Source organism: Neorhizobium turbinariae, from assembly GCF_023223505.1.
In the GTDB taxonomy this organism is placed as follows: Bacteria; Pseudomonadota; Alphaproteobacteria; order Rhizobiales; family Rhizobiaceae; genus Neorhizobium; species Neorhizobium turbinariae.
In genome coordinates, this window is the sequence record NZ_JALPRY010000007.1 from 1 (window position 1) to 225,326 (window position 225,326).

At 60.7% G+C, this 225,326-nt stretch carries 230 protein-coding genes, 1 tRNA gene and 2 pseudogenes (1 of these 233 running past the window's edge); 123 read left to right on the forward strand and 110 right to left on the reverse strand.

Going from position 1 to position 225,326, the window contains the following annotated elements:
• The first annotated feature begins 167 nt into the window (after positions 1-167).
• Both M0654_RS05010 and M0654_RS05015 read left to right on the forward strand, forming a co-directional pair.
• Positions 168-947: an ABC transporter permease gene (locus M0654_RS05010; RefSeq protein ID WP_248682098.1), complete on the forward strand. Its 780-nt coding sequence runs from the start codon at positions 168-170 to the stop codon at positions 945-947.
• 4 nt (positions 948-951) lie between these two features.
• Complete coding sequence (locus M0654_RS05015) at positions 952-1,896, forward strand: ABC transporter substrate-binding protein (protein ID WP_199925308.1); 945 nt, start codon at positions 952-954, stop codon at positions 1,894-1,896.
• A gap of 3 nt (positions 1,897-1,899) precedes the next feature.
• Here M0654_RS05015 and uxuA read toward each other — a convergent pair whose 3' ends face one another.
• The 7 genes from uxuA to M0654_RS05050 all read right to left on the reverse strand — a co-directional run bounded on the left by uxuA (position 1,900) and on the right by M0654_RS05050 (position 9,091).
• Positions 1,900-3,096, reverse strand: coding sequence for a mannonate dehydratase (gene uxuA, locus M0654_RS05020; protein ID WP_248682099.1), 1,197 nt, complete (start codon positions 3,094-3,096; stop codon positions 1,900-1,902).
• Between the two features lie 10 nt (positions 3,097-3,106).
• Positions 3,107-4,150, reverse strand: coding sequence for an L-idonate 5-dehydrogenase (locus tag M0654_RS05025; RefSeq protein WP_248682100.1), 1,044 nt, complete (start codon positions 4,148-4,150; stop codon positions 3,107-3,109).
• A 6-nt stretch (positions 4,151-4,156) separates the two neighbouring features.
• A complete protein-coding gene (locus M0654_RS05030; RefSeq protein ID WP_118852241.1) occupies positions 4,157-5,563 on the reverse strand; it encodes a TRAP transporter large permease in 1,407 nt (468 codons plus the stop codon).
• A 3-nt stretch (positions 5,564-5,566) separates the two neighbouring features.
• Positions 5,567-6,139 (reverse strand): TRAP transporter small permease, encoded by a 573-nt coding sequence (locus tag M0654_RS05035; RefSeq protein ID WP_248682101.1) that lies wholly within the window; start codon positions 6,137-6,139, stop codon positions 5,567-5,569.
• A gap of 70 nt (positions 6,140-6,209) precedes the next feature.
• Positions 6,210-7,181: a sialic acid TRAP transporter substrate-binding protein SiaP gene (locus tag M0654_RS05040; RefSeq protein ID WP_118852243.1), complete on the reverse strand. Its 972-nt coding sequence runs from the start codon at positions 7,179-7,181 to the stop codon at positions 6,210-6,212.
• 37 nt (positions 7,182-7,218) lie between these two features.
• Positions 7,219-7,956 (reverse strand): FadR/GntR family transcriptional regulator, encoded by a 738-nt coding sequence (locus tag M0654_RS05045; protein ID WP_248682102.1) that lies wholly within the window; start codon positions 7,954-7,956, stop codon positions 7,219-7,221.
• A gap of 136 nt (positions 7,957-8,092) precedes the next feature.
• On the reverse strand, positions 8,093-9,091 hold the full coding sequence (locus M0654_RS05050) for a LacI family DNA-binding transcriptional regulator (RefSeq protein ID WP_248682103.1): 999 nt from the start codon (positions 9,089-9,091) through the stop codon (positions 8,093-8,095).
• Between the two features lie 209 nt (positions 9,092-9,300).
• Between M0654_RS05050 and ltnD the strand changes: the two genes are divergently transcribed.
• The 10 genes from ltnD to M0654_RS05100 all read left to right on the forward strand — a co-directional run bounded on the left by ltnD (position 9,301) and on the right by M0654_RS05100 (position 19,161).
• Positions 9,301-10,173, forward strand: coding sequence for an L-threonate dehydrogenase (gene ltnD, locus M0654_RS05055; RefSeq protein WP_390919698.1), 873 nt, complete (start codon positions 9,301-9,303; stop codon positions 10,171-10,173).
• The gene (gene otnK / locus M0654_RS05060) at positions 10,173-11,441 is read left to right on the forward strand and encodes a 3-oxo-tetronate kinase (protein ID WP_248682105.1); all 1,269 of its coding nucleotides are present in this window, start codon (positions 10,173-10,175) and stop codon (positions 11,439-11,441) included. Before ltnD ends, otnK begins: the two co-directional genes overlap by 1 nt.
• Entirely contained in the window at positions 11,438-12,088 is a 651-nt protein-coding gene (gene otnC / locus M0654_RS05065) for a 3-oxo-tetronate 4-phosphate decarboxylase (protein WP_248682106.1), read from the forward strand. The genes otnK and otnC overlap by 4 nt, the downstream gene beginning before the upstream one ends.
• Before the next feature lies 1 nt (position 12,089).
• Positions 12,090-12,869, forward strand: a complete 780-nt coding sequence (locus M0654_RS05070; RefSeq protein ID WP_248682107.1) for a hydroxypyruvate isomerase family protein — start codon at positions 12,090-12,092, stop codon at positions 12,867-12,869.
• Positions 12,870-12,925: 56 nt separating this feature from the next.
• Positions 12,926-13,912: a D-erythronate dehydrogenase gene (gene denD / locus M0654_RS05075; protein WP_248682108.1), complete on the forward strand. Its 987-nt coding sequence runs from the start codon at positions 12,926-12,928 to the stop codon at positions 13,910-13,912.
• Between the two features lie 2 nt (positions 13,913-13,914).
• On the forward strand, positions 13,915-14,673 hold the full coding sequence (locus M0654_RS05080; RefSeq protein ID WP_118852251.1) for an SDR family oxidoreductase: 759 nt from the start codon (positions 13,915-13,917) through the stop codon (positions 14,671-14,673).
• A gap of 68 nt (positions 14,674-14,741) precedes the next feature.
• The gene (locus M0654_RS05085) at positions 14,742-15,809 is read left to right on the forward strand and encodes an ABC transporter ATP-binding protein (RefSeq protein ID WP_118852252.1); all 1,068 of its coding nucleotides are present in this window, start codon (positions 14,742-14,744) and stop codon (positions 15,807-15,809) included.
• Positions 15,810-15,946: 137 nt separating this feature from the next.
• Positions 15,947-17,251 (forward strand): ABC transporter substrate-binding protein, encoded by a 1,305-nt coding sequence (locus tag M0654_RS05090; protein ID WP_118852253.1) that lies wholly within the window; start codon positions 15,947-15,949, stop codon positions 17,249-17,251.
• Between the two features lie 66 nt (positions 17,252-17,317).
• Positions 17,318-18,250, forward strand: coding sequence for a carbohydrate ABC transporter permease (locus M0654_RS05095; RefSeq protein WP_118852254.1), 933 nt, complete (start codon positions 17,318-17,320; stop codon positions 18,248-18,250).
• 11 nt (positions 18,251-18,261) lie between these two features.
• Positions 18,262-19,161 carry a carbohydrate ABC transporter permease gene (locus M0654_RS05100; RefSeq protein ID WP_248682109.1) on the forward strand — a complete coding sequence of 300 codons (900 nt, stop codon included), beginning with the start codon at positions 18,262-18,264 and terminating at the stop codon, positions 19,159-19,161.
• A gap of 52 nt (positions 19,162-19,213) precedes the next feature.
• Here the strand turns inward: M0654_RS05100 and yghU are convergent, their stop codons facing one another.
• Both yghU and M0654_RS05110 read right to left on the reverse strand, forming a co-directional pair.
• The gene (gene yghU / locus M0654_RS05105) at positions 19,214-20,074 is read right to left on the reverse strand and encodes a glutathione-dependent disulfide-bond oxidoreductase (RefSeq protein WP_118852256.1); all 861 of its coding nucleotides are present in this window, start codon (positions 20,072-20,074) and stop codon (positions 19,214-19,216) included.
• A 51-nt stretch (positions 20,075-20,125) separates the two neighbouring features.
• A complete protein-coding gene (locus M0654_RS05110) occupies positions 20,126-21,283 on the reverse strand; it encodes a fumarylacetoacetate hydrolase family protein (protein WP_118852257.1) in 1,158 nt (385 codons plus the stop codon).
• A gap of 173 nt (positions 21,284-21,456) precedes the next feature.
• Between M0654_RS05110 and M0654_RS05115 the strand changes: the two genes are divergently transcribed.
• The 3 genes from M0654_RS05115 to M0654_RS05125 are packed head-to-tail and all read left to right on the forward strand — an operon-like array spanning position 21,457 to position 25,109.
• Positions 21,457-23,655 (forward strand): ATP-binding protein, encoded by a 2,199-nt coding sequence (locus M0654_RS05115; RefSeq protein WP_248682110.1) that lies wholly within the window; start codon positions 21,457-21,459, stop codon positions 23,653-23,655.
• Positions 23,648-24,106, forward strand: a complete 459-nt coding sequence (locus M0654_RS05120) for a response regulator (protein ID WP_118852865.1) — start codon at positions 23,648-23,650, stop codon at positions 24,104-24,106. The genes M0654_RS05115 and M0654_RS05120 overlap by 8 nt, the downstream gene beginning before the upstream one ends.
• 13 nt (positions 24,107-24,119) lie before the next feature.
• Positions 24,120-25,109, forward strand: a complete 990-nt coding sequence (locus M0654_RS05125; protein ID WP_248682111.1) for a sensor histidine kinase — start codon at positions 24,120-24,122, stop codon at positions 25,107-25,109.
• Between the two features lie 8 nt (positions 25,110-25,117).
• On the opposite strand, the gene M0654_RS05130 is transcribed toward M0654_RS05125, so the two are convergent.
• Complete coding sequence (locus M0654_RS05130) at positions 25,118-25,495, reverse strand: response regulator (RefSeq protein ID WP_245450549.1); 378 nt, start codon at positions 25,493-25,495, stop codon at positions 25,118-25,120.
• 194 nt (positions 25,496-25,689) lie between these two features.
• Between M0654_RS05130 and minC the strand changes: the two genes are divergently transcribed.
• Genes minC through minE form a run of 3 tightly spaced genes read left to right on the forward strand, consistent with a single transcriptional unit; the run spans position 25,690 to position 27,526 of the window.
• Positions 25,690-26,424 (forward strand): septum site-determining protein MinC, encoded by a 735-nt coding sequence (gene minC / locus M0654_RS05135; protein ID WP_118852260.1) that lies wholly within the window; start codon positions 25,690-25,692, stop codon positions 26,422-26,424.
• Between the two features lie 29 nt (positions 26,425-26,453).
• Entirely contained in the window at positions 26,454-27,269 is an 816-nt protein-coding gene (minD, locus tag M0654_RS05140; protein WP_118852261.1) for a septum site-determining protein MinD, read from the forward strand.
• Entirely contained in the window at positions 27,266-27,526 is a 261-nt protein-coding gene (gene minE / locus M0654_RS05145) for a cell division topological specificity factor MinE (protein WP_118852262.1), read from the forward strand. Before minD ends, minE begins: the two co-directional genes overlap by 4 nt.
• A gap of 48 nt (positions 27,527-27,574) precedes the next feature.
• Here minE and M0654_RS05150 read toward each other — a convergent pair whose 3' ends face one another.
• Positions 27,575-28,465 (reverse strand): lytic transglycosylase domain-containing protein, encoded by an 891-nt coding sequence (locus tag M0654_RS05150; protein ID WP_248682112.1) that lies wholly within the window; start codon positions 28,463-28,465, stop codon positions 27,575-27,577.
• A 271-nt stretch (positions 28,466-28,736) separates the two neighbouring features.
• Between M0654_RS05150 and M0654_RS05155 the strand changes: the two genes are divergently transcribed.
• A complete protein-coding gene (locus M0654_RS05155) occupies positions 28,737-29,246 on the forward strand; it encodes a ferritin-like domain-containing protein (RefSeq protein WP_118852264.1) in 510 nt (169 codons plus the stop codon).
• 56 nt (positions 29,247-29,302) lie between these two features.
• On the opposite strand, the gene M0654_RS05160 is transcribed toward M0654_RS05155, so the two are convergent.
• Positions 29,303-30,058: an HpcH/HpaI aldolase family protein gene (locus M0654_RS05160; protein ID WP_118852265.1), complete on the reverse strand. Its 756-nt coding sequence runs from the start codon at positions 30,056-30,058 to the stop codon at positions 29,303-29,305.
• Positions 30,059-30,247: 189 nt separating this feature from the next.
• Here M0654_RS05160 and M0654_RS05165 point away from each other — a divergent pair, with 189 nt between their 5' ends.
• The 3 genes from M0654_RS05165 to M0654_RS05175 are packed head-to-tail and all read left to right on the forward strand — an operon-like array spanning position 30,248 to position 32,552.
• Positions 30,248-30,952, forward strand: coding sequence for a GntR family transcriptional regulator (locus M0654_RS05165; protein WP_248682113.1), 705 nt, complete (start codon positions 30,248-30,250; stop codon positions 30,950-30,952).
• A complete protein-coding gene (locus tag M0654_RS05170) occupies positions 30,949-32,046 on the forward strand; it encodes an LLM class flavin-dependent oxidoreductase (protein ID WP_248682114.1) in 1,098 nt (365 codons plus the stop codon). The genes M0654_RS05165 and M0654_RS05170 overlap by 4 nt, the downstream gene beginning before the upstream one ends.
• Positions 32,043-32,552, forward strand: a complete 510-nt coding sequence (locus M0654_RS05175) for a flavin reductase (protein WP_248682115.1) — start codon at positions 32,043-32,045, stop codon at positions 32,550-32,552. Before M0654_RS05170 ends, M0654_RS05175 begins: the two co-directional genes overlap by 4 nt.
• 266 nt (positions 32,553-32,818) lie before the next feature.
• Here M0654_RS05175 and M0654_RS05180 read toward each other — a convergent pair whose 3' ends face one another.
• Positions 32,819-33,127, reverse strand: coding sequence for a hypothetical protein (locus tag M0654_RS05180; protein ID WP_248682116.1), 309 nt, complete (start codon positions 33,125-33,127; stop codon positions 32,819-32,821).
• Positions 33,120-34,079: a DUF808 domain-containing protein gene (locus tag M0654_RS05185; protein WP_248682117.1), complete on the reverse strand. Its 960-nt coding sequence runs from the start codon at positions 34,077-34,079 to the stop codon at positions 33,120-33,122. The genes M0654_RS05180 and M0654_RS05185 overlap by 8 nt, the downstream gene beginning before the upstream one ends.
• A gap of 159 nt (positions 34,080-34,238) precedes the next feature.
• Here M0654_RS05185 and M0654_RS05190 point away from each other — a divergent pair, with 159 nt between their 5' ends.
• The gene (locus M0654_RS05190) at positions 34,239-34,721 is read left to right on the forward strand and encodes an NUDIX domain-containing protein (RefSeq protein WP_248682118.1); all 483 of its coding nucleotides are present in this window, start codon (positions 34,239-34,241) and stop codon (positions 34,719-34,721) included.
• Between the two features lie 18 nt (positions 34,722-34,739).
• Here the strand turns inward: M0654_RS05190 and M0654_RS05195 are convergent, their stop codons facing one another.
• Positions 34,740-35,045, reverse strand: a complete 306-nt coding sequence (locus M0654_RS05195; RefSeq protein WP_390919615.1) for a hypothetical protein — start codon at positions 35,043-35,045, stop codon at positions 34,740-34,742.
• A 118-nt stretch (positions 35,046-35,163) separates the two neighbouring features.
• Here M0654_RS05195 and M0654_RS05200 point away from each other — a divergent pair, with 118 nt between their 5' ends.
• Entirely contained in the window at positions 35,164-35,991 is an 828-nt protein-coding gene (locus M0654_RS05200) for a manganese catalase family protein (RefSeq protein ID WP_118852272.1), read from the forward strand.
• A gap of 325 nt (positions 35,992-36,316) precedes the next feature.
• Here M0654_RS05200 and M0654_RS05205 read toward each other — a convergent pair whose 3' ends face one another.
• From M0654_RS05205 to M0654_RS05215, 3 genes are all read right to left on the reverse strand, one after another.
• Positions 36,317-37,054, reverse strand: coding sequence for a phosphatase PAP2 family protein (locus M0654_RS05205; protein ID WP_248682119.1), 738 nt, complete (start codon positions 37,052-37,054; stop codon positions 36,317-36,319).
• Positions 37,055-37,076: 22 nt separating this feature from the next.
• Positions 37,077-37,901: a DUF1206 domain-containing protein gene (locus M0654_RS05210; protein WP_118852274.1), complete on the reverse strand. Its 825-nt coding sequence runs from the start codon at positions 37,899-37,901 to the stop codon at positions 37,077-37,079.
• 95 nt (positions 37,902-37,996) lie between these two features.
• Complete coding sequence (locus M0654_RS05215; protein ID WP_199925310.1) at positions 37,997-38,134, reverse strand: hypothetical protein; 138 nt, start codon at positions 38,132-38,134, stop codon at positions 37,997-37,999.
• A gap of 221 nt (positions 38,135-38,355) precedes the next feature.
• Here M0654_RS05215 and M0654_RS05220 point away from each other — a divergent pair, with 221 nt between their 5' ends.
• The 11 genes from M0654_RS05220 to M0654_RS05270 all read left to right on the forward strand — a co-directional run bounded on the left by M0654_RS05220 (position 38,356) and on the right by M0654_RS05270 (position 47,084).
• Complete coding sequence (locus M0654_RS05220; protein WP_118852276.1) at positions 38,356-38,952, forward strand: NUDIX domain-containing protein; 597 nt, start codon at positions 38,356-38,358, stop codon at positions 38,950-38,952.
• A gap of 84 nt (positions 38,953-39,036) precedes the next feature.
• Positions 39,037-39,822, forward strand: coding sequence for a molybdate ABC transporter substrate-binding protein (modA, locus tag M0654_RS05225; RefSeq protein ID WP_390919619.1), 786 nt, complete (start codon positions 39,037-39,039; stop codon positions 39,820-39,822).
• Between the two features lie 42 nt (positions 39,823-39,864).
• A complete protein-coding gene (gene modB / locus M0654_RS05230) occupies positions 39,865-40,575 on the forward strand; it encodes a molybdate ABC transporter permease subunit (RefSeq protein WP_248682120.1) in 711 nt (236 codons plus the stop codon).
• Complete coding sequence (gene modC / locus M0654_RS05235) at positions 40,559-41,617, forward strand: molybdenum ABC transporter ATP-binding protein (protein ID WP_248682121.1); 1,059 nt, start codon at positions 40,559-40,561, stop codon at positions 41,615-41,617. The genes modB and modC overlap by 17 nt, the downstream gene beginning before the upstream one ends.
• Positions 41,618-41,648: 31 nt before the next feature.
• Positions 41,649-42,695 carry a LacI family DNA-binding transcriptional regulator gene (locus M0654_RS05240; RefSeq protein WP_248682122.1) on the forward strand — a complete coding sequence of 349 codons (1,047 nt, stop codon included), beginning with the start codon at positions 41,649-41,651 and terminating at the stop codon, positions 42,693-42,695.
• A gap of 88 nt (positions 42,696-42,783) precedes the next feature.
• Positions 42,784-43,452 carry an amino acid ABC transporter permease gene (locus M0654_RS05245; RefSeq protein ID WP_118852282.1) on the forward strand — a complete coding sequence of 223 codons (669 nt, stop codon included), beginning with the start codon at positions 42,784-42,786 and terminating at the stop codon, positions 43,450-43,452.
• A 14-nt stretch (positions 43,453-43,466) separates the two neighbouring features.
• Complete coding sequence (locus M0654_RS05250) at positions 43,467-44,123, forward strand: amino acid ABC transporter permease (protein ID WP_248682363.1); 657 nt, start codon at positions 43,467-43,469, stop codon at positions 44,121-44,123.
• Positions 44,124-44,174: 51 nt separating this feature from the next.
• Complete coding sequence (locus M0654_RS05255) at positions 44,175-44,978, forward strand: transporter substrate-binding domain-containing protein (RefSeq protein WP_248682123.1); 804 nt, start codon at positions 44,175-44,177, stop codon at positions 44,976-44,978.
• A gap of 30 nt (positions 44,979-45,008) precedes the next feature.
• Positions 45,009-45,788 carry an amino acid ABC transporter ATP-binding protein gene (locus M0654_RS05260; RefSeq protein ID WP_118852286.1) on the forward strand — a complete coding sequence of 260 codons (780 nt, stop codon included), beginning with the start codon at positions 45,009-45,011 and terminating at the stop codon, positions 45,786-45,788.
• A gap of 49 nt (positions 45,789-45,837) precedes the next feature.
• Positions 45,838-46,743: a 2-hydroxyacid dehydrogenase gene (locus M0654_RS05265; protein WP_248682364.1), complete on the forward strand. Its 906-nt coding sequence runs from the start codon at positions 45,838-45,840 to the stop codon at positions 46,741-46,743.
• 14 nt (positions 46,744-46,757) lie between these two features.
• Complete coding sequence (locus M0654_RS05270; RefSeq protein WP_248682124.1) at positions 46,758-47,084, forward strand: hypothetical protein; 327 nt, start codon at positions 46,758-46,760, stop codon at positions 47,082-47,084.
• Positions 47,085-47,149: 65 nt separating this feature from the next.
• On the opposite strand, the gene M0654_RS05275 is transcribed toward M0654_RS05270, so the two are convergent.
• A complete protein-coding gene (locus M0654_RS05275) occupies positions 47,150-47,629 on the reverse strand; it encodes a DUF3597 domain-containing protein (protein WP_248682125.1) in 480 nt (159 codons plus the stop codon).
• 183 nt (positions 47,630-47,812) lie between these two features.
• On the opposite strand from M0654_RS05275, the gene M0654_RS05280 reads away from it, so the two are divergent.
• Positions 47,813-48,238: a BA14K family protein gene (locus M0654_RS05280; protein ID WP_390919623.1), complete on the forward strand. Its 426-nt coding sequence runs from the start codon at positions 47,813-47,815 to the stop codon at positions 48,236-48,238.
• A 70-nt stretch (positions 48,239-48,308) separates the two neighbouring features.
• Here the strand turns inward: M0654_RS05280 and glcF are convergent, their stop codons facing one another.
• The 9 genes from glcF to cyoA form a co-directional block, all read right to left on the reverse strand.
• A complete protein-coding gene (gene glcF, locus M0654_RS05285; protein ID WP_248682126.1) occupies positions 48,309-49,610 on the reverse strand; it encodes a glycolate oxidase subunit GlcF in 1,302 nt (433 codons plus the stop codon).
• Positions 49,611-49,613: 3 nt separating this feature from the next.
• On the reverse strand, positions 49,614-50,810 hold the full coding sequence (locus M0654_RS05290; RefSeq protein WP_248682127.1) for an FAD-binding protein: 1,197 nt from the start codon (positions 50,808-50,810) through the stop codon (positions 49,614-49,616).
• A complete protein-coding gene (locus tag M0654_RS05295; protein ID WP_248682128.1) occupies positions 50,810-52,258 on the reverse strand; it encodes an FAD-binding oxidoreductase in 1,449 nt (482 codons plus the stop codon). The genes M0654_RS05290 and M0654_RS05295 overlap by 1 nt, the downstream gene beginning before the upstream one ends.
• Before the next feature lie 94 nt (positions 52,259-52,352).
• Positions 52,353-52,958: an NAD-dependent DNA ligase gene (locus M0654_RS05300; RefSeq protein WP_248682129.1), complete on the reverse strand. Its 606-nt coding sequence runs from the start codon at positions 52,956-52,958 to the stop codon at positions 52,353-52,355.
• Positions 52,959-53,030: 72 nt separating this feature from the next.
• The gene (locus M0654_RS05305) at positions 53,031-53,792 is read right to left on the reverse strand and encodes an SURF1 family protein (protein WP_390919626.1); all 762 of its coding nucleotides are present in this window, start codon (positions 53,790-53,792) and stop codon (positions 53,031-53,033) included.
• 12 nt (positions 53,793-53,804) lie between these two features.
• On the reverse strand, positions 53,805-54,212 hold the full coding sequence (gene cyoD / locus M0654_RS05310; protein ID WP_118852305.1) for a cytochrome o ubiquinol oxidase subunit IV: 408 nt from the start codon (positions 54,210-54,212) through the stop codon (positions 53,805-53,807).
• Complete coding sequence (cyoC, locus tag M0654_RS05315) at positions 54,209-54,841, reverse strand: cytochrome o ubiquinol oxidase subunit III (RefSeq protein ID WP_248682130.1); 633 nt, start codon at positions 54,839-54,841, stop codon at positions 54,209-54,211. Before cyoC ends, cyoD begins: the two co-directional genes overlap by 4 nt.
• 3 nt (positions 54,842-54,844) lie before the next feature.
• The gene (gene cyoB / locus M0654_RS05320) at positions 54,845-56,848 is read right to left on the reverse strand and encodes a cytochrome o ubiquinol oxidase subunit I (RefSeq protein ID WP_248682131.1); all 2,004 of its coding nucleotides are present in this window, start codon (positions 56,846-56,848) and stop codon (positions 54,845-54,847) included.
• 29 nt (positions 56,849-56,877) lie between these two features.
• The gene (gene cyoA / locus M0654_RS05325; RefSeq protein ID WP_248682132.1) at positions 56,878-58,080 is read right to left on the reverse strand and encodes a ubiquinol oxidase subunit II; all 1,203 of its coding nucleotides are present in this window, start codon (positions 58,078-58,080) and stop codon (positions 56,878-56,880) included.
• 328 nt (positions 58,081-58,408) lie between these two features.
• Here cyoA and M0654_RS05330 point away from each other — a divergent pair, with 328 nt between their 5' ends.
• The gene (locus M0654_RS05330) at positions 58,409-59,764 is read left to right on the forward strand and encodes an MFS transporter (protein WP_248682133.1); all 1,356 of its coding nucleotides are present in this window, start codon (positions 58,409-58,411) and stop codon (positions 59,762-59,764) included.
• Positions 59,765-59,826: 62 nt separating this feature from the next.
• Here the strand turns inward: M0654_RS05330 and M0654_RS05335 are convergent, their stop codons facing one another.
• From M0654_RS05335 to rnk, 6 genes are all read right to left on the reverse strand, one after another.
• A complete protein-coding gene (locus tag M0654_RS05335) occupies positions 59,827-60,966 on the reverse strand; it encodes a M24 family metallopeptidase (RefSeq protein ID WP_248682134.1) in 1,140 nt (379 codons plus the stop codon).
• 114 nt (positions 60,967-61,080) lie between these two features.
• Complete coding sequence (locus M0654_RS05340; RefSeq protein ID WP_248682135.1) at positions 61,081-61,599, reverse strand: hypothetical protein; 519 nt, start codon at positions 61,597-61,599, stop codon at positions 61,081-61,083.
• Positions 61,600-62,022: 423 nt separating this feature from the next.
• A complete protein-coding gene (locus M0654_RS05345) occupies positions 62,023-62,190 on the reverse strand; it encodes a hypothetical protein (protein ID WP_248682136.1) in 168 nt (55 codons plus the stop codon).
• Positions 62,191-62,267: 77 nt separating this feature from the next.
• Positions 62,268-63,023 carry a pseudouridine synthase gene (locus M0654_RS05350; RefSeq protein ID WP_390919700.1) on the reverse strand — a complete coding sequence of 252 codons (756 nt, stop codon included), beginning with the start codon at positions 63,021-63,023 and terminating at the stop codon, positions 62,268-62,270.
• A 62-nt stretch (positions 63,024-63,085) separates the two neighbouring features.
• Positions 63,086-63,886, reverse strand: coding sequence for a uroporphyrinogen-III synthase (locus tag M0654_RS05355; RefSeq protein ID WP_248682138.1), 801 nt, complete (start codon positions 63,884-63,886; stop codon positions 63,086-63,088).
• Between the two features lie 5 nt (positions 63,887-63,891).
• The gene (gene rnk / locus M0654_RS05360) at positions 63,892-64,311 is read right to left on the reverse strand and encodes a nucleoside diphosphate kinase regulator (protein WP_248682139.1); all 420 of its coding nucleotides are present in this window, start codon (positions 64,309-64,311) and stop codon (positions 63,892-63,894) included.
• 342 nt (positions 64,312-64,653) lie between these two features.
• Here rnk and gdhA point away from each other — a divergent pair, with 342 nt between their 5' ends.
• From gdhA to M0654_RS05385, 5 genes are all read left to right on the forward strand, one after another.
• Positions 64,654-66,000 (forward strand): NADP-specific glutamate dehydrogenase, encoded by a 1,347-nt coding sequence (gdhA, locus tag M0654_RS05365; RefSeq protein ID WP_248682140.1) that lies wholly within the window; start codon positions 64,654-64,656, stop codon positions 65,998-66,000.
• Positions 66,001-66,355: 355 nt separating this feature from the next.
• On the forward strand, positions 66,356-66,679 hold the full coding sequence (locus tag M0654_RS05370) for a GreA/GreB family elongation factor (protein ID WP_248682141.1): 324 nt from the start codon (positions 66,356-66,358) through the stop codon (positions 66,677-66,679).
• Between the two features lie 166 nt (positions 66,680-66,845).
• Positions 66,846-67,352: a hypothetical protein gene (locus M0654_RS05375; protein ID WP_248682142.1), complete on the forward strand. Its 507-nt coding sequence runs from the start codon at positions 66,846-66,848 to the stop codon at positions 67,350-67,352.
• Positions 67,349-67,588: a hypothetical protein gene (locus tag M0654_RS05380; protein WP_118852329.1), complete on the forward strand. Its 240-nt coding sequence runs from the start codon at positions 67,349-67,351 to the stop codon at positions 67,586-67,588. The genes M0654_RS05375 and M0654_RS05380 overlap by 4 nt, the downstream gene beginning before the upstream one ends.
• Positions 67,554-68,192, forward strand: a complete 639-nt coding sequence (locus M0654_RS05385; protein WP_248682144.1) for a transcription elongation factor GreAB — start codon at positions 67,554-67,556, stop codon at positions 68,190-68,192. Before M0654_RS05380 ends, M0654_RS05385 begins: the two co-directional genes overlap by 35 nt.
• Positions 68,193-68,259: 67 nt before the next feature.
• Here the strand turns inward: M0654_RS05385 and M0654_RS05390 are convergent, their stop codons facing one another.
• Positions 68,260-68,463 carry a hypothetical protein gene (locus M0654_RS05390; protein ID WP_248682145.1) on the reverse strand — a complete coding sequence of 68 codons (204 nt, stop codon included), beginning with the start codon at positions 68,461-68,463 and terminating at the stop codon, positions 68,260-68,262.
• Between the two features lie 58 nt (positions 68,464-68,521).
• Positions 68,522-68,701: a hypothetical protein gene (locus M0654_RS05395; protein ID WP_248682147.1), complete on the reverse strand. Its 180-nt coding sequence runs from the start codon at positions 68,699-68,701 to the stop codon at positions 68,522-68,524.
• Positions 68,702-68,826: 125 nt separating this feature from the next.
• Between M0654_RS05395 and M0654_RS05400 the strand changes: the two genes are divergently transcribed.
• Together M0654_RS05400 and M0654_RS05405 are read left to right on the forward strand one after the other, a co-directional pair.
• Positions 68,827-69,741, forward strand: coding sequence for a LysR family transcriptional regulator (locus M0654_RS05400; RefSeq protein WP_248682148.1), 915 nt, complete (start codon positions 68,827-68,829; stop codon positions 69,739-69,741).
• A gap of 16 nt (positions 69,742-69,757) precedes the next feature.
• On the forward strand, positions 69,758-70,882 hold the full coding sequence (locus M0654_RS05405) for an HPP family protein (RefSeq protein WP_248682149.1): 1,125 nt from the start codon (positions 69,758-69,760) through the stop codon (positions 70,880-70,882).
• A 3-nt stretch (positions 70,883-70,885) separates the two neighbouring features.
• On the opposite strand, the gene M0654_RS05410 is transcribed toward M0654_RS05405, so the two are convergent.
• Complete coding sequence (locus tag M0654_RS05410; RefSeq protein ID WP_248682151.1) at positions 70,886-71,185, reverse strand: hypothetical protein; 300 nt, start codon at positions 71,183-71,185, stop codon at positions 70,886-70,888.
• 163 nt (positions 71,186-71,348) lie between these two features.
• On the opposite strand from M0654_RS05410, the gene M0654_RS05415 reads away from it, so the two are divergent.
• The 3 genes from M0654_RS05415 (at position 71,349) to M0654_RS05425 (ending at position 75,298) form a co-directional block, all read left to right on the forward strand.
• On the forward strand, positions 71,349-72,437 hold the full coding sequence (locus M0654_RS05415) for an ABC transporter ATP-binding protein (protein ID WP_248682153.1): 1,089 nt from the start codon (positions 71,349-71,351) through the stop codon (positions 72,435-72,437).
• Between the two features lie 159 nt (positions 72,438-72,596).
• Positions 72,597-73,583, forward strand: coding sequence for an extracellular solute-binding protein (locus tag M0654_RS05420; RefSeq protein WP_248682366.1), 987 nt, complete (start codon positions 72,597-72,599; stop codon positions 73,581-73,583).
• A gap of 56 nt (positions 73,584-73,639) precedes the next feature.
• The gene (locus M0654_RS05425) at positions 73,640-75,298 is read left to right on the forward strand and encodes an ABC transporter permease (protein ID WP_248682155.1); all 1,659 of its coding nucleotides are present in this window, start codon (positions 73,640-73,642) and stop codon (positions 75,296-75,298) included.
• Here the strand turns inward: M0654_RS05425 and M0654_RS05430 are convergent.
• Positions 75,264-76,718, reverse strand: coding sequence for an aminotransferase-like domain-containing protein (locus M0654_RS05430; RefSeq protein WP_390919702.1), 1,455 nt, complete (start codon positions 76,716-76,718; stop codon positions 75,264-75,266). The genes M0654_RS05425 and M0654_RS05430 overlap by 35 nt on opposite strands.
• An 87-nt stretch (positions 76,719-76,805) precedes the next feature.
• Between M0654_RS05430 and M0654_RS05435 the strand changes: the two genes are divergently transcribed.
• The 4 genes from M0654_RS05435 (at position 76,806) to M0654_RS05450 (ending at position 79,729) form a co-directional block, all read left to right on the forward strand.
• Positions 76,806-77,669 (forward strand): DMT family transporter, encoded by an 864-nt coding sequence (locus M0654_RS05435; protein WP_248682157.1) that lies wholly within the window; start codon positions 76,806-76,808, stop codon positions 77,667-77,669.
• Positions 77,670-77,796: 127 nt separating this feature from the next.
• On the forward strand, positions 77,797-78,597 hold the full coding sequence (xth, locus tag M0654_RS05440; protein ID WP_248682159.1) for an exodeoxyribonuclease III: 801 nt from the start codon (positions 77,797-77,799) through the stop codon (positions 78,595-78,597).
• Positions 78,598-78,660: 63 nt separating this feature from the next.
• Positions 78,661-79,110 (forward strand): DUF2383 domain-containing protein, encoded by a 450-nt coding sequence (locus tag M0654_RS05445; RefSeq protein WP_248682160.1) that lies wholly within the window; start codon positions 78,661-78,663, stop codon positions 79,108-79,110.
• A 115-nt stretch (positions 79,111-79,225) separates the two neighbouring features.
• The gene (locus tag M0654_RS05450; protein WP_248682161.1) at positions 79,226-79,729 is read left to right on the forward strand and encodes a hypothetical protein; all 504 of its coding nucleotides are present in this window, start codon (positions 79,226-79,228) and stop codon (positions 79,727-79,729) included.
• A gap of 19 nt (positions 79,730-79,748) precedes the next feature.
• On the opposite strand, the gene dinB is transcribed toward M0654_RS05450, so the two are convergent.
• On the reverse strand, positions 79,749-80,852 hold the full coding sequence (gene dinB / locus M0654_RS05455) for a DNA polymerase IV (RefSeq protein WP_248682162.1): 1,104 nt from the start codon (positions 80,850-80,852) through the stop codon (positions 79,749-79,751).
• A gap of 184 nt (positions 80,853-81,036) precedes the next feature.
• On the opposite strand from dinB, the gene M0654_RS05460 reads away from it, so the two are divergent.
• On the forward strand, positions 81,037-81,798 hold the full coding sequence (locus M0654_RS05460) for an NYN domain-containing protein (RefSeq protein ID WP_248682163.1): 762 nt from the start codon (positions 81,037-81,039) through the stop codon (positions 81,796-81,798).
• Here M0654_RS05460 and M0654_RS05465 read toward each other — a convergent pair whose 3' ends face one another.
• The 7 genes from M0654_RS05465 to M0654_RS05495 all read right to left on the reverse strand — a co-directional run bounded on the left by M0654_RS05465 (position 81,799) and on the right by M0654_RS05495 (position 91,431).
• Positions 81,799-83,388 (reverse strand): sensor histidine kinase, encoded by a 1,590-nt coding sequence (locus M0654_RS05465; protein ID WP_248682165.1) that lies wholly within the window; start codon positions 83,386-83,388, stop codon positions 81,799-81,801.
• 159 nt (positions 83,389-83,547) lie between these two features.
• Positions 83,548-85,098: an FAD-dependent oxidoreductase gene (locus M0654_RS05470; protein ID WP_248682166.1), complete on the reverse strand. Its 1,551-nt coding sequence runs from the start codon at positions 85,096-85,098 to the stop codon at positions 83,548-83,550.
• Positions 85,099-85,104: 6 nt separating this feature from the next.
• Positions 85,105-86,559 carry an aldehyde dehydrogenase family protein gene (locus M0654_RS05475; RefSeq protein WP_248682168.1) on the reverse strand — a complete coding sequence of 485 codons (1,455 nt, stop codon included), beginning with the start codon at positions 86,557-86,559 and terminating at the stop codon, positions 85,105-85,107.
• Positions 86,560-86,570: 11 nt separating this feature from the next.
• Positions 86,571-87,587, reverse strand: coding sequence for an amidohydrolase family protein (locus M0654_RS05480; protein WP_248682169.1), 1,017 nt, complete (start codon positions 87,585-87,587; stop codon positions 86,571-86,573).
• A gap of 165 nt (positions 87,588-87,752) precedes the next feature.
• Positions 87,753-88,529 (reverse strand): IclR family transcriptional regulator, encoded by a 777-nt coding sequence (locus M0654_RS05485; RefSeq protein ID WP_248682170.1) that lies wholly within the window; start codon positions 88,527-88,529, stop codon positions 87,753-87,755.
• Positions 88,526-90,469 (reverse strand): TRAP transporter permease, encoded by a 1,944-nt coding sequence (locus M0654_RS05490; RefSeq protein WP_248682171.1) that lies wholly within the window; start codon positions 90,467-90,469, stop codon positions 88,526-88,528. Before M0654_RS05490 ends, M0654_RS05485 begins: the two co-directional genes overlap by 4 nt.
• Before the next feature lie 5 nt (positions 90,470-90,474).
• On the reverse strand, positions 90,475-91,431 hold the full coding sequence (locus M0654_RS05495) for a TAXI family TRAP transporter solute-binding subunit (protein ID WP_248682172.1): 957 nt from the start codon (positions 91,429-91,431) through the stop codon (positions 90,475-90,477).
• Between the two features lie 130 nt (positions 91,432-91,561).
• Between M0654_RS05495 and M0654_RS05500 the strand changes: the two genes are divergently transcribed.
• Positions 91,562-93,331, forward strand: a complete 1,770-nt coding sequence (locus M0654_RS05500; RefSeq protein WP_248682173.1) for a thiamine pyrophosphate-requiring protein — start codon at positions 91,562-91,564, stop codon at positions 93,329-93,331.
• 31 nt (positions 93,332-93,362) lie between these two features.
• Here M0654_RS05500 and M0654_RS05505 read toward each other — a convergent pair whose 3' ends face one another.
• The 3 genes from M0654_RS05505 to M0654_RS05515 all read right to left on the reverse strand — a co-directional run bounded on the left by M0654_RS05505 (position 93,363) and on the right by M0654_RS05515 (position 97,549).
• Positions 93,363-95,405, reverse strand: coding sequence for a hybrid sensor histidine kinase/response regulator (locus M0654_RS05505; protein WP_248682174.1), 2,043 nt, complete (start codon positions 95,403-95,405; stop codon positions 93,363-93,365).
• Positions 95,389-96,897 carry an ATPase domain-containing protein gene (locus tag M0654_RS05510; RefSeq protein ID WP_248682176.1) on the reverse strand — a complete coding sequence of 503 codons (1,509 nt, stop codon included), beginning with the start codon at positions 96,895-96,897 and terminating at the stop codon, positions 95,389-95,391. The genes M0654_RS05505 and M0654_RS05510 overlap by 17 nt, the downstream gene beginning before the upstream one ends.
• A 163-nt stretch (positions 96,898-97,060) precedes the next feature.
• Complete coding sequence (locus M0654_RS05515) at positions 97,061-97,549, reverse strand: MarR family winged helix-turn-helix transcriptional regulator (RefSeq protein WP_248682178.1); 489 nt, start codon at positions 97,547-97,549, stop codon at positions 97,061-97,063.
• Positions 97,550-97,685: 136 nt separating this feature from the next.
• On the opposite strand from M0654_RS05515, the gene M0654_RS05520 reads away from it, so the two are divergent.
• The 6 genes from M0654_RS05520 to M0654_RS05545 are packed head-to-tail and all read left to right on the forward strand — an operon-like array spanning position 97,686 to position 103,963.
• Positions 97,686-99,362, forward strand: a complete 1,677-nt coding sequence (locus M0654_RS05520; RefSeq protein WP_248682179.1) for an AMP-binding protein — start codon at positions 97,686-97,688, stop codon at positions 99,360-99,362.
• Positions 99,359-100,177 (forward strand): enoyl-CoA hydratase/isomerase family protein, encoded by an 819-nt coding sequence (locus M0654_RS05525; RefSeq protein ID WP_248682180.1) that lies wholly within the window; start codon positions 99,359-99,361, stop codon positions 100,175-100,177. Before M0654_RS05520 ends, M0654_RS05525 begins: the two co-directional genes overlap by 4 nt.
• 1 nt (position 100,178) lies before the next feature.
• A complete protein-coding gene (locus M0654_RS05530) occupies positions 100,179-101,090 on the forward strand; it encodes an SDR family NAD(P)-dependent oxidoreductase (RefSeq protein ID WP_248682181.1) in 912 nt (303 codons plus the stop codon).
• 45 nt (positions 101,091-101,135) lie between these two features.
• Positions 101,136-102,149, forward strand: coding sequence for a TRAP transporter substrate-binding protein (locus M0654_RS05535; protein WP_248682182.1), 1,014 nt, complete (start codon positions 101,136-101,138; stop codon positions 102,147-102,149).
• Positions 102,150-102,180: 31 nt separating this feature from the next.
• On the forward strand, positions 102,181-102,678 hold the full coding sequence (locus M0654_RS05540; protein ID WP_248682183.1) for a TRAP transporter small permease: 498 nt from the start codon (positions 102,181-102,183) through the stop codon (positions 102,676-102,678).
• Positions 102,671-103,963, forward strand: coding sequence for a TRAP transporter large permease (locus M0654_RS05545; RefSeq protein ID WP_248682184.1), 1,293 nt, complete (start codon positions 102,671-102,673; stop codon positions 103,961-103,963). The genes M0654_RS05540 and M0654_RS05545 overlap by 8 nt, the downstream gene beginning before the upstream one ends.
• 9 nt (positions 103,964-103,972) lie before the next feature.
• On the opposite strand, the gene M0654_RS05550 is transcribed toward M0654_RS05545, so the two are convergent.
• Genes M0654_RS05550 through M0654_RS05560 form a run of 3 tightly spaced genes read right to left on the reverse strand, consistent with a single transcriptional unit; the run spans position 103,973 to position 107,783 of the window.
• Positions 103,973-104,590: an HAD family hydrolase gene (locus M0654_RS05550; RefSeq protein ID WP_248682185.1), complete on the reverse strand. Its 618-nt coding sequence runs from the start codon at positions 104,588-104,590 to the stop codon at positions 103,973-103,975.
• A gap of 5 nt (positions 104,591-104,595) precedes the next feature.
• The gene (locus tag M0654_RS05555) at positions 104,596-107,058 is read right to left on the reverse strand and encodes an ATP-binding protein (RefSeq protein WP_248682186.1); all 2,463 of its coding nucleotides are present in this window, start codon (positions 107,056-107,058) and stop codon (positions 104,596-104,598) included.
• On the reverse strand, positions 107,055-107,783 hold the full coding sequence (locus M0654_RS05560) for a response regulator (protein WP_118852395.1): 729 nt from the start codon (positions 107,781-107,783) through the stop codon (positions 107,055-107,057). Before M0654_RS05560 ends, M0654_RS05555 begins: the two co-directional genes overlap by 4 nt.
• 244 nt (positions 107,784-108,027) lie before the next feature.
• Here M0654_RS05560 and M0654_RS05565 point away from each other — a divergent pair, with 244 nt between their 5' ends.
• The 3 genes from M0654_RS05565 to M0654_RS05575 are packed head-to-tail and all read left to right on the forward strand — an operon-like array spanning position 108,028 to position 112,339.
• Entirely contained in the window at positions 108,028-109,056 is a 1,029-nt protein-coding gene (locus M0654_RS05565) for an ABC transporter substrate-binding protein (protein WP_118852397.1), read from the forward strand.
• A 57-nt stretch (positions 109,057-109,113) separates the two neighbouring features.
• On the forward strand, positions 109,114-111,267 hold the full coding sequence (locus tag M0654_RS05570) for an ABC transporter permease (RefSeq protein WP_248682187.1): 2,154 nt from the start codon (positions 109,114-109,116) through the stop codon (positions 111,265-111,267).
• A 19-nt stretch (positions 111,268-111,286) separates the two neighbouring features.
• A complete protein-coding gene (locus M0654_RS05575) occupies positions 111,287-112,339 on the forward strand; it encodes an ABC transporter ATP-binding protein (RefSeq protein WP_248682188.1) in 1,053 nt (350 codons plus the stop codon).
• 31 nt (positions 112,340-112,370) lie between these two features.
• Here M0654_RS05575 and M0654_RS05580 read toward each other — a convergent pair whose 3' ends face one another.
• A complete protein-coding gene (locus M0654_RS05580) occupies positions 112,371-112,718 on the reverse strand; it encodes a nuclear transport factor 2 family protein (protein ID WP_248682189.1) in 348 nt (115 codons plus the stop codon).
• On the opposite strand from M0654_RS05580, the gene M0654_RS05585 reads away from it, so the two are divergent.
• The 3 genes from M0654_RS05585 (at position 112,626) to M0654_RS05595 (ending at position 115,734) form a co-directional block, all read left to right on the forward strand.
• Positions 112,626-113,306: a hypothetical protein gene (locus tag M0654_RS05585; protein ID WP_248682381.1), complete on the forward strand. Its 681-nt coding sequence runs from the start codon at positions 112,626-112,628 to the stop codon at positions 113,304-113,306. The two genes, M0654_RS05580 and M0654_RS05585, sit on opposite strands and share 93 nt — an antisense overlap.
• Positions 113,307-113,441: 135 nt before the next feature.
• Positions 113,442-114,191 (forward strand): MHYT domain-containing protein, encoded by a 750-nt coding sequence (locus M0654_RS05590; RefSeq protein WP_248682190.1) that lies wholly within the window; start codon positions 113,442-113,444, stop codon positions 114,189-114,191.
• Positions 114,154-115,734 carry a PAS domain S-box protein gene (locus M0654_RS05595; RefSeq protein WP_248682368.1) on the forward strand — a complete coding sequence of 527 codons (1,581 nt, stop codon included), beginning with the start codon at positions 114,154-114,156 and terminating at the stop codon, positions 115,732-115,734. Before M0654_RS05590 ends, M0654_RS05595 begins: the two co-directional genes overlap by 38 nt.
• Before the next feature lie 39 nt (positions 115,735-115,773).
• On the opposite strand, the gene M0654_RS05600 is transcribed toward M0654_RS05595, so the two are convergent.
• Positions 115,774-116,874 (reverse strand): NADH:flavin oxidoreductase/NADH oxidase, encoded by a 1,101-nt coding sequence (locus tag M0654_RS05600; protein ID WP_248682191.1) that lies wholly within the window; start codon positions 116,872-116,874, stop codon positions 115,774-115,776.
• Between the two features lie 281 nt (positions 116,875-117,155).
• On the opposite strand from M0654_RS05600, the gene M0654_RS05605 reads away from it, so the two are divergent.
• The 3 genes from M0654_RS05605 to M0654_RS05615 all read left to right on the forward strand — a co-directional run bounded on the left by M0654_RS05605 (position 117,156) and on the right by M0654_RS05615 (position 119,569).
• A complete protein-coding gene (locus M0654_RS05605; RefSeq protein ID WP_248682192.1) occupies positions 117,156-118,784 on the forward strand; it encodes a Na+/H+ antiporter in 1,629 nt (542 codons plus the stop codon).
• A 175-nt stretch (positions 118,785-118,959) separates the two neighbouring features.
• Positions 118,960-119,319 (forward strand): DUF4189 domain-containing protein, encoded by a 360-nt coding sequence (locus M0654_RS05610; RefSeq protein ID WP_118852414.1) that lies wholly within the window; start codon positions 118,960-118,962, stop codon positions 119,317-119,319.
• A gap of 13 nt (positions 119,320-119,332) precedes the next feature.
• Entirely contained in the window at positions 119,333-119,569 is a 237-nt protein-coding gene (locus M0654_RS05615) for a DUF4189 domain-containing protein (RefSeq protein ID WP_248682193.1), read from the forward strand.
• 62 nt (positions 119,570-119,631) lie between these two features.
• On the opposite strand, the gene M0654_RS05620 is transcribed toward M0654_RS05615, so the two are convergent.
• Complete coding sequence (locus M0654_RS05620; protein ID WP_248682194.1) at positions 119,632-121,344, reverse strand: flagellin N-terminal helical domain-containing protein; 1,713 nt, start codon at positions 121,342-121,344, stop codon at positions 119,632-119,634.
• A gap of 215 nt (positions 121,345-121,559) precedes the next feature.
• Here M0654_RS05620 and M0654_RS22725 point away from each other — a divergent pair, with 215 nt between their 5' ends.
• The 3 genes and pseudogenes from M0654_RS22725 to M0654_RS05630 all read left to right on the forward strand — a co-directional run bounded on the left by M0654_RS22725 (position 121,560) and on the right by M0654_RS05630 (position 123,967).
• Entirely contained in the window at positions 121,560-121,688 is a 129-nt protein-coding gene (locus M0654_RS22725) for a hypothetical protein (protein WP_282571537.1), read from the forward strand.
• 228 nt (positions 121,689-121,916) lie between these two features.
• A pseudogene (locus M0654_RS22910) lies at positions 121,917-122,579 on the forward strand (flagellar hook-basal body complex protein); the annotation flags it as partial.
• 629 nt (positions 122,580-123,208) lie between these two features.
• On the forward strand, positions 123,209-123,967 hold the full coding sequence (locus M0654_RS05630) for a flagellar hook-basal body complex protein (RefSeq protein WP_390919704.1): 759 nt from the start codon (positions 123,209-123,211) through the stop codon (positions 123,965-123,967).
• Positions 123,968-124,178: 211 nt separating this feature from the next.
• On the opposite strand, the gene M0654_RS05635 is transcribed toward M0654_RS05630, so the two are convergent.
• Positions 124,179-124,265 (reverse strand) — tRNA-Leu (locus M0654_RS05635).
• Positions 124,266-124,765: 500 nt separating this feature from the next.
• Between M0654_RS05635 and M0654_RS05640 the strand changes: the two genes are divergently transcribed.
• A complete protein-coding gene (locus M0654_RS05640) occupies positions 124,766-127,213 on the forward strand; it encodes a sensor domain-containing protein (protein WP_390919705.1) in 2,448 nt (815 codons plus the stop codon).
• Here the strand turns inward: M0654_RS05640 and M0654_RS05645 are convergent.
• The 3 genes from M0654_RS05645 to M0654_RS05655 all read right to left on the reverse strand — a co-directional run bounded on the left by M0654_RS05645 (position 127,149) and on the right by M0654_RS05655 (position 131,696).
• Positions 127,149-127,970 (reverse strand): DMT family transporter, encoded by an 822-nt coding sequence (locus tag M0654_RS05645; RefSeq protein ID WP_248682369.1) that lies wholly within the window; start codon positions 127,968-127,970, stop codon positions 127,149-127,151. The genes M0654_RS05640 and M0654_RS05645 overlap by 65 nt on opposite strands.
• A gap of 77 nt (positions 127,971-128,047) precedes the next feature.
• Positions 128,048-130,450, reverse strand: coding sequence for a PIG-L family deacetylase (locus tag M0654_RS05650; protein ID WP_248682197.1), 2,403 nt, complete (start codon positions 130,448-130,450; stop codon positions 128,048-128,050).
• 19 nt (positions 130,451-130,469) lie between these two features.
• Positions 130,470-131,696 (reverse strand): ROK family protein, encoded by a 1,227-nt coding sequence (locus M0654_RS05655; RefSeq protein WP_118852428.1) that lies wholly within the window; start codon positions 131,694-131,696, stop codon positions 130,470-130,472.
• A gap of 253 nt (positions 131,697-131,949) precedes the next feature.
• On the opposite strand from M0654_RS05655, the gene M0654_RS05660 reads away from it, so the two are divergent.
• Genes M0654_RS05660 through M0654_RS05685 form a run of 6 tightly spaced genes read left to right on the forward strand, consistent with a single transcriptional unit; the run spans position 131,950 to position 138,481 of the window.
• Entirely contained in the window at positions 131,950-133,203 is a 1,254-nt protein-coding gene (locus M0654_RS05660; RefSeq protein WP_248682198.1) for an extracellular solute-binding protein, read from the forward strand.
• 27 nt (positions 133,204-133,230) lie between these two features.
• Positions 133,231-134,181 (forward strand): carbohydrate ABC transporter permease, encoded by a 951-nt coding sequence (locus tag M0654_RS05665; RefSeq protein WP_118852432.1) that lies wholly within the window; start codon positions 133,231-133,233, stop codon positions 134,179-134,181.
• Positions 134,178-135,032 (forward strand): carbohydrate ABC transporter permease, encoded by an 855-nt coding sequence (locus M0654_RS05670; protein WP_118852434.1) that lies wholly within the window; start codon positions 134,178-134,180, stop codon positions 135,030-135,032. The genes M0654_RS05665 and M0654_RS05670 overlap by 4 nt, the downstream gene beginning before the upstream one ends.
• 4 nt (positions 135,033-135,036) lie before the next feature.
• Entirely contained in the window at positions 135,037-136,551 is a 1,515-nt protein-coding gene (gene argH, locus M0654_RS05675; protein WP_248682199.1) for an argininosuccinate lyase, read from the forward strand.
• The gene (locus tag M0654_RS05680; protein ID WP_248682200.1) at positions 136,551-137,579 is read left to right on the forward strand and encodes an ABC transporter ATP-binding protein; all 1,029 of its coding nucleotides are present in this window, start codon (positions 136,551-136,553) and stop codon (positions 137,577-137,579) included. Before argH ends, M0654_RS05680 begins: the two co-directional genes overlap by 1 nt.
• The gene (locus M0654_RS05685) at positions 137,576-138,481 is read left to right on the forward strand and encodes a carbohydrate kinase family protein (protein ID WP_248682201.1); all 906 of its coding nucleotides are present in this window, start codon (positions 137,576-137,578) and stop codon (positions 138,479-138,481) included. The genes M0654_RS05680 and M0654_RS05685 overlap by 4 nt, the downstream gene beginning before the upstream one ends.
• 18 nt (positions 138,482-138,499) lie before the next feature.
• On the opposite strand, the gene M0654_RS05690 is transcribed toward M0654_RS05685, so the two are convergent.
• Positions 138,500-140,197, reverse strand: a complete 1,698-nt coding sequence (locus tag M0654_RS05690; RefSeq protein WP_248682202.1) for a glycoside hydrolase family 13 protein — start codon at positions 140,195-140,197, stop codon at positions 138,500-138,502.
• A gap of 129 nt (positions 140,198-140,326) precedes the next feature.
• Here M0654_RS05690 and M0654_RS05695 point away from each other — a divergent pair, with 129 nt between their 5' ends.
• Both M0654_RS05695 and M0654_RS05700 read left to right on the forward strand, forming a co-directional pair.
• Positions 140,327-140,506, forward strand: coding sequence for a hypothetical protein (locus M0654_RS05695; protein WP_248682203.1), 180 nt, complete (start codon positions 140,327-140,329; stop codon positions 140,504-140,506).
• Positions 140,507-140,517: 11 nt separating this feature from the next.
• Complete coding sequence (locus M0654_RS05700; RefSeq protein WP_248682204.1) at positions 140,518-140,733, forward strand: hypothetical protein; 216 nt, start codon at positions 140,518-140,520, stop codon at positions 140,731-140,733.
• Positions 140,734-140,796: 63 nt separating this feature from the next.
• Here the strand turns inward: M0654_RS05700 and M0654_RS05705 are convergent, their stop codons facing one another.
• The 3 genes from M0654_RS05705 to M0654_RS05715 form a co-directional block, all read right to left on the reverse strand.
• A complete protein-coding gene (locus M0654_RS05705) occupies positions 140,797-141,570 on the reverse strand; it encodes a gamma-glutamyl-gamma-aminobutyrate hydrolase family protein (protein WP_248682205.1) in 774 nt (257 codons plus the stop codon).
• 47 nt (positions 141,571-141,617) lie between these two features.
• Positions 141,618-141,935, reverse strand: coding sequence for a DUF6665 family protein (locus tag M0654_RS05710; RefSeq protein ID WP_248682206.1), 318 nt, complete (start codon positions 141,933-141,935; stop codon positions 141,618-141,620).
• 99 nt (positions 141,936-142,034) lie between these two features.
• Positions 142,035-142,376: a hypothetical protein gene (locus tag M0654_RS05715; RefSeq protein WP_248682207.1), complete on the reverse strand. Its 342-nt coding sequence runs from the start codon at positions 142,374-142,376 to the stop codon at positions 142,035-142,037.
• A 183-nt stretch (positions 142,377-142,559) separates the two neighbouring features.
• Between M0654_RS05715 and pepT the strand changes: the two are divergent.
• Positions 142,560-143,791: pseudogene (gene pepT, locus M0654_RS05720) on the forward strand (peptidase T).
• A 61-nt stretch (positions 143,792-143,852) separates the two neighbouring features.
• Here pepT and M0654_RS05725 read toward each other — a convergent pair.
• Positions 143,853-144,122: a hypothetical protein gene (locus tag M0654_RS05725; protein ID WP_248682208.1), complete on the reverse strand. Its 270-nt coding sequence runs from the start codon at positions 144,120-144,122 to the stop codon at positions 143,853-143,855.
• Positions 144,123-144,352: 230 nt separating this feature from the next.
• Positions 144,353-144,727 carry a GFA family protein gene (locus tag M0654_RS05730; protein WP_248682209.1) on the reverse strand — a complete coding sequence of 125 codons (375 nt, stop codon included), beginning with the start codon at positions 144,725-144,727 and terminating at the stop codon, positions 144,353-144,355.
• 180 nt (positions 144,728-144,907) lie between these two features.
• On the opposite strand from M0654_RS05730, the gene M0654_RS05735 reads away from it, so the two are divergent.
• Positions 144,908-145,375, forward strand: a complete 468-nt coding sequence (locus tag M0654_RS05735; RefSeq protein WP_248682210.1) for a group III truncated hemoglobin — start codon at positions 144,908-144,910, stop codon at positions 145,373-145,375.
• Between the two features lie 6 nt (positions 145,376-145,381).
• On the opposite strand, the gene recX is transcribed toward M0654_RS05735, so the two are convergent.
• The 7 genes from recX to speB all read right to left on the reverse strand — a co-directional run bounded on the left by recX (position 145,382) and on the right by speB (position 151,877).
• Positions 145,382-145,942, reverse strand: a complete 561-nt coding sequence (gene recX, locus M0654_RS05740; RefSeq protein ID WP_248682211.1) for a recombination regulator RecX — start codon at positions 145,940-145,942, stop codon at positions 145,382-145,384.
• 51 nt (positions 145,943-145,993) lie between these two features.
• Positions 145,994-146,764 (reverse strand): carbon-nitrogen hydrolase family protein, encoded by a 771-nt coding sequence (locus M0654_RS05745; RefSeq protein WP_248682370.1) that lies wholly within the window; start codon positions 146,762-146,764, stop codon positions 145,994-145,996.
• Between the two features lie 10 nt (positions 146,765-146,774).
• The gene (locus tag M0654_RS05750; RefSeq protein WP_248682212.1) at positions 146,775-147,569 is read right to left on the reverse strand and encodes an ABC transporter permease; all 795 of its coding nucleotides are present in this window, start codon (positions 147,567-147,569) and stop codon (positions 146,775-146,777) included.
• The gene (locus M0654_RS05755) at positions 147,566-148,420 is read right to left on the reverse strand and encodes an ABC transporter permease (RefSeq protein ID WP_248682213.1); all 855 of its coding nucleotides are present in this window, start codon (positions 148,418-148,420) and stop codon (positions 147,566-147,568) included. Before M0654_RS05755 ends, M0654_RS05750 begins: the two co-directional genes overlap by 4 nt.
• A complete protein-coding gene (locus M0654_RS05760; RefSeq protein ID WP_248682214.1) occupies positions 148,417-149,454 on the reverse strand; it encodes an ABC transporter ATP-binding protein in 1,038 nt (345 codons plus the stop codon). Before M0654_RS05760 ends, M0654_RS05755 begins: the two co-directional genes overlap by 4 nt.
• Before the next feature lie 202 nt (positions 149,455-149,656).
• Positions 149,657-150,745 (reverse strand): ABC transporter substrate-binding protein, encoded by a 1,089-nt coding sequence (locus M0654_RS05765; RefSeq protein ID WP_248682215.1) that lies wholly within the window; start codon positions 150,743-150,745, stop codon positions 149,657-149,659.
• A 79-nt stretch (positions 150,746-150,824) separates the two neighbouring features.
• Complete coding sequence (speB, locus tag M0654_RS05770; protein ID WP_248682216.1) at positions 150,825-151,877, reverse strand: agmatinase; 1,053 nt, start codon at positions 151,875-151,877, stop codon at positions 150,825-150,827.
• 157 nt (positions 151,878-152,034) lie between these two features.
• On the opposite strand from speB, the gene M0654_RS05775 reads away from it, so the two are divergent.
• A complete protein-coding gene (locus M0654_RS05775) occupies positions 152,035-152,976 on the forward strand; it encodes a LysR substrate-binding domain-containing protein (RefSeq protein ID WP_248682217.1) in 942 nt (313 codons plus the stop codon).
• A gap of 47 nt (positions 152,977-153,023) precedes the next feature.
• On the forward strand, positions 153,024-153,680 hold the full coding sequence (locus M0654_RS05780; RefSeq protein WP_248682218.1) for a DUF2161 domain-containing phosphodiesterase: 657 nt from the start codon (positions 153,024-153,026) through the stop codon (positions 153,678-153,680).
• A 74-nt stretch (positions 153,681-153,754) separates the two neighbouring features.
• Here the strand turns inward: M0654_RS05780 and dctP are convergent, their stop codons facing one another.
• The 10 genes from dctP to M0654_RS05830 form a co-directional block, all read right to left on the reverse strand.
• On the reverse strand, positions 153,755-154,726 hold the full coding sequence (gene dctP / locus M0654_RS05785; protein WP_248682219.1) for a TRAP transporter substrate-binding protein DctP: 972 nt from the start codon (positions 154,724-154,726) through the stop codon (positions 153,755-153,757).
• A gap of 23 nt (positions 154,727-154,749) precedes the next feature.
• Positions 154,750-156,063: a TRAP transporter large permease gene (locus M0654_RS05790; protein WP_248682220.1), complete on the reverse strand. Its 1,314-nt coding sequence runs from the start codon at positions 156,061-156,063 to the stop codon at positions 154,750-154,752.
• Positions 156,060-156,545: a TRAP transporter small permease gene (locus tag M0654_RS05795; RefSeq protein ID WP_248682221.1), complete on the reverse strand. Its 486-nt coding sequence runs from the start codon at positions 156,543-156,545 to the stop codon at positions 156,060-156,062. The genes M0654_RS05790 and M0654_RS05795 overlap by 4 nt, the downstream gene beginning before the upstream one ends.
• 204 nt (positions 156,546-156,749) lie before the next feature.
• Positions 156,750-157,082 carry a hypothetical protein gene (locus M0654_RS05800; RefSeq protein ID WP_118852482.1) on the reverse strand — a complete coding sequence of 111 codons (333 nt, stop codon included), beginning with the start codon at positions 157,080-157,082 and terminating at the stop codon, positions 156,750-156,752.
• Between the two features lie 228 nt (positions 157,083-157,310).
• Entirely contained in the window at positions 157,311-158,027 is a 717-nt protein-coding gene (locus M0654_RS05805) for a Bax inhibitor-1/YccA family protein (protein ID WP_248682222.1), read from the reverse strand.
• Positions 158,028-158,044: 17 nt separating this feature from the next.
• Positions 158,045-158,806: an anti-sigma factor family protein gene (locus M0654_RS05810; protein WP_248682223.1), complete on the reverse strand. Its 762-nt coding sequence runs from the start codon at positions 158,804-158,806 to the stop codon at positions 158,045-158,047.
• A complete protein-coding gene (locus tag M0654_RS05815) occupies positions 158,799-159,332 on the reverse strand; it encodes a sigma-70 family RNA polymerase sigma factor (protein WP_248682224.1) in 534 nt (177 codons plus the stop codon). Before M0654_RS05815 ends, M0654_RS05810 begins: the two co-directional genes overlap by 8 nt.
• An 82-nt stretch (positions 159,333-159,414) precedes the next feature.
• Positions 159,415-160,263: an ABC transporter permease gene (locus M0654_RS05820; protein ID WP_313791068.1), complete on the reverse strand. Its 849-nt coding sequence runs from the start codon at positions 160,261-160,263 to the stop codon at positions 159,415-159,417.
• Positions 160,256-161,023 carry an ABC transporter ATP-binding protein gene (locus tag M0654_RS05825; protein WP_248682225.1) on the reverse strand — a complete coding sequence of 256 codons (768 nt, stop codon included), beginning with the start codon at positions 161,021-161,023 and terminating at the stop codon, positions 160,256-160,258. Before M0654_RS05825 ends, M0654_RS05820 begins: the two co-directional genes overlap by 8 nt.
• 52 nt (positions 161,024-161,075) lie before the next feature.
• Positions 161,076-162,101, reverse strand: coding sequence for an ABC transporter substrate-binding protein (locus M0654_RS05830; RefSeq protein WP_248682226.1), 1,026 nt, complete (start codon positions 162,099-162,101; stop codon positions 161,076-161,078).
• A gap of 238 nt (positions 162,102-162,339) precedes the next feature.
• Here M0654_RS05830 and M0654_RS05835 point away from each other — a divergent pair, with 238 nt between their 5' ends.
• The 7 genes from M0654_RS05835 (at position 162,340) to M0654_RS05865 (ending at position 169,036) form a co-directional block, all read left to right on the forward strand.
• Positions 162,340-163,155, forward strand: coding sequence for a shikimate dehydrogenase family protein (locus M0654_RS05835; protein WP_248682227.1), 816 nt, complete (start codon positions 162,340-162,342; stop codon positions 163,153-163,155).
• Positions 163,148-164,410 carry an FAD-dependent oxidoreductase gene (locus tag M0654_RS05840; protein ID WP_248682228.1) on the forward strand — a complete coding sequence of 421 codons (1,263 nt, stop codon included), beginning with the start codon at positions 163,148-163,150 and terminating at the stop codon, positions 164,408-164,410. Before M0654_RS05835 ends, M0654_RS05840 begins: the two co-directional genes overlap by 8 nt.
• Before the next feature lie 102 nt (positions 164,411-164,512).
• Positions 164,513-165,649 (forward strand): ABC transporter substrate-binding protein, encoded by a 1,137-nt coding sequence (locus M0654_RS05845; protein ID WP_248682229.1) that lies wholly within the window; start codon positions 164,513-164,515, stop codon positions 165,647-165,649.
• A gap of 57 nt (positions 165,650-165,706) precedes the next feature.
• On the forward strand, positions 165,707-166,585 hold the full coding sequence (locus M0654_RS05850; RefSeq protein WP_248682230.1) for a branched-chain amino acid ABC transporter permease: 879 nt from the start codon (positions 165,707-165,709) through the stop codon (positions 166,583-166,585).
• Positions 166,582-167,571, forward strand: coding sequence for a branched-chain amino acid ABC transporter permease (locus M0654_RS05855; RefSeq protein ID WP_248682231.1), 990 nt, complete (start codon positions 166,582-166,584; stop codon positions 167,569-167,571). Before M0654_RS05850 ends, M0654_RS05855 begins: the two co-directional genes overlap by 4 nt.
• Positions 167,568-168,320: an ABC transporter ATP-binding protein gene (locus M0654_RS05860; protein ID WP_248682232.1), complete on the forward strand. Its 753-nt coding sequence runs from the start codon at positions 167,568-167,570 to the stop codon at positions 168,318-168,320. The genes M0654_RS05855 and M0654_RS05860 overlap by 4 nt, the downstream gene beginning before the upstream one ends.
• The gene (locus M0654_RS05865) at positions 168,317-169,036 is read left to right on the forward strand and encodes an ABC transporter ATP-binding protein (RefSeq protein WP_248682233.1); all 720 of its coding nucleotides are present in this window, start codon (positions 168,317-168,319) and stop codon (positions 169,034-169,036) included. The genes M0654_RS05860 and M0654_RS05865 overlap by 4 nt, the downstream gene beginning before the upstream one ends.
• Before the next feature lie 15 nt (positions 169,037-169,051).
• Here the strand turns inward: M0654_RS05865 and M0654_RS05870 are convergent, their stop codons facing one another.
• Entirely contained in the window at positions 169,052-169,801 is a 750-nt protein-coding gene (locus M0654_RS05870; protein WP_248682234.1) for an IclR family transcriptional regulator, read from the reverse strand.
• 117 nt (positions 169,802-169,918) lie between these two features.
• Here M0654_RS05870 and M0654_RS05875 point away from each other — a divergent pair, with 117 nt between their 5' ends.
• From M0654_RS05875 to M0654_RS05895, 5 genes are all read left to right on the forward strand, one after another.
• Positions 169,919-171,634, forward strand: a complete 1,716-nt coding sequence (locus M0654_RS05875) for a thiamine pyrophosphate-requiring protein (RefSeq protein WP_248682235.1) — start codon at positions 169,919-169,921, stop codon at positions 171,632-171,634.
• A 58-nt stretch (positions 171,635-171,692) separates the two neighbouring features.
• Positions 171,693-172,727, forward strand: a complete 1,035-nt coding sequence (locus tag M0654_RS05880; RefSeq protein WP_248682236.1) for a TRAP transporter substrate-binding protein — start codon at positions 171,693-171,695, stop codon at positions 172,725-172,727.
• Between the two features lie 7 nt (positions 172,728-172,734).
• A complete protein-coding gene (locus tag M0654_RS05885) occupies positions 172,735-173,271 on the forward strand; it encodes a TRAP transporter small permease (protein WP_248682237.1) in 537 nt (178 codons plus the stop codon).
• The gene (locus M0654_RS05890; RefSeq protein WP_248682238.1) at positions 173,261-174,586 is read left to right on the forward strand and encodes a TRAP transporter large permease; all 1,326 of its coding nucleotides are present in this window, start codon (positions 173,261-173,263) and stop codon (positions 174,584-174,586) included. The genes M0654_RS05885 and M0654_RS05890 overlap by 11 nt, the downstream gene beginning before the upstream one ends.
• Positions 174,587-174,705: 119 nt before the next feature.
• Entirely contained in the window at positions 174,706-175,158 is a 453-nt protein-coding gene (locus M0654_RS05895; RefSeq protein ID WP_118852522.1) for a MarR family winged helix-turn-helix transcriptional regulator, read from the forward strand.
• Here M0654_RS05895 and M0654_RS05900 read toward each other — a convergent pair whose 3' ends face one another.
• A complete protein-coding gene (locus M0654_RS05900; RefSeq protein ID WP_118852877.1) occupies positions 175,159-175,527 on the reverse strand; it encodes a hypothetical protein in 369 nt (122 codons plus the stop codon).
• A gap of 242 nt (positions 175,528-175,769) precedes the next feature.
• Between M0654_RS05900 and M0654_RS05905 the strand changes: the two genes are divergently transcribed.
• Genes M0654_RS05905 through M0654_RS05915 form a run of 3 tightly spaced genes read left to right on the forward strand, consistent with a single transcriptional unit; the run spans position 175,770 to position 178,224 of the window.
• A complete protein-coding gene (locus M0654_RS05905; protein ID WP_248682239.1) occupies positions 175,770-176,921 on the forward strand; it encodes a flavin-dependent monooxygenase in 1,152 nt (383 codons plus the stop codon).
• 32 nt (positions 176,922-176,953) lie between these two features.
• Positions 176,954-177,715, forward strand: a complete 762-nt coding sequence (locus tag M0654_RS05910; protein ID WP_248682240.1) for an SDR family NAD(P)-dependent oxidoreductase — start codon at positions 176,954-176,956, stop codon at positions 177,713-177,715.
• Between the two features lie 20 nt (positions 177,716-177,735).
• On the forward strand, positions 177,736-178,224 hold the full coding sequence (locus M0654_RS05915) for a flavin reductase (protein ID WP_248682241.1): 489 nt from the start codon (positions 177,736-177,738) through the stop codon (positions 178,222-178,224).
• Between the two features lie 29 nt (positions 178,225-178,253).
• On the opposite strand, the gene M0654_RS05920 is transcribed toward M0654_RS05915, so the two are convergent.
• Genes M0654_RS05920 through M0654_RS05950 form a run of 7 tightly spaced genes read right to left on the reverse strand, consistent with a single transcriptional unit; the run spans position 178,254 to position 186,671 of the window.
• Entirely contained in the window at positions 178,254-179,882 is a 1,629-nt protein-coding gene (locus M0654_RS05920) for an ATP-dependent acyl-CoA ligase (RefSeq protein ID WP_248682242.1), read from the reverse strand.
• A gap of 32 nt (positions 179,883-179,914) precedes the next feature.
• Positions 179,915-180,694 carry a cyclase family protein gene (locus M0654_RS05925; protein WP_248682243.1) on the reverse strand — a complete coding sequence of 260 codons (780 nt, stop codon included), beginning with the start codon at positions 180,692-180,694 and terminating at the stop codon, positions 179,915-179,917.
• Positions 180,691-181,935, reverse strand: coding sequence for an SDR family NAD(P)-dependent oxidoreductase (locus M0654_RS05930; RefSeq protein ID WP_248682244.1), 1,245 nt, complete (start codon positions 181,933-181,935; stop codon positions 180,691-180,693). The genes M0654_RS05925 and M0654_RS05930 overlap by 4 nt, the downstream gene beginning before the upstream one ends.
• A complete protein-coding gene (locus tag M0654_RS05935; RefSeq protein ID WP_248682245.1) occupies positions 181,935-183,143 on the reverse strand; it encodes a thiolase family protein in 1,209 nt (402 codons plus the stop codon). Before M0654_RS05935 ends, M0654_RS05930 begins: the two co-directional genes overlap by 1 nt.
• Positions 183,140-183,859, reverse strand: coding sequence for an ABC transporter ATP-binding protein (locus M0654_RS05940; protein ID WP_118852542.1), 720 nt, complete (start codon positions 183,857-183,859; stop codon positions 183,140-183,142). The genes M0654_RS05935 and M0654_RS05940 overlap by 4 nt, the downstream gene beginning before the upstream one ends.
• Positions 183,856-185,613 carry a branched-chain amino acid ABC transporter ATP-binding protein/permease gene (locus tag M0654_RS05945; protein ID WP_248682372.1) on the reverse strand — a complete coding sequence of 586 codons (1,758 nt, stop codon included), beginning with the start codon at positions 185,611-185,613 and terminating at the stop codon, positions 183,856-183,858. The genes M0654_RS05940 and M0654_RS05945 overlap by 4 nt, the downstream gene beginning before the upstream one ends.
• Before the next feature lie 11 nt (positions 185,614-185,624).
• On the reverse strand, positions 185,625-186,671 hold the full coding sequence (locus M0654_RS05950; protein WP_118852544.1) for a branched-chain amino acid ABC transporter permease: 1,047 nt from the start codon (positions 186,669-186,671) through the stop codon (positions 185,625-185,627).
• 3 nt (positions 186,672-186,674) lie between these two features.
• Here M0654_RS05950 and M0654_RS05955 point away from each other — a divergent pair, with 3 nt between their 5' ends.
• The 3 genes from M0654_RS05955 (at position 186,675) to M0654_RS05965 (ending at position 188,945) form a co-directional block, all read left to right on the forward strand.
• The gene (locus tag M0654_RS05955; protein ID WP_248682246.1) at positions 186,675-187,319 is read left to right on the forward strand and encodes a winged helix DNA-binding protein; all 645 of its coding nucleotides are present in this window, start codon (positions 186,675-186,677) and stop codon (positions 187,317-187,319) included.
• An 87-nt stretch (positions 187,320-187,406) separates the two neighbouring features.
• The gene (locus M0654_RS05960) at positions 187,407-188,561 is read left to right on the forward strand and encodes an ABC transporter substrate-binding protein (protein ID WP_248682247.1); all 1,155 of its coding nucleotides are present in this window, start codon (positions 187,407-187,409) and stop codon (positions 188,559-188,561) included.
• Positions 188,562-188,639: 78 nt separating this feature from the next.
• The gene (locus tag M0654_RS05965) at positions 188,640-188,945 is read left to right on the forward strand and encodes a DUF6074 family protein (protein WP_390919667.1); all 306 of its coding nucleotides are present in this window, start codon (positions 188,640-188,642) and stop codon (positions 188,943-188,945) included.
• Between the two features lie 35 nt (positions 188,946-188,980).
• Here the strand turns inward: M0654_RS05965 and M0654_RS05970 are convergent, their stop codons facing one another.
• Positions 188,981-189,169: a hypothetical protein gene (locus M0654_RS05970; RefSeq protein WP_248682248.1), complete on the reverse strand. Its 189-nt coding sequence runs from the start codon at positions 189,167-189,169 to the stop codon at positions 188,981-188,983.
• A 183-nt stretch (positions 189,170-189,352) separates the two neighbouring features.
• Between M0654_RS05970 and M0654_RS05975 the strand changes: the two genes are divergently transcribed.
• Entirely contained in the window at positions 189,353-189,568 is a 216-nt protein-coding gene (locus tag M0654_RS05975; protein ID WP_248682249.1) for a hypothetical protein, read from the forward strand.
• Positions 189,569-189,587: 19 nt separating this feature from the next.
• Here M0654_RS05975 and M0654_RS05980 read toward each other — a convergent pair whose 3' ends face one another.
• Positions 189,588-189,794: a hypothetical protein gene (locus M0654_RS05980; protein WP_248682250.1), complete on the reverse strand. Its 207-nt coding sequence runs from the start codon at positions 189,792-189,794 to the stop codon at positions 189,588-189,590.
• Between the two features lie 420 nt (positions 189,795-190,214).
• Here M0654_RS05980 and M0654_RS05985 point away from each other — a divergent pair, with 420 nt between their 5' ends.
• On the forward strand, positions 190,215-191,024 hold the full coding sequence (locus M0654_RS05985) for a WecB/TagA/CpsF family glycosyltransferase (RefSeq protein ID WP_313791069.1): 810 nt from the start codon (positions 190,215-190,217) through the stop codon (positions 191,022-191,024).
• 15 nt (positions 191,025-191,039) lie between these two features.
• Here M0654_RS05985 and M0654_RS05990 read toward each other — a convergent pair whose 3' ends face one another.
• The gene (locus M0654_RS05990) at positions 191,040-192,590 is read right to left on the reverse strand and encodes a GumC family protein (protein ID WP_248682251.1); all 1,551 of its coding nucleotides are present in this window, start codon (positions 192,588-192,590) and stop codon (positions 191,040-191,042) included.
• 184 nt (positions 192,591-192,774) lie between these two features.
• Between M0654_RS05990 and M0654_RS05995 the strand changes: the two genes are divergently transcribed.
• Positions 192,775-193,842, forward strand: coding sequence for a glycosyltransferase family 1 protein (locus M0654_RS05995; protein WP_248682252.1), 1,068 nt, complete (start codon positions 192,775-192,777; stop codon positions 193,840-193,842).
• Between the two features lie 15 nt (positions 193,843-193,857).
• Here the strand turns inward: M0654_RS05995 and M0654_RS06000 are convergent, their stop codons facing one another.
• A complete protein-coding gene (locus tag M0654_RS06000; protein ID WP_248682253.1) occupies positions 193,858-194,736 on the reverse strand; it encodes a DUF6492 family protein in 879 nt (292 codons plus the stop codon).
• Positions 194,737-194,933: 197 nt separating this feature from the next.
• Here M0654_RS06000 and M0654_RS06005 point away from each other — a divergent pair, with 197 nt between their 5' ends.
• Positions 194,934-196,247, forward strand: a complete 1,314-nt coding sequence (locus M0654_RS06005) for a lipopolysaccharide biosynthesis protein (RefSeq protein ID WP_390919707.1) — start codon at positions 194,934-194,936, stop codon at positions 196,245-196,247.
• An 11-nt stretch (positions 196,248-196,258) separates the two neighbouring features.
• On the opposite strand, the gene M0654_RS06010 is transcribed toward M0654_RS06005, so the two are convergent.
• Positions 196,259-197,242: a glycosyltransferase family 2 protein gene (locus M0654_RS06010; protein WP_248682255.1), complete on the reverse strand. Its 984-nt coding sequence runs from the start codon at positions 197,240-197,242 to the stop codon at positions 196,259-196,261.
• An 81-nt stretch (positions 197,243-197,323) separates the two neighbouring features.
• Positions 197,324-198,658 (reverse strand): O-antigen ligase family protein, encoded by a 1,335-nt coding sequence (locus M0654_RS06015; RefSeq protein WP_248682256.1) that lies wholly within the window; start codon positions 198,656-198,658, stop codon positions 197,324-197,326.
• A 176-nt stretch (positions 198,659-198,834) separates the two neighbouring features.
• On the opposite strand from M0654_RS06015, the gene M0654_RS06020 reads away from it, so the two are divergent.
• From M0654_RS06020 to M0654_RS06050, 7 genes are all read left to right on the forward strand, one after another.
• Positions 198,835-199,893, forward strand: a complete 1,059-nt coding sequence (locus tag M0654_RS06020; protein WP_248682257.1) for an endo-1,4-beta-xylanase — start codon at positions 198,835-198,837, stop codon at positions 199,891-199,893.
• Between the two features lie 293 nt (positions 199,894-200,186).
• Positions 200,187-201,626, forward strand: a complete 1,440-nt coding sequence (locus M0654_RS06025) for a UbiA family prenyltransferase (protein WP_248682258.1) — start codon at positions 200,187-200,189, stop codon at positions 201,624-201,626.
• Positions 201,626-202,990 carry an FAD-binding oxidoreductase gene (locus M0654_RS06030; protein ID WP_248682259.1) on the forward strand — a complete coding sequence of 455 codons (1,365 nt, stop codon included), beginning with the start codon at positions 201,626-201,628 and terminating at the stop codon, positions 202,988-202,990. The genes M0654_RS06025 and M0654_RS06030 overlap by 1 nt, the downstream gene beginning before the upstream one ends.
• On the forward strand, positions 202,987-203,403 hold the full coding sequence (locus tag M0654_RS06035; protein ID WP_248682260.1) for an EamA family transporter: 417 nt from the start codon (positions 202,987-202,989) through the stop codon (positions 203,401-203,403). Before M0654_RS06030 ends, M0654_RS06035 begins: the two co-directional genes overlap by 4 nt.
• Before the next feature lie 47 nt (positions 203,404-203,450).
• Entirely contained in the window at positions 203,451-204,461 is a 1,011-nt protein-coding gene (locus M0654_RS06040) for an NAD-dependent epimerase/dehydratase family protein (protein WP_248682261.1), read from the forward strand.
• Between the two features lie 49 nt (positions 204,462-204,510).
• Positions 204,511-205,935, forward strand: coding sequence for an aspartate aminotransferase family protein (locus tag M0654_RS06045; RefSeq protein ID WP_248682374.1), 1,425 nt, complete (start codon positions 204,511-204,513; stop codon positions 205,933-205,935).
• 55 nt (positions 205,936-205,990) lie between these two features.
• On the forward strand, positions 205,991-206,800 hold the full coding sequence (locus M0654_RS06050) for a phosphodiester glycosidase family protein (protein WP_248682262.1): 810 nt from the start codon (positions 205,991-205,993) through the stop codon (positions 206,798-206,800).
• A 16-nt stretch (positions 206,801-206,816) separates the two neighbouring features.
• Here the strand turns inward: M0654_RS06050 and M0654_RS06055 are convergent, their stop codons facing one another.
• The 3 genes from M0654_RS06055 to M0654_RS06065 are packed head-to-tail and all read right to left on the reverse strand — an operon-like array spanning position 206,817 to position 208,529.
• Positions 206,817-207,593: an anti-sigma factor family protein gene (locus M0654_RS06055; RefSeq protein WP_248682263.1), complete on the reverse strand. Its 777-nt coding sequence runs from the start codon at positions 207,591-207,593 to the stop codon at positions 206,817-206,819.
• Entirely contained in the window at positions 207,590-208,120 is a 531-nt protein-coding gene (locus tag M0654_RS06060) for an RNA polymerase sigma factor (protein WP_248682264.1), read from the reverse strand. Before M0654_RS06060 ends, M0654_RS06055 begins: the two co-directional genes overlap by 4 nt.
• A gap of 28 nt (positions 208,121-208,148) precedes the next feature.
• Positions 208,149-208,529 carry a COG4315 family predicted lipoprotein gene (locus M0654_RS06065; protein ID WP_390919709.1) on the reverse strand — a complete coding sequence of 127 codons (381 nt, stop codon included), beginning with the start codon at positions 208,527-208,529 and terminating at the stop codon, positions 208,149-208,151.
• A 196-nt stretch (positions 208,530-208,725) separates the two neighbouring features.
• On the opposite strand from M0654_RS06065, the gene M0654_RS06070 reads away from it, so the two are divergent.
• Positions 208,726-209,199 (forward strand): hypothetical protein, encoded by a 474-nt coding sequence (locus M0654_RS06070; RefSeq protein WP_248682266.1) that lies wholly within the window; start codon positions 208,726-208,728, stop codon positions 209,197-209,199.
• A gap of 13 nt (positions 209,200-209,212) precedes the next feature.
• Here the strand turns inward: M0654_RS06070 and M0654_RS06075 are convergent, their stop codons facing one another.
• From M0654_RS06075 to proV, 4 genes are all read right to left on the reverse strand, one after another.
• Positions 209,213-209,479 carry a helix-turn-helix domain-containing protein gene (locus M0654_RS06075; RefSeq protein WP_248682267.1) on the reverse strand — a complete coding sequence of 89 codons (267 nt, stop codon included), beginning with the start codon at positions 209,477-209,479 and terminating at the stop codon, positions 209,213-209,215.
• A gap of 54 nt (positions 209,480-209,533) precedes the next feature.
• Positions 209,534-210,433 carry a glycine betaine ABC transporter substrate-binding protein gene (locus M0654_RS06080; protein ID WP_248682268.1) on the reverse strand — a complete coding sequence of 300 codons (900 nt, stop codon included), beginning with the start codon at positions 210,431-210,433 and terminating at the stop codon, positions 209,534-209,536.
• A gap of 69 nt (positions 210,434-210,502) precedes the next feature.
• On the reverse strand, positions 210,503-211,384 hold the full coding sequence (locus M0654_RS06085; protein ID WP_282571538.1) for an ABC transporter permease: 882 nt from the start codon (positions 211,382-211,384) through the stop codon (positions 210,503-210,505).
• 32 nt (positions 211,385-211,416) lie between these two features.
• Entirely contained in the window at positions 211,417-212,622 is a 1,206-nt protein-coding gene (gene proV / locus M0654_RS06090) for a glycine betaine/L-proline ABC transporter ATP-binding protein ProV (protein WP_118852881.1), read from the reverse strand.
• Positions 212,623-213,087: 465 nt separating this feature from the next.
• Here proV and M0654_RS06095 point away from each other — a divergent pair, with 465 nt between their 5' ends.
• Entirely contained in the window at positions 213,088-213,306 is a 219-nt protein-coding gene (locus tag M0654_RS06095; RefSeq protein WP_248682270.1) for a hypothetical protein, read from the forward strand.
• Between the two features lie 85 nt (positions 213,307-213,391).
• Entirely contained in the window at positions 213,392-213,688 is a 297-nt protein-coding gene (locus M0654_RS06100) for a hypothetical protein (protein WP_248682271.1), read from the forward strand.
• A gap of 50 nt (positions 213,689-213,738) precedes the next feature.
• On the opposite strand, the gene M0654_RS06105 is transcribed toward M0654_RS06100, so the two are convergent.
• A complete protein-coding gene (locus M0654_RS06105; RefSeq protein ID WP_248682272.1) occupies positions 213,739-214,068 on the reverse strand; it encodes an RcnB family protein in 330 nt (109 codons plus the stop codon).
• 107 nt (positions 214,069-214,175) lie between these two features.
• The gene (locus M0654_RS06110) at positions 214,176-215,072 is read right to left on the reverse strand and encodes an AraC family transcriptional regulator (RefSeq protein ID WP_248682273.1); all 897 of its coding nucleotides are present in this window, start codon (positions 215,070-215,072) and stop codon (positions 214,176-214,178) included.
• A gap of 97 nt (positions 215,073-215,169) precedes the next feature.
• On the opposite strand from M0654_RS06110, the gene M0654_RS06115 reads away from it, so the two are divergent.
• The 7 genes from M0654_RS06115 (at position 215,170) to M0654_RS06145 (ending at position 222,525) form a co-directional block, all read left to right on the forward strand.
• Positions 215,170-215,928, forward strand: coding sequence for an SDR family oxidoreductase (locus M0654_RS06115; protein ID WP_248682274.1), 759 nt, complete (start codon positions 215,170-215,172; stop codon positions 215,926-215,928).
• A 148-nt stretch (positions 215,929-216,076) separates the two neighbouring features.
• Positions 216,077-217,057 carry an AraC family transcriptional regulator gene (locus tag M0654_RS06120; protein ID WP_248682275.1) on the forward strand — a complete coding sequence of 327 codons (981 nt, stop codon included), beginning with the start codon at positions 216,077-216,079 and terminating at the stop codon, positions 217,055-217,057.
• A 60-nt stretch (positions 217,058-217,117) separates the two neighbouring features.
• Positions 217,118-218,326 (forward strand): MFS transporter, encoded by a 1,209-nt coding sequence (locus M0654_RS06125; protein ID WP_248682276.1) that lies wholly within the window; start codon positions 217,118-217,120, stop codon positions 218,324-218,326.
• Between the two features lie 285 nt (positions 218,327-218,611).
• Positions 218,612-219,589, forward strand: coding sequence for an ABC transporter substrate-binding protein (locus M0654_RS06130; protein ID WP_248682277.1), 978 nt, complete (start codon positions 218,612-218,614; stop codon positions 219,587-219,589).
• 13 nt (positions 219,590-219,602) lie between these two features.
• Positions 219,603-220,454: an ABC transporter permease gene (locus M0654_RS06135; RefSeq protein WP_248682278.1), complete on the forward strand. Its 852-nt coding sequence runs from the start codon at positions 219,603-219,605 to the stop codon at positions 220,452-220,454.
• Positions 220,451-221,173 (forward strand): ABC transporter ATP-binding protein, encoded by a 723-nt coding sequence (locus M0654_RS06140; RefSeq protein ID WP_248682279.1) that lies wholly within the window; start codon positions 220,451-220,453, stop codon positions 221,171-221,173. The genes M0654_RS06135 and M0654_RS06140 overlap by 4 nt, the downstream gene beginning before the upstream one ends.
• 14 nt (positions 221,174-221,187) lie before the next feature.
• Entirely contained in the window at positions 221,188-222,525 is a 1,338-nt protein-coding gene (locus tag M0654_RS06145; protein ID WP_248682280.1) for an LLM class flavin-dependent oxidoreductase, read from the forward strand.
• 68 nt (positions 222,526-222,593) lie between these two features.
• On the opposite strand, the gene ehuA is transcribed toward M0654_RS06145, so the two are convergent.
• The 4 genes in view from ehuA to ehuB are tightly spaced (at most 54 nt apart) and all read right to left on the reverse strand, a layout consistent with a single transcriptional unit that may run on beyond the window.
• On the reverse strand, positions 222,594-223,370 hold the full coding sequence (gene ehuA / locus M0654_RS06150) for an ectoine/hydroxyectoine ABC transporter ATP-binding protein EhuA (RefSeq protein ID WP_248682281.1): 777 nt from the start codon (positions 223,368-223,370) through the stop codon (positions 222,594-222,596).
• Positions 223,367-224,059: an ectoine/hydroxyectoine ABC transporter permease subunit EhuD gene (gene ehuD, locus M0654_RS06155; protein WP_118852584.1), complete on the reverse strand. Its 693-nt coding sequence runs from the start codon at positions 224,057-224,059 to the stop codon at positions 223,367-223,369. Before ehuD ends, ehuA begins: the two co-directional genes overlap by 4 nt.
• A gap of 11 nt (positions 224,060-224,070) precedes the next feature.
• Entirely contained in the window at positions 224,071-224,736 is a 666-nt protein-coding gene (ehuC, locus tag M0654_RS06160; RefSeq protein ID WP_248682282.1) for an ectoine/hydroxyectoine ABC transporter permease subunit EhuC, read from the reverse strand.
• A gap of 54 nt (positions 224,737-224,790) precedes the next feature.
• Positions 224,791-225,326: the 3' portion of an ectoine/hydroxyectoine ABC transporter substrate-binding protein EhuB gene (gene ehuB, locus M0654_RS06165; RefSeq protein ID WP_248682283.1), read on the reverse strand. It continues 316 nt past the right edge of the window; 536 of the gene's 852 nt are visible here — the last part of the coding sequence; its start codon lies off the right edge, out of view — the gene reads right to left on this strand; its stop codon occupies positions 224,791-224,793.

A 225,326-nucleotide genomic window follows, 5' to 3' on the forward strand; every position in this document is an offset into this window, starting at 1 on the left:
GCCGGCGTAGGAACGGAAACGGCGTCACCTCTCGCGATGACACTTTCTCTTCTCCGCTTCACCTGGGTCTCCGTGATTGGTTTATCTGGAGTTCGCCCATGATGTTCGAACACGCTTACCCGATCGCGGGATCCAGGGCCTTCCTCACCTCGTCTGAGTAGGCCGCGATGCGCACTTCCCATGCCGGCCTCGGCACCCTCCTGATGCTGCTCTTGTGGCAGGCGGGTGTGATGCTGTTCGAGCCCCCGCGCTACGTGCTGCCATCACCGCTCACTGTCGGAGCCGCTTTCCTGCGGCAGCCAGCCTACCTGCTTCACCATGCGATGATCACACTGACGGAGATCGTCCTGGGGTTGCTGATCGGATCGACGCTCGGTGCCGCCATTGCCTTCGCTGTCGCGGCCTGGCCGCGGATCGGACGCCTGGCCTGGCCGTTGGTGCTGATCCTGCAGGCGTTCCCCGTCTTCGTGCTCGCCCCGATCCTTGTCATCTGGTTTGGCTTTGGACTGGCTTCGAAAGTCGCCATGACGACGATCATCATCTTCTTCCCGGTCGCGTCATCCTTTGCCGATGGCCTGCGCCGTACGGAGCTGGACGTGCTCGATGCCGCGCAGCTCGACGGGGCGGGCCACTGGGACGTCCTCAAGAACATCCGCCTGCCGCTCGCTATCCCGAGCCTGATATCGGGGCTGCGCGTCGCCGCACCCTTGGCACCGCTTGGTGCCGTCGTCGGCGAATGGGTGGGGGCGGCGGGCGGGCTCGGCTTCATCATGATGCAGGCGAACGCGCGCATGCAGACCGAAACCGTCTTCGCCGCAATGCTCATTCTAGCCGCCCTCACCCTCGTCTTGCGGCTTCTCGTTGACCGGTTGACCCGTGGCCTTGCGCCTTGGGCGCACGAACAGCCCGAAGAGCCATCCCTTTTGCCCACAACGTCAAGAAGGTGATCTCATGATCCGTGTGTTTTCTGCTGTCATCATCGCCTGCGGCAGCCTCCTCTTGCCTGTGCCGTCGCAAGCGGCGGACAAGCTCTCTGTCCTGCTCGAATGGTTCGTCAATCCGGATCACGCGCCGATGGTCATTGCCCGCGAGCGTGGGCTGTTCGCGGACGCAAATCTGGAGGTTGAACTCATTCCGCCGTCCGATCCGTCCGTGGTGCCGCGTCTGGTTTCAACAGGCGAAGCGGACATTGGCATCCACTACCAGCCGAACCTGTTTCTGGATCACGACGCAGGCTTGCCGCTGGTGCGGTTCGGTACGCTCGTGGAAACGCCGCTGAACACAATCACCGTTCTCGCCGATGGCCCGATCAAAAGCCTCAAGGACCTCAAGGGTAAGAAGGTCGGCTACTCTGTTAGCGGCTTCGAGCAGGCGATGCTGAAGAAAATGCTTCAATCCGAAGGTGTTTCAAGCGAGGACGTCGAGTTGATCAACGTCAACTTCTCGCTATCTCCGTCGCTGATCGGCGGCAGGGTGGACGCGACACTGGGCGGCTTCCGCAACTTTGAGCTGACGCAGATGAAGCTCGAGGGGAAGACCGGCCGCGCCTTCTTTCCGGAAGAGCATGGCGTGCCGCCCTATGACGAGCTGATCTATGTCACACGCAGGGACCTGATTGGCGACGAACGGCTGCCCCGGTTCCTGTCTGCCGTGGAGCAGGCATCGATCTTCCTCACCAACCATCCGCAGGAGGGCTGGGAGTTGTTCATCAAGGCTTATCCCAATCTCGATGACGAGTTGAACAAGACAGCCTTCTTCGAAACGTTGCCGCGTTTCGCCAAGCGCCCCGCGGCGCTGGACCGCGGTCGTTATGCCCGCTTTGGTGCGTTCATGCAGGAGATGGGCCTGATCAAGGCCACTCCACAAACGGAAGACGTGGCGGTCGAGATCCGCTGACCGTCACCTGAGCCCGTAGCGCGGATGCGACAGCGCCCGCTCTATGCCGCGAAGCTCGGCGAGACCTTTCAAGCGACCGATCGCCGGATAGCCAGGCTGGGCACCGCGCTGCAGGTCATCGAGGATCTCCTGCCCGTGGTCAGGGCGCATCGGGATCTGGTGGTCGCTGCGTCCCTCCTGGCCGCGGCGGCGCTCTTCCGCCAGGAGCTCGGCGATCACCGCCACCATGTCGGTATCACCCTCAAGGTGCTCGTCTTCGAAGAAGGAGCAAGGGCTTGATTGCTCCTCGCGGCGGACGTTGCGAAGATGGACGAAATGAATGCGTGGCGCGAGGCGACGCACCATGGCGGGCAGATCGTTGCTGGCAAGGGCGCCGAGCGAGCCGGTGCAAAAGGTGACACCATTCGCGCGGCTATCGACCGCATTCAGCATGTGAAGGTAGTCGGCTTCCGTGGACAGGATGCGCGGCAGGCCGAGCAGAGGCCATGGCGGATCATCCGGGTGGGCACAGATGTTGATCCCGACCTTTTCCGCAACCGGCGTCACTTCCGAAAGAAAGTCGATGAGGTTCTGCTGCAGCCTTTCGCGGCTGATGCCCGAATAGGTTCGGAGGAGTTCAAGAAGCTGCGGCAGTGTATAACCATCGGCTGAGCCGGGCAGCCCGGCCCCGATGTTCTTCGACAAGGCGGAACGATGCTCATCACTCATTCGAGCGAACCGCTCCGCCGCCTTGTCACGGATGGCCTCGTCGTAATCGTGCGAGGCTCCCGGCCGGTTCAGCAGGTGGAGGTCGAAGGCGACAAAATCGATCAGGTCGAAGCGCATCGCCTTTGCGCCGTGGCGGGTGGACCACCGCAGGTCGGTGCGCGTCCAATCAAGCACCGGCATGAAGTTGTAACAGACGGTGCGGATGCCGGCCGCGGACAGCCGGCGCAGCGTCTCCTGCCAGTTGGTGATATGGGCACGCCAGTCCCCGGTTTGCGTCTTGATGCTTTCGGAGACGGGGACGCTCTCCACGACATCCCACACGAGACCGCCAGCCTTGATCTCCTCATGCCGCTTGGCGATCTCGGCTTCGGGCCAGGCATCGCCCGTGCGGATGTGATGCAACGCACTGACGATACCGACGGCGCCGGCCTGGGCTGCATCACGAACGGTAACCTTGTCGATGGGGCCGAACCACCGCCATGTATGTCTCATTCTCTTGTCCTCACGGCAGAAATGTCAGTTGCACCTTGCAGGCGGTACTGCGGTCGCCTGCGACTTCAAAGGCGGCGGCAGCCTCGTTGATCGGGAAGCTGTGCGAGATGATCGGACGCACATCGATGCTGCGCGACGAGATCAGGTTAACAGCCACGGCGAACTCGTTGTCGAAGCGCTGCGAGCCAATCCAGAGGATTTCCTTGCCGACAATCATGTTCAGCGGCACGGCGGTATCGCCGCCGACGCCGACCTGCACGATGGTGCCGCGCGGCTTCACCGCCGCAATGGCGTTTCGAATGGCCGGACTGGCCGCGGAACATTCGAAAACGACATCGAACCAGCCTTTGTCGGCCTCGAACTCAGCAAGCGCCTCAGCTTGTTTTGCGACGTTGATGGTCCGGCTCGCGCCCATCGCTTGTGCGCGCTGCAAGGCCGCATCCGTCAGGTCGGTGACCACGATCTCGTCCGCGCCGGCATGCCGCGCGGCCGCGACAACCAACGTGCCAATGGGACCCGCACCGGTCACCAGAACGCGCTTACCGACCAGGTTACCCGCGCGCGAAACGGCATGCAGGCAGACGGCGAGCGGTTCGGAGCAGGCCACTTCACCGGCACTGACGTCGCCACCCACCCAAAAGCATTGTTGTGCCGGAACAACCAGGTGATCCCGGAACATGCCCTGCGCGTGGGGAAGCCGCATTGCGCTACCCATGAACTGCATGTCGAGGCAATGGATTGCCATACCCTGAAGGCAGAAACGGCAGCGGCCGCAGGGTTGGCTCGGATTGACCGCAACAAGCTGGCCGATGGTCAGGCCGGAGACGCCGCTTCCGAGCGCTTCGACGTATCCGGCTGCCTCGTGGCCAAGGATGATCGGCTCGCGAACCCGAACAGGGCCGAAGCCACCATGCTGATAATAGTGAAGATCCGAGCCGCAGATGCCTCCAGCCGCCATCTTGAGGAGTACCTCGCCAGCGCCGGGCTCCGGTACCGGTGCCATCTCGATCTTCAGGATTCGCTCGGCATGCAGCCGCACGGTGCGTGTCTGCATGATGCGCTACTTGAGCAGGCCGAGCTGAGTCGGCAGCCACAGCGTGATCTGCGGTATGAAGGTGATCAGCAGCAGCGCGACGAAAAGCGGAATCATCCAGGGCAAGATTGCCATCGTCGTCCGTTCGATCGACAGCTTCGATATCCGCGAGAGCACGAACAACACCATGCCAACGGGCGGCGTCAACAGGCCGATCATCAGATTCAGCGTGAAGATCAGCCCCATATGCACCGGGTCGATGCCATACCGCGCTGCAATCGGCATCAGGATTGGCACCAGGATGCTGATCGCGGCAATGGTGTCGAGGAAGGCGCCAACGATCAAAAGCAGAATGTTGACGATGATCAGGAAGGTCCACCAGTTGCTGGTGAGCGAGAACATGAAGTCAGAAAACAGCTGGGCCGCTTGGCTGACGGTCAGGAGCCACGCAAAGATCGAGGCGGTCGTGACGATGAAGAGCACTGAGGCGGTGGTCTCGATCGTATCGAAGCTCGCCTTGGCAAGCGTGCGCAGCGTCATGGTGCGATAGCGCACCAGCCCGAGGAAAAGCGACCAGATCACGGCCGCAACTGCGGCTTCGGTTGGCGTGAACCAGCCCATGGTCATGCCGCCGATCAACAGAACCGGCGTCATCAGCGCCATCACGGCGGAGAAGTCATAGTACCAGTCGAGCGCTATCAGGACGACAAGGGCGATGAGGACCGCGATGTTGATGGAAAGCCCTGCCAGAACCAGCAGGTAGACCGCAAGGGGAAAGCAGAAAACGATGGCAATCTCGAGCGAGGCGCTGGCGAGCCTCTTGAGCTCGAAAGGCGTGTCCGATCCCCAGCCCTTGCGGTAGGCAAAGATGACAACGGTCAGCATCATCAGCACCGTCATCACCACACCTGGCAGAATCCCGGCCATGAACAGCGCGCCGATGGACACGTTCGCCATCATGCCGTAGATGACAAAGGGCAGCGAGGGCGGGAAGATCGGGCCGAGCGTTGCCGACGCGGCGGTCACGCCGACAGCGGCCTCGACCGGATAACCGTGGTCCTTCATCGCCTTGATCTCGATCGTGCCGATGCCTGCGGCATCCGCAAGCGCGGTGCCGGACATGCCGGAGAAGACGACCGAGCCGATGATGTTCACCTGCGCCAGGCCGCCCTTCATCCAGCCGACGAGCGACAGGGCGAAATGGTAGATGCGACCGGTGACCCCGGCGATGTTCATCAGGTTTCCGACAAGAATGAAGAAGGGCACCGCGATCAGCGGAAAGCTTTCCACCCCCGCGATCATGCGCTGGGCGGCGATGATATCCGGCGCGACGCCATAGATGACGAGATAAAGCAGCGAAGAGACGCCGAGCGACACCGCAATCGGTGCACCAATGATCAGCAGCAGCAGGAATGATCCGATAAGAAGCAGCATTGGTCAGATCCCCTGCACACCGGTTTCGTTCGCCTGCTCGCGAACCGTTTTTTCGTTGATCATGTCTTTGATGAAGTTCTGGACCGAGCGCGCGAGCATCAGCGCGAAGGCGGCGAAAACGGTGTAGAAGACGTAGCCGCGCGGCAGGTTGACGGTTACCATGCGCTCATTGCCGACAATGGCGATGTAACGCCACATCAGCCAGGTCGTGTAGGCGAAGAAGCCGATGACGATGAAGTCGACCAGAAGTTCGAGCGCCCGCCCGACCTTGCGCGACAGGAAGCGGTAGAGCATGTCCACGGAGATATGCCGTGCCATCCGCACGCACATGACGGAGCCCAGGAAGACGAGAACCACGAGGCAGTTGGCTGCAATCTCCTCGGTCCAAGCCAGGCTGTTGTTCAGAGCGTAACGCGTGAAGAACTGCAGGAAAACACAGGCGGCCATGGCCCAGAAAATCGCCATGTTGACCCAGTCCTCCACCGCGTAAGGTGAAAGATCCACGGAGCCGGCGCTTTCCTCGAAGGCATGCGCCATCTCGTCGACGCTAACCGGAGCGTGCTGTTGTTCGTGCATGGGAAACTCCGCCAGTTCAGGAGATGGAGAGAGCGCCCGGCAACTCATCGGGCGCTCCAGGAGGCGAGCTTTATTGGACGGCGCGGATGGCTTCCCAATCTTCCTTCTTGTAGCCGAACTCTTCGAAGGTCACCTTTTCCATGACGGTTTTCTCGAAGTCAGCCTTGTCCACTTCGGTGACCGACAGGCCCATTTCCTTGAACTTGGCGACGAGCTCTTTTTCGCGCTGTTCAATGATCTTAGTGCCACGTTCTGCAGCCTCAGCCATGACTTCGGAGAAGATCTTCTTGTCCTCGTCGGAAAGCTTCGCCCACAGGCTCTTGGAAACGACTGTGTTCAGATGGTCAACGATATGGCCGGACAGGATGATGTTCTTCTGCACTTCAAAGAACTTCTTGGCCTCGATCGTTGTCAGCGGGTTTTCCTGGGCTTCCACAGTGCCGTTCTGCAGCGCCAGGTAAACCTCTGCAAAAGCGATCGGCGTCGTGTTGGCGCCGCAAGCACGCGGCATGGCGAGATAGGCCGGCACGTCCGGAACGCGGATCTTCAGGCCCTGCATGTCGGCGCATTTGGTGATCGGCTTGTTTGCAGTCGTATGGCGGGTGCCATAATAAGTGACGGCGGTGATGTGGTTGCCCGAAGCCTCTTCATACCCTTGGGCGAGCCGCTTGAAGACGTCGCTCTTCGTGTATGAGATCAGGTGGCTCGGATCGCGGAAAATATACGGGAAGTAGGTGACGCCGATCGGCGGATATTCGCGGGACGCGAAGCTCGAACCCGAGATAATGATATCAACGGTGCCGAGCTTGAGGCCCTGGTTGATGTCGGATTCCTTGCCAAGCTGCGAAGCCGGGAACACATCGATCTTGTAACGACCATCGGTGCGCTTGTTGATCTCTTCTGCCGCCCACACAGATTCCGTGTGGAACGGCTCGGACGTCTCATAGACATGCGCCCATTTGAGCGCGGTCTGTGCCTGTGCTGCCGCCGCGGACGCCAGAATGGCGACGGTGGCTCCTAAAATCGCAAATTTCACTTTCATGCCTTCATCCTCCCAGTTGAAGTCGATCCTGCCGAGACTACGGCGCTAGTGCATGTCTTCGCTCTTCGAGTGCGAGCCACTCGGTCTCTCCACCGAAGCTTTCGGACAATCGTCGTTGCGCGAGTTCGAGATGGATGCGCATCGCATCCCGCGCAGCAGTGGGGTCACCCGCCGCAAGAGCGTCACGGACCGCACGATGTTCATTGAGAGCGGTCATCCACGTGTCGCGGTTCTCGAAATAGCCGGCCAGCTTCTCGAAATATGGCGTCAGGCGCAGGTCATGAAGCTCACGAACCAGCCGTTCGAGCGTGGAGTTGCCAATGATGCCGGCGATGAGCGCGTGAAATTCGCGGTCGTGCTTCAGCGCTTCCGGTCGGTTATCCAAAGACTTGGCCATCATGGAGATATTTTCGTTGAGTGCCGTAATGTGGTCAGGCCGCACCAAAGCCGCTGCCTGTTCTGCGATCGCGCATTCAACTAAAGATCGCGCCCGGAGAAGCTCGAATGGACCTTCGCTGTCAGGGACTGCGGGAGCGACCGGTGCTTTTCGCGAGGTGACGTAGACGCCCGATCCCATACGGATCGTGATGAAGCCTTCGACCTCGAGGACGATGAGCGCTTCGCGCACGGTGGGGCGCGACACGCCGAGCAATTCGGCAAGATCGCGCTCGGCCGGAAGACGGCTGCCGACCGGAAATTCCCCCGTTTCGATAAGCATGCGCATCTGCTCCGCAGCCAGCCGGTAAAGCCGGCGCGGTTCCACAACCGAAAACATCAACAGGTCCTCCCCGTACGCGCTACTCCTCCCGCGCACTGGTCAACTGGTCTTACCAGTTAACCAGATAATATGCTTAAGGAGAACAATGTCAACGGGTGTTTACTGGAGGTTGCCAAAGAGCAGTTGCCGCTGCTTATGTGGTTGGAAGCCCAAAGATTTGAGGCTTAAACGCCACCGTCTTGCTCGACCGTCCTTCACCAGAGGTCGCCTCTCGCACAAGCCTCGCGGCAATCTCGCCGATCTCCCGCCGTGACGATTCCGATGTCGCGATCTTCACCGGTAGCGCATGCGCCAGTTCCAGACCGTTGAAGCCGGCGATCAGGATCTCGTCCGGCACGCTGACACCAAGCTCCATGCAAGCGAACAGTCCGCCAGCGGCCATGTCGTCGTTGGAGTAATAGATGCAGTCGAGCCCAGCCGATGCCTTCACCATCTCCATCGTAAGGCGCTTGCCAAGCACGATGGAGGAGGACCCGGGGTCGATGTGTTTCGCTGCAAAGCGCAGCCCGTGCTGGTCGAGAACACGCTCGAAGCCGCGCCTGCGCTTCTCGGCTCGGGTATCCCGGTTTAGCGCGCTGCCGATATAGCCGAAACGCCTGCGACCCGCGGCAATCAAAGCCCGCGCCATGTCCTCTCCGGCGCCGCCTTGCGACAGCCCGACACAATGATCAACCGGCTCGCCATCCAGATCCATGATCTGGATGACCGGGATGTCCGCGTCCTTCAGCATGCGACGCGTGTCTTCCGGCTGGTCGAGCCCGGTGACGATGATTGCCGACGGCTGCCAGGAGAGCATGTCGCGGATCACCTCGCGCTCCTTGTCCACATCATAGTCGGAGATACCGAAGACGGCTTGCATCCCGGAACCTTCAAGGCCGGCTGAAATGCCAGCCATTACCTCCGGAAACACGATATTCGACATGCTCGGCACAACGACCGCCACCAGCTTCGTCCGTTGCGCCGACATCGACAGAGCCAGTCGGTTTGCAACGTAGCTCAGTTGCTTGGCCGCCTGCAGCACTTTTGCCCGTGTTTCTGGTGAGACATCCGTCGTGCCCCGCAGCGCCCGCGAGGCCGTCATCTTGCTGACGCCGGCGGCAGAGGCGACCTCTTCCAGTGTAGCTTTTCGCATTTTCCGTCCCCTCGACGGCCGACGATCCCGCATAAGCCATACGCTCACGAGCAGGGGAAAGTAAACCGGACGGGGCTTGACTTCCTCGACAAAAACCAATGGTGATAGCGATACCGGTACCGGTAACACCGTATCGGGACTTGAGTTGCACCTGGGGAGGAGCAGCCGTGCAGGAAGCTGAGAAGATCGCCGTGATCGGGCTCGGATCCATGGGTTGGGGCGCGGCCGTGTCCCTGCTCAGGGCTAGCTTTCGCGTAACGGGTTGCGACGTGCGCCCGGATGTTCTGCAGCGTTTGGAAGATGCCGGCGGCACACCCTGCCGGACCGCTTCAGAGGCGGCCAAGGATGCTGCTGCGGTCTTCATTTACGTGGTCAATAGTGCGCAGGCCGAAGAAGTTCTTCTCGGACAAGGTGGAGCGCTTGAGACCGCGGATCCCGGCACGGTTTTCATGCTCTGCACCACCATGGCGCCAAGCGCAACGGTCTCGCTCGCTGATCGGCTGGAGGCTGCAGGCATGCTGGTCATCGATGCGCCCGTGTCAGGAGGACACCTGAAGGCAATGTCGGGCGAGATCACGGTCATGGCATCTGGGTCCGAAGCTGCCTTCGCCAAGGCGCAAACAGCGCTCGATGCTGTTTCTGCGAAGGTGTTTCGTCTTGGCGACAAGCCGGGCACGGGCTCGCAGGTCAAGATGATCAACCAACTCCTGGCAGGCGTCCATATTGCCGCAACGGCGGAGGCGATGACGCTCGCGGCGAAGACCGGCATCGATCTGCAGACGCTTTATGACGTGCTGCGGGTTTCCGCCGGCTCATCCTGGATGTTCGAGAATCGCGGCGAACACATCATTGCGGGCGATTATGCGCCGCGTTCGGCTGTCGACATTTTCGTGAAAGATCTCGGAATCGTCACGGCCGAGGCGGCACGAAACGGGGCGACAACGCCTCTTGCCAGCATCGCACTTGACCTCTTCAAGGAGGCCTCGGCGGCGGGCCTTGGCCGAGAAGATGATGCGGCAGTCGCAAAAATCCTGGCGAAAAAAAGCGGTGTCTCCCTGCCCGGCATGGAGGGCCAGGCCTGATGGTGACGTTGCTCGGCTGCATTGCCGATGACTTCACCGGCGCCACGGATCTCGCCGCCTTGCTGGCGCGCAGCGGCCTGCCGGTCTCGCTGCGCATAGGCGTGCCGCAGGATGATCCTGATGATGCGGCGGCTCTGGAAGTCATCGCGTTGAAGATCCGCACCGTTCCCGCAGCGGACGCTGTTCAACAGGCCCGCGACGCAGCCCACTGGCTGAAGCGTGCCGGTGCAACGCGATTCTTCTGGAAATATTGTTCGACATTCGACAGCACCGCCGCCGGAAACATCGGCCCCGTGGCCGAGATGCTGATGCACGAAGTCGGCGCCGACCAGACGATCTATTGCCCGGCCTTTCCAGAGAATGGGCGCAGCGTCTTTATGGGGCACCTGTTCGTCGGCGAGCAACTGCTCGCGGAAAGCCCAATGAAGGATCACCCGCTGACGCCCATGAGGGACTCCAGTCTCGTGCGGTTGCTCGAACCACAGGTGCGCGGGAAGGTGGGGTTGGCCAAGCGCCATGCGGTCGCGCAAGGCCAAGCCGCTTTGAGTGAGCGGCTTCAGGAGCTCGTCACGGGCGAGGTCTCTCACGTCATCGTCGATGCCGTTTCCGAAACTGACCTCAACATAATTGCCGAAGCCGCGGCGGACATGCCGCTGGTGACGGGCGGCAGTGTAATCGCCGGCCAACTGGCGCAGGTTTATCTGCAGCGAGGACTGATCGCCAAACCCGAAGGCCGGGTGTCGCTAAACGTCCCGGCAGGCGGACAGCTGGTGCTTTCCGGCAGTTGCTCAGCGATGACGCGCAGGCAGGTCACTTCCTACAGCGCCACGAGCGCCAGCCTGAAGCTCGATCCTCTACGCCTTGCGGATGAGGGCGAGGTTGCCGCCGGTGAATGGCTCGAGAGGCAGCCATCCGAAGGTGCCAAGGTCATCTATGCAACAGCCGAACCGGACGAGGTGCGCAGCGCGCAGCAGAAGCTCGGCACCGAGCGCGCCGGCCAACTTGTCGAGCAGGCGATGGCGCATCTGGCGCGGCGGGCGTTCGATCTGGGCGTGCGCCGGTTCGTGGTGGCAGGCGGTGAGACGGCTGGCGCGATAACACAGGCCCTGGGCATCACACGTCTGGAGATCGGGCCTGAGATCGCGCCGGGTGTTCCCTGGGTTTTTGCTGATATGGAGGGCGAGCGCGTCGCATTGGCGTTGAAATCAGGCAATTTCGGCAGTGAAACCTTCTTCGATGACGCCTTCAAGCTTCTGGAGGCTGCATGAGCGAGGAGGCGTTGTTACGAGAAGACATTTGCCGGATGGCAAAGTCGCTCTACGACCGGGGGCTGACGGCTGGTTCTTCGGGCAACATCTCCGCGCGCTTGTCGGACGGGCGGCTTCTCGTAACGCCGACGGGCAGTTCCTTTGGCCGGCTGGACCCGGCCCGCCTAGCCTGTTTCGAGGTGGATGGGAAACAGACAGGCGGCGACAAGCCGACGAAGGAGATGCCGCTGCACTCCGCCTTCTACGAGACGCGGCCTGGCAAGACAGGTGCCGTGGTACACCTTCATTGCAGCCACTGCGTGGCACTCTCGCTGCTGCCGGAAGTCGATCCTGACAACATGCTGCCGCCGCTCACAGCCTATTCCATCATGAAGCTCGGCAAGGTGAAACTCTTGCCGTATTTCATGCCGGGCGACCCGGCCATGGGTGACGCTATCCGGGGACTCGCAGGCAAACGCAGTGCCGTGATGCTCGCGGCGCACGGTCCCGTCGTCGCTGGAAAGGATCTGGAAGCCGCCGTTTATGCGATCGAAGAGCTTGAAGAGACGGCCAGGCTTGCCCTGCTAACACGTGGCGCCAATCCGGACCTGCTCAGTGCCGGTCAGATCGAGCAGATCGTCCGCACCTATGACGTCGAGTGGGACTGATATGGCACGCTTCTCCGCAAATCTCGGGTTTCTATGGCAGGAGCTGCCGTTGCCGGATGCCATCCGCGCCGCAAAGGCGGCCGGATTCGACGCCGTCGAATGCCACTGGCCTTATGAAGTGCCAGTCGAAGCGGTGCGTTCGGCGCTGCGCGAGACAGGCCTGAAGATGCTTGGCATCAACACGATCCGAGGAGATGTCGCGGCGGGTGAAAACGGCCTTGCGGCGCTGCCGGGCCGCGAGAACCAAGCACGAGATGCGATCCAGCAGGCGGTCGCTTATGCCACGGAAATCGGTGCGGTCAACGTGCATGTGATGGCAGGCAGGGCATCGGGCGAGGCTGCGCGCGAGACCTTCATCGCCAACCTCCAGTTCGCGTGCGAGCTTGCGGCAGAGCCCGGCATCATGATTCTGATCGAGCCACTGAACCATCGGGATGTGCCGGGCTATTTCCTGCAGACTTGCGAGCAGGCGCTGGAGGTGATCGAGGCGGTCGGGCGGCCGAACATCAAGCTGATGTTCGACTGCTACCACCTGCAGATCATGCAAGGTGACTTGACCTTCAGGTTGCAAACGTATCTGAATTCGATCGGACATATCCAGATTGCGTCGGTCCCTGATCGACGCGAACCGGACCATGGGGAGATCAACTACCACCACATCCTGGCGCAACTGAACGAGCTTGGTTACCGGCAGCCGATCGGCGCCGAATACAGGCCGGCAACGTCGACAGATGCAGGATTGGGTTGGCTGAAGACGTTTCGGGAGAAGACATCGCTTTGACCTCGTCGAGAGGTGAAGTCCAGGGTGATACGGCTGAACTGGGAGGAGAAGGCCGAATGCATGTAATGGTCTTGGGTGGAGCAGGCATGATCGGTCGCAAGCTTGTGGAAAGGCTTGCGCGGGAACCGGGCGTGCTCGGCGGCTCGATCGAGCGCTTGACGCTTGTCGACGCGTTTCAACCACCCGTACCAGAGGCTCTGCAGTCCATCTCAACGGCAATGACCGCCGACCTTTCTCAGAACGGTGTCGCCGAGAAGGTGATCGCTCTGCGACCGGACATCATCTTCCACTTGGCAGCCGTTGTTTCGGGTGAAGCGGAGGCCGATTTCGACAAAGGCTATTCGGTCAACCTCGACGGCAGTCGTGCGCTTTTCGAAGCCATCCGGCAGCAGGGGCAGAATGCAGACTATGTGCCGCGGGTGGTCTTCGCCTCATCGATCGCTGTCTTCGGGACCCCCTTCCCGGAAGTCATTCCAGGCGAGTTCTTCACGACACCGCTCACCAGCTATGGCACCCAAAAAGCAATCATCGAGCTGTTGCTTGCCGACTATTCCCGCCGCGGCATCTTTGATGGCATCGGCATCCGCCTGCCGACGATCTGCGTGCGCCCGGGCGCTCCGAACAAGGCCGCATCCGGGTTCTTTTCGAACATCCTGCGCGAACCATTGGTTGGCAAGGAAGCCGTCCTGCCGGTCAGCGAGAATGTGCGCCACTGGTTCGCGAGCCCGCGCTCGGCGGTCAACTTCTTCATTCATGCCGCGACGATCGATACGGCAGCCGTGGGACCGCGCCGCAACCTGACCATGCCGGGGCTTTCTGCCCTGGTCGGAGAAGAGATCGAGGCTTTGCGTCGTGTCGCGGGTGACAAGGCCGTTGCGCTCATCAAGCGCGAGACCGATCCTGTCATCGAAAAGATCGTCGCCGGTTGGCCGACACAGTTCGATGCCAGCCGCGCCGAGGCGCTGGGTTTCCAGGCGGAGAAGGATTTCGACCAGATCCTGCAGGCGCATATCGAAGATGAACTGGGTGGGAGGATCGCTTGAGCATGGAATGGACCAAGATTGCACTGGTTACCGGTGGCGGGACGGGGGTCGGCAAGGCGATCGCCAAGGCTCTGGGCGTTGCAGGTTACAAGGTGGTCATTTCAGGCCGGCGAAAGGAAGTGCTGGAAAGCGCGGCATCTGAGCTGGAAGCTGCCACCGGCAGCGAATATCTTGCCGTGCCGGCCGATGTTGGAGATGCTGCTTCGGTGCGAAGGCTATTCGATACGATCGCCGAAAAGTACGGGCGGATCGACCTTCTGGTGAACAATGCGGGCATGAATGTGCCGAACGTGCCAATCGAGGAACTTGAGGTCGAGCACTGGCATGCGATCGTCGCTGCAAACCTGACGGGCGCCTTCCTGTGCACCCAACAGGCAGTGCGGATGATGAAAAGCCAGACGCCGCGTGGCGGGCGCATCATTAATAACGGGTCGATTTCGGCGACCACGCCGCGTCCGCATACGGCGCCTTACACGGCGACCAAGCATGCGATCACCGGCTTGACCAAGTCGACGGCGCTCGACGGACGCGACTTCGATATCGCATGCGGCCAAATCGATATCGGCAACGCCGCAACCGATATGACCAAGAAGATGCAGGCGGGCGTCATGCAGGCGAATGGCGAGGTGGCGATCGAGGCTACCATGGATGCAACGCACGTTGCAGACGCGGTGGTCTACATGGCGAGCCTGCCACTTAGCGCCAACGTGCTGACGATGACCGTGATGGCGACCAAAATGCCGTTCGTCGGACGAGGGTAATGCTGCGGGACCTTCCGCAGATACATGAAATGGCATGCGTGGTGCTCGATATCTGGGAGGAGTAGAGTATGGCAGATGTGCAGTTCGCCGATGTGCGGAAATCGTTCGGTTCGTTTCCGGTCATCAAGGGCGTCAACATCGACATTGCCGATGGGGAATTCGTCATCCTCGTCGGGCCCTCTGGCTGCGGGAAATCGACGCTTCTGCGGATGCTTGCCGGCTTGGAAAACATATCCGAAGGCGAGATCAGGATCGGCGGACGGGTCGTCAATACGCTGCCGCCGAAAGAGCGGGACATCGCCATGGTGTTCCAGAACTACGCGCTTTATCCGCACATGACGGTGGAGCAGAACATGGGCTTTTCGCTCATGCTCAACAAGGCGCCGAAGGCAGAGGCCGAGAAGCGGGTGAAATACGCCGCCGGCATCCTGGGGCTCGACAAGCTGCTCGACCGTTATCCGCGCCAGCTCTCCGGCGGCCAGCGCCAGCGCGTCGCCATGGGCCGCGCCATCGTGCGCGACCCAGAAGTTTTTCTGTTCGACGAGCCGCTGTCGAACCTCGATGCGAAGCTGCGCGTGGCGATGCGCGCCGAGATCAAGGAACTGCATCAGCGGCTCAAGACAACGACCGTCTATGTCACGCACGACCAGATCGAAGCCATGACCATGGCCGACAAGATCGTCGTCATGCACGATGGTGTTGTGGAGCAGGTGGGCTCGCCGCTGGAACTCTACGACAAGCCGGCGAACCTCTTCGTCGGTGGCTTCATCGGCTCGCCGGCCATGAACATGATCAAGGGCAGGCTCGACACTGCCGATGGCGGCCGGTTCATCACCAGCGATGGCACAGCGCTGCCCGTGTCGAACCCGCCGGCGGCGGCTCAAGGCCGCGATCTGGTCTACGGTCTGCGCCCGGAATACATTTCACTGGCAGATGATGGTCTGCCCGGTGAAATCATCGTCATCGAACCTACCGGCTACGAAACGCATCTTTCCCTTCGCCTGGGTGGCAGCGACCTGAACTGCGTATTCCGTGAGCGCGTCACCGCGCGGCCCGGTGAAACTCTGCGCGTCGCGATCGACGCGACCCATGTGCATCTCTTCGACGCTGAAACGGGTCGAAGATTGACAGACTGACGTTGGGCGGCGGTTCGGGAAGAGGAGCCCGATCAGCCGCTCAGCACGCAACCCGCTACGGGTGCAGCAGGCTGTCGTTCGCCAGCGGGAGGCGGATGACAGAGAGTTCGCTCCCGCTTTGCAAGAGGAGGAATATTATGACGATCAGAAGACGTGACTTTCTAGCTGCTTCAGCAGCCGTCGCTGGCGCAACCGGCTTCGGCATCCGCCCTTCGTTTGCGCAGGCGGAACCGAATTACACACCTGAAAGCGGTGCGAGCCTGCGCCTTTTGCGCTGGACACCTTTCGTGAAGGGCGATGAAGAAGCCTGGCTCGCCAACACCAAGAAGTTTACGGAGGCGACGGGCGTCGAGGTTCGCATCGACAAGGAAAGCTGGGAAGACATCCGTCCGAAAGCCGCCGTCGCGGCCAATGTCGGCTCCGGCCCGGACCTTGTCATGTGCTGGTTCGATGACGCGCACCAGTATCCGGACAAGCTGGTCGACCTGACCGAACTCGCCAACTATCTCGGCAACAAATACGGCGGCTGGTATGACGGCGTGAAGGGTTATGCGTCGCGCGGCGATCAGTTCATCGCCATGCCACTCACCGCCATCGGCAACGCCGTCGTTTACCGCGACAGCCACATGAAGGCGGCAGGCTTCAGCGAATTCCCGAAGGATACGGCAGGCTTCCTGGAGCTCTGCAAGGCGTTGAAGGCGAAGGGCACACCCGCCGGCTTCCCGCATGGCAAGGCCGTGGGTGACGGCAATAACTATGCCCACTGGCTGTTGTGGAGCCACGGCGGCAAGATGGTCGATGAAAGCGGCAAGGTGACGATCAATAGTCCCGAAACGCTGGCATCGATCAACTATGCCAAGGAGCTCTACGCCACGTTCATCCCGGGCACGGAAAGCTGGCAGGACGTCAACAACAACCGCGCCTTCCTGGCAAACCAGGTCTCGCTGACGGCCAACGGCGTCTCCGTCTATTACACCGCCAAGGCAGATCCGAAGCTTGCCGAGATTGCCCAGGATATCCGCTCGACCAACTTCCCGGTCGGCCCGGTCGGCCAGAGCGTCGAACTGCACCAGACCAGTTCGCTGCTGCTGTTCAAGCACACCAAGTACCCGGAAGCTGCCAAGGCCTACATCAAGTTCATGATGGAAGCGGACCAGATGAACGCGTGGCTGGAGGGCTCGAGTGCCTATTGCTGCCAGCCGCTGAAGGCCTACGCGAAAAATCCGATCTGGACAGCCGACCCGATCCACGCGCCTTACGCGCGCGCCTCGGAAACGCTGCGCCCGAACGGGTATGCCGGCCCGCTGGGTTACGCTTCGGCAGCCACGATGGCGGACTATGTGCTCGTCGACATGTATGCGGCAGCCGTCACCGGCCAGTCGTCTCCGGAGGACGCCATGAAGGAAGCGGAACGCCGCGCGAACCGCTACTACCGCGTGTAACAGACAAAGCGCCTGCGGCACTCATCGTGCCGCAGGCCAACCACTTTTTCAGGCTGGAGAATAGCAATGGCGACCGTAGATTCCAGACGTGGCCAAGGCCGCCGCCCGTCGCTCCTGCAGAACAACAACGTGCTCGGCTTCCTGTTCATGTTGCCGGCTGCCGTGTTTCTCGTCTGCTTCCTCACCTATCCGCTCGGTCTTGGGGTGTGGCTTGGCTTCACCGATACGCGGATCGGCCGTGACGGCATCTTCATCGGGCTTGAGAACTACCAGTTCCTGATGGACGACGGCGTCTTCTGGCTCTCCGTCTTCAACACGGTGCTTTACACCTTCGTGGCGTCGGTCCTGAAGTTCGCGCTCGGGCTCTGGCTCGCGCTGTTGCTCAATCAGCACCTGCCGTTCAAGAGCTTCTTCCGCGCCATCGTGCTGTTGCCATGGGTCGTGCCGACGGTGCTCTCCGGCCTTGCCTTCTGGTGGATCTACGACTCTCAGTTCTCGATCATCTCCTGGTCGCTGATGCAGATGGGCCTTATCAACGGGCCGATCAACTTCCTGGGTGATCCCACCAATGCTCGTATCTCTGTCATTCTTGCCAATGTCTGGCGCGGGATCCCCTTCGTCGCCATCTCGCTGCTCGCCGGCCTGCAGACGATCCCGGCATCGCTTCAGGAGGCGGCCTCGCTCGATGGCGCGAGCAACTGGCAACGGTTCCGCTACGTTACGCTGCCGATGCTGACCCCGATCATCGCCGTGGTCATGACCTTTTCTGTCCTGTTCACCTTCACGGATTTCCAGCTGATCTACGTGCTGACAAAGGGCGGACCAGTGAACGCCACGCACCTGATGGCAACCTTGTCCTTCCAGCGCGGTATCCCCGGCGGGCAGCTCGGCGAGGGCGCGGCAATCGCCGTTGCCATGGTTCCGTTCCTGTTGGCCGCGATCATGTTCAGTTTCTTTGGCCTGCAACGCCGCAAATGGCAGCAGGGCGGTCAGGACTAAGGGAGAACCATATGTCGACCAATTCCAACGCCGCTGACCCGATCCTGACCGACAGTGCCGAAGGCATGAGCTACCTGAACCGCCTGCCGCGGCGGATCGTGATGCTCTATCTGCCGATGGCGGTGTTTGTCTTCGTGCTGCTTTTCCCATTCTACTGGATGGCAATCACGGCGGTGAAGCCGAACGACCAGTTGACGGATTATTCGAACTACAGCCCCTTTTGGGTCGTGAAGCCGACGTTGGACCACATCAAGTATCTGTTTTTTCAAACGTCCTATCCGGGATGGCTGTGGAACACGATGCTGGTAGCGGTCTGCTCCACCTTCCTGTCGCTTCTCGCCTCGGTCTTCGGCGCTTATGCGATCGAACGCGTGCGATTCACGGGTGCGCGATCGATCGGTCTGGTGATCTTTCTCGCCTATCTGGTGCCGCCGTCGATCCTGTTCATTCCGCTCGCCTTCATCGTCTTCAAGCTCGGCATCTATGATTCGCGCCTTGCGTTGATCTTCACCTACCCGACCTTTCTCATCCCCTTCTGCACATGGCTGTTGATGGGCTATTTCCGGTCGATCCCCTTCGAGCTGGAAGAGAGCGCGCTGGTCGATGGCGCCAACCGCTGGCAGATCCTGACGAAGATCATCCTGCCGTTGGCGGTGCCGGGCCTGATCTCGGCCGGCATCTTTGCCTTCACCCTGTCCTGGAATGAGTTCATCTACGCGCTCACCTTCATCCAGTCGTCGGAGAACAAGACGATCCCGGTTGGCGTGCTGACCGAACTTGTGCGTGGCGACGTGTTCGAATGGGGATCGCTGATGGCCGGTGCGCTATTCGGCTCCCTGCCGGTCGTCATCCTCTATTCCTTCTTCGTCGACTATTACGTGTCGTCAATGACCGGAGCCGTGAAGGAATAGGAGCAGGAAAAGGCCTCTTGCCGGGCAAGAGGCCTTCAATATCGCTGAGGCTTCAAGCTTTGATCTTGTCCTGTGTCTTCGTGTCGAAGTCGGATGCGTCGTGGCGCTCGTGCAATTGTTCCGAGAGCTCTCCGCTCACGCGGTTCACCATCCGCCCGCGCTTGACCGCAGGACGGGCCAAGATGGCATCGGCCCAGCGGATGACGTTCTTGTATTCGTGCACCGAGAGGAACTCGGCCGCGCCATACTGCCAGCCCTTCACCAGCCCACCATACCAGGGCATGACGGCCATGTCGGCGATCGTATAGTCGCTGCCTGCCAGGTATTCGTTCTCGGCCAGACGCCGATCGAGCACATCAAGCTGTCGCTTGGTTTCCATAGCAAAGCGGTCGATCGCGTATTCAATCTTGGTTGGAGCATAGGCGTAGAAATGACCGAAGCCCCCGCCGAGATAAGGCGCGCTGCCCATCTGCCAGAACAGCCATGACATGCATTCCGCACGCTTTGCCGGCTCCTGTGGTAGGAACTCGCCAAACTTCTCTGCAAGATAAAAGAGGATCGATCCCGACTCGAAGACACGAATGGGTTCAGGCCCCGAGCGATCCATGAGGGCCGGGATCTTGGAATTCGGGTTCACCTCGACAAAGCCCGAGCTGAACTGGTCGCCGTCGCCGATCCTGATCAGCCAGGCGTCGTATTCGGCACCGGAATGGCCGAGCGCCAGCAATTCCTCCAGCATTATGGTGACCTTCTGGCCGTTCGGCGTCGCCAGCGAATAAAGCTGCAGCGGATGTTTCCCGACCGGCAGTTCCTTGTCATGCGTCGGCCCGGCGATCGGCCGGTTGATGTTGGCGAACTGACCACCATTCGCCTTGTTCCAGACCCAGACCTTTGGAGGTGTATAGTCAGACATATCTGGCCTTCCCATTCGTTTCGCTTGGTGAGGTTGAGGGTGAACCCGCGGCTAGAGCAGCCGCCGCTTGGCAAGGTTCTGCATCAATGCACCGATACCGAAGCTCCAGGGAGAGCATTCGGTCGAGCGGCGTACGGTGTTGCGCAAAGTGCCCAGCGCCGCAGAAGAGATCTCCACGACATCGCCGTCCTTGTGAGTGAAGCCCTGGTTCGGCGTGTCGCGATCTTCCGTCGGCGCGAACAAAGTGCCGAGGAACAACATGAACCCATCCGGATACTGGTGGTGGGCGCCGCAGGTCTGCGAGACGAGGTCGAGCGGGTCGCGGCTGATCTGCGACATCGAGCTCTTGCCGTGCAGCACGTAGCCATCTTCGCCAGTGACCGTCAGGTCAAGCTCCGCCTGGCGGATATTGTCGAGCGTGTAGCTGGCATCGAGAAGGCGGATGAATGGGCCGATTGAGCAGGAGGCGTTGTTGTCCTTCGCCTTGCCGAGCAGCAGCGCAGAACGACCCTCTACGTCGCGCAAGTTCACGTCGTTGCCAAGCGTCGCCCCCTTGATCTCGCCGCGGCTGTTGACGGCAAGCACGACTTCCGGCTCCGGATTATTCCAGGTGGAGACCGGATGCAGGCCGACATCCGCACCCCAGCCGACGGACGAAAGCACCGGCGCCTTGGTGAACACTTCCGCGTCCGGTCCGATGCCCACTTCAAGGTATTGGGACCACATGCTTTCTTCGATCAGCGCCTGCTTCACGCGCTGAGCCTCCGGCGAGCCGGCCTTGAGGTTCTTGAGGCTTCCACCAATGAGGGACGCGACCCGCTCGCGGATGGCGGCAGCGCGATCCGGGTTCCCGGCGGCTTTTTCCTCGATCACACGCTCGATCATGGACTGGGCGAAGGTCACGCCGCAGGCCTTGATGACCTGCAGGTCCACCGGCGCGACCAGGTACGGCTTCGACGGGTCCGGGGTGCCTTGGCTGTTCGCTGCAACAGACGCCAGATCTGCAACTGTCTCGCCTGGGGCGCGAGCCACATATTCTGCCGCGTCGTCCCGTTCCAACACGGCACTGATCGTCGGTGCCTCAGCTGTCGTGATGTCGACCAATGAGCCATCTCGTATCGTGACGACACTCGGACCCTGGACATCGGGCCGCCAGATGCGGCCGAGGAGAAGTGCTTGTTCGGGCAGGTTCAGAAGATCAAGGCTCATCAATCACAATCCGCTCGTATATCGGGAGGTCTGTTGTAGATGATATTGTGCCGTGAGCGCCAGTGGGGAGAGGCAGAAGCGCAACATCCGGGACGTGACTTTACAAACCTTCACAGGACGCTAACTTCAGCCCGCGCTGAAGAACTGGAAACCCAAAAGTAAGGATCAGTTGAGTGGACCATCCCGCGACGGATCTCGAAGCCTGTGCTCAAGAGCCCATCCATATTCCAGGCGCTATCCAGCCGCACGGGGTGCTCTTCGTCCTGCGACCGCCGCATATGGCGGTGGTGCAGGCAAGCCAGAATGCGGAGCGCTTTCTTGGCCAACCGGTACAATATGGCGAGCCTCCGCGCAGACGCCTTGATCCGATCCTGCCAAAGATCGCCGCATGGCATGGCTCCAGCGAGCCGACATTCCAGATGCCACTCACGAATGAGCAGGTGACGGTCAGCGCCCACAGGTCTGGCCGCTCGATCATCCTGGAAATCGAAGAGGCAAGCTATCCGCCGCTTGATGATCTTCTGCCGAAACTGAGGAGCTTCGGCCAGATCCTTGCGGGGCAATCGGATATCGCGGGCTCGATGGCCGCATGCGCACGGTTCATCGCGCAACTGACGGGTTTCGACCGCGTGCTTGTCTATCGCTTCGACAAGGACTGGAACGGCCATGTCGTTGCCGAGCACGGTAACGGCAAGCTGCCGTCCTATCTGGATCTGCGGTTCCCTGCAAAAGACATTCCTGCGCAGGCGCGCGCCCTGTACGCCGCCAACCCGATCCGCATCATTCCGAACGCTTCCTACCAGCCGGTCCCGATCGAGCCTTCGGTTGATCCTGAGCACGGCAAGCCGCTCGACCTCAGCAACGCCCAGCTGCGCAGCGTTTCGCCGGTGCATTTGGAGTATATGCGTAACATGGGGACGGCGGCTTCCATGTCCGTTTCCATCATGGTGAATGGGACGCTCTGGGGTCTCGTTTCATGTCACAGCGCCAACCCGCACATGGTCTCGGCGCCCATCCGCGACGCCTGCGATTTCGTGGTTCAATCGCTCGCGATCCGGATTGCGGCCCAAGCTCACTCGGATGACTCGGCAAGGCGTGTGGAACTCGGCCGTGTGACAGCGCAGTTGCTTGCCTCGATGACCACAGAAGCGTCATGGCTCGAGGGCCTGGTGGGAGATGGTGAGGCGCTGCTTGCGCAAGTAGGGGCTAGCGGCGCGGCCATCGTTGCCGAGGATGCCTACCTTACAACAGGTAGCGTCCCGCGCGAGGAAGAGGTTCGCGAGCTGGTGGAATGGCTGCGCGCGCAAGGCGAGGCGGAGCTTTTCTCAACCGCGTCGCTTGCGCAACATCTCCCAGGCAGCGAGCGGTTCGCGGACGTTGCAGCGGGTGTCATCGCGGCTCGCATCTCGGAACTGCACTCCAGCTGGCTCATCTGGTTCCGGCCGGAGGTCGTGCGAACCGTTCAATGGGGTGGTGATCCGCACAAGGAAGTGCGCGAAGAGGGGAGGATCCACCCGCGCAAATCTTTCGATGCATGGCGCGAACAGGTGCGCCTTACTGCGCTGGAGTGGACTGGTGCGGAACTCGCCGCAGCGCGTGACCTGCGCACTGCGATCGTGGGGATCGTGCTGCGCAAGGCAGAGGAACTTGCCTCGCTCTCCGCGGAGCTGCAGCGTTCCAACAAGGAGCTCGAAGCCTTCTCCTATTCGGTGTCACACGATCTCCGGGCCCCCTTCCGGCACATCGTCGGTTTCGCGCAGTTGCTGCGGGAGCGGGAGTCGGACATGGATCCGAAGTCGCTGCATTATCTCAACACCATATCGGAATCGGCGCTTGCCGCAGGCCGGCTCGTCGACGACCTGTTGAATTTCTCGCAGCTCGGACGCACCTCGATCACCTACAAGAATGTCGACATGAATAAGCTGGTCGCCGAGGTGTTGCGCAGCGTCATGCTGACCAACGAAGGTCGCAACATCGACTGGAAGATCGCCGATCTGCCGCCTGCATGGGGTGACGCGACATTGCTGAGGCAGGTCTGGTTCAACCTCATCGAGAACGCGGTCAAATACACCCGCCCACGCGAAACAGCCCATATCACCGTTTCCGGCAACGGCTCTGACAGCGCGACGACCTATACGGTGTCAGACGATGGCGTCGGGTTCGACATGACCTATTCCGGGAAACTTTTTGGCGTTTTCCAACGTCTTCAGCGCCAGGAAGACTTCGAAGGAACCGGGATAGGCCTTGCTCTTGTTCGACGCATCATTGAACGGCATAACGGCACGATCACGGCGACGGGCGAGGTCGACAAGGGCGCCTCGTTCACCTTTGAGCTTCCCACAGTCCAACCGAAAGGCCATGCCTTTGCCTGAATTGAGACCAATCCTTCTCGTGGAAGATAGCCCGCGAGACTTGGAGTTGACGCTTGCAGCATTGGAAAAGTGCCAGCTGGCGAACGAAATCATCATTGCGCGCGACGGCGCGGAAGCTGTCGACTACCTCTTCTCCACGGGCGCCCACAGTGGCCGCAATGGAGGAGATCCAACCGTGGTCCTCCTGGACCTGAAATTGCCAAAGGTGGATGGGCTGGAAGTCCTTGAGCGGGTCAAGAAGGACGAGAAGCTGCGACACATCCCAATCGTCATGCTGACCTCCTCCCGCGAGGAGCAGGATCTCGTCAGGAGTTATGAACTTGGCGTCAACGCATTCGTGGTCAAGCCAGTCGAATTCAACGAATTCTTCAAAGCCATCCAGGACCTGGGAGTCTTCTGGGCTCTCCTCAACGAACCCCCACCGGGATATCGGGGACAAGGTGCCGGCTAGCGCTGCAGCCCCAGTGCCCCGCATTCTGCTTCTCGAAGACAGCCACCTGGATGGTGAGCTGATCTGCGAACATCTCGAGCGCATGGATCCGCGGCCGCAGGTGCGGCGTGTCGCCAACCGGGCCGGCTATATGGAAGCTCTTCAGCAACGGGACTTCGACCTGATCCTGTCCGACTTTTCGCTTCCGGATTTTGACGGGATGAGTGCACTTGAGCTTGCGAGCGCGGCGCTGCCGGAAATCCCATTCATCTTCGTCTCAGGCGTGCTGGGTGAAGAGGCGGCGATTGAATCCTTCCGGCACGGCGCCACTGACTACGTCTTGAAGCAGCGGTTGATCCGCCTGCCCGCGGCAGTCGATCGAGCACTGGCGGAAGCGCGTGAGAAGGCGGAGCGCAGGCGGGCCGAACATCAGAAGGAATTGCTGGTTCGCGAGTTGAGCCACCGCGTCAAGAACACCATGTCGATGGTGATGTCGCTGGTGCGGCGCACTGCCAAGAGCAGCCTCACGGTTGACCAGTACACGGAAGTTCTGCTCGGTCGTTTGCGTGCCATGGCTGACGCGCATGCCCTTCTGTTCGAGACGAACTGGAGCCAGGCCGAACTTCTTGAGGTCGTGCGCCGTACGCTTGAGCCCCATCGCCAAGGACGTGGCGAGCGCTTCAGGATCGAGGCGGGCCCGCTTGTGCATCTTGACCCGAAGACGGCGCTGGCGCTGAGCATGGTGTTCAACGAGCTGACCACCAATGCCGTGAAATACGGCGCTCTGTCGCAGGATGGCGGCTACATCTCAATTACCTGGCACCGCGAGGAGGCCCAAGACGAGGCACGGGTTCATCTGAGCTGGGAGGAGCATGACGGTCCAGCGATCGCAGCTCCCGGCGACCAGGGTTTCGGGACGACCCTGATCCAGCGAAGCGTGCATTACGAACTGCAGGGTGAAGCGGTTCTCGACTACGCCGCGACGGGGTTGAAGTGCCACATCACCTTCCCGCTCCAGGCTTGATCCTTGCGTCAGACGCGGTTGTTGACGGAGAAATGCTCCTGCATCAGCCGCGACAGGATCTTGGCGTCCCAAGGTTTGGGAAGCAGCGGTAGCCCGGCAAGGCGTGCCTTAAGCTCCGGTAGTTCCGCATAGCCGCTGCAGACGATCACCGGGATAGAGTGCTGTTGCAGGAGCTCGATGACCGGGAATGACAGCTCCCCGTGCAGGTTGAGGTCGACGATCGCGCAATCAAGCTCCGTCCGCCCGATCGCATCAACGGCATCCGCGACGCGGCCGAACGGTCCGACGATCGTGAAACCCTTGTCGATGAGGTAGTCCTCCATATCCATGGCAAGGAGAAGGTCGTCCTCCAGCAGGAGGATCCGTTGGGTATCTTTTTGCAACACGTGGGTACCACAGGTTCGGGTGACAATTTCCTGTCGACAGACTTAGCGGCCATGATCAGATCATCAAGGCCCGTGCGTTCTCAGCGCGACATGAGGAAGATGAGAATTAGCGCTTGGTTAAGCCCCGCGCGGCACCCGTTAACCATTTGTTAACCATCGAAGCAGTAAATCCAATCAACGATTTGTTTACGTAGATGACCAAAGTGCTAACAGACGCTCGCTCGATCCGCATCAAGGGCCGCTCATTCCTCGCGGTCGTTCTTTCTCCGGACCTTCCGGTAGAAGACTGGTTGACAAGGCTCGATGATCTGGCGTCGCGTTCGGCCGGCTTCTTCCTGGGCCGTCCGGTGGTGCTGGACGTTAACGACCTTGATATCGGCAAGGCCGACCTGAAGGAACTCGTCGCGCAGCTTTCGCAGCGCAACGTCAGCATCATGGGCATCGAGGGCGCGCGTCCGTCACTGCTCGGTCCCGGCATGCCACCGGCACTGAAGGGCGGCCGGCCGGTTTCCGACGAGGCGATTGCCAAGGAGCCTGTTATCGAGCTTCGCAACAGCGAGGCAGAGGTAAAGCCTGCTCCGGTAGAGGTGCGGCCGACGCTCCAGTCGCTGGTGATCAGCGAGCCGGTGCGTTCCGGACAGTCGGTGATCTTCCCGGAGGGTGACGTGACGGTGATCGGATCGGTTGCTTCCGGCGCGGAAATCATCGCTGGCGGATCGGTGCACATCTACGGCGCCCTGCGCGGTCGAGCCATGGCGGGTTCGCTTGGCAACGCCACGGCGCGGATATTCTGCCGCAAGCTCGAAGCCGAGCTGGTGGCAATCGACGGCATCTACAAGATGGCGGAAGACATGGCCGAAAACCTGCGCGGACAACCGGTCCAATGCTGGCTCGACGGCGATTCGATTATTGCAGAAATACTGACGTGAGCCGAGGCGGGCTCTTAAAGGAGATCGAGATGGGGAAGGTCATTGTAGTTACCTCAGGCAAGGGTGGCGTCGGCAAGACGACGTCTACCGCCGCACTCGGCGCGGCCCTGGCGCAGAGGAATGAGCGCGTCGTCGTCGTCGATTTTGACGTAGGGCTACGCAATCTCGACCTCGTCATGGGTGCCGAGCGCCGCGTCGTTTACGACCTGATCAATGTCATCCAGGGCGAAGCCAAGCTTTCCCAGGCGCTGATCCGCGACAAGCGGCTCGAAACCCTGTTCCTGCTGCCGGCCTCCCAGACCCGCGACAAGGACAACCTGACGCCAGAAGGCGTGGAGCGGGTGATCAATGAGTTGAAGCGCGTCTTCGACTGGGTCATCTGCGACAGCCCCGCCGGCATCGAAAGCGGCGCAACACTTGCCATGCGGCACGCCGACGTGGCGGTTGTCGTCACCAATCCGGAAGTCTCTTCCGTCCGCGACTCCGATCGCATCATCGGCCTGCTCGACGCCAAGACGCTGAAGGCCGAGCGCGGCGAACGGATGGAAAAGCACCTGCTGCTGACCCGTTATGACTCCAATCGTGCCGAGCGTGGCGACATGCTCAAGGTCGACGACGTTCTCGAAATCCTGTCGATCCCGCTTCTCGGCATCATCCCCGAAAGCATGGATGTGCTGCGCGCGTCCAACATCGGCTCCCCTGTCACCCTGGCAGACGCACGTTGCGCACCGGCCATGGCCTATTTCGACGCTGCTCGTCGTCTCGCAGGCGAGTCCGTGCCGATCACCGTCCCGAATGAAAAGCGGGGTATCTTCGACAAGATCTTCGGAAGGAAGGCGGCATGAGCATCCTCAATCTGTTCCGCAAGCAGCGTTCTGCTCCGATGGCGCGTGAGCGTCTGCAGGTCCTTCTGGCCCATGAGCGCGCTTCTTCCAACTCGGATCTCGTCGCGGTCCTGCGCGAAGAAATTCTCGCCGTGATCGCCAAGCATGTCGAGATCGACAGCGACAAGGTCCACATCAAGATCGACCGCGACGAAAACGTCTCGATCCTGGAGATCGATGTCGAAATTCCGGTCGCCGTCGCAGCCGAAGCGGCTTAATCCATACAAGTGTCACCGTCGTCCGAACAGGGCGGCGGTGATGGGCTTCTAGTGGTTGCGGAAGACGGTGCACGGAACGCCCGCGGCCTTGATCTGACCGCAGAGGTCGTTTGCCTCGGCGCGCGTCTGCATCCCGATCCGTGCCGCATAACGCGGGCGACGTCCGAAATTCCCGCCGCGCTGCCTGACGATCAGGGCTCGCTGTTCCTTCAGGTTTTTCGGCAAATGATCGACTGAGCGGGTGAAAAGCCTGCTCGCGACCGACGGGTTGTAATGGGCCGCCAACTGGACGCCCCAAGGCGCCCAATCTGCCGATGCAAGGATGGGCTCGGTAATGGATCTTCGACGGGCGAGATCCATACAGGCTTCATGGAAAGACTTATCCTTATCAAGCGCCGGTGCCGGATCGGCCGGTGGGGAGGTTTTCCACGTTTCCGCCGTGTGGCCAGTGATTGCGAAGACATAGTCTCGCGTTTCGAGCGGCAGCGCTCCTGATGAGAGGAACCGCTGGGCTCCGGCTTCACCCGAATTATAAGCCGCCGCCGCCAGGCCAAAATTTCCGAAGCGCTCCTTCAGTTCTTTCAGATAAGCGGCCGACGCCGTAAGCGCCTCGACGGGATCGAAGCTGTTCTGAAGCCCCTTAAGCTTGGCCGTCGCAGGCATGAATTGCGCGATGCCTTCCGCGCCTTTGGGGCTGACCGCATCGGGCTTGAACAGGCTCTCTCGCCAGATCAGCCGCGCAAAGAAATCAGGTGGAACGGAGTTTCGGAGGGCCACGGCCTCCATATGCGTGCAGAGATCCTCATGGTACGAGCTTCTCCGGATGCAGGCCGGAGGGGCGGCCGGTCCGGCGGGTCCGGAATAAAGGCACTGCTCGGGTTCGTTCTTTTTCTCCTCCGCCTGAGCAGGAATAGGAGATAGAAGCTGCGTCAGGCCCATCAAGGATCCTGCCAACAACATGCGGTAGGTCGGTTGGGCCCGCGGACTGCCAACATCATCTCCCACAACAGCAACATTCATGGTGATCAATCCGTCGTCGGTGATGTGTCTGTCGCTGGCATGCTCGCAGTGTTGGCCTGGTTCATCTGCCGGACCAAGGTATGGCTCGGCAGCTCCAGATCAAGCTCCAAAGCCTTGTGGTCTCGAAACGGCGCGAGTGGAACTTCTCGGCGGACTTGAGGTTGGTAGGGCCAAACAAGAGGAGTATCCGATGTCCCAAGAGCCGCGCGAACTATTCATTACCGGACTTAAAAATGCACATGCCATGGAAAACCAGGCATTATCGATCATGAAGCCGCAGCTTCAGCGCATCGAGAACTACCCGGAAGTCGCAGCCAAGCTTGATCAGCATATCCGCGAAACGGAAGGCCAGATCCGGCGTCTCGAAGAAGTTCTGAGCGGCCTTGCCGAGAGCCACTCATCAATCAAGGACGCCGCGCTTTCCTTCACGGGCGCGATGGCAGCGCTCGGGCATACGGTTGCCGGTGACGAGATCCTCAAGAACTCGATGGCGAACTTTGCCTTCGAGAATTTCGAGATCGCAGCCTACAAGTCGCTGATCGCGTTGGCTGACTATGCGGAGCTTCCGGCGCTTGCAACGCCGCTGAAGGCAAACCTTGAAGAAGAACTCGCCATGGCGAAGTGGCTTGATGAAAACATCGGCACCCTGACCACCAAGTTCGCCGCACTGAAGCAGCAGGGGGCGAGTGCCAAGGTTTGATTACAGCGACAAACGGCCGGCTCGAAGTCGATCCGGCCGTTGAGGTCCGTTGCCGCTCAGGCTGATCGGGCAGCCGAAACGGCAGATGCCACGCCCGCGCCGAGGAACATCGTGTCGCTGGCGATGAGGTAGAAGGTGATTTCGGCGTCCCTCCATTTTCCAACATCATCTGGCGATGGCCGGAAGATGCCGACTGCCTTGCCAGCGGCGCGCGCGGCCTTTGCGATCGTCAGGATCGCCGCTTCCAGTTTTTTCGCTCCCTCCGGCCCAAGAGCGTTTATAGAAACTGAGAGGTCGCCCGGGCCGATGAAGATCACATCCACCCCTTCAACGGCGACGATCTCCTCAACCTTCGCCAATCCTTCCGCCGTCTCTATCTGGACGGCGAGCAGGATCTCGTCATTCGCGCGCTTCAGGTAGTCCGGAATGCGGTAGCCATAGCCGGCTGCGCGCCCCGGGCCAACCCCACGTTCGCCAAGCGGCGGGTAACGCGTCGCCATCACGGCTGCCTTCGCCTGGGCGGCTGTCGAGACTCGTGGAACAAGAACGCCAGCGGCCCCGGCATCGAGAACCCCGGCAATGGATTCGGGGGCATGACCCGGCACGCGCACGATCGCCGGTACCCGGTGAACATCGGAGGCGCGGATGAGGTTTTCGATCAGTTCTCGTCCGATCTGCGAGTGCTCGGCGTCGATGCAGAGAAAGTCCACACCAGCCGCGGCCGTGACCTCGACAGTCACCGGATGAGGTACGGCGGCAAAGGTGCCGATCAGCCGTTCACCGCCAAGGCATTTCTGTCGAAAGTCACTCATTGTTCTGCATCCTCGATGATCAGGGTGGTGGAACTGGCCTCAATCAGCTTTAAGCCTGAAACGTCCCGCCCTACAAGATGTGGAAAACCGTATACTGATAACACGGCCAGTCTTCACATTTTATGTGCGGTAGCCGCTCAGTCCCTTGAATATAGCCATGAACGGTATACGGTTTCGGCAGGAGATGGGATGTTGAAGCCGGTTGATAATCTCGTGGATGGAATTTATGCCGACCTGCGCTTGAAGCTGCAGCGGAGTGCGATTGCACCATCGGAAAGGCTGGTGGATACCGATATTGCAGCCAGACACGGCATATCGCGCATGCCAGCCCGTGAAGCTTTATTGCGGCTGGTGGCGGAGGGTTATCTTGTTGGAACGACGCGGGGGTTTGCCGTGCGAGAGCTCTCGCCGGCCGACATCTCTGGCTTGTTCGAGGTTCGCCGGCAACTTGAGCCTCGCGCTGCGGCCTCAGCCGCGCGTGACCTGACGCCCGAGGTTGCCGGGAAACTATCGGAACTGTTCGCACTCATTGAAAAGGCGCTTGCTGAGGGAGATCTCCCGGCACTCCTGGCTGCCAATGTGGATTATCGCAATGCCTGGCTTGAGGCTGTTCGCAATCCCCACATGGCGGCAACGATCGCGCGCTTCATAGACTACTTCCAGTCGGTCCGCATCGGTACGTTCGCCGATCCCGCCACGGCCGCGACCTACATCTCCAGTCTTTCTCGAATCCAGTCAGCCTTCATGGCGCGCGATCCGCTGATGGCGCAGGACCGGATGATGCTTTTCCTATTTGCGGCGGAGGAGGCCTTCCTCTCCGTCCGTCATCGCCAGTTGCAAGAAGCCGAGAGGCAGGCGCTCTCGGGTCGAAGAAGAAGTCGGAGGACGAAATGAACCGCAAACCACACCCGCTCAAAGGTGCGAGCAAGCTGAAGCTTGGGGTATTTTCCGCCAATGCAGACGGTGGATTGGCTATTACGGATGTGCCGGAGCGGTGGCAGGCGCGGTGGGAGGACAACTTGAACGCCGTCCAGATCGCAGACCGCGGTGGTCTCGATTTCTTCCTCCCGATCGCGCGCTGGAAAGGTTTCGGTGGCAAGAATCGGGTGAGGGAGTGGTCGTTTGAAACTTTCACCTGGGCAGCCGGCCTTGCCTCGGTAACCGAACGGATAGGCCTCTTCATGACGGTCCACGTGCCGCTCGTGCATCCGCTATACGCGGCGAAGGCGCTCGCGACGGTCGACCATATCAGCGGCGGACGCGCCGGGCTCAATATCGTCTGCGGCTGGAACCCGAAGGAGTTCGGCATGTTTGGCGTACCACTGGTAGAGAAGGGTTATGACCAGGCCGCGGAATGGCTGGAGATTGTCGAACGGTCCTACACTTCCGACGCTCCCTTTGACTTCAACGGCCAGTATTACCAGCTGAAGGACGTGGTCAGCCGCCCTGCGAGTATCCAGACGCCGCGGCCTGTGACGATGAATGCAGCTTTCGGCGGACCGGGGCGCGATTTCGCCGCCAGGAACTGCGAATATCTGTTCACCACCTTCAGGGAAATCTCGGAAGCCGGCAAGCATGTAGAAGACATCCGCAACCGGGCCAGCGTCATCGGCCGCGATGTTGGCGCCTATACCGTCTGCCACGTTGTTTGTCGCGAGACGCAACGGGAGGCGGAGGATTACTACGAGCGTTATGCAGTGACGCTTGCCGATCATGAGGCTGTCGACGCTCATATGGCAGGCAAGAAGGAGTTCTCGCAGTCGCACGACAAGGAAAGCTACGACCGTTACCGCAAGCGCTTTGCCGGGGGCGCCGGCGGATATCCGCTCGTTGGCACGCCGGAGAAGATCGTCGAGGACATGCTGGCGATCTCCCAGCAGGGCTACTCCGGCATTGCCTTATCCTTCGTCAACTACACTTACGAACTGCCGTTCTTCTGCGACCGTGTTATGCCGCTGCTCAAGAAGGCAGGACTGCGAAGCGAATGACGAGTGAGATGATGCAGGACGACATCGAGGCGAGCCGCCTCGCCTTTCGAGAGGGTATGTCGCGGTTGGCGGCGGCGATCAATATCGTCACCACCAACGGGCCGGCCGGCGTGGCAGGGTTCACTGCCTCGGCAGTCTGTAGCGTAACAGACCAGCCGCCAACGCTGCTGGTTTGCCTGAACCGCTCCAGCTCGGTCGCGAAGATCTTCGAGACGAACCGGGTGCTTTGCGTCAATGCGTTAACGAGCCGGCACGAGGATTTGTCCAAGCTCTTCGGTGGTGCAACGCCGCAGGAGGAGCGGTTTTCTCGCGGCAACTGGACCGCGAGTGAGACGGGATCTCCGGTGCTCTCCGATGCAGTCGTATCCTTCGACTGCGAGGTTGCGGACGTCGTCCAAAGCGGCACGCATCATGTGCTGTTCTGCCGGGTGCGCGGCGTCATCCATGGCAATGACAATGACGAGGCGCTCGTTTATTTCCGTCGCCGTTATCATCACATCCGCTAGCAAATCGAGGGTCAGGACCGGATGAGGCGCACCGCTGAGGTTGAGCAACATGCTGTCGCGGCCCGCCACCGGGATTGCTCGCACCGAGACGATGCGAGGCGCAGTTTGTGCAAGGTGCGGGTCCGTCCTGCCTGCCGTGGTGGCATCTATTGGCATCATCTCGTCCTCCTCGGCTCGACCTTTGAGCGGCCGCGCTCACCGTTGGTGACTCATTCACCCTTTACCAAGCAAGGCGTCGCCCGGCTTCGGGTGACGAGAACTGATGCCTAAAGCCTGGCCATAGGCAGCGCGCGGATGACGATCTCCTCCTGCTGGAAGCGATTCTCGAGTGTCTTGCGATAGGTATGCCACCAGTCGCGATGCAGGTCATCGATCATCACCTCTGCAATGATGATAGCGTCCTTCTCCACGTCATCATCATTCGCCCAGAGCCCTTCGGCGGGCGCGTTCTTGTGGAAGGTCATCCCGCCAAACCGGCTGGTGAGCTCCTCGCGAAGCATTTCGTACGGATCAGGTCTGTCGCTCTGCGCGCCGATGATGGGCAGGAGGATTTGGATGAGGTACATCTCAGCCATGCGCGTAGCCCATGCGAACGAGAGCCGGTTTAATCAGGTTGAAGACGACGACCGCGGCAGCACCGATAACTAGGCCCAACACCGCCTGCTGCAGGGACGTAGCCAGCCACCCAACGACCGAAGGTAGCACCCGTACGACGGCGACGGCCTGTTCTGCAACATGTTCGATCATGTGCTCCGGTGCGTGGAAGCCGAGCTCCGCCAGACCATGGACGATGATGCTGCCGCCGACCCAAAGCATCGCGGCAGTTCCGATGCCGGCCAGCAGTTGCAGAAAAACAGGCACACCGCGGACGAGCAACTTTCCGAAACCGCGCACGGCCGCGGAGCCGCTCTTTGCCATCGCTAGCCCGATGTCGTCTGCCTTAACAATCAGCGCGACAACGCCATAGACCGCCACGGTGATGAAGATGCCGACGCCAGCCAGCACCGCAGCCTGCGTGTAGAAGCCGGACTCCGACACACCCGCCAGCGTCAGCGCCATGATTTCGGCCGACAGGATGAAGTCGGTACGGATTGCGCCGGACACTTTCTCCCTCTCGATTTGACTGGCATCCGTGCCATCCGCTTCCGTCGCGTCTTGCTCCCCATGATGGCCGAACACCGCTTCATGGAGCTTCTCCGTACCTTCAAAGCACAGGTAGATGCCGCCGAGCATCAACAGCGGCATGATCAGCCATGGTGCGAAGTAGCCGAGCAGCAGGCACAGAGGCAGGAGAAAGATCAGCTTGTTCTTGAGCGAGCCGAGGGCGATCTTGCCGATGATCGGAAGTTCGCGAGCAGGCGACAGACCGACGACATATCGCGGGGTGACCGCAGTATCATCAATCACGACACCCGCAGCCTTGGTGCTGGCTTTGATTGTTTGCGCGGCCACATCGTCAAGGGACGATGCCGCGAGTTTTGCAATCGCCGCCACGTCATCAAGAAGAGCAATCAATCCCGTTGCCATTCAACTCACCGACACTATCGTTGCATTGGATGATGAAGGCGAAGCCATGGCAGATGGTTCCGTTGAGGCGGGGGATCGTCGGTATTTGCTGCGCTCCGGTTTGCCAAAGCCCGTCCATCTTGTCGATGCCTGCGACAACGCAGCGCTCCGGAGCAGTTCATGGCCAAGACCAGTGCAGGTCTCTTGATCTATCGAATGACGGACAGCGAAGCGGAAGTTTTGCTGGTGCATCCGGGCGGACCGTTCTGGGCAAAGAAGGACGAGGGCGCCTGGTCGATCCCCAAAGGCTTGGTGGAGGACGACGAGGAACCTTTGGACGCGGCCATTCGCGAAGCGCAGGAAGAGCTGGGCGTAGCGGTCGACGGCGACTTTTCGGAGCTTGGGAGATATCGCCAGCCTGGCGGCAAGATCGTTCTGGTTTGGGCGGTGGAGGCAGAACCAGATGTCGACCTTGACCACCCACAAAGCAGCCCGTTCCAGATGGAATGGCCGCCGAGGTCGGGACGGATGCAGTCGTTCCCGGAGGTGGATCGCGCTGGCTGGTTCGACATCGCCGCCGCGCGCACGAAGATTCTGATCGGCCAAAAGCCAATGCTCGACGACCTTCTCACCAGCCTGGGCAAGGCAAAGGCTTCGGGCTGACAGCGGTCTACGTCGTGGTCAGGTTGCGTTGATCGTCGGCAGATGAAGCTCCACCTCGCGGCGCTTGTCTTCCGGCAGCGACTGGATGTGCTTGTCCCAGAATGCAGCCGCTTCCGGAGGGTCATTCTCCCACAGCCGTGTATTGACGATGTTGTCATCGATCTTGGCCCGCCGTGCACCGCCCAGGGAAAGGTACTCCTTGGCAAGCTTCAGGCTCTCCGTTTCCATCTCGCTCATCGATCGTCTCCACGTCATGTGTTGGGGTGTTGTCCTAACAACCCCTGATGCTGGAGAAGGTTTCGTACAAGCCGCCTCGTTGGACACGCGAGAAGCCGACGCTCGCGGTGAAGGTTGATCGCGGCCATCAACTTTCTTGCGACGCGACGAAACTTAATGCCGATCTCGTTGTTCTTTGCGCTCCCCCAACCAAAAGGAGAGCTTCATGTTCTACACTGACGGCAAGTTACAGTATCCGGTCCGCGTCGAGACCCCCGATCCTCTGTTTGCACGGGCGCTCCAGCAGGCGATCGGTGGTGTCGAGGGCGAGATCCGTGTCGCCATGCAGTATTTCTTCCAGGCCTGCGGTGCGCGTGGTAACCCGAAGTTCCGCGACCTGTTGATGAACACTGCTGCCGAAGAACTCGGTCACATCGAGATGCTGGCAACGGCTGTGGCTCTCAACCTCGAAGGCGCTCCGCTGAGCGTGAAGGAATCGGTTGCTGCTGACCCTGTGGGTGGTGCCGTGCTCGGCGGCCTGAACCTGAAGAACCTTCTGTCTGCAGGCCTCTCGGCTATGCCGGTTGATTCCGACGGAGTGCCGTTTGACATGTCGCACATCTATGCGAGCGGCAATATCGCTGCCGACATGACGGCTAATGTTATGGCCGAGTCGACCGGTCGCGTTCTCGCCGTTCGTCTCTACAACATGACAAACGATCCGGGCATGAAGGACATGCTGTCTTTCCTGATTGCCCGAGACACCATGCACCAGAACCAGTGGATGGCTGCGATCGAAGAGCTCGGCGGTGCTTCCGGCGCCTTCCCGATCCCGAACAGCTTCCCGCAGGAGCAGGAGAACCAGGAGTTCAACTACAGCTTCCTTGGATTCCAGGCTGACGGCAGTGATCCGGTTCCAGGCCGCTGGTCGGAAGGTGCATCGATCGACGGCAAGGGCCAGTTCAAGCCGATGCGCATGACCGAAGCGCTTGGCGAGAAACCGGTTCTGGGACCGGCCAAGCCGAACAGCGGCGCACAATCCGAGCAGATGTAAGGACCAGTCGACGCCGGCAGCCATGCCGGCGTCCTCTTCATGTATGAGCAAGCATCCAGGCAGGGTACATCCATGGCGGAAGGGCGGGACCCATTCGGCGCAAGAGACGAAAATACGGAGTATGACGGGCAGCAACGGCCCGCACCTCATACCGGAAATGGCCGGTCCGCGTGGTCGGTTGCGATAGCCGCCGGCGTTCTGGCGTTGATCCTCGCCATCATGTTCCTCCGGACACCGGAGAATACCGAGACTGCACCGAACCGGCCGACAACGGGTTCGGGTATTGACGGTAGCGCAGGTCCAACGGCGCCGAGACAGTGATGCCCTATCGCGTTTGAGTGTCCTTGACCTTCGCCGGAATTGGCGTGGTCGAGAGATAACGCCGTGCAATCAGCCAGCATCCGAGCGCCCACGTCGCGCCCGCGCACCAGCCGCCGAGTACGTCTGTCGGGAAATGCACGCCGAGATAGATGCGGCTGATGCCGATGAGCAAGGTCAGGAAGATCGCTGCGCCAAGAAGAAAGATCCGTGTCGAGCGATAAGGCTGCGCGCGGGACAGAAGGGCGCCAAGGGTGAGGTAGGTCGCGGCCGACAGCATCGCATGACCGCTCGGAAAGCTGAGGCTGTGCACATCCACCAAATGCGGCACGATGTCTGGCCTTGGGCGAGCAACCCCGAGCTTCAGCAGTGAACTTACCAGCAAGCCGCCAGCGATCGACAGAAAGGTGAAGATGGCAATTGCCCGCTGCCGCGACAGAAACAGGAAGATGGTGGCCATGATGGTCATCAGGCTGAGCACGGTGTGCCCGCCAAGGGCCGTAATATCGCCCATCGCCTGGCCGAGCCAAGCCGGCCCGAGCGGCGTCCCGAGGTCGGTGGTGTTACGAAGGGCAAGCAGGATCCGCTCATCGAAGGCATGGGTATTGCCCTCCATCACTTCGCCGGTGAGTTGGAAGAAGAGGAACAGGCCGCCCGCCACGACCGCGACCATGATGAGCCCCAGCGGCTCGAAGCTCTTGAACTTGTCGAGAACCCTGCGCGCGTAAACGTGATGAAAAGCCATGCCGAACCCCTAGATTGAGGCTCTAACCTAACGCCGAGCGCGCAGCGCTCAAGGGTCTCTGTAAGTCGGGGCTGCGGATCATCCTGTATCGGCTTGCGATCAGGCCATAGAGCCCGAAAGCAAACAGGCCAACGGCGACGAGAAGATAGAGTAGCGCGCCGAAAGGAAGCTCGCGGATCCATGACAGCGCATCCGCTGTTCCACCCGCTTGTTCTGGATCGATGGTGAAAGCAGCATAGGCAAGGAAGACGCCGAGTATCACCAGAACCGCTCCGCGGGCCACCAAGCCATAGATGCAGGCGGCGTTGAGGACCTTCTTGTGTTCGAAACTGTGTGAGAAGTACTTGAGGTACCCGCGCTTGGCACCCTTCAGGATCTGCGCTCCACCGGCACCAATGACAGCCAGGGCGACGAGGCCAACGACATAGCGGCCGAAAGGCTGCTGCATGAGCCATGCCGTCCAGTCCTGCCGGCTGTCGGATGATCCGCCGCCGAGGCTGAAATGCAGGGCGTGACTGATCGCATAAGCGGCAAGACCGGTATAGGTGGCTGCGCTGATCAGCAATCCGCCCCGGACTACGTAGCCCTTGAGGTCCTGCCCGTGCCCATCGGTATCAAGCGTCGCCTGTGCAATGCGCCACAGGATGAAGCCGACCAGTCCCAGGCCGATCAGCCCGAGCCAGATCTGACCGAAAGGTTGCTCGAGTACAGTCGTCAGCGCTGACTTGGAATCAGCCTTTCCGCCACCAAAGATCGGAAGGACTGCCAGGGCGGCGACGAGGATATAGACCACGCCTCGCGCCGCATATCCTCCACGCGCCAGCCATTCCAGTCTTTTGCCAGTCATACGGCCACCAATGTCTTTCAGCGAAGTCTCATGGAGGATGGAGCAGGTTGATTGCCAAGCAGTTCAACCTGCTCGACGTGTCATGCGTCGGGGGCTTAGCCGCTGGTCGTTTCAGACACGACCTCAGGCACATAAACCTTTGCCGAGGCGACCTTCGCGGGATCGTTGAGGAACGCCAGCGTAGCCGTCATGCCTACCATGAGAACGAGGATCGAGAAGATTGCAGATTTCATGCTCTTGAACCGTCTGTTGGATGCTGAAGGCGCGGTGGCCTTCATGCGAGTTCAGTTGATGGCGGGATAACGCAAGCTTCCTCCAAGCGTTCCGGCCTGGGCCTTAAGTCCCACCTGTTTTTGATGATGTTCGTTGACCGGGGATAGCAACCTTCAGAGTGCGTGATCTTGTATGAAGACGTGAATCGTGCGATATCGTGCAAACAACGTGGGAGGGTGTAATGGCGGTGGCGCAGAGAGTTCGGGTCGAGGATGTGACGATCCTTTCCGATGACTGGTATGTGCTGAAGAAGACGACCTTCAGCTTCCTGAGATCGGACGGGACGTGGCAGAGGCAAAGCCGCGAGACCTATGACCGCGGCAATGGCGCAACCATCCTGCTTTATGATCTTGAGCGTAGAAGGGTGCTGCTCACCCGCCAGTTCCGTTACCCCGCCTTCGTCAACGGGCATGACGATCTGCTGATTGAGACGCCGGCGGGGCTTCTCGATCACGCGAGCCCGGAGGAGCGGATCCGGGCCGAGGTGGAGGAGGAAACCGGCTATCGGGTGAGCGACGTGCGCGAGATCTTCGACGCCTTCATGAGCCCGGGCTCGGTAACGGAGCGGCTGCATTTCTTCGTTGGCGCTTATTCAGCCGCTGATCAGGTTTCTACTGGCGGCGGCAATGCGGAAGAGGGCGAGGACATCGAGCGGCTGGAGCCGACGATCGAGGAGGCGATGCAGATGATCTCGAACGGCCGGATCCGCGACGGCAAGACGATCATGCTGTTGCAACACGCGGCGCTGAACATCTTCAAGGAGAGCAGGTCACCTTGAAGCGCGGCGGCGGTTTGCCGGTCTAGCATACCTGACGTGAAGCCATATATCCTTCCAACCGACGACGTTAAATGGAGAGGTGGGATGGGTATCTTTGGTGCGCGCCAGCGCAGATTTGTCGCCCGGATGCTCGCAATTCTGTGGATGATCATGCCAGCTTCACTGTGGGCGCAGGACCGGGTGACTGTCTTTGCAGCGGCAAGTCTCAAGAACGCGTTGGACATGGCCAACAATGCCTGGGCCACGCAGGGCCAGCCACCGGTCACCGTTTCCTATGCCGCAAGTTCGGCGCTTGCCAGGCAGATCGAGGCAGGAGCGCCAGCCGACATCTTCATCTCCGCCGACCTCGACTGGATGCAATATCTATCCGAAAAGGGTCTGCTGCAGGAGGATTCGCGGACCAATCTTCTCGGGAACCGCCTGGTGCTCATCGCGCCGAAGGCCCATGCGACCCCCATCCAGATCGCGCCTGGATTTGATCTCGCCGCGCTGCTGAACGACGGCAAGCTCGCCATGGGGGAGCCGAACTCGGTGCCGGCCGGCAAATATGCCAAGGCGGCGCTGGAAAAACTCCGCCTTTGGTCGGTGGTCGAAAAGCATGTTGCGGGCGCCGAAAATGTTCGCGCGGCCCTTGCTCTAGTCTCGCGCGGAGAAGCGCCCTATGGCATCGTTTATCAGACGGATGCCGCGGCAGACCCGGGTGTCGCGGTCGTTGGCACCTTTCCCGAAGATCTCCATCCGCCGATCATTTACCCGATCGCGCTGCTGAAAAGTTCGGGGGCTAGTGCGGCGTCATCTTACCTGAACTTCCTGAAGTCTCCGCAAACGGCACCTTTTTTCGAGAAGGAAGGCTTCACGATCCTCCATTAAACGGAATTGTTGTGCCTGCGTCGAAACGAGGATTGCGTTCTGTTGGAATGGCTTCATCTTAGCGAGGATGAATGGGCGGCGGTCAGGCTTAGTCTGTGGGTGTCGACGATCGCGACACTGGTGGCGCTGCCGTTCGGCGTGTTTGTTGCTTACCTCCTGGCGCGCGGAAGGTTCTGGGGCAAGTCGGTGCTCAACGGCCTCGTGCATCTGCCTCTCATTCTGCCGCCGGTCGTGACTGGATATCTGCTGCTCATCGCCTTCGGCCGCCGCGGTGTGTTTGGCGCTTATCTCGAAAGCTTGTTCGGGATCGTCTTCTCGTTCCGCTGGACAGGGGCGGCACTGGCCTGTGGCGTGATGGGCTTTCCGCTGATGGTGCGTTCAATCCGGTTGTCGCTCGAGGCGGTGGATGGGAAGCTCGAGGAGGCCGCCGCGACGCTCGGCGCCAACCGGGCCTGGGTTTTCCTAACAGTGACGCTCCCTCTGAGCCTTCCGGGTATCATTGCTGGTATGGTCCTGGCGTTTGCGAAGGCGATGGGCGAATTCGGCGCGACGATCACCTTCGTGTCCAACATTCCCGGTGAGACGCAGACCTTGTCTGCGGCGATCTACACCCTGACCCAGGTCCCGGGTGGCGACGCGGGCGCAACGCGCCTGACGCTGGTGGCGATCGTAATTTCGTTCTCAGCGCTGATGGCTTCGGAGCTCATGGCACATTGGGCTGGGAGGAGGCAGCACCATGATCCTGTCCGTTGAAGCACAAAAGCATTTTGGTGCTTTCGCACTCGACGCAGGTTTCACGTCTGCGGCTGGTGTGACAGCTTTGTTTGGCCGCTCGGGATCGGGCAAAACAACGTTGCTGCGCGTTATCGCGGGGCTTGCGAGACCGGATGTTGGACGGCTGACTTTTGAGGATACGGTTCTGGTGGACACCCAGCGCAAGGTCTTTGTGCCGGTCCACCAGCGCCGCTTCGGGTACATCTTCCAGGACAGCCGGCTGTTTCCGCATCTTTCGGTGCGCAACAACCTGAACTTCGGATCCTGGTTCACGTCGCGAAAAAGGTCGGCAGATTTTGACGACATCGTGCATCTTCTCGGCATCGAGGCGCTGCTGGATCGCAAGCCTCATGGCCTTTCCGGCGGCGAAAGGCAGCGCGTCGCGATCGGCCGCGCCTTGCTGGCGTCCCCGCGTCTCCTCTTGATGGACGAGCCACTGGCTGCGCTGGATGATGCGCGCAAGAACGAGATCCTGCCTTATCTCGAAAAGCTGCGCGACGAGATGAAGACGCCGATGATCTATGTCAGCCATTCGGTCGCGGAGGTCACGCGGCTGGCAGATCGTGTCATCGTCCTGGCCGATGGAAAGATCGAAGCTGCAGGATCACCGGCCGAGGTGCTGGCAAGCCCCTCGATCGACCAAAGAGACACCGGGGTGATTATCAGCGGCACAGTGGCGTCAAGCAATGCGCAGCACCACGTTTCCCATGTCACGCTGAGGGCGGGGGAGGTGATCTTGCCAGCCGCGGGACTGGAGCGCGGCCGGCGGGTGAACGTCCATATTGCCGAGCGGGATGTCCTGGTCGCCGTCCAGCAACCTGAGGGCCTGAGCGCGCTCAACATCCTGGAGGGGTACATTATTGCCCTGGAGCCGCAGCGTGAAGGTACGGTCCGCGTGAGGATCGACGCCAAGGGTGATATCCTGCTGGCGCGCGTCACGACGCTTTCCGTCGACCGACTGGGACTGACCGTCGGCCGACCCATTTTTGCGGTCATCAAGGCGATGGCGCTCATCCATTGACGCGGCCGATCCAACAGTTCACGAAAGTCTCATGCCCGTCGAAGATCGCAAGAAAAGCCGAGTGACCCTCTTGGATGTAGCGCAGCGCGCGGGCGTGTCCCGCGCCACAGCTTCGCTCGTGGTCCGCAAGAGCCCGCTTGTCGGAGCACAGACGCGTGCCCGAGTCGAAGAGGCCATGGCGGCGCTTGGCTACGTCTACAACATGGGTGCCGCGAGACTCAGGGCTGAACGCAGCAATGCTGTCGGCGTCGTTGTTCCGAATCTGACCAACCCGTTCTTCGCCGAGCTTCTGTCGGGCATCGAGGCGGTCATCGACCGCGCAGGCATGGTGGTCCTGCTGGTCAACAGCGGCGATACGGTGGAGCGACAGGACGTGCTGATGCGCCGCCTTCGGGAGCATGGCGTAGACGGCATCATTCTGTGCGCCGCCGCGGGCACGCAAGCCGGGATTGTACAGCAATTGCTCGACTGGGATCTGCCCGTCGTGCAGACCCTGAGACATATTTCGCCAGAGCTCGACTATGCCGGTGCGGACTATGCCGCCGGCATGCGCCAAGCCGTGGATCATCTCGCAGACCTGGGGCACACGGCGATTTCCTTTGCCGTGCATGGCCCGGTTCACTCCGCCTACGACGAACGCATCAAGGGCTTCGGTGAAGCGATGCGGGCGAGGGGGCTCAAAAGCGATCATGTCATCCGCGTGCCGGACCAGACGGCGCAGATCCCCCAGGCTGCCAAGGCCCTCTTCGAAGCGTCACGACCCACCGCGATAATCTGCTTCAACGACGTCATTGCGGTCGGGCTGAATGCAGGATTGAGTGACCTTGGGCTGAAAGTCGGCAAGGACGTATCCCTCGTCGGCTTCGACGATGTTACCGAAGCTGACATTATCCGGCCGCGGCTGACCTCAATATCGACTGCGCCCGTGACCATTGGCGAGGATTCCGCGCGGTTGCTGCTGGATCGCATCCGCGAGCCGCAACTGCCGCCTCGCTGGATTATCAAGCCGACGCAATTGCATGTGCGGCACTCTTCTGCAGCGGCTGCGCTATCTTTGGGAATCCACAAGGCGGGTTGACCTCGCACTCGGACCCTATTAGATCGATCTAAATCGCAGCCTGCTCTGGGAGAAGAGACGGCTGCAAACGTGGTCGGGAGGTCACAGGTTGTACAACTTCAACTTTGAACCGGTACTCGCGGGCTTCGACAAGCTTCTGGTGGGTGCGGCGCTGACGATCCAGCTTTCGGTCGGCGCGATGCTGATCGGCCTGATCGTCTCGATCTTTTGCGCCTGGGGCAAGACATCCGGCCCTCTGCCTCTCCGCTGGTTGGTCAACGCCTATATCGAGATCATCCGCAACACGCCGTTCCTGGTGCAGATCTTCTTCATCTTCTTCGGTCTTCCATCGCTCGGGCTCCGCCTGACACCGAACAGCGCCGCGCTTCTTGCTCTGGTCGTCAACTTTGGCGCCTATGGAACGGAAATCATTCGCGCCGGCATCGAGTCGATCCAGAAGGGGCAGGTGGAGGCTGGCACGGCGCTCGGCCTGTCAAAGCTGCAGATCTTCCGCTACATCGTCATGAAGCCGGCGCTGCGCACCGTGTACCCGTCGCTGACCAGCCAGTTCATCTACCTGATGCTCAACACCAGCGTCGTTTCCGTCATATCCGCTGACGACCTTGCTGCGGCCGGTAACGACCTGCAATCGGCGACCTTCGCAAGCTTCGAGGTCTATGTCGTCATCACGGCCATGTACCTCGTGATGTCGGTTGCCTTCTCGACGCTGTTTGCGGCCATCCAGAAGGTGGCCTTCAAATATCCGCTGAGCCGATAGGGGAGACAGACATGCTGATCAGACCTTTCGGCTGGAACGAGTTTTGGATCATCGTCATGGCGGCGCAGTGGACGATCGCGCTGTCGGCGATCGCCTTTGCCGGCGGCGGTGTTGGTGGACTTCTCGTTGCTCTCGCCCGTGTTGCCGACCACAAGGTGCCGCGCCTCCTCGCCACGGGCTTCATCCGCCTTTTCCAGGGAACGCCGCTCCTGATGCAGCTTTTCCTGGTGTTCTTTGGCATGAACATCTTTGGCTTTGCCGTGAACCCGTGGATCGCTGCGATGATTGCGTTGACGCTTCATGCCAGCGCCTTCCTTGGCGAAATCTGGCGTGGCTGCATCGAGGCGGTGCCGCCGGGCCAGCGTGAGGCCGCAACCGCGCTTGGCCTGCGTTACATCAATCGCATGCGATACATCATCCTGCCGCAGGCGAGCCGTGTCGCGGTCGCACCGACCGTTGGCTTCCTCGTGCAGCTCATCAAGGGCACGTCCCTTGCGGCAATCATCGGTTTCGTTGAACTGACGCGCCAAGGCCAGATCATCAACAACGCGACGTTCAGCCCCTTCCTGGTCTTCTCCACGGTGGCGGCGATCTACTTCATCCTGTGCTGGCCGCTGTCGCTGCTGGCCGGACGCATGGAACGCAAATTCTCCCGCGCAACAACACGTTGACGGGACCCGCGCCGGAGGGAGGTAAACCGGCATAACTGAAAGGGTAGGAACATGAAAATTTCAAGACGAATGCTGACGGCAGCCATTGGTGCCGGTCTTCTTGCGGGCGCGATCGCATCGACAGCCGCCGCACAGACGGTTGAAAGCATCAAGTCGGCCGGTACCTTGAAGGTCGGCATGTTGGTTGACTTCCCGCCGTTCGGCATCATGAACACGTCGAACGAGCCGGACGGCTACGATGCAGACGTTGCCAAGCTTCTGGCCGAAGAACTGGGCGTCAAGCTGCAGATCGTGCCGGTCACTGGCCCGAACCGCATTCCGTATCTCCAGAGCAACCAGGTCGACGTGCTCGTTGCGTCGCTCGGCATCACCGAAGAGCGTGCGAAGAACGTGGACTTCTCCGCGCCTTACGCTGGCATCTCAGTTGGGGTCTTCGGCGGCAAGGACATCCAGGTTTCGAAGCCCGAGGATCTTTCCGGCAAGACCATTGGCGTCGCACGTGCATCCACGCAGGACACCGGCGTCACCAAGATTGCTCCGGCTGACGCGAAGATCCAGCGCTTCGATGACGACGCAAGCGCCATCCAGGCCCTGCTTTCCGGGCAGGTTCAACTGATCGGCGTATCCAACGTTGTGGCGGCGCAGATCGAGACGGCGGCTCCGGGCAAGTACGAGCAGAAGATCCAGCTCAGCCAGCAGGTCCAGGGCATTGCCGTGCGCAAGGGCTCCAGCGAGCTGTTGACTGCAGTCAACGCCTTTGTCGACAAGGTAAAGGCGAGCGGCGACCTCAACAAGATCCACGAAAAGTGGCTCGGTTCCCCGCTGCCGGCTTTTGTCACCGAAGCCAAGAAGTAAGCTAGTCAGAGATTGAAAGGAGTTCCTCGCATGGCTGAGGTAGGCGCAAACGCACCGGCATCGGAGATGCGGGGAGCTTCAGATCTGGCAGTACAGATGGAGGGCGTGAACAAGTGGTATGGTGCTTACCACGCCCTTCGCGACGTGAACCTTTCGGTCAACCGTGGCGAGCGCATCGTCATCTGCGGTCCGTCCGGGTCGGGTAAATCCACCCTCATTCGCTGCATCAACCAGCTGGAGACAATTCAGAAGGGCCGGATCGTCGTTGACGGTCACGATCTGACGGCTGGCGGCAAGAATGTCGATATCGTCCGTCAGGAGACCGGCATGGTCTTCCAGCAGTTCAATCTCTTCCCGCACATGACGGTGCTTGAGAACTGCACGCTTGCGCCGATGAAGGTCCGCGGCATTGCCAAGGCGGAAGCCGAGGCAACCGCCCGGCGCTACCTGGAACGCGTTCGGATTCCTGAGCAGGCGGAAAAGTATCCGGCACAGCTCTCCGGTGGCCAGCAGCAGCGTGTCGCCATTGCCCGTGCGCTTTGCATGAATCCCAAGATCATGCTTTTTGATGAACCGACCTCCGCGCTTGACCCGGAAATGGTCAAGGAAGTGCTCGACACCATGATCGACCTTGCGAAGGAAGGCATGACGATGTTGTGCGTGACCCACGAGATGGGCTTTGCTCGGCAGGTGGCGGACCGCGTAATTTTCATGGACCAGGGCCAGATCCTGGAGTCGGGCGCACCGGACGAATTCTTCGGCAACCCGAAGAACGAACGCCTGAAGCTTTTCCTCGGCCAAATCTCCTGAATTTTTTGAAAGAAGCGATATGAAACCGGATCTCCTGCTTGTCGAACCGATGATGGAATTCATCGAAGAACGTCTCGATGCAAATTACACGGTGCATCGCCTTTATGATGAGTCGCAGAAGGAAAGCCTTGAAGCTGCGCTTCCCAAGATCCGCGCAGTTGCCACGGGTGGCGGAACGGGCATCTCCAACGAGTGGATCGACAAGATGCCGTCGCTCGGCGTCATTGCCGTCAACGGCGTCGGCACGGACCGCATCGACCTCGCCCATGCGCGCAGCCGCAACATCGATGTTGCCACCACCCTCGGCGTTCTGACGGATGATGTGGCCGATCTCGGGATTGCCCTGATGCTCGGCGTTCTGCGCCAGATTGCGTCCGGTGACGCTTACATGCGCGCTGGCAAGTGGGGCAAGGAAGCCTTCCCGCTCGGCACAAGCCCGAAGGGCAAGCGCCTCGGCATCCTCGGGCTTGGTCAGATCGGCAAGGCCGTCGGTCGCCGTGCTGAAGTGTTCGGCATGGATGTGCGGTTCTGGAATCGCTCGCCGATCACTGACACCTCGTGGAAGTCTTGCGCCTCGCCGGTAGAGCTTGCCGAAGACAGCGACATCCTTTGCGTGATCGTTGCTGCGACAGCCCAGACCCAAAATATCGTCAATGCTGATGTCCTCAAGGCGCTTGGGCCAAAGGGCGTGCTGATCAACATCGCGCGCGGCAGCGTGGTGGATGAGGATGCGCTGCTCGCGGCGCTCAACGATCGAACGATCGCCGGGGCCGGTCTCGACGTGTTCGTCAACGAACCGAACATTCGCTCGGAGTTCTACTCGGCTCCTAACACGCTGCTCCTGCCTCACCAGGGTAGCGCGACGATGGAAACACGCATCGCCATGGGCGAGCTTGTGCTTTCTAATCTTGAAGCGCATTTCGCCGGCAAGAAACCGCCGACCACAGTCAACTGATCGAAGAGAGTATCATGATCATTCGCCAGGCCTTCTTCGAAGGCACGATCAAGCCCGGCCAAGACGATGCGTTTCGCGCCTATGTCGCCGAGAAGCTGATGCCCATGTGGCTGGCTTTCCCGGGCGTGAAGGAAGTGCGCGTCCTCTACAACATCGAGCGGGACGAGGGCGCACCGTCTTACGCCATGGCTCTTTCGACGATGTACGAGGATCAGGCCGCGCTCGCAGCTGCCCTGGAATCGCCGGTGCGCTACGAGAGCCGTGAAATGACCAAGGGCTTGCTTGAGATGTTCGACGGCCATATCCATCACCACGTCTTCGACATGGGTCCGTCCAGCTAAGCCCGATCGGTTTGAAGCACAGATCTGAAAGGGAGCGTCTCATCGAGACGCTCCCTTTTTATTGCTTAGTCCAGAAGGTCCGCCGGCACCTTGCCACCGTTGTCGGAGAGCTTCTTCAGCAGTGCCTTGTGCAGCCACATGTTCATCGTAGCCGAGTCGTTCTTGTCACCTGTGTAGCCCAATTCGTCGGCCAGTTCCTTGCGCTCGGTGAGGCTCGCGTCCATTCCGAGCGCCTTCATCAGGTCGACGATCGAGCGGCGCCAATCAAGCTTCTGGCCGTTCTTCTTGACGGCCTCGTCAAGGATGGCCGCCACGTCTACGTTCTGCGCCGGAGTGCTGCCGGCCGGCTGCGCTGGACTGCTCGATGCAGAAGACGGTGCAGCAGATGATGCCGGTGCGGGTGCTGCGGATGCGGCCGAGGGTGCGGCAGGCGATGCGGTTGCGGCTTGCGTCGGCGCCGTAGTGGACGTGGTCGGTGCGGCGGCAGGTGCGGCCTGTGCCGGGCTCCCGAAGATGGCCGACTTGATTTTGCTGAATATGCTCATGAAACCTCTCCTCTAACTGACAAGTGCCAACTCTGCTGGCATTTCGCTGTTCCGGCACTCCTGCCGTCTTGCAACGATAGAGCAGTTCTCGACATTGAACACGGGTGTTTCACAAAAACTTCAACATGGAACCTCCCGACGCGAACGGGGTTTATCCCTCCTGTCGTACGAAAGGATTCCACAATGCGCACAATGTCCAAATTGCTTTCTGCAGGCGCCATGAGCGTCATGATGTTTGCATCGTCCCTCACGCCAGCGGGCGCGGTCATGATGCCGAAGGTCAAGTCTCCTGAAGCTTCCGCCGTCGAGCAGGTGCAGTTTCGCCGGGATCGCCGCGACCGCCGTGGCTGGTATCATGGTCATCGTGGACATCGCGAGTACCGCCGTGGCTATCGCCGACACAGTGACGGTTTCTGGTATCCGCTCGCCGCCTTCGGTGCTGGCGCGATTATTGGTGGCGCAATCGCCAACCAGCCGACGCGCGCTTACGCCGGCTCCAGCCGCCATGTTCAGTGGTGCACTGAACGCTACCGCACCTACCGCGCATCGGACAATACCTACGTCCCGCGTGTTGGCGTACGCGCGCAGTGCAACTCGCCGTACAACTAAGCCGTCTTCGGTAACCCGATGAAAAGCCCGCCATTAGGCGGGCTTTTTTTTGCCTTTTAAAGTCACCCCTTCAGCCGAGCTTGGCTGGCCTTGGGCCGCCATAGGCCCAGTCCAGCAGTTCCACCGTATGGACGATCGGCATTGCTGTTCCGGACGCGATCTGCGTCATGCAGCCGATGTTTCCGGTGGCAATGATGTTGGCCTTCGTGGCTTCGATGTTCTTTACCTTGCGGGCTTTAAGCTGTGCCGAAATCTCCGGCTGGAGGATGTTGTACGTGCCGGCCGAGCCGCAACACAGGTGGCCTTCAGCCGGATCGCGGACGGTGAAGCCTGCTGCTCTCAGGAGCGCCTTCGGCTGCAGCGTGATCCTCTGTCCGTGCTGCATCGAACAGGCGGAATGGTAGGCGACGGTCTCGGCTTTCGGTTCCAGCTTCGGCAGGTCCAGCGTCGCCAGGTATTCCGTCACGTCCTTGGCCAGCGATGAGACCTTATCGGCCTTGGCGGCATAGGCCGGGTCGAGGCGCAGCATGTGGCCGTAATCCTTGATCGTCGTGCCGCAGCCAGATGCCGTGATGATGATCGCGTCAAGGCCGCCGTCCTTCTCCATCTCGCGACACCAGACATCGATGTTGCGGCGCGCGAAGTCGAGCGCCTGTTCCTCGCGGCCCATGTGATGCACTAGTGCGCCGCAACAGCCTTCGCCCGCCGGTGTCACCACTTCGACGCCGAGGCGGGTCAGGAGGCGGATCGCGGCTTCGTTGATGCCAGCATCGAGCACGCTTTGGGCGCAGCCGGCGAGGATCGCGACGCGCCCACGCTTCGGCACGTCGACCGGCGGCAGTGCGCGTACGGAAGTGTCGGCCTTGCCCAGCCGAGACGTCGGCGCGAGATCCAACATTGCGCCGAGCGGCCTCAAGGCCGGCATGCGTTTGAATAGCGGGGCAAGCGGTCGGCCGAGCTTTGCCAGCAACAGGGCGGCGCGGAAGCGGCGAGGGTAGGGTAGCACGGCGGCCAGGGTGGAGCGTATCAGCCGGTCCACCGGCGGCCGGGTGTATGTTTTCTCAATATGAACGCGGGCGTGGTCGACGAGATGCATGTAGTCGACGCCGGAGGGGCAGGTTGTAACGCAGGACAGGCAGGAAAGGCAGCGGTCGATATGCGTGACAACCTCCTCGTCGGCTGGTCGTCCGTTTTCCAGCATGTCCTTGATCAGGTAGATGCGGCCACGCGGACTGTCGAGTTCGTTGCCAAGCGTCACATAGGTTGGGCAGGTGGCAGTACAGAAACCACAATGAACGCAACGGCGCAGGATCCTCTCCGACTCCGCCACATGCGGGTCGGCAAGCTGTTCGGCGGTAAACGAAGTCTGCATTCTCTAAAAGCCCATCTTCCCTGGCGCAAAGATGCCCCACGGATCCAGTTTCTCCTTGACGCGAGCCGACAGTGCCGCGACGGCCTCTGGCAAGGGTTCGAAAGCCGGGGTCTGCTGCCGCACAAGCTCGGAAGCCCGCACGAGGGTCGCATGGCCGCCGCCAAGTGCGCGGATATAGCGGCGGATAAGCTCGGCTTCAGGGTCGGCCTCCATCCGCATCCAGACAAGGCCTCCTTGCCAATCGTAGAAAGCATCTATGCCCGCTTCAAGGCGAAGTGCTGCCACCAACTGATGCCCGGCCGACGGTGCGACTGATACCCGCCAAAGCGGCTTTTCCGTGCCGTCTGCATACGGATGGACGTCGCGGACCTGGCGCCAAAGAGTGAGGCTGTCGTCCATGCCAAGACGCGTTACCGGGCCGAAGGTCTGCATGACAGCTTCGAGTTTGTCTGCCCGGACACCAACGGATGCCGCCAGACCTTCGAGCCGCAGAACGGTCGCCTCACCCTCCGGAAGCTTGTCGTCGATGAATTTCGACCGCACCGTCTGCGGCAGGTGCGCGGCACCCGAGACCTCGACCGGCATCGCCATGGCTGCTGCCATCGCATTGGTCGCGGCGTCATCATAAAGGCCGGAGATGACGATGGTTTCCACCGTCTGCGGCACCGGCAGAACCCGGAACGTCACTTCCGTCAGGAAACCTAGCGTTCCTTGGGAGCCAGCGAGTAGCTTAACCAGGTCGAGCCCAGTGACATTCTTCATGACCCGGCCACCGGCGCGCACCGTCTCACCTTTGCCGTTGATGAAGCGGATGCCGAGCAGGCTGTCACGCGCAGCACCCGCCACGAACCGACGGGGCCCTGAAACATTTGCCGCAAACACGCCACCGATGGTGGGCTCGCCGGAGGTCTTCAGGATCCCGCGGTGGTCCATCGGCTCGAACGCCATCATCTGGCGGTTTTCGGCCAAGGTCGCTTCGATCTCCGCAACGGGGGTGCCGGCGCGGGTCGTCATTACCATTTCGGCAGGGTCATAGGTGACGATGCCGGACAGGCCGCGCGAACTGACCACTTCTATGTCAGCAAGCGGATCGACGTCCGGCGAGCGGGTCTGCCCGCCGCACAGAATGAGCGCCTTCTTGTTTGCTGCCGCCGTGCGTATCACATAGGCAGCATCATTTTCAGAATGGGGTATCAGCATCACGCGTCTTGTCGGCCCTCGGGCCTCCCTTCGAGCGGGAAGACCTTTGACGGGTTGAGGATCCAGCCGTCGTCGAATGCGGAGCGGACTGCCATCTGCTGGTTTAGATCCACGTCATTGTATTGGTGGCGCATCAGGTCGCGTTTCTCGATGCCAACGCCGTGCTCGCCAGTCAGGCATCCACCGGCATCGACACAGAGCTTCAGTATCTCGTTGCCAGCCGCTTCGGCCTTGGCGGCATCTTCGGGATCATTGGCATTGAACAGGATCAGGGGATGCATGTTGCCGTCGCCCGCGTGGAAGACATTCGCCACCCGCAGGCCGAACCGGTCGGTGATCTCCGATGTCTTGTTCAGCACATAGGACAGCTTGCTGAGCGGCACCGTGCCGTCCATGCAGATATAGTCCGCGATACGGCCTGTCGCGCCGAAGGCGGACTTGCGACCCTTCCAGATCAGTGCCGCTTCCGTCGCAGACTGGCATTCGCGCACCGTCTGCACGCTGTGGCGGCCGGCGATGTCGACGATGCTCTTCAGCATCGCGTCCATCTCGGCCTCAGACCCCTCGACCTCGACAATCAGTAGGGCCTCGACATCCAGCGGATAACCAGCCTTGGCGAAGGCCTCACAGATCTCGATCGCTGGCTTGTCCATGAACTCGATCGCAACGGGAATGATCCCGGAGCCGATGATGTCGGCCACACATGCCCCTGCGGCCTCGGAACTGGGAAAGCCGAAGAGAACCGGGCGTGCACCCTCGGGCTTGGCAATCAGCCGTACCGTTGCTTCGGTCACAATGCCCAACTGTCCCTCGGACCCACAAACAAGACCAAGCAGATCGTAACCCGCGGCATCCAGGTGCTTTCCACCGAGCTCGATGATGGTGCCATCGACCAGCACCATCTTGACACCAAGCAGGTTGTTGGTCGTGACGCCATATTTCAGGCAGTGTGCGCCGCCTGAGTTCATGCCGATATTGCCGCCGATCGTGCAGGCGAGCTGTGAGCTGGGGTCGGGCGCATAGAAGAAGCCGTCGGCACCGACGGTTTCCGAAATGCTCAGGTTGGTGACGCCGGCCTGAACCGTGGCCGTCCTGTTGGGATAATCCAGTTCCAGGATGCGCGACATCTTGGAAAGGCAGAGGACAATCGCATCCTCCTGGGGAATGGCTCCTCCGGAAAGGGACGTACCTGCGCCGCGCGGCACAACGGGGATCTTGTAGCGGTGGCAGTATTTCATCACGGCGGCGACCTGCGCCGTCGTCTTCGGCAAGGCTACCGCCAGCGGCACCCGCCGATAGGAAATGAAGGCGTCCGTTTCGAAGGGTACGAGTTCGCGCGCTTCATGCACAAGGCATTCGGCAGGCAAGAGCTCCGCAAGATCCTCGATGATGATCTTCCTTCGGGACAGGACATCTTCCCGTGCCGGCAGAAAGGCGATCTGGTTCAAGTGCTGCTCCTTCCCATTGCGGAACGACTCTAACTGAAAGAGCGAATACAAGACAATCGCCTTATGGCGAGCATCACCGGGTTTAGAGCCTATGTCAGAGGTGGGCGCGCCAGTGAACTTCGGAAACGATGGAAATAGGCACGCCCTTTCTCCGGTACTCAACGGCGTTGGAAATCGTGCTTCCGATGGTGGAGTCCTGCCAGATGTCGGTCGTGTACATGCCGATCACCAGCACATTCGTCTTGCTGTTCAGCCCGCTAGCGAGCGCACCGCGTTCGATGACAGCCTCTTCGCAGAGACGCCGCCGGCCGTAGTTGAAGATGCCCGTGAAGCAATAGATGGTCGAGTGGAAAGCAAGAGCTGGCGCCGGGCTGCAGAGCGGCAAGGCGTTTCCGCGCAGCGCTTCGAGCTGTTTCAGGTCCCCGCCGGACAGGCGATGCAGGGTTTCCAGAAGCTCCGCCCTTTCAGCGTCATCGGCGATGCCGTCGGTCATGATTTCACGAACTCGGCGGTAGAGCGTGTTGACGGCGGGAAGGTCGCTCATGTCCCGGTTGGCGATCAGCCAATTCTCGAGAAACTCGACTTCATCCTGGTTGATAACGCCATCGGCAACCAGACCACGCGCCACGCCGACAAGTTCATCTAGTTGGCCAGCCGAAACACGGTCGTTTGCAGTCTCTTGAAGAAGCAGCCCGTCCACCTGACGCCTCGCGAGGATCGTTTCCGCAGAGGCAGTGTTTTCCTCTCCGGCTTATCACCTGTCAAGCTTGGGCTAGAGGAGCCGCTTCCGCCAGATGACATAGGTGATGCCGCCACTCATCAGCGCCATGGAAAACCATGTCAGCGCGTAAACCAGATGTGTGTTGCGGAACCGGATGACGGTCAGGCCACCAACCGGATATCCGCCCGGATTGGGCGTCGCATCGGCGTCGATGAAATAAGGTGCCGTTTCAGGCAAGTCCTTGGCGGAAGCGATGGCCGAGACATCGCGTGAATACCAGCGACCTGCCTCCGGCGAGTTGGATCGCAGGAAGCCGCCGCCTTCCTCGCTGATCCGCAGAAGGCCCTTAACCTCGACGGTGCCTTCCGGCTGCCCCTGTGGGCGACTCGCCTGGTCCCGCCGTTCGGGCGGCACGAACCCACGGTTGATGAGGATGGTTGAACCGTCTTGCGTTGCCAGTGGCGTCAGGACCCAGAAACCGGGCCCGAGCTCGGTGACAGCCTGCACGAAGGTCTCCTTCGTGTGATCGAACTGCCCGGTCGCCGTCACGTGCCGATATTCGTCACGCTCCGCGGTCACATCCGGCCATTGGGTGCGCGTCGGTGCCTGCACGGGTTCGGCATTGACCCGGCTCTCGACGCGTTCGATCAGGTCGAGCTTCCAGAAGAGGCGCTGAACCTGCCATGCACCCAAAGCGGTGAACACCAGCATGAGAACCAGCATGGCGCCGGTAAAGGCGAGGCGGCGACGCGACGAGCCATCGCGTTGCGATGGGCGGTCCACCGCCTCTGCACCGTTTTCAGGAAGATGCATGGCGATGCCTCGTCAGGGCATGTTCTTCATCATCTCCGGCGTCATCGGCATCATGTTGGCATTGAGGTGATGCATGACCCAAAGCGAGCCGGCTAGCGTGATGCCGACGAGCACGAGGGTGAAGATCAGCGCCATCAATGTCCAACCGCCTTCCGAGCGCGGGTTCATGTGAAGGAAGTAGATCATGTGCACCACGATCTGCACGACACCGAGCGCCATGACCATGAAGGCCGTGGCGAGCTTGCTGTCGAAGACGCCGCCCATCACCAGCCAGAACGGGATGGCGGTGAGGATGACCGAAAGCACGAAGCCGATCATATAGCTCTTGAAGGAGCCGTGGGCCGCTTCATGACCATGGGAGTGGCCGTGATGCGTATTGCTCGCGCTTTCGTGTGAAGGTGCTTGGGTGTTCGAGGTCATCCGAGGACTCCCATCAGATAAACAAAGGAGAAGACGCCGATCCAGACAACGTCAAGGAAGTGCCAGAACATCGAAAGGCACATAAGGCGACGCCGGTTCTCCGGGATCAGGCCGAACTTGCCGACCTGCACCATCAGGGTAACGAGCCAGATGATGCCGAAGGTGACGTGCAGGCCGTGTGTACCGACGAGCGTAAAGAAGGACGACAGGAAGGCCGAGCGCGTCGGGCCGGCGCCTTCATGGATCAGGTGCGCGAACTCATAGAGTTCGAGCCCGAGGAAGATCAGCCCGAAGATGCCGGTGATGCCAAGCCAGAACAACGTCTCGGCCTTGGCGCCCCGCTCCATCTGCAGCATGGCGAAGCCATAGGTGATGGAGGAGAGAAGCAGCATCGCGGTGTTGATGGCGACGAGCGGCAGGTCGAACAGATCAGCAGGGGAGGGCCCGGCCGCATAGGAACGGCCGAGCACGCCGTGGGTCGCAAAGAGCACGGCAAAAATCAGGCAGTCGCTCATCAGGTAGAGCCAGAAGCCAAGCATCGTGCTGCCTTCTGGATGATGCTCTTCCGTCAGGTAGAACTGCGGAGCGTCCGTGGTGGAGCCTTGGGTTTCAACGTGTGTCTGGCTCATGGGTCAGCTCCGTTGCGCGAGCAGCTTGGTCCGCTCGTCTTCTGTTGCAGCCACATTCTCGGCTGGGATGTAGAAGTCACGGTTGTAGTTGAACGTATGTCCGATCGCGACGGCAAGCAGCGCCAGGAAGGAGACGATCGCCAGCCACCAGATGTACCAGATCATCGCGAAAGCGAGCACCACGCTCAGCCCGGCCAAGATCACGCCCGCGCCGGTGTTCTTCGGCATGTGGATCGGCATGAAACCCTGGAGCGGACGCTTGTAGCCGCGGTTTTTCATATCGTACCAGCTGTCATGATCGTGCACGACCGGCGTGAAGGCGAAGTTGTAGTCCGGCGGGGGCGACGAGGTCGACCACTCGAGCGTGCGGCCATGCCACGGGTCACCGGTCTCGTCACGCAGTTGGTCACGCTTCAGGAAGGAAACGATCAACTGGATGATGAAGGCGGCGATGCCGACAGCGATCATGGCCGCGCCGATCGCGGCGATGATGAACCAGATCTGCAGCGAGGAATCCTCGAACTGGCTCAGGCGACGCGTGACACCCATCAGGCCCAGCACATAGAGCGGCATGAAGGCAACAAAGAAGCCGATCTGCCAGAACCAGAAGCTGATCTTGCCCCAGAACGGGTCGAGCTTGTAGCCGAAGGCCTTCGGGAACCAGTAGTTCACGCCGGCGAGCAGGCCGAACAGCACGCCGCCGATGATCACGTTATGGAAGTGCGCGATCAGGAAGAGCGAGTTGTGCAGCACGAAGTCGGCGGGAGGTACCGCCAGCATCACGCCCGTCATGCCACCGATGACGAAGGTGACCATGAAGCCGACGGTCCACAGCATCGGCACTTCATATCGGATGCGGCCGCGATACATTGTGAAGAGCCAGTTGAAGATCTTCGCACCCGTTGGGATGGAGATGATCATCGTGGTGATGCCGAAGAAGGCGTTCACAGATGCGCCCGAGCCCATCGTGAAGAAGTGGTGCAGCCACACGATGTACGACAGGATCATGATCACGCAGGTCGCATAGACCATCGAGGCGTAACCGAAGAGGCGCTTGCCGCAGAAGGTCGCAACCACTTCCGAGAAGATGCCGAAGGCGGGCAGAACGAGGATGTAGACCTCCGGGTGACCCCAGATCCAGATGAGGTTGATATACATCATCGGGTTGCCGCCGAGGTCGTTCGTGAAGAAGTTCGTGCCGGCATAGCGGTCGAGCGTCAGCAGAACGAGGGTGGCCGTCAGGATCGGGAAGGTCGCAACGATGAGGATGTTGGTGCAGAGCGAGGTCCAGGTGAAGATTGGCATCTTCATGAAGGTCATGCCTGGGGCGCGCATCTTCACGATGGTCGCAACGAGGTTGATCCCGGACAAGGTTGTCCCAACGCCCGCCACCTGCAGGCCCCAGATATAATAGTCCACACCGACGCCTGGGCTGTAGTCCGCGCCAGACAGCGGCGGATAGGCGAGCCAGCCCGTGCGGGCGAATTCGCCGACGAACAGCGACATCATGATGATGACGGCACCAGCCGTGGTCATCCAGAAGGAGAAGTTATTGAGGAACGGGAAGGAAACGTCGCGCGCGCCGATCTGAAGCGGCACCACGTAGTTCATGAAGCCGGTGACGAACGGCATCGCCACGAAGAAGATCATGATCACGCCATGCGCGGTAAAGATCTGGTCGTAGTGGTGCGGGTTGAGATAGCCCTCATTACCGTTGAAGGCGATCGCCTGCTGCACGCGCATCATGATTGCGTCGGCAAAGCCGCGCAAAAGCATGATGATGGCGAGCACGATATACATGATGCCGATCTTCTTGTGATCGACACTCGTGAACCATTCGTTCCAGAGGTAACCCCAGAGCTTGTACTTGGTGATCAGCGCCAACAGCCCGAGGCCGCCGATCGCGACCGCGATGAAGGTCACGACAAGGATTGGCTCGTGGTAAGGGATGGCTTCAAAGGAAAGCCTTCCGAAGAGAAACTGCGTCAGGGTGGTATTACCGAACATGGGTCCCTACCAAATATTGTCTGCCGAGTTCACGGCTGGGGTGCAGGCTGAGCCGGCGGATTGTTGTTGAGCTGAGGAGGTGCGGCGCCGCTCTGATCTCGGTTCATGTCCTTCATGTCATGATCAGTCGTTTGCGGCTGGCTTTCCGTGCGATCGTTGACGCCCTGCGCAGGCTGATCGGTCTTTGCGGGGTTACCTGTTGCCGGGAAGGTCGCGCCAGGGCCGGGGCGGCCGCTTTCCTCGTTCTCATTGGCCTCGCCTGCATGGCGGTTGTCATGCTCTAGACGGGCGCGGTTCTCGTGGCTCTCGACGCCGGCACCGCCGGACATGTCGATATGCATCATTTCGTCCATGCACATCTGTCCGGGGCGCGTGCACATGTTGAGAATGGTGCGGTAGAGCCCGTCCTCGACATTGGCGTAGTAGCGCACCGGCTCCTTGGCGCTCGGCTTTTCAAGCTTGAGGTATGCGTCGCGGTTGAGCGCCGTGCCGTTCTGCTTCACACGTGCAATCCACTGGTCGAAGCCGTCCTGATCCGTGCCGTGGAACTTGAAGCGCATGTGGGAGAAGCCATCGCCGCTGTAGTTGGCGGAGATGCCCTCATATTCACCCGGCTTGTTGATGACCGCGTGGAGCTTCGTCTCCATGCCCGGCATGGCGTAGATCATGCCCGCGAGCGCCGGAACGTAAAACGAGTTCATGACCGACGACGCGGTGATCTTGAAGTTGATCGGCACATCGACCGGTGCTGCCATCTCGTTAACCGTGGCAATGCCGTAGTCCGGATAGAAGAACAACCACTTCCAGTCGAGCGCGACGACCTCAACCGTGAGCGGTTTGGTATCGGCGGGGACCGGACGTTCTGCGTCGATCCGCTCCAGCGGTCGGTAAGGGTCTAGCTTGTGGGTGCTGATCCAGGTGATCGCTCCAAGGGCGACGATGATCGCCAGCGGTGCCGACCAGATGATGACTTCAAGACGCGTGGAGTGGTGCCATTCGGGATCGTAGGGCGCATCGGTATTGGAGCTGCGATACCGCCAGGCGAAGAACAGGGTGAGGAAGATCACCGGGACGATGATGAGGAGCATCAGCACCGTCGACACGACGATCAGTTCTGCCTGCTGTTGCGCGATATCGCCGGAAGGCGACATCACCACCAAGTTGCAGCCTGAAAGCATGACCAGTGTCAGCAATGCCAACAAGCGTCCAACGATTTTAAACTGAGGGATCATCTCAAGCTCGATCTACGTTTTTGCTGGCCCGGACTACGCCCGTTCCAATGTCCACTGGAATGAGGCCGGTTGTCGCACTGCAGCAATCCGTCGCACTGCAACAAAAAACCGCATGGCATTCGTCATGTATCTAAGGCAAGAACCGGAACAGGCTCAGCCGGAAGTCCACTACCGGTCAATCTAGGTCATCGTTCCAAGGTGACCAGAGGCCGCAGCGGGAGGAACGCTGCACGTACTACGCAGGCTGTTTTTTGTTCGCCCTTCCTTGATCTCCAACGCGTGTTGATCAACATTCAAGGCAAGAGGCGAATATCGCCAGGAGGAATCTATGACCACGGCCGTCAACACCGCGTCCGCAGGCCCTACATCATCCGGCCTTGAAGAGGATGCCCGCCGCATCCACGACGACAAGCCCATCTCCGCCGGTAATATCGCGATCGGCGTGATCATCGGCCGCACATCCGAATTCTTCGACTTCTTCGTCTATGCGCTTGGCTCGGTTCTCGTCTTCCCGAAGCTGATCTTCCCGTTTGCGCCAAATCCGGTTGCGGCAACGCTGATGTCGTTTGCGATCTTCCCGCTGGCCTTCATGGCACGGCCGGTCGGATCCTTCGTGTTCATGTGGATTGACCGAAATTACGGGCGCGGCACGAAACTCACGATCGCGCTCTTCCTGCTTGGCGGCTCGACAGCATCGATCGCCTTCCTGCCGGGCTACGAGACCATCGGTTATTGGGCCGTCGCCTTGCTGGCGCTGTTCCGCATGGGGCAGGGCTTTGCGCTGGGGGGCGCCTGGGATGGGCTTGCTTCGCTTCTGAACCTCAACGCGCCGCAGAACCGTCGTGGCTGGTACGCGATGATCCCGCAGCTCGGTGCGCCGATCGGTTTTGCGCTGGCAAGCCTGCTGTTCGGTTATTTCGTCGCCAATCTCTCGGAAGAGGAGTTCCTGTCCTGGGGCTGGCGTTATCCGTTCTTCGTTGCCTTTGCGATCAACGTCGTCGCGCTGTTCGCTCGCTTGCGCATCGTCGCGAGCAGAGAGTTTGGTGCTGCGATGGACGCCAACGAACTGCAGGCGCGGCCGATCTTCGAGATGCTCAGCAAGCACGGCTATGACGTGATCCTTGGCGCGTTTGCGCCGCTGGCAAGCTTCGCGATGTTCCACCTCGTCACGATCTTCCCGTTGAGCTGGGTGATCCTTAACGGCGGCCAATCTGCGGCGGAATTCCTTCTGGTGCAGGTTGCCGGTGCGGCGGTGGGCCTGGTTGGCATCGTGCTGTCGGGCATCATCGCTGACCGTATCGGCCGCCGCAGCCAGTTGATGATCGGCGCGAGCCTGATTGCGATCTTCTCGTTCTCGGCACCCTTCCTGCTCGACGCCGGCGGCAAGGGCCAGGATGCTTACATCATCATCGGCTTCTTTATCCTCGGCCTGACATTCGGCCAGGCGTCCGGCTCGGTGTCGTCGCGCTTCACCCAGTATTATCGTTATACGGGTGCAGCCCTGACATCCGACCTGGCATGGCTGGTGGGCGCTGGCTTTGCGCCGCTGGTAGCGCTGGGGCTTGCCACCAACTTCGGCATCATCTTCATCGGCGGGTACCTGATCTCCGGGGCCATCTGCACACTCGTGGCGCTGAGCCTCACCCGCGTGCTTGACCAGGCGAATGAGCCGGGTCCTCGCTAAACCCACAAAAAAATGCCGGGCCTCGGCCCGGCATTGCTTTCCATGACGTAACCCGCGGCAGGTCAAGCGAACGGTTCGGTCGGACCTTTCGCAGGCTCGGTAAACCATCTGGGGCCTTCTGCCGACATGTAGATGTGGTCTTCGAGCCGGATGCCGAAACGGTTGGGATAGACGATCATCGGTTCGTTTGAGAAGCACATTCCCGGCTGCAGGACCGTTTGGTTGCCGCGCACGATATATGGTTCTTCGTGGATCTCCATGCCGAGCCCGTGCCCGGCGCGATGCGGTAACCCCGGCACGGCGTAGTCCGGGCCCAGGCCGTGGCGAGCGAGCACCGCACGGGCGGCATCATCCAGGCTACCGCAGGTGGCGCCGAGTTGAGCGGCATCGAACACTGCCTGCTGCGCCTCTCGTTCGATCGCCCACGCTGCCGCGAACTCCGGTGTAGGCTCTTCCATCACATACGTTCTCGTGAGGTCGGAGTGGTAGCCGTCGAGCCGGCAGCCGGTATCGACAAGCACCACGTCACCCGGCTGATAGGTCTGGTCGCCATCAGCGCCATGCGGAAGCGAGGTCGCCACCCCGAAGGATACGATGCAGAAGCTCGATCCGCTGGCGCCAAGCGCGCGATGTTGTTCATCGATAAAGCGAACCACCTCCGAAGACTTTACCCCCGGCTTGATCATCGCATGAGCGCGGCGGTGGACCTCCAGCGTCAGGCCCATCGCGTACTTGATCAGCGCGATCTCGTTCTGCGACTTGCGCAGACGCAGGCCGCGGATGAACGGGCCCCCGTCAACGAGGCGGTCGGCACCGAAGACATGGGCAAGCTGATGATATACGAAGAGCGGCAATGCATCATCCAAGCCAAGCTTGCCGCCTTGCGGCATGAGGCGTGCAACGAGTTCTGCACTCGACTGATCTTCCTGCCAGACAACGATCTCGCCCGGAAGATGCCGCAGGCTCTCGACGCGGCTCTGCTCGAAGCCAGGGACGACATAGGTCACCGCGTCCGGCGTCACCAAGGCGCCAACAAGCCTTTCGCTCGCTTGCCAGACCAGACCGGTGAAATAGCGGAGGCTTTCGGTGGATCCTAGCAGCAGTCCCTGGATGTTCTGCTCCGAGAGCCGCTCCTGCAGCCGCTTGAGGCGCCCGCGTCGTTCATCATCGGATATAGGGGGAACGGGGTGCTTCCACGACATTCTGGACCTCACTGCACTACAAGCTGGATGGCCACTGCGTTAGCGCGTCGTGGATGCAAAGTCGATCATGGATCGGTAGGATTGGACGCTGGCTTCAGCGTTACGAAGCGTGTGCTAGTCCATTATGGATCTGAAGCGGGCGCGGTCGGCGCCTGTCGCCGGGCGGCTGATGATCGTGCGTCCCCGTCGGTCACGCATCGTGTAACGGTCGCGCGTCAGGACTTCCTGGATGCCGGAGCGGTGCCGCACCTCCACAGATGACCCGTTGACGCTTACGCTGTCTCCATTGCGCGAACTCGTGCGACTGCCTTGGCCCTTTGAGCCCCCGCGACCTGGTGAGCCTCCACTCGCACCTGAGCTTGCGCCGCCACGGCCGCTATTGCCTCCGGAGTTTCCTCCGCCATTGCTGTTGCCGCCGCCGGCACCGGCACCACTATTCCCACCACCGTTGCCATTGCCGCCGCCGTTGCCTCCGCCGTTACCACCGCCGTTGCCGCCCCCGTTACCACCGCCGTTGCCGCCGCCGTTACCGCCCCCATTGCCATTGCCTTGCGCAAAGGCCACCTGGCGGTTGAAGGCGGCCTCCAACAGCAGGACGGTTGCACCCAAGAGGATCGTTCTGCGCGCTAACACCGCAAACTCCTAAAACTTCTCATACTCTACGCAAAAAGGGCGTCGCTTGACCATACCATCGGCAAGACGCGCTGCCGCGTGTCAACTTGCGAGGGCACCAAGAGTGGTCACTCCGACCGTCAGAGCAAAGATGATAAACAGCAGCCAGCGTGCTTGATGTATGCTTTCTTCCATGGTTGCCTCCTTTTCAACGGGGCAACACCCGCTCCTTTGCGGCGGTTCCGCCCCAGGACCTTATCCTCAGGCTCCGCCGTCATAGGTCCGAAACCGGATGGCCATTGGTCCAGCAGCACGTCGGACTGAAGGCTGACGCGGGGTAGTGACGCGAGCATCCAGAGAGCGCACGCGATGCCGCAGCCTGATTGATCGCACGTGGTCGCGCGCGATCGATCAATTGCTGGATAAGCTATATCAGGTCGGAGGTTAGTGGTCCTGCTGTCTCGATAACCGCATCGCCCGAAGCCGCGCGGTCTTCTCGTCGCGCGCCTTCTTTTCAGCTTCCGCCGCGAGCTTTGCGAACTCGGTCGTTTGCTCGAAAGCGGCTCGTTTCATTTCGGTGGTGGTGGGCTTTTTCTGTGTCGTGTCCGTCATGCACGAGTAGTTAGGCCAGCGTCGGGTCGCGGCAAGGCTGAACCTGAGCTTCCCACGCCAGAAATCAACGGGCGTGCTCAGAGGCCGGCTTGCTCGCGCAAACGGGTAAGTTCATCCTCAGTGAGCGGTCGGCTTTTGCCCTTGGCCAGCTGCCCCAGCTCGATATCCCCCATCCGGACGCGAACGAGCCTCAGGCACTCGAAACCGAGCGCTTCGAGCATTCGTCTGATCTGGCGGTTCTTTCCCTCTTGCAGTTCCACTTCGATCCAGGCGTTCTTGTCGCCCTGTCGGAGCAGTTTGACCGCAGAAGCCCTCAGGAACTCGCCGTCATGCTGCACGCCGGCCGCCATTTGCTCAAGAAACTCGCTGTCTACCGATCCCCTAACCTGAACGTGATAGGTCTTCGCCACATGCCTCTCGGGATCGAGCAGACGCTGCGCGAACACAGTGTCGTTCGTAAACAGCAGCAAGCCTTCGCTCGCCTTGTCCAGTCGGCCGACCGGCGACAGGTGGGGCACGTCAAAGGCTTCCAGGCAGCTGAATACGGTCGGCCGCCCCTCGGGATCGTCCCTGGTCGTGACCAGACCCCGCGGCTTGTTCAGCACGAGATAGACCTTGGATGCCGCGGCGACACGAACGTCATCGACGGAGATCTTGTCGCGGGTGATGTCCACCCAGCTGTTCAGGCTTTTGTCGACGCGACCATTTACCTTTACCTGGCCGCCCGCCACGAGCTGCTCCGCTTGCTTGCGGGAACAAAAGCCAAGCTTGGAAAGCGCACGGGGTAGCGTGACCCTGACGCCAACTGCCGCGGACCGGCTGTTCTTCAAGATCCACTCCTTCTTGCCGTTGCTTCGGTCTTTGACCTAACCTGACATTCGATGGAGCGCCAGAGCTAGACGTTCTCCGTTCTGGCGGGTTGGATGTGCTGTGGTGAGTTCAACTGCAGGTCCGCCAGGCAGGTCTCTATCCTGTGCACCAATGCCTCGCGGGTCGGGCGAACCGACCACAGGATGTCGCGGAACAGCCTTTCATCAATGCCGCCAGCGATGTACTCGGACAGGCAGAAGGCAAAGCGACATGGTTTATGCCCCAGCACGTCCTGAACCTCTGTGATCGCGCAGAAAGCCTTTGCCGCTCGGCGGGACACGTAAACCACGCCCTGTAGCGACCCCCTGCGAAAAGCGTCGAGGGTCGTTTCGCGGACGTCCTCAACCTGGTCCGCCACATAAGCGATGGCACGGCTCGCCTTGTAACCCCATGACCGAAGCTCAAGCGCGATATCGCATTTGACGTGTTTCCCGGAGACATGGACGATCTTGCCGTCGGTCGGTCTCCAGGTCGAGAAGATCAGGCGGAGCAGGCTGTCAGCGTCTCCCTCTCCGACGACCGCATCTCGATACCCGCGCTGTGCGAGGCAGGCTGCCGTCTGCGGACCCACTGCATAAAGCCGGACATTGTCACCGATCCGTCCCTGCCTGAGAAAGGCTTCAACGCCGTTCGCAGAGGTGAAGACAAGAGCGGCTGCATCCGCCGCCTCGTCTCTCTCGATGGTGAGGTCGCGCGTCACCAGCATAGGCTCTGCAAGGCAATTGACGCCGATCCCCGCCAACGCTTCCACGGTGCCGCGCGTGTGCGGCGCGGATTGGGTCAGCAGAAGCTTTGGTCGCTGCGCGTAGTGGTCGAAGTGCAACATCGACGTCAGGCGGCCTGCGACTTGGCCATAGGCTCGACGGAAAGGATCGTCAGCCGGTGGACCTGACCGTCCCGGGCCGTCCAGTTGATGGACTGACGCGGCGAAAGACCAAGAAGGGCCACGCCGATCGGCGTCATGACGCTGACCATCGAGCGCCCGATATCCGCTTCGCCGGGGTAGCAAAGGGTGACGGTTCGGGTCTGGCCAAGCTCGGTTTGGTAAGACACCGTCGAACCAATACCGACGACATTCGCCGGCAGCTTCTTGTCAGGAACGATCTTTGCGCGTTCCAGTTCGGCAAGCAGTTCGTCTGCGACTTCGAGGTCACGGCCTGGAGCCGCCAGGGCAAGCGACGTCAGGCGAGCGTGTTCAGTTTCGCGAACGGTAATCAGCGGCTTGCTGACCTTCTTCGATACGGAGTTCATGTTCATAGCCTCTCGCGCAGCCGCCAGCCGCGCACCGGATGTGTAGAAGATGGGTGATTGGGTCGCGCAAAAACTTAAGCGAGGTGCCTAAGAATCCCGGTCCTGACGCGCGACAGCAGTCAAGGAGCCGGGCTAGTGTCCTTCGATGGGACACTCACGGCGGAGGCGATAGCTATGGAGATCCGAAATCTTCATCATGGCAGCCTGATGATGTCACGCTTCCACGGGAAGTCAACCACCGCAGCGGAGGTCGATCTGTCGCACAGTTTTTTATTTCCCTCGTCCGCACGGTTGGGTTACTGCACGCTTCCAGTCAATGGATAGCACCAAGGAGTGAAATAATTGCAGGTCCATGAGAAGCTGGAACCGATCCTGACCGAAGTACTGCGTCGCAATGGTGGCGAGCAAGAATTCCACCAAGCGGTACGCGAAGTCCTCGAGAGCCTTGGCCGGGTGATCGCCAAACATCCGCGATACGCGGACAATGCTCTGATCGAGCGTATTTGCGAACCGGAGCGCCAGATCATCTTCCGCGTGCCGTGGGTAGATGACACGGGGCAGGTGCAGATCAACCGCGGTTTCCGCGTGCAGTTCAATTCGGCCCTTGGCCCTTACAAGGGCGGCATCCGCTTCCATCCCTCGGTCAATGTCGGGATCATCAAGTTCCTCGGCTTCGAGCAGACCTTCAAGAACGCGTTGACCGGCATGCCGATCGGCGGCGGCAAGGGCGGCTCGGACTTCAATCCACGCGGCCGCTCACAGGGCGAAATCATGCGCTTCTGCCAGTCCTTCATGACCGAGCTACACCGCCATCTGGGTGAATATACCGACGTGCCGGCCGGCGATATCGGTGTTGGTGGTCGTGAGATCGGTTACATGTTCGGCCAGTACAAGCGCCTGACCAACCGGTATGAAGCCGGCGTCCTTACGGGTAAGGCCCTGTTCTACGGCGGGTCGCGCGCTCGCAAGGAAGCGACAGGCTATGGCGCGACTTATTTCGTGCAGCGCATGCTCGGCACAAAGGGGCAGTCCTTTGAGGGCAAGCGCGTCGTTGTTTCCGGCTCCGGTAACGTCGCCATCTACACGATGGAGAAGGTCATCGAGTTTGGTGGCAAGGTGGTGGCCTGCTCGGATTCTAACGGCTTCATCGTCGACGACAGCGGGATCGACCTGGACCTGGTGAAGGAGATCAAGGAAGTCCGTCGCGCTCGCATCAGCGAATATGCAAATCTCAAGAAGGGTACCGCGCGCTATGTCGAGGGCGGCTCGATCTGGGACGTAGCCTGCGATGTGGCAATGCCATCGGCAACGCAGAACGAGCTGACCGGCAAGGATGCCCGCACGCTGGTGAGAAACGGGGTCGTCGCTGTAGGCGAGGGTGCCAACATGCCCTCAACGCCGGAGGCAGTTCGCATCTTCCAGGATGCTGGCGTTCTGTTTGCGCCCGGCAAGGCAGCCAACGCCGGTGGCGTCGCGACTTCGGCACTCGAAATGCAGCAGAACGCCTCGCGTGACAGCTGGACCTTCGAGCAGACGGAGAGCCGCCTCGCATACATCATGGAATCCATCCATGACCGCTGCGCGGAAACGGCAGAGGAATATGGCGCGCCGGGCGATTACGTTCTGGGCGCCAATATCGCTGGCTTCGTACGCGTTGCCGAAGCAATGGACGCGCTTGGCGTCATCTGATCCACGAAAGTTGTTACAAGACGAAGTGCCGCAGGCCTACCGCCTGCGGCACCGCGCCGCGCGGCTTGACTTCCGTGATCGGCCAACCGATCTTATGGCCATGTTGACGAACCGCGACATACTTCGGCTGAGCGCCTTTCGGGTGTGCCCCATCGCAGGATCCTGACCCGGGTCCGGTGTTTCGTCGCCTATCGGACCCTGGGATACAGATCAGCTTTAGCGCTGATTCTCGCGACAACCTTCATCACTTAGGTTGATTTGGGCAGACTGCCCCAGAGGTACTGACATGATTTCCGGAAATTCTCATTGGCCCCCTTTGGTGGGAATAAGCGACCATGCGCGCCTGAGCGCGCTGATGCATAGGGCGCCTGCCGATTCCAAGCTGCGGCGGCGACTGGCGGAAAAGCTTCGGCAATCCTGCCTGATGCTGGACGACCAGCTTCCACCGAATGCCATACGGCTTGGCTCCACCGTCACCTTCGAGGCCGAGGGTGAGTCGGCGAGAACCATTACGGTGGTGCATCCAAGCGAGATTGATGCAGAGGAGGCCCGGATCTCGATCCTGGCGCCGGTCGGCCTCGCGCTGTTTGGCCTGCGTCCACGCCAGCGCAGCGAATGGATCGCCCAGGACGGGCGCAAGAGGCGGGCGATCATACTGGGTGTGGAAGGCCGGGCTTAAGGTCCCACCCACAAACCCGCAGAACCAGTTTCGAGAGACAGGTGGAAATGACGCAGATCGTATCCAGAGGAGGTTGCGTTACCGCAGGCCCGTAGCCCTGTGCCGCCGACACGGCCGGCACAGGGAGTTCTTGTTTCGCCCACTTGAACGCCATCGGGAGACGAAAATGCCTGCCGCCAATGCCCTTGCATTCCTCACCGCCGAGGATGCTGCCGTCCTGCGAATACTGCTTCAGGATCCTGCCCTCACGGATGCAGAAAAAGCGACCATCTTCCGCAAGCTCGATACCGCTCGCATCATCGAGGGCGGTCGGGTGCCTGCAGATGTCGCGACCATCAACAGCCGGATCACCTACCAAGTGAACTGCGGCGTGCCTGTGTCCGCCTTCCTCGTCAATATCAGAAAACCGTTCCGCTCGTTCCAGGGCGTCATTCCGCTTCGCGGGATCGGCCTGTCTCTGCTCGGCATGCGGGAGGGAAGCCGAGCACAAATCGTGCTGCCTGGAGATGCAGCAGCGGAGCTTGTGCTTAAGCGCGTGCTTTACCAGCCACAGCGCGTGGGGGCAGACGTGTTCGGTTGTGTGGCGCAAAAGACGAAAGCGCACCCGGCACCACGTCTCCGGCCACGGTTGGATCAGCGTACGGTGCAATCGGCTGCGGGAGGGGAGCAATGACCGGCGTCCATGGCGACCTCGCGGCCCGCTCCAGGCCGTGGATCGATGTGCAACTGCATTACGATCACTTCAGCGGCAGGGCACTGATCTGCTTTCCCTCGGGCGAGCGGATCATGCCGTCCCGGTACCCCAGCCGTGAAGCGGCCGCAGATGCGGCACGTGAGCTTGTCGCTCTCACGAGTGCGGAGAACGGCGCGCAGATTGAGCAAGATCGCATCCGCATCTGGCTGCGCTAGCCGATCTGCCTCTGAATTCAAGACCAAACTTGGATCGCACCTGACGATCCTGTCGAAACCAGCACGCTGGAGGATTACGATGTCCCGTGAAGCTTTTTGCCAACTGACTGCAGGCGACCTGAACGTCCTGATGTCGATGCTCGACCAGGAGAATGATTTCTCTGAACGCTTTCTCGTTCTGCTTCGCGAGAAGCTGAACCATTCGAGTATCTTCTTCCGCGAGGATATTCCCGCGAACGTGGTGACAATCGACTCGCAGGTTTTCTATCAGGTCAACGGGGTGCAGGCTGGGCCGCACGTGCTTGTCCGCAACCCTGGCGATGACCTTCCCAACTTCGCGATCTCGGTGCAGTCGCTGCGCGGACTGGCCCTGCTCGGCCTCGCGGTCGGCGAGTCCACCGAGATCTGCACCGATGACGGCTACTGCGAGACGATTACGGTCGAGAAAGTAATCTTTCAGCCGGAGGCCGAGGCGCGACGCAGGTCTGCGCGGGTTGAGCCGCGCGAACTGCTGGATCACGCCCCGCAGATCCTGAGCTTTCGACCGAAGCCGCGAAGGGTGTTCACGGGTTACGACGACGATCCCGGTCCCAGCGCGGCCTGATCTTTATTCAGACACTCCGGTGACCATGGCGGCAGCCATGGTCACGCCTGTATAATTCTCGTTTCTGCTAGGCTCCGGGCACAACCGGCGTGGATGCCTGCGCCTTTTCGCGTTCCCGGCCTGTCAGGAATGACTTGTATTCCCAGCCGCCGTCGTGGCCGCGGTTGCGATAAAGCGTCTCGAGCCAGAACAGTCCGTCGTCGTCATGAGGCTGGACCGGATACCAGGCATACCACTCATGCCAGATCGTCTTTCTGCCTCCAGGTTGCATGCCGTGCCTCCTCCTTGCATCAACAATACGCCTGAACCATTGCTACCGTTCGTGAGGGTCACGAGCGGGTAGACTCTTCCTGCTCGTCCGATGGCGCACTCCGCAGAGCCGTGGCGTCCTTGTTCTTCTTGCGCTCGTTCTTGCGCGGCAAGGGCGTGTCGAGCCCCATGTAGGCGGGATCCACTTCGTGCATTGAACATGCCGGCGAAGAATACTCGTTCTGCTCGTCTTTGCTCATCTAGACGCTCTCCTAGAAAGCCTTTCCTATCTTCGAGATGATTTTGGTCATCCGAACTCAGGTCGGCCATTGCCATCATTCTCTTTTGCGGAATAATAAGCAAGAATTTTCCACAAGTGAGATCGATGGATCTGTCCTCAGTTGAAATCTTCGTTGCGGTGGCCGACAGCCAGAGCGTGACGCGTTCCGCGCAGCGGCTTGAGCGTGCGCCCTCGAACGTGACGACGCGTATCCAGCAGCTTGAGCAGAAGCTGGGCGTCAACCTTTTCAGCCGCAATTCGAAGAAGATGACGCTGACGGAAGAGGGCAGGGCCTTCTTGCCCTATGCCAAGAAGTTGATCGCGCTGGAGCAGGAGGCGAGAAATGCCGTCAAGGCGCTCGACGTCCCGCCCGTCCTCAACGTCGGCACGATGGAAAGCACGGCCGCAAGTCGCCTGCCGCCCGTGCTGGCCGCCTTCAGCAGCGAGTGCGGCACGCCTCTCCAACTGACGCTCGGTGCGACGCGCGAGCTGATCCGCGCCGTGGAGTCCGAAGCGCTCCACTGTGCGTTGATCGCGGCGCCGCATGACGAGCCCGAGTGGTTTGCGCAGGCCGTTGGGCGCCTCGACCACCTTCATTCGGTCCGCGTCTTCCAGGAAGACCTGCTGCTGGTTTTTCCCTCGACACACCGCTCCGTGGAGCAGCCCGCTGACATCGCCGTGCCGTCGCTGGCCGCGCTGGAGCCCGGTTGCACCTATCGACAGGTTGCGGAACGCTGGATCGGCTCAGCGGCGCGTTGCCCGACGCTGGAGCTGTCTTCCTATCATTCCATTCTCGCGCATGTCGTTGCCGGCAATGCCGTGGGCGTCATGCCGCTTTCGGTGTTGAACATGCTCCCCTGGAACAGCGAGGTTCGCAACCGCCCGATCGGGGTCATCGACACCCTGCTGATCTCCCGCGCTGGAAATCGGCCCCCAACGCTCGAGCAGTTCGAGCAGATCCTCCTTGCATCATCGGCTGCAACGGCTGACAAGATGCAGCAATCCCAGTTCGTCCAATAAACTCCCAAGAGCGTTCATGCCTCCCTCCTTGCCTGATGAGCCATCTCATCGTTCAAAGCCGTCACGCTGGTTCAACCCGATACTGGCCGGGGCGACGCTCCCCGATCGACTGCTCGCCTGTGCGGCGGCGCTGGTTGCGATCATCCTGACGGGGCTGATTTGCGGCCTCATGTTTGGCGAAGGCTCGCACCTGCCTCTCATCGTTGCCCCGATGGGTGCCTCGGCTGTTCTTCTCTTTGCAGTGCCTTCCAGTCCGCTGGCGCAGCCTTGGCCGATCATCGGCGGCAATACGATCTCCGCGCTTATCGGCGTTGCTGCCGCGAGCGCCATCAGCGACCCGATCATCGCGACCGGTGTTGGCGTTTCGCTCGCCATCGCGGCGATGTCCTTTACCCGTTGCCTCCATCCACCCGGAGGCGCCGCGGCCTTGACCGCGGTGCTCGGCGGTCCGGCTGTTGCAAGCTGGGGTATATTGTTTCCATTCGTGCCGGTTGCGCTGAACTCCTGCCTGCTGGTCGCTATTGGCCTGGCGTTCCACAAGCTCTCCAAGCACAATTACCCGCATGTCGCGACGCCGCCCGTGAACACCCACCTGACCGCAGATCGCCCGGCGGCCGAACGCGCGGGCTTCCAGGAGCAGGATGTGGATGCGGCACTTGCGGCCTTGAAAGACAGCTTCGACATCGATCGCGACAGCCTCCTTCGGCTCTTGCGCCAGGTGGAGCTTGAAGCCGTTGCCCGCTCTAACAGCGAGATCAAGTGCGCCGACATCATGTCGCGCGACGTCGTTTCCGTCGATATCGATGCAAGCGTTGAACAGGCGCGATGGCTGCTGCTTCATCACAATGTCAGGACGCTGCCGGTGAGGGACCACGACCGGAAGCTTGTAGGGACCGTCGGCCTTCGCGAACTGGCCGTGGCTGCCGGCTCCGTCGAGCCGCTGATTGCGCGGCCGATTTCAGCTCGACCTGACGATCCGGCGCTGGCGCTTCTTCCAGTGCTGACGGATGGGCGGGCGCATGCCGTCATCATCACGGACGCGCAGCGCAATATTCTGGGGCTGATTTCCCAGACGGATCTCCTGAGCGCCGTTGCCCGGTCACTGCCCAAGCCGGTGCAGCCTCAGACCGTCGCAGCGTAAGCGTCAGCGCGCTCCAACATAAGCGAGGAGACAGGCCGCCGCGCAGAGAACGGGAAGCACCGAGCGTGTCGGATTTCCTAAGAATGCGATCGGCACCGCTGCCGCGAGGATAAGGCTGAAGGCTGCAAGCTCGGTGTCCGCCAGCGCCAGTCCCAGCGCGCCGAGAAATACCGCTGTGGCAATGGTTGGCATCAACGGCGAAGCATCAACTCGCGCGGGCGCTGCCGTGTAAAGCAGCATGAACTGCCTGAAACTTAAGCCCGCGGCGCAGGCCAGGAGGAAACAGTTGAGGAAGACCTGCATTTTGCGCCTCGCCGACTGATTGTTTTCAGTTCACGCTGCAATCTTCGTGCCAGTGCGGCATGGAGCGGATTTTCGCGATCCTCTTGATCAATCGGCTCCAACCTGATCAAGACGAAGTTGTCGCCATAACCGGGGCGGTGATCAAGCAGGAAATCGGCAGTCTATGGCTCGTGAATTCGAAAGAACTGGCAGCGAAACATCCGGGTCGGTGGCATCGGATGCATTCCTTCGTCTGCACGAAGTCTCCCGCTCCTTTGGCAAGACAGCGGCCGTCAACTCGGTGTCGCTGGCGGTGCGCGCAGGCGAAGTGCTGTCGCTCGTCGGCCCTTCCGGCTGCGGCAAGTCCACGCTCCTGCGCATGATTGCCGGCGTCGAGCATGCCGATCAGGGGCAAATCGTTATTGATGGTGTCGAAGTGGACGGCGCCAGCTTCGTACAGCCGGAAGAGCGCAGCGTCGGCTTCGTGTTCCAGGACTACGCGCTATTCCCACATCTGACGGTGCGGGAGAATGTGCTTTTCGGTCTGAAGCGCCTCGACCGCTCGTCGGCCCGCGCGAAGGCGGACGCGGTGATCGACCGCATCGGCATCATGCACCTGGCGGAGCGTTATCCAGCAAGCTTGTCGGGTGGCGAGCAGCAGCGTGTCGCCCTAGCGCGTGCGCTGGCGCCGGACCCAAAGATCGTCCTGATGGACGAGCCGTTCTCAAATCTCGATCAGGGGCTTCGTGCCCAGGTGCGGGGTGAGACGCTGGCTCTGTTGAAGGGGCTGGAGACCACGGTCGTTCTTGTGACCCATGATCCGCAGGAGGCGCTTTCGGCCGCCGACCAGGTTGTCCTGATGAAGCGGGGTGAGGTTATTCAGGCTGGCAGCCCTTATGATCTCTATGATCGCCCAGCCAGTGCTTATGCGGCCGAGTTCTTTGCGCCATCCAACAAGGTGCCAGGCGTCCTGCGCCGCGATCATGTTGACACGCCGCTCGGGGCGTTTCCTGTCCTTAAGCGTACGTTCGAGACGTCTTCTCCCATCGTCTACATCCGCCCGCACACGATCACGCTGTCGCCGGACGGTGGCGAGCTTGTAGGCAAGGTGGAGCGCCGTGTCTTTTCTGGCGACACCGAGGAAGTGGTGCTGCGGATCGAGGGATTGCAGGAACCGCTTCGTGCGGTGGCGTCGAAGCGCCTGCCGCTCAACACGGATACGGTTGGGATCCACATCGAGCGCGACAAGGTGCTGATGTTCGACCCGGCCTGAGGGCGCGGCGCGTCACCGTTCACGTTATCGTGAACCGCAGTCAGTATTAGAAATTAAACTTGACCGTCAGCATCCACAAATGCTGGAAGCGTTCCCGTGTTTCTCACGTCTCGGGGGGAGTTCCAGATGACATCACGCACGATCCTTCAGGCCGCTCTTATGGCAACGGCCGCCATGTTGCCGTCCTATGCCGTGTCGGCAGAGCTGAACCTCTACACGACCCGCGAACCCGCTCTGATCGCTCCCTTGATCGAAGCCTTCACCAAGTCGAGTGGCACCAAGATCAACACCATCTTCCTGAAGGATGGCCTCGCTGAGCGGGTCGCCTCGGAAGGTGGAAGCTCTCCGGCCGATATCCTCATGGCCGTCGATGCGGGCAACCTTGTCGATCTTGCAGAGAAGGGTGTGACGCAGCCGGTTGATTCAGAGGTGCTGAAGACAGCCGTTCCTGAACAACTGCGGGATGCCAACGGGCACTGGTTTGCGCTTTCGATGCGCGCTCGTGTTCTTTATGCCGCCAAGGATCTCGATCTGGTCAGCTTCAATTACGAGGATCTGGCGGATCCCAAGTGGAAGGGCAAGGTCTGCATTCGTTCTGGCCAGCACCCTTACAACACTGCGCTTTTTGCGGACTACATCGCCCACCATGGCGTTGAAGAAACAGAAAAGTGGCTGGCCGGCGTCAAGGCCAACCTCGCCCGCAAGGCCGCCGGGGGTGATCGCGACGCTGCCAAGGACATTCTTGGTGGGATCTGCGACATCGGCATCGCGAACTCCTATTACGTCGGCCTGATGAAGTCGGGTGCCGGTGGTCCGGAACAGGAGAAGTGGGCAGAAGCCATCAAGGTCATCCTGCCGACCTTCAAGGACGGTGGAACCCAGGTCAACATCAGCGGTGCTGCGGTTGCCAAGCATGCGCCGAACAAGGCCGAAGCGGTCAAATTTCTGGAGTATCTGGTCTCGGACGAAGCACAGCAGATCTATGCCAAGGCGAACTTCGAATACCCGGTAAAGGCTGGCGCCCAGATCGATCCGATCATCGCGTCCTTCGGCGAACTCAAGATCGACAACAAGTCGCTCGCCGAGATCGTCAGCCATCGCAAGGAAGCCAGCGCCCTTGTCGACAAAGTCGGCTTCGACAACTGACGCGGGGGAAGGCGCCGTTTCGTGGCGCCCGCCTCTTTCGCGTGATCGGCTCCTGAATGCTGCATCCGTTCCAGTCCACCTCTGCTTCCAAATCCGGCGGCGCAGTCGTTCCAACAGCCTTGTTGGTGATTGCGCTTCTCGTCATTTTGCCGTTCGGCGGCCTGGTTCGCGAGGCACTGCGCGGCTCGCCCGGGCTTTGGGAGCATCTCGCTTCCACTGTTCTACCCACCGCTTTTCTCGACACGGCGATCCTGCTTGCGGGCGTCGGGGTGATCACGACCCTGATTGGCACATCCGCCGCCTGGCTCGTCAGTGCCTACCAGTTTCCGGGACGAAACGTTCTCCAGTGGGCGCTGCTGCTGCCGCTCGCCGTTCCGACCTACATTATTGCCTATGCCTATCTCGACATCCTGCATCCGGTGGGTCCGGTTCAGGAGGCCGTTCGCTGGCTGCTGGGTTATGAGAGCCCCCGCCATTTCCGCCTGCCGGATATCCGCTCCATGCCAGGATGTATCCTGCTCCTGGGTTTCGTCCTTTACCCCTATGTCTATATTCCAACGCGGGCGATGTTCCTGACCCAGTCGGGTAACCTCGTCGATGCTGCGCGCACGCTTGGCGTCTCCAGGCGGGCGATCTTCTGGCGGGTGGCGCTTCCGCTTGCGCGGCCCGCGATTGCCGTGGGGGTCAGCCTCGCGCTGATGGAAACCCTGAATGATGTCGGTGCCGCGGAATTCCTGGGTGTCCGGACGCTGACGGTCACCATCTATACGACCTGGATTACCCGTACGGACCTGCCCGGCGCCGCGCAGATCGCTCTCGCGCTTCTCACCATTGTGGTGTTGCTGGTCATGCTGGAGCGCTGGGCGCGGCAAAAACAGAGTTTTGTCACAGACGCACGCCGCAACCGTCCCATGCCTTTGCAGCAGACTTCCACGCTTCACGGTCTTGCCCTGCTCCTGGCGGGGACAATCCCGGTTGTCATTGGTTTTGCAGCGCCGGCGCTCTACCTGGTGAAGGAGGCCTGGCAGCGATACCAGTTCGCCGGCATATCTCCCCGGCTGTTTGATGAAGCCATTGCGACGCTTGGCATTGCTGCTGCCGCGACCGGCGCGACCATCCTGCTCGGACTTGCAGCCGCTTATGCGATCCGGTTCAACAAGGGGCGCCCCGTCTCCGGGTTGTTCCGGATCTTGATGCTGGGTTACGCTGCTCCCGGCACGGTGATCGCCATCGCGGTCCTGATCGTGCTGGCTGGCGCCGATCGTGCAATCGACGCTGCCTTGCGCCAGTGGCTGGGTGTCTCTGTTGGCCTCGTCTTCCTGGGCTCGGGCGCGGCTGTCGTCTACGCACTGACGGTGCGGTTCCTCGCCATCTCCGTCGGCAGCATCGAAGCGGGGTTTGCGCGCATCCCCGGCTCCTTCGACCAGGCCGCCAGAACGCTTGGCCATACGCCTTCCGACACGTTTCGCAAGATCCACATCCCGCTGTCGAAGACGATGATCTCGGCCGCCGCCATTCTGGTCTTCGTGGACTGCGTCAAGGAACTGCCCGCAACGCTTCTTCTGCGCCCGCTGAACGTCGAGACATTTGCCACGCACCTTTACGGCGAAGCAGCCCGAGGAACCTATGAAGAAGGATCAATCGTCGCGCTTGCGATCGTGGCAATTGGCATCATCCCGGTCATCCTGCTGTCGCGTGTGGGCGCGAAACACTAGGCGCGAAGCGCTCCTTGAGGGTCTCTTCCAGGACGTCCCAGACTCGGGCGTCCAGCATCTGTGAAACGTTGAAGCGCATGAAACCGGTTGCGGATTGTGACAGGCTGAAAACATTGCCGGGTGCTAGGATCACCTTCCGCTTTAAGGCACTTCGAGCGATATCCGCGGCATCCATGTCCTCCGGCAGCTGACACCACAAAAACATGCCGGCCTGCGGCTCCAGCCATGGCGTGACACCGAGGTTCTTGAGCTTTGAAGATACCTCGCGCATCGCCTTCGACAGTCTCACGCGCGTCGCTTCAAGATGTTTTCGGTAGCCGCCATCGCTCATGACGTTGAACACGAGTTCGGCCGCCAACCGGCCACCGCCGAAGGAGGTTGCAATCTTCAGATCCGTCAGACCTTCGATCCAATCCGGCTTGGCGATGATGAAGCCGCAGCGGGCCGAAGCAGACAGGGTCTTCGAAAAGCTGCCGATGTGGATGACGCGGTCGAAACCGTCGAAGGCTGCGAGGCGTGGCGCGGACATGTGTTCGAAGTCGGCGAAGATATCATCCTCAACGATGGTCAAGTCGAACTGGTCCGCCAGCTTCAGGACCTTATGCGCAATGACAGGCGACAAGACGGCTCCCGTCGGATTGTGGATCCCGGAATTGGTGATGTAGAGGCGCGGCCAGTGCTCCCGCAGAATATGGGCGAAGGCCTCAACATCTGGTCCAGCCGGTGTGTAAGGCACCCCGACGATCTTCGCCCGGTGCGCCCGAAGAAGCGCATGGAAGTTGAAGTAGCACGGGTCATCGACCATCACCGTGTCACCGGGCTCCAGCAGGAAACGACACAGGAGGTCGATTGACTGGGTACCGGATTCGGTGAGCATGATCTGGTCAGGCGAGGCTTCGATGCCCTTTTCGGCCATCCGCCGGGATAGAAGCTGGCGCAGCGGCGGCAGCCCAAGCGGTGAACCGTAGTCACCCAGCGTGCCTTCCCGGGCACGTGCAAGCTTCCGGAGCGCTCGACGGAGTGAATCATTGGGCAGCCAGGACTGCGGAAGCCAGCCGCAACCTGGCTTCAGATCATCCTCACCCGCTTCGAGCGACTGCCGCGACACCCAGAACGGGTCCACTGCGCGGTCTGTCCTCGGCCCGACCTCAGCTACCGTGAAAGGGAGCGCCTGGTTGGCAACGTAGAAGCCGGATCCTGGCCGGGAAAAGATTACGCCTTCTGCGGCGAGCCGGTCATAGGCCTCGACCACGGTGGCGGGAGAGAGCTTCATTGATGACGCTAGGCTTCGGACAGATGGGAGCTTCGCACCCGGCCCCAAGGCGCGGCTGGCTATACGCTGTCGGATCGTGTCCATCACCAGCGTTATCCGCGTCTGCCTTACGCCATGCTCAACCATCTGTATTACACTCTCGCCCATAACAGTTTGGCTCAACTGTATCACACTGTAACTGGCTCCGCCACGGCTGCTCGTCGATGGATATGACCTTCAACATTGGAGCAGATGATGGATCGGATAACAGTTGGCTGGATCAACGGCTTTATCGGGATGGTGATATTCAGCGGCTCGCTGCCGGCGACACGGGTAGCGGTGATGCAGTTCGATCCGGTGTTCCTCACCGTCGTGCGAGCCGCCATTGCGGGGATGCTCGCGCTCGCGCTTCTCCTTCTGCTCAAGCAGAAGCGGCCGCCTGCTGGAGATGTGATGTCGCTGGTCATCGTCGGAGCCGGCGTGGTGGTGGGTTTTCCGTTGCTAACCGCGCTGGCGCTGCAACACGTGACCTCAGCCCATTCCATCGTCTTCATCGGCTTGCTGCCGCTCGCAACGGCGTTCTTCGGTGTCATCCGCGGCGGTGAGCGGCCAAGGCCAGCCATCTGGTTGTTCTCGGGCCTGGGCTCCCTGTTGGTTGCCGGCTTTGCCCTGTCGCAAGGGTCGGATCTGTCGCCGGTGGGAGATCTCCTGATGCTTGCCGCCGTCCTCGTCTGCGGGCTTGGTTATGCGGAAGGTGCCAAGCTTTCGCGTCAGCTTGGTGGATGGCAGGTCATCTGCTGGGCACTCGTCTTGTCATTGCCGCTGATGGCAATCGTCGCCGTGATCACCATGCCGCCCACATTCGCCGGAATAGGCGCGCCCGCGTTGATCGGCCTTGGATATGTCTCGCTCTTCAGCATGCTGATCGGCTTTGTGTTCTGGTACCGCGGGCTGTCGGAAGGCGGAATCGCCGCCGTGGGTCAGTTGCAGCTTCTGCAGCCGTTCTTCGGACTGGCGCTCGCCGCGACGCTGCTGCGCGAGCCGGTCTCTCCCGGGATGGTTTTTGTCACCCTCGCCGTTATCCTGTGTGTGTTCGGCGCCAAACGGTTTGCTCGCTGAGGCGCGCCGTGCCGTAACTTTTACGTCGTGCACGCGTTCTAAAGAACCGTGACCATCAGGAGGCTGGGATGCCGGTTCGAGTGTCAGTGTGTGCGAGGCCCAGTTGTGCTCATGCCTGGGCCAAACAGTGAAGATCGCCACTTACAACGTCAACGGAGTGAATGGTCGCCTCGAAGTCCTGCTGCGGTGGCTCGAGCAGGCCTCCCCGCACATCGTCTGCCTGCAGGAGTTGAAGGCACCGGACGAGAAGTTTCCCGCCAAAGCACTCGAGGCTGCCGGCTACGGGGCGATCTGGCACGGCCAGAAAAGCTGGAACGGCGTCGCGATCCTCGCGAAGGGAAAGGAGCCTCTGCTGACCCGCAAGGGTCTGCCCGGCGGTTCCGATGACGTGCAAAGTCGTTACATTGAAGCGGCGATCGACGGCATGGTCATCGGCTGCCTCTATCTTCCCAATGGCAACCCTTTCCCCGGTCCGAAGTTCGACTACAAGCTTGCATGGTTCGAGCGCCTTCATTCCTATGCGGCAGAGCTTCTCGCGCTGGAAGTCCCGGTGATCCTCGCCGGCGACTACAACGTGATGCCCACGGATCTCGACGTGTACAAGCCGGAGCGCTGGAAAAACGACGCCCTATTTCGCGTCGAGGTGCGCGACGCTTTCCGCCGCCTCGTGGAGCAGGGTTGGACGGATGCGCTGAGAAAGCTTCATCCTGACGAGCGCATCTACACGTTCTGGGACTATTTCCGGAATGCCTTCGCACGGGACGCCGGGCTGAGGATCGACCATTTCCTGCTTAGCGCAGACATTGCCGCGCGATTGTCGGCCGCAGGCGTTGATCGGGAGGTTCGCGGCTGGGACCATACCAGCGACCATGCCCCCACCTGGATCGAAATCTCCGACAAAGCCACCAAACGCAGGAAGGTGCGGTAGCCACACACACGGAACAAGTCAGAGCTCTTCGTGTTGACCACCCTCAACAACGAGGAGACATCAATGGTAACGATGGTAGGAAACGAATCCGACATCAAGGGTCTGGTGAAGGACCTGATCTATCTCGAGCACGATGCAATCGCCGCTTACGACTCCTGCATCGAGCGGCTGAACGATAGCAGCCTCTCTGCCCAAATCGCCACGTTCAAGCAGGATCATCTCCAGCACCTCGTGGTGCTCAACGAGATGGCGCGTGAGCTTGGCATTGAAGCGCCGACAGAAGGTGACATGAAGCAGATGCTGACCACCGGCAAGATCGCCCTCGCCGACCTGCTCGGCGACGCTGCAATCCTCAAGGCCATGAAGACCAATGAGGACGACACGGTCACCGCGTATGAACGTGCGGCGCGCCATCCTGATGCCATCCCGGCCTCCAAGGCCTTTTTCGAAAAGGCCCACCAGGACGAAGAGCGTCACCGCGCCTGGATGGAAACCACCGCCATGGCCCTTTGAGCCGTGATCAGATGGAGACGCCTGCGGCGTCTTCATCTCCTTGCACGGAGCGCGCATGTCGGGAACGTCATCGGCGGTCGATAGTTCTTCTTCCCGAAAACAAGGAGATCGGATCATGAAAGTGCTGTTTGCTGCGGTGCTGGCGTCGGCCGCAATGTTATCCGGCAACGCATATGCGGCCGAAGAAGACTTCCTGAGGTCCATCGAAGGCAACTGGACGGGCGGAGGCAAGGTTCTTCGAAAGCTCGGCGGCGAGAATGTCAGCGTGACCTGCAACATGAAGTCGGACGCACAAGCTTCGAGTTTCTCGATGGACGGTTCTTGCCGTGCGCTTGTTGTCGTGACGCGCGGCTTCAATGCCAAGGTCAAGACGTCCGGCAACTCCTATTCCGGCACCTATGTCGGTGTATCAGGCAAGCCTTCCACTCTCTCGGGCAGCCGGAAGGGTAACACGATCAATCTCAACGTCACCTGGGCGAACGAGATGTATGGTGACCGGAAGGCGACCATGACCATCCAGAAGGTTGGAAACAATGGCTTGCGCATCCGCACGATCGATCGTCATCCGTCGTCCGGCAAGTCCATCGTCACGACCCATCTTGACTTGCGGCGAAGCTGATCGCTCTGGCGGAGCAGAACTAGAGGCCAAGGTCGAACTGCTGTTCCGTCACCGTTGCGTTCCGCCGTTCAAGCGAGGAGAGGGTGACGCCAAGCAGCCGCACGCCCTTGTCGCTTAGAAACTCGCCTGCGAGGATCGTGTTGCAGATCTCGCGGATCATTTTGGCCGACTCGATCGGCGTAGCGGTTGATCGGCTCCGCGTCACCTGCCGGAAGTCCGCATACTTGATCTTCACCGTTACAGTTCGCGGCCGTATGTCGTTTGCCTCGCAATAGCGCCAGACCTTGTCGATCAGCGGTATGACCTCGGTTTCCGCCGCTTCCAGGCTATGGATGTCCTGCGAGAACGTGTCCTCAGCACCCACGGACTTCCGCACCCGGTCTGGCCGCACCTGCCGCTCATCGATCCCCCGCGACAGTCCGTAGAAGTAGGGACCGGATTTGCCGAAGTGCTGGACCAGGAAGTCGAGCGACTTCGACTTGAGGTCGGCGCCGGTCTTGATGCCGAGCCGGTGCATCTTTTCGGCTGTCGCTGGGCCGACGCCGTGAAACTTCTTGATCGGAAGGGCCTCCATGAAAGCCGGCCCGTACTTTGGCGTGATCACCGCCTGGCCGTTCGGTTTGTTGAGGTCGCTCGCCATCTTCGCCAGGAATTTGCAGTAAGAGATCCCGGCAGAGGCGTTGAGGCCGGTGACCTGCTTGATCTTTGCCCTGATTTCCTGCGCGATCTCCGTAGCGACCTGCATGCCCTTCAGGTTTTCCGTCACGTCGAGATAGGCCTCATCGAGCGATAAGGGTTCTATCAACGGCGTATATTCCAAAAAGATCTCCCGGATCTGCAGCGACACCGCCTTGTAGACGTCAAACCGCGGCCGCACGAAGATGAGGTCCGGGCACTTCCGCATTGCCGTAACGGAGGCCATGGCCGAATGGATGCCAAACCTGCGAGCCTCATAACTTGCAGCAGCCACGACGCCACGAGCCTGCCCATGGCCGACGGCGACCGGCTTGCCTCGGAGTTCAGGATTATCGCGCTGTTCGACGGAGGCATAAAAGGCATCCATGTCTACATGGATGATCTTCCGGATCGGCCGCGCGTCGTTCTGGTCAGGCACCGCGCCCATCAAACCTGCCTGTCCTCTTCATCCGCGTTGCCAAGGTCTTGCTGTTCAATCGCTACCTAATGGAACAGATACGGAACATCAATGACTATCAACCGCGACCGGAAAATGTCGCCGCCCACCGATTGCAACCGGGGGTAACCTCATCCATCTTCGCACACGACTATGTCGCTCCGGAGCTTGCTGCATGCCACAGCCACGTCCGCCACGTCTTGCGGTGCTCATCGATGCGGAGAACGCATCGGCCCGGATTGTCGACGGGCTGTTCGACGAGATTGCCAAGATCGGCGAGGCGAGTGTCAGGCGCATCTATGGCGACTTTACCAGCAGCCGCTCCAGACCATGGATCGACGTGTTGGCGCGGCATGCGATTATCCCTCAGCAACAGTTTGCCTATACGACGGGCAAGAATGCCTCGGACATCACGCTCGTGATCGACGCGATGGATCTGTTGCATAGCGGTCGGTTCGACGGCTTTTGCCTCGTCTCCTCCGATAGCGATTTCACCCGCCTTGCTTCCCGTATCCGCGAACAAGGCGTGGATGTGTTCGGTTTTGGCGAACAGAAGACGCTGGAGAGCTTCCGCCAGGCCTGCCGGCGCTTCATCTACACAGGAAACCTCATACCGCATCAAACGGTAGAGGGGGCAGATGCTGCCCCACCCGCACCGCCACTTCAGCCACTGAGTGCCGCCACGCGTATCATCAGGAAAGTGATCGCCCAGATGGAAACGGAAGATGGATGGGTGTCTTTGGGCCCTGTTGGAAGTCAACTGGGGAACATGGCGTCAGACTTCGACCCGCGAACCTTCGGGTTCAAGAAACTGAGCGACCTGGTCAAGAAGACGAATGCCTTCGACGTCGATCATGTAGAGGGGCGACCTCTGCGTATCAGGTTGAAACAGCAGCCAAAACCGGTGCAGGTCAAGGCCGCTAACGGATCAGCGTGATCAGCTTCTTCCGCCAGAAGCGCGTTTGGGGCTGCTGGCGGGAGTATCTGCCTGATTGTCGCGCTTCCGCACCTCGTGATCTCCGCCGCTCATCGAGAGCGCCGCATACGGGACACGGATCTCGCATTCTACCCCTCCCGGCTTGAAGTGCCAGGCGACATCGCCGCCGACGCTCTTGGCGAATGCCATCTTGATCATCCGTGACCCAAATCCCTTGCGGGCCGGTTCCGCCACAGGCGGGCCATTGCGCTCAACCCACCGGAACACCAGTTGCTCTGGATCGGTTGCAGCGTCATGGCGCCAAGTGATTTCCACTTCGCCCGCGCTGTTGCTGAGCGCCCCGTATTTCGTGGCGTTGGTGCAGAGCTCATGAATGGACAGCGCAAACGGCAAGATCAGTTGCGACGGCAGCCGCACGTCTGGTCCCTGGACCTTGAAACGCTCGCTACCATTGCGGAACGGCGAGGTCGCCAGGTTGTCGACCAGGTCGTGCACTCTGACGCTGGTCCAGTTCGTTTGTGTGAGCAGGGATTGCACGCGCGCGAGCGCCGTCAGGCGTTGCTCGAAATCACTGTAGCGGGATTTTTCGACATGCCGTCTCAGCGTGTTGGAGGCGATGGCACTGACGACAGCGAAGGAGTTCTTCATCCGATGCGCCAGTTCCTGCAGCAGAAGATGGCGTTGCTCGCGACTGCGCTCCCTTTCGATCGCAAGCGAAGCAATCTTGACGAGCAGTGTGACGATCTCGATGTCCCGTGACTCCGGTGAGCGGGGCTCGCGGTGATAAACCGCAAAAGTCCCTAAAACCGTGTTCATGCGTGACATGATCGGGGTGGACCAGCAGGCTCGGAGTTGGTGCTGCCGCGCCAAGGCGCGAAAATCTTCCCATTCGGGAGCTGTCTCGACATCGGCAACATAAACTGGCTGTGCGCGGAATGCGGCCGATCCACATGAGCCGGTCGATGGTCCGATCTCCAATCCGTCGATCGCCTGGTTGTAGCTGTCGGGCAGGCTGGGTGCGGCACAATGGCGGAGACGCTTGCCATCGTCATCGAGCAGAAGAACGGATGCGAGGACGGTATTGTCTGAATACACCTCAATTGTCCGGGCAACGCTGGAAAGCGTCTCGGCCAGCGGCTTGTCTTCTGCGATCAAGGTCAGCGTGTCGTTTTCGGCGCTGATCAGCCGCATCTGTCGCTCGGTCTGCTTCTGGCGCTCCTGCGAACGCCGCAGCAGGCGCCGATACTCATCCGAAATCCAGATGATGAGGCCGGAGATCAGCGCGTATTGAAGCAGGCCGGTGACGGAGAACTGCTCGGGCACATGCTCCACGAACACGAGCCACGCCAAAACAAGCCCGAGCACCGCGCCGACGAGCCCTGCCATGCTGCCTGCGACGATCGCCGTGATCATCGTCGCAACGAGAAATGCGGGGAACGGCGGTGCAGCAGGATCAAGCATTCCAATCGCTGCGCGAAAGCCCAGTGCCGCTGCCGAACAGATCACTGCAAAGGCAAACGCTTTCCCCGTCCGCGGTTCGATGGTGACAGTGGGCAGTCGTTCGAATACCCGGATCCCCGCCTGGGGCATTTGCGCCTCCCTTCCGTCAACCACGCTGATTATGCATGAGTCTGGAGGCGTGACAACGCCCCCTCGCTATCGCGGAAACCGGAGTCCTTGGCGCCGGGCGGTAGGCTTAACGGCTTCTTAACCTCTGCAGACACACGGACGATCCGATCGAACGAATGGCTACAGGCGGTATCCGTTGGTCCGGAAGTAGGTTTCGAGAGACTGATCGGCATTCGCGATAGGTTCATTCAGCGCGACATATCCGTCCGGGCGCAGAAGGATGGCGCGATCCGCCGTTTCGGCTGTTTCTGAAACAACAATACGCAGTGGGGCCGCAAGGCCTGCCGGAGGTTCGAATGTTGACGAGCCGGTGACAAGAACAAAACCTTCAGCCGGCCGGATCGGTCCTGGATCGACACAGTCAGCATGTCGCGACAGCTTGAAGCCTGGTAGGGCCGAGAACTGATGGCTGCCGAGGGCCGAGGGGAGGCCTTGCGTCCCATAAGATAGAGGCGAGCCGGTATAATGCGGCGCGAACTGCTCTACCTCGCGAACGCTGAACTCGCGCCGACGTGCCAGTTCGGCGGCGAAAGCCTCTGCATTGCGATCAGGGTGGAAGTTGTTCAGGAAGTCAGCGTCGCTCTCGATGGATCTGCGAATAAAATCGCGGATGGTGGAGTCGAACACATGACGGCGCTCGAAGTCATAGGTATCCAGAAGACCGTCCGAGGCCCAGCCTTTGACAATGGCCTCAAGCTTCCAGCCGAGATTACGGGCATCCTCGAAGCCGGAATTGATCCCGTAACCACCATAAGGTGGGTGGGAATGTGCCGCGTCTCCCGCGATCAGCAGCCGCTTGTTGCGGTAGCAATCCGCAAGCCCAAATCGCAGGTCCCAGAAGCCGAGGTAGACAAGCTCGACATCAAACGGCTTGCCGACCACTGTCGCGAGCAGTTTGGCGAGGTCGCCGGCGCTGAATTCCTGTTCGAGCCCCACGGGGGCATGAAAAAACCATTCCCGCTGGTCATCAACACGCCCGAGGAACTGCCAGTAACCCTTCAACTCAGGCGACAGGTTGTTGAAGATGGAATAGTGCCGATGCTCGCCGAGCACTTCGTCAAGCTGGGTTGAGCGAAACACCGCCAGCAGCATGCGCTTGTCGTGGTCGTCCACGGTCTGGACGAGGCCAGCTTGCTCGCGCAAGCGGGACCGGCTTCCGTCACAGCCAACGACGTAGCTGGCCGTCAGTTGGAGTTCCGTCTCATCATCCTTGCGACTGGCGGACACGCAGCAGCCGGACTCGTCCTGGGTAACATTCGTGAACTCCACACCGTATTCTACAGTCACCGTGCCAATCTCGGCCGCGCGTGTGCGAAGTGCTTCTTCCGTCTTGTACTGTGGCAGACGCTCGTTCGGCTCGTCGTAATAGTGTGAAACCAAACCGCGGTTCAGCCACTCGTAGTTATACCCTGAGAGCAGCGTCCCCCAGCTAACCAAACCGCCAGTGTTCTTGGCGCGATCTGTGGTGCGCAGCGCCCGAAGCCGCTTGTCGACCCCCCAGCTGACAGCAATCTCCATCGTGCGGCCGGTGAGGTTCTGGCCCTTCGGTACCGGCTGAGGCTGCGCGTATTTCTCAAGAACGGCGACGTGCAGCCCGCGTTGTCCAAGATCGATTGCCAGCCCCATGCCGACCGGCCCACCTCCAACGATGATGACGTCATAGTGGCTCATACACGCCTACAGCTCGTAATCATTCTCGAGATAAACATGCTTCGTCTCCTGGAAATCCAGGAGCGCCTCGACTCCGTGCAGCCTACCGATGCCTGACGATTTGTAGCCGCCGGTCTCCACCTCAACGAACAGCCGGTTATGGCAGTTGATCCAAACGGTCCCGCTGTCGATGCGGCTCGCTACCCACCGCGCGCGGTTGATGTCTGTGCTGTGGACGCTCGCCGCGAGCCCGAAATCAGGAACGTTGGCAAGCGCGACGGCCTCTTCGGGATTCTCGAAAGTCTCGAACGACGCCATCGGCGTGAAAAGTTCGTTCTGGATTAGCGGATGGCCGGTGGTGCGGCTCGAGAACAAGGCCGGCGTGACAAAACAGCCGCCGGTTTCATCGCGACGGTCCTCGCCCGCCAGCAGGACTTCCATGTCAGGGTGAGCGCGTGCCGTCTGCTGGTTCGTCATGTGACGCTCGACCGCGCCATCATCGAACATCGCACCCATGGTTGATGATGGGAGGTGTCCCGGGCCCGGCCGGACCGCTGAAAGCTCCCCTACGAGCTTATCCCGGAACGCCTCCGCAACCCGACGGTCAACGAGAACGCGGGAAATGCAGACGCACATCTGCCCGGAAAGAACGGTGATGCCCTTGGCGATCTCGCGCGCTGCACGATCGAGATCGGCATCTTCCAAAACAACGGCGGGCGCCTTGCCTCCGAGCTCAAGGGATAGCTTCTTGAAGCGAGAGGCCGCCGAACCTGCGATTTTCGCCCCGGTCGCGGTGGAACCCGTGAAGGAAATGACCCGAATATGTTCATGGTTCACCAGCCATGCGCCGACCCAATCCTCCGGATCGTTAAGCGATTGAAGGACGCCCGTTGGTAGATTTGGGACCGATGTGATCGCGCGCATGAAGAGATTGCTGACAACCGACGTCGCGCGGTGCGGCTTGACGATGACGGTGCACCCTGCAGCCAGGGCAGGACCGAGCGAGCGCACAAGGAGCGTCAGCGGTGCGTTCCATGGCGTGATGACGGCGCAAACACCCGCAGGTTCCTTATCGATCAGAGACAACTGGCCTGCCTGGCCGGAAAATGTCCTGCCGAAGATATCGCGTGAGAGCCCCGCGTAGTAGCGAAGCTCAGAAATAGACGCCATTACCTCACCAGTCGCTTCGGCGCGCAGCTTGCCGTTCTCCCGCACGAGAAGATCGATAAGGTCATTGGCGATGGCGGCAGCCGCATCCGCCATCGCATTCAATGCGGCAGCGCGCGTCCGGGGACTGCGCGCCCACTGGCCTTTGCGGAACTCGCGCACGGCCGCCGCAACGGCTTGTTCAGCGACGGCCGTGTCTGGACCATGCACCTCGCCGACTGGCGATCGATCAGCCGGATTGAGGCTGACGTAGCAACCATTCGTGCCTTGAAGCCAGACGCCATCCACAAGACTGAAGTGACCGTGGTCCATCATGCTCGCTCTCCTCAAACCTTCAGCCCGAGGAGATTGGCGGCATTATCCTGGTAAAGCTTACGGCGAACCTTCTCCGAGACGTCGAGCTCATCAAGGATGCGGATCGTCTCGCGGATATACATCGGGCCGCCTTCCGGATCGAAGGGAGCATCGGAGGCAAACAGCACGTGGTCTTCACCAAAAAACTCGATTGCATGCTTGATCGCCATGCGTGAGCCGAAGCTTGCTGTATCGGCGTAGAAGTCCTTGAAATACTCGAGGTGGGGCCGCTTGAGAGAGCGGCGCACCGCTCCCAGATCACGGTCCGTCGTGCGTTTGCCCATCTGGTCCCAGCCGGGGCCGACCCGACCTTCGAAGAAGGGGATCATGCCGCCGGCATGGTGCGTGATGACCTTCAGACCCGGGTATTTGTCGAACATGCCGGAGAACACCATACGCGCCATCGCGGCTGAGGTCTCGTACGGCCAGCCGAAGGTCCACCAGATCTCATATTCGGAGCGCTTTTCGCTGAGGTAGTCCGGGAAGTTTTCGCCGCGGGCAGGATGCATCCAGACCGGCTTGCCGACGGAGGCCATGTATTCGAAGAACGGACCAAACTCTGGAAGATCGAGCGGCTTGCCACCGACATTGGTGAAGATCTGCATGCCGACGGCGCCTAGATCTTCCACAGCGCGCCGTGCCTCCGCAACAGCCGCGTCGGGATTGTTAAGCGCCGCCGTGCCGATGAAGGCCGGGAAGCGTTCGGGATACTTCTGGCATAGCTCGGCCATTGAGTCAGAGCCAATGCGGCTGAGATCGGCGGCCTTTTCAGGTCCGGCGAGTTTTTCAAGCGGGGGCGAGGCGAGGGACAGCACCTGCTGGTAGTCCTCGCCGAACATGTCCATGACCTCGAACCGTCGATCCAGTTCCGTCATCATTGGAACGGCGCCGGAGCGCATGGTGATGTCGGTCATCGTGCCGATATGGTTGATCAACGCATCGAAGAAGGGCTTTGGCCAGATGTGGTTGAAAATATCGATCTTCTTCATGAATGGCCTCCTCCTGCCGTGCTGCCGGGCCCACTCCAGAGATGAATGGCCCGTCCGTTCGTCGTGAGGTGAGGCTAGGCGATCGCTGATGCCCCACGCTCCTCCCGCAGCCAAGATGCGGAGGGGCACCGTACAAGTCAACACGTTTTCTCTTATGATGAGATTTTATGGCGTATGTTGATGCCGGCGCGATGCAAGGGCGGTGCTAAGTTCGCCGCCTGCCTGGCGAACTTGCTGGCCAATTGCATCGATGGTGGTGCCGTCAACGAGGCTTCCGGAAATCGTGCAGCAGATACTGGCGATCGGGCTACGCCCGGCGTCGAAAACGGGCGCCGCGATACCAACCACACCTGGCGTGACTTCACCATAAGCGACCGCGAAGCCGGCCTTTCGCACTCGTTTTAAGCTCTCCTGAACCTCTTCTGGTGTATCTCCAAGCCCAACGGCCTTCATATCGGCCATGGTCTTCTTAATCAGCGGTACCAGATGACGCTTGGGGAGGAATGCCATGATGGAACGACCGATCGCGCCGCGGCTCAATGGCATTGGCCGCCCCCGTGGATAGGAGCTGATGGGGTTCTTTACCGAACTGCGGGAATCCACGCAGAGGATCTTCTCACCATACCAGCGCACCAGAAGTGCTGTGCAACTGTATTGCGAGACGAGATTTTCGAGAAATGGCGCGCCGCTGTTCATCAACGCGTCTGATTTTCTCAGGAGGTAGTCGAGCTCGACGATCTTGGGGCCGAGGGTAAAGCCGGTATTGGGCATTGACGTCAACAGACCAGCGGCCTTGAGGATCTTCAGGTAGCGATAGAGGGTGGGGCGGCTATAGCCCAGCGCCTCCATCATTTCCTCGGGCGTCCATTCCAGGCGGTCTTCGGTGAAGACCTCCAGCACAGCCTGTAGGCGTTCGAGACTGTTGACCGCCGTTGTCGTCAAGTTGCCGCCTGCTGAACCGTTTTTCTACCGTTGACGTAGGCGAATATCATTGCCGGTACCCCTATCACAAGTCCAACAGCGTCCGTGTAAATCGCGCCTGGGAAAGCGCCGGCAGGGATGAGCGCAAGCAGGCCTGCCACGGCGAAGATGATCCGCATCTGCATCGACAGACGGTTGGCGAAATATCCCGCAAGCGCAGCCGAAACAAGCCACATGCCGAAGGTTGCCGTGATCACGGCCCAGGTCACCTCACCCGTGTCGCCGATAAGAAGCAGGCTCGGCGAATAGGCGAACATGAACGGGATCACGAAGGCGATCCAGCCGAACTTGCAAGACGCAATCCCGGTCTTGATAGGATCGGCCTTGGCGATGCTTGCGGCTGCAAACGAGGCCAGCGCGATGGGTGGCGTTATCATGGACATCATGCCGAAATAGAGCACGAAGAGATGTGCCGCCATCGGATGCAGCCCCACCTCGACCAGTGCCGGTGCAACAAGCGAAGCCAGCAGCACATAAACGGCAAGCGTGGGAAGCCCCATGCCAAGAATGATGCAGACCACGGCCGACATCAGCAGCAGCACGATTGCGCTGCCGCCGCCGAGTTGCACCAGCGCATAGGTGAGGTTGAAACTAAGGCCGGTAATGTTCATCACGCCGATGACGATGCCGGCGGCGGCCGAGATGACGACGATTTCGACCACGGCCTCTCCCGTGTCCACGACCGTCATCAGAAGCTGGCGGAGAGAGGCTCGCATCCCGTCATAACCGAAGACGGCTGCTGTCGCGACGACACTCGCGCAGGCGAGGAACGCCGCGCGCTCTGGAAGCCAGTTCATCGAAAAGAGGGCGTAGATCAACAACCCGAACGCGATGAGGAAGTGCAGGCCGCCGACAATGGTTCGGCCGCTGGGAATTTGGTCTTCGGGCGCGCTCTTGATGCCAAGCTTGGCTGCCTCGAGGTCGGCTTGGATGAAGAGTGCGCCGTAGTAGAGCAGCGCAGGAACGAGGGCTGCGAGCGCAACATCGGAATACGGTACCTGCAGGAATTCAGCCATCAGGAATGCGGCCGCACCCATCACGGGCGGCATCAACTGTCCGCCGGTGGAGGCAACCGCTTCGATGGCGCCGGCCTTGTGCGCAGGATATCTGTCGCGCTTGATCATCGGGATGGTGACGACGCCAGTCGCCACCACATTCGCCACGGCAGAGCCGGAGATCGAGCCGAACAAACCGGAAGCGGCTACTGCAATCTTCATCGAGCCGCCGCGATAGCGACCCATGGATAGAAGTGCTGCATCCGTGAAGAACCTGGCGCCGCCGGTCGTCTGCAAAAGCGCGCCGAAGAAGATGAAGGCGACAACGATGGTCGCGCCAACTGAGAGCGACAATCCGAAGATGCCGTTCACGTCATAGGCCATGTAGCCGGCAAGCTTCTGCCAGTCCTGGGGACGGCCTGCCAGGCGGCCCGGGATGATATTGCCGAACATCGCGTAAAGCAGGAAGACGACCATGATGACGACCAGCACCCAGCCGGTCGACCGCCGCAATCCCTCGAGAAGCAGGATCAGCAGGATGACGCCCGGCAGCCAGGCTTCAACGGGTCGGGTGAAGACGAAGTTCACCACGGATGCATAGTTGATGGCGATGTAGGCACAGGCGCCGAGGCTCAGGATCGCGCAGGCGATGTCATACCAGGGCAGGGTTTCGTCGAGCCGCCGCTCGCGATTGGGCCGGTAAAGCATGAAGGTCAGCGGCAGGGTCAGCGCGAGGATGATGGCCAGGAACTGCTGAGGATAATACGACACGCCCATCATGCGCGGCACGTCCAGCGACCACGCCATTGCGGCGAGCGTGATAGCCGCGGCAAGCGCCGCAGCTATCGGTTTCCACAGATGGGCGGGAACGCCGAAAGCGGGCTCCCTCGTGCGTTCCGCGTCCATGGTTGTCACTCTTTCCAAAGCCCCACTTCCTTGTAGAAGCGGATGGCGCCTGGATGATATTCGCCGGGTGCTGTCTCGCCGATCATGTCCTTCGGCTCGAACTCCGCGAAGGGCGGGAAGGCAGCCTTCATGGAGTCCTTGCTCTCGTAGATGACCTTGGTCATCTTGTAGACCGCTTCCTCATCGGCTGCGGCATTGGTGAAAACGAGCTGCGGATAGGCGATGTAAGTTCCCGCTTCCAGCACCCCTGGCGTTGCCGGTCCGGGCTCCATCTTCACGACATAACCGGATTTCCAGTGCTTGCGGATCGCTGCCTTCGCCTCTTCCGTGTCGGGAATGGTCAGCGCGCGCAGCCCGCCAACGGCCGCATCTGCCTCTCGCACCTTGCCAGCGCCATGAGCGAAGATGAACCCGACACTCTGGCCGGAAATGAAGGCATCGGCGCCTGCAACGACGCTTGGTACCTGCACCGGCTTCATGTCGGCGCGGGTCAAGCCCGCCGTGGCGTAGATCGCGTCGAGCTGCGGCAGGATTGTCTGCTGCGCGGTATAACCGTCCACCATCGGTTTGCCCTTAAGGTCAGCCGTTGTCTTGATGTCGCTATCGGCGCGAACGAAGATCGCTTCCTTGATGGGCATGATGAGCCCGACCACGCGAAGGTTTTCGTTGACGCTGCCTTTGAACCAGGCCTCGCCCTTCAGGGCGTTATTGAATTCTTCGAGATTGCCGACGCCGAATTCCACGTCGTTCTGATTCACCAGCGGCATGTACTGATTGGGGCTGGTGGCTGGTTGAATGGTAGCGTTGAGGCCTGCATCGTTGGCCGCTTTTGCGACTGCCGTGCCGATATTGTGGAAGATCGAACCAGGGTTCGAGGTAGCGATGCCCACGGTCTGGGCGTCTGCATTGCCGAAGACGGCAAGGCCGGCCGCAAGGGCGGCTGCGAACAGCTTATGCTTCATGTCTTGTTCCTCCCGCTCGTTTCCTCCATCGGTCGAGCTACCGATACAAAATCTCAATATGAGAGATTATTACAGGATACTCTCTTGCATTTGTCAATTTTACAAGTGCATTTTTGGTGCAGGAGCTTGAGTGCGTACCATCGAAGGCTTCGCCTTGAATGCTGTCTGGGAGGAAATCGTGGACGTAAAAAATGAAACATCGACATCGCAGTCGGAGATGACAGGTGCTGAATCCCTGCTGCTGGGGCTGAAGCGCAACGGAATAGATTACATCTTCGCCAACGCTGGGACCGACTTCCCGCCAATCATCGAGGCGTTTGTATCGCTGTCGGAGGATGTTGTTCCCGAACCGATCACCGTTCCTCATGAGACGGCAAGTGTCGCAATGGCACACGGCTACTACCTCGTGACCGGCGAACCGCAGGCAACGATGGTGCATGTGAATGTGGGGTTGGCCAATTCAGTGATGGGAGTCATCAACGCGGCAAGCGACAATATTCCCGTCGTGGTGCTGTCGGGCCGGACCCCAATAACCGAAAGCGGCCGTCGCGGTGCCCGGGTCACGCCGATCCAATACGGTCAGGAGATGTACGATCAGTCGTCGATGGTCAGCGATGTCACCAAGTTCCATTATGAGATGCGGTATCCGGAGCAGGGAGACTTGCTGGCGGGACGTGCAACGACACTAGCGATGAGCGAGCCGCGCGGCCCCGTTTACGTCAGCCTGCCGCGCGAACCTCTCATGGAAACGGTGCCAGCCTCGGCGGCACGTCCTGCCTCGCCGCAGGCGGTGTCGTCGCGAGCCTACCCGGATCCGGAGGCAATCCGCATCGCGGCAGACTGGCTTTCCGACGCGCGCGCTCCACTCGTCATCTGCCAGCGCAGCAGCCCCGATGGAAGTGCTGCTCGGGAGATCCTGCAATTGGCCGAGGAATTCGCGATTCCGGTGGTTGAGCCATTCACCGTCCGCAACGTCATGCCTTCGGCGCATCCGATGTTCCTCGGCTATGACGTGAAGGCGCCGCTCGCTGAAGCGGATGTCGTTATCGTTGTCGACAGCGCCATTCCTTGGATGGAGTCTCTGCATCATCCGGGCGAGGGCACCCGCGTTATTCACCTTGGTCCTGATCCGCAGTTTCAACGTATGCCGATTAGAGGCTTCCGCAGCGACCTTTCCATTCTCGGCGATCCCGCCGCAGGCGTCGCTGCGCTTGCGGAAGCGATGCGGCCACTCTTGAGGGATGTCGCGGAACGGCGGAACCTGATCGCCGGGCGCAGTCGGCAGCGACTGGAGCGAGCAGCCTCGCTCGCGGTGGCGGGCTGCGAAGACCCGATGACGGCGGAGTGGATGAGCCACTGCCTCTCAGAGGCGATGGACGAGCGTGCAGTGGTGTTCTCCGAGCTTGGGATCGTGCCCGACATGATGAAGGTGACCGGACCAAACCGCATCTTCAACAACCCGCATTCCGGCGGCCTCGGCTGGGGGCTACCTGCGGCACTGGGCGCTCAGCTCGCGGACCGCGACCGGCTCTGCATCGCCTGCGTCGGCGATGGATCCTACATGTTCTCCAACCCTGTTGCCTGTCACCAGATTGCCGAGGCGCTTCAGCTTCCGGTGCTGACGATCGTGAAGAACAACGGGATCTGGAACGCGGTGCGGCGCTCGGTCGTGCGGAGTTATCCGGAGGGCGCTGCGGTAAAAGCCAACAGGATGCCGCTCGTGTCGCTCGAGCCGGCGCCCGACTATACAAATATCGCGGCCGCAAGCCGCGCCTATACCGAACGCGTCGAACATGGCCAAGACCTGCCCGCGGCACTCGAGAGGGCAATCGACGTAATCCGCCGTGAGAAGCGGCAGGCGATGCTGGAGCTCAAGATCGCCGTTTCTGACGACCGGTGAACGGCCTATCGGAGAGTGCTTTGGTCGCGGCTCAAAACACTTTACCCAGCATGGTGGCCAGCTGCTCCTGGGTATAGGGCTTTGCCAGGCGTGCCACGTCTATCTCTATGCCGGAAGGCAGGTCGGCGTAGCCGGAGGCAAGGAGGATCGGCAGGCTCGGCAAGCGGTCGCGGGCGGCCTTCGCCAGTTCCGCGCCCGTCATGCCGGGCATCGAATAATCTGTGATCATCAGGTCGAAGGTGGCGCCACCGTCGATCAAGGCAAGCGCCTCCTTGCCGGAATGCGCCTCGACCACCTCATGGCCGAGGTCGCTCAGCATGTCGGCTGAGCTCATGGCGATCAGCACGTCGTCATCGACGAGCAGGATTCGTTTTGGGCTGGCTTCGGCGGAGGTTTCGGTCGCTGTTCGTTGCTCCTGTTCCGGAACATCAGTGGTCGAGACCGGGATCCAGAGTTCGGCGGTCGTTCCCCTGCCCGGAGCACTCGTCAGCTTCAACCGGCCGTTTAGCTGTAGAGCAAGACCGTGGACCATCGAAAGACCGAGTCCGGTACCCTTGCCGAGCTCCTTCGTTGAGAAGAAGGGCTCGATCGCCTTTTGCAAAGTGGCCGCATCCATGCCCTGGCCCTGGTCGATGACCGCAAGCACGACATAGCGACCGGGCACAAGCCCATCGGCTTCCGCAGTGTGTTCAATCTCCTTAAGTTCGATGCGGATCGCGCCGCCGTCCGGCATCGCATCACGCGCATTGACCGCGAGGTTGAGCAGGGCGAGTTCCACCTGGTTGGCATCGGCGGAGACCGGAGGGAGGCGTTCCGGAACGGCGACCCCCACCGCGATGCGCGAGCCGACTGACCGCTGCAAGAGGTCTTCCATTTCGGTGACGAGGCGCGCGAGGTCAACCGGCCCCACCTGAAGGTCCTGCCGGCGGGCAAAGGCAAGCAGCCGCTGGGTGAGCGAGGCGCCGCGTTTTGCGCCCTGAAGCGCGCCATCGATCAGCCGAGTTGCCTTCACGTCGCCAGCTAGGTGCTTGCGCAGAAGCTCCAGATTGCCCAGTACCGCCATCAGCAGGTTGTTGAAGTCGTGGGCTACCCCGCCCGTCAGCTGGCCGATCGCCTCCATCTTCTGTGCCTGGCGAAGCTGTTCTTCGGCACGTTCGCGCTGGCTCACCTCCGCCAGCACCAGCTGATGCGCCTCTTCAAGCTCGCGTGTGCGTTCGGCGACACGCTCCTCCAGAACCTCGTTGAGGTGACGTTGCTGCTCCTCCGCCTTCAGCCGTTCGGTGATGTCTGCCGAGACGCCGACGAGCTTGACCGGCCGGCCCGTGCGGTCGCGGTGAAGCTGTGCGCGGATTTCAGCGCCATGGACGGAGCCGTTGGGCCAGACAGTGCGATAGGCGACCGCGTAGTCAGCTCCCGTTTCGATCGTGTTGCGAACCGCTTCCTTCATGCGCCCGATGTCTTCGGGATGGATGGATCGCAGCAGGTCCTCATAGGTAAAGTCGTCTTCCGGCCCACGGCCGAATATGCTCCTGCAGGTGGAAGATGTCGTCAGTGCATTGGTTGCGAGGTCGAGCTCCCATGCGCCAAGCCGACCCGCCTGCAGGGCCGTCTGGAGGCGGCGCTCCCCTTCGTCCAGCGCTTCCATGCGCATGCGTGCTTCATATTGCCGGCGGCGGGCGCGCATGGCGGAGCGGGTAACACTGATGAATGTCGTGGCGTGGAAAGGTCGCTCGATAAAGCTGACATTGCCGAGCACCTCCAACAGCCGGGCAGCAGCTGGATTATGCTCCGGCCCACCGCCGCGCGCCGTCATGATGATGAAGGGCAAGTCCGACCAGCTTGGCTGGGCGTCGATCCAGGCGGAAAGTGGACGCAGGTCCGCCCAGCGCAAGGACTCCTCGGTCATCACGACGAAGGCGGTCCTGTCGTCGAGGCTTATCACCAGATCATCCAACGTGGGCGCGACTTTCGCGCAGAGTCCCGCTTCCTTAAGCAAGGTTGCGGCGATCTGCGCATCGCGGCCCAGCGGGGCATGGATCAGGCCAAGCACGTCGCGCTCAAGAATGGGAGCCATCCTCGTCATGGTTCTGCAGCAAGGGTTGCCTGTCGCCCACAAAAAGGGGGACGCCGCGCAGGATCCCCTGGAAGCCGCAAAGTGGCTCGCCGAGCGTCAGCCCCTTGGTGCCGATCTTGTATTCGCGAATGGTGTCCTCGTGATGGCCCGTACGCTTCTTGATGACGGAAATTGCGCGGCGAACCCGCCCTTCCGCCTCGAAATAACGGAGCAGGATGACGGTGTCTGCAAGGTAGGTCACGTCCACCGGTGACTTCATGTCCCCGACCAGGCCGTGTTGTGCGACGGTGATGAAGGTATTGGCGCCCTGCCGGTTCAGGTATTGCAGCAATTCGTGCATGTGGAGAATGAGGGCATTTTCCCCCGGCATCGCAGCCTGATAACCGTTGATGCTATCGATCACGACGGTCTTTGCGGAGAAGCTGGCGACCCTGTCGCGCACACGCTGGGCGAATTCGCCGGGTGACAATTCGGCAGCGTCGAGCTGCTCGATGTAAACGAGCCCGTCAGCCTGCATGGCCTCAAGATCGAGCCCCATGGCCTTGGTGCGGGAGAACAGCAGGCCGAGTTCTTCATCGAAGACGAACACCGCCGCGCGCTCGCCGCGTCGAATGGCAGGTTCGACGAACTGCAAAGCAAACAGGCTTTTTCCCGTACCGGCCGGGCCAATCAGCAACGTGCTTGATCCGCGCGCGATGCCGCCGCCGAGCAGATCGTCAAACCCGCTGATGCCGCTGGGCAGGATCGTCCGCTCGAAGCCGGACCTGTGCTCGATGGAACGCAGCCGCGGAAACACGGCGACGCCGCCGGTCTTGATGATAAAATCGTGGTAGCCGCCGCGGAAGGCTTGGCCACGGTATTTCAGGACGCGAAGTCTACGCCGCTCAGATCCATAATCCGGTGCAAGCTGTTCCAGGTGAATGACGCCGTGCACCACGCTGTGAACCGTCTTGTCCATGGCTTCCGAAGTCATGTCATCGAGCAGCAGGACCGTGGCATCGGAGCGGGAAAAGAAGTGTTTCAGTGCCAGGATCTGGCGTCGGTATCGCAGCGAACTCTGGGCGAGCAGCCGGATTTCCGAAAGGCTGTCGATGACCACCCGATGCGGCTTCACCCGCTCAAAGGTTTCGAAGATGAGCTTGGTGGTTTCGCCGAGCTCCAGGTCGGAGGAATAGAGCAGGCTCTGCTGCTGGTCCGCATCAAGCAGGCTTTCGGGCGGAACAAGCTCGAAGATCGTGATCTGGTCTCCGATTTCCTTGTCGTGCGACAGAGCGCTTTCGCGCAGCTCTTCTTCAGTCTCGGACAACGTAATGTAGAGGCAGCGTTCGCCGATACTGGCACCTTCCAGCAGGAATTGCAGCGCAATCGTCGTCTTGCCAGAGCCGGGTTCACCCTCCAGCAGGAAGACGTGACGGCGTGAAAGTCCGCCGGATAGAACGTCGTCCAGCCCGTCTACCCCGGTCTTCGCTTTCGCTGCTGAGATGTCTGTCATTCATCCTCCATGACGGCGTGTGAGATAGTGCGATCGTTGTCTTTTGGTAGAAGGCAAGACGCGGAGGCAGTAAGAATCGTTCCGGTTGAAGAAATGCCGGCGGAGATGGGCCGCAAATCCGAGTAACTGTTACTTTTGCGTTCGGTTGCGGTTCGCTCGCCAGTCAGGGTTCTCCTGCCTCGCTCGACCGACCGATCTTTCTGCGTAGGTTGGCGATGATTGTTTCCAGCCCGTTCAGTACCTCGTTCCGCTGTTCAGCGGACAGGGTCTCACAGAGCACCTGTTCGTGCTGGTCCGCCTGTTCCACCAGCGTGCGGACGACCTTCTCTCCCTCCGGCGTCAGCCAGACGGATTTTGCGCGACGGTCTGTTTCCGAACTGCGACGCTCCAAGAGCCCGTCGGCTTCGAGACGATCAAGGATCGTCACGAGGCTGGAGCGCTGCAGGGCTATTGCCTCTGCCAGCTTCGTCTGGGTCTGTCCGGGATTGGCGCGGATCACACAGAGCAGACCGAGGTAGCGAGGCGCGGCGCCAAAACCTTTCACCTGTTCCTCGAACGCCTGATAGGCCATGATCTGGGCAAGGCGCAGCTTGTAGGCGATCGAGCGTTCTTGGGAGCCGGCTTTCAACTCACCGCCGTTTTGATCTTCCACGCTCAACCCCTCATTGACTTCCATCACATCAACTATATAGTTCGATATCGAACAATTCGACATCGACCAATGATGCCATTCTAGCGGATTGCACGATCGTGTCGAAGACTTTCGTTGTCGGGGAGGAGAACGCAAGGTGGCAGTTCATGACGGCGTTGCACACTGGCATCCGGAAGGGGAAGGTGCGCCGCTACACGATCTGACGGTGGGCGAGGCGCTTCGGCGGCGCGCTCGAAAAGATCCGCAGGCGTCGGCCTTGGTCTTTGAAGATCCGGCGAGTGGTCGACAGCTCCGCTGGACCTATGCCGAGCTTGATCAGCAGGCAGACCGTGTGGCTCAAGCGCTGCTCCGCTGGGGCGTCCGCGCCGGCGATCATGTCGCTGTCATGGCTGTGAACTCTCCCGAATGGGTCCTCCTGGAATACGGTCTTGCGCGGATCGGCGCCGTTCTGGTGACGATCAACACCGCGCTGCGGCGCGACGAAGTCGGCTATATCCTTGCCAAATCCAAGGCGAGCGTCTTCTTCTTTAACGCCGAGCAGCGCGGGTATGATGTCTCCTCGGCCCTCTCGTCGCTGCGGCCAGGCCTCCCGCACCTGGAGAAGCTCTGTGTAATTGGTGATGCGGCCGCGCCGGGAGCGATTAGGTGGGACGAGTTCCTGTCGCTTGCCGATCAAGCCGACCCTGAGGCGCTGGCACAAGCGGAAGCCGCCGTCTCTCCGTCCGATATTGCCCAGATCCAGTTTACCAGCGGCACCACGGGCTCGCCGAAAGGCGCGATGCTGCGGCATCTCAGCATCGTCAACAATGCCAATCTCATGTCTGCGCGAGCGGGTTTTTGTCCGGACGACAGGCTTCTGAGCGCCATGCCCCTGTTTCACACCGCAGGTTGTGTCTGCAATGTGCTTGGCATGCTGATGTCGGGTGGATGCCTCGTGCTGATGCCGGGCTTTGATGCGCGTCACATGGTGGAATTTGGCGCAAGGGAACGCATAACCGCCATCAACGCCGTACCGACGATGTATCTGCGCATGCTTGAAGAACTGGACCGTCTTGGGGATCGCGCACCAGACCTATCTTCCCTTCGCATCGCCTTCACGGGAGGCACCTCGATTCCACCGGAGATGATGCGGCGTCTCCATGACGGCTTCGGTGCCGAACCGATGATTATCATGGGCATGACGGAAGCGAGCCCGATTATCACGCAGACGAGCCCGGATGACGACTTCGAGCAGAAGATTTCTACCGCCGGCATACCCTTGCCATATACCGAACTGCACATCGCCCACCCGGAAACCGGCGTCACGCTGAAGTGCGGTGAAATCGGCGAGTTGAAGATCCGCGGCTACCAGATCACGGCCGGCTATTTCGACATGCCGGACGCGACGGAGAAGGCGATCGATGGAGAGGGCTGGCTCTCATCGGGCGATCTCGCGGTTCTCGAAGCCGATGGCCATCTTCGCATCGTCGGCCGGATCAAGGACATGCTGATCCGCGGCGGCGAAAACATCTATCCGGTAGAGATCGAGAAGTTTCTGCAGAGCCACCCGGATGTCGCGGATGCCTATGTGGTTGGCGTGCCCGACCGGGATCTCGGCGAGGAGATCTTCGCTTTCGTCAAGCTCCGACCGGGAGTGACCCTGTTGCCTGAAGCTCTACGGCAGCATTGCAAGGACAACATGAGCCGCCAGAAGGTGCCGCGCTACATTCATTTTGTCGACACCCTGCCGATGACCGCAAACGGGAAGGTGCAGAAATTTGCGCTGCGGGAGATGGCCGCGGCGATCGTCAGTGAGAATTTGGGAGGAAGATGAAGGACCAGGAACCGGCCCTGCTCAGCGAAACGCGTGACGGCATTCTGCTGTTGACGCTCAATCGCCCACAGGCGCGCAACGCCATCAGCCCCGAAATGGCGTGCCGGCTGTCAGATGCCTTTGCCGCTTTTGCAGAGGATCCGGACCAGCGGGTGTGCATCCTGACAGGCGCGGGCGATAAGGCATTCTGTTCCGGCGGCGATCTCGCGCTCACCCTGCCGCTTCTGACGGGTGCGCGCAAACCTGAAACGGAATGGGATCATCGCGTGCTGGACGATCCGACTGTCATGAGCCGGTCGGCGCTGCGTAACTTCGAACTCAACAAGCCCATCATCGCTGCCATCAACGGCGCCTGTCTTGCCGGCGGCATGGAAACGATGCTGGCTACCGACATCCGGATCGCCGCGAGCCACGCCACCTTTGGCCTTCCGGAAGCCAAGCGAGCTTTGATTCCATTCGCCGGCTCGCTCGTCCGGCTGCCGCGGCAGGTCTCTTATTGCGTTGCGATGGAGATGCTGCTCGTCGGCGACAGCCTCGATGCAGAGTCCGCGCGCCTGGCGGGGTTGGTGAATTATGTTGTTCCGCCTGAAGAGGTGCTGCCGCGCGCCTGGGCGCTGGCGACCAAGATCGCGGCCAACGGTCCCGTTGCCGTCAGCGAGATCAAGAGGACGGTGCTCGCCTCCAGCGGGCGCACCCTGGAGGAGGGTTATGCGCTGGAAGACGCCGCCAAGGATCGCGTGATGGCGACCAGTGACGCACGCGAGGGCCCGCGCGCCTTCATGGAAAAGAGGCAGCCCGCCTATGTCGGACGATAACATGGCAACATCGATCGACCTCTCGGGTAAGTCGGCAATCGTAACCGGTTCGGGACGCGGTATTGGCCGCGCCACTGCGCTCGCCCTGGCGCACGCCGGCGCCTCAGTTGTCGTCAATGATCTCGATGGTGATGCGGTGGAGGAAGTCGTCGCCACCATATCCGAGGCTGGCGGAAAGGCAGCGCCTGCCGTTCATGCCATCGGCTCCAGCGAGGCGGCACAGGCCTGCGTCGAGACCGCTCTTTCGGCTTTCGGTCGTCTCGACATCATGGTGACGAACGCTGGCAACCTTCGCGACCGCGTGCTCTGGAACACCGGCGACGAGGACTTCGATTCCGTCATAGAAACGCACTTGCGCGGAACCTTCACCTGCGCGCGTGCCGCTGCGCGTCACTTCCGTGAAGCCGGCGGCGGTGGACGGCTGATCCTCGTGTCGTCGCTGGCAGGCCAACGCGGCAACTTTGGGCAGACAGCTTATTCCGCAGCAAAGGCCGGAATTGCCGCCATGACCCGCACTTGGTCGATGGAACTCGCTAAGACGCGTGTCACGGTGAATGCGATCCTCCCGAACGCTCTGACGCGGATGACGAGTACGATACCCGCGCTCCAAGGGTATGCGGAAGCCGCCGAACGCGGGGAGCCTCTGCCGGACAACCTGCGCGCCAGCTTCGGTATCGGCACGGCTGAAGATGTCGCGCCGCTTGCCGTGTTCCTGGCATCTGACAGGTCTTCAACGATCACCGGCCAATGCATCGGCATCGGGGGGGACAGATTATCGCTTTGGTCTCACCCGCAGGAAAAGCAGGTGGCGCTTTGCAAGGGCGGCTGGAGCGCGGACGAGATTGCGGAACGATGGGCGTCAGATTTTGCCGGACTGGAGGAGAGTGTCGGCATCACGATGGACGGTCTTTGATCAACACGACCGCATAGGAGAGCGGTCATTGGGAGGAGAAGGAAGATGAAAGCTACATCCACTTTAGTGGCACTTGGCATGGCAGCAGTCGCCGCTCAGGCAGCAGGAGCCGCTGAGCTCAGGCTCGCCCACTGGCTGCCGCCGCAGCACACGCTGCAAACCACGGGTTTCGAGCCCTGGATCAAGTCGATCAGCGATGCTTCAGGCGGCAAGGTCACGATGACGATCTTCCCGGCCCAGCAACTGGGCTCGGCGACCGACCACTATGACATGGCGCGTGACGGTATCGCCGACATCACCTTCGTAAACCCGGGTTACCAGCCGGGACGTTTCCCGATCATCTCTGCAGGCGAGCTTCCCTTCATGGTGACGAATGCCAAGGGCGGGTCCAAGGCGTTCGACAGCTGGTATCGTGCCTATGCCGAAAAGGAGATGGCGGACGTCCATGTCTGCATGGCTTTCGTCCAAGATCCCGGCACGATCCACTCCCGCGAAGCGATGCGTGTGCCGGGCGACATCAAGGGCAAGAACATCCGGCCTGCCCAGGCAACCATGGGGAGCTACGTGAACCTGCTCGGCGGGGCGAGCGTCCAGGTGCCGGCACCGGAAGCCCGAGAAGTCATCGCCCGTGGTGCGGCTGACGCCATCACCTTCCCTTGGGACAGCGTCTATCTCTTCGGCGTCGATGCGGTGACGAAGCACCATATCGACATGCCGCTCTACACGACAACCTTCGTCATGGCGATGAACAAGGCGAGCTACGAAGGGCTGGCTGACGACGAGCGCAAGGTCATCGACGACCATTGCACCAGCGAATGGGCCGAAAAGATCTCTGCGGGCTGGGCTGACCAGGAAGCCTCGGGACGTGAGAAGGCGCTCTCGCAGAAGGATCACACTGTCTACAAGCCGACCGCGGAAGAGATGAACGCATGGAAGGAATCAGCCAAGCCGCTGACGGACAAGTGGCATGAGCAAGTGAAGGCTGCCGGTGGAGACTCGGAGGCCATTTTCTCGGCGTTCAAGTCTGCTCTCGCCGCTGAAAAGGCTCTCGCGGAATAGGCTGAAAAACATGGACAGGCTGGAACGGGCCTTGAATCAACTGACGCGTGGCGTGGAAGTGATGGCGGGGCTTTGCCTCGCCATCGTCACCGTCGTGATCTTCGCGTCGGCGATCGGGCGGTATCTATTCGCTTACCCGATCCCGGATTCCTTCGACATCGCCCGGTTGCTGCTCGGCATCACCGTGATGTGGGGTTTTGCCGTACTTGGCTTCTCAGGCCGGCACATCACCGTCGACCTGCTGGCCGAAGCTGTGCGGCCAGCGTTCCGGCGTGCCATTGATGTCTTCGCACAGGCCGTGTTGCTACTGTTTTCGGTGCTTCTTGCATGGAAGATCTTTTCGCGGCTTGCCAGTGCCTATGCCAGCCACGAGGCAACATTCGATCTGAGGCTGCCGGTGTGGCCTTTCATCGGCATCATCTGGATTGGCGCGCTCATGGCAGTGGCCATGGCCATGCTGCGCTTTGGCATGCTCGCAGCCGGCCGGCAGGCAAGCCCGATCTCACCAAGCGAGAACATTCATGACTAGCCTGGACTGGATTGCCATCGGCGGCTTTGTCGCCTTGTTCGCCATGCTCGCGTTCCGGGTGCCGATCGGCGTAGCCATGAGCCTCGTCGGGGTCGGCGGCTTTGCCGTTGTTGCCGGCTGGAAACCGGCGCTGAACCAGCTCGCGATCTCGCCGCTGCGTACGATAACCGACTACAACCTCTCCCTTATCCCGATGTTCGTGCTGATGGGGGTTTTCGCCACCCATTCCGGCATGTCGCGTGAGCTGTTTCGAGCCGGACAGGCATGGCTTGGGCAGTTGCGAGGCGGGCTGGCGCTCGCCACCATCTCCGCCTGTGCCGGCTTTGCCGCGATCTCGGGTTCATCGGTCGCCACGGCGGCGACCATGAGCAACGTGGCGCTGCCGGAGATGCGCCGCTTCGGCTACTCCGACAAGCTTGCGACTGGGGTCATTGCCGGTGGCGGCACGCTCGGAATCCTCATTCCGCCATCGGTGGTGCTGGCGATCTACGGCTACATCACCGAGCAGGATGTGGGAAAACTGTTCATCGCAGGCATTATTCCCGGACTGGTCGCCGTCCTGATGTACATGGCCTGCGTTTACGTCGCTTATTGGAAACACCTCCCGCCGGGTGCCAAGGTGTCAGGCAGCGAGCGGCTGCAGTCGCTGAAGGGCATCTGGGCCGTTGCCCTCTTGTTCATCGCCATCATCGGCGGGATCTATGCGGGCGTCGTGACGCCCACGGAAGCCGCAGCCGCAGGTGCGTTCCTGACGGCGCTGATCGGTATCCTGCGCGGCAGGCTGAATACCCGCCGGATCATGGAGTCGCTTGTCGAGGCGCTGACGACCTCGGTCGCGATCTACACGATCCTGATCGGCGCGATGCTCTTCAACTACTTTCTGGTGATCACCCAGACGCCGCAGAAAATCGCCGCCTTTCTGGTCCATCTCGATCTCGGGCCCTATCCGACGCTGTGGCTGATCCTCGGCTTCTTCCTGCTGATGGGCTGCATCCTCGATGCAATGGCGATGGTGATCCTCCTGGTGCCGATCGTCTTCCCCGTGATCACCCAGCTTGGCTTTGATCCGATCTGGTTCGGCATCATAGTGGTGATGACCGTAGAACTTGGCCTGATCACCCCGCCAATCGGCATGAACGTCTTCGTCATCAACTCCATCAACAAGGACGTCAGCCTCGTCACGATCTTCAAGGGCATCATCCCCTTCGTGATTACGGACCTGTTGCGGCTGATCCTCTTCGTGGCGTTCCCCGCGATCGTGATGTTCTTGCCGAACTCTATGTAGCGACCAGCCTCAAGCCATGGCGGAAGCGGGCAGCTGCTCGAGAAGAGCCGCGACTCTGGCGCGCGCATCGGCTTCGCGAACGTCGAGGAACATCATACCGGCGCGTCGCGCAGCCTCGATGCCCTGCGTGCTGTCTTCCAGCACGAGGCAATCGGCAGGCGTGGTGGCCAGACGTTCGGCGGCAAGCAGGAACATGCTCGGGTCCGGTTTTCCCTCCGCGACATCGTCAACCGTGACAATTGCGTCGAACAGGTGAAGTAGCTGGCAGGCCTCCAGCGTGGCTTTCACGACGGAGGCCTCGCCGTTGGATGCCACGGCGGACGGCCGGGCTCCCCAAGCGTGGGCGAGTTCGGCGACCGGTGGATTGGGGGCCGCATGACCTCCAGCGGCAAGCGCACGCGCTTGCTCAAGGCTTTCTCGGTAAAGCCGGGCAGGTTCGACCTGCCGGGCTGAAGCGCTGTTCCACTCTTCGATCAGCGCCTGCCTAGAGAGGCCGGTGCGTGTGTCGTAGAACGAACGCTCAAGCGTTGCCCCTTGGGCAACGAAGGCATTCGCAAACGCCTTGAAATGCAGTTCGCCTGTGAGCGCGAGCGTGCCGTCGCAGTCGAAGATGAGGGCTTTGGGCATTGCGATCATGCAGGCAGGCTTTCATGGATGCAGGCCGCCAGGGCGGCAGATGTCAGCGGCTTGGTGAGGCAGAAAATGCGGCCGGCAAAGCGACCGGCAAGAGGTGAGCTGTCCGGAAGATTGCCGGACACGACGATGACCTTCGTTTCGGCGGAGCGGGTGAGCGCCGTCTCAGCGATACGCCAGCCGGCGGCTTCGCCCAGCAGGTTGAAGTCTGTCACGACGAGTTCGAACGGGTCGCGTGAAGCAAGAATATCCAGCGCCTCAGCTACCGAGCAGGCTTCGATGAGCTTGGGAGTCTCGAGCAAGCGCCGGGCATGCGCGGCGTCGACGGGATTGTCTTCCACCAGAAGGACCGGGCCTGGAACGATGAACTTCCTGTGTTCGGCCGAGGCGAGAGGCAGAAGCAGGCGTACCGTCGTGCCATTGCCGACGGTCGAAGTCATTTCCAGGTCACCGCCCGACTGGCGGATGAAGCCGTATACCATCGCAAGCCCAAGCCCGGTCCCGGTGCCGTCAGCGCGGGTCGTGAAAAACGGTTCGGTCGCCTGTGCCAGTACTTCCGGCGACATGCCCCGCCCGGTATCCGAAACCTCTATCTGGGCGATTTCGTGTGACTTCAGGCTCAGGCGGATCTCGACGCGACCGGCCCCGCTGATCGCCTGCCCGGCGTTCAGGCAGAGGTTGAGGAGCGCGCTTTCCATCTGACCAGGATCGACCCTCACCATCAACGGCTTATCGGTCACCTTGATTTCGAACTCAATCTCTTCGGAGAGGGCAAACCCGATAAGATCCTCGACGCCCTGAAGCAGGGTATTGAGGTCCACGACCTCGGGCTCGAGGTTCAGCCGGCGGGCGAAGGCAAGCAGTCGTTGCGTGAGCGATGTACCGACTTCGAGCGCCGAACCGATCGACTGCCGCAGACCCGACATTCGCTCCGGGGAAGCTGTTTCCATGAGATGAAGGCTGGTGGAGATCGTCGAAAGAATATTGCCGAAGTCGTGTGCGACTTCTCCGGAAATCTTGCCCAGCGCTTCCGTCCGCTGGACCGATCGAAGCCTGTCTTCCAGCTCTCTTCGTTTCGACGCATCCGAGAACAACATCACCGAGCCGCCTGTCGCCAACCGGCTTTCGCGCAGTTCCAAAACGCGCCCATTGGGATGATGCAGTTCGGCAAAGCCATCAGCACCATCAACGCGCGTCCAACCTGCTTCCGCTAAAAGACCCGCCATCACGGGCCGGCCAGCCAATGCTTCTGTTGCGAAGCCCGCTACTTGCGCAAATCGGCTGTTACGCGCGACCAGGGCACCGGTTTCCGATAGGATCGCAAGGCCGTCGCTCATTCCGTCATAGAGGTTCTGGAACAGCGCATTGCGCTGGGCAAGCTGTCGGTTGGAGCGATCCAGCCGGAGTGCGTTCGCGCGGAATGCGCGGAAGGACTGGAACAGCTTGCCGATCTCATCGCCCGGGTGGGTGGTGCGCGGCAGGCGGCTGGAGCGGTCGCCGACCGCCAGGCGCGACATGGCCTCCGATATGGCCCGCAGGTTCGCTGCCACGTAACTCGAGACAAAGATGCCGGCCGTGATCGCGACGACAGCGCTCGCAAGAACCGCAATCAGGATGATGCTTTTCGCAAGCGTCAACGAGGAGCGGGCGCGGTCCCGCTCGGCGGCGATATCCGCCTGCGCACGAGCGCCGGTTTGCGCTGCGTAAAGATTGGTGGCTTCGGCTCCAAGCCGGATGCGATCGAGGGCAGCTTCCGCCTCGATCTGGCGCGCGAGTTCCTGCCTGCGCAGCTCGAACAGGCCGTCCGGCCCCTCGGCGCGAGAACGTAGGTCCCATGCTTCGCCGGACGCACGAGACCCCAGGCGGGCGATCATGACGCGAAACTCGCGTTGATACTCTCCAACTGCAACCAGATTTCCAGCACGTCCTGCGCCAATAAGTGCGCCAGCCATCCGCTGCAGTTCAAGCCATCGATGCGCCTCGGCAAGTGACCTGTCGGTTTGGCGGGCGTTGTCAGAATAACGCCGTTCAAGGATCGCTATCTCGGCGTTGATGCGCAGGATTCGGTCGGTCAGGCGGGCACGTTCGCTCGCAACGTCCGCCAATCGGTCGACGTTCTCCGAAAGCTTGCGAAGATTGGCGACCATCTCGGCATCATCGGGCGAAACGCCACCGAGGATCTCGTTAACCGTGCGGTTGGCCTCGTCCGCTTGCTGGCGAATACGAAATGGGCTCGGCAGCGTCAGCAAATACGGCGCCTTGGTCGCAAGATCGGAGGCGCGACGCGACAGAGCGAGCGCCTGTTCCGCAGATGCCAGCGTCACGTCGTGCAGATGGTCGAGCTTGGAGTTCGCCAGGCTTAACGCTGTCCAACTCGTGCCGCCCACGACGAGGGTCGCCAGGGAAAGGGCGATCAGCGTGAGAAGCAGGCGGGTGCGGACAGACGTACGTGTGGCTGTCATGTGGTCGTGACGAAGATGTAGCCGTGTCCACGGCGGGTCTGGAGGTGGACGGGCTTGGCGGGAACAGGCTCGATCTTGCGCCGCAAGCGCATGATGAGCACGTCGATCGTGCGATCCATGTATTGCGACAGGTCGCTGCCGAGTTCACGCAGGAGGTCTGTGCGCGGGATCACCCGGTCTGGATTTCGGACGAAATATTCGAGCATCCGGTATTCGGCATTCGTCAACGGTATTTCATTGCCGTCAGGGCCGATGAGCTCGCGCCGGCTCTGGTCGAGGCGGAAACGGCCGAAGGTGCGGATCTGGTTCTGGCTGCGGTCGGGCAGCGACAAGCTGGCATGCCCGGTGCGGCGCAACACCGCCCGCAGGCGTGCAACGAGTTCACGCGGGTTGAACGGCTTCATGATGTAATCGTCGGCACCTGTTTCCAGCCCGATGATCTTGTCCGTCTCGTCGCCGCGGCCGGTCAGCATGACGATGGGCAGGCCCATCCGCTCGCGAATATGAATTGCCAGTGTCAGTCCGCTTTCTCCCTGAAGGCGAAGATCGATCATGGCGAGATCGATCGTCTGGTTGGCTGCCGCCGCAAAAAAGCCTGCACTGTCTGCGACTGGTACCGGCACGAAGCCGTTGTCGATCAGCAGGGTGGCGATGGATTGACGCAGTTCCGTATCGTCGTCGACGATCGCCACCACGGCGCTCCCCGCAGGCGCAAGAGAAGACATATGACCTCCTTCGGCGAACCTCCCTGCCGTCATTCTCTATATTGCCGTATTACAAAGAACGGGACGAGGATTATCGCGTGTCGTTTATGACCGCCGGGAAGCGGCCTCTGTAACATTGTTCATCAAGTTCCCCGGTAGCTGAAGTGTTGTTAATCAATGACCATTAGTCACTGCTGAGGCGCCTGTGGCAGGTTCTCCGGGAGCGGATTTGGAGATCCGTGGATTCCCTTGGGAGGACATTATCATGAAGACGATAGCGATTAGCGCACTGGCGCTGGCAGCTTTTTTTACCGCCAATTCTGCGAATGCTGAACAGTTGAACGTCGTTTGCTCCAATGAGCAGGCGTGGTGCGACCTGATGGCGCAGAATTTCAAGATCGACACCGGCATCGACGCGGCCATGGTCCGCAAGTCGACCGGCGAAGTGCTCGCACAGCTGCGCGCTGAAAAGGGCAACCCGAAGGTAGACGTCTGGTGGGGCGGCACGGGCGACCCGCACATCATCGCGGCAAACGAAGACCTTACCGTTGCGACGGGCGTGGACGTTTCCGGCCTGCTCGGCTGGGCACGCAACATGACCGAGATGACCGGTGGTCGCGCTGTCGGCGTGCATGTCGGCCTGCTCGGCTTTGCCTACAACAAGGAATTTCTGGCCGAGAAGAAGATCGCGCCGCCGGCTTGCTGGCGTGACCTGGCGAAGCCGGAATACAAGGGCGAGATCCAGGTCGCCAACCCGAACTCCTCGGGCACGGCCTATACGGAACTTGCGACCCTGGTACAGCTCTTCGGAGAAGACGAAGCCTACAAGCTGCTCGCAGAGATCGGCGCCAACGTCAACCAGTACACCAAGTCGGGCTCTGCGCCGACCAAGGCTGCTGCACGTGGCGAAACGGCAATCGGCATTGGCTTCATGCACGACATGGTCAAGCTCAAGAAGGAAGGCTTCCCGATCGAGATCGTCGCACCTTGCGAAGGCACGGGCTACGAGCTCGGCGCCGTTTCGGTCGTCAAGGGCACCCCCAACCTCGAAGCTGCCAAGAAGTGGGTTGAGTACGTGATCTCGGCCGAAGGTCAGTCGCCGGGTCTGGAAGTTGGTGTCTACAACATTCCGTCCCACCCGGACGCGAAGACCGACCCGGAGGCTCCGTCCATGGCCTCGATCAAGCTGATCGACTACAACTTCGCGACCTACGGTGCGTCTGAAACCCGTGAACGCCTGCTGGCGCGCTGGGAAAAGGATGTCAAGGGCGCAGGCGGCGCAGTCGAAAACTAAGGTCTTCCGGACTCGCGCCGCAGGGCGCGAGTCATCTCTTTTCAGGATATCGTTGCGATGACGCGCACCACCAGGCTCTGGAGCTCCGTGGGTTTGGCAGGCTTTTGCTTGCTGCCATGGTATATTGTGCCAGGGGGCTTCTGGTCCCTTAGCTGGTTGAGCGACCTTGGCAATCAAGGCGCTTCCGGACTTGTTCATGGTTTGACCGGCAAGTTCTGGCTGATCGCGCCCGCCATCGCGCTCCTCGCGGCCCTCATCCTCAGCGGCATGCGGCTCTCCGCACCCACCCATGCGCGCGCCTCGGTCGCCGCTGGTGCTCTTGGCCTGCTGCTCCTGGTTGGTCAGGGCCTCATGGTCCTGCGGCAGGGCTCGCGCTTCGACCTGTTTGGCGATGTCTCCCAGGCAGGCATGGGCGCGGGCGCTTTCATCGTCGCCTTGTCGCTGCTCTTCGTCATGACGACCGGCATTTCCGGCCTCGGCAAGGGCAGGGGCGATGCCTTCGTCACAGGCCTTGTCGGCTTGATCCTTGCGCTGGTCGGCGTGTTCGTCTTCTATCCGATGGCCTTCATCTTCGTGCAGGCCTTCCAGTTGCACGGCGGAGCGGGTTTCGGTGTCTCCGAGTTCCTGCCACGTCTTTTTGATCCCACTACATGGTCGCTCCAGTGCCTGGTCGGGCACGGATATTGCGGACCGGCGGTCAACTCGCTTGCCCTTGCATTGTTGGCGGGTCTTGGGACGACCACCCTCGGCCTGGCGTTCGCGCTGATTTTCACGCGCACCTCTTTTCCGCTGAAGAAGCTGCTGCGTGTCCTCACGGTCCTGCCTATCATCACCCCTCCCTTTGTCATCGGTCTGGCCCTGATCCTCCTGTTCGGCCGGACCGGGACGGTGAACGTCCTGCTTGCCGATGCCTTCGGCTGGGAGAAGACCCGCTGGCTTTACGGCTTCTGGGGGGTGTGGCTCGCGCAGATGCTGTCGTTCACGCCGATCGCCTTCCTGGTCCTGATCGGTGTCGTGGAAGGCATCAGCCCCTCCATGGAAGAGGCCAGCCAGACGCTCGATGCCAACCGCTGGCAGACGTTCCGCCGCGTATCTTTCCCGCTGATGCGTCCGGGTCTCGCCAACGCGTTCCTGCTCGGGTTCATCGAGAGCCTCGCCGACTTCGGCAATCCGCTTGTGCTTGGCGGCAACTTCAACGTCCTGTCGACGGAGATCTACTTCGCGATTGTCGGCACGGTTGCCGATCCGGCCAAGGCTGCGATCCTGTCGATGATCCTGCTTGCCATGACACTTGGTGCCTTCGTGGCACAGCGCACATGGCTGGGCAAGAAGAGCTACGCAACCGTGACCGGCAAGGCCGACAATGGGCAGCATGCCAGCCTCAACCCGACACTGAAGTGGGCCTGCTACCTCACAGCACTGCCGTGGGCCGCCTTCACGCTCGTCCTTTACGTGCTGATCGTCTTCGGCAGCTTCGTCAAGCTATGGGGCTACAACCACGCCTTCACGTTCGAGCACTATGAGAAGGCGTTCCGCATCGTCTTCCGCAACGGCGTGCATTTTGTCGGCGCGGCCTGGGACAGCTACTTCACCACGCTCACCATCGCCGCGGTTTCAGCTCCGCTAACCGCAGTCGTCGGCCTGGCGACGGCCTACCTTCTGGTGCGCCAACGGTTCGTGGGACGCGATGCATTTGAGTTTTCGACGATGTTGTCGTTTGCCATCCCGGGGACCGTCATCGGCGTCGCCTATGTCATGGCGTTCAATTTCCCGCCGATCGAGCTTACCGGTACCGCCATCATCCTCATCCTGGTGTTCATTTTCCGCAACATGCCGGTTGGTGTGCGCGGTGGCATCGCAGCGATGAGCCAGCTCGACAAGTCGCTCGACGAAGCATCGATCATGCTGGGCGCCAACAGCTTTACGACGCTGCGCCGCGTAATCCTGCCGCTGATGGGTCCGGCCATGCTCGCCGCCGTCACCTACAGCTTCGTTCGTGCGATAACCTCCGTCTCTGCCGTCATCTTCCTTGTGTCGGCGCGCCACAACATGGCGACGAGCTTCATCGTCGGGCGTGTCGAAAACAACGAGTTCGGCATCGCGATCGCCTATTCCACGGTCCTGATCGTGACCATGCTGCTTGCCATCCTGATGCTTCAGGCCGTCATCGGCCGACGTCGCCTGCGCCGCGCTGACCGCGTCGCGGCTTGACATGAAAGGGCTAGACACAATGACCAAAGGCTCCGTTCGCTTTGAATCCGTCACCAAACGCTACGGCCCGGTGGTGGCCCTGAAGCCGCTGACGCTCGAGATTGAATCCGGCACGCTGTGCACGCTGCTTGGGCCCTCCGGATGCGGCAAGACGACGACCCTGCGGCTGATCGCTGGCCTCGAGAGTGCGTCAGAAGGGAAGATCCTGATCGGTGGCGAAGACGTAACCCATCTTTCCGCAACCTACCGTCGCGTCTCGATGGTCTTCCAGTCCTATGCGCTTTTCCCGCACATGACGGTGGCGGACAACGTCGCCTATGGTCTTTCGGTCAAGCGCGTGCCCAAGGGCGAAGCGGCTACACGAGCCGACGCGGCCCTCGAAATGGTCGGCCTCAAGGGCTTCGGCAAGCGCCTGCCGTCCGAGCTATCAGGAGGCCAACAGCAGCGCGTTGCCGTTGCCCGCGCCATCGTGCTCGAGCCGGAAGTCCTCCTGCTGGACGAACCGCTCTCCAACCTGGATGCGAAACTGCGCCGGCATGTGCGCGAGGAAATCCGGCAGATCCAGCAGCGGCTGGGCCTGACGGCGGTTTATGTGACGCACGACCAGGAAGAGGCCATGGCTGTTTCCGACCGGATCATCGTCATGAACAATGCCGAGATCGCCCAGGCGGGCACGCCGCGCGACCTCTACGAGCGCCCGGCATCGGCATTCATCGCGGACTTCATTGGCGATGCCAACCTCCTTGATGTCGACGTGGCGCAGGCTGGATCTGAGACGAAAGTCCAGTTGCGCGAGCACTCGTTTAACCTGCCGCGGCCAACGGACCTCAAGGGGGCGGCGAAGCTGGTGCTTCGCCCGCATCAGGTACGCTTGTCGCAGGCGCCCTCCGCGATGTCGCTTCCGGCCGAGGTTGCCTACGCCGCCTATCTCGGAAACTGCATCCAGTATACGCTGGCGACGGCCGCCGGAGAGATCTTCGCAATCCTTCCTCCCTCTGGGCAGCCCTTTGCCAAGGGCGACACCGTGCACGTGACCTGGGATCCAGAAGACCTGCGCCTTGTCGCAGCATGACGGTGCGTTCGATGTAAATTGATTGGGGCGCCTAGCGCTTACAGTCTTTCGACATCCGGACTTTGTCGCCCCACAGGAAGCGCTCTTCGTGAGTGCTTGCGAAATCCGGGTCAGCATAAATGTAGAGCCGCTTGATCAGGTCGCCATCAAAAGCGAATACGTTGGCGAAACGTCCTTCGGAGCGCCCTTCAATAGGCCACGGTGTGCCGTCAGCCATCACACCGCTCTCGAATCCTTCGACGATCACATGGTCGCCGGCGACATGGAAGGTCAGCCGATCGATGTCATGGCGGATGCTCTTCAGCGAGCCCATCAGCCCCTTGGCAACCTCCATGAATTCCGCCTTTCCATAGCCAACGGCGAACTTCGGGAAGTACACCTCGACATCATCGGTAAACAGGTCGAGGATCGTTGGATCCTCGGTCGATCCTGCGGAAATACTCGGTCGCGGCTTCGATGCGACTGTCCGCAGAATGCGTCATGCTTTTTCCTCGCTGGTAGTGATCGGCCTGCCGAAAAGTATAGGGCAGGCAAGCAACAAACCAATGCGCTCGACACGGGAACCTCGCGAATCCTGTCACGTTTCCGCAAACAGGAGCATCAACAGGAGGTTCTTGATGACGACGACTCGCCCCAAACGCATTTGCCGAACGGAGTTGAAGCATTGAACCGCATCGCATCCATTTCAAAACAGGCCGGACACGCGGCGGTGCCACGGGAGGACGCAGGTACTGAAGTCGCGGAAACTGAAACGATTCCTGATGAGCCGCGAGGCTTTCTCGCACAGCGCCAGCGGGCTGAACTGTCGATGATGTTCAACAAGGATGCCGGGCTGAAGGCCAAGGTTGAGGTCAGCAACGGTGGGCTGCTTTCGATCGCCGCACTCGTGTCGAGCATCCTGCTCACCACGAGCGTTCTTGTTCATGTCGCAGTTCGCGACGGAAAGCGGAGCCGCTGGCTTAGTTGACGTCGTGAGGATTTCACCCGCTGGATTCCGTCTGAAAACACGGTACTGCCATGCGATTGAAGTCTTCGCTGTTGACTTTATTTTGCTCCTAATCGACCTGTTCCACTTCGAAGCAGTTGCTGAAGGTAAGGTAGATTGGCCAACGCAGTCGTAGGTGCTCACGATATCATTCTGGTCGTGCTGGCGGTGCTGATCGCAGTCGCTGCCTCCTATACTGCGCTCGACATCGCCTCGCGTATTGCAGCCGCCCCGACGCGTCTCGGATCTGCTGCATGGCTCGCGACTGCTGCGGTGTGCATGGGCGGCGGCATCTGGTCGATGCATTTCGTCGCGATGCTGGCCTACGTCTTCCCCGGGATGACGGTCGCCTATGATCCGGCGCTTACCATCCTGTCGCTGCTGATCGCTGTCGTCGTCACGGGCGGCGGGTTCGCGGTGGTCTCGCGGCCCCGAGCCGGGACAGTGGCCCTGGTTCTCAGCGGGCTCTTCATGGGAGGCGGCATCCTCGCCATGCACTATGTCGGCATGGCGGCGATGCGCATGCACGCGACCCTGTCCTATTCAATGACCTGGGTGGCGGTCTCCGTATTCATCGCGATGGGCGCGGCCATTGCTGCCCTTTGGCTCGCCTTCCGTGGCGGGGGCTATCTTCAGAAAGGTTTCTCGGCGCTTGCCATGGGTCTCGCAATCTCCGGCATGCATTTTGCCGGCATGCGCGCCGCGTCTTTCGGCATGCATGAAGGGCATGGAAGCGGATGCCGACCTCGCCAGCGTCGATCAGGGCACGCTTGCGCTTGCCGTGGCCTCCATCACCTTCCTGATCCTTCTGGCGGCGATTGTTGCGGCGATGTTCGACCGGCGGTTTGCGGCACTCGCTACCAATGAGGCACTGGCCCTGAAGCGCAGCGAAGAGCAGTTCCGCTCGCTCTACCGCCGCACGCCGCTGCCACTGCATTCCCTGGACGACGAAGGCAGGATCGAGGACGTCAGTGATGCCTGGCTCGCCATGCTCGGTTACCAAAGGCGCGATGTCATTGGCCGTCCGCTGATCAATTTCATGACCGAGGAATCGGCCCGGCAAAGACTTCTCGACTGGAAACAGCTCCTGGAGGCGGGCGAGTTGCACGAGCGGGAATACCGGCTCGTGACCCGCGACGGAGACTTCATCGACGTTCTGGCCACCTCCCGCGTCGAGCGGGAGGCCGATGGGCGTTTCTTGAGAAGCGTTGGCGGGCTGGTCGATGTCACCGCCCGTCGCCGCGCTGAAGCTGCGTTGCGCCAGGCCCAGAAGATGGAGGCCGTCGGGCAGTTGACGGGCGGTATCGCTCACGACTTCAACAACATTCTCGCGGTCATTCTCGGGAGCCTGGAGATGATCCGCAAGCGCGTGCCGGCGGATGATCGTACGGCGCGCATGGTGGAGAACGCTATCGAAGGGGCCAAGCGGGGAGCGGCGCTGACGCAGCGGATGTTGTCCTTTGCACGCCGCCAAAGCCTGAACCCGCAGCCGGTTGACCTGCGTTCTCTGGTTGAAGGCATGCGCGACATGATGGAACGGTCCCTCGGCCCAAGGGTGTCGCTCCTTGTCGACCTGCCGCCGGATCTGCCAATGGTTCAGGCAGACCCCCACCAGCTTGAGATGGCCTTGCTGAACCTTGCCGTCAATGCGCGCGACGCCATGGATGAAGGCGTGATCCAGATTACCTCCGACCCCGAGAAGATACCGCCTTCGACGCTCAGCAAGGGGAGGTTCTGTTGCCTCAGCGTCATCGACAACGGCAAGGGCATGGACGAGGCGACGCTTGCGCGAGCGCAGGAGCCGTTCTTCACTACCAAGGGCGTCGGTCGCGGAACCGGCCTTGGCCTTTCCATGGTCAGTGGCTTTGCGGAGCAGTCGGGCGGGCTGCTAGACATTACCAGCCGAAAGGGTAAGGGGACGCGAGTTGACATCTGGTTACCTCTGACGGATGCGTCGGCTCCGGCCGCTGATGCCGATGCGGACACCCCGGCAATCCCGGTTTTCGCCCTGGCGGGCAAGTCGGTCCTGATCGTCGACGATGAACCACTGATCCTCATCAACACGGAAGCCATGCTGCAGGAGGCGGGTGCACGGGTTCGGTCGGCAGCGACGGGGATCGAGGCGCTTGAGATCATCCAAAGAGACCCCGAGATCGCCTGCGTCGTCACCGATTATGCGATGCCCGGCATGACGGGAGCGCAGCTTGCCGCTGCGATCCGCGTCACGAAGCCCGGCATCCCGATCATCATCGCGACGGGTTATGCGGACGCACCCGAGGAGATCTCCAAGTATCCGCGGCTACAGAAGCCGTTCACAGCGGCAGGCCTTATCAGCTCTGTCACTGATGTACTCTCCACGTCCACGGCCGAGGTCATCGAGTTCCCGAAAGGCCGCCCAGGTACGTCGTGAGGCAGTAGCCCCGGATCGAGGCTGCCGCCATATCTCCGGTCAGTTCGCGAACAAGCCTTTGAGGCGTGACGGCTGGCATCGCAGGTATTGTGGTGCTGCCTGCACCTGTGCGCCAAGTTCAGCCGCGGCATGCCATGGCCAGCGCGGATCGTAGAGTACGGTGCGGGCGAGTGCGATGAGGTCCGCATCGCCGGTGGAGATTATCGCCTCTGCCTGCTCCGGATCGGTGATCAGGCCAACAGCGACAACGGGCATCTTGACCGCGCGCTTGACGGCACGCGCCAGCGGAACCTGATAGCTCGGGCCAACCGGGATCTTCTGCTCGATATGCAGGCCGCCGCTCGACACGTGGATCGCGTCGCAGCCTCGTTCTTCCAGCATCTGCGCGAACTGGACCGTTTCCTCGACGCTGAGGCCGCCGTCCACCCAATCGGTCGCCGACACACGCATGGTAACGGCCTTGTCCGGAAATGCGTGGCGCACGGCTTCGAACACTTCGAGCGGGAAGCGAACGCGATTTTCCAGTGAGCCTCCGTATTCGTCGGTGCGCTGGTTGGACAGAGGCGACAGGAACTGGTGGAGAAGGTAACCATGCGCTGCGTGGATCTGCACGGCGTCGAGACCAAGCCGCGCCGCACGTACCGCAGAAGCAGCAAAGGCATCGCGGATGCGCGTAAGACCTTCCTTGTCGAGGGCAGTCGGCGGCGTGTACGCAGGATCGAAGGGTATCGCCGATGCCGAGACGGTCTGCCAACCGTTCGGGGCATCGGGCGCGATCTGGCGACCGCCCATCCAAGGCTTCTCGGTCGATGCCTTCCGGCCCGCATGGGCAAGCTGGACGGCGATCGGCATGTCTGACCATTTGCGGATACCCTCGAGTGTGCGACCCATCGCCTTTTCCGTCGCATCATCATATAGCCCAACATCGGCATAGGTGATGCGCCCATCTGGCGTCACGCCGGTTGCTTCGATCGTCAACAGGGCAGCACCGGAAAGCGCGAGCTGACCCAGATGGATCAGGTGCCAGTCGGTCATGCAGCCGTCTTCCGCCGAATACTGGCACATTGGTGCGATCACGATTCGATTGCGAAGTTCGACATTGCGCACACGAAGCGGCGTGAAAAGTGCGGGCGTAGCCATGTGATTCCTATCGTCTGGAGGAACAGCGAGGTTCCCTGGGGCAAGTACAGTGGGTGATAACGCTTGAGGCTCCGAAGTTTGTCAAAGTTCGCCAGGAAGACAAGCCGCCTGTCGCGGCGTACAGGCGTGACAGTGCTGTACCGCGTGATGCTTGTGCCACATTGGCAGCTTCATCGCTGTCCCAGTCGCGCCAAAGCGATGAGTTGGAATTTGCCCTGCCTGAGACAGGCACTAAAGTAAGCGGCACTTCAAAAACATCCGCATGAATAGGTTCGGCAGCTTTGGAAACCATAACGATCGCTCTCTGCTTGCTCGTCGCTGTCGTTGTGAGCGGCGCGATCTCGCGCAGCCTGCCAGCCCCGATACCCCTGCCGCTTGTCCAGATCACGCTCGGTGCAATGATCGGCATGGCGGCCGACCTGCGTGTCGCGCTGGAGCCTGACATCTTCTTTCTGCTGTTCCTGCCACCGCTCCTGTTTCTAGATGGTTGGCGGATCCCGGCTGATGAGCTGATGAAGGATCGCGCGACGGTTCTGGAACTCGCTCTCGGCCTTGTCGTGTTCACGGTGGTCGGCGTCGGCTTCTTCATCGACTGGATGATCCCGGCCATGCCGCTAGCGGTCTGCTTCGCGCTTGCCGCCGTCGTCTCACCGACAGATCCGATCGCTGTTTCCGCGATCGCCCAACGCGTACCGATCCCGCGCCGCATGATGCACGTGCTCGAAGGCGAGTCGCTGCTCAACGATGCCTCCGGCCTCGTTTGCCTACGGTTCGCGACTGCCGCGGCACTTACGGGAACTTTTTCCCTTTACGACGCCACCTTGACCTTCCTCTGGGTCGCAATCGGAGGCCTGAGTGTCGGCGTCCTGCTGACCTGGGGCGTCACGCGGATCAAGGACTGGATCACCCGGCGCATCGGCGAGGAAAGCGGCTCGCAGATCCTTGTCAGCCTCCTCATTCCGTTCGCCTCATATCTTGCTGCCGAGCACCTGCATTGCTCGGGCATTCTGGCCGCGGTCGCGGCTGGCGTGACCATGAGCTTTGCGGAAGGCAAGGGAACGGCGCTTGCTGCAACCCGTATTCGCCGCAACACCGTCTGGGACGTGATCCAGATCACCGCGAACGGCATCATCTTCGTCCTGCTCGGCGAGCAGCTTCCCGGAATTGTCGCTCGCTCGGCTGAGACGGTGAAGTTGACGGGCCATGAGAGCGCCTGGTGGCTTGTCGTATATGTCCTGGCGATCAATGCTGCTCTGGCGGCGCTTCGTTTCATCTGGGTCTGGGTTTCGCTGCGACTTACGATGTTCCGCGCCGGTCGTAGCAGCCATTCGCCGAATTGGCGGATCGTGGCGGCGATGTCCTTCGCCGGTGTGCGAGGTGCGATCACGCTCGCAGGTGTCCTTACGCTGCCCTTCGCCATGGGTGATGGATCGCCGTTCCCCGCACGCGACCTCGCCATATTTCTCGCCGCAGGCGTGATCATCGTTTCGCTCATCGCAGCGAGCATCGCTCTGCCGCTTCTGTTGAACAACCTGCAGATGCCGGCCGAACCTGCGCATGATCGCGAAGAGGATATTGCCCGCATTCACGCGGCCGAGGCTGCGATCGCCGAGATCGAGCGTGTGCAGCACAAGCTGGCCGAAGGGCGCAAGGACGCCGACCTCTACGTCGCCGCAGCCTCTCAGATCATGGAGCTCTACCGGCACCGCATCGAAAGCCGCAACAGCGAAGGGGAAGCCGGCAATGCTCTACGTCAATCTGAAAGGATTGAACGCGAGATGTGGCTTGCTGCCATCCGCGCCGAGCGGCGGGAGCTTTTCCGCAAGTTGCGCAGGCGCGAACTTGGAAGCGGCACAGCCCGCAAGCTCATCCGGGAACTGGACCTTCTTGAAACGCGATATGCGGACTGAAAGGCGGCTCTACTTACGGTAGTCAGTCTGCCGATAAGCTATCCAGTGCGATTCATGCGCACCGCGAATGCGATCCCTGTCGCGATTAACATTAACGCCCAAGCTGACTTGACCGAAGCAAAAGATCGGGTAGGGGACGTTGGCCACATTTCGTGGTGCAAGGGGAACTTTTAGAATGAAACTTGATATTCGTGCGGCCTTCGCGGCAGCATTGCTTTCGTGTGTCTGTGCTACCTCCGCTCTCGCCACCGGTGCTATCGCAGTCAACGATGAAGCGGGCACTTCGGCCGAAGATGCTGGTTATGCAGTCGGTTACGGCGGCAACAAGAAGGAAGCCTCCGCCAGCGCAATGAAGGAATGCAAGGCTGCTGGCAATGAGTCCTGCGAAGTTGTTCTGACCTTCGAACAGTGCGGCGCTTATGTCGGCAACAAGGCCTATTATGCAACCGGCATCGGTTCGACCGAAGCTGCCGCGCAGAAGGCTGCGCTGGCGGAATGCCCGACCTGCAAGCTCATAGTTTCCGACTGCCACTAAGACACCGGCGTCCATGAACATAGTTAGAAGCTACGGCCTTGCGGCGCTCGTTTGTGCGACGGCGCTTGGCGCCACACAATCATCCGCATTCGCATGGGGCTGCGTCGCCGTGTCTGATGAAGGCACTTACGGCTACAGCTACAACTACAAGACGGAGAACGCGGCGCGCAAGCGTGCGCTGAACGAGTGTGCCAACCGCACGACCGAGGACTCCGAGTGCGAAATCACCGAGTGCGACGAAGACGATTGATATAAACCTGACGAGCCGGAGAAAACCTCCGGCTCGTCCCCGGACTGTGTGAACCGCGCGCCTTACTCGAACAGCGCCAGTATGTTTTCCGCATTGGTATTGGCGATCTGCAGGCTCTGCCGCGCCAGTTGCTCCTGCGTCTGCAAGGCCTTGAGCCGCGTCGATTCTTCGTTCATGTCAGCGTCTACCAGACGGCCAACGCCGGTCTTCATGACATCCGACAAGGTTGTCGCAAATCCGGCCTGCATTTCGATCCGCTTCTGCAGCGAGCCGAGGAGGCTGGCACTCGAGATCGAGCGCTGCAGCATGTACTCCACGCCCGTGATGTATTCGTCGATGGTGAACAGCGACTGAGTGATGTCCACCTCATCCAGATTGAACTCCAGCGCCCATGTGGGGATCGACCACACATCGCCCACCGCAACACGGGCCGCACGATTGCCCGCCTCGGGGTAGATGGTCTGGTCGGCGGCGAAGGTGATTGTGTTGCTGCTCGGCGTCGCCTTCAGCCCGCTACCGGCAGAGACGAACTCGATTACCTTGGCAAGGTCCACAGCATTGGTCACGGCTCCGTCTGTCGTGCCTAAAGCGGCGTCCACGACCGGCTTGTCGATCTTGTATGTCGTGTTCATGCCGGGACCGACCTGAACATCGAAGTAGATCTCCGATTTCGGCGAGACGGTGAACGGCTTCGTGAAGCTGATGCTCGCCTGCGGATACATGTTGTCATGGTTTCTTTCCGGCGGGTCCTCAAGGCCCAAGCCGAACCCGGGTGGATGGGCGCCACCCCATGACGTGGATGTAACGGTAACATCGATACTCGAGCCCGGATGTCCTGATGTCTCAAGGGATGCGATCTCGAACAGCCGCGTGTTCGTCACCGACCCGCTGAAGAGAATCTCATTCGCCGTGGCCGGCACAGATGCCGCGAAGATGTGGTTGAGAACCTTGCGCATGTCCTCGGCACTGTTGATCGTGCCATCGGTGACGCCAAGGGCGGCGTTGACGGCGGCACGGTCGATCCTCAGACCGCTTTGCGTGACGCCAGGGGTATGGGGCCCGGCGTCGATAACGAGCGTAAACTCGACGAAGTCGGTGGCCGAAAACGTCGCGGGACCCGTGAACACGTGTGTCTCGTGACCCTGGTGCGCCACCGAATTGATATTGGTGCCGCGGAAGCCGCCGATATCGCCGACGCCCCAAAGCTCTTTTTGCAGGATACCGCCACCGCCTTCGTTCAGCATGCTTGTGGTCTTGAGGTTCACGTCGACAGTCTGCACCGAAACGCTCCCGGCTGGAGTCCGAACGAAGGAAGAGACGACGTTCGTGGCAAGCGGACCGGTTTCCATCAGATGCGTTGGAACCGAGGTCTTCAACCAACTCTCCCCGCTGAAGCTCGAGGAACCGACGATTGTCTCCACCTGCTGGTTCAATTGTACAAGTTCTTTCTGAACCTTGCTTTTGTCGACGCCCGGTTCTTTTGCAGCAACAAGCCGCGCCTTGAATTCGGACAGGATGTCGACAATCGAACTTGTACCCGTATAGGCGACATCAGCCAAGGCTGCACCCATGCCAAGGGCATCCTGCACGGCCGACAGCGCACGTCCATCCGAACGCATGGTGGTCGCGATGGACCAGTATGCCGCGTTGTCAGCTGCGGTCTCGACACGCAGCCCGCTTGCTACCCGCCGTTGTGTTTCTTCCAGGTCTGATGATAATGTACGAAGCGTTTGCAGTGCTGCTAACGCAGCAGTATTCGTAAGTATAGAAACCATTTATTACCTCTCCCGATACCGAACGGCTATGGGGCGAAGCTGGTCTGAGGCTTGCTACGTGTGGTTTCAGGTGATGGAATAATGCAATCTAAGTGGTGCGCGCTCTAAACGTGAGTCGCACTCATCTTATGACGCACTGGTAGTGCCGAATTGGGCGCCGAGTGTCTACGAGCGGCCAACTGCGGATATCTCCGAGACCATCTGTGGGTGACATGATGTTCGCCTTGCGAATCCGGCTGCGGAAGGCGAAGCCGTGCGCCTTCGTGGAGAACGACATGACGATCCTGACCGCAGCGCTGGGGGCGCTGAACCTCGGCTACCAGCCGACCCCATTTTACGAGTAACTGACTCTACCCAGAACCACTGCAGCAGTGACTGTGTAATCCAGCCTGCGTCGGCGAGGGAGTAACAGTCCGCTGCCCAGGCTAATGAATTTACTGATATGGTATCATATTTTCGCGGGTTACTTCGCCACATTGGTTAACGAAAAGTTATTTTTGCGCAAGCCTCAGTAATTATGCGTTTTTATGCATGCAGCATCAGAGGGGGCGTAGATGAGTCTGTTTGGCGCAATGAACTCGAGTGTGTCTGGAATGAAGGCACAGTCGAATCGGCTCGGAACAACGAGCGACAACATCGTAAACGCAAGCACAGCTGGTTATAAGCGCGCTGATACTGCCTTCTCCACACTCGTAATGCCGCACCAGCCACCCGGAGGATATTCTTCCGGAGGTGTCGAGACGACTATTCGTAGGTCAATCTCGGAAGCCGGTTCTGTATCTTATACCAATTCGCCGACCGATATTGCGATCGTCGGAAATGGCTTCTTCGTTGTGGAGGATGCCGATGGCACGCAGTATCTCACGCGTGCCGGCAACTTTCAGAAGGATGCCCAAGGGCATCTCCTCAACAGTGGCGGCTATCGGCTCGCAGGTTATGATTACCGCGACGGCGAGGGCCCCGGTGGCGATCTCGTAACTATCGACCTCAGCAATGCTCCGCTGATCGCCAGTGCTTCGACCGTTGGTACCTTCAATGTCAACGTGCCGATCGAGGCAGACCAAGTCAGTTCGATCATGGTGGATACGCCTCCTTCCGAGAATGGACCCTCCACCCGCTACACCAAGCACCTGCGGATGACATCAACCCCTGATGGTGGTGTGGGCGTTACGACGGATATCTATTTCACGAAGCTCCCCGAAAATAAGTGGGAAGTGACGTCCTTCGTAGCCTACGGATCAGGTGCGACCGGTTTCCCTTATGATCTGGCAAGCGGCGACGTAGTTATGGCGTCGACGGTTCTCACGTTCGATCCCATAACCGGCAAGGTGGTCGACGGTAATCCTAAACTAATCCCAGATCCTGCCGATGACTTCTACTATGACTTCTCGTCGCTGCTTGAAGAGGATACCGCGAAAGCCGGAGCCATAAAGCTCAGCGGAAACTTCATATCCGACACCCGGCAGATTGATAGGGCTGCTGGCGAAGTGCCCCCTTCCGCGAACGTCGCGACTTCGGTCTTCACGCGAAAAGATACCTATTCGGGTTATGCTGGTTTGCCGTCTGATGTCGCCATCGACATGTATTCTACGAAGGTTGGTGAGAACACCTGGGAGGTGGCGTTCTTCAACCAAGCTGATTCGACTGCTGGCGGCTTTCCTTACGGTGAGCCAGGATCTGCCCCGCTGGCGAAGGCAACGTTGACATTCGACCCCGCCACGGGCAGTCTGGCAGACGCGACGGGAGTCCTCGATGTGGAGATCCCAGGGATTGGGTCATGGAGCGTAGAGCTCAGTGACATTGTGTCCAAACCGGCCTCTTTCTCCACCGCTGATGGCATGAGCATTTCACTTGATCTCGCTCGATCTTCAGAAACAATCCGGCCACATCTCGCCGGTTCGGTGGCGTCCCAAAACCAGGTCGGAGCAAGTACACGAGCAAGTCCGCGCTCACCGCCTATGACACCGCCGGCCGTGCTGTCATCCTCGACATCTATTATTCCAAGGGGCCAGACAACAAGTGGGAAGTGAGTGTGTTTGACCAGAGGGATACGTTGACTGGCGGCTTCCCCTACGGTGTTGCCGGCTCACCGCCATTGGCCACCACAATCCTAACTTTGGACCCAACCACCAATCGTCTAACGGGCAACGGCGTCCTGGAAGTCCCGATCGCCGGCGGCGAGACGCTGAAGCTCGACATGTCAGGTTCAACCCAGCTTGCAGCCGAATTCAATGTTTCCAAGGCGACCGTCGACGGGAGCAAGGCCAGCAACCCCACGGGCTACTCCATCTCCAGCGATGGCATCGTTTCCGCCACTTATGATGATGGTCAGGCCGTAGCCCTTTATCGTATCGCACTCGCAGACGTCATGAGTCCCGATAACATGACCGCTGTGAATGGGACGGTCTATCTTGTGAATCGCGAATCCGGCGAGGCCCTTATGGGTTATCCGGGTAGCGGCAATCTCGGGAAGCTCTACTCGGGAGCCTACGAGAATTCCAACGTGGATCTGGCTGACGAGATGACCAACATGATCGAGTCCCAGCGCGTTTATACGGCGAACTCGAAGGTGTTCCAGACGGGGTCTGAGATGTGGGATATCGTCAACAGCTTGAAGCGCTGATTGGGACCGGAGCGACATAGCTCAGTCGTAGCCTTCAGCCGAAATGGCTGGAGGCTTCGGTTAGGGCATGAGCTGCTGAAAGCGCCTGGAATGCAGGCAAGCATCCAAACGGGCGGTGAAACCAAGTTGGATTACCACCCCATAAGGGGTGGATAAAAGTGGGACAATTTCGGGCAAAAAATCAAGCAAAAACAATGCTTGAAAAATGGAATGGTGCCCAGAAGAGGACTCGAACCTCCACACCCTTTCGGGTACCAGCACCTGAAGCTGGCGCGTCTACCAATTCCGCCATCTGGGCGACGGAGAGCGATGTACGGGTATGACCGATTCAAGTCAACATGGTTTTTTCAACTTTCTTGCCGACAGCGAAAATAGTTCTGGGTTGAAGGAATTTGGCACGCGGCAAGGGTGCCATTGCCACCAGACTGCAACCGCCGACAAGGCACTAGCGCTGCCTACGGGCGTCTAGGCTTCTGACTCTGCAAGATCTGGAGCAGCGCCGCGATGTAACCATGGGTGATGCTCGTGCTCCCGCTGAGGCGCTGTTGCTCCGAAAGCGAGTATAACCTCAGGCTCCTTTTGAACAGTTAGAAGGTTCGGGGATTCGCTGGAGTGGATGGCGCAATTGCAGTGTCCGCTTTAACATCGCCTTAATGAGAAGTTTCTAACGTACACTCCAGGATCTCTGATGCCGTGGAGCGAGTGGCGAAAATGGTGCTGGGACTTCGTTCAGATCAGGGAGAGTGCCGGGCTTCAGCAGAACTGACGGCAGTGACCAGCGCATTGAAGGCCCTGCCGATGCCTCTCGTGTTGGTCAGCCCGTCGCTGGATATCGTCGCTGGCAACGACGCTTTTGGTCGAGCCTGGGCGCCAGCAGGCATGCCGGTCGACATGCTTGACCTCATTTACAAGGATGACCACGGAAAGCTGTCATTGGCCGTCAGGCGAGTGCTGGAGGAAAACAAGGATCAGGTCCTTGAGGCACGTTTCATGATCGGCGGCCCGCCGCGCTGGTCTCGGATGAGTCTGACGCCTGTCCCGTTGAGCTCCGAGGATACGGGTTGCGTTCTGTTGGCACCGACGGACGCGGAGCGTGAGAAAGCGGCCCAGCTTGAACTGGAAGAGCGCGAAACGCGCTGGAACAACGCGCTCGTCTCGTCTGATCTCGGCGTGTGGGACCACAACAACGCACTGCGGCGCAAATACTATTCGAACACCTGGCGCAAGATCCGCGGGCTTGCGCCGGAAGATCCGCTAGCGGCCAGCAAGGAAGAGTGGCTGCAAAAGGTTCATCCCGATGATCGGGACAGGGTTCTTGAGGCGATGGAGCGCCAGAGCGACGGCGATCCGGACTACGCGATCTTCGAGTATCGCGAGCAGCACAAGGACGGCCACTGGGTCTGGATCGAGTGTCGCGGTGCCTGCGTGGAGCGCGACGCAAACGGCGCTGCCCTGCGTATCATCGGTACTGACACCGACATCACCGAGCGCAAGGCGGCAGAAGCGGAGTTCCTGCGCCTCAGTCGCCGGTTGGAGATGGCGCTTGAGATTTCCGGCGTGGGCGTCTTCGAGGCGGATTTCGACAGCGGCGTCACCGAATGGGATGAACGCATGTTCGCCATCTATGGCCTGCAGGGAAGCGGCATCATCGAGATCGGCGGTTTATGGGAGAGTCTTCTTCACCCAGATGACAAAGAACGCGTGATCGACAACGTCTTTCGAAACAGGGAGCACGAGGCGCCGTTTGCAGACGAATATCGTGTTATCCTGCGGGGTGGCACGGAGTGCACGATCCGAAGCTACAGCAAATGTTTTGTCGACACCGACGGCCACCGCAAGATGGTCGGGGCGAACTGGGACATCACACAGGACGTCCTTCTTCGACGTGAACTAGAACGTGCCAAGCTGCTCGCGGAAGCGCGAAGTGCCGAGCTTGAGGCCGCCCATGGGCGGGTGGAACATATCGCGCTCCACGACCACCTGACGAGCCTGCCAAACCGGCGCTATTTTGAAGACGTACTGGAAGCCGCCTCTCCCATCGAGCACAGCAAGGTCGCGGTCCTGCATATCGATCTCGACCGCTTCAAGCAGATCAACGACACCCTGGGCCATCTGGCAGGCGACCATGTCCTGAGGGTCGTAGCCGAGAGGCTGAAGGGCTGCGTGAAAGCACATGACTTCGTCGCGCGCATTGGCGGCGACGAGTTCGTGGTGATCTGCACGGATACGGGTTCGGCGAGAATGCTGTCGAACCTCGCCCAGAGGATCATCAAGGAGATCGGTAAGCCGCTCACCTATGAGAGCAATACATGCCGGGTGGGCGCCAGCATTGGCATCGCCTCGGCCGATGCTGGGACGTCCGCCCGCCAGCTTCTTTCGAATGCAGATATCGCACTCTACCGCGCCAAGAGCCGCGGACGAAACTGCCACGAGTTCTTCTCGCAAAGCGCGCTCCAGGAGATCACCAGCGCTAAACACCTTTCGGACGACATCCTGCGTGCCCTGGAGGCCAGGGAATTCGTGCCATTCTACCAGCTTCAGTTCGACGCGAAGTCACTGGCGGTCGTGGGTGTCGAAACGCTTGTGCGCTGGGCGCATCAGGATGGGCGACTGCTGCCGCCCGACAGCTTCCTGCCCATGGCCGAGGAACTCGGGATTGTCGCCGATATCGATGCCGTGGTCCTGGAAACGGCTCTTGCCGATGCGCGGCGATGGCGCGGGATGGGGTTCTCGATCCCGAAGATCTCGGTGAACGTATCCTACCGGCGCCTGAGCGACCCGACGCTCCTGAAAAAGCTGGAGAAGCTTTCCATTCCGCCGGGCACGCTCGCCTTCGAGTTGCTGGAGTCGATCTTCCTCGACGAATGTGATGGTGAGACGCTTGAACGGCTTGCACAACTTCGGCAGCTCGGTATTGAGCTGGAAGTGGACGATTTCGGCAGTGGCCATGCCTCGATCATCAGCCTGCTCAAGGTATCGCCGCATGCGCTCAAGATCGATCGCGAGCTCATCAAGCGCATTCCGCAGTCAAGGAAGCAGCAGAAGCTGATCAGCTCGATCATCGACATCGGCAAGTCGCTCGGCATCAAGGTGATCGCTGAAGGGGTGGAAACGAACGAGCATGTTCGCCTCCTGCAACAGCTCGGATGCGACGTGCTACAGGGTTATGCGCTGGCGAAGCCTACGCCGTTCGACGGGATCGTCGACGTTCTAACCATGCGGCGCCTTGCAGAGCTGCGAGAATGATGACCACGCCCACGACCACGCGCGTTTCCGGCACCTCATCAAAGAAGACATAGCCGGTGATGGTGACCATGACGATCGACAGATAGCCGATCGGCGCCAGCACGCTCGCGTCCGCGATACGGTAGGCGCGCAGGAAGCAGTATTGGCCAACCTGCGCCAGGAAGCCGATGCCGAGCAGCGGGATCCAGTCGAACGGCAGGACCGGTTGCCAGGTGAACGCTGCTGGGATGGCCGTGATGACCGCAAGTCCGACGGTATAAAACACCATCATCACCGTCGTGTTCTCGTCCTTCAGTGCACGCGTCTGGATGATCGCCAAGGCTCCGAACACGACCGACACCAGCACGACCAGGACCTTCACATCGAAACTCGAAGTTCCGGGCGCCATGACCACCAGCACGCCGATAAAGGCGAACCCTGCGCCGATCCACCGGATGCGGCTCACGGTTTCGCCGAGAATGGCCACGGCAAGTCCCATGGTCACCATCGGGCGGGAGAAGCCCACAGCGTTGACCATCGCGAGCGGAAGCATGGTGATGGCAAGGAAGTTGCTGGTCAGCGCAATGGCGTTGCAGCAAATGCGGAAGAGGTTGCGCCAGGGGTGCTTTATCCGCGTCAGTTCCACCCGATGATGCCAGATCAATGGCAGGATGAAGAAGAGGCCGATCATGGCCCGGATGAACACCAGCTGGAAGGCCGGGTAGGTCGCCCCTTGCGCCTTCACGAGCGCCGTCATGCCGCCGGCGACCAGCGTCATGTCGAGAAGCAACCAGCCGATGGCGACGCGGGTATTGTTCTCCCGCACCGGTTCATCGGGCTTTGTATCGGTGGCCGTCACGCCGGCTGCACGAGGTTTGCCATCAGCCGGAACGCACCGGGCACCAGCTTGTCGAGTTGGTGATGCAGCACGAGGCTGGTGTGTGTATGCCGGCCCTTGCCGATGGCACCGGAGATCAGCGCGCCCTTCAGCGGCTGTTCGTTCTGGTCGTGCATCGCGAGCAGCGGCTCATACACGTCATCCCAGCGCGACACAAAATAAAGGCCGCGCTCCTTGTCCCATCCCTGCCAGTCTTCCGGTCCGATGACATTCGGTCCCTTGAGGAGGACATGATCGGGCGCAAGCACCGTAACTTCCGAGCGAGGATCCGTCACCCGCCAGCGCAGGGACGGCGAACCGATTTCGATAAGGCGCACCGGTGTCTCGTTAGGGTTCCAGCCGTCACTCGGGCGATGGTAGAGGGTGACGAGATGGCCGCCGGCTTCCACGAAGCGGTGCAGGCGCTCGGTCGCGGCCGCGAGGTCCTTGCGGATGCCAAAGGCGAAGATACCTACAACGATGGTTGTGTAGCGCGACAGATCCCCCGTCAGCGCTTGAGCATCAAGCTCGGTGACGTCGAGGCCCATGCGCGACAGCCAGAGGCCAACCCGATCCGCACCGCCGCCGACATAACCGATGCGCGCATCCTTCGGGAGCTTCAGGTCAAGCGACAGGATTTTCAGGGCCGACGGCGAGCGGAAGCTCGTGCGGCCGATATGGCGATAGGCAATTGGCGTTATCTGGTAAGCGGGACGACCGGCGACCTGCGGCTCAATCTCGATAAGGCCCGGCTTGGCGGCGCCCGTTGCGGAAGCGATCCAGCCGCCGTCTGCCTGTTTGATCGTCCAGCCTGCAGGGGCTTTGAAGGAGACAGGCGCGTTGACGCCGGTGATCTCTGCCTTGATCGGCCATTCCTTCTGCTGCGCATCGAGTGGAACGATGAAGGCATCCGGGAACAGGGTAAGCGACTGCGCCGGCGTGACGGCGAAGGGTTCGGCGAGATCATAGGTGCCGGAAACGGTGCGTCCGCCAATTTCGGCGCGCACCTTCACATGTGCATGCCCGTTGCCGCCAAGCGCAGACCAGGCTGGCAGATAGAGGCTAGAAAGCGGTGCGTCGGATGCGGCGGTCAGCGAGAAGACGCGCTCTCGCGCCAGCGACTGGACGGAGGAGGAGACACCTTCAGGCAGGACCGGCTCAACGTCCACCTTGAGGGTAGATGCACCCTCGCCAAGCTCCACCGTCAAGGTGGCGGCACCGCCGGGGGAGATGACGGCCGGTTCGGCATACGCCGCCTCGAAGACTCCGGCCGCTTCCAGGATAGCGGCATCAACCTGGCTGCGCTTGCGGGCGATGCGATGGCCATGCAGTTCACAAAACTCTGCCGGTGCCTGCGATGAGGCGATGTCCAGCCAGCCCGCAGCTTCGGTAAGCGCGCTGATGATGGCGTCCCGATCCGGGAACGCGGTAATGGCTACGGCGATCGCTGCGTCTGCCGAGCGCAGCGCTTCGGAGGCATTGGCAGGCAGGCTGGGGAAGTCAGCAAGTGCAGCGAGGGAGGCGGCCAGCCCCTCAAGCACGGACTGCTCCGGCTTCGAGCCGTTGTCGGAAAGCTTGAGATGCAGCGGCCAGGCTTTCTGCGCTTGCTTCGGCCAATGTCCCATGCCCTGGGAGGCGTGGTAATAACGCGACCACTCACCGATGCGATCGTATTCGGCACCCGTTGCCGGGTCACGGACCTCGGCCAGGACATTCAGGGTTGCATCCGGAGGCGGCACCTCGTCGTCATAGGTGTCGCCGCCGCCAGACCACGCCGGGAGGTAATATTTGGCGACCTTCCACGGCTTCAGCCCTTCAGCGAAATGTTCAGGATAGGCGTTGGGATCGGCAGCCAGCGCAATTGCCGTTTCCGCTGCGCGTGTCATGGCGCGATGGTGGCCATGCTGCCCGGGCACATCGAGGAAGGTCGGGATGACAATGTCCGGCCGCTCCATGCGATAGGCCCGCACCAGGCGCTCGACAACACGCGCTTCCCCCCAACGGGTGAAGGTGGCATCGCCATCCTTGGAGAAACCGAAGTCATGTACGGGATCCGTCGGACCATGCCCGAGCCAGGAGACATCGGAATCAATGGCGCGGGCTGCCTCTTCCAGTTCGCGTGACCGCACCACGCCCAGTGGCCCGAGCCGTTCCGGGCCAAGAGCATTCTGGCCGCCTTCGCCGCGCGTCGAACACGCGATGATGACACGCATGCCAAGGCCAAGCCGGAACCAGGCGAGCAGACCGTTCTGCTCATCGTCGGGATGGGCGCCGGTGTTCATCATGGTCACGGTGGACTTCAGCCGGGAGAGCTTCCGATGAAGCCGAACAAGCGAGGGATCGGCCATCTGCCGTTCGATTCGTTCGCGGGCGGTCAGCATGAAATATCTCCTCAGTCTGTCATGCGGGATTGTCGGTGAATGCGGGAAGCGAGGTTTCAAGCTTCGGCGTCACCATGTCGAAAAGCGGAAGGGAGGCAGCACCAAGTGCGGCGGTCAATCGTCCTGTCTTGCCGCGGACAACGCGGGGGAGGTCACGCTGGCGTCGGCTCGCCACCGATGTCGGCAGGTTGCCCATCTGCGCGATAACGCCGTCGATCAGCGCATCCGGCAGAGCACCGCCCAGAACCACCGTCTGTGGGTCGAGAATGTTTTCCAGCATCGCCACAATGGGCCCGAGATAGGCGGCCGCTTCGCTGATCCATTCCTCGACTGCGGGATGCCCATCGGCATGAAGCTGTGCAAGGTTCGCCAGCGCATCGCCGTCCACGCCGTGGCAGGCGAGTTTTTCCTTCAGGACATAAACGGAAGCATAACCTTCCAGGCAGCCGAGTTGGCCGCAGGAAGGGCAGGGGCGCCCTTTCGGCACAACAGTTACGTGGCCGATTTCGCCGGCATTGCCGAAGGCGCCGCGATAGGGGGCGCCGTCCTGAATGATGCCGAGGCCGATGCCGACGCCGAAATAGATCATGCAGAAGTTCGAGATTGCCAAGCCCGCGCCGAACAGGCGTTCGCCGACGGCAGCCGCCGTGGCATCGTTCTCGACCAGAACGGTATGTCCACAGGCATCGCTCAAGGCTTGCGCTGCATCCATGCCAGCCCAACCAGGCAATGTCGTCGGGCCAACTGATGTCAAGCCTTCGATGCCGAACGGACCCGGCATCACAACGCCGGTGCCGAACAGTTTTGCGCCGACCGACGGCTTAATGGCGGACAACTCCGACGCGAAACAGTCGAGAATCGATTCAGGCTGGGTATCCTGCAGCGGCAGGAAGCGCTGTGCCTTCAGGCGACCGGCTAGATCGAGAGAAACGGTGACCATGTGGTCGGCGGCAATCTCGACACCGATCGTGCCGCCGGCTTCCGGATTGACCGCAAACTGGATCGGCGGCTGACCACGGCCGGATTTAAGCCGTCCCATCTCCATCAGGAGGTTCTCATCGACAAGCTCGTCAACGATGTTCGCGACGGCTTGGGCGGTCAGATGCGTGAGTTTTGCAATATGGGCGCGGCCCAGCGAGCCATTGCGCCGGACAACGTCGAGTACCACGCGGCGGTTGTGGTCGCGGCTCCGCTCGGGGTTTTTGCCGATCGCCACGGGATGTGTGCCCACTGAGTGTACCGTCATACGTTTCCTTCCCGACGTGATTGATAACGTCACTCCTCGGAAGACCGCAATAGGATAATTCAAGTAAATTATCTTATTGACAAAACCCGTGAGACACGGAAGCGTAAGGGGAGGGCTGAGGCAGCTCGGCACCGAAGGGAGAGAGGGAGAGCTCCTCCCGCGAAGAAGAAGCACGCATTCCGGTCGCTCGGATGCAGGGAACAACACGCTGCCGACCGCTCAGAGGGAGCCGGCGGAGCAAACGGAGGGTCAAATGCGCAAGGCAACCTTGTTCGCCGGACTTATCGCTGGGTTCAGCACATTCGCTTTTAACGCGGCTCAGGCTGTTGAAATCGAATACTGGCAGTATGTTTTCGACACCCGCGTCAAGGCGATGGACCAACTCATCGCTGAATTCCAGAAGGCCAATCCGGATATCACCGTCAAGCAGGTGACGTTCCCCTACGCGGACTACCAGACGCGCGTCATCGCCGCCAACATGTCCGGCAATGCGCCTGACGTCATGCAGCTGTTCTACGGCTGGCTCGACAAGTTTGCGGCCGGTGGCATCCTTCAGCCGCTGCCGAAGGACGCTTTCCCGGCAGAAAAGATCGAAAAGGACTTCTTCCCGATCGTTTCCGCGATGAAGCGCGATGGGGAATATTACGGTCTGCCGACCGCCGTGCGCTCGCTCGCACTGTTCTACAACAAGAAGCTTTTCACCGAAGCCGGTCTTGACCCGAACAACCCGCCGAAGACGCTCGACGAATTCGTTGACGCAGCGCAAAAAATCGCCAAGCACGACAACGCCGGCAACATCACCGTTGCAGGATCGACGCTCGACATGGGCGGCCAGGATCACCAGTGGTGGCGTGAAGTGCTGATCCGCCAGTTCGGCGGCGAGCCCTACACCGACAACGACAGCAAGGTTGCCTACAACAATGAGGCCGGCCTGAAGGCGCTCGAGTTCTACACCAGCCTGCAGATGGAAAAGAAGATCGGCCAGGCCGGCTTCATGGATGAAGGCCAGGCTGCCTTCCGCGCCGGCAAGGCTGGCATGACGATCGATGGCACCTTCCGCCTCGGCTCGTTCCGCACCATCAAGGACTTCGAATGGGGCGTGACTGAATTGCCGGCGAACGCAGAAGGCGTACGCTCGAACTATGCGAGCTACTTCGCCAACGGCATCAGCGCCAAGTCCTCAGGCGAGAAGCTCGAAGCTGCCAAGAAGTTCCTGACATACATCACCTCGCCTGAAGCCATGGACATCTGGCTGAAGACGGTTGGTGAACTGCCGGCCCTTCGCTCGGCTGCGTTGACGGACGAGAACCTGAAGGACCCGATCTACGGTCCGTTCCTCAAGGGCCTCGAATACGCGCATACCACGCTGTTCAAGGACGAGCAGGCTCAGCGCCAGAACGCGATCGACATGGTCAACCGCGTGCTGCTCGAAGGCCAGTCGGTGAAGGAGTCGCTGGAACAGGCGGCCGAAGCCGAGCAGGAAATCATCGACGCGGCCCAGCCGTAACCCTCAGCCAGAAATGCGGATTCATTCATGGCAGTGATCGAGCAACAGGGGGCGGCAACCGGCCGCCCCGCCGGATCCCCCACGGGATCATCAGGCGGCCTTTCCATGCGGACCAAACGGCTCCTTTGGGTCTGGGGTTTCCTGGCGGTGCCGATCCTGTTCTACACGGTGATCCGGTTCTACCCGACCTTCCAGGCCTTCTACCTCTCGCTGACGAACTGGGATCTGGTTCGTCCGCCGAAGCTCATCTGGTTTGCGAACTACATCAAGCTCTTCAAGGACCCGCAGTTCTGGAAGGTGTTCAAGAACACGTTCCTTTACCTGATCGTCGGCACCCCGATCAGCCTCGTCCTTGCCTTCACGATCGCCTATTTCCTTGATCGTGTCCGTTTTATGCACAACTTCATTCGTGCACTCTACTTCCTGCCGTTCCTGACGACCGCGGCCGCCATGGCCTGGGTCTGGCGCTGGTTCTACCAGCCGCCACCGATCGGCATCATCAATGATGTGCTGGGCATGATCGGCATCCCGCAGCAGCCGTTCATCCGCTCGACGGACCAGGCGCTGTATTCGATCATGGTCACCGCCATCTGGGCAGGTCTCGGCTTCCAGATCATCATCTTCATGGCTGGCCTACGCGCTATCCCGAACACTTTCTATGAAGCCGCGCGCATCGACGGGCTCGGCGAGTGGGCGATCCTGCGCAAGATCACCCTGCCGCTGCTCAAGCCAACGACAGTCTTCCTGGTTGTCTTCTCCTCGATCGGCTTCCTGCGCATCTTCGACCAGGTCTACAACATGACCACGAATGATCCGGGCGGACCGCTCGGATCGACCAAGCCTCTCGTGCTCATGATCTACCAGACCGCCTTCAACTCTTATGCCATGGGTTATGCTGCGGCGCAGACCGTGGTGCTCTTCACCATCCTGCTCATCGTTTCGCTGCTGCAGCTTTGGATCCTGAGGGACAAGAAATGAGCGACGCCGCAACCATCGCCCCTCCGCTCCACAAGGCAAACATCAGGCCCGGCCGGATCATCGCATGGACCCTGCTGTTCATCGGCGGATTGATCATGATCTCGCCGCTGCTCTTCATGTTCTCGACCTCGTTCAAGTCGGCCGACCAGGTCTATGACCTGCGGCTGATCCCGGCGGCACCGACGCTTGAGAACTACATCACCGTCCTTGCGGACGGGCGTTTCCTGCGCTGGTTCTTCAATTCGATGCTGGTCGCCGTCGTCGTAACGATCTCGAACTGCTTCTTCGACAGCCTCGTGGGCTACACGCTTGCGAAGTTCGAGTTCCGTGGCCGGTACTTCATCTTCCTGGCAATCCTCTCGACGTTGATGATCCCGACGGAGATGCTGGTGATCCCGTGGTACCTGATGTCGAGCCAGCTCGGATGGCTGGACAGCTACTGGGGGATCATGTTCCCCGGAATGATGACCGCTTTCGGTACCTTCCTGATGAAGCAGTTCTTCGAAACCGTGCCGAACGACTTCATCGAAGCGGCCCGCGTTGACGGCCTCAACGAGTTCCAGATCTGGTGGAAGGTGGCGCTGCCGCTTGTAACCCCAGCTCTTTCGGCGCTCGCCATCTTCACCTTCCTCGGCAACTGGACGGCGTTCTTCTGGCCGCTCATCGTGACCACCAGCAAGGAGCTCTACACGCTGCCTGTCGGCCTTTCGAGCTTTGCCGTGGAACAGCAGATCCAGTGGGAAATGATCATGACCGGTGCGGCCATCGCCACCATTCCCACGCTCATCGTCTTCATCGTGCTGCAGCGCTACATCGTCCGCGGTGTCATGCTCGCAGGCCTGAAAGGATAAGAACATGGCGGACATGAACCCGCGCCTTTCCGACACCAGCAAGTTTCCCGATCCCGTCTACAAGGAAACGGTGCTTCGCCCGCTCTTTGACGGCGCCAAGAATCACCATGTCGACGGTTTCCGCCGCATTGACCGCGCCCATCTCGTGATGCTGGTCGAGACAGGCATCCTGGACAAGGATCTGGCGACGAAGATCGCCGGCGCCCTGGAAGCAATCGACAAGGAAATCGATCCGTCCGCGCTTGTCTACACGGGCGAAGTCGAGGACTTCTTCTTCCTGATCGAAAAGGAGCTGAAGGCACGCATCGGTGTCGATATCGCAGGCCGCCTTCATACCGCGCGCTCCCGCAATGACATCGACCACACGCTCTTCAAGCTCGGCCTCAAGGAGCGGATCGATGCGCTGATGGAGAGGGCGCGCAAGCTGCTTGGCGCCATGATCGACGCCGCCGATCGGCATAAGTCGACGTTGATCGTTGCCTACACGCATGGCCAGCCCGCACAACCGACGACTTTCGGCCATTACCTGTCAGCCGCGATCGAGATCCTGATCCGGGACATGGAGCGTTTCGCGGAAGCCCGCCGCATTGTTGACCTGTCGCCGATGGGCGCTGCAGCGATCACCACGTCCGGCTTTCCGATCGACCGCGCCCGCGTCGCGCAGCTTCTCGGCTTCTCTGCGCCGCTGCGCAACTCCTATAGCTGCATCGCATCGGTCGACTACACGACCTCGACCTATTCGGCGATCGAGCTGATGTTCCTGCATCTCGGTCGCCTGATCCAGGACTTCCAGTTCTGGACGAGCTTCGAGGTCGGGCAGATCTATGTTCCGAACGCGCTGGTGCAAATCTCTTCGATCATGCCGCAGAAGCGCAATCCGGTGCCGATCGAGCACATGCGCCACCTGGCGAGCCAGACCTTCGGTCGCGCCCGCACGGTGCTCGACGTGATGCACAACACGCCGTTTACGGACATGAACGACAGCGAGGGCGAAACGCAGGGAATGGGCTACGAGGCCTTCGCCTCCGCCTCCCGCGTGCTTGACCTTCTGGCGGCATTGATCAGCCAGATCAGCATCGACCCCGAGCGAGTAGACCAGAACATCCGCCGCTCCTGCATCACCATCACCGAACTGGCGGACTCGCTGGTGCGCATCGAAGGCCTGTCCTTCCGCGAAGCGCACGAGATCGCCGCTGCGACCGCCAAGAGCGTGGTAGCCGCCAAGGGCAGCCTGACGGACGACGGTTTTGAGCCATTCCTGAAAGCATTCGAGGCGTTGACCGGCCGCAAGCCGACTGTCGATCTTGCAAAGTTCAAGGAGATCGTCTCGCCGGAGCATTTCGTTGCCGTGCGTGCACGTTTTGGCGGACCAGCTCCCGAGCCGATGGGTGAAGCGCTGAAGAGCTACCGCGACCGCCTGGCTGCTTTCGAAGAGCAAGCCCGGAAGGCCGCTGAAAAGGAAGCGGCTGCTGCCGCCGAACTCCAGGAAAAGTTTACTGCCCTGATGGGAGCCCGCTGATGGCGACGATCGAACTTGAGAAAATTGTAAAGCGCTACGGCAAGGTCGAGGCCGTCAAGGGTATCGACCTGCAGATCGCCGATGGCGAATTCGTCGTCTTCGTGGGCCCTTCGGGCTGCGGCAAGTCGACGACGCTGCGCATGATCGCGGGGCTTGAGGAGATCTCCGACGGCAAGCTGAAGATCGGATCGGAGGTCGTCAACGAGCGCGAACCGAAGCAGCGCAATATCGCGATGGTGTTCCAGAACTACGCGATCTACCCGCACATGACAGTGCGCCAGAACATCGGCTTCGGCCTTTACACCTCCAAGCTCAGCAAGGAAGAAAAGGACAAGCGGATCGAAGAAGCTGGCAAGATCCTTGGCCTCAGCGCATACCTCGACCGCCGCCCAGCCGCCCTTTCCGGTGGTCAGCGGCAGCGTGTCGCGATCGGGCGTGCCATGGTGCGTGATCCCTCGGCCTTCCTGTTCGACGAGCCGCTCTCCAACCTCGACGCCCAGCTTCGCTCGCAGATGCGCATCGAGATCAAGCGACTCCATCAGCGCTTGAAGACCACGACGGTCTACGTAACGCACGACCAGATTGAAGCCATGACCATGGCCGACCGGATCGTGGTGATGAAGGACGGCCATATCCTGCAGGTGGGGACGCCGTCCGAGCTGTATGAAAGCCCGGTCGACGTATTCACCGCGCGGTTCATCGGCAGCCCATCAATGAACCTCGTGAAGGGCCGACGCAATGGTGCGGGCGTTGAGGTCGGCGCCGGCGACCTGCTGATCGGCGTTCGTCCTCACGATCTTATTGCCGGTGCAACGGACGGCCACTTCAGCGTGACCGGAACGGTGACGGCGGTTGAGCCGCTGGGGCCGGAGACACTGGTTCACCTCGACCTGCCGGAAGGAACCGTTATCGCCACCGCGCGCAACAAAACTGTGCCTGAAGTTGGCAGCCAGCTTACCTGCGGTGCGGCTGCGGGTACCCTCTACCTCTTCGACGCCAGCACAGAGAAGTTCCTGGGCCGTTCATGATGACGCAGACAGCGACGAGATCTGCGGTGCTCAGCATCGGGCGGGTCTATTGCGACCTGATTTTCACGGGCCTCGGCCACCTGCCGGTGCTCGGTCGCGAAATCTACGCGGACAACATGGAGATTGCGGCCGGCGGCGGTGCCTTCATCGCGGCTGCGCATCTTGCCCATGTCGGCCGAAAGGTCGCTCTCGTCACGCGTCTCGGCATGGATACGCTTTCGACGGACATTGAGAAGCAGATTCTCGAAAGCGGCGTTGACCTGCGTTTCGTGGAACGTGCCCCCGATGCCGGGCCGCAGGTGACTGTGGCTGCCGTTGTCGGGCAGGATCGTGCCTTCCTTACCCGCCGCGCCGGTCCGGCTCTGCCCGCAACACTGGATGATGCACTCGGCTGGGAAGAGACGCGGCACCTCCATATCGCGGAATACGCAACGCTGCACGAGATCCCGGATCTTGTTTCCCAGGCAAAGGCCAGGGGCCTGACCGTGTCGCTCGATCCGAGCTGGGACGCGACGTTGATCTACGACCGCGGCCTGTTGAAGGCCTGCGAAGGTGTTGATCTTTTTCTTCCGAACTTGGAAGAAGCGGAAGCCATCACCGGATCGGCAGATCCGCAAGCCGCAATCGGGAAGCTGGCGCAAGCCTTCCCGATGGTTGCCCTGAAAGGTGGAGCGCAGGGTGCTTGGCTGATGTCACAAGACAAGCTCACGCATGCCCCGGCAGAGACGGTGCCGGTCATCGACACGACGGGTGCCGGAGACGCCTTCAACGCCGGCTTCATCCACGCCTGGCTTGATGGCGCCGATAACGATGCCTGCCTGAAGGCCGGCATTCGCGCCGGCAGCCTGGCGGTGCAGATGCGCGGTGGCGCGACCGTGCTGAAGTCGGACGCAGGCGTCTAGCCAAGTCGGACGACTAAGTTACGCAGTGATGGGCGACTTGATCGCGAAGGCTTCGTACGGCTTCAGTGCCACCGTCTCCCGCAGGCTCGGCACAACCTGGTAGTTGGTGATCAGGCATTCGCCTTCGCATGCGAGTTCATGCGGAAGGTCGAGCCTGACTTCGTTGGGCTTGAAGTTGGCGACGACCACCAGTCGTTCGCCATCCAGCGTTCGTGTGTAGACAAACACGTCCGGGTGCTGGTCGAGCCAGGACTGGTACTCACCATAGACGATGATCGGGTGCCTTTTTCGAAGTGCGATGAGCTTGCGGTAGTGGTTCCAGATCGAATCCTCGTCAATCATCTCCGCTTCCGCATTCACGGTCTCGAAGTTCGGATTGACCTCGATCCATGGCACGCTCGTTGAAAACCCGCCATAGGGCGCGTTGCTCCATTGCATAGGCGTCCGCGCATTGTCGCGGGCATTCTCGTTCGCCCCCTTGATGAACTCGTCGGGGGACAGCCCAGCCTCGAGGTGCAGGCGATGCATGTTGAGCGTCTCGATATCCCGGTACTGAGCGATGTCCTTGAACGGCACGTTCGTCATGCCGATTTCTTCGCCTTGGTAGATGAAAGGCGTACCCTTCATCAGGTGCAGCACGGTCGCCAGCATCTTTGCGGATTCCCTGCGGTAGCCTGCGGCATCGCCGTATCGTGAGACGGCGCGCGGCAGATCGTGGTTCCCCCAAAACAGCGAGTTCCAGCCATCGTCAGCCAAGGCATATTGCCACTTGCTGAGCACGGACTTCAGCTTGACCAGGTCGAAGGGCTTCGAGCGCCATTTCCCGTAGGTCTCATCCCACTGCTGCGTAACGTGCTCGAACTGGAAGACCATCGAAAGCTCATGCCGGTCGCGGCCGGAATAGAGCAGGGCGGAGCCTGGGGTGGCGCTCCAGGCTTCGCCCACCGTCAGGATGTTGCGCTGACCAAAGGTCTTCTCGTTCATCTCCTTCAGGTAGTCGTGCAGGTGCGGGCCGTCATGGACGACGCCCTGATCCACCTGCTTGCCGATGTAGTCGATGACGTCCATGCGGAACCCGGCAATGCCTCTATCGAGCCACCAGTTCATCATGTCATAGATGCGCTGCCGCACCTGCGGGTTTTCCCAGTTGAGGTCTGGCTGGCGGCGCGAGAAGAGGTGCAGGTAATATTCCCCGGTTTCCGCGTCGAGCGTCCAGGCAGGTCCACCAAATGACGACTTGAGGTCGTTCGGCGGCCCTCCATCGGGAGCGGGCTTGCGCCAGATATAGAAGTCGCGGAGCGGATTGTCCTTGCTCTTGCGGCTTTCCAGAAACCATGGATGCTCATCAGAGGTGTGGTTCACCACGAGGTCGAGCACGATGCCGATGCCCATGTCGCGCGCCTTCGCCACGAGGTCATCGAAATCACCCAGCGTCCCGAACTCAGGCGCGATGTCCTGATAATCGGAAATATCGTAGCCGTTGTCGTCCATCGGCGACTTGTAGATCGGTGATAGCCAGAGCACGTCGACGCCGAGGTTCTTGAGATACGGAAGCTTAGCGGTGATGCCGGGAATGTCGCCGATGCCGTCTCCGTCGCTATCGGCAAAGCTGCGTGGATAGATCTGGTAAACAGTCGAGGTATGCCACCACTTGCGCTCGCTCGGCAGTTCGGCCTGATGAAGCGCTTCGGCTAGTTGGTCGAGTATATCTGCCATGAGGTCCTCCACTGAACTTGAGGGCGGAACGTTGCACGCGCGCAGCCAGTTCCCGACTGCCTGCCAAGATTGGAACCTGTTTTAGCGCAAGCTGTTAGACAAACAGGAAGCCAGCCAATGGAGGCCCTCATGAGTAGCAAACTTCCCCCGACACCTTCGGAGAACCTGAGCCACAAAGGCACAGGCGAACAGACGCATTTGGATGTCAAGCGCGCCCATAGTGATGCGGCGAGCGACCCGGACAAACGCGGCCAGCAGGGCAACAGCAAGGTGAATACCACCCACCAGGGCTACCAACAGGACCGTTGAGGAGCGAAGTTATGTCGACATCACAGAAAACACCGGCGAGCATCCGCCAGGGTGGGCCCGGGTCCAGCCACGAAAATGCGAAGGCTCCACTCGATCTCAAGAAGCCTGCGTCCGATGACTCGGATAACCGTGCGAGGAGCCGCGTCTCCGGTGGTGGCGGCGAGAAGGACAGCCACCACACGCATGAATCGGAAAGAAAAGGCGGCGGCAGCCGGCCTGCCCATTGATCAGCTTAGGTGCTGATCCACCTCAAGGGCATCTTCCGGTAGATCCGGAAGGTGCCTTTCTTTTCAAGCCTGTTGCGTCTTACGCGCTCTGACAGCTTCCCCGAAAGCCTGGAACAGCGCCCGGTTGATAGGGTTCGTCTGCGGGTCATACTCGGCATGCCACTGGACACCCAGCGCAAAACCCGGTGCTTCCTTGAAGCGGATCGCCTCAATCGTCCCGTCTTCAGCAACACCTTCGGCAATGATGCGTTCGCCAAGCTGCAGGATGCCCTGGCCATGCAGGGAATTGACGCGGATGGTGTCCTTGCCGAGCAATTTCGCGAAGACTCCATCGGGAAGAAGCTGCACCTCGTGGCGGTCCGCGAAAACAACGGCGGGATCCGGATGGATTTCGCCCGTCTCCAGACGCGGCATGCGATGGTTCATTCGGCCGGGAAGGGTGCGGATTTCTGGATGCAGCGAGCCGCCAGCCGCGACATTCATCTCCTGGAAGCCACGGCAGATGCCGAAAACCGGAACGCCGCGTTCGACGCAGGCATCGATCAGCGGCAAGGCAAGCGAGTCACGGTTCTCGTCATAGGGCTCATGGCTGACATCCGGCTCCATTTTGAAGTAGCGCGGATGCACATTCGCGCGCGCGCCAGTGAGCAGGATACCGTCGACAACTGAAAGCAGGCTGTCGATATCTGTGATCTTCGGATTGCCTGCGAACATCATCGGGAGCGCGTCCGTCACCTCAGCAATGGCCTGCAGGTTCCGCTCACCCACCAGCTGGGCGGCGAACCGATCCTCGACGATGAACGAGTTGCCGATAACGCCGATGACAGGCTTGGTCATTTCGCATCCTGAATGTTGTCGATTTTCTGCAGGCGGGTCAGGAGATGTTATTTGCGCACCATGCCGACGCGCGCAAGAACTTCTTTCGGGATATCATACCGCTTGATGATGTCCCGGTTGTTCCGCATGCCGCACATCTCCCGCTGGATGAAAAGCGCCCAAACGGCATCGGCGGCGCGATACAGGAGATCGTCATCGGGTGCCCTCGCATCGTTTGCCCGCAAGGCAGCAAGCGCCTCCTCGACCTTGATGCCCTGTCGCGCGAGAGCCGCAGCCCGTTCGGCCTGCATCTCGTATTCTAGGACATTGAAGCCGGTATTCGCAAAGCCTGGCTGCGACAGGGACTGTGGCGGGCGGAAGCTCATCGGCGACCTCCGGAAGAAAGAAGTGTCTCGGGCTCGGGAAGGAGCATGAGACACATATATCTTGCGCAAAGATGCGCTCTTCAACCGTAGGCGATGGGATTAGCGGCAGACGCGCACGCTTTCCAAGTGCCAGCCGCCATCATAGGCATTCCGCACGCGCCGGTCCTCATACCAGCAACGCGGCGGTGGCGGTTCATCCACGTAGTAACGCGGCTCGGCACTGTTGGCGAGCGCACCGCCGATCAAGCCGCCGATGACACCGGCTGCGAGCCCGCCGGCAATGGCGGCACCATTGTCATGGCGATGACGGCGCGGCGGTGGTGGTGGCGGTCCGTGGCGGTGCCAGTGCCGGTATTCTGCAAAGGCAGAGCTTGTCGGCGCAACCACGGCGGTGGCGCAGGTGACTGCAAGGATGATGGCGGATGCTACAAGTTTCTTCATGTGGAAACGCCCCGGATGGCGCGGCCTGTCATTGGCCGGACGTAGGTAAGCATGCACCTGCGACGCTTAATGGAAGCTGAAGATGAAGGGGCGACCGGAGTGAACTCCCGCAGGTTTGGCATTCACCTCCCGCCGTTCGAACGCTACAACGGAGCCGTATCTTCAACGAACGAGTCCTTTGCCATGACCGACAGCGTTACCGACCGTTTTCTCCGCTATGTTGTGATCGATACTCAATCCGATGCCAAATCGCTGACCCAGCCTTCAACGATGAAGCAGCGCAAGCTGGGCGAACTGCTTGTCGAAGAGCTCAAGGAAATCGGCATCACCGACGCGCATCTCGATGAGCATGGTTATGTCTACGCGACCATCCCGGCCACGACGACGAAGAACAACGTCCCGGTCATCTGCTTTTCCGCGCATATGGACACCGCGCCTGATTTCTCCGGCACCAATGTGAAGCCGCAGATTGTCAGGAATTACCAGGGCGGCGACATCCCGCTCGTGGGTGACAAGAGCAGGGTCATTCGCACGGCTGAACACCCGATCCTGAACACGATGATCGGCCATGACATCATCACCACCGATGGTACCACGCTGCTGGGCGCAGACGACAAGGCTGGCATCGCCGAGATCATCACGGCCGCCGAATACCTGATCAACAACCCGGACATAAAGCACGGCGCGATCCGCATCCTGTTCACCACCGACGGATCGCTCGCGGGGTCGACAAGGTCGACCTGAAGAAGCTCGGCGCCGATTTCGCTTATACGCTCGATGGCGAAACGGCAGGCACGATCGAAGATGAAACCTTCTCGGCGGACGGCGCGGAGATCACCATCCAGGGCGTCGCGATCCACCCAGGCTTTGCTTACGGCAAAATGGAGAACGCGATCCGCATCGTCGGCGCCATCATCGATCGCCTTCCGAAAGACCAGGCGCCGGAAACGACGCGGGGACGGGACGGCTTCATCCACCCGACGGAAGTTTCAGGCACGATGGAAGGCGCCAAGCTTTCGCTCATCATTCGCGACTTTACCGAGGCGGGGTTGAAGACGAAGGCAGCGTTGCTGGAGGAAATCGTCAAGGAGGTACTCAGCGGCTACCCGGGCTCAACCTACACGCTGCGCGTCAAGGAGCAGTACCGCAACATGAAGGTCGTGCTCGACCAGCATCCGGAGATTGTTGAATATGCCGAAGAAGCGATCAGGCGCGCGGGCATGACGCCGGTGCGGGGCAGCATTCGCGGCGGGACGGACGGATCGCGGCTGTCATTCATGGGACTGCCGTGCCCGAACCTCTTTGCCGGCGGTCATGCCTTCCATTCGCCGCTCGAATTCGTCAGCAGCCAGGACATGAAAAAAGCCGTCCACACCATCGTTGAGCTTGCGAAGCTCTGGGAGGAGCGGGCCTAAACGGATTCCGCAGCCGGGTGCCGGTCAGGCATCCAGCGGCGACATGGTGTCGGTAGCCTGATTAGCGGCAGACACGCGTCGTGCGAACAACCATCTCGCCGTGGCGGTAGGTGCGGACCTTCTTGGTGAAGCAGTCACGTTCGCGCTGACGTACAACGTGGCGGACGCGGTCACGCTCACGATGGTGGAAGCGGGGACGTTCACGCTCGCGGTGGTAACGGGGGCCGTCATCGCTGCGGATCGTGATGCTGGCGCTCTGCGCCATCGACGGGCCTGCTGCAGCAAAAACGGACGAAAGCGCAATCGCCGACGCGAGAATGATGTTCGTCATGGGATCCTCTCCTGTTCATACACCCGCAGGCAACGCGGTGCCCCCGGCCTATGTTCCTTTGAAGAACGCCCATCGGACTTAAGTCCACCGTTGCTGCAGGTTCAGCCGAAGCGCATCAGAAGAGCTCCCGCTACAGGAAATAATCTTTAGGGATGACTTGCGGAGCCTGGACATACTTCGTCTCACCTCCGCTGATCTGCCGCATCTGCAAGAACATTTCGTCAGATCGGTTACGGCCGGTCTTCCTCATATTGCGGAAGATCGAGAGGTGACAGCCAGTTTTCCCGCCGCTTCACCCAGACCTCATAGGATGGTTCGAGGTCCGTCGGAGCCATGTCGAGGGATCCGACGCGGATCTCGATCTCGTTGCCTTCGCTCTCGTTGAAGACCCGCGAGCCGCATTCCGGGCAAAACCCGCGCCCCTGATAATACTTCACCTCGCCCTTGCTTTCGAAGGCATGGCGCGGCCAGACACCGAAAGTGACGAAGCTGGAGCCGCTTTCCTTGCGGCAATCGGCGCAATGGCAAAGCCCGATCCGCAGCGGCACGTCCTTGACTGCGTACTGGATCTGCCCACACAGGCAACTGCCGGATCTGATTACCATTCGCCATCCTCCAGGTTTCCAGATGAGGTAGGGCGTCCGTAGGGCAAGAAAAGTGGATTGATGCGGATCATGGCAGCTGACGGGCGAGGGGACATAAAGCCGCAAGTCGCGCGTCGCGCTTTTACGGTCGGGTTGGATGCATTACCTTCATTGGTAAATATAGGAGTTGTCGGGATCAGGATGAACAGCGATCTACAAGGACGAGCCGCGCATGTTGCCGGGATACGCGAGCGCGCCGAAGCCGAGATGGGCAAGATTGGCGTCGACCAGGCCTTCATCGATCGGCTGGTGGAGACCTTCTACGCGCGCATCCTGGAACACCCGGAACTTGGGCCGGTCTTCGATGCCACGCTCGCCGGTCGCTGGCCAGCTCATATGGAGAAGATGAAAAGCTTCTGGTCGGCGGTTGCCTTCCACAACGGGGCTTATGGCGGCAAGCCGGTGCAAGCGCATGTCGGGGTGGCCGGCATGTCGCCCGAGCTTTTCCCGAAATGGCTGGCGCTGTTCTCCGACACCTTGTCCGACATCGCACCGAACGAGGAAGCCAAGGCCTGGTTCATGGCAACTGCAGAGCGCATCGCCCGCAGCCTCACCCTTTCGCTGTTCTACAACCCGGCGCTCGACGATCCGGGGCGCCAGCAGGGGTGACGGTGGCTAGCGGCCGGTCGCAGGACCTTCAGCCAGCCTTTCCTGTGCTTCATCGAGCGACATCTGGAGCACCCGCTTGCCAATCTCGAAGCTGAAGCCGCCACGCGCGAAGGCGGACATCTCCTTGGCCTTGATCTTGTCGTTGAGTTCGTGCCTGCGGAACGGACCAAAGGCGCGTTTGCGTGCGAGCACAACGGCGGCATAAAGGTCGTCCGCATCCGCGACCGCCTCGGCCACGGTGTCTCGCGCAATCCCCTTCTGGGTGAGCTTCTGTGCGATCGCCCGTTTTGACCGCCCACCGCGCATGCCGGACCGCGTGCCCATCTCGGCAAAGGCTACATCATCAAGCGCGCCGTTGTCGTAGGCGAACTTGACGGCGGATTCTGCAAGCGCCTTGACCTGTGCGTCCGTGATGCCTTCGAACTTCTGCCGCGCCTTGCGCGAGATCGCGTCGAAGAGCTGCTTCTCCGTGTGCATCCGTCGCTCGATGCGGTAGATCGTGGAGTTGCGCGCCCAACTGAACATCCGCGGCGTCGGAGTGTCCGATGTGATTATGTCCTCTTCCAAACGGACATGCCTTCCGTCTTTCCTAATCCGGTGCTCGTTATATCTTGTTCTCTAAACGAGATCGGCCAGATAAGTGTTTTCGGCCCTGGACTGAGCGTAAGCGGACGGATCGATATCTGCGAAGATCAACGTTTCGCCGTCGGCGGGTGCCTTGGCAACCAGCTTCCCATCCGGCGCCGCGACCCGCGAGAGACCAGCATAGGCGAACAGCTCGTCTGATCCGCAGTGGTTGATATAGGCGACAAAGACCTGATTCTCGAAGGCCCGCACCTGGATCATGTGCTCGGCGATGAATTGTCCCGACCATCCCGTCGGCAAGGCGGTGGGCACGACCACGAGATCGGCGCCACCCTTTGCAAGACGCCGGACGTTTTCGGGAAACTCCACGTCGTAGCAGATCAAGAAGCCGATTTTGACGTCATCGAGGGTGACCAGAACCTGCCGCCGGTCTTCCTGGCGGAACCAGGCACGCTCATAGGGACCATAGAGGTTACATTTGCGGTAGACCGCCGTTTGGCCCTTCCCGTCGGTGAAGAAGGCGCTGTTAAAGGTCCCGTCATGCGTTTCTTCCGCAAAACCGGCAACGATCGCGATGCCGTGTCTAGCAGCAACCTCCGAAAGCCGATCGGTGACGGGCCCGTGCGCGGGTGTCGCAAGATCCGGAAACTGGTCGGCTGCGCCATAACCGGTAAGCGCCAGTTCCGGTGCAATCAGCAGTCGGCCACCCTCTGCGGCCGCCCTCTCAGCCGCCGCTTCGATCTTTGCCAGATTGGCGCCAACATCACCAACGATCGGCTGCATCTGGTAGCCGGCGATCTTCATGAGCATGCCTCTACTTCTCTTCCGACATGGCGCCCAACAGTTTCGGCAGGTCACCGAACCTCGCGACCAGGCCAAAAACCACGGCCGCGACAAACAGGAACAGCACCGTCACCGATGCCATGGTCGGCGTGTAACCATAGCGCAGGGCATTGAAGATCTTGATTGGCAGCGTTTCCATGGTGAAGCCCACCGTCATGTAGGCGACGATATATTCGTTCAGCGACAGAACGAAGGCAAAGGCATAGCCGGAAACCAGATAGGGCAGGATCAGCGGCAGCACGACGGTGCGGAACACCGTCCGGTCATCGGCGCCCATGGTCGCGGCCGCTTCCACCAGCGAACGGTCGATCGCCGAGAAGCCAAGAGACAGCGTTACCAGCGGCAGGGTCACGAAGAAGATGCCGTGGCTCACCACGGCCGTCCAGGACTTGCCGTAGAAGCCGGTGGTCGCCCAGAAGGTGAGGAGGCCAAGCGCGGTGATGACGGGCGGCAGCGTGAAGGGGGCGACGCCCAGAAGCTGGAAGATGTTAGCCCAGGGCGCAATGCGGCGCCACAGGAACCAGGCAAGCGGCAACGCGATCAGCAGCGCCAGCAGCGCGGATGAGGCGGCGAGTGTCAGCGACGCGATGAGGGCATTGCGCCATTCCGGATTGGTAAAGATCTGGCCGTACCATGACAGCGAAAAACCCTGCGGCGGGAACGTGAGCGACTGGCGCTGGTTGACCGAGACGCCGGCAACGACGATCAGCGGTAGCGCCAGGAAAAGCCCAATAGCGAGGAAGAACAGACGGCGCAGAGCGTTCATTTCGCCTCCTTCTGCCGGCCGGCGTAGAGGGCGAGACCCACCAGCGCGAGCGACACGAGCACGAGGAACACGGCCATGGCCGCGGCGAACGGCATGTTGGATTGGTAGATCGCCTGATCAGTGATGAGCACCGAGAGCGTCCAGTGCTGCGGTCGCCCGAGAAGTTGCGGCAGCAGGTAGGATCCCAGCGCGAAGATGAAGACCATGATCAGCGTTGCGAGGATCGTGTTGCGGAGCGCCGGCACGACCACGGTGAAAAAAGCCTTGATCGGCGAGGCGCCAAGCGTGCGTGCCGCTTCCGTCAGCGTCGGATCGAGCCGGACCAAGGCGGGATAAAGCACCAGCACCGTATAGGGGAACGCCTGGTAGGTCATGGCTGTCATCACCGCGCCGAAGCTCGGGGTCAGCGCCTGCGGCTGGCTCATCAGCCCAAGCCAGACAAAGAAATTGGTGAGGCCGGCCGTGCGCGAGAAGAGCGTCGACCACGCAAAACCGATCATCACCTCGGAGAGTGAGAGAATGGATAGCAGCGCCACCAGCCAGATGACCTGGATCCGACGTTTTGAGCGCGCCAGCAGGTATGTGAAGGGAATGCCAAGCACCACGCAGGCAATCGCGACTGCGATAGCCAGGAACAGCGAGAAGCCGAGAACCTTTCCGAAGAACAGGCTCAGGAAGCGGGCGTAGTTGTCGAACACGAAGTCCGGCGTGTAGAAGCCGCCCTGCTGGCGCTGGAAGAAAGAGACGGCGATCATCGTCGCAAAGGGCACGACGAAGAACAGCGTCAGCATGCCCGCCGGGAAGAAAAGCGGCCCGTAGTCAGCCAATCGCTGCGGCGGCTCGCGTCTCATTTCGCCAACACCACGCTGGTGGCCGGGTCAAGGCGGATGCCGACCTGCTGGCCGACGGAAACTTCAGGCCGGCTGCGCGGTGAGGAGACCGCGATGACTTGGGCGCCGCCTGCCTCCACAAAGGTTTCGATCGCGCCGCCAAGATCGCGGATGAAGGTGACAGTTGCGGGAATCGCACCATTGCCGGGCGCGGTTACCTGCACGTCTTCCGGCCGCACCGAAAGAACGCCCTTGGTGGCTCCCGCCGGCATCGAGAATGCTTCGCTCGTCTGTCCGAGTATCACGGCGCGACCGGCACTGTCGGCTTCGACGGGAATGAGGTTCGTCTGGCCGATGAAGTCGGCAACGAAACTGTCGGCGGGGCGGCGGTAGATCTCGACCGGCGGTGCGGCCTGGCGGATCTCGCCCTTGTTCATCACCACGACCGTATCGGCCATGGTCATTGCCTCGCGCTGGTCATGAGTAACCACGATAGTGGTGATGCCAAGCCGCTGCTGGAGCTGGCGCAGTTCCACCTGCATTGCCTCGCGAAGCTTCGCATCGAGTGCGGAAAGCGGTTCATCGAGCAGGAAAAGTTTTGGCGAAATGGCGAGAGCACGGGCAATCGCCACGCGCTGACGCTGGCCGCCGGAAAGCTTGTTGACGGAACGGTCGGCAAAACCCGGCAGATGGATCATGCCGAGGAGTTCTTCGACGCGCTTCTTCTGCACGTCCTTTGCGACGCCGCGGATCCGCAGGGAGTAGGCAATGTTCTCGCCAACGGTGAGGTGCGGAAAGAGCGCCAGAGACTGAAACACCATGCCGAGTTCGCGCTTATGGGTCGGCACGCCGGTAATGTCGGAACCTGCAAGCTCGATCGAGCCCTGGGTCGGGAGGTCGAGGCCGGCGATCATCCGCATCAGCGTGGTCTTGCCGCAGCCGGATGGGCCGAGCAGGCAGACGAACGTGCCTTCCGGCACGGAAAGGCTGACGTCGTTGACGGCGGTAAACGTGCCGAACTGCTTCGTCACGTGATTGATGTTCAGTCCGGACATTCGGTCTCCGCGGTTAAAGCCGCTTTTCGTAAATGCAGAGCAAGCAGCCCCCTCATCCGGTTCTGCGGACCACCTTCTCCCACAACGGAGAAGTGAGCTGTTGCGCCGTCGCCACTCCACCTTTCCCCTGGTGGAGAGGGTGGCCGAGCGTTAGCGGAGGTCGGGACGAGGGGCTCCTCGCCCGACCTTAGCTGATTTGGGATCAGCCGGCGATCATCTCCGTCCACTTCTGGTTCAGGAAGTCGGACTTGGTCTGGTAGAGGTCGTAGCGCGGAATGATCGGCTCGATTTCGGAAGAAACGGCTGCAAACTCCTCATCGGTGAGGTCGAGCAGGCTGCGCTGAACGGTCGGCGAGGTGCCCACCTTGCGAGACAGGACTGCCTGCACTTCAGGCTGGCACATGTAGTTGATGAAGGTATGCGCTTCTTCGGTCTTCTTGGAGGCGCGGGAGATCGCCCAGCAACCGCTGTCCTGGATGCCGCCTTCCTTCGGGAAGGTCGAGCGGACCGGGTTGCCGTCGGCGGCGGCAAGGCCGGTGACGTCGTGGTAATACTGGCCCATCGGAATTTCGCCCGACTTCAGTGCCTGTTCGAACTGCGCTTCGTCGCGGTACCAGAGGCGAACATTCGGTTTCAGTTCGGCGAGCTTTTCCAGTGCCTTGACGATGCCTTCGTCCGTATCGAGCGCGTTGGTGCCGCCCATGAAGGTCTTTGCCGTCACTTCAAGCAGGAAGGAGTTGGAGACGAGTGCCAGCAGGCCAAGCTTGTCGGCCTTGTCTTCCGCCCACATGTCGGCCCAGGAGGTCGGCGCTTCCTTGAAGACGTCGGTGTTGGACACCAGCGTGATGTACCAGGAAACGGCGCCGATGCCCGCAACGCGGCCATCCGGATACTTGTTGACGAAGCGCTCGATAAGGTTCTTCGAGTTCGGGATCTTCGCCATGTCGAGCGGCGCCCAGAGATCTGTCGACTGGCCCTTCAGCATGGCGACCTGCGACATCATCGAGACGTCGGCCGGGGCAGCGCCGGCGCGTGCGGCCTGCTCAAGCTGTACGAGCCACGCTTCGCCGGTCGGCTCGGCAACCGATTCAACGGCGATGCCCGTGGCCTTGGTAAATTCCGCAAAGATGTTCTTGTCGAAGGAGTCCTTGAAGTAACCGCCGTAGACGCCAACCTTCAGGCTCTTGTCTTGGGCGCGCAGTACCGCCGGCATGGCCAGCATGGAGGCGCCGGCCAGGCCTGCGCCGAGCACTGTTCTGCGGCTGATTTTCCCGTTGAAAAGATTGGACATGTTTTTTTCTCCTTTTGTTTGCCCGGGGGATGGTTCCGGCGGGCGAGTTCCCACTCTTGTTCGCAGTCTTACTTCGGCTTCAGCCCTTCACGGAAGGGCTGAAGACCATCAGGCTCAAGATTTCAAACAGCATTTGCGCGCCGGCATGCGCCGTATTGGTTGTTGCGTCGTATTGCGGTGCGACTTCCACCACGTCACCGCCGACGATGTTGATGCCCTTGAGGCCGCGGATTAGTTCCAGGACCTCCCGTGTGGTGAGCCCGCCGACTTCCGGTGTGCCGGTGCCTGGCGCAAAGCTCGGGTCGAGGCTGTCGATGTCGAAGGAGAGATAGGTCGGACCGTCACCGACGATCTGCTTCGCTTTCTCGATGATCGCCGGGATGCCCTTGCCCGTCACTTCTTCCGCATGGATCACCGTCATGCCGGACTCGTAGGAGAACTCCCACAGATATTCGGCCGGGCCACGGATGCCGATCTGGATGGTCCGGGTCGGGTCCAGCACGCCGTCGAGCACGGCGTTGCGCATCGGCCCGCCGTGATGGAACTTGGTTTCGTCGAAGAAGCCACCGGTGTCGCAATGGGCGTCGATATGGATGAGACCGACTGGCGCCTTCTTGCCGACCGCCTTCAGGATCGGATGAGTAATGGAATGGTCGCCACCAACCGACAGCGGCAGCACACCGCCCTCAACGATCTGGCTGATGCGCTTTTCGATATCCTCGTGGCTCATCTCGAGCCGATAACGGCTGCGGAACGGCACGTCACCGATATCGGCCACACGCAGTTCGTGCGTCGGTGCACATTCCAGCACATGGTTATACGGCCCGACGCGCTCGATTGCGCGCAGCGCGCGAGGTCCGAAGCGCGAACCGGGGCGGTTGGTGACGCCGAGATCCATGGGCATGCCGATCATCGCAACCTGCAGGTCGCGGAAATCCGGGTTTTCCGCATCGACCGCGAGATAAGGCGCGTCCAGAAGCGTTGGCAGCCCGGCGTAAGGTGCCACCCGCGTACCGGCGCTGTTGAAGATCTTCTCTCCGACCTTCTTGAACTTTTCGTCGAAGATCTCGCCGCCGGGGCTGTTCAGATACTTCGCCCGCAGTTCCTCGAGCCTCTTGCCGTCGAAAGCCATGATTGCCTCACCTGTGTCCCGGCTGCCGAGGCAGCCTAATTTTTGTTCCGCAGGGCTTGCCGCCCTTGTTTTCATCATTATCCGACGAGACGGGGTGGAAAAGCAATTGAGATTGTTCTAGCGGATCGCGTGAGAAAAACTAACAGATGAGTGAGATGTGACGAGCCGACTGCCGCCCCTCAACCCGCTGCGTGCTTTTGAGGCAACCGCCCGCCGCGGGTCCGTTTCTGCGGCGGCACGAGAGCTTAGCGTGACGCATGGCGCGATCAGCCATCAGATCAGGGCGCTGGAGGTGGCTCTGGATGTCAAGCTCTTTGAGCGCGGCGCAAAGCGATTGAAACTCACCTCCGAAGGCGCGCTGCTCCTGCCGGCCGTCACTCAGGCGTTTGGCGAGATTGCTGCGGCCATGGCGCAAATGAAGCGCCCTGCTACGTCGGGCGAACTGTCCATCACCTGCGTGCCGGCGCTCTTCTCGTTCTGGATCGTGCCGCGCCTGAACTCCTTCACAGATCAGTTTCCCGGTGTGCGGCTGAAGCTCAAGGCGTCGAACGATCCAGCGCATCTCCATTCGTCGGATGTGGATGTCTGCATCCTATATGGTGACGGCAACTGGCCGGACGCCTGGACGCGGCTCTGGAGCAATCTCGAGCTTTTCCCGGTTGCAAGCCCGACACTCCTCAACAGCCGCCCGCTGCGCTCGATCCGGGATCTCGAAGACCATGTGCTGCTCCATGGAGACGACGACGGCCGCGAGTGGAACACCTGGCTTTCGGCGGCCAATGCAATCGACTTGCCGCGCCGCCAGCAGCACTTCATGGGCGATGCCCGCTTCTCGACGGAGGCCGCCGTCCACGGCCAAGGGATCGCACTCGGCGACACGATCACCGCCAGCAACCTCATCGCGCGAGGCGAACTGGTCGTGCCCTTCGACCTGAGCGTTACCGCCAATGATTCCTTCTACGTTGCCTGCCGCCCGGCGATGCGCACCACCCCGATTGTGCGCGTCTTCATTGAGTGGATGTTCGCAACCCTAGAGGCTGACCAGCTTGCAAAACCGCAGACGTCGGCCAGAACGCTCATCCGGAGCCGGCGTGCCTAGCGGCTGCGCTCGCGCCCTACATGCCCCTGTCGGATCGGTTCAGCTGAATGGAAACCTTACTTTATCAACCGGTGAAAGCATTTCTGGAAACCTTCGGTTACGAGGTGAAGGGAGAGATCGGCGGCTGTGATGTCGTTGGCGCCAAACACGGTGACCCGACTGTTGTCGTGGTCTGCGAATTGAAGATGACCTTCAATCTCGAGCTCATACTGCAGGCGGTCGACCGGGCGGCGGTCTCGGACGAGGTCTGGATCGCAGCTCGTATTTCGGCGAAGGGGAAGGGGCGAGAGGCAGACAAGCGCTATCGCGATCTTTGTCGCCGGCTCGGCTTCGGGATGCTGGGCGTGTCGGATCAGGGTGAGGTTGGCGTTCTCGTCAGCGCCGTCTCACCGATGCCGCGAACAAACCCGAAGCGCCGTGCCAGGATCATCCGAGAGCATCGCACGCGCGTCGGCGACCCGGCGCTTGGCGGTAGCACCAAGGTGACAGTGATGACGGCCTATCGGCAGCAGGCGCTGGCCTTGGCGGCAGCTCTCGCCGCAGGACCGCTGAGACCACGCGATCTCAAGCAGGTGGCGGAGAATGCCGGCGGCATCCTGCGGGACAACTATTATGGCTGGTTCGAAAAGGTGGAGAGGGGCGTTTATCAACTGGCCCCTGCCGGCCATGACGCTCTGAGGGCGCGGCATGACACGACGACTTGAGCCGAGCATGGCTTCAGGTTGATGGCGAACGAAACAGGCGGGCCGCGATAGACCCGCCTGTTTCTCTTGTCACCTTACTTGGTGAACAGCTTCTGCAGGGCCGCGCCGTCCTGCGGGCTGACCTTCAGGACTTGCGCCCAACCGGCTTCCTGTGCCGTCTGCAGGAACTTGGCGGCAGAAGCTTCAGGCAGGTTGTAGGTTTCGATGCCGGCTTCGCCCTGGCGCTTGCGCTCGGCGTCGGCATCCTGTTCGAAGCGGCTCGAGCTGTCTTCCATCGCCAGGATCGCCTTCTCGAAGACGGCCTTCTGCTCGGCGTTCAGCTTGTTCCAGGCCGCGAGGCTGAAGTAGACACCGGTCTCAACCTGGTAGAAGCCAGGGTCGACACGCGTCTTGGTCTGTTCCTGCCAGCCGAGGTCGAACACGCCGATCGACGGCCAGCCGTACCCATCAATGGTGCCCCGCTCGAGTGCGGTGAAGACTTCACCTGGCGCGATCTGCATCGGGTTGGCGCCGAGCGCCGAGAAGAATGCCTGGTAGATCGGAACCGAGCGGAGCTTCAGGCCATCGAAGCTGTCGCTCTTGGCTGGCTTAGACAGGTAGACGTGGTACTTGATCTTCTCGGCCAGACGGCCGAGCCAGTGGATGCGAGCACGCTTCTCATGGATCTGGTTCATCAGGTCATAGCCGCCGTTCTGGCGAAGCTCGGCCATGCTCAGATCGGTCATGGTCAGCGCGACGCCTTCCGGGACGAGGTTGGCGTGGAAGACGGCGGTGGTGTTGGCGAGGTCGATGACGTTGCCGCGCAGCGCATTGCCCACTTCGAAGGGAGGCATGGCTTCGGGGCCGCCGAGCACCTGGATCTTGACGAGGCCCTTGCCCGCTTCGTTGACTTTCTGGACGAATTCATCGAACGGCTTGGCAAAGGCCGTGCCAGTCTGGAACGCGGAGATCGCGCGCAGGGTGACTTCATCAGCCTTGGCCGGTGCCGCGAGCGCAATGAGGCTGACGGCGAGCGCCGAAAGCGTGGAGGTGAGTTTGAGTTTCATTGGAATCCCCTATTGTTGTTGTGTCAGCGCACGAGTGATGGAAGGAAAAGAGTAAGCTGCGGCCACAGAACCATCAGTGCGAGAATAAGCAGCTCGATGATGATGAATGGCAAAGCGGCACGATAGATCTGCAGCAGCGGCGTTGAACGGCTGACACCCTGCATGACCATCAGCAGGATGCCGAACGGCGGCGTCAGTAGGCCGAGTTCAATTGCGACCAGCATCATCAGGCCGAGCCAGACGAGGTCGATGCCAGCGGCTTGCGCCAGAGGAATGAAGAACGGAAGCGTGATCATCATCATGGAAATCTGGTCGATAAAGCAGCCCAGGACCAGCAGGATCAGCAGCATGGCCACGACCAGCGCGATCGGTGACAGCTCCACTGTCTGGATCAGAGTCAGGAAGCCGTTGGTGGCGCCCGAGAACGACAGGATTTGCGAGAAAGTCACAGAGGCGACGATGATGAAGAGGATCGAGACCGAGACCTTGGCGGTCTCAAGCATCGATTTGACGAAAGAAGACCAAGTGAGCTGGCGGTAAAACAGCGTTGCAAGCAGTGCCGTGGTGGCGCCAAGCGCTGCCGCTTCGGTCGGTGTCGCGATGCCCGCCAACATGCCGCCGATGACGGCAATGAAGATGAAGAAAAGCGGAACGACGTCACGGAAGAACGGAACAACGCGTTCGCGGAACGGCAGTTGTTTGCTGTCGACATCGTTCGGTGCGCATGACGGATCAAAGCGGGCAGCCAAGATGACATAGGCGAGAAATGCGATACCCATCAGCATGCCCGGCAGGATGCCGCCGATCAGCAACTGCGAGATGGAGATGCCGGACAGCGACCCGAGCATGACTGCGAGAGCCGATGGGGGAATCAGTACGGCGATGCCGCCGACGGCCATGGCAGGCCCGAGTGCCAGTGTGGTTGAGTAACCGCGCTTCAGCATTTCCTGCGACAGCGTCCCGCCGAGGAGAGCGGTATTGGCGATCGAGGATCCGGAAAGGGCCGCGAACGTCGTCCCACCGACAACTGTAACGCAGGCGAGCCTTGCCGGCAGGCGGTACAACAGGCGCTCGATCGCGTCGATGGCGCGGTAGGCAAGGCCGCTGTGGAACAGCAGTTCACCCATCAGGATGAACAGGGGGATTGGCGCGAGCGAGAAGGAGTTCACCGATCCCGCGGCATTGCGCACGAGCTGTTCCAGCCCGACTTCGCCCCCAAGGAAGATCCACGCGCCGAGCAGGTTGACGCCGAGGAAGGCGAAGGCGACCGGAAGACCGATCGCGAAGAGAACGGCGAGCGTCCCGCCGAGCAGAAGAAGCGTTGCCCACCAGGTCATCGGGTTTCTCCTTCACCCGCAGCACGGAAGAGAAATTCGATGGCACAAAGTCCGAAACAGGCAACAACCGGTATCATCAGATACCATTCTGCAAAAACCAGGTTCTTGAAGACGAGCGATCCGACTTCGTAGGTATCGAGCGTGACGCGAATGCTTTGGTAGAGAAGCAGCAGGCAGATGACGAAGCCGGCGATGTAGGAGATCTTCATCAGCCATTGCGCCGCCGTCGCGCCCACAAGGCGCAGGAGGATATCGACATTGACGTGGCCGGCCTTGTGGAGGACCCATGGGGCGCCGAAGAAGGTTGAAATCGTGATGAGATATTCGGTGATCTCATTCAGCCACGGCCAGCGGGCCAGCGCGAGATTGCGCACGAAGACGTCGAGCGTCACGAGAACAGCCAGAAGGCCGAAGCCGACTGCTGAGATGAGCCCGCAGCATGAGGCGATGCGACCCCAGACAGTGTAAATACGTTGAATCATAGAACCGCCCTAAATTAGGGGGTCAGGTTAGTTCAAACTTAAAATATCTGCAATCCCCGTCCGAGCCGGTCCACAATATGGCTCTCGCTCGCGCAAGGGGGAGGGATGTTGAACCAGCGATCCGGTCGAAGATGCAGGAACGTCCCACAACGAAAAAAGGCCACTCGCTCGTGAGCGAGTGGCCTTTCATGAACGTTAAGAAGCTTACGGCTGGGTGCCCGTGCCACCTGCGCCACCTGCCGGCGGAGTAGCCGGGGCTGCGTCACCTGCAGGCGGAGCAGCAGGCGTCGTCGGAGCCGGTGCAGGCGCCGAGCTATCAGTGGTCGAGGAGCTGGTGGACGAAGTGGTCTGCGGGTCTGTCGAAGAGCCGCCCATCTGCGACCATACGAAGGCGCCGACCAAGAGAACGGCAATAACTGCTACCCACGGAACCCAGGACGAGCTGCCTGTGCGGACGTGAGTCGAGCTGCGAACCTCAGGGGTGCGAGGATCGAGATTACGGTCTTCCAGTTTTCTGTCGTTGGGATCAAAAGCCATGTTACTTCCTCCTTGTGCTGCCCTGACAATGCCGTCGCTACTGATTTGGTTCCCGAAAACGTGATCGTCTTGATCTCGGAGGGTGCCAAACGTGCGGGATTGGGTGCTTCTAGGGGGCATTCTGGAGGTTGAGACGCCGGGCCTTGGGAGGAGGGACGCGCCCGGCATCTCGCTTTGGCGGAGGAGACAGAAATGCTCATCTCCGCCGAAGTTCGTGTCGTCAGAGACTTACTCTTCGCGCTCGCCCGTGAAGTTCAGCAGCAGCTGGAAGATGTTGACGAAGTTGAGGTAGAGCGACAGCGCACCGAAGACCGCCAGCTTCTGCTGGGATTCCTGGTCGTAGTTTTCGGCGTACTGCTCCTTGATGCTCTGTGTGTCGTAAGCCGTGAGCCCAACGAAGACCACGATACCGATCACCGACACCGCGAACTGAAGCGCGCTGGAGGCGAGGAAGATATTGACGATCGAGGCGATGACCACGCCAATCAGACCCATGATGAGGAACGAGCCCATCTTGGAAAGGTCGCGCTTCGTCGTGTAGCCGAACAGGCTCATCGCGCCGAACATGGTCGCGGCAATGAAGAAGGTCCGGGCAATGCTGGCGCCGGTGAAGACGAGGAATACGGACGCCATCGACAGGCCCATGACCGCGCAGAATGCCCAGAAGGTCATCTGTGCTGCGGAGGCCGACATCGTCTGCATCTTGAAGGAGAAAAAGAACACAAATGCCAGCGGCGCAAGCATCACCGCCCATTTCAACGGGGACGAGAAGATCGGCACATATAGCGCCGGCGTCGTGCCGACGATGAAGGCAACGATGCCGGTAACAACCAGGCCAAGGCCCATATAGTTGTAGACGCGCAGCATATGCTGGCGCAGGCCCTCATCGAAGGCCGCAGCTGATACTTGCGAGAAGCCGCCGAAGCGGTTCTGGTTTGGATACATTCTTGTCTCCTGCTGGGTTAGTACAAAGAGTGCTTCAAGGTCTCGGCCTCGTCTGCGAGACCGATATTGGGTGTGCTTGAGACGAGGGCGTAGGCAACTTCACCCACCTGCCACCACGCCGCCCCGGCATTCGAAAGGTTCAGATCCTTGACGGGCTCCACGGCAAAATAGCCCGGCCTGCCGGCGAAGACCGAGATGTTGCTCCCGTCTGGGGTCCGGACGCTTGCCTCAACGCTCGGTCCGAAATCCGACGGAAAGATCTGGACATCGACGACCTTCCAGTCCGTCGGCAGCTCCGGCATGGTGATTGCCGTTGCGGCGCGGATCTCGTCGCGATCATAGGTCTTCACCTCCGGCTGCGACTGCATGGCTGCGCGGACGCGGGATGTGTGATGAGCGCGGACCGCCTCCTCGACAAAAGCCGGCGGCTGCACGGAAGCGTTGACCTCCTTGATACCCATCGAGGAATGCGCAAACCAGCCGACGGAGAACAGCAGTGCGACCGCCGCAACCTTCCGCAGGACATGCAGCGTCCGCGCCGTGGCAAGGCCGGCGGAAAGGCGTCGCGCCGCTTCACGGGTCTCCGGGCGGCCTGATGCGTCCGTCGCGCTCATGGCGAGCTTCAAAGTCGATCGAACGCTGAGATCCGCCATGACCTGCGCTGCGACATCCGGGTTCTTCGCCAGCCAGTTTTCCACCCTCAGGCGACCGGCCGGATCGAGCTGGTTGTCGATATAGGAGTCGAGATCGGTCGTCTGGACAGGTTCAAGATCAGTCATTGCCGCCTCCTTCGATCAGTCGCAGATGGCTGGGTTTGGCCGCTCCGTTCTCGTATTCGCGCAGCGCAGCGCGCGCTCTCGATACGCGGGACATCAACGTTCCGACGGGGATGCCCAAAATATCGGCGGCTTCCTGGTAGCTTAGGTCTTCGACGGCGACGAGATGCAGCGCCTCACGCTGTTCTTCGGGAAGCGTCAGGAAGGCCCGCCGTACCTGCGCGAGGCGCACGTTGAGCTCCTGTTGGGCCGGATAGGCCTCGTCTACCTCAAGTGCGATGGTCTCATCGCGGCGCCCGCGCGCCATCGCGGAGCGGACACGATCGATGTGGGTGTTGTGGACTATGGCCAGCAGCCAGCGCCGCAGGCCCATGCCGGACTTATAGGTCGAGCGCCGCTCGTAGGCCCGGACCAGCGCGTCATGCACCAAATCCTCGGCATCAACCGCGTTGCGCACGAGGGAACGCGCGTAGCGTCTCAAGTTCGCGAGTTGGCCGATGACATCGAAGGCGCGTCCATCTTGTTTCATACCGTCATATACGAAAGAGACAGCGCGCTTATTCCCACCGGAGAAGAGAATTTTCCGACGGGTGTTTGAGGACGGGTGGCAGTCAGCCGCGCCAGCTCAGGAAGCGGGCTTCGATCTGTCCGATGACGAAGTTGACGATCAGCCCGAGCACGGAAAGGATCGTCACGCCAGCAAACAGCTTCTCGAGGTCGTAAAGCGAACCAGCTTCGAGAATGTAGGAGCCGACACCATACTGAGCGCCGAGCATTTCAGCGGCGACCAGCAGGATGATGGCAATCGAGACTGAGACGCGGAGACCGGAGAGGATGGCTGGGAAGGCGCCCGGCAGCACGATCTTGCGAACGATTGACCACCAGCTCAGCCCGAAGCTCTGGCCCATCCGGATCAGTGACCGGTCGACATTGTCGACAGCGCCGTAGGTGGCGACGACCGTTGGCGTAAAGGTGCCGAAGGCGATCAAGGCGTATTTCGACATCTCATCGATCCCGAACCAGATGACGAACAGCGGAAGCAGCGCGATCTTCGGAATTGGGAAGAGTGCGGCCACCAGCGGCACGAGCCCGGCGCGCACGTAACTGAAGAGGCCGATCAGCACACCGAGCGAAATGCCGGCCGCGATACCGAAGGCGCCGCCGACCAGAAGGCGCTGCAGTGACGGCAGCAGGTGGCGCCAAAGCCCGCCGGTCTGCCAGAGCTGGACCAGTGTTTCGAGAACCGCCGATGGCCGTGGCAGCGTGAGGTTGGAAATAAATCCGACGCGTGTTCCGACCTCGGCAAGGAGGAGGAGTGCGACGAAAACCACCAGCGCCATGCCGCGCACCGGGATCGGCGAAAAGCCCCCGCCGCGAAACGGCACCTGCTTGACGCTGCCTGCGACGGTCGTGCTCGCGGTAGCGCCGGATGGCGTGGAGATCGTGCTGGCGTCAGACATTGGCCAACTCCTTGTCGGCAGCCATGGCTTCTTCGCGCATCAGCTCCCAGAGTTGCTTCTGCTTTTCTTCCAGAACAGCGTGCCCGAGATGCCGCTCGGCAAGCGGGATGTCGATATCGACGATCTCCCGAACCCGGCCCGGCCGGCGCGACAGCACGATAACCCGATGTCCAAGGCGAACGGCTTCGCTGAGGTTGTGGGTGACGTAGACAGACGTGAACGGCTGGCGCGTCCAGAGCGAGACGAGGTCGTCCATCAGCAGTTCACGCGTCTGGCTGTCGAGCGCGGAAAGCGGCTCGTCCATCAGCATCACGGCGGGACGAACGGCCAACGCCCGGCTGATGGCAACGCGTTGCCGCATGCCGCCCGAAAGTTGCTTGGGCAGCGCGTCGCGGAAGTCTGAGAGGCGGGTTCGCTCCAGCACGTCCGCCACGATCGCTTCCATCTCGTCCCGCTTCAGGTTGTGGTCTTCAAGCACGAGCTTGATATTGCCTTCCACGGTGCGCCAGGGCAGCAGCGCGAAATGCTGGAAGACGTAAGTCAGCGGGTTGAGGCAGTCCTTCGGAGGCTGGCCGATCTGGAGAACTTCACCGCTGTCGGGCCGCTCCAGCCCGCCCAGGAAGCGCAAGAGTGTCGACTTTCCGCAGCCGGATGGTCCGACGAGGCAGACGATCTGGCCTTGGGGGATGTCGAGCGAGATATCGCGCAGGACCTCAACGGTGCCATAGCGATGGGTGATGTTCTTGAGCTTCAGGTCCATGTGGTCTCCTGACGGAGGCCCGCTCGGGCCTCCCGTCGTCTTCGTAGCGTGTTCAGATCGTCTTGACGTAGGATGTGTCGAAGAGCTGTTCGCTGCTGATGGCGTCCTTGACCATGCCTTCGGACTTGAACCATTCCAACTGTTCGGTGCAACTGTTGAGCGACAGTGCCAGCCCCTTGTTGATGCGCATCGCACCTTCAATCAGGTTCTGCTTGGCCACTTCGTAAGGGCTGTCCTTCTCGATATACTTGTAGACGAGCTTTGCCAGAGCATCCTGCTCCTCGGCGCTGGCCGTCTTGTCGACGAAGGCAGCGTTGTAGTCGTCGATCGCCTTTGTGTAGGCGTTGATGAAGGACTGCGTCAGCTCGCGGTTCTCGGCAGCGTTCTTCGACGAGGTGAAGGCGGTCGTGACCTGGTAGTCCGGCGCGTAGTCCGAAACGAGGCCGATCTTCTTGGCCGCACCTTCACGGATCATCTTGTTGGCGACGTTCGCCTGGATTGCCCATGCGTCGATCTGGCCGGTGGAAAGTGCACCGACGACAGCGCCGAGCTTCTGCAGCGGCCGCAGCTGGATGTCTGCAAGGTTGATGTTGTTTGCCGACGCGATCTTGTGCGCCATGAAATGGAAGGAAGAGCCTGCGGTGGTGATGCCGAAGCTCTTGCCGGCGAGCTTGGACGGATCAGTGAGGCCGGCTTCGTAAGCCTTGTTCGATGCCAGGATAACTGCGCCGACGATGCCCTTCTCCTCCGTGAGTGCACCGCCAACGACCTTCACCGCCCCCTTTTGAGCCAGGCTGATCAGGCCACCACTCATCGCGGTTACGCCAAACTCGGCGTCGCCGGAGGCGATGGCAACAGCCATCGGCTGGGCCGCTTCAAAGAACTTGAGCTCGATGTCCAGACCTTCTTCCTTGAAGTAGCCGCGCTCGAAAGCAATGAAGCTCGGCGCATGGCTGGCAAGGCTAAGAACCGCCAGGTTACGCTTTTCGGCGGCGCGCGCAGGCAGGCCAAAGGCTGCGGCGGCACTTGCAGCGCCCATGGCAAATAGCGTCTGGCGACGATTCAGGGTCACACTCATCTCTTAATCCTCCGTGATGACATAAGGGGCGTCATACCCTCAGTGCCACTCATTTCGGGCTAGCACAACAACCATGGTGATACGCCGCCTTGTTCAAGCGCATCTGATCAAACCTGCCTTGCGTTAGAACTTGGCGAGCCCGAGTTCAAGGTTTGGCCGCAGCGATATGATCACATCTTTTCAGGTTGGCGCGGATGCGCATGCCGGTTAGACACGAGCAAAAACAGAGTGAATCGCCATGATAGGAAGCAGTACTCGTCTGGTCGCGATGATCGGCACGCCGATCATCCAGGCGAGATCCCCCCGGAATTTCAACAGATATTTCGATGCCAGAAATGAAGACCGGGCGATGATCCCTGTCGACCTGCGACCCGAACAGGTCGCGGATTTTGTCGCCGCCGCTCGCGGCTGGGATAATCTCGACGGCTTCGTTGTGACAATTCCTCACAAGACAGCCGTTGCTGGACTTGTCGATGATATGACGCCGCGCGCCAAATTCCTCGGTGCGGTGAACGTGGTACGGCGTCACCCGGACGGACGTCTCTCGGGAGACATGACGGATGGTGAGGGTTTCCTCCTCGCTGCCCGCGCCAACGGCTTCGACGCGGCGGACAAGACGGCGCTTGTTGTCGGAGCAGGCGGTGCCGGCCGGGCAATTGGCCACGCATTGGCGGAAGCCGGTTTGTCGGAGCTCTTCATCCATGATGTGGATGAGGCTGCCGCGAACAGCCTTTGCTCCCGGCTCAAGGAGGCGTTCCCAAGCCTTGCTGTCGCTGCCGGATCAATCCCGCAGAGGAGGTTTGATCTTGTGGTTAACGCCTCCCCATGCGGCATGGGTGGCAATGATCCCCTGCCTGTGCCCGAAGAGGTCATCAAAGCTATCAATCCGGGCGGTCTCGCTGCAGATGTCGTCACAAGTCCGGAGCGGACGCGGTTTCTGGAGCTTGCGGCCCATCACGGCGTGAAGATCCAGTTCGGGCATCAGATGGCCGGAGCACAAATGGAGGCGCTTGGGCGCGCCATGGGTGTGATGGGAGCCGATGCGAATGACTGACAGACGAGCGGAACGTTACGACGTCGTAGTCGTGGGTGGCGGCGCGGCGGGCATGAGTGCTGCCGTCGCGGCGGCAAGGACAGGTGCCAAGACGGCTCTGATCGAGCGGTACGGCTTTCTCGGCGGCGCGGCATCAAACTCGCTGGTGCTGGCCTATTGCGGTTTCTTCCAGAAGGGGGAACGGCAGGTCACCGCGGTCCGCGGCATCGGTGAGCATTTCTTGAACATCCTTGGCGACATCGGTCAGGACGTGTCGCCACTCCTCTCGCCAAGCGGCAACAGGATCATCCTGCTCGATCCCGAGGCGGTAAAATTCGCGGGCGACCGCCTTCTTGAGCAGGCGAATGTCTCGGTTTTCCTGCACAGCCGCGTCACCGGCGCGACGATGGAGGGTGACCGGACTAGCTCGGTCACCGTCACCGACCATGGCGGCAGCTTCGAGCTTTCCGCCGGCGCATTCGTTGACGCAAGCGGCGAAGCCACTCTCTCTGCCTTGGCCGGGGTCGAGATGACGGCCGACAGCCTTATGGGTCAGCATGTCCAGCCGGCGTCGATGCCGGTACGTATCGGTGGGGTGGCGCCGGGTATCGAGTTCGATCGTGAGCGCGTCGCCGCCATCATTGCAGAACACAACAAGACGGCGGATAAGCCGATCCAGCGTGCGGATGGCGGGATCATGTTCCGGCTGCCGATATCGAACGACTACTGGTGGATGGCGATCGACCTGGCCACGGACGGGTTGACGGGTAGCGATCTCGGCGCCGCCGAACGGCAGGCGAGGTGGGAGGCCTGGCGCAATCTCGGCCTGTTGCGCCAGCTACCGGGCTTCGAAACTGCCTACATCATTTCCACCGGCCCGCAGATCGGCATTCGTGAGACCCGCCGGCCACGGTCGCGAGAAGACTTGACAGGCGAAGCGCTGCAACAGGGACTGCAGCGGGAGGACGGGATTGGACGCGCCGCCTGGCCGATGGAGGTTCATGAGGCGCCGGGAAAGGTTCGTTTCATCGACATCGGCGGCGAGGGGTTTGCTGATATTCCACCGGGAGCCCTGCAGGCTGCGGGAGGCGATAATCTGTTTCTCGCGGGACGCGTCGCCGGCGCGGATGCTGTCGCTTATGGCTCATCCCGTGTCATGGGAACCGCTTTTTGCACCGGACAGGCAGCAGGGGTCTTGGCGGCGCTCAATATAGCAGGCAAAGCTAATATCGCAGCTGTGCGCCGGGAGCTCGTCAGCCAGGGGGCCCTGATCTGATCTGTTGAGAGCAGGACGGATAGGGGCTGATGGTGGCTTGCAATAGGAAGCGATGGCTGTAGGAGGAACCTGGGACAACGCGATTTTTTGGGGGAGAAATCAATGTATCGCGCATTGCTACTATCACTGTCGACTGCATTGCTGGTGACCGCCGGTGCCGCCTCGGCGCAGGAAACGGTGAAGCTGGGTATGGTTGCCGAGCTTTCCGGCGCTGGAGCGCCGGCGGGCACCAACTGGCGGGACGGCATCAAGATCGCCGTGGAGGAAATCAACGCTGAGGGCGGCATCCTCCAGAAGAAGATCGAACTGACCGAATACGACACGCAGACGGACCCGCAGGTCTCGCGCGCGCTCGTGCAGAAAGCGATCGATGGCGGCGCCTATGTGATCCTCGGAACGATCTATTCCGGCTCGACCCTGGTCAACATGCTTGTGGCGCAGCAGAACAGCGTTCCGCAATTCGTTGGTTCAGAAGCTCCCAACATCGTGGAAAAGGGCAACCCCTTCGTGTTCCGCACCTCGTCAGGTGCCCAGAAGGGCGTTCCGGCGCTGACGCCTTACTTCAAGGATACGCTGAAGGCGAAGAAGGTGGCCGTAGCCTGGGTCAATAACGAGTTCGGCAAGGGCGGCCGCAACGTCTTCATCGAGGAGATGAAGAATGCCGGCATCGAGGTGATTGCCGACGTTCCTTCCGAGCAGGCGCAGACCGACTATGCGGCTGACGTTGCCAAGCTGAAGCAGGCCAATCCGGATGCCGTTTTTGTTTACATGAACCAGGAAGAGTCGGCCCGATTCCTCATCGAGGGCAAGAAGCAGTCGCTCGCCATGCCGCTCGTTGGTGAAGTGACGCTGACCGAGGCGAAGGTGATCGAACTGGCCGGTGGCGCTGCAGAAGGTGCGATCGCGCATGTTGGCGTCACGGCGACGGCAACCGACGTTCCGGGCATCGGCGCCTTCTCCAAGAAGTTTGAGGAGACCTTCAAGCGCAAGCCGACCCATGACGCGATCAAGGGTTATGTCGGCGCCTGGACCACGAAATACGTAACCGAACTGGTCGGCGAGTTCGACGGCGAAGCATTCTCCGAGAAGATGCACGGGCTTTGCCTGAAGGTCGCCGACCACCCGAAGATCCTGCTCGACACCTGCTGGGACGATCGTGGCGAAATGTCTCGTCCGAGCTTCATGGTCCAGGTCAAGAACGGGGCTCCGGTCGTTATCGGTACCGTGCCGGCAAACTAAGCGGCTCGATATTGCCGCGGCGGGTCGCCGCCGCGGCTTCTTTTAAGAGAAACCTCCGTGTCACAGTTCATGCAAGTGTTGTTGTCCGGTCTTGCGACCGGGTCGATCTACGCGCTGGTTGCTATCGGCTTCACGCTGGTATGGCAGGCGGCGCAAACGGTGAATTTCGCCCAAGGCGAATTCGTCATGCTCCCTGCCTTCTTCGTGCTGGCCGGCATGAGCTTCTTCGGCCTGCCGCTCTGGGCTGCCTTGCTGCTCGGTCTTGTCGCATCGATCGTGGTGCTGGGCATCCTGTTCAAGAAGCTGATCGTCGAGCCGATCCTGCCGCATGGCGGCATCACCTTGATCATTGCGACCATGGCGCTCGGCATCCTGCTGAAGGAAAGCGTCAAGGAGTTCTATTCCGCCGAAGCACAGCCGTTCGCGTCACTGGTGCAGAGCGCGCACGTTGACGTGCTTGGCGCCGTTCTCTCGCTGCAGGATCTTGTCAATCTCGCCATCTCGCTGACGATTGTTGTCCTGCTGACCCTGTTTCTCAATCGGACGCGGACCGGGCGCTGCATGCAGGCGACCGCCCAGAACCCCGCGGTTGCGGAAATCCTTGGTGTCAACGTCAAGCGGATGATCCTCTATACCTTCATCATCAATGCGGCGCTTGCCGCGCTTGCATCCTTCCTCATCACGCCAATCTACCTTGCCAAGTTTTCGAACGGTGAGACGCTCGGCCTGATCGCCTTCATCGCGGCAATCGTCGGCGGCTTCAACCAGATCCGCGGCGCGCTGGTCGGTGGGCTTTTGATCGGGGTTCTGGACAATCTGACCGCTGCCTATGTTACGGCTGAGTATCGTGCCGCCCTTCCTCTCGTGCTCCTGATCGGGATCATTCTCCTGCGCCCGCAAGGCATCATGGGGACGTCCGAGGGGAGAACGGTATGACGCTCAACCGGTCACTGCTGACCAAATCGGCGGTTGCAGTCCTGTTTCTGGCGGCGATCGTCGCGCCGATTGGCCAGGGCAATTACATCACCTATGTCCTGACCTCCTGGCTGGTGTTTTCCATCGCCGCGATGGGGCTTAACCTGACCCTCGGTTACGCAGGCCAGATCTCGCTTGCGCAGGCCTCCTTCATGGCGATCGGCGCCTATACGACGGCACTGCTCACGCTGGCGGGTTGGCACTGGGTTCTCGCCATGCCTCTGGGGCTTATCTTGTGCTTCGCCGTCGGGCTTCTGCTTGGTTATCCGGCGCTTCGCGTGAAGGGGCACTTTCTCGCGTTCGTGACGCTGGCCTTCAACACGCTGGTCTTCCTTGTGCTGCGCAATGAGGAATGGCTGACGGGCGGCACCTTCGGGCTCGTCGGTATGCCACGTCCTGACTTCTTCATCTTCAAGACGATGAAGCAATTGCACTTTTATTACTTCACCCTCGGCATCACGGTGATCGCGTCACTAGCCATGTGGGGCATCGTCCGGTCGCCCTGGGGCCGGGCATTCAAGGCTCTGCGCGAAAACCCCGTTCGTGCCGAAAGCCTCGGCGTCGATACGCGACGCATCACGTTGCTCGCTTTCGCAATCGGTTCCGCTTACGGCGGACTTGCCGGCGCGCTGATCACGCCGCTCGTGCAGTTCATCGAGCCAGGCTCGTTCGGCCTGGCGCATTCGCTGCGCATCCTGCTGATGGTTGTCGTCGGCGGTAGCGGCTTCTTCTTCGGTCCGTTCCTGGGTGCCGGCGTCGTGATCCTGCTCCCCGAGGTCCTTCGATTTACCGAGGGCTACTACCTGATCATCTACTCGGCGCTGGTGATCGTGATGCTGGTCTTCGTGCCGTCCGGTCTGATTGGTCTTGGTGGCCGGTTGCGGGCAAAGCTGTGGCCGCGCCAGCAGGTGCGAGGTGATCTAGTTGAAGGGGCGGCGCAGAAATGAACATGCCGATCCTTTCCGTCCGCAATATAGAAAAGAGCTTTGGCGGCATCCGCGCCGTTCGCGATGTCTCTTTTGACGTGCAGAAGGGCGAGATCCTCGGCCTGATCGGGCCGAACGGCTCTGGCAAATCCACGCTGTTCAATTGCATCCTGGGCCAGCTGAAGCCGGAAAGGGGCGAGGTGGAAGTGCAGGGGCGCAACGTATCTGGCCTGCGCGCCTCGCAACTGAACAAGCTCGGTGTCGGCCGCACCTTCCAGCAGCTTTCCGTCTTTCCGAAGATGAGCGTCCTCGACAACATCATTCTTGCGGGACAGGAGCATCATGGCAGCATGCTGTCGCGCCTGTTTGGCCCGGGCGACGCAGGACTGACCGAGGCTGCCGAACGGCTGATCTCGTTCTTCCGGCTGGATCACCTGCGCGACACGCTGGCAGGCTCGTTGTCCTACGGCCAGCAGAAGCTGGTGGATGCGGCGATGGCATTCATGGCGGGACCGAGCCTGGTGCTCCTCGACGAGCCCGCCGGTGGCGTCAACCTCACGATGCTCGCGCATCTCAAGGAGCGCCTGGTTGCTTACAATGCCGAGCATGGCACGACCTTCGTGGTGATCGAGCACAACATGGAATTTGTCATGAGTCTGTGCACACGCGTCATCGTGCTGGCCGAAGGGGAGGTCATCGCCGAAGGAACGCCGGCCGAAATCCGTGCGAACCCGCAGGTGATCGACGCATATCTTGGAGGCGGGGCGTGATCGAGCTCAAGGACGTCTACGGCGGCTACGGCCAGATCACCATCCTGAATGGCGTGTCCTTCTCGATCCCGAAGGGCTCGATCACCACGATCATTGGGCCGAACGGGGCAGGCAAATCCACCGTATTCAAGGCGATCTTCGGCCTGTTGACCATCCACTCCGGCCAGGTCATCCTCGACGGGAAGGACGTGACGCGCCAGACGCCGCGGCAGATGATCTCGCATGGCGTGACCTATGTGCCGCAGGGCCGCAACATCGTGCCGCAGCTCTCCGTCTACCATAATCTTGAACTGGGCGGCATCACTGCGCCGGATCAGGCGCTCGTGCGCCGGCGCATTGAGGTCGTAATGGACCAGTTCCCGATGCTGCGTCAGTTCCGCGACCGCAAGGCGATCGAGCTTTCCGGTGGGCAGCAGAAGCAGCTCGAGGTTGCGCGGGCGCTCCTCCTCGATCCCAAGCTCATCCTGATCGACGAACCCTCGATCGGGCTTTCTCCCAACCTGGTGCAGGAGGTGTTTCGCACGCTGATCCGGCTTCGCGACCAGGGTGTGACAATCCTGATGGTGGAGCAGAACGCAAAGGCTGCACTCGCCATGTCCGACTACGGGCTAGTGCTGGAACTGGGCCAGACCCGCATGCATGACGAAGCAGCCAGGCTGCTGCGGGACCCCCGCGTCGGCCAGTTGTTTCTCGGCGGGCACGTCGCGGAAGCCTGACCGCGGCCTGTCGTTCTACAGAACCTCGCGGATCCGGGTCGCGGTATCACGGAGCAACTGAAGGTACTGGTTTTCCTTCTCCTCCGTGAACCTGGCGCTTGGTCCGAACACGGACATACCCACCAGCATTGTTCCTTCCGCCGTGCTTACGGGAACAGCAACGGCGGACAAACCTGTCTCGCGTTCGCCGCGGTTGAGGGAGAACTTCCGGCTGCGAATGAGCTCCAGGTCGGCTCGCAGGGACGCCGGATCGACTAGCGTGTTGTCGGAAATGGCGTCAAGCGTGGTGGTGCGGAAGTAGCTGTTTAGCGCCGTCTCGTCCAACGTGGAAAGCCAGAGCTTTCCGTTGGCCGTCGCATAAGCTTCCATTCGTGCGCCGACGCGGGCGTTAAAGCTGAACGTGTGCTCGGAATGAGCCGCCGCGATACAGGTGATCAGCGAGCCGTCGAAGGTGGTCGCCATCGCACCCTCCTGGGTCGCGGCCGCCAATTCGTTAAGGAAGGGCTGTAGCTGTGCAGCCAGCCGGCTGAAGCTCTTGGCGCGTTCCCCATAATCGACCAGCTTGCTTCCGAGCGAAAAGACGCCCTTTCGAGGTGAGCGCAGAACGCTGATCTGCAACAAGGTCTTGAGGAAACGATGGGCGGTGACACCGTTCAGCCCCGTCAACTCCGCGACCTGGCCGGCCGTGACCTCCTGCCGCCGGTCGTCAAATAGGTCAAGGATCGCGAATGCCTTGATGATCGAGCCGTTGGACGGAGTAGGCATTGCCACCTATAGATGTTTAACAAGAAAACTATCGGGCGCTTGACCCATAGAATTATAGCTGCAATACTGAAATTACTATTTCAAATAATGAAATTCAAGCAGTCTCGGGAGGAGCGCTTGGACTCGTTGAGCGGGCGCGAACGCCAAGTCAGTGCCGGAAGCGTAATCTTCAGCCGCTTGAAGACGCTGGGCGTTGACTACGTCTTCGCGAACTCCGGGACAGATTTTCCTCCGATCATCGAAGGTTTGGCCGAGGCCGCTGCCCTGGGCAAGGAACTCCCGCAGGCCCTGACAATCCCGCATGAGCATGCCGCCATGGGAATGGCGCACGGCTATTACTTCATGTCAGGAAAGGCGCAGGCCGTCATTCTCCATACCAATGTTGGACTTGCAAATGGTGCCATCGGCGCCATCAATGCAGCGACAGACCACGTTCCGATGCTGCTTATGTCCGGGCGGACCCCGACGGTCGAAAAGGGCCGGTTTGGTGCTCGTACGGTTCCGATCGGCTGGGGTCAGGAGATGCGCGATCAGGCGGCCCTCGTCCGTGAGGCCGTGAAGTGGGACTATGAGTTACGCTTTCCGGAACAGATCAAGGAAGTGCTCGACCGGGGGCTGGCAATCGCCAATACCACACCGAAAGGGCCAGTTTACCTCAGCCTTCCGCGTGAAGTCCTGACGGAAACCATCGACGTGTCCGACATGCCGGCAACGCCGCTGATGGCGGCGGCCACTGCGCGCGGTGCCCAGGCGGATTATCAAACGGCTGCCGAATGGCTGGTAGCCGCGAAGAACCCCGTCGTCTTCGTCCAGCGCGGTGCAGGCGACGAGCGGGGTTTCCAAGCACTGTCGCAAATGGCAGACCGGTATTCGATCCCGGTTGTGCATTACTGGGCGACCCAGATCGGCATCCCGACGGACCATTCCATGTGGGCGGGTGGCGACCCAGCGCCCTGGCTTGCGGAGGCCGATGTCATTCTGGCGGTGGATGCGCTCGCGCCATGGATGCCGGATGCTCACGGCCCGCGTGCTGGCGCCAAGGTCATCCAACTGGGGCCGGACCCGCTCTTCAGCCGGTTCCCGGTGCGCAACTTCCGTTCTGACCTGTCGATCACATGCGAAACCTCGATAGGGCTTGTCGCTCTTGCCGCGGAAATGGACGCAGCCGCAGCCCGTCTCGGTCGCGACGGTCGCGACGAACGTGCTTGCCTGCGGGAGCGCCTCGCTGCTCAGAGAGACAGGGAAATCACTGCCGCGCGAGACGAGTCGGGGCCGCTGATGACGAAGGCGCATGTCGCCTGGTGCCTGTCGGAAGCGCTGAAGGACTTTGATGCGACGGTCCTGTCTGAGCTCGGTTGCCCTCTTGCGCCGATGACGCTGAGGACGCATCGGGGCTGGTATCAGGAGCCACATTCCGGAGGGCTCGGCTGGTCCTTGCCCTGCGCCATGGGCATGAAGCTTGCAAAGCCTGACCAACTGGTCGTGGCGACGATGGGCGACGGCTCCTACATGTTCGCCAATCCGGTCGCCTGCCACCAGATCATGGAGGCTTGCGGGATCCCTGTGCTGATCCTGATCGTCAACAATGCGGAATGGGGTGCGGTGCGGCAGTCTGTATCAATGCTTTATCCCGATGGATACGCAGCAAAGGCCAACCGCATGCCGCTCACCGGCTTGTCACCGAGCCCGGATTTCACCAAGGTTGCCGCAGCCAGCAATGCCTGGGCGGCGAGGGTTGCAGAGCGCGAGGATTTACCTGGAAAGCTGCGCGAGGCGATAACGGAAGTCATGGTCAACAAGCGTACGGCGCTGTTCGATGTAAAGATCGCATGAAATGGTCTCCGCCGCCGGCGGAGATTGGTCAACTGTCTGTTACGGGAGGAATGGACACATGAGACTTACCAAGACCCTGATGCTTGCGGGTATCGCGGCTATTGCCATGTCGACGGCGGCCGCCGCGCAGGAATTCAAACTCAAGTTGCACCATTTCCTCGGTCCGAAGTCACCGGCACAGACGCAGATGCTGGAACCCTGGGCCAAGACGGTTGAAGAAAAGAGCGGCGGCAAGGTCAAGATCGAGATCTATCCGTCGATGTCGCTCGGGGGCGGTCCGCCGGAACTGATCAGCCAGGTGCGCGATGGGGTTGTGGACCTTGTCTGGACCGTCAATGGGTACACGCCAGGCCTCTTCCCGCGCACCGAAGTTTTCGAACTGCCGTTCATCCACACCAACGACATCAAGGCGACGAATCTCGCCATGCGCGCCATGTTCGACGAGTATCTTGCCGACGAATACAAGGGCGTGAAGGTGATGTTCCTGCATGTCCATGGAGGGCAGGCGATCCATATGGCCAAGAGCGAGGTGCGCAAGCCCGAAGATCTCGCCGGCAAGAAGATGCGCATACCTACGCGCACCGGCGCATGGGTGATCGAGGCTCTTGGCGCGGCGCCCGCCGCCATGCCGGTTCCGGATACGCCGCAGGCGCTGTCCAAGGGTGTCGTCGATGGTGCGCTCATTCCCTGGGAAATCATCCCGGCGCTCAACCTGCAGGAGCAGACCGATTACCAGATCGAAGGTGTCGACATGACGCGCTTCGGCAATACGACCTTCCAGGTTTCGATGAATGCCGATGTCTGGGAATCCCTGCCGGATGACGTGAAGAAGGCCTTTGAAGACGCGTCCAACGAGGAATGGGTCAAGAAGGTCGGCGAGATCTGGCGCAATATCGATGACAACGGCATCAAGGTGGCAACCGATGCCGGTAACAAGCACATCCAACTGACGCAGGAAGAGACGGACGCCTTCCGGGCAAAGCTCGAGCCGGTTGTCGATCGCTGGGTGAAGGAGGTTGCGGCCAAGAACATCGATGGTGAGGCGCTGGTTGCCAAGGCGCGTGAATTGATCAGCGCCAACGCGTCGAAGTAGGCAAACAATGGCAGACGCGGAGACGAGAAGCGAGGCGAGGCTGTTCAGCCTCGCCAGATCCGTCATCACCGGATGGGCGCTGCTGGGTGGCGTGGTTACACTCGCCGTCGTGGTCGTCCAAACTGCGAGCGTCGTGACCGGGATCTTCGGAGCGCCTGTTCCGGGCGATTTTGAATTGACCGAACTCGGCATCGCCGTCGCCGTCTTCGCGTTCTTGCCCTACTGCCAACTGACCGATGCCAATGTCACGGCCGACATCTTCACCTCCGGCCTTGGCAAACGAACTCAGTCTGCCTTGGTGCTTCTGTCTTCGGTGATCGCGCTGGTCTTCGCCATTCTCATGGCCTGGCGCACATGGCTCGGTGCGGAGAACCAGTTCGACTACGACTATCAGACCGCGATCCTGCAGATCCGGATCGGCTATGCCTTCATCGCTATCGTGATTTCCCTCATCCTCCTTACGGTGGCCGCGATCATCACGATCGTCGAAAGCTACCAGGGCGTCGTCACCCGTAGCCAGAACGTGATCACAGATGGACCATAGCCTCTTCCTTGGCGTCGTCGGTCTGGTTGCGCTCGTGGTCCTCATCGGCATCCGCGTCCCCATCGCCTATGCGATGATCGTCGTCGGCGCGGTCGGAACGGTGGCGCTCAATGGGCCGAACGTCTTCCTCAACCAGTTGAAGACTTTAGGCTTCAGCCAGTTTTCAAAATACGACCTGTCGGTCATCCCGATGTTCGTGCTGATGGGATATATCGCCACCCGCGCCGGGCTGTCTCAGGATCTCTTCCGCGCCGCGAATGCCTGGTTCGGACGTTTGCGCGGCGGCGTTGCCATGGCGGCGATCGCCGCCTGCGCAGGGTTCGGTGCGGTCTGCGGCTCGTCGCTCGCTACGGCCACGACCATGGGGCAGGTGGCGTTGCCGGAACTGCGGCGCTACAGATACAAGGGGTCGCTGGCAACCGGTACGCTCGCGGCCGGCGGATTGCTCGGCATCCTCATACCGCCTTCGGTTGTCCTTGTTGTTTACGCCATCATCGTTGAAGCCAACATCGTTTCGATGTTTGCGGCGGCCCTTATTCCCGGCTTCATCGCAGTCGCCATCTTCATCGTCGTCATTGCCGTTTTTGTCCGGATCTACCCGGATACAGCACCGTTGAGCGGTTCGGTCGAGCGGGGCGAGTGGCTGGCGGCGACCCTTGGTGTCGTGCCGGTGCTCGGCATCTTCGTCATCGTGATCGGTGGCATCTATGCCGGCTTCTATAATCCGACACCTGCTTCGGCAGTGGGCGTCGCGTTGGTTGCAATCTACGGCTCGCTGCGTCGCGGCGTACGGCTTGCGGATTACAAATGGGCGCTGCTGGAAACCGCCAAGACGACCGGCATGATCTACCTGATCCTGCTCGGCGCCGAGTTGCTGAAGATCTTCATGTCGCGCGGTGGCGTGCCGCAAGCGGCGGCCGAGATGATGGTGACGTCCGGCCTTTCGCCGATGTTAATCCTGATCCTCATGCTGGTCGCGCTGATCTTCCTCGGCTGCCTGATGGACTCCATGTCCATGATCCTGCTGGTGATGCCGTTCTTCTGGCCGGTTATCAGCGAGCTCGATTTCGGCATGGACCCCAACGACGTGAAGATCTGGTTTGGTGTGCTGGCGCTGGTGGTGGTGGAGCTTGGACTGATCACGCCCCCCGTCGGCATGAATGTCTTTGTCATCAACTCCCTGGCGAAGGACGTGCCCATGTGGGACACGTTCAAGGGCGTATTCCCCTTCTTCATCGGCGAGCTCGTTCGCCTCGCGTTGCTGATCGGCTTCCCCGCGCTGACACTTTGGTTGCCGCACATGGTCAGTGGCTGACGCGACGACCGGGCAGCCGCTACGTGATCCGCAAGATGGTACGTCACGGCCACTGCTTGACATGCGGTTGTGCTGCCCACAGAAGTATCGGCTCCTAAAGCAGGTGAAGCAGGTTCCTGATGCATGACGAACAGGACACAGTTGGTCCGTTTTCGCGCAAGACCGACTGGCCCTACTACTGGGTGACGCGGGTCAGCGCCCGCTACATCAACGAGATGGAAAAACTGCTGAAACCTGCCGGTCTGGATGTTCCGCGCTGGCGGGTGCTGTCGTCGCTTCGCGAGCACAGCCCCCTGGGCGTGTCCGAGATCTCCGACTACTGCATCCTGAAGCTGAACACGACGACGAAGATCGTGCAGCGTATGGTGGCGGATGGCCTGGTGACGACGCGCAGCAGCCCCCAGGACGCGCGGGTCACGGAAGTCAGCCTCACGAAGAAGGGAGAGGAGGCGGCCATTCGCGCCTCCCATTTCGCGGAAATGGTTTTCGACCGCACCTTCGCTGATTTCAAGCCGGACGAAATCGCCCAGATGAACCAGTTGCTGAAGCGGCTTTTCGAGAAGCTTGGCTGATCAGTCCTGCGCGATCGCCGGGATTTCCAGCGCCCGGCCCATGCGCGCTTCGATGCGCATATAACGCCACAGCCGGTATTCCCCGACCTCAATCGTCCGGAACAGGTTGCAGGCAGCCTGCACCGTTTCCCGATCCGGGCAGTCGGCCATCACGTAACACGTCCACGGGAAACCGGTGGGCGAGGTGCCGACCATCGTCTCGTCGTCATCCAGCGTGCCGAGCACGGTAACGCCCGGGAGGTCCGCGACGCCGCGCAGGAAGGCGGAGAAACCTTTCCAGACCGGACCGATATCCTTGAATGGCAGGTCGAAGAAGTTCTGTTGGACGGCAATGCAAAACAGCGTTCGGATCGGCTTCTTTTCTGCCATGTCATCGTTCCCTTTGTTCATTTGACAGTGCTTGACCAAGCGTGTGGTCTGCGGTGAAGCTAGGAGAGATTACGTGAAAAGTACAGTAAGCTCTAGGCGCCACGTTGACCGCGTGAAAAGAATACGGTAAAACTACCGTAATAAAGGGAACTACATCGGCGCATCACAAGCCTCGCCATCTGCATCTGACGGATGCCCCGTCCGGTGCCACGCTGGACCTGGCCGCGTCCTGGGAGCGAGACATGGCAGAACCTCTTGCAGTACTATGCAACTCATCGACCGAGCTTGCGGATCTTCTTGCAGAAATTCGCCTGCGCAGAGGCGAGTTTGAAAAGTTGACCTATGTCCCGGGAGACATGGTCGCCAAACTCCAGAAGATCGGCGTCTACCGCGCTTTCGTCCCCAGGGCGCTGGGCGGAGATGAAGTTTCCCCTGCTGAGTTCCTTCGTCTCATCGAAGCGCTGTCCACCGCCGATGCATCCACCGGCTGGGTGGCGAGCTTCGGCGTATCCTCGACCTATCTCGCATCACTGCCGAAGGAAACCTTCGAGCACATCTACGGCTCCAACCCGGATACGGTTTTTGCGGGAGCGATTTTCCCGCCCCAGACTGCGGAAAGGACTGCGAACGGCTTCAAGGTGACCGGGCGCTGGCCTTATTGCTCGGGCAGCATGGGCGCTTCGCTCATCGGCGCCGGCATCAAGGTAGACGACGGAGAGGCGGGCGGTGGACTGCCGCGCATGGCAGTCATGCCGCGCAACAAGGTATCGATCAAGCATACCTGGGATTCCGCAGGCCTAACGGCAACCGGCAGCCACGACATCGTCGCGGACGGCGTCGAGGTGCCGGAGGACTGGACTTTTGTCCGCGGCTCTCCCGCCAATCGCTCCGAAGCCATCTTCCGTTATCCGGCGATGGCGCTGGCGGCCCAGGTGCTCGCCGTCGTGGGTCTCGGATCGGCACGCGAAGCCTTGGACTGGATCAGAGGCGAGGCTGCGGGCAAACCTTCCATTACCGGAGCCCCCTCGCTTGGGGCACGGCCGCATATCCAGTCAGAGCTTGGAAGGGCTGAGGCAAGGCTGGGGTCGGCGCGCTCCTACTTCTACGATACCGTGGAGAGCGCATGGGAGACGGTGCTTGCCGGCGGCAGCCTGACACAGGAACAGCGCGTGACGCTGCGGCTTGCCGCGACGAACGCGGCGACCGAAGCTGCTTCTGTTGCTCAATCGGCATTCTATATGGGTGGTACCTCTGCCATTGCGCGCGGGCACGTCCTTATCCGTTGCATGCTGGATACAGCGTCGGTTGCGCAGCACGCGTTCCTTGGTATTGGAACATGGACGTCGGCCGGTGCCGGGCTGCTCGGTGAAAAGACACCTCCCGGTTATCCCTGATCAAGACCTATCGAGTTGAGGAGGAGCAAGCTATGACGGCACCCGACGGAACGAGACAGCAAACTGCCATTGTCACCGGAGCCGCGGCTGGTGTCGGCGCCGAGATTGCCCGCGCCCTGCACGCCGCCGGGCTGCGCGTTGTTGCAACCGATGTGGATGAAGCCGGTGCCGCTGCCTTGGCAAAAGCGCTGGATCAAAGCGGAGAGACGGCGCTTTCGCAGAAGCTGGATATCGCCAAGCCGAAAGATTTCCAGCATGTGCTTGATTGGACGGTTGAGCGTTGGGGTTCCGTTCAGGTTCTCGTCAACAACGCCGCGATGACCAAGGCCCGCCCGGTTCTCGAGATCGAGACGGAGGAGTTCAACGAGATCATGGCGGTCAATGCTGGTGGCACGTTTTCCGGCTGCCGCATCCTGGGCCGGTATTTCAAGCAGCAGGGCTACGGGCGTATCATCAACATGGCCTCGCTGGCGGGGCAGAACGGCGGCACCGCCACCGGCGCGCACTACGCCGCATCCAAAGGCGCAATCCTCACGCTCACGAAGGTGTTCGCGCGCGATCTCGGCCCATTCGGCGTAACGACGAACGCCATTTCGCCAGGCCCGATGGACACGCCTCAGGTGCGTTCGATCGTTCCGGAGGCCGCACTGCCAGGCTTGATCGCCGGCATCCCGGTCGGTCGTCTGGGCGATACCGGTATTGTCGCCGAACTGGTCGCCTTCCTTGCCTCCAGCAAGTCGGGCTTCGTTAATGGCGCATGCTGGGACGTCAACGGCGGCCTGTTCATGCGCTGACAAAAGAGGAGGGGGCTGCGATGCATCCGAAGGCACTGGGTTTCCGCGAGGGCATGAGCCGGCTCGGCGCTGCCGTCACGCTCATCACCACAGATGGCCCGGAAGGCCGGCATGGCATGACGGCGTCCGCCGTCTGTTCCATCACCGATGATCCTCCGACGCTGCTTGTCTGCGTCAATCGCACCAATCGCTCGCATGACCTGTTCAACGGCAACGGAAACCTCTGCGTGAACATCCTTGCAGGGCGACATCAGGAGCTGGCGAATGCCTTCGCTGGTCGCGGCGGAACCGAACGGTTTACCGGCGGCGAATGGAACACGTTGACGACGGGCGCGCCGGTGCTGGTGGACGCCGTAGCCGCCTTCGATTGTCGCATCGTTGAGCGCGTTGCCATTGGCACGCACTCGGTGTTCTACGGCCGGGTAGAGGCAGTGCATCTCAACGACGCGCCGCCTGAAGCGTTGATCTGGTTCGGCCGCGGTTTCCACACACTCGTTGCTCAATCGTAGAAAATCGGCGCGTTGGTTGCGCCGACGTGTCAGCGCGTGAGCTTGTAGCCCGCCTTCTCGCGATCCCAGGTGTTCTCGGTAACGCCCTTGGCCGTCAGCTTGTACTTCTGCACCTTGCCGTTTTCGGTGAGCGGGAGCTCGGCGACAAAGTCGATGAAGCGCGGAACCGAGAAGTAGGACATTCGCGGTTGGCAGAAATCCAGAAGTTCTGCCGGCGTCACGCTCGTCCCCTGCTTCAGCACGATCGCCGCCATCACCTCGTCTTCCGCGAGTTCGGACTGGACGGGGAACACGGCGACGTTTTCGACAGCCGGATGCGCCACGATCACCTGCTCGACCTCGTAGGAAGAGATATTTTCGCCCCGCCTGCGGATCGTGTCCTTCATCCGGTCGAGGAACTGGATATAGCCATCGCTGTCCATCACCACGCGGTCGCCCGTATGGAACCAGAGATTGCGCCAGGCCTCGATCGTTTTTTCGGGCATACCGAAATAACCTGTGGCGGTCGAGAAAGGCTCGTGCGGGCGCACGACTAGTTCTCCTGGCGTGCCGGCCGGAAGGCTGTTGTCGCTTTCGTCAAAGACAGCGAGATCAAATCCCGGACGGGCTTTGCCCACACGCCCCGGCTTCTGCTCATGATAAAGGCTGCCGATCACGAAATTGGTTTCGGTGGAGCCGTAGCCTTCCAGGATCTCGACGCCGAAACGCTTGGTGAACGGCCCGTGAAACTGCGGCGGCACGCCGGGTGCAAGAGCAATACGCGTCTTGTGCGCGCGATCTGCCGGCGAAGCTTCCTTCGACAGGAGCATGGGGACCATGGCGCCGAGCAGATACGTGACTGTTGCCCCGGATTCTGCCAGTGACGTCCAGAAGCGCGAGACGGAAAACTTCGGTTCAAATGTCACCGGCGCGCCCGTGAGCAGCGCCTGGTAAAAGGTGTTCAGCGCGTTGGTGTGGAACAGCGGCAGGCAGGTTAGCAGCACATCATCGTCATCGATGCCGAGAAGGGCTGCCGTATGAACGCCCCACCAGAAATATTGCGCATGAGGACAGCAGACGCCTTTGGAAAGGCCGGTCGTGCCCGAGGTATAGAGGATGGCGACGGTGTCCGAAGGCTTGCATGGATGCGCGTCAATATGGCCGGTAGCCTCGGGAAGCGGTGCGTGTTTCACCTTCAAATCGATGTCGGCCGGCACCTTGCCGATCGTCCAGATCTGCTGAAGCGGCAGGTCTGTCGGAAGGTTTGCAAACGCGTTGAGGAAGCTAGCCTCAACGATTGCGAGGCGAGCCCCGCAGTTCTTCAGGATGTGCTCCAACTGCGCGCCGCGCGAGGCATTGTTGATCGGCACTGCGATTGCGCCAGACCATGCACAGCCCAGGAAAGCGGTGAGGAATTCGATGCGGTTGCTGCACATGATCGCGACCGTGTCGCCAGGCTTGATCCCGGCTTCGCGCAGCATGTGGCCCGCGCTTCCTGCCAATGCCTTCGTCTCGGCAAAGCTGAGGGAGCGATCACCAAAGGTGACGAGCCGTCGGTCGCAGTAGCGCTCGGCTTGGCGGGTCATGATCTGCGGGAAGGTCCGTTCCTCCGGCGCGAACACGTCTTTCAGGCCAAAGACCTTTGCTTCGCGGTTCCGCTCGATCTCAACTCGGTCCATCGTCTCCCCCACGTTTTTTCCTCCAGCCTCTATCAGTCCTGAACCAGCGCCAGCACCCGCAACGGGCTTCCGGAACCGTTCTGGATCTTGAGCGGGGCAGCGAAGATCAGGCTGCCGGTCGGCGGAAGCTGGTCGAGATTGGTGAGGCACTGCAAGCCGTAGCGTCCGGCACCATGCAGGTAGTGATGGGCGGGGTAAGGCGGCGAGAAATGCCCCGCCTGGCCGGCATCGGTTCCGATCGTTTCCGTTCCTAGCCCGATAATGCCACGCTCCTCGACGAGAAACCGCATGACCTCCGCGTCTGGCCCCGGCGTATGCGCGCCATCAGCCTGGAGGTTCGCGTAAGCGGCGCCAGACTTCTTCGACCAATCCGTGCGCAACAGCACCCAGGAGCGTTCGGGAATTCGGCCGTGCTCGTCCTCCCAGCGGGCGACATCCGACACGGTGAAGAGGAAGTCAGGATCTTTGGCGGATTGTTCGGAGCAATCAAGGACGCAGGCCGGTGCGATCATGTCGGCGGGCGGAAGCGTGTCGACCGAGTTCAGTGGCAGGTCGCGGCCCGTGTACCAGTGGATTGGCGCGTCGAAATGCGTGCCCGTGTGCTCGCCGAAGGAGAGGTTATTCCAGTACCAGGCAGGCCCGCCGCTGTCATAACGCGAGATGCGCTCCATGCGGAAGGGAGCCGACTGACCCAGTTCCGGTGGCATCACGATCACGGGAAAATCAGGCGACAGCGTGTGGGTGAGATCGACGACCCTGACCTCCCCGCCGCCGAGGGCATTCGCCAGCGATGCAAGAAGATTGCCGCTCATTGCCCCGCCTCCCGTTCAACAGCCTTGGGATTGTCGAGGAGCCTCGCTTCCAGGTCCTTTGCGACATCGCCCACGTAAAGGTCTTCCAGTCCTCGCTTGAGGCCGTCCACGATGGCATCAGCAAGTGTCTTCGGCGCAAGTTTCGGGGGCGGTACCGTCTGGAACCACTCGGTATCGAGCGGTCCGGCAAACGCATTCATCAGCCGTACCCCACCTTGGCGAAGTTCATGGCGCAACCACTGGGACAGTGAAAGGCACGCCGCCTGGCTGGCGGAATGGATTCCAAACTGGGGAACGCTGCTCAAGGCGTGCACGGAAAGCACGTTCACCCAGGCCGCCGCGCTGTTGACGCCATCGGCGCCGCGCGATCGCATGACCGGGCCGAAGGCCTGCGCCAGTCGCATCAATCCCATGAGGGTGTGGTCGAGCGTGTCGCGGGCGCTTGCGGCAGCACCAGCGTCGAACAGATGCACCTGCCGCACATGGTCAGCGGTATTGATCAGGATGTCGACCTTGGCCCCGATATCCTTGGCAAGATCCAGCACCGATCGCTCGCTCGTGAGATCCAGGTCGACAAGTTCGACGCCCTCGATGACCTCGAGTGCCGCCCTTCCATCGAAGGGTTTCCAACGATCAGCTATGCCGACGAAGATCTTCGCCGCGCCCGCCTTCTTGAGGGCCTGCACCAGGGGGGGCGCGAGCGAGCTGCGGCCATCGGTCAGCAGGATGCGGCGGTGCTTGGGATCGGCTGTCAGCTCTCGCAACTGGCGGTCGTCTTCCATATGAGGTGTCTCCGAAAGAGGCTTGCCGAAGAACACGGCCTGGCCGGCTCGGTCCAGTTGCAGGCTAAGCGTGAGCAGACTGCCCGGCCCGCCGCAGTCCCCGTGCAGATGCGCGACCACCGTTGGTCCGCAATCGAGCTTCACGAGGCCTGTGCGCCACGGCATCTTTTCGCGATAATAGGGATCGCTCGTGACGCCGATCTGAGTTTCGGACAACAGGGTACCGCTTGCCGGCGCATCGCGGAACACCAGGCTGGATGACAGGCAATTCGGGCAGGCGTCACGGGCGGGATAGGTATATTGCCCGCAGTCATCGCAGCGCTGCAGCATGAAACGACCGTGCGCAGCCGCGCGAGTGAAGCCATGCGCCTTTCGGCTGCGCGACGAGGGTGGCAGAAGCGGTTGGTTGGTGCGCGCGAGCGGGTTCTTTCGCTTGGGCTTGGGAAGTGGCTCGGTCATTAGGGCCTCGCAAGGATGGCGGCGGCGGAGGCAAGGCCGCGGTCGTAGTTGATCATGCCGAAGCCGGAAACGATGCCCAGTTCGGCGTCCTTGACCTGGGTGCCGCCGGCGGTGCCGAGCAACTGGCGCATCGCCTCGGTGATCCCGAGGTGACCGCCGGCCGCCCCCGCCTGACCGACAGATAGCTGACCACCCGAGGTATTGTGCGGGATCGTCCCGTCGATCGTGAAGGTGTTGGAGCGGACGAAGTTCGCGCCTTCGCCCTTGCCGCAGAAGCCAAGGTCTTCGAACTGCATCATCGAGATGACTGGGTAATCGTCATAGGTCTGGACGAAGTCCAAGTCCGATGGCTCGACTCCGGCCATGCCGTATAGCTCGTCGCGATCGACCACCCAGCCGCCACGTACCTGCACCGGATCCTCGGAAAAGGCATTGTGTCGTTCAATCGCCGAAAGCAGCCGTACGAATGGCAGGCCAAGCTCCTGCGCAGTTTCCTCGCGCATCACCAGAAACGCTTCTGCACCCGCGCAAGGCATGACGCAGTCAAAGAGATGCAGCGGCTCCGCGATCGGTCGCGCCGACATATACTGGTCGAGCGTCAGCGGCTTCTTCATCAGCGCGTTCGGGTTCTTCAGCGCATTATCGCGCTGTGCCACGCACAGCTTGCCGAAATCTTCACGCCGGGCGCCGTAGGTGTCCATGTAATGGCGCGCGATCAGCGCGAAGCTGCCGTTCGCGCCGCCAGCGCCATAGGGATACACGGCATCCTGCGAGAAACGTGAAAAGCCTGCGAGCAGATGGCGGAAGCTGTCGACGCGGTTGGTGTCAGCCGCCACGCAGGCGACGATATCCGCGTCACCGGCCTGGACAGCCCGCGCGGCACGCCGAATAGAGACGATGCCGGCAGCACCACCCATCGGAACGTGGTCGATATGGCGTGGTGACAGCCCGAAATGCTGTGTCAGGCCGATGGCAACATCCGGGCCCATGGTGAAGCTCGCGACAGAGAACCCATCGAACTCCCGGTGGCTGATTCCTGCGCCCTCGGAAAGCGCGCGCAGCGCCTTGCCCATCCACCAGGGCGCCGCCTCGATCGAGTAGCGCTGATACGGCACGGTCACGGGGACAGCGAGAACGACGCCGTCATAACCGCGCCGTGCACGTGCAAACCGCCCGCGGCTATATGCTTCCGATGCAGCTACCGTCATGCGGCGCCGCCGAGATACGCCGTCATCAAGCGTGGATCCTGGAGCAGTTCCTGGGCGGGGCCGTGGTGGGCGATCTCCCCCGTTTCCAGCACATAGCCATAATCTGCTGTTTCCAGCGCGGCACGTGCGTTCTGCTCTACCAGCAGGATGGAGACGCCCGCCTTTCGGAGCGATGCGATGATCTGGAAGATCTCGCGAACGATGAGCGGCGCAAGGCCAAGGCTTGGCTCGTCCAGCAACAAAAGGCGCGGCTGCGACATCAACGCTCGCCCAAGGGCCAGCATCTGCCGTTCGCCGCCTGAAAGCGTGTTGGCCTGCTGGCGGCGACGCTCCGCAAGGCGCGGGAACTGCTCGTAGACTGCCGCCAGCCGCTCCTGAAAATCGCTGCTCTTGTAGCGGCGCGAATAGGCGCCAAGCAGAAGGTTATCGGCGACCGACATTTCGCCAAAAAGCTCCCGCTTTTCCGGGACAAGGCAAAGCTTGCGCTGAACGCGTTCCTCGACATCCAGCCGTTGCAGGTCCTGGCCCTCGTAGCGGATGGTTCCGCGGCTCGGGAGCAAACCCATCAGCGCGCTCAGCATGGTCGTCTTGCCTGCGCCGTTCGGCCCGATGACGGTGACGATCTGGCCTGGCTGGATGGACATCGATACGCCGCGGACAGCCTCCACCTTGCCGTAACCGACATGGAGGTCGTTTACCTCGAGAAGAGCTGTCATGCGGTACCTCCGAGATAGGCGTCCTGCACGCGCTTGTCGGCGCGCACATCTGCGGGAAGGCCTTCGGTCAACTTGGATCCGAATTCCATCACCACGATTCGGTCGACGAGATCCATCACGAACTCCATGTCGTGTTCGACAAGGAGAATGGTGACGCCTTCGCCACGCAGGGAACGAAGCAGATCGGCAAGTGCCTTTTTCTCCAGCCGGCGAAGACCTGCTGCCGGCTCGTCCAGAAGGAGCAGGGCAGGGTCGGCGGCAAGGGCTCTGGCGATTTCCAGAATGCGCTGCTGGCCAAGCGCGAGGTTGCCCGCCAGTTCATGCGGGTTGTCGCCAAGCCCGCATCGACGTAGCTGCCGCATTGCCTCATGCCGGGCACGGCGCTCCTCTGCCTGGTTCAGCCTCAGCGCGCCGGCAAGGAAACCAGACGAGGTTCTGCGGTATGCGCCAAGCATGACGTTGTCGATGAGAGACATCGTCGGGCGAAGCTTGACGTGCTGGAAGGTTCTGGAAAGACCAAGCGACGCGATCCTGCGCGGACCATAGGAAGTGATGTCCTGCCCAAGAAAGCGGACGCGGCCTTCGGTGGGGCTCAAGACGCCGGAAATCAAGTTGAACATGGTGCTCTTGCCTGCACCATTCGGGCCGATCAGCGCGACGATCTCGCCCGTCCTGACGGTGAAATCCACTTCATTGACCGCAACGAGGCCTCCGAAGCGCTTCACCACCTTGTCAACTTCCAGCATCAGCGAACCAGGCTCGGGCATTACGCGGCGTGGCATTTCCTCGGCCTCGGCCGGCATCGGGAGCGCCCGGCGCGGAAGCCAGCGCTGGACGGAAGCCACGATGCCCGTGCGTGCATATTGCAGCAACAGGATGAAGATGACGCTGAAGATCACGGTCTCAAGCGGCCCGGCATTCGAGGTAATGCTGGGCAGCACGTCCTGCAGGAAGTTCTTGGCCACGCTGGTGAAGGCGGAACCGACGATGGCGCCTGCGAGATATCCTGAGCCGCCCGAGATCGCCATGAACAGGTAGTCGATGCTGGCGCGAACATCGAATGGGGCGGGGCTGACGAAACGGCTCATATGCGCGTAGAGCCAGCCGGACAGACCGGCGAGCAGAGCCGCGATGACAAAGGTATAGAGCCTGATGCGGAAGGTGTTGATCCCGAAGCTCTCGCTCATGATCCGGCCGCCGCGCAGACTGCGGATCGCGCGGCCTTCCCGCGACCTCAGGAGGTTCCAGCACAGCAGGGCTGAGATGCACACCGTGATCCAGATCAGCACGTACATCGCGCCGTTGGTGGCGAAAGAGATTGGCCCGAGCGTGATCGGCGGCACGCCGGACAAGCCGCCGAAGCGGCCGAGGCTGTCCATGTTTCCGAACAGGAAATAGATCGAGATGCCCCATGCAATCGTGCTGAGCGGCAGGAAATGCCCGCCGAGTCGCAAGGTCACGGTTCCGATGACCAAAGCAGCGACACCGGTCAGCACCAGAGCAAGCACCAGGCCAGCCCACGGGGAAAGCCCGTAGGCAGTCGTGAGCCAGGCGGTCGAATAGGCGCCGACGCCGACGAAGGATGCCTGGCCGAAAGAGGTCAGCCCGCCGATGCCGGTCAGCAGCACCAAGCCGAGTGCGACTAGTGCATAGATGCCGATGTAGTTCATCAGCGTCACGGCAAATGTCCCGGCAAACGACGGCAGCAGGACGAGCACGAGAAGGCCTGCGATCAATGGCAGCCGGGCGACCAAGCTGGAATTGCTCACTCCTCTTCCTCCTCTTCCTCATGGGATGCAGCGCTGATCGATCGCCAGAGAAGAACCGGGATCAGGAAACTGAAGATGACGACTTCCTTGAAGGCGCTGTTCCAGAAGGAGGCGTAGCTTTCGAGCAGGCCGACGAAGAGCGCGCCGAGTGCGGTGATCGGATAGCTGACGAGGCCGCCGATGATCGCGCCGACAAAGGCCTTCAATCCGAACAGGAAGCCGGAGTCATAGTAGATGGACGTGATCGGGCCGATAAGGACGCCGGCGACACCTGCGAGCAAGGAGGCCAGGAGAAACGCGACATCGCCCGTCACCGTTGGCCGGATACCCATAAGGCGGGCGCCGACGCGGTTGACCGCCGTCGCCCGGAGCGCCTTACCCGTATGGGTGAACTCGAAGAACAGGTAAAGCAGGCCCATGAAGACAACAGACGCCAGCACCACCAGCATGGCCTGGGCGGAAACCACCGTGCCACCGATCTCGTAGATCGCATCGCTCAAGGGTTCGGTGCGGAAGCCTTCGGGCCCGAAGAAGATCAGGCCGAGACCTGCCAGTGCAAAGTGAAGCGCGACCGCCACGATGAGCAGCACCAGGACGGGCGCATCCGCGATCGGCCGAAAGGCGAGGCGATTGAGGAGTGGTCCGAGAGGAAGCACGAGCAGGACGGCAAGGATGACTTCGATGGCCATCGGCATGTCGGTCTGTGCCAGCGCAATGCACAAAAGCACGGGGATCATCGGCAGGACGAAATAGACCGCGGCGAAGGAGGGGATCTTTCGCGCGCGCCCGGATCGTACAAGCCTTGCTGCCTCTGCAAGAAGGGTGAGACCCGCTACCACGGCCACCAGCCAGACCGTTCCCGGCAGTTGACCGGACTGCAGTGCTGCAAGCGTCAGCGCCGTGAAGGCTGCAAGGTCTCCGAACGGTACGAAGACAACGCGGGTGACGGAGAAGATCAGGACGATACCGAGTGCGACGAGCACATAGATCGCGCCGGTTGCAATGCCGTCCACTCCCAGGATCAATGCGATTTCTGCCGTCAACTAGTGCTCCCCACCATCAGCCTAGATTTGAAACAAAAATTTGCATACAAAGATACTGACTTCAAGGAGAAAATCATGAGCCAAACATCGGCATCTGCTACTAAAGAGACTGGCGTTACTGCTGACGCTGCCGTCGATGAAGGCGTGCGGCATGAGCAGGCCGTGAACGCGTTTGAATATGCGATCTGGCACCTCGGCTCCTCGTTTGCCCGTTGGCGCCGCGACTGTCTGGCATGCCTTCCCGAAACATCATTGACCGGCGCCGAGGCATCAATCCTGCATGTCATCCACCTGAATGGTACGGACAAGGGCATCACGGAAATCAGCCGGCTGCTTCACCGCGACGACATGGCGAACCTGCAATACGGAATCAAAAAGCTTCTGGCGCAAGGGTATATCGAGAAGGCTAATGCCTCCGCGCCGAAGAAGAACGTCGCCTACCGCACGTCAAGCAAGGGTGCGAAACTTGTCGAGGACTACCTGACGGTTCGACGCGAAACGCTGATGAAACTTACGGACCGCATGCCGGGCATGACCGATGCGATCAACGAGGTGACGATGATGATGCACATCATGATCGGGATCTACGACCAGGCGAGCAACATTGTGGCCGGGCATGGCGGCCCACTTGGGCGTTTGCAGCCTTGACCAATAAATTGTGCTGACAACCTGGGGGCTTTGTGCAACAAATTTCCCATAACAGCCATGTCTGCGGCTGTTAACTGGGAGAAGATCATGAAAAAAATGAACATATGGCTTTTGGGTAGCGCCTTGGCGGCGGTTCTGTCTGCTGGAAGCGCGGTCGCAGCTGAGATCAAGGTTGGCTTCGTGACATCGATGTCGGGCCCGGCGTCCTCGCTGGGCATTCCGTATTCGAAGGGCTTGGCCGCTGGCCGCCAGTCGATTTCCGAGATCGAAGGGAACACGATCAAGGTCATTGAGCTGGATGACGCGTCCGATCCGACGGCTGCGGCGAGAAACGCGCGCAAGCTGGTCGAGGAAGAAAAGGTCGACCTGCTGATCGGCAGCGCCGGTTCGCCGGCCGCGCTTGCCATGGCGGCCGTCGCATCCGAACTGAAGGTTCCGCTGATCTCGATCGCCAATGCCAATCCGACCGGGGAGGCTGGTGCCTGGACGATCACGGTTCCGCAGCCCGCACCGCTGATGGTGAGCGCGCTCGTCGAACACATGAAGAAGAACAATGCCAAGAGCATTGGCTATATTGGCTTTAGCGATCCCTGGGGTGACCTCGTCTACGACGCGTTGAACGAAACGACCAAGGGCTCCGACATCAAGATCGCGACCAATGAACGTTTCGCACGCTCTGACTCGTCGGTCACCGCGCAAGCTCTCAAGATCGTCGCCGCTCGCCCTGACGTGGTAGTGACGGGTGGATCCGGCACGCCGGGCGCGCTGCCTCACATCGCGCTTGCGGAACGTGGCTTCAAGGGCACCGCCTACGGCACGCACGCGATCATCAACCCCGACTTCGTTCGCGTCGGCGGCAAGGCGGTCGAAGGCGTCATCGCTCCAAGCGGCCCCGTGGTTGTCGCCGAGCAGCTTCCGGATTCGAACCCGATCAAGAAGGTCGCGATGGATTTCCGCAACCACTACGAGGCGGCCAACAAGGAAAGCAACTACAACGCTTTCGCGGCCTACAGCTATGACGCCTGGCTGCTGTTTGCGGATGCTGCAAAGCGCGCCCTCCCAAAGGCTACCCCCGGCACGCCGGAATATCGTGCGGCGCTGAAGGACATGCTGACAAGCACCAAGGAAGTTGTCGGCACGCATGCAGTCTACAATTTCACGCCGGATAGCCGGTATGGAACCGACGAACGCTCTCGCGTCCTCGTCCAGCTCAAAGACGGCAAGTGGTCGCTGGTCGAATAATGCACCATGGAAGCTCCCCAAGCTCGGGGAGCTTCTCTCTACGCCTGTCGTTCGTGACTCTTCAGCATTTGTTGAGATTTGCCGCTCAATCTGACCTGGCTGCGAATCAACAGCAGCTATGGAGAGAGAATGACGGTTCTACAATTTCCCGCCGATCGAAGAGCTGCGGATATCAAGCGTTGCGCAATGAAGCTACTTGATCTCCACGGTGAAGCAGCAAACCGTTTCTGGCGTGCAGAGATGGCAGAGCTTGCCGCTTCTTTGCGAGCTCAAGGCGCATCGGAAACTGAACTGTCACTGCAGGCCGGCATGTTCATGCAGGCTGTCCAGGCAGAAATGCAGCGCGCCTACGGGCCGGACCTCGCGGAATCAACCGCAGGATAACGGTGCGGGCGCCAACGCCCGTCACTTATGCCCACTTAGGCGTCTCCGACGATGACCGTCACCGTTCCGGTGCCACCGCATCCCGGGCAAGTATTGCCATCCACTTGTCCTTCGCCGCCGCAATCGGGGCAGATGCCATCGGCCGTCTGATCCGTGCCGGGTTTGGCTTCGTCGCCATGAACGGCCTTTGCACCGTCACCCTTTTTGTTCTCGCTCGGCTGCATTTGGTTGTTTCTCCTGGTTTCGCGGATTGAACTTCCCAGCGCGCGATCGAGTTCCCCATGCGGGTGCTCGCGTTCCGACCAAAGGCCGATGCGCCGAAACAAAGGTCCTAACCCTGAAACATCCGCCACCTCCCGCCGTTTGAGCCAGGACTTCAGAGGACAACAGCTTCGGAGGGCAGCAGCATGAGCGAGACAGGGCACAATCTGCGGCGGGTGGCGGCTGAACTGACGGCAGGCTCACGGCGCTATACCGATGGCGATACCGCCGCCGGGGCTCACGTGCTTGCTGGGCTTCTGTTGGAAGTTTCAGTTCATGATCCCGAACCGGATCCGCAGACCGTCGAGACCTTTCTCAGAGTGGCGGACAGAATCCTGGAGCGCTCCGTTCGACTGCACTAGCAGCCGGTCCGTCGGCTAGTCAGTTGGAGGAGACCCTGCGCATGCGGCTCGCGGCCGCTGGTTCAGCGCGATGAGCGTTGTCGAGCTTGGTCAACAGTTCCTGGAAGACATCGGGCGTATCTTGCGGCAAAGCAAATGCCGGGAGTCGACCCAACTGCCGACCGGCATTCTGCACCGCATGCTGCGATATCAGTTTTGCTAGTTCGTTGTTTGCTTCTTTTGTCATGATCACACAACTTGGAACATGGAAAAGCGGTTCCAGATTTTCTGCAGCTTCTGCTTCAGCGGCCCCACGCCCTCATCGTGACCTTTAAGGGTTTCCCGCTCGTTAGGTGAACGCGAGGCGACGTTGCCACGTGCTCCTATAGTTAACCATTTACCTACGGGATCTCCGGCTTAGAAATCGCCCCAGCAAGCATGCGAAAGGCCGGAAACCCCCATTTTATCTGGTTTTAGTAACATATGTTCCATGGCGGGAAGCGGCTGCTTAACGGCTGCATGAGCAAGCCCGAAAAGTTTTAATAAAACAGTCCGATATTCCATTAATAGGCCGTAACCATTGCAGGGGAATGGGTTTGAACCGCCCCCCCAACAGATCTAGGTCTCTGTCCATACGGCATCCCAAACATGAAGTTGGATAACGGCCTTGCAGATCAGAGCGCTCAGCAAAAACGTCATCGACATCGAGAAGAAGCGTGATCCGTCGAGCGTGATGCTGGGCGGCCTACCGATCGCTCGCTACTCGATGGACGAAGCCGCATCGAACATTGTCGAACACGCGCTTCGGGTTCGCGGTCGCAACCTGCGGCCTTTGTTCTCGACCTCCGCGAATGGTCAGGTCCTGGCGATGTGCCTGCGGCAGCCGGAGCTGCTCGACTTGATGCACAAGGCGGACCACATCCACGCTGACGGCATGCCTCTCGTCAAGTTCTCGCGGTTCTGGAGCCCGGAGCCGCTTCCAGAGCGCGTTTCGACCACCGATCTCGTTCACGCGGTCGCGGCGAAGGCCCAGGCTGCCGGCGCGAGCTTCTATTTCCTCGGTGCCACGGAGGAAGTGAATGCCAAGGCGGTCGACGCCATGCAGCAGGCTTATCCTCAGCTCAAGATCGTTGGCCGTCGCAACGGCTACTTCACGAGGAACGAAGAAGAACGGATTGTCGCGGATATCCGCCGCAAGCGGCCGGATATCCTGTGGGTCGGCCTCGGCTTCCCGCTCGAGCAGCAGTTCATCGTGCGCAACCTGGACAGGCTTCGGGGCGTCGGTGTCGTCAAGACGTCAGGTGGGTTGTTCGACTTCTTGTCGGGCAGTGTACGCCGCGCGCCGGAATGGATGCAGCGGAGCGGGCTTGAATGGGCCTACCGCGCCTACCAGGAGCCGCGTCGCCTCGCGCTTCGCTACCTGATCACAAATCCGCTCGCAGTTTACGCGCTCTGGAGTCGCTCTCCGCTACGGTGATGTCACCCAGTACGGTTATCTGGCGTAGGACATGCTTTCGGTGCGCCGACGCCCGAACCCCCACAAGCCCCAGCCAACGGCTGCAGCACAGCCGATGATGGCACCAGCGACAGCCCCGCCTATCAGCAGGTAGAGGTTGCGCGGTGGAAAGCTGTGCGTCTTGGGGATCGCGGGCGGCGAGATGATCCGGATATTCGTCGTGCTGATTTGCTGGCGCTCGGCAATCTCGCGTGCGCGGCCCATGAAGGCGTCATAAACGGAAGACTTGGACTGGAACTCGCGCTCCAACTGACGGAGCTGGACAAGCGCCTCGTTGTCCTCAAACACGACAGACTTCATCGCATCCACTTGGCTCTGCTGCGCCATCAGCGAGGCTTCGGCCTGGGCGAGCTCCGATTTCGCCGCTTCCAGCAGCCGCCTTTGTTCGGCGTTGATCTGCGCCTGGATTGCTTCAAGCTGCGGCCGCATCGTCGCAAGCCGTGGATGGCGGGCGCCAAAGACGGCTGCCTGCGCATCAAGCTCCCGCTTGACCGCGGAATATTGGGTACGAAGCGCCGTCATCGTCTGTGACTCGATGGATGCGCTATCGAGGCGGCTTTCCATGTTGCCGGTGGAGAGCTCCTGGTAACGGCTGCGGGCCCGGATTACGCGCGCCTGCGCCTCCACCAGTTGCGTATTTGTCTGGTTCGCCACCAGCGTGCTCACAAGTTCGCCAGAGCTCGACAGGATGTTGTTCTCGCGGCGGAAGCGCTGCACCGCTTCGTCGGCCTTGGCCACTTCCTCCTTCAGCGTATCGAGGCGCGCGAAGAGCTCGGTTGCTGTGCGGCCTGCCTCGCCGGCCTGCGCCTTTATCAATTCCTCCCGGAATGTTTCCACGATCGTATTGGCAATCCGGAGGGCCTTGGGTGCCTTCTCGCTCCAGACGCTCAGGTTGACGATGAAGGATCCTTCTTCGCGGTTTGCACCGACATGCTGCTCCAGCGTCCGCAAGGCTTCCAACTGGCGTAACGACGCGTCGCCTGCAGCATCGCCGGCAAATTCGGGATCCTCATCGAGCTTCAAGGTCTGAATGACACTGTTGAGAACGTTGGATGAGGTCAGGATTCGCAGCTTGCTTTCCACGTCGTAGAGCTGCGCGTCGAGCTGGCTGTTCTGCGCGAAGAGATCCTCGGCCATCACCTTCAGGTGGCTGGGGTCGACGAAGATCTGGGCATTGACTGTATATTTGCGCGTCGCGACCTGGCCGAAGACGATGCCGGCAAGCGCCCCAATGAGCAGGAATACGCCAATCAGCACGCGTCCGCGCCAGAGCCATTGGATGACCATTTCACCGGAAATATCCTGCCAGGACGGCGCGCCTCGCGAAACCGGCGCCGTGATTTCCCTCTCGGGAACGTCCGCCAGTGCCGGTCGTCTAAGCTCCGCCTCGTCCGCGGGATAGGACAGCAAGGAGGTGTAGCCGGGCCGGTAGCCATGCCTGCGCGACACGCTTGAATAGCTTGAGGCGTCGGACGCTCGGTCCGATTGGACTTCCTTACCGTGACGCGCTTTCTTCAAGGTGTACATCGGGTGCCCTGAGCTTCTCAAACACCAGATGAAATGCCATCGGCGCTAAGATTGGGTTAAGCATCCGCCCACGCGGCGTCCCCGATGGGAAAATAGTTTGAACTTTCCCCTTCTCATCACCCAAAGATTAAGGATTTTCGGCTTCCGTAGCGAAGATTAACGCCAGCGGACGGGACCGTTTACCATGACGCGCTATCTGGTTCTCACATCAGACGCCGAGACCCTCTGTGGCGTCGAGGCGTTCACGCGAAACCTGGCGGAGCATCTGGGTGGGTCGGCGCAGATGGCGCCTCTAAGCTTCGACCTTCCCACATTCAGGCAACGCCTTCGCGACTGTGATTGCATTGTCTTCAACTTTCCGATTGTCGCATGGAAGAAACGGCTGCTCGAGCCGATGCTTGCCGCGACGCTGGCGAAGCTGTGGGGCAAGAAGGTGGCGGTCGTCCTCCACGAGTGGACGAATCTCGATTGGAAGCGACGCCTGATCATATGGCCGGTTGTCAGGGTAGCGGATCAGCTGTTGTTTTCGGCTCCCGAGATCGAGCGAGAATGGCGCGATAGCGCTGTCTCCCGGGGATTGAAGCAGCAGACAGCCGTCATACCCATTCCGCCGAACGTGGTTCCCGGCAACTCTGATGGCCCCGCCGAAGCACGTGCTGCGATCCGTTCACTGCGAAAGCCCGGTCGCATCATCATCGGCCAGTTCGGCTCGATCTATTCGAAGAAAAACTGCGCAGAGCTCCTGTCCATCGCGCGCGTGCTCATCGATACCGGTCACGATGTCGGCGTCGCCTTTGTGGGCTCCTTCATCAAGGGCATGGACGACGTGGAGCAAGACTTTTACCGGGAGGTGGAGGCTCGTGGCCTCGACGGGCGTGTGGTGGTGACTGGCTATCTCGCGACGGACGAAGAGGTCTTCGCGGCGTGCCGCGAGATCGACGTGTTCTGTTATCGCTTCATCGAGGGGTTGACCGCACGGCGCGGCAGCGTGCTTGCGGCCGCGCTGACGGGACGGGCGGTGGTCGTCAACGCACCGAAGGATGAGCTTGCGCTCGCGCACCACAGCCTTTTCACCAGCCTGATCGAGAACGGGAACGTTGTTTTGGCACCCTATCACGCTGATCCGACAGCCATGGCCGGGGCGGTGAAAACTGCAGCCGCCAAACGCCCGCCGCAAGTGGAGGTGGAGAAGGAAATAAGGCGTCTCTGGCACACAATCATCGAGACGCTGGGCAAGATGCAGCAGCGATAACGAGAGACGGAGCGATCAGCTTCCGCCAAAAACGGCTTCTCGGATGGCCTCAGGCGAGGTCGCGGTGTGGGACTGGATGGCGATTGCGTATTGGGTTTCGTGGAGCTCGGCTATGAGGTTTCGGATGCCGTCAGTATCGAGTGATGGGCCGCTCCAATAGGTGGCGCACATGCTGTGTTCGACGAGTTCATGACGTTCTCGCAGGCTCGCCTGCGTCATCACCCCCACCCCATAAAGAATGTATTCGGAAAAATGCCTCACCCTGCATAGCGCCTTCCACCATGCGCGCTTGGTCACGCTCTCCAGCCTATCGACAATCTGCTGCAGGCTCTCACGATCCCACACAATCATCTGGCCGATGTAATCGTCGCCCGGCAGCGGCGGTTCCTGCCTTCCAAGCATATGATAGGCGTTCTTCTGCCATAGAACATGGTTGGGGAGCTTTGAGGTGATGGCGCCCCGGTCCAGGTAGAGCGGAGAGCGAGGGCCGCCCGCAGCCTTTGCAGCGTCAAACGGCCTGACGAAACAATTGTCAGAGTCGATGCAGATCACACGCGGGCACGGTTGCGAAAGGGTCATCGCGATCTTGCGCAATTGCTGGATATGCCAGCCATAAACGGGAAGGCTGGCACCAGACACCAAATAATATTGGCGGTTCTTCCACTTCAGGAATGTGGGGAGGGGATGCAAGGCGCGGGGCAGCAGCACCGAGTCAGGAAGGACGTCGCGCTTCGGGCTCCGGAACGACTGAAAGAGAGGAAGGTCGGCATCCGCCACGACGAGGTAGTGCTTGTCATATCCCGTCGCGAAGGCATCGATCGAGTCACACAAAAGGCGGCAGGACTCAAGGTCACCGCTATAGGTCGGCGTGATCAGGCTGACCGCTACGCCCATTACCCTGACACGCCTCCCGATCTTCGCAAGCCTCTAAATTGCACACCGTGTTCCTAATGGTCCGTTAATCGCGCTTGGCCATAGTGATGGCAGTCTCATTTCGGAAACGCTAAGGCGTATCCGGACAACGCCGGGATGAACTCGGCTGGCCAGCACTGATTGTCGGCAGGAGCTATGGAGATGCTCGCGTGAAGTTGATGCCCAAGCGCGATTTCAGGCGGCTCATCGGGCCGGTCAGCTCCTATCTGGGGTCGAGCAGCGCGCTGCTCGCATCAAGCCTTGCTGTCCTCTTCACCTTTGCGCTGTTGGCGCGGCATCTGGGCCACGAACAGTTCGCACTGAACGCGACCATCACGGCGTTGACCAATCTTGGCGTCCAGATCTGTGGGCTCGGCTCACAGGAAGCGCTCGTCCGGCGGGTCGCACAGGACCGTAGCTGTTATCCTCGACTGCTGGGCCACGTGCACATTCTGAACCTCACGACTGGCGCGGCGCTGTTCGTGATCGGCATGATCCTGATCCCGTGGATGTTTCCGATTTCCGCCGATCTCGGGATAACACTTCTTGCCACAGCGCTCATTCTCTTCACCAACATCATCCTCCTGAAGATCGTGTGGCTGGCCACGAACAGCTATATTGCCCATGGCAGGTTTGCGGTCGCGAACCGGATCGAATTCATCTTCGCTGGCCTCCGGATGGCAGCGGCGGCCGTTGCTTGCCTGGTCGTCAACATCACGACAGTCGCAGAGTGGGCCGTCTGGAATTTCGCCGCTCATGCGGTGGCGGCGGTTCTTTCGTTGGCCGCCATTCAACGTCTCGGTCGGCCACGGTTCGGTCTCCTTCGGGAAGAGCTGTCGATCGGCGTCATGTTCGCGAGCCAGTTTTTCTTCAAGGCAGGCCGCAACAATGCGGATATCCTGGTGCTGAGCGCGGTCGCCGGCTCGGAGCTCGTCGGTAGTTATTCGATCGCGCGGCGCATGACGGAAGCGTCCTATATGTCCGTCGATGCTCTCAACCGCATCCTTTACCCCGGTTATGCCGCTGCAGCGCTCAATGGCGTGGGCAGGGTTTGTGCGCATGCAAAGCGCATGCTGAGCGTCACCGGCGGGATCGCCATCACGGCAGCCTTCTTTGTCTGGGCAATTTCTTCATTTCTTCCGCTCCTGTTCGGCGCGGAATATATATCGCTGCCGCTTCTTGCCCAACTGATGTGCTGGACGGTCGTACCGGTTGCCGTCGCTGCCGCTGCTTTCGAAGCACTCGGCGCCGCCGGGCTGCAGAGGATCCGTGCCCGGATCGTCAACCTCTCGAACCTGATCGGCACCGCGCTTGTCGCTGCCGCAGCCTTCCTGATTGGTTTGAGCGGGATGATCGTCGTAACCTACTTGCTCGAGATCATCATCGCCGTTTTGGCCTGGCATGCGCTGACGCAGGCGGCCAGTGCTTCAGTCGCCGGTGGATCATTAAAAGTAGACCCTGCCGAAAGCACTACTGATACGAAGGCCGCTTAGATTGGTGCGCGTCAGGTTTGCGATGATGTAGCGATACGCGCGTCAGCCGCAGGAATAGCGCTTGCTTCATAGGGAGTTGGCAGGAAGCCAAGGCTCGCGGTGATGCGTCCAAAGGACATCAGGATGGGATGGGTCGCCGGCAGCAGCGCTTTCGTCTTGAAGAGAATGGCGATCGCCCGCGGAATGCTGAGACCAAGCGAGATGACGTTTTTCAACTGAAGCGCGGTCAGCTTGACCGGCGACTGCGAACGTTTCCGGTCAATCACATAGTTGATGCTTCCGGTTCGGACAGACCGCCGCATCAGCCAGGATGGCGACGCGCGATCCGCGGCAACGGTTTCGTAAATCAGCGCTTCCTGGCACCACCAGAAGGTAAAGCCCATTTCCCTGCAGCGCCTGAAGAAATCCATGTCGCCGCCGCCGAGGAAGTTGAACCTCACGTCGAAGAGGGAAGGGTCGAGCGTCTCGAAGACCTTGCGGCGGATAAGGCAGTTCCCGGTTCCATGGATGGCAGGCACCTGCCGGCTTGGCCCATCTATATGGCCATAGAGGGCATGGGCGCTAACCGCATGTGGCACCGGCACCTCGAACTGACGGACAACAGGGCCGCCGACGATATCGGCTCCGGTTCGGCGCGCGGTGCTGACCATCGCCTCAAGCCAATGCGGGTCTGCCACCTCGTCGTCATCGATCATCAGGAAATAGTCGGCGGTTGGGTGGTTTTCTCTTGCCTCGGAGAATGCCCGGTTGATGGCGTGGCAATTCCCCTGGCTAGGCTCCACGACCACGTGATGCGGCAGGGCAGCGGAGCCCAAAATTTCCCGGGCAACCTGCGATCCGACAGGATTGGTGGCATCGTTTTCAACGACAACGATCGCGAACGGCAAGTCCGTTTGCTGCAGGATCAGGGACTGCAGGGTCTTGCGCAGGCCCTCAGGCCGCCGAAAGGTCGGGATGCAAACCGTGACTTCAATCGAGGCATTGCTGTCGGTCAATTTCGCCTCTCATCGCCAATGGACGACCATCTGTTCCTACCGTCTTACGAGAAGCCGTTTATCGGCGCAATTTGATGTCCGTCAGTGCGTTAACGCGTGGTTTCGATCCGCTTCGTCTGCGCTGCGCAGGGTGGCGCTTGCCTGCAGCCTGAGTCCGAACACGGCTACCAGCATGGTGAACCATGTCGGTCCGGAGTTGATGAAGAATACGCTTTCAAGCGACCCGAGGAGGACGCAGAAGATCCAGATCCTCAGGAACAGCCGGGTTAAGGCCGTGTCGTTGTTGCTTTCAAAGGCGGTGCCGGCATCGCGGATCGGCAGCACGATGAGCCAAACCACGACCAGCAGGCAGCCCAGGAGCCCACCACCGAGAAGAAGTTCGAGAAACGAATTGTGGGAATGCGCAGCGAGATAAGCCCAGGACTCGGTCGATGTTTTGCTGACGATCTTGCTTCCCCAGAACGACTGGAAGCCATAACCCGTCCAAGGACGATCTCCGATGCGGTCCAGTGCATAGGCCCAGATCGCGTCACGCCCGGTGAACGTGATGTCGATGCCAGCGCTTGCCAGCAACTGCCGGACGCCCTCGAAACGCGGGAGCCCGATCAGGACGACGTTGAGTACCACGATCGATCCCAGCAGGATAACCATGCCCAACAGCTTAGAGCGCTCAAATATCCAGACCATGAATAACACGAGCGGAAGCATTGCCGTTGCGGTCTTTCCTCGTGTCAGCAAGAGGAAGACCGTTGCCAGCGCGGCGGCCATCGTGCCGACCTTCGAGTAGCTGGTTTTGCGCAGGTAAAGGCCGAACATCACTGCGAGCGCCATGGCGGCAGCGGTCATGTTCTTGTGACCAAAAATGCCTCGCCAGTCCCCGGCGAGCGCGGCTTCCACCTCGCTACTCTGGTGGATTCCGATCGATGGCACGATGAAGACCGCGAAATAACAAAGGCCGAGAACAAGGATAACAGCGGTCGCGAGCACCTTGTCGAATTCCTCGCGACTGCGGGGCAACAGGATCGCGGCGCTCGCGCATCCACAAACCAGAACCGCATAGGCGATCCGGCGGAATGCCGTGGCTGGGTCAACCGCGAACATCGAAACGAGCGAAAACCAGCACAGGATGAGCAGCAGAAGCCCGTGTGGTAGGAAGAGCGCTTTCCGGTTTTCATCCCGCGCGACAGTCGCCACCGCGACCGTAAACATCAGGATGACGACCGTCTGGTTGAGAAAATCTCCGCCTGAAGTTGCCGCGCGTTCGGCGCCAGGCGTCGCAAAAGGCTCAAGGCCGATCCAGAAATAACCGAATACGAAAAGCGCGATGACGGCGCCGAGGCTCCAGGGCGCGGCGCTGGATATCCTGCCCGCGTTCAAGCTGTCGAAGCTTGCCTGTTCCGGCTCATGAACGGTCAAGAAGTCCTGCTCCATCTGGCTGGCAGCGCGATCAGCCAACAGGAACACGAGAACGGTTAAATGCCAGTGAAGCTTGAGGCTACCGAAGGCGTATTAACGTAACTTCCCATTAGTATTTTTGCCTGCGGTGTCGATATGCGACATTCTCCCCAAGCTTGGCGAGGAGGGATGGAAATATGCGCAGACGTGAGTTCATCCAGGGCAGCCTGGCCGTTGCGGCGCAGGTCGCCCTCCCCGCCGCGACCGCAAACGCAGCTCCCACTCTGACTATACCGTATGGTGCCGCCGTGCGCGGCGATGTTCTCGTTGATGATTACAACTACCGCAAGGCGCTGATCGATCACTGCCAACTGATTGTCGCCGAGGGTAGCATGAAGTGGGAGAGCATTCACCCGACGCCCGACAGGTTCGACTTCTATGACGGCGACAAACTGATCAACTTCGCCGAACAGAACGGGATGAAGATGCGTGGTCACACGCTTGTCTGGTACGCCGCCATGCCGGAATGGGCGCTGGCGATCAAAGGGGCAAACCAGGCGAACAGCGAAATGAGCCGCCACATCGAGACTGTCGTCGGCCGGTACCGTGGCCGGATCCCGAGTTGGGATGTCGTCAACGAGGCCGTAGCGGATGAGCCGACCGCTTCAGACTATCTGCGGCCCAACGTTTGGCTGGAGAACCTGGGCAAGGATTATCTGGCGACCGCGTTTCGTCGCGCCCATGCAAGCGACGACCAGGTACAACTGGTCATCAACGAATATGACATCGAGTGCGTTGGCGAACAGTACAAGCGGCGGCGCGAAGCGTTGCTGAGGATCGTGCGCGATCTTCGAGATAGGGACGTGCCGGTGCATGCCGTGGGGCTGCAAGGCCATCTTCGGGGCGAGTTGGAGATCGACAAGCACGCGCTTTCAGAATTCGTCTCGCAGGTGAAAGCGATGGGGCTCGATGTCCTGGTGACGGAGCTCGACGTCACCGACAACCTTCTGCCGCCAGACCAGCAGGAGCGCGACACGATCGTCGCATCGCGTGTTGAAGACTTCCTGGGCGCCATTTTTGATGCGGCTCGACCGACCGCCATTGTCACCTGGGGTATATCGGACAGACATACCTGGGTGCCGATGTATTTCACCCGCGAAGACGGGCGCCACAACCGACCTCTGCCGCTTGACCGCAACTACCGGCCCAAAGCGATGATGGAGGTGATCGAGCGGTTCACGCGGACGACTGGCTGAGAAGGGCATACCAGCAACTGGCCCAAGGTGGCACACCGCAGACTGGCCGTAACCTGCCATTAACAAAGGTCGGCAGGACCTTCTAAACCCTGATCTGCTTTTCCGGGGCTCCGGCAGCTGATGTTAACTCTCTGGTTCACCCCGGCAACGTAGTTTCCACTTAAAGGCGCCGGGGCATGTTTGCCCAGCAAATACAATTGGTGCCAAAGCCAAGCAACGCGGCCTCGGTCGAGCAGACGCAGAAATGCACCTGCCGACCAACAGTCTGACGTTGCTGAAGGGGACGTACCGGGATGAACCTGAGGGTACAGCAACTCATCGATGTGCCGCTGGCAGTTGACCTTGACGGCACGCTGATTTCGACGGACCTGCTTTGGGAAAGCATCTTCATGCTCCTGAAGCAGAACGCGCTGTACCTGTTCCTTCTGCCCATCTGGTTGATGTCCGGCAAGGCGCATCTGAAGTCCGAGATCGCCAAGCGCGTGACGCTCGATGCAACGACCTTGCCTTATCGCCAGGACCTCGTCTCATTCCTGCGGCGCGAGGTTGCGCGGGGCAGGGAGGTTATCCTCGTCACCGCGGCGGCCGAGCCGTTCGCGCGAGCTGTCGCGGCGCATCTCGGTATCTTCAGCGGCGTCTACCACACGGATGGCACGAACAACCTTGCGGCCCACCGCAAGGCGAAGCTGCTTTCGGAGCTTTATGGCGAAGGCGGGTTTGACTACGCGGGCAATGACCGGGCGGATCTCGCCGTGTTCAAGGCGGCCCGCAGTGCAATCGTCGTCGCACCGGATGCTGCCGCAGATCGCTACGCTAAGACGCACTCGTCCGTGCGTTTTGAATACGGACGGCCGAAGATCAAGACCTACCTGAAGATGCTTCGGGTGCATCAGTGGCTCAAGAACCTGCTGGTGTTCGCGCCCGCGGTTCTTTCCCACGACATCACCAATCCATCCGTGTTCCTGGCTGCGACCTTGGGAACGATCGCCTTCTCGCTGTCGGCGTCCGCCATCTACATCCTGAACGACATCCTCGACCTGCCGCTCGATCGACAGCACCCGACAAAACGAAACCGGCCTTTCGCGGCGGGATTGCTGTCGATCCCGTTCGGCCTGACGGTTTCCGCCTCGCTGCTGGCGCTGACGGCGGTGATCTGCCTCTTCCTGCCGGTCCAGTTTGCGCTCGTCATCGGCATCTATCTCGTGGCCACGACAGCCTATTCGCTCGCGCTCAAGCGCATGCTGCTGATCGACGTGATCTGCCTGGCGGGGCTCTACAGCCTGCGCCTGATCGGCGGCAAGATGGCAACCGGCCTGCCGCTTTCCTTCTGGCTGCTGGCCTTCGGTCTGTTCTTCTTTCTGTCGCTTGCATTGGTAAAGCGATACGTCGAGCTTCAGGGCACGAAGGTTGAAGAAAAAGACCGCATTGTCGGGCGCGGCTATCGCGCCGAGGACATGGATATCGTCGGCCAGAGCGGCGTTGCCGCCGCCTTCGCGGCCGTGCTCGTCCTGTCGCTCTACATCCAGTCGGACGAGATTCAGGGGCTCTACAGCGACCCGTGGCTGATCTGGCCGCTTGTCCCGATGGTGCTCTACATCAACGTGCGTATCTGGATCTTGGCCCACCGCCGGGAAATGTATGACGACCCCGTCGTCTTTATCGCCACCGACTGGCGCAGCCAGCTCTTCATCGGTACCGGAGTCGTGCTGTTCACACTGGCGAGCGTGTTCTGATGTCCGGAACCTTTGAAAGCTTCGGGCGCATAAGACGGCATAAACGGCGTGGGGTCGATCCAAACTCGGCGATGGAAGCCCTTCGCGTCGGCCGATGCGAACCAGCCGGGCTACTCGCCTTCGGTAATGGACGATCCTATGGCGACAGTTGCCATAACGATGCCGGTTCGCTCATCGCGATGCAGCGAGGGGCGCAGATTCACGCCTTTGACCCGACAACAGGCATTGTTGATGCGGATGCAGGTGTCACACTCGCCGAGCTGATCGAATATGCGGCGCCGTATGGTTTCTTCGCGCCGGTCACGCCCGGCACCCGTTTCGTCACTCTCGGCGGCGCGGTTGCCAACGACGTGCATGGCAAGAACCACCACAAGCGCGGCACGTTCGGCTGCCATGTCGAGAGCTTCGAGCTGCTGCGCTCCGACGGGAAAACCCATCACTGCACCGTGACGCAGAACCCGCATCTATACGCGGCGACAATCGGTGGTATGGGTCTGACCGGCGTCATCCTGCGGCTGCGCCTGAAGCTCACCAAGGTCAGTTCGCTCGACATCGAGCAACGCGTCACGCCGTTCGCAAACCTTAGCGAATATTTCGATCTGGCGGAAGCGGCGGACGAGGAGAACGAGTTCGCGGTAGCGTGGGTGGACCAACTGGCGACGGGGCGGTTTGAAGGCCGTGGGGTACTGATGACCGGCAACCACGCCGATAACGGGAATTTCAGCGCTAAGCGTTCGCGCCTGCCGCTCCGCGTCCCGTTTGATCTGCCGTTCTCCGCGCTCAACCGGACGACTCTGGGCCTGTTCAACAGCGCCTACTTCAACGTGAACAAACGCAAGACGGCACCGCATCTGACCAACTACCAGAGCTTTTTCTACCCGCTTGACAGCATCGAGCACTGGAACAGACTCTATGGTCCGGCAGGCTTGTACCAGCATCAATGCATCATCCCGTCCGATGCTGCACGGTCGGTCATTCCCGCCATGCTTGCGGCAAGCCGTGACGCGGGCCACGCATCGTTCCTCACGGTGCTGAAGCGGTTCGGCCACGTGCGGTCACCGGGCCTGATGTCGTTCCCGCAGCCGGGTTACACGCTGACGATGGATTTCCCCAACCAAGGCGAGGCGACACTTCGCCTGCTCGATAGGCTGGACCGGATGACGGTGGATGCCGGCGGACGGATCAACCCTTACAAGGACCAGAGGATGAGCCCTGCCGCCTTCGAGGCAGGTTTCCCGGAATGGCGGCAATTGGAGCGGTTGCGGGATCCGGCCTTTGTTTCCGATTTCTGGCGCCGGACTGCACTGGCGCTCGGAGCAGACGCTGCCGCCCCCATGGCTCAATACGCACGAGGACATGCATGAAGTACATTCCGTTCATCCTGTTTACGGTGCTGACGAATGCCGCGGCCCAACTGCTCCTGAAGCATGGCATGATGACGCTTGGGCCAATCAGCTTTTCGGCGGAAACCGCCATCCAGCGGATATTCCAGATCGTCTTCAACCCTTGGGTCTTCCTCGGCTTGAGCACCTTTGTCATCTCAATGGCCTCGCACCTCTACGTGCTGAGCAAGGTCGATCTTTCCTACGCCTACCCCTTCCTCAGCCTCGCTTATGTCGCTGTCGCCTTCTTTGCTTGGCTGCTGTTCAAGGAGGAGTTGGGGGCACTGAAGATCGCCGGAATTGCCTTCATCTGCGTCGGCACAGTGCTGATCGCGCAGAGCGGGCACAAGCCGGCCGAGGACGACATTGCTGCCGTGGAGCAGCTCAGCTCCTAGCGCCGACGTAGAACGAATGAAACGATAGAACCACGAGGATCCGGGACATGAGACATATCATCTTTGGGGGAGACGGATTTGTCGGGCGCCACCTGGCGCCGCGTCTCGCCGCAGAAGGCCACGAGGTTATCGTCGCGGACATCGTCAAGAGCGACCTGCCGCATTACCGCGACGTTCGGTTCGAGCAGGTGGATGTCACCGACGCCAACTCGATCGAGCGGCTTGGCCTGCGCGCCGACGACATGGTCTACAACCTGTCAGCCAAGATGCTTTCGCCGATCCAGGTGAGGTCAAAGCGGCACGATTTCTTCTTTCCCGTGAACTACTACGGGACGGAGAACATCATCAAGGCGATGGCGCGCGTCGACGCAAAGTCGCTCGTGCATTTCACGACCGACATGGTCTATGGTCATACCTATGTCTGGCCGCAGACGGAGGAGCACCCTTGCGCGCCTTTGGGCGAATACGGCCTCTCGAAGCTGAAGACGGAGGAGCTTGCCGCCGAATGGCGCGAGCGCGGAATGAACATCACGCTGTTCAGGCCGCGTCTCATCATCGGCCCAGGACGCCTCGGCATCCTGGCAAAGCTCTTCAAGCTGATCGACCACAACCTGCCGGTTCCGATGATCGGTGCCGGCAAGAACCCGTACCAGTTCATCTCGGTGTTCGATTGCGCCTCGGCGGCGCACGCCGCCTTCAACGCCGGCGTTCCCAATGAAGTCTACAATCTAGGCTCCCTGAACCCTCCGCCGGTGCGCAAACTGCTCGGCGGCCTCGTCAAGCACGCGGGTTCTCGGTCGATCCTGCTCCCGACGCCCGCCTGGCTGGTGAAGCGGACGCTCGACCTCCTCGACCTCATGAACATGCCGCTGATGGATCCCGAACAGTATCTCATCGCGGATGAAATGTGCGTGCTCGATGTCTCGAAGGGCGAGCGCGAACTCGGCTGGGTGCCACGCTACCGGGACGAGGACATGCTGATCGCGGCCTATACCGAATACCGGAAGGGCCTGGAACGCGGCGTTGACGCCAAAGTCGCAGAGCCGAAAGCTGCTTGAGGAAAACCCCATGGCCATTCTAGCGCAAGTGATCGAAGACCAGGACGACATGCCCGCCGAAGCGCCGCGCGCTTCGACGCCCAAGCCTGCACTCCTGTCCGTGGAGGAGGCGAAGGCGCTTGACGTATCGCGGATGACGGAGCTCTTCCTGCGTCATCTCAACCCCGGCCAGCTTCACTTCATGAAGCTTCTCGGCTTCCACAAGGTGAAGATCGAGCGTGCCGAGGGCATGTACTACTATGACCAGAATGGCCGCGCGATCCTCGACTTCTTCGGAGGGTTCGGGTCGCTGGCGCTTGGCCACAACCATCCGCGGATTCTCGCCGCCCGGCGCAAGTTCCAGGAGGAACATCGCCAGGAGATTGCGATCGCCTTCATGTCGCAATACGCGACGGCGCTTGCGCATAACCTTGCTGCCTGTTCACCGGGCGACCTGGACATGGTCTTCCTCGGCTCTTCCGGATCCGAGGCGATGGAGGCGGCCGTGAAAGTGGCCGAACGTGCAGCCGGCCCGAAGCGGCCGAAGATCGTCTATGCCGAAAACTCCTTCCACGGCAAAACCAAGGGCGTACTTTCAATAACCGATGGTGCCCTTTACCGCGGCGACTTCAAGCTGGTCGACCACACCGTGCGGGTCCCATTTGGCGACATTGCTGCGATTGAGCATGCCTTTCGCACCGACCCTGAGATTGGCACGATCGTGCTCGAGACGGTGCAAGGGGGCGGCGGGATCATTCAGGCGGATGCTGCATTCTGGCAACGCCTGCGCCAGCTTTGCGATCAGTACGGCGTGTTGTGGGTGGCCGACGAGGTACAATGCGGCTTTGGCCGTACCGGCAAGTTCTACGCCTTCGAGCATTATGGCGTGGTTCCGGATGTGACGGCTCTCGCCAAGTCTCTGGGCGGCGGCAAGTCCGCCGTCGGCGCGATGATCGCCAAACGCGACGTCTACATGAAGGCCTATGGCTCTCCGAAGACAGCGATGATCCATGCCATGGCAACCTTCGGCGGCATCGGCGAGGCTTGCGTTACGGCCATCGAGGCGATCAACACGCTCTACGACGAGAACCTGATCGATAACTCAGCTGAGGTCGGCGGCTACCTTCTGGAGCGGTTGAAGGAGCTGCAGGCGCGGTATCCGAGCCTGCTGAAGGAAGTGCGTGGGCAAGGCATGATGGTCGGCCTTGAATTCCATGATTTTTCGCAGGCAATGCCGATGGTGCTGCGCCCGCTGATCGGCATGCTCGACGACAAGCTGAAGGGCTCGCTCCCCGGCTTCATCGGCAGCCATCTGCTGCGCGATCACGGTGTTCTCGTCGCCTTCACTGAGTACAACCGCAACGTCATCCGGCTGGAGCCGCCGCTGATCTGCGAACGGCAGCATGTGGACGCTTTCATCAAGGCGCTCGATGAAGTGATGGCGCGCGGCATCGTCAAAATCGTCAAGGATTTCATTGCTGCACAGGTGAAGTAGGATCGCAGACGAAGCGGCGGGCGAGCTCCGCGGCTGCGGCAGCGGAGATGCGCATATGGTCCGAAGACGCAATTCAACGGTGGATCATCTGCTAGGTGCCTGGCTGTGGATGGCTCTGCTTGCGATCTCGCTGACCGTTTCGCCCGCTCGCGGCAGGGCCGAAGCCGTGTCCCACTGCTCGGAGGAAAACTTCGAGGACAGCAAGCTCACCGTCTGCTCGTTTGACCCCACAAAGACCAAGCTGCGAATGTTTTGGAAAGCGCCAGACGGCGCGCCGTTGAAGTCGTTCGCGCGGCTGGCGGAAGAGGTCACGAGTGGTGGCAAGCAACTCGTCTTCGCGGTGAACGGCGGGATGTATTCCGAAAGCTTTGAGCCGGTAGGGCTTTATGTCGAGGATGGTCACCAACTTAGGCCAGTCAATACAAAGACGATGACTGGGTCACCGGGATCGATCCCGAATTTCTACAAGAAGCCGAACGGCATCTTTTTCCTGACGGGAAGCGACGTGGGGATCCTGACGACCGAAGAGTATCTAAGCCGGCCGAGAACGGTACAGTTTGCCACCCAATCGGGGCCGATGCTGGTCATGAAGAACGAGCTGCATCCGGCGCTTATTCCTGGCTCGACGGACAAGACGCGACGTAGCGGTGTGGGTATCTCGAGGGATGGCATCATTCATTTCGCGATCAGCGAGGATGACATCAACTTCCATGCTTTCGCGCGCTTCTTTCGCGACCAAATGAAGTGCCCGAACGCGCTGTTCCTCGATGGCGGCCGAGGGGCTGGGATCTATAGCGAGCGCCTGGGACGCAGCGACTGGTCGTGGCACGGCGGGTTTGGTCCGATGATCGGCGTTGTGGAGTGATAGCCTTGTCCGCCGTTCACGAAAGCTGCTCGTAGCAAGCCTGGGCGATCTCCTGCAGGCGTTGGCGTGAAACTTCACCGGTAACGGCGTACCCAAGCTCACCGTCGATCCAGTAGAAGGTTTCGATCGACCCGGCGGAATGAAAGCGGAAGCTCGTCGTGGTGTTGTCCCGATTGCGCGCCAAGACGATGGTGACCCGCTGGCCGGCCTGATCCTCATACATGAACATGCCGCCAGGTTTGCCCGCCACCGGGATCAACCGTCCGCCGACAAGCTGGAAGCCGAGCGCCTGTAGCGCAGGGATCTTCAGGTCGGCGACCGCCAGCCGCTTGCCGAGCCAGGTCGCGAGATGCGCCTCTTCCTCAGCAAAAACCTCGACCGGATGGCGTACCTCGCCAGCATAGACCAGATAAGCATCCTGCGCTTCGCGCGGGAAGGAAGCAGCTGTGGTGACGGTCTCAATATCTTTCCCGCCGAGGGCGGGGCCGTAGTGACCGGCAGCCGCGCCGGTTAAAAAGATCGCCACGGCTGCCAAAGCGGACGCCAACCGCGCACGCGGCTTGCCGAGGCGAGGCCTGGTCAGGAGGAGATCGAGATCGTCAGGATGAGACCGCTCGTAGGGGGCGAAGGTGCGGCGGAGTTCGACGTTCTGGGCTTCCCATTTCGAAACCAGCTCGGCGGCATCTGGATTCTCTTGCAGATACCGTTCCACCCGCACACGATCGGCGTCGCCAAGCAGTCCATCTGCATAACCGTGCAGATCAGCCTCGGTGATGAGGGAGGCTTCGGTCATGTGGTTCTCCGTAAGGGGACAACATTATCCTCCTGCAGCTTGTCTTGAAGCGCATGTCTGGCGCGCGACAGGCGGGACATGACAGTGCCGACGGGCACTTCCAGAATATCGGCGACCTCCTGGTAGGAATACCCTTCAACGACCACCAGCATCAGCACGGCCCTTGCATCCTTCGGAAGCGCGTCGACCGCGCGGATGAGCTTGCGCCGCTCCAGCGGATCGCCCGGCGACATCTCGTCGGCCGCGTTTTCAGCAGCTTCGATGGGAACAGAGGGGCGTCGGGCGAGCGCCCGCCTCGTGTTGAGGTGGACATTGGTCATGATCCTGTAGATCCAGGACTTGAGGCTGCCTCCGCGCCACTGGCCCCGGTTCGCCAACGCCTTTTCGAGGCTATCCTGTAGCAGGTCGTCGCTTTCGGAATCCGAGCGCGTCAGGCTGCGCGAATAGCGGCGCAAACCAGGAAGCAGGGTCAGCACTTGCAGTTCAAAGGAAAGAGGCGCGGCACCCGGTGGCTGCCGCGTCGCCAAGTCTGCCGCCGGGGGCGGCTCTGGTTGCTCAGGGTCTTGCAAGATCCCACACGCCGTTCACGCCGTCGCCTGTTGTGTCGCCTTCCTTCTTATCCTTAACCCAGTAGTAGAGCGGCATGCCATCCTTCGCCCACTGCTTTGCGCCATCCTTTCGCGTCACGAGCGTGTAGGCGCCTTCGGCATTGGCGCCGGATGCGGACAAGGCGGGAGGCCAGTTCGTTGCGCATTTGTCGTAGCAGTTGGAGGTGCCGGGCTTGTCGTTCTTGAAGGTGTAAAGGGTCATGCCCTTGTCACCGGCAAGAACTTCACCCTTGTCTGTCTTGACGGTCTTGAACGGACCGGCAGCAAAAGCCGTCCCGGCCACTGCGGCGAATGCTGCCGCCAAAGTAAGCATCTTCTTCATTACCATCTCTCCCATTGGAAGGCGGATCGCTTGGCCGCCCTTTGTAGAGACACCGCAGGGGCAGGATTTATTCCTTCAGCCATCGAAAATTCGTGTGAAAGCCCGTTCGGGCAGGATCACAGGGTGTTTATGCCGTTGCGCCGCCGCAACCTCGGCCTATGTAGGTGGGTATGGTAATGCATCAGAAATATCGGATAGCGTGATGGCCTGGGTCGCTGCCATCGCAGTCCTGGTTATCGGCCTCAGCTTCCTGCTCAATCGCCGCTTGGGATACATCCTGCTGGCCGCCGCCTTCGTGGCCGGATGCGGCCTGTGGTGGTACAGTTCGCAGCAGGCAGAGAAATCTGGACAGGTGAAGGATGCCGTCGCGGCAGAAGCATCGGCAGATGCAGCCTCCTGTCCTGATCCGGCCGCGCCCATCCTGGTGCAGTTCAGCAACGGCAATCGTCGCGCCATCGCGCGGATTTCCTTCAGCCTCACCGGCCGGCTGAAAGGCCATTCCTCCGTTGCCTACCGCGGCTATCTGCGTGGCGACAAGATCATCCAGCCGGGACAGACCTCACAAACCTGCTTCGGCTTGCTGCCGCATGGGTTCGCAGCGCCCCGGCCGGAGACGGTCGTCGTTGGCGACTATGACTGGGTGGTGGACATCTCTCTGGTCGATTTCCTCAACTAGGTCGGGCCGTCGGCTATGCCTCTCGGCGCCACGTCGGGCCAAAACCTCGTCCGTCGAGGAGCCATAGAAGGCTCACGTCAAGCGTCAGGGCGACCGTTTCAAGAAGGTGGGTGGCTGGCGCGTCGCGATCGTTCTCCCATATCGTCCAGACGTCGGGATCGACGTCGTTCAGGTTGGCAGCGTCTTCTACGGAAATGCCTTTGGCCGCGCGGGCCAAGGAGATGCGACCACCGAGCGTGTCTCCTTGTCCGAAGGCGCGTTCGTTGGACATGTCATACATCAATTGTCCTCCGAGAAGGGGAAGTGGCTCCGGAAGGATCCGGAGCCAGCAGGATCAGTTCTTGTCGCCGAGCCAGGTTTTGACCTGGTCCGGGTGATCCGTGATGTATCTCGCAACTGCCTCGTCGTAGGAGGTTTCCTGAGCGGTGAACATCGCTGCTTCAAGATCCGCGATCGGCAGCTTCATGCGCGACAGGAAGCCCGCAACCTTCGGGTTGTCTGTGCTGAAGTCCTTACGGGCAAGCACGTCGATATGTTCAGCTTCGCCAAGCGAGGTCTTCGGGTCGTTCAGGTAACGAAGCTTGTACTTGCCGAACATCCAGTGGGGGCTCCAGGAGGTGGCCACGAACCACTTCTCGCCCCGGTACGCACGGTCAACGCTGGTGAGCATCCCGGCTTCACTGGAGATCTGAAGCTTATAGCCGTCGAGGCCATAATCCTTGACTGCCTTCTCCGAGAGTCGTGTCAGGCCAGCGCCCGGATCAATACCCTGGATCGTGCCGCCGAGTTCCTTCTGCACGTTCGGCTTCTTCAGGTCCTCGATCGAAGCGATCTCGCTTTCCGGAATGTATTCCGGAACAACCCAGCCGAGCTTGGCGCCGTCGTAAACGGTACCGAGCGTCTCGACGCGGTCCTTCACCTTGTCGAAGTAGTCGGCATGCGTCTGAGGCAACCAGGCCATCATCATCGCATCGACGTCCCCGCGGCTCACGCCCTGATAAAGAGGCGCTACGTCCGTCTGAACCAGTTCTACGTCCTGGCCAAGTTCGTCCTTGATGAGCTTTGCGGCGAGCTTGGTAACAAACTCGGCGTCTGACCAGGCTGCCCAGCCGATCTTGATGGGCTTTGCATCCTGCGCAGCGACCGGCATGGTCGATACGGACAGAACGGATGCCGCAAGCCCGAAGGCTGTCAGCAGGGCCGTCCGACGAGTTGCAGATTTCAGTTTCAACATAGTAGCTCCTTTTTGTGGAGTTCGGTTTTGCGGGTTCAGCGCCCGCGCGGGTCCGGCACAGGAAGAAGCTCAGGCGGTCGCCGTCGTCATCTTCTTGCGCTCGTTCTTCCTGAAGAGGCCCTGCCAGAAAGAGGCGCGGGACTTCCCCAGTGACTGGGTAAGGCGGTCGAGAATGACAGCCAGGATGACGACAGCGAGGCCGCCCTCGAAGCCGGTGCCGACATCAAGGCGTTGGATACCGGTGAGTACCGTGTTGCCGAGGCCGCCCGCGCCGATCATCGAGGCAATCACCACCATCGACAGCGACAGCAGGATCGTCTGGTTGATGCCGGCCATGATCGACGGCATGGCGTTCGGAAGCTGGACCTTGAACAGCAACTGCCACGAAGTGCAGCCGAAGGCGTTGCCGGCTTCGATGAACTCGGGATGGACCTGTCGGATGCCGAGATTGGTGAGGCGCACGACCGGTGGCATCGAGAAGATGACGGTGGCGAGCGCACCCGGCACGGCGCCGAGGCCAAAGAACATTGCGGCCGGAATGAGATAAACGAAGGCAGGCATCGTCTGCATCAGGTCGAGGATCGGCCGCACGACGGCTGCGACTGAATCCTTGCGGGCCATGGCGATGCCGAGCGGCAGGCCGACGATCATTGCCATCAGAGTCGACGCGATCACAAGCGACAGGGTTTCCATCATCGCGTCCCAAAGGCCCATCTGGTTGACGAGCCAGAGCGCAATGCCAGTCAATAGGCCGAAGCCGATGCCGACGCGCCAGAGTGACAGGAGTACAAAGATTGCCAGCGCAACGGGCATGGGAGCGGCTGTGAGCAGGTCGTGGATCGTACCCGTCACAAAGCCGATGGCCGCCGCGATGAAGTCGAGGACGGGCGAAAAGTTGTCCAAAATGTAATTCACGGCGGCGTCGATGCCGTCACCGATATCGAAATTCATATGTATCTCCGGTGTTTGGCCGGTTGGTCAAATCAGCTAGCGCGGTCGAGCGTTTCGAGAAGCGAAGACTTGCTTATGGAGCCGACATAGCGCCTGTTCTCATCGATCACGGGAACGGGCCATGGGCTGGCTGCCACGCGGCCGAGAACGTTCGAGAGAGGTTCGTTGGCCGGGATTGCCTCGACCTCTTTGAGGAACGCGTCGCGATAGGGATCAGCCGCCTTGAGGCGCATCTTCTCCACAAGAGACGCCTGGCTGACCATGCCGTGATACGTCTTGTCGCGTCCAAGAATGATCGCGTATTCGCGGTCAAAATTCTGCATCCGCTCCAGCGCGGCGGCGGCAGAGACACCTTGGCGCTCGATGATCGTCACCTGTGTCTTGCGGGCCACGTCACCCGCCTTGAAGACGTGGGAGACGTCGACATTGCGGAAGAAGGAGCGGACATAGTCGTTCGCCGGGTTCATGACGATCTCGTCAGGCGTCCCGACCTGGACCACCGCGCCGTTCTGCATGATGCAGATCCGGTCTCCGATGCGCATCGCTTCGTCGAGATCGTGGCTGACGAAAACGATGGTGCGGCTGTGCTCCGCCTGCAGGCGGACCAACTCGTCCTGCATCTCGGTGCGAATGAGCGGATCGAGTGCCGAGAAGGCCTCGTCCATCAGAAGCACGGTCGGCTCGCTGGCAAGTGCCCGTGCAAGTCCGACGCGCTGCTTCATGCCGCCAGACAACTGGTCGGGGCGGCTGTCGGCGTAACCGTCCAGCCCGACGGCCTTCAGCGCATCGAGCGCCTTCTGGTGCCGTTCCGCTTCGCCAACGCCGGCCACTTCGAGCCCGAAGGCGGCATTGTTCAGCACGGTCCGGTTGGGCAGCAGCGCGAAGGATTGGAAGACCATGCTGATGTCGCGCCGGCGTAACTCGATAAGCTCGCGCCGTGACATGCTGGTGATGTCCTTGCCGTCGATTTCGATTGTGCCGGATGTCGGCTCGATCAGGCGGTTAAGGAGGCGAAGCAGAGTCGATTTGCCCGAGCCGGACAGACCCATGATCACGAAAATTTCGCCGGCCCTGATGTCAAAGCTTGCATCGTGGACGCCAACGAAGGCGCCGGTCTCGGCGTGGATTTCTGATTTCGTCTTCCCGGCGCGCACCATCTTGAGCGCTTCGTCGGTGTTCTCGCCGAAGATCTTGTAGACGTTCTTAACACTGATTTTGGTCGTAGCCGGTTTGTCCAGCGCGTCTTCCTCAGTTGCAAAAGCCATTCATTCTAAGCCCCGCTCAATAGCGCAGGCATTCTCCTTATAGGTCTTCAGCCCAGCAGGATGCGTATCCTCTGAGCGGAAGAGCAGCAAATTGATTGTCGTAGGACGTATATCCCCCTCAGTACCTATGCAGTATGTCGATGATTGACAGGGAGTGTCCATAAAAAAACATATTTTTCGGATCGCGTTGTTCGAAGCGGCGCACTGATCTTTTAGGCGCATCGCCTTTTGAACCACCGGCTCTGGCGTCCTGCCTTTGCCGTGCGTGTATGTGCTCACAAAATCGTGAGCGGGGTGTCCAAGCCGTGATCGGATGCTGACATAAGCTTTGCGCAGGTGCACACGCTCCATGATCGTCGCACTGTTGCGCGAAACTGTTTGGGCTTGCGCCTCCAGTGACGAGACGCGTTTCTGCTTTACCGGTTTGAGAGAGCCACCATGGAACTGCTACAAAGCTGCAGCTCGCTGCTGGAAGATCATGAACCGCTGAAAGCGGCTGTTGAAACGCTTTCGAGCAGTGGCGCACAGGTCGATCAGAACCTGGTATTGCGGCTTGCAGTCTCCTTGTATCGGTCCGGGCTGAACGATCCGCAGCGTCTGGCGGACGCCGTTGCTTTCCTGTCCACGAGCAAGCTCTTCACGACAGGATTGTTCTAACCGAGCCTGCAGGCCGATTAACAACTGCGGTCATGAGGAGTACACTGGATAGAAGGGGGCGGCTTGTTCAGAAGGAGAACATGCGATGCCTGCCGTATCCGAAGTCGGTTTCCAGGAAGTTTCCCGGGAAGATGGGTTCCACCGGCTGTTCGAGCATGACGTTCACAGCTCGCCCACGGCGAAGATGGAGACGCTCCGCGGCCTCATCTCGCAACAGGGCTATACGCCACAAGGCATGAACTGGCGCCTGCTTTTGCTTGAGTGGCAGTACGATCTCGACATCCTGTTCGGCAATGTCCGGAACTGGATGAGCTATGTTGACCGGCAGTTTGATCCCGAGGCGACGAAGCCCGAGCAACCCGGCGATGGCCAGGCGCATTGACGGTTCAGGGTGTAGGTGAGGCCCCGAGGTGAGGCCTCCCGATTGCTGGCTCAGCGGCCTGCCGCGAGGCCGAGGATCAGGCCGGTCGCCACGCTGACGAGCAGGTAGTCGTTGTCGACCTTGATCCACTGCTGGCCCTTGCCCGGTGCGCGCAGGCCGTAGCGGCGATAATCGCGCACGTGCTGGCGGCGCTTCCAGTCGGAAACCTTGTGACCACGCGCCCACTTGTGCTTCGGCGGCGGACGATGGGCCTGGGGCTTGTGCGACTGATGGAACGACGGCTTGCGGTCCGGATGGTGCGACTGCGCCTGGGCGGAAAGCGGAGCCGCAGCGCATGTCATTGCCAGGGCGACTGCAAAAGCGCGGGTGAATAGCTTCATAATGAAGCCCTCATGTTTTCGACGAGAACAGCCTTAGGAGCCGAGTGGTTAAATCAAAGATGAATTTCAGGATTAAGCTTTGGTAAGGCAGATGCTGGCGGGTGCCTTCAACTTGCCTGGGTTGCCCGGGCATAGGCACCAGGCGGGGTCCCGACGTACCGCGTAAAGGCCGCTGTGAAGGCGCTGGCGGAGCCGTATCCGACGCGGCGAGCGATCTCTGTGGTTGCCAGATCCCGGCGCAGGAACTCCTTGGCGAGCGCCATCCGCCATGCGGTCGCATATTCCATTGGGGAAACACCTAGTTCTCGGCGGAAGCGCTCGAAGAAGCTCGACCGGGATAGGCCGGCGCTGCGCGCCAGTGCCTCGACATTTACAGTTCGAGCCGGGTCCTCGTGGATGCCGCGTAGAGCGGGTGCCAGATGCCGGTCGCTCATGCCGCGCAACAGGCTAGGCGGCACCTCGCTGCCCGCGGTGCGAAGCGCCTCGATGAGCAGGACCTCCAACAGACGGTGCAATACCATGTCCCGGGCAGCGCGGCTGCTTCTCGTTTCGTCGTGGATCATGCCGACCAGCAATGCAAGCCGATCCTCGCCGTGGATGTGGATCACCTCCGGCAGGAGGGACACCAGCAGCGCCTTGTCATCAGTCGCAAAGGCGCAGTGGCCTACCATCATCTTCACGTCAGCAGGCAGTTGCGGATCACCAAGCCGGAAGACGCCTGGCGCCGTTTCCAGCCGCTCGGCGAGCGCGCCGCGCGGAAGCGGGTCGATGCTTTCCATCGTGAAGGAGCAGACTTCCGGGATGAGCACGAAATCGCCCCCATTGAGGATGACGGGCTCGCGGCCCGTGATCGTCAACCGGCAGCAGCCTTCTACCATGGCGCAATAGAAGGAACTATCGAGGTCCGTGCGCTCAACCATCCAGCGTCCGCCGCCGGTGACGAGCTTCGAGATCGAGAGGCTTGGCTTCAGGAACGATACGACTTCGGCGATCGGATCTGCCATTGTTGGACTTTCGCTAAAGCATGCTGGACTTCCAGATATATAAAGTCCGCCGTTGAAAGTCCATTTCTCCAGTGTCACACCCAGTAGGAGAAACCCAATGCCAAGAATTCTTATCACCGGCTGCTCGTCCGGCTTCGGCCTTGCTACCGCCCGCCTCTTCCTTTCAGAAGGCTGGGAGGTCATCGCGACCATGCGTAGCCCGCGACCCGGCGTGCTTCCGGACCATGAGCGGTTGAGCGTCATCGCTCTGGACGTTTCGGATGCAGACAGCATTGCTGCTGCAGTGGAAAGCGTTGGTACCATCGATGCCCTCGTGAACAATGCCGGCGTCGGCATGCTGAACGTGTTAGAGGGTTCCGGGATGGATCAGGTCCGGGAGCTTTTCGATACGAACGTCCTCGGTCCTATTGCCATGGCGAAGGCTTTCCTTCCAGGCATGCGCAAGCAGGGTTCGGGCGTGATCGTCAATGTCAGCTCAGTCGTCACGGTGAAGCCGCTGCCGGCCCTTTCAGTCTACAGCGCCAGCAAGGCGGCCCTCAATGCCTTCACCGAAAGCCTCGCGCTGGAGGCCGCTCAGTTTGGCGTAAGGACGCGGCTCGTGTTGCCGGGTGCCGCACCCACCACCGACTTCGGAAAGAACGCCGTGGCTCGCATGGGGATGGCGGTTCCGGAGATCTACCAGCCGTTCGTACAGGAGCAGTTGCAGAAGCTGCAGTCATCGACGGAAGTGACGACAGCAGAAGATGTCGCGCGTGCTGTCTGGACGGCCGTGACGGAGCCGGACGCACCGATGCGGATTCCTGCGGGAGCAGATGCCGTAACCGCGTTTCGCACAGCCGGCTTGAAAGCAGCGTGAGGATCTAAAGCCGCCATTCCCGTCACTGCGAGATCAGCGAGTGGAGTTGCTCGCTGACTTGCGGGCGTTGGATTATTCGGCGTTGCGGGTTTGAGTGTTCGACCTTGCTCGGGTTGTGGTTCGAATGGTCGACGCATAGATTCGGGCGATGCTTGACCGTTCCTCCCAGCCCGTGACCCAAGCGCCTTCTGATCCCTTGAGCGAAGTCCTCCAGGATTTTCGTTTGAGCGGCATCACCTATGGTCGCTGCGAATTGCGCCATCCCTGGAGCATAACCTTTTCCCAACAACCGCTGCTTCGTTTTCACTTCGTGAGTGAGGGGCCCTGCTGGATCCATACCGAAATGCACGGATGGCAGGAACTGCAGAACGGCGATCTGGTCTTGTTGCCGCAGGGCGTTGAACACCGCCTTGCGAGCCAGCCGGATGTTGCCGCAGATACGTTCGACCGCTGCCACGTGAAAAGGTTCGGCGGCAATGTCTGCGAAGTGGTGCAGGAAGGCACGGGTGCAACGAGCACTCTTTTTTGCGGCTCGATGGCCTTGGGCGCGCATGCGCTCAACCCGTTGATTGCGCTGATGCCGCCGATCATCAAGGGCTGCGACGTTGCGGGCAATGACCCCATTATCGGCCCACTGATTGCCGCGATGACCGCAGAATCCTGCGAGCGGCAGATGGGCAGCGCAACGATCCTGTCGCGCATGGCAGATGTGCTCGTTGCGCGGCTTATCCGCTGCTGGGTCAACTGCAGCGGCGCTTCGACCAGCGGCTGGCTCGCTGCCATCCGTGATCCGCATATCGGCCGGGCACTTGCCGCCATTCATCGTGATCCCGGCCGGGACTGGACGCTTGAGGCGCTTGCGGCGGTCGCCGGTCAATCACGCTCCGTTTTCGCGGAGCGTTTCAGTGCGATCCTGGGAGAGGGCGCGGCCCGTTATCTCACGCGCCTGCGCATGCAGCTTGCCCGCGATCTCCTGCGCAAGAACATGTCTATTGCCGAGGTCGCTTCGCATATGGGCTATGAGTCCGAAGCCTCTTTCGCGCGCGCCTTCAAGCGCATCACCAGCGTCTCTCCCGGCGTTGTGCGTCGCACCAAATCCGGACGAATGGACATGCAAATCGGACTTTAAGCTACATATCGTCCTGCCTGACTTCGTTATTAAAGGCCTACCAACCTTGGAGGTACTTCAATGACGGACACAACATCTCAGCTAGACAGCGCCACCATTGATCTCGACGATGCGGTTCCGACGAGTTGGAGCCCGACGACCTGGTTTGCTGTTATTTCCATGGCAGCCACGAGTTTTGCCCTTGTCTCTGCGGAATTCCTGCCGGCCGGACTGTTGACGCCGATGGCGCGTGATCTTGGTGTCAGTGAAGGCACGGCGGGCCAGGTGGTTACCGCCACGGCATCTGTTGGTGCAGTAACCGCCCTGTTGAGCAATGTGCTCATCGGCAAGTTGGACCGGAAGACGGTTCTGGTGGGGCTAAGTGCACTGGCGATTATTTCCAATCTTCTGGCCGCGTTCGCGACGGACTTCTGGCTGTTGTTGCTCGGCCGCGCTGGGCTAGGCATTGCGCTGAGCGGCTTCTGGGCACTCTCCGTGGCGGTAGTCGCGCGTCTCGTGGGCACGAACGCGACAGGTCGGGGGATGGCGATTGTGACGCTCGGCGTCTCGCTTGCCACCATTGCCGCACCTTCCATGGGTGCTTTAATCAGCGACTGGATCGGCTGGCGTGCGGCCACGGCACTGACGGCGGGCTTGGCGGCGATCGCCATGCTTTTGCAGATCCTGAGCCTGCCGAGCCTGCCCGCAAACACCAGCAACAGCCTGTCGGACGTGTTCCGGCTGACAAAGCGCCGCACCGTCCAGCTCGGCATGCTTGCCATCCTGATGCTGATGACCGGGCACTTCGCCGGCTCCGTTTACGTGCGGCCCTTCCTTGAGCAGGTAACGCTGCTGGACACCGGTCCGATTGCGCTCGCCCTGCTTGGCTTTGGCGTCGCCTCGGTGTTCGGCAACTTCGTCGGCGGCCGTCTGGCAGATGCAAATGTTCGTATCGCGCTCGCGGTCACCGGCGGACTGATGGCCTTCTCGGCTGTCTCGCTCGTCTTGTGGGGCGTGAATAGCAGCGTCGCGTTCACGCTCGTCACATCCTGGGGTCTTGCGTTCGGCATGGCGCCGGTCGTTCTGCCGACCAACCTCTCTCGCGGCGCGAGTGACGCATTGGAGGCAGCCGGAAGCCTGATGGTGGTTTCCTTCCAGGTCGCCATCAGCATCGGCGCTCTGTTCGGTGGCTTCGCCGTCGACCACTTCGGTGCGTCTGCACCGCTGACGCTGACCTCGATCCTTGCTGCGGCAACGCTGGCGCTGGCACTGCTTCAGCCTCGCACCTGAGGGCGCAGAACTCCGGCCAGGTCGACGGGAAACCGCACTTGGTCGGAGCCGTTAGCAGCACGGAATCATCACTCTCATACGGCCGACGCGTGCAGAAACTAGAATCCTCGCGCACGGCGAGTGTTCATGACGGCTCGGAACGAATGGCTCGCCAAGTCTTGAACCGTGAGCAAGATATGTTCGTCCGGCCCCGTTAGTTAGAATTCTTATGTCTACCGAATGAGTAGAGTTAGCTTACGGTTTTAGAGACGGAAAACAGGTCCTCTCTAGCTCTGGAGCTAACACATGAAGCGTCGAGACTTTCTGCTAACATCCGCAGCCGCGGGAGCAGCAGCGCTGGTAACACCATCGATTGGTCGAGCCGCAACCAAGCCAGGCAAGCTGGTCGTCGCGGATCAATCGGAGTTCATCCGCAACCTTCTCAAGGCAAGCGGCGAAGGTGAAGCGCTCGATTTCGAGCTCGAACTTCCCAACTTTGCAGGCGGACCTGCAATTCTTGAAGCTATCCGCGCCGGGGCGCTTGATATCGCCTATGTCGGTGACACGCCGCCGATCCAGGCGCGTGCCGCGGGAACGCTTCTACCCATCATCGCCACCTTCACCCGGGAAGTTGCGCAGTATCGCCTCACCAGCCGACCGGGACTTGTCATCAACAAGCTCGCCGAGCTCAAGGGCAAGAAGCTGAGCTACGTGGAAGGCTCCGGCCGTCAGGTATTTCTCATTGAGGCGCTGAACAAGGCAGGCCTGACCCTCGGTGACGTCGAGCTCATCAATCTGCGCGTCGCCGATCTGCCGGATGCGGTTCGTTCCGGTGCAGTCGATGTTGCGGTGCTGAGCGAACCGTTCGTCACGCGGCTTGCCAAGCAGGTCGGCGCGAGTGCGGTACGCGATCCGGAGGAGCGCAAGATCCTCCCCAGCACCTCCTACATCTACGCGCGTCCCGACGTTCTCGCGGATCCACAGAAGGTGGAAGCGATCAAGCAGTTCCTACCCGCCTTCGTCAAGGCTGGAATCTGGAGCAACAAGCACGAACAGGAGTGGGCGAAGTTCTACTTCACGGACTTCCAGCGTGTGTCGGCCGAAGACACGGCCGCGATTCTGGAGGGGCAGTCGCCGCTCGTCTTCCAGACTTCGGACGAAGCCATTCCCCATCATCAGAAGCTGATCGATATCCTTTATCAGGCGAAGTCTATCAAAGAGCGCTTCGACGCCAGGCAGTCTTTCGTCGGCACCTTCGACACGCTGATCGCACAGTCGCGGTAGGAAGGGGAGCCTCATGGTAGACATCTCCACGAGCGGCCTGATCAGGCAACCTGCTCGCATCGAACGGCGTGCCACCACCGGTCGGCAGGCGACGCGGCTGACCCCGGAAAAGCTGCCCGCGGGCGTGCGCCTCCTGGGGCCCGCTATTGTCCTGGTCATCTGGGAAGCGGCATCGCGTCTTGGCTTCCTCTCGCCCGGCACGCTGGCGGCGCCTTCCACGGCACTCTGGTCCGGCTACGAGATGTTGATGGACGGAAGCCTGCTGCCGCATCTGGCCGCCTCGGCTGGCCGGGCCTATTCCGGGCTTCTTCTTGGGGTCGTCGCTGGCGTCGTCCTGGCGCTTCTGTCCGGTCTCACACGTACAGGTGAGGCACTGATCGACGGGCTCGTCCAGATCAAGCGGGCTGTTCCGACGCTCGCCTTGATACCGCTCGTCATCATCTGGCTCGGTATCGGCGAGGCGATGAAGATCTTCCTGATCTTCACGGCGGTGCTGATCCCCGTCTACATCAACACCCATGCTGCACTGCGTGGCATCGATATCGGCCATGTGGAGCTTGCCCGCACACTGGGCCTCTCCCGCGCCGAATTCATTCGCCACGTCGCTCTTCCGGGAGCCTTACCGGGCTTCTTCGTGTCGCTGCGCCTGGCAGTCGCACTGTGCTGGACGGCTCTCGTCGTGCTTGAGCTCATCAACACCCAGACCGGGATTGGCTACCTGATGAACCGAGCCCGAGACTGGGGCCAGACCGAGATCATCGTCGTCGGCATCATCATCTATGCTGTGCTCGGGCTGGTCTCGGACGCGCTGGTGAGGCTCCTTGAGCAGCGTGCGCTGTCCTACCGGAGGGCGCTCGGCTCATGAACGTTCACGTGACTAACTCCGTCGTGCTTCGTGACCTGTCGCGAAGCTTCAAGGGGAAATCGGTTCTCGACCGCATCTCACTTGACGTGCCGCGCGGCCAGTTCGTGTCGCTGCTTGGCGAATCCGGTTCTGGCAAAACCACCCTTCTGGGGGCACTGGCTGGCCTCGATGACGATGCAGAGACCTCAGGGCGCTACACAACGCCGAAGAGTGTTTCGGTGCTTTTCCAGGATGCGCGGCTTCTGCCCTGGAAAACGGTTATCGAAAACCTCACGCTCGGCCTTCGGGAGCCCAACGCACGGGATGTTGCAGCGGCCATGCTTCACGAAGTTGGTCTTGGCGACAAGGCCGACGCCTGGCCGGCAACCCTTTCGGGCGGACAGAAGCAGCGCGCATCGCTGGCGCGCTCCCTGCTTCGTGCGCCCGACCTGCTGCTGGCAGATGAGCCCTTCGGCGCGCTGGACGCGCTGACGAAACTGCGCATGCAGGCTCTACTCATGAAGCTCGTGGAGCGCACGCGTCCGACAGTGATCCTCGTGACCCATGATGTGGACGAGGCGCTGCGCCTTTCTGACCGCGTGCTCGTCCTGAAGAACGGGAGGATCGCCGAGGACCACGCCATTTCCTTGCCGCATCCGCGGCATGACCACCAAGCCGAAATCATCTCGCTGCGTGCGAGGCTCCTGAAGAGCCTCGGCGTCGACACCGACACTATCTGAAAGGGCGTTATACCATGTCGCGGCAGTTGCACCTCAACCTGTTCCTGATGTCCCGAGGCCACCATGAAGGCGCATGGCGGCATCCGAAATCGAACCCGAAGGCGCTCACCGATCTTAATCTTTATGTCGAGGCGGCGAAAATCGCGGAGGATGCAAAGTTTGATGCCGTTTTCCTGGCCGACACGCTGGCTGCGGGAAACAGCAGCGGTCTCGCTTCCTCCGGATCGTTGGAGCCGATCGTGCTCCTCTCGCTGCTGGCCGCGCATACGACCCGCATCGGGCTCATTGGCACGGCATCGACCACATACAGCTTGCCCTACACGCTTGCCCGGCAGTTCGCGACGCTCGACCACCTGAGCAATGGCCGCGCTGGTTGGAATATCGTGACATCCTGGGCACCCGAGGCGGGTGCCAACTATGGCCTTCAGCAGAACCTCGACCACGCGGACCGGTACAAGCTGGCGGAAGAGTTCGTTGAAGCGGTCGATGGCCTATGGAGAAGCTTCCCTGCGGATGCCATCATCGACGATCGCGAGGGCGGCCAGTATCTTGACGTGTCCAGAGTGACGCCTGCGAACTACCAGGGAAGCCACTACAAGACCAAAGGGCCGCTCAATGTATCCGGCAGCCCGCAGGGACGCCCGGTTTATATCCAGGCCGGTCAGTCCGATGCAGGACGCGCCTTTGCCGCGCGCTGGGCGGAGGCCATCTTCACCGCGCATATGGTGAAGGACACGGCCAAGACCTTCTACTCCGACGTCAAGAACCGCGCCGCTGCCTACGGCCGGCGCCCCGAAGACATCGTCGTCCTGCCGGGCATCAGCGTCGCCATTGGTTCCACCAAGCGCGAAGCGGAGCAGGTGTGGGAAGAACTTGACGCGCTCACCAGCACGGAAGTCGGCCTCACGCGGCTGTCGGCACGGTTCGGCGGCCATGACTTCAGCCATATCCCGCTCGATCGGCCGCTGACCAAGGATGATTTCCCTGATCCGAACTCGGTCGAGGCGTCAAAAAGCCGGGTTGTCGGTTACGTCGACATGACGTTGCGGGAGAAGCTGACACTGCGGCAGCTGCTGCGCAAGCTTGCCGGTGCACGTGGGCACTTTGCGCTCGCCGGAACGCCGGAGGAGGTCGCCGACGTCATCCAGGACTGGTTCGAGTCCGGAGCGGCGGATGGCTTCAACGTGATGCCGCCGATCATCAACAGCCAGCTCGAGCTGTTTGCGCAGGAAGTTGTGCCGATCCTCCAAAAGCGCGGATTGTTCAGGGCGGACTACGAGGGCGCGACGCTTCGCTCCCACTTCGGACTTGCTGATGTGCAGCAGCAAAATCCGCTCGCCAAGTCTGCTTAAGAACGCTGCAAGGCGCGGCAACCCCTGCCGCGCCTTGCTTCGCCCGCCGCATCGAAATTGGCATTGACCTACAGGATCGATGCCAGGAACTCGCGGGTCCGTTCGTGCTTCGGTTGGCCGAAGATTTCTTCCGGCGCACCCTGTTCGCAGATCCGCCCCTTGTCGAAAAAGCAGACGCGATCCGACACCTCCCGTGCAAACCGCATTTCGTGGGTGACGAGCAGCATGGTGAGGTCGTGTTCATGCGCGAGCGCGCGGATGACGCCGAGGACTTCGCCAACCAGCTGCGGGTCGAGCGCCGAGGTCGGTTCATCGAAAAGGAGAACGCGGGGGCGCATGGCAAGCGCTCTGGCGATCGCAACGCGCTGCTGCTGCCCGCCAGACAGCTGCACCGGGTAATGGTCCTTCTTGTCCGCGAGGCCCACCATCTGCAACAGTTCGATTGCGCGGACTTCCGCCTCGGCGCGCTGCATCCCGAGAACGCGAACCGGCGCTTCCACCACGTTACGAAGCACCGTCATGTGCGGAAAGAGGTTGAAGCTCTGGAACACCATGCCAACATGGTTGCGGATCTGGCGCAGATGCTTTTCTGAGGCCTTAAACCGTCCTCGGGCGCCCGGCTCATGATAGGACGTGCCGGCGAGTGTCAGCGTGCCTTCCTGAAACGGCTCGAGCGTCATCAGGATGCGCAGCACGGTGGACTTGCCCGAACCGGAGGGCCCGATCAACGTCACCTTCTCACCCTTGGCGACACTGAAGTTGAACTGGTCCAGCACCGTTAGCACGCCGAACCGCTTGGTCACGTCGGAAAACTCGATGATGGGCGGATCTGTCGTGTTTGTCATCGCATCGGGATCCCTGCTTTGGGAAGAGCCTTCTGCAGCCGGTGGAGCCCGGCCGAGCAGATCAGCGTCAGGAGAAGGAAGATCAGGCCGACGAGTGTCAGCGGCACGAGGTATTCAAAGGTGCGTTCGCCAATCATGTTGGCCAGTCCCATCATCTCCAGGACCGTGATGACGGAAAGCACCGGCGTCTCCTTGATCATTGCCACCATGTAGTTGCCCATGGCCGGCACGATGCGTGGAACCGCTTGCGGAATGATGATGTCACGATAGGTCTGCATGCGAGTGAGGTTGAGCGCAGTCGCTGCTTCCCACTGGCCGCGGTGAACCGCCTCGATGCCGCCCCGATAAACCTCCGAGGTATAGGCCGCGTATTGCAGCCCGAGCGCGATTGCTCCTGTAAGGAAGGCTGGCAGGACGATGCCGAAGTTCGGCAGCACGTAATAAAGAAAGAAGAGCTGCACCAGAAGCGGCGTGTCACGGAGAAATTCGACAACGACGGCGGTTGTCCAGGAGATCACCTTCAGGCGGCTGCGACGCAGCAGAGCAAACACGAGGCCAAGCACCAGCGCAATAGCGAAGCCTGCGGCGGCTGCTTTCAGCGTCACCGTCAGGCCGATCAGGATGATGGGCAGGATCGAGATCGTGTAGGTCAGCCAGGTCGTCGTGTCCCATTCATAGCCATACATCATGTGTCAGGTCCTCATGAATGGGCTGAGCGCGGGAAGACATCGCCGCGCCTGACGAAATGCTCGATGATCCGGATGGCGATCATCAGCACGAGAGACATCACGAAATAGCAGATGAGTGTCACGGAATAGATGCTGGCGCTGTCCAGCGTCAGGTTCCGGATCGACTGCGCGGTGAAGGTGAGGTCGGCAATCGAGATCAGGGATACAAGCGAAGAAAGCTTCAGCGTCTCGATTGCCAGGTTGCCGAAGGCCGGCATCATTTCGACGATGGCCTGTGGCAGCGAGATCCGGAACAGCGTCTGGAAGCGGTTGAAGTTGAGCGCTCGCGCCGCCTCCAGTTGCTGCGTCGATACTGATGACAGGGCCCCGCGCACGATCTCCGCCCCATACCCCCCGGCATGCGCCGCCAGCACAAGGATACCGGTGGTGATCGGCTCGAAACTGAGCCCGACCAGCGGCAGCGCGTAATAGAACCAGAACAACTGGACGAGCAGCGAGGTGCCGCGAAACAGCTCCGTATAACAAAGCGCAATCGTCGACAGCACCGGGCCGCCTTCGACGCGCAGAATGCCGAAGAAGAACGCCAGCAGCGTGCCGACAACGATGGAAGCCAGCGTGATCGTCATGGTGACGCCGGCGCCCTTCAGGATCATCGGCAGGTATGCACCCCAGTCCATCCAAAACCTCCCTGCAAAAGGTGGCGCCCGGAACGTGCCGGGCGCCGTCTTGAGCTATTTGCCGGCGCAGAGGTCAGCGACGTTCTTTTCTGCAGCGGCCGCGATGCTCTGCTCGGACAGCCCGTATTTGCCGAGGATGGCCTTGTAGTCGTCGGTCTTGCGGAACTCGATCAGCGCCGCATTGAAGGCGTCGCGCAGTTCCTTGTCTTCCGGACGGAAAGCGAAGCCGCCATAGTTGCGCACCGGCTGGTCGTTCACGACGGGATCGGTGAAGGGCGAAACCTGCTCGACCTGGGCTTGGTCCTTGGCAAGCTCCGAGACAGTCAGTTCGGTTGCGGCATAGGCGTCAACACGGCTCTGGACAGTGGGAATGGCGTCGGCATTGGCCTGGATGAAGACGATCTGGTCATCCTTCACGCCAACAGCGCGCAAGAAGTCGACATTGTTGGCGCCGGACACCACGGCAACCTTCAGCGACGGATCCTTGGCGATGTCGGCATAGGTCGTCAGCTTCTTCGGATTGCCCTTCTTCACCAGAAGCCCTTCGCCGTAAGAGGAGTTCGGCTCGGTGAACGCCACTTGCTTGCAGC

Coding starts and splice junctions, on each gene's coding strand:
- M0654_RS05010 (WP_248682098.1), top strand. CDS start 168: ATGCGCACTTCCCATGCCGGCCTCGGCACCCTCCTGATGCTGCTCTTG.
- M0654_RS05015 (WP_199925308.1), top strand. CDS start 952: ATGATCCGTGTGTTTTCTGCTGTCATCATCGCCTGCGGCAGCCTCCTC.
- uxuA (WP_248682099.1), bottom strand. CDS start 3,096: ATGAGACATACATGGCGGTGGTTCGGCCCCATCGACAAGGTTACCGTT.
- M0654_RS05025 (WP_248682100.1), bottom strand. CDS start 4,150: ATGCAGACACGCACCGTGCGGCTGCATGCCGAGCGAATCCTGAAGATC.
- M0654_RS05030 (WP_118852241.1), bottom strand. CDS start 5,563: ATGCTGCTTCTTATCGGATCATTCCTGCTGCTGCTGATCATTGGTGCA.
- M0654_RS05035 (WP_248682101.1), bottom strand. CDS start 6,139: ATGCACGAACAACAGCACGCTCCGGTTAGCGTCGACGAGATGGCGCAT.
- M0654_RS05040 (WP_118852243.1), bottom strand. CDS start 7,181: ATGAAAGTGAAATTTGCGATTTTAGGAGCCACCGTCGCCATTCTGGCG.
- M0654_RS05045 (WP_248682102.1), bottom strand. CDS start 7,956: ATGTTTTCGGTTGTGGAACCGCGCCGGCTTTACCGGCTGGCTGCGGAG.
- M0654_RS05050 (WP_248682103.1), bottom strand. CDS start 9,091: ATGCGAAAAGCTACACTGGAAGAGGTCGCCTCTGCCGCCGGCGTCAGC.
- ltnD (WP_390919698.1), top strand. CDS start 9,301: ATGGGTTGGGGCGCGGCCGTGTCCCTGCTCAGGGCTAGCTTTCGCGTA.
- otnK (WP_248682105.1), top strand. CDS start 10,173: ATGGTGACGTTGCTCGGCTGCATTGCCGATGACTTCACCGGCGCCACG.
- otnC (WP_248682106.1), top strand. CDS start 11,438: ATGAGCGAGGAGGCGTTGTTACGAGAAGACATTTGCCGGATGGCAAAG.
- M0654_RS05070 (WP_248682107.1), top strand. CDS start 12,090: ATGGCACGCTTCTCCGCAAATCTCGGGTTTCTATGGCAGGAGCTGCCG.
- denD (WP_248682108.1), top strand. CDS start 12,926: ATGCATGTAATGGTCTTGGGTGGAGCAGGCATGATCGGTCGCAAGCTT.
- M0654_RS05080 (WP_118852251.1), top strand. CDS start 13,915: ATGGAATGGACCAAGATTGCACTGGTTACCGGTGGCGGGACGGGGGTC.
- M0654_RS05085 (WP_118852252.1), top strand. CDS start 14,742: ATGGCAGATGTGCAGTTCGCCGATGTGCGGAAATCGTTCGGTTCGTTT.
- M0654_RS05090 (WP_118852253.1), top strand. CDS start 15,947: ATGACGATCAGAAGACGTGACTTTCTAGCTGCTTCAGCAGCCGTCGCT.
- M0654_RS05095 (WP_118852254.1), top strand. CDS start 17,318: ATGGCGACCGTAGATTCCAGACGTGGCCAAGGCCGCCGCCCGTCGCTC.
- M0654_RS05100 (WP_248682109.1), top strand. CDS start 18,262: ATGTCGACCAATTCCAACGCCGCTGACCCGATCCTGACCGACAGTGCC.
- yghU (WP_118852256.1), bottom strand. CDS start 20,074: ATGTCTGACTATACACCTCCAAAGGTCTGGGTCTGGAACAAGGCGAAT.
- M0654_RS05110 (WP_118852257.1), bottom strand. CDS start 21,283: ATGAGCCTTGATCTTCTGAACCTGCCCGAACAAGCACTTCTCCTCGGC.
- minC (WP_118852260.1), top strand. CDS start 25,690: ATGACCAAAGTGCTAACAGACGCTCGCTCGATCCGCATCAAGGGCCGC.
- minD (WP_118852261.1), top strand. CDS start 26,454: ATGGGGAAGGTCATTGTAGTTACCTCAGGCAAGGGTGGCGTCGGCAAG.
- minE (WP_118852262.1), top strand. CDS start 27,266: ATGAGCATCCTCAATCTGTTCCGCAAGCAGCGTTCTGCTCCGATGGCG.
- M0654_RS05150 (WP_248682112.1), bottom strand. CDS start 28,465: ATGGGCCTGACGCAGCTTCTATCTCCTATTCCTGCTCAGGCGGAGGAG.
- M0654_RS05155 (WP_118852264.1), top strand. CDS start 28,737: ATGTCCCAAGAGCCGCGCGAACTATTCATTACCGGACTTAAAAATGCA.
- M0654_RS05160 (WP_118852265.1), bottom strand. CDS start 30,058: ATGAGTGACTTTCGACAGAAATGCCTTGGCGGTGAACGGCTGATCGGC.
- M0654_RS05165 (WP_248682113.1), top strand. CDS start 30,248: ATGTTGAAGCCGGTTGATAATCTCGTGGATGGAATTTATGCCGACCTG.
- M0654_RS05170 (WP_248682114.1), top strand. CDS start 30,949: ATGAACCGCAAACCACACCCGCTCAAAGGTGCGAGCAAGCTGAAGCTT.
- M0654_RS05175 (WP_248682115.1), top strand. CDS start 32,043: ATGACGAGTGAGATGATGCAGGACGACATCGAGGCGAGCCGCCTCGCC.
- M0654_RS05180 (WP_248682116.1), bottom strand. CDS start 33,127: ATGGCTGAGATGTACCTCATCCAAATCCTCCTGCCCATCATCGGCGCG.
- M0654_RS05185 (WP_248682117.1), bottom strand. CDS start 34,079: ATGGCAACGGGATTGATTGCTCTTCTTGATGACGTGGCGGCGATTGCA.
- M0654_RS05190 (WP_248682118.1), top strand. CDS start 34,239: ATGGCCAAGACCAGTGCAGGTCTCTTGATCTATCGAATGACGGACAGC.
- M0654_RS05200 (WP_118852272.1), top strand. CDS start 35,164: ATGTTCTACACTGACGGCAAGTTACAGTATCCGGTCCGCGTCGAGACC.
- M0654_RS05205 (WP_248682119.1), bottom strand. CDS start 37,054: ATGGCTTTTCATCACGTTTACGCGCGCAGGGTTCTCGACAAGTTCAAG.
- M0654_RS05210 (WP_118852274.1), bottom strand. CDS start 37,901: ATGACTGGCAAAAGACTGGAATGGCTGGCGCGTGGAGGATATGCGGCG.
- M0654_RS05215 (WP_199925310.1), bottom strand. CDS start 38,134: ATGAAATCTGCAATCTTCTCGATCCTCGTTCTCATGGTAGGCATGACG.
- M0654_RS05220 (WP_118852276.1), top strand. CDS start 38,356: ATGGCGGTGGCGCAGAGAGTTCGGGTCGAGGATGTGACGATCCTTTCC.
- modA (WP_390919619.1), top strand. CDS start 39,037: ATGGGTATCTTTGGTGCGCGCCAGCGCAGATTTGTCGCCCGGATGCTC.
- modC (WP_248682121.1), top strand. CDS start 40,559: ATGATCCTGTCCGTTGAAGCACAAAAGCATTTTGGTGCTTTCGCACTC.
- M0654_RS05240 (WP_248682122.1), top strand. CDS start 41,649: ATGCCCGTCGAAGATCGCAAGAAAAGCCGAGTGACCCTCTTGGATGTA.
- M0654_RS05255 (WP_248682123.1), top strand. CDS start 44,175: ATGAAAATTTCAAGACGAATGCTGACGGCAGCCATTGGTGCCGGTCTT.
- M0654_RS05260 (WP_118852286.1), top strand. CDS start 45,009: ATGGCTGAGGTAGGCGCAAACGCACCGGCATCGGAGATGCGGGGAGCT.
- M0654_RS05265 (WP_248682364.1), top strand. CDS start 45,838: ATGATGGAATTCATCGAAGAACGTCTCGATGCAAATTACACGGTGCAT.
- M0654_RS05270 (WP_248682124.1), top strand. CDS start 46,758: ATGATCATTCGCCAGGCCTTCTTCGAAGGCACGATCAAGCCCGGCCAA.
- M0654_RS05275 (WP_248682125.1), bottom strand. CDS start 47,629: ATGAGCATATTCAGCAAAATCAAGTCGGCCATCTTCGGGAGCCCGGCA.
- M0654_RS05280 (WP_390919623.1), top strand. CDS start 47,813: ATGCGCACAATGTCCAAATTGCTTTCTGCAGGCGCCATGAGCGTCATG.
- glcF (WP_248682126.1), bottom strand. CDS start 49,610: ATGCAGACTTCGTTTACCGCCGAACAGCTTGCCGACCCGCATGTGGCG.
- M0654_RS05290 (WP_248682127.1), bottom strand. CDS start 50,810: ATGCTGATACCCCATTCTGAAAATGATGCTGCCTATGTGATACGCACG.
- M0654_RS05305 (WP_390919626.1), bottom strand. CDS start 53,792: ATGCATCTTCCTGAAAACGGTGCAGAGGCGGTGGACCGCCCATCGCAA.
- cyoD (WP_118852305.1), bottom strand. CDS start 54,212: ATGACCTCGAACACCCAAGCACCTTCACACGAAAGCGCGAGCAATACG.
- cyoC (WP_248682130.1), bottom strand. CDS start 54,841: ATGAGCCAGACACACGTTGAAACCCAAGGCTCCACCACGGACGCTCCG.
- cyoB (WP_248682131.1), bottom strand. CDS start 56,848: ATGTTCGGTAATACCACCCTGACGCAGTTTCTCTTCGGAAGGCTTTCC.
- cyoA (WP_248682132.1), bottom strand. CDS start 58,080: ATGATCCCTCAGTTTAAAATCGTTGGACGCTTGTTGGCATTGCTGACA.
- M0654_RS05330 (WP_248682133.1), top strand. CDS start 58,409: ATGACCACGGCCGTCAACACCGCGTCCGCAGGCCCTACATCATCCGGC.
- M0654_RS05335 (WP_248682134.1), bottom strand. CDS start 60,966: ATGTCGTGGAAGCACCCCGTTCCCCCTATATCCGATGATGAACGACGC.
- M0654_RS05345 (WP_248682136.1), bottom strand. CDS start 62,190: ATGACGGACACGACACAGAAAAAGCCCACCACCACCGAAATGAAACGA.
- M0654_RS05355 (WP_248682138.1), bottom strand. CDS start 63,886: ATGTTGCACTTCGACCACTACGCGCAGCGACCAAAGCTTCTGCTGACC.
- rnk (WP_248682139.1), bottom strand. CDS start 64,311: ATGAACTCCGTATCGAAGAAGGTCAGCAAGCCGCTGATTACCGTTCGC.
- M0654_RS05370 (WP_248682141.1), top strand. CDS start 66,356: ATGCATAGGGCGCCTGCCGATTCCAAGCTGCGGCGGCGACTGGCGGAA.
- M0654_RS05375 (WP_248682142.1), top strand. CDS start 66,846: ATGCCTGCCGCCAATGCCCTTGCATTCCTCACCGCCGAGGATGCTGCC.
- M0654_RS05380 (WP_118852329.1), top strand. CDS start 67,349: ATGACCGGCGTCCATGGCGACCTCGCGGCCCGCTCCAGGCCGTGGATC.
- M0654_RS05390 (WP_248682145.1), bottom strand. CDS start 68,463: ATGCAACCTGGAGGCAGAAAGACGATCTGGCATGAGTGGTATGCCTGG.
- M0654_RS05395 (WP_248682147.1), bottom strand. CDS start 68,701: ATGAGCAAAGACGAGCAGAACGAGTATTCTTCGCCGGCATGTTCAATG.
- M0654_RS05400 (WP_248682148.1), top strand. CDS start 68,827: ATGGATCTGTCCTCAGTTGAAATCTTCGTTGCGGTGGCCGACAGCCAG.
- M0654_RS05405 (WP_248682149.1), top strand. CDS start 69,758: ATGCCTCCCTCCTTGCCTGATGAGCCATCTCATCGTTCAAAGCCGTCA.
- M0654_RS05410 (WP_248682151.1), bottom strand. CDS start 71,185: ATGCAGGTCTTCCTCAACTGTTTCCTCCTGGCCTGCGCCGCGGGCTTA.
- M0654_RS05415 (WP_248682153.1), top strand. CDS start 71,349: ATGGCTCGTGAATTCGAAAGAACTGGCAGCGAAACATCCGGGTCGGTG.
- M0654_RS05420 (WP_248682366.1), top strand. CDS start 72,597: ATGGCAACGGCCGCCATGTTGCCGTCCTATGCCGTGTCGGCAGAGCTG.
- M0654_RS05425 (WP_248682155.1), top strand. CDS start 73,640: ATGCTGCATCCGTTCCAGTCCACCTCTGCTTCCAAATCCGGCGGCGCA.
- M0654_RS05430 (WP_390919702.1), bottom strand. CDS start 76,718: ATGGGCGAGAGTGTAATACAGATGGTTGAGCATGGCGTAAGGCAGACG.
- M0654_RS05435 (WP_248682157.1), top strand. CDS start 76,806: ATGGATCGGATAACAGTTGGCTGGATCAACGGCTTTATCGGGATGGTG.
- M0654_RS05445 (WP_248682160.1), top strand. CDS start 78,661: ATGGTAACGATGGTAGGAAACGAATCCGACATCAAGGGTCTGGTGAAG.
- M0654_RS05450 (WP_248682161.1), top strand. CDS start 79,226: ATGAAAGTGCTGTTTGCTGCGGTGCTGGCGTCGGCCGCAATGTTATCC.
- dinB (WP_248682162.1), bottom strand. CDS start 80,852: ATGGGCGCGGTGCCTGACCAGAACGACGCGCGGCCGATCCGGAAGATC.
- M0654_RS05460 (WP_248682163.1), top strand. CDS start 81,037: ATGCCACAGCCACGTCCGCCACGTCTTGCGGTGCTCATCGATGCGGAG.
- M0654_RS05465 (WP_248682165.1), bottom strand. CDS start 83,388: ATGCCCCAGGCGGGGATCCGGGTATTCGAACGACTGCCCACTGTCACC.
- M0654_RS05470 (WP_248682166.1), bottom strand. CDS start 85,098: ATGAGCCACTATGACGTCATCATCGTTGGAGGTGGGCCGGTCGGCATG.
- M0654_RS05475 (WP_248682168.1), bottom strand. CDS start 86,559: ATGATGGACCACGGTCACTTCAGTCTTGTGGATGGCGTCTGGCTTCAA.
- M0654_RS05480 (WP_248682169.1), bottom strand. CDS start 87,587: ATGAAGAAGATCGATATTTTCAACCACATCTGGCCAAAGCCCTTCTTC.
- M0654_RS05490 (WP_248682171.1), bottom strand. CDS start 90,469: ATGGACGCGGAACGCACGAGGGAGCCCGCTTTCGGCGTTCCCGCCCAT.
- M0654_RS05495 (WP_248682172.1), bottom strand. CDS start 91,431: ATGAAGCATAAGCTGTTCGCAGCCGCCCTTGCGGCCGGCCTTGCCGTC.
- M0654_RS05505 (WP_248682174.1), bottom strand. CDS start 95,405: ATGGCTCCCATTCTTGAGCGCGACGTGCTTGGCCTGATCCATGCCCCG.
- M0654_RS05510 (WP_248682176.1), bottom strand. CDS start 96,897: ATGACAGACATCTCAGCAGCGAAAGCGAAGACCGGGGTAGACGGGCTG.
- M0654_RS05525 (WP_248682180.1), top strand. CDS start 99,359: ATGAAGGACCAGGAACCGGCCCTGCTCAGCGAAACGCGTGACGGCATT.
- M0654_RS05530 (WP_248682181.1), top strand. CDS start 100,179: ATGGCAACATCGATCGACCTCTCGGGTAAGTCGGCAATCGTAACCGGT.
- M0654_RS05535 (WP_248682182.1), top strand. CDS start 101,136: ATGAAAGCTACATCCACTTTAGTGGCACTTGGCATGGCAGCAGTCGCC.
- M0654_RS05545 (WP_248682184.1), top strand. CDS start 102,671: ATGACTAGCCTGGACTGGATTGCCATCGGCGGCTTTGTCGCCTTGTTC.
- M0654_RS05550 (WP_248682185.1), bottom strand. CDS start 104,590: ATGCCCAAAGCCCTCATCTTCGACTGCGACGGCACGCTCGCGCTCACA.
- M0654_RS05555 (WP_248682186.1), bottom strand. CDS start 107,058: ATGACAGCCACACGTACGTCTGTCCGCACCCGCCTGCTTCTCACGCTG.
- M0654_RS05560 (WP_118852395.1), bottom strand. CDS start 107,783: ATGTCTTCTCTTGCGCCTGCGGGGAGCGCCGTGGTGGCGATCGTCGAC.
- M0654_RS05565 (WP_118852397.1), top strand. CDS start 108,028: ATGAAGACGATAGCGATTAGCGCACTGGCGCTGGCAGCTTTTTTTACC.
- M0654_RS05570 (WP_248682187.1), top strand. CDS start 109,114: ATGACGCGCACCACCAGGCTCTGGAGCTCCGTGGGTTTGGCAGGCTTT.
- M0654_RS05575 (WP_248682188.1), top strand. CDS start 111,287: ATGACCAAAGGCTCCGTTCGCTTTGAATCCGTCACCAAACGCTACGGC.
- M0654_RS05585 (WP_248682381.1), top strand. CDS start 112,626: ATGGCGGATGCTCTTCAGCGAGCCCATCAGCCCCTTGGCAACCTCCAT.
- M0654_RS05595 (WP_248682368.1), top strand. CDS start 114,154: ATGTTCGACCGGCGGTTTGCGGCACTCGCTACCAATGAGGCACTGGCC.
- M0654_RS05600 (WP_248682191.1), bottom strand. CDS start 116,874: ATGGCTACGCCCGCACTTTTCACGCCGCTTCGTGTGCGCAATGTCGAA.
- M0654_RS05610 (WP_118852414.1), top strand. CDS start 118,960: ATGAAACTTGATATTCGTGCGGCCTTCGCGGCAGCATTGCTTTCGTGT.
- M0654_RS05615 (WP_248682193.1), top strand. CDS start 119,333: ATGAACATAGTTAGAAGCTACGGCCTTGCGGCGCTCGTTTGTGCGACG.
- M0654_RS05620 (WP_248682194.1), bottom strand. CDS start 121,344: ATGGTTTCTATACTTACGAATACTGCTGCGTTAGCAGCACTGCAAACG.
- M0654_RS22725 (WP_282571537.1), top strand. CDS start 121,560: ATGTTCGCCTTGCGAATCCGGCTGCGGAAGGCGAAGCCGTGCGCCTTC.
- M0654_RS05640 (WP_390919705.1), top strand. CDS start 124,766: ATGCCTCTCGTGTTGGTCAGCCCGTCGCTGGATATCGTCGCTGGCAAC.
- M0654_RS05645 (WP_248682369.1), bottom strand. CDS start 127,970: ATGACGCTGGTCGCCGGCGGCATGACGGCGCTCGTGAAGGCGCAAGGG.
- M0654_RS05650 (WP_248682197.1), bottom strand. CDS start 130,450: ATGCTGACCGCCCGCGAACGAATCGAACGGCAGATGGCCGATCCCTCG.
- M0654_RS05655 (WP_118852428.1), bottom strand. CDS start 131,696: ATGACGGTACACTCAGTGGGCACACATCCCGTGGCGATCGGCAAAAAC.
- M0654_RS05660 (WP_248682198.1), top strand. CDS start 131,950: ATGCGCAAGGCAACCTTGTTCGCCGGACTTATCGCTGGGTTCAGCACA.
- M0654_RS05665 (WP_118852432.1), top strand. CDS start 133,231: ATGGCAGTGATCGAGCAACAGGGGGCGGCAACCGGCCGCCCCGCCGGA.
- M0654_RS05670 (WP_118852434.1), top strand. CDS start 134,178: ATGAGCGACGCCGCAACCATCGCCCCTCCGCTCCACAAGGCAAACATC.
- argH (WP_248682199.1), top strand. CDS start 135,037: ATGGCGGACATGAACCCGCGCCTTTCCGACACCAGCAAGTTTCCCGAT.
- M0654_RS05680 (WP_248682200.1), top strand. CDS start 136,551: ATGGCGACGATCGAACTTGAGAAAATTGTAAAGCGCTACGGCAAGGTC.
- M0654_RS05685 (WP_248682201.1), top strand. CDS start 137,576: ATGATGACGCAGACAGCGACGAGATCTGCGGTGCTCAGCATCGGGCGG.
- M0654_RS05690 (WP_248682202.1), bottom strand. CDS start 140,197: ATGGCAGATATACTCGACCAACTAGCCGAAGCGCTTCATCAGGCCGAA.
- M0654_RS05695 (WP_248682203.1), top strand. CDS start 140,327: ATGAGTAGCAAACTTCCCCCGACACCTTCGGAGAACCTGAGCCACAAA.
- M0654_RS05700 (WP_248682204.1), top strand. CDS start 140,518: ATGTCGACATCACAGAAAACACCGGCGAGCATCCGCCAGGGTGGGCCC.
- M0654_RS05705 (WP_248682205.1), bottom strand. CDS start 141,570: ATGACCAAGCCTGTCATCGGCGTTATCGGCAACTCGTTCATCGTCGAG.
- M0654_RS05710 (WP_248682206.1), bottom strand. CDS start 141,935: ATGAGCTTCCGCCCGCCACAGTCCCTGTCGCAGCCAGGCTTTGCGAAT.
- M0654_RS05715 (WP_248682207.1), bottom strand. CDS start 142,376: ATGAAGAAACTTGTAGCATCCGCCATCATCCTTGCAGTCACCTGCGCC.
- M0654_RS05725 (WP_248682208.1), bottom strand. CDS start 144,122: ATGACGAACATCATTCTCGCGTCGGCGATTGCGCTTTCGTCCGTTTTT.
- M0654_RS05730 (WP_248682209.1), bottom strand. CDS start 144,727: ATGGTAATCAGATCCGGCAGTTGCCTGTGTGGGCAGATCCAGTACGCA.
- M0654_RS05735 (WP_248682210.1), top strand. CDS start 144,908: ATGAACAGCGATCTACAAGGACGAGCCGCGCATGTTGCCGGGATACGC.
- M0654_RS05745 (WP_248682370.1), bottom strand. CDS start 146,764: ATGAAGATCGCCGGCTACCAGATGCAGCCGATCGTTGGTGATGTTGGC.
- M0654_RS05750 (WP_248682212.1), bottom strand. CDS start 147,569: ATGAACGCTCTGCGCCGTCTGTTCTTCCTCGCTATTGGGCTTTTCCTG.
- M0654_RS05755 (WP_248682213.1), bottom strand. CDS start 148,420: ATGAGACGCGAGCCGCCGCAGCGATTGGCTGACTACGGGCCGCTTTTC.
- M0654_RS05760 (WP_248682214.1), bottom strand. CDS start 149,454: ATGTCCGGACTGAACATCAATCACGTGACGAAGCAGTTCGGCACGTTT.
- M0654_RS05765 (WP_248682215.1), bottom strand. CDS start 150,745: ATGTCCAATCTTTTCAACGGGAAAATCAGCCGCAGAACAGTGCTCGGC.
- speB (WP_248682216.1), bottom strand. CDS start 151,877: ATGGCTTTCGACGGCAAGAGGCTCGAGGAACTGCGGGCGAAGTATCTG.
- M0654_RS05780 (WP_248682218.1), top strand. CDS start 153,024: ATGGAAACCTTACTTTATCAACCGGTGAAAGCATTTCTGGAAACCTTC.
- dctP (WP_248682219.1), bottom strand. CDS start 154,726: ATGAAACTCAAACTCACCTCCACGCTTTCGGCGCTCGCCGTCAGCCTC.
- M0654_RS05790 (WP_248682220.1), bottom strand. CDS start 156,063: ATGACCTGGTGGGCAACGCTTCTTCTGCTCGGCGGGACGCTCGCCGTT.
- M0654_RS05795 (WP_248682221.1), bottom strand. CDS start 156,545: ATGATTCAACGTATTTACACTGTCTGGGGTCGCATCGCCTCATGCTGC.
- M0654_RS05800 (WP_118852482.1), bottom strand. CDS start 157,082: ATGGCTTTTGATCCCAACGACAGAAAACTGGAAGACCGTAATCTCGAT.
- M0654_RS05805 (WP_248682222.1), bottom strand. CDS start 158,027: ATGTATCCAAACCAGAACCGCTTCGGCGGCTTCTCGCAAGTATCAGCT.
- M0654_RS05810 (WP_248682223.1), bottom strand. CDS start 158,806: ATGACTGATCTTGAACCTGTCCAGACGACCGATCTCGACTCCTATATC.
- M0654_RS05815 (WP_248682224.1), bottom strand. CDS start 159,332: ATGAAACAAGATGGACGCGCCTTCGATGTCATCGGCCAACTCGCGAAC.
- M0654_RS05820 (WP_313791068.1), bottom strand. CDS start 160,263: ATGTCTGACGCCAGCACGATCTCCACGCCATCCGGCGCTACCGCGAGC.
- M0654_RS05825 (WP_248682225.1), bottom strand. CDS start 161,023: ATGGACCTGAAGCTCAAGAACATCACCCATCGCTATGGCACCGTTGAG.
- M0654_RS05830 (WP_248682226.1), bottom strand. CDS start 162,101: ATGAGTGTGACCCTGAATCGTCGCCAGACGCTATTTGCCATGGGCGCT.
- M0654_RS05835 (WP_248682227.1), top strand. CDS start 162,340: ATGATAGGAAGCAGTACTCGTCTGGTCGCGATGATCGGCACGCCGATC.
- M0654_RS05840 (WP_248682228.1), top strand. CDS start 163,148: ATGACTGACAGACGAGCGGAACGTTACGACGTCGTAGTCGTGGGTGGC.
- M0654_RS05845 (WP_248682229.1), top strand. CDS start 164,513: ATGTATCGCGCATTGCTACTATCACTGTCGACTGCATTGCTGGTGACC.
- M0654_RS05855 (WP_248682231.1), top strand. CDS start 166,582: ATGACGCTCAACCGGTCACTGCTGACCAAATCGGCGGTTGCAGTCCTG.
- M0654_RS05860 (WP_248682232.1), top strand. CDS start 167,568: ATGAACATGCCGATCCTTTCCGTCCGCAATATAGAAAAGAGCTTTGGC.
- M0654_RS05870 (WP_248682234.1), bottom strand. CDS start 169,801: ATGCCTACTCCGTCCAACGGCTCGATCATCAAGGCATTCGCGATCCTT.
- M0654_RS05880 (WP_248682236.1), top strand. CDS start 171,693: ATGAGACTTACCAAGACCCTGATGCTTGCGGGTATCGCGGCTATTGCC.
- M0654_RS05885 (WP_248682237.1), top strand. CDS start 172,735: ATGGCAGACGCGGAGACGAGAAGCGAGGCGAGGCTGTTCAGCCTCGCC.
- M0654_RS05890 (WP_248682238.1), top strand. CDS start 173,261: ATGGACCATAGCCTCTTCCTTGGCGTCGTCGGTCTGGTTGCGCTCGTG.
- M0654_RS05895 (WP_118852522.1), top strand. CDS start 174,706: ATGCATGACGAACAGGACACAGTTGGTCCGTTTTCGCGCAAGACCGAC.
- M0654_RS05900 (WP_118852877.1), bottom strand. CDS start 175,527: ATGGCAGAAAAGAAGCCGATCCGAACGCTGTTTTGCATTGCCGTCCAA.
- M0654_RS05905 (WP_248682239.1), top strand. CDS start 175,770: ATGGCAGAACCTCTTGCAGTACTATGCAACTCATCGACCGAGCTTGCG.
- M0654_RS05910 (WP_248682240.1), top strand. CDS start 176,954: ATGACGGCACCCGACGGAACGAGACAGCAAACTGCCATTGTCACCGGA.
- M0654_RS05915 (WP_248682241.1), top strand. CDS start 177,736: ATGCATCCGAAGGCACTGGGTTTCCGCGAGGGCATGAGCCGGCTCGGC.
- M0654_RS05920 (WP_248682242.1), bottom strand. CDS start 179,882: ATGGACCGAGTTGAGATCGAGCGGAACCGCGAAGCAAAGGTCTTTGGC.
- M0654_RS05925 (WP_248682243.1), bottom strand. CDS start 180,694: ATGAGCGGCAATCTTCTTGCATCGCTGGCGAATGCCCTCGGCGGCGGG.
- M0654_RS05930 (WP_248682244.1), bottom strand. CDS start 181,935: ATGACCGAGCCACTTCCCAAGCCCAAGCGAAAGAACCCGCTCGCGCGC.
- M0654_RS05935 (WP_248682245.1), bottom strand. CDS start 183,143: ATGACGGTAGCTGCATCGGAAGCATATAGCCGCGGGCGGTTTGCACGT.
- M0654_RS05940 (WP_118852542.1), bottom strand. CDS start 183,859: ATGACAGCTCTTCTCGAGGTAAACGACCTCCATGTCGGTTACGGCAAG.
- M0654_RS05960 (WP_248682247.1), top strand. CDS start 187,407: ATGAAAAAAATGAACATATGGCTTTTGGGTAGCGCCTTGGCGGCGGTT.
- M0654_RS05970 (WP_248682248.1), bottom strand. CDS start 189,169: ATGCAGCCGAGCGAGAACAAAAAGGGTGACGGTGCAAAGGCCGTTCAT.
- M0654_RS05975 (WP_248682249.1), top strand. CDS start 189,353: ATGAGCGAGACAGGGCACAATCTGCGGCGGGTGGCGGCTGAACTGACG.
- M0654_RS05980 (WP_248682250.1), bottom strand. CDS start 189,794: ATGACAAAAGAAGCAAACAACGAACTAGCAAAACTGATATCGCAGCAT.
- M0654_RS05990 (WP_248682251.1), bottom strand. CDS start 192,590: ATGTACACCTTGAAGAAAGCGCGTCACGGTAAGGAAGTCCAATCGGAC.
- M0654_RS05995 (WP_248682252.1), top strand. CDS start 192,775: ATGACGCGCTATCTGGTTCTCACATCAGACGCCGAGACCCTCTGTGGC.
- M0654_RS06000 (WP_248682253.1), bottom strand. CDS start 194,736: ATGGGCGTAGCGGTCAGCCTGATCACGCCGACCTATAGCGGTGACCTT.
- M0654_RS06005 (WP_390919707.1), top strand. CDS start 194,934: ATGCCCAAGCGCGATTTCAGGCGGCTCATCGGGCCGGTCAGCTCCTAT.
- M0654_RS06020 (WP_248682257.1), top strand. CDS start 198,835: ATGCGCAGACGTGAGTTCATCCAGGGCAGCCTGGCCGTTGCGGCGCAG.
- M0654_RS06025 (WP_248682258.1), top strand. CDS start 200,187: ATGAACCTGAGGGTACAGCAACTCATCGATGTGCCGCTGGCAGTTGAC.
- M0654_RS06030 (WP_248682259.1), top strand. CDS start 201,626: ATGTCCGGAACCTTTGAAAGCTTCGGGCGCATAAGACGGCATAAACGG.
- M0654_RS06035 (WP_248682260.1), top strand. CDS start 202,987: ATGAAGTACATTCCGTTCATCCTGTTTACGGTGCTGACGAATGCCGCG.
- M0654_RS06040 (WP_248682261.1), top strand. CDS start 203,451: ATGAGACATATCATCTTTGGGGGAGACGGATTTGTCGGGCGCCACCTG.
- M0654_RS06045 (WP_248682374.1), top strand. CDS start 204,511: ATGCCCGCCGAAGCGCCGCGCGCTTCGACGCCCAAGCCTGCACTCCTG.
- M0654_RS06050 (WP_248682262.1), top strand. CDS start 205,991: ATGGTCCGAAGACGCAATTCAACGGTGGATCATCTGCTAGGTGCCTGG.
- M0654_RS06055 (WP_248682263.1), bottom strand. CDS start 207,593: ATGACCGAAGCCTCCCTCATCACCGAGGCTGATCTGCACGGTTATGCA.
- M0654_RS06065 (WP_390919709.1), bottom strand. CDS start 208,529: ATGGTAATGAAGAAGATGCTTACTTTGGCGGCAGCATTCGCCGCAGTG.
- M0654_RS06070 (WP_248682266.1), top strand. CDS start 208,726: ATGGCCTGGGTCGCTGCCATCGCAGTCCTGGTTATCGGCCTCAGCTTC.
- M0654_RS06075 (WP_248682267.1), bottom strand. CDS start 209,479: ATGTATGACATGTCCAACGAACGCGCCTTCGGACAAGGAGACACGCTC.
- M0654_RS06080 (WP_248682268.1), bottom strand. CDS start 210,433: ATGTTGAAACTGAAATCTGCAACTCGTCGGACGGCCCTGCTGACAGCC.
- M0654_RS06085 (WP_282571538.1), bottom strand. CDS start 211,384: ATGAATTTCGATATCGGTGACGGCATCGACGCCGCCGTGAATTACATT.
- M0654_RS06095 (WP_248682270.1), top strand. CDS start 213,088: ATGGAACTGCTACAAAGCTGCAGCTCGCTGCTGGAAGATCATGAACCG.
- M0654_RS06100 (WP_248682271.1), top strand. CDS start 213,392: ATGCCTGCCGTATCCGAAGTCGGTTTCCAGGAAGTTTCCCGGGAAGAT.
- M0654_RS06105 (WP_248682272.1), bottom strand. CDS start 214,068: ATGAAGCTATTCACCCGCGCTTTTGCAGTCGCCCTGGCAATGACATGC.
- M0654_RS06110 (WP_248682273.1), bottom strand. CDS start 215,072: ATGGCAGATCCGATCGCCGAAGTCGTATCGTTCCTGAAGCCAAGCCTC.
- M0654_RS06115 (WP_248682274.1), top strand. CDS start 215,170: ATGCCAAGAATTCTTATCACCGGCTGCTCGTCCGGCTTCGGCCTTGCT.
- M0654_RS06120 (WP_248682275.1), top strand. CDS start 216,077: ATGCTTGACCGTTCCTCCCAGCCCGTGACCCAAGCGCCTTCTGATCCC.
- M0654_RS06125 (WP_248682276.1), top strand. CDS start 217,118: ATGACGGACACAACATCTCAGCTAGACAGCGCCACCATTGATCTCGAC.
- M0654_RS06130 (WP_248682277.1), top strand. CDS start 218,612: ATGAAGCGTCGAGACTTTCTGCTAACATCCGCAGCCGCGGGAGCAGCA.
- M0654_RS06135 (WP_248682278.1), top strand. CDS start 219,603: ATGGTAGACATCTCCACGAGCGGCCTGATCAGGCAACCTGCTCGCATC.
- M0654_RS06140 (WP_248682279.1), top strand. CDS start 220,451: ATGAACGTTCACGTGACTAACTCCGTCGTGCTTCGTGACCTGTCGCGA.
- M0654_RS06145 (WP_248682280.1), top strand. CDS start 221,188: ATGTCGCGGCAGTTGCACCTCAACCTGTTCCTGATGTCCCGAGGCCAC.
- ehuA (WP_248682281.1), bottom strand. CDS start 223,370: ATGACAAACACGACAGATCCGCCCATCATCGAGTTTTCCGACGTGACC.
- ehuD (WP_118852584.1), bottom strand. CDS start 224,059: ATGATGTATGGCTATGAATGGGACACGACGACCTGGCTGACCTACACG.
- ehuC (WP_248682282.1), bottom strand. CDS start 224,736: ATGGACTGGGGTGCATACCTGCCGATGATCCTGAAGGGCGCCGGCGTC.